This is a genomic window from Leptospira bourretii (assembly GCF_004770145.1).
In the GTDB taxonomy this organism is placed as follows: domain Bacteria; phylum Spirochaetota; class Leptospiria; order Leptospirales; family Leptospiraceae; genus Leptospira_A; species Leptospira_A bourretii.
In genome coordinates, this window is record NZ_RQFW01000018.1 from 342501 (window position 1) to 508421 (window position 165921).

A 165921-nucleotide genomic window follows, 5' to 3' on the forward strand; every position below is an offset into this window, starting at 1 on the left:
TTACTCTTGCGAATAATATCCTAAAGTTTTTTTGTTCGTCTTTTTTGATGAACCATACATGACTCGGCGTCTGTATGGCCCTCGGCGCATTGTTTGTTTTCTTTACAATGTCGTATATATGTTGTCAAAGAACGAATGTTTCCCTGCAGACTAATCACCCAGGAGTATTCTCGTGGAAAATTAAAATGTCGGTTATTCGTTTTGCTTTCGCAAAGGAAGATCTTCCTCTCCCTCCGCCCACAGTCGCCTGCAAGCTACCGGTTTCATGGTTCGTTAAAGAATCATGCGGTAAAAACCAAAGTAATTTCAAAACCCAAGCGGTCAACAAGCTTTTATAAAAAAGTTCGTGGTTCATGGGTTTTATTTTTATAAATTGGTGGTTCGTTAGCAGGTGTAATGAGACATAATTCGGGTGATGGATGTATAGGAGGCAATGGCGCATAACAAGGGAATGGTGGCTATGGACAAGCGACTAACATTAGATAGATGGTACAGGCAAACGGTTGTTTGTATGAATGGGTCAGCTCTTCTCTCTTACTTTGCGGATAGATTTGCAAAAGGTGAACTTATGGAGAGATTTTTTTGGAAAGAGCGATTGTTAGTTGGAATTCTAACGTTCTTGTGGTAGAAGGGACTTATTGGGTGGCGGGTGGATTACCCCACCCAGTTCGATCAGGGCGGGGAGAGTTTACCTTCTAATAACGCACATTAAACTGAAGATAACCATACCCTTCACGTGATGTCTGCCCATAACTGACTGAACCAGGGTTTATTGGTAAATAACCAAACTCCACAGTTTCTTCATCAAGCCCAAGGATATAAAACGTGGCTGCAGATACGAGCATCAGTCCCATCAAAATCACCATGGGACCTCCTACCAATTGGCGATCTCTGCGATTTTCCATAGGAAGAGTCCCCGCAACACGTTTCAAATTCCTAGCTTTTGATTCTGCGTCATCGATTACATGGTTTTGCACTCCATACCAAAAGAAAAACTCATTAGGATTGTTTTGATAAAAAGACTGGATAGCAAGTCCATTGACGAGAGTTACATCTGATCTTGCTGCCGAATATGCCTGCCTAGATGCATAATTTAAATATACATAACTTGCGTAAAACAGAAGAGAACCATACAACGAATAGGTGGCAAAATCTTTATAGGTGTGATCTAAAAAAACATTTTGTTTATTTTTATAATAAACATCCGTTTTACCTTCTCTCATCACAGCATCAACAACAACTTCCTCATTGTCTTGTGCATCAATACCACGAAAATAATCGATATGACCTTCTTTAGACACCCTCAATCGATTCATACCAGAAGGGATAGCGATTCGCTCTAACGGAGTTTTTCCCAAATACTGAATTCCCAAATAAACATCCGCTTCCACATTCGAACGTACAGATATAAATGAATTACTTAGTTTGAGTGATAGTTTCGCATCTACCTGAAACGGTTTCCCTTTTTCCAATTGGATCTCTTGTTTATGCGGATGAAACCCTTCCTTAAAGATAAATAGGGACCTTTTGCCAACTGGAAATTTTTTGCCACTTAATGGAGTTTTTCCCAAATAAATTCCATCTAAATAAACAAGAGCACCCTCTTCTCCCTCCGCTGTAACTGCAACAGTCGTTGTATCCTTTCCTTGTAATTTTTCACGAATGGATTCACCCAATGGCCCCATTTCTTGATAAGCACGAATTACAGATGTTTTGTGCTCAAAAGGAATAATTTTCCCCTCAAAGTCATCAAAAAGAAACACCTTAGTAAAAAGTTCATTCTCGCGAACTTCAAAAGAGCCGGTGATGATATAGTCGCAGTTTAATTTTGAGGCTAGACCAAATGATTCATCCGGCGTTGGAGCTTTCCTATCCAATAATTGTTTGATAGTTATCTTAATATAACGGGGATCTTTTTCCGGGGCCAGTTGTTTTTTACCAGACCTAAGATCCTCCAAATCCTTTTCATCATTGATTTCTTTCTTTTTCCGTTTTACGTTTAAAGATTCCGCATCAATTTTTTCTTGTAATGTTTTGTCTGGCGATTCACCAAAAGAATGATAAACTATGTTTGGTTTCGGATATTCTACATAAGTATATTCTAAATTTCTCAATTCCGAAAGTAATACCGAAGGAATTCCCTTAATTAAATATTCTTTCGTTGGATCTGGTGTAGTGGAAACAAAGGAAAATAAACACAAATTACGTGAAGACTCATAGGTCACACTTCCCTTATAACTTTGTTTGGGAAATTTGTAATAATCATCTATAGAAAACAATGGCAATGTATTGGTTACAAGGCAAAGGATGATGAGTAATGCTGAAATTTTATGTTTCATTCTTTTTTAGGTTAGATCCCAAAGAATACACCAAAGTTAAAATGGCAACGATCGGAAGCAAAACGGAAACAGGGGACTTGTCAAAATAATCTTTAGAAAATGAGATTTGTTCTCCAAGACCTGGACCAGTATCACCTAGTGCCGTTTGAATTCCCAGATAGGAAAACAATGCCGTTGTCATGACTACTGCCGGCAATCCGGAGAAAAATAAAAACCTAAAAATATCTCGGAGCGCGGGCAAATAATGCAAAACAACTAAATGATATGATTTGGCTCCCATACAAAGGGAAGCAGAAAGATAGGGGCTTTCTTTGATCTCGCGAATTTTTGCAGTCAGTGTTTCATAAGACAATGCCCAATCGGAAACTAAAATCGCAATAAAAATGGCAAACGGACTATCCGGCAACAAACTCATGACGATGAGAGCAGATAACAAAGATGGGATTGCCAGAGATACAGAAACGATTCCAGAAAGTAAAAAATCTGATTTTTTAGGAAAAAAGAGAGTGAAGGTCGAGAGCAAAAAGGAAACAAAAATCGTAAACATACGAGCTGGAATCACTAGAACTATGGTCGAAAAAGACCCATAACAAAATAACGCAAGATTATCTCGCCCCAATCGATCGGTTCCAGCAAAAAAACCAGGAGAAAAAATAGGTAGGTTATTATTCGCCAAATCTACATTTGTTGGTTTCGGTAAAAACAAAACACCTACAAGAACCAATCCAAAAAATAAAAATCGAACAAAGGTATGTATTTGAATCAAGATGGAACACCTCCCGAAAAAAATCTTTGGAGATAAAACCCAATGCGATTCAAAACATAAAACAATATACCGGAATACATTAGCAATGTTGCAAGTAATCGAGTGTCCATTGACTTAATAGAATAATATAGAGACTTTCCTATTCCGGGAAAGAAAAAGATTTCTTCTACAACCATAGCGCCTGACAACAAGGATCCAAAATCCAATACCAAAAGGATCAGAGCCATCGGTAATACTTTTAAAAATATTTCTTTTCCAACTATATGACTCCAAGGATATGACCTAGTTTTTAGTAATTGAACATACTTAGAATTAGCTTCTTTATTAATTTCAGGCAATAGATACAAAGACATACGAGCGTATACTCTGGAACCTAAAGTAATCCCAGGCAAAACTACATAATATGTATTTCCTAATTCATAACCGCCAGGAGGAAACCACTCCAATCTATAAAAAAATAAAATCAAAAGAAGAATGGCGACAATAAAGATAGGAGTGGATAAAACTAAATTGGAACTAAAGGAAACAATATCATACAAAACTTTTGATCGAAAATATGTTGCTCCAAGAGAAAGACCAAATGCAAAAACAGAACCAACTAAAATACTAAAGAGTGCTAAGTGAAATGTAGGAAAGAAACGTGTTAGGATATGCGAATATACAGATTCACCATTATCTGTTTTCCCACCCGACTCCAATACTAATGATTTCCAAAATTTCAAATAGGAAGAAAAAAAGTTTGTATCCTGATTCTGGATTTCGGTTATTCCAGCATCTGCATAAAGAAAAGATTTATCTTTAGTATGAAACTCAGATACAAAACTACTGATGCAAGACAACAGCAGTAAAAAATACAGAAAACGGAATACTTCCGACTTCACTGGATTAACTTTTCGAAAGGAATGCCTTTTGGATTTCTTCGAAATTTTTGGCTTTGATGAGTTTTTCTCTTTCTTCAGGAATATTGAGAGTTTTGGCAATCAGCGCTAATGTTTTGATATGATCCTGAAACTTATTTTTTGGAACAATGAGCATGATAAAAATTTGTACTAAACCATGATCAAGGGCATCAAAATCAATTCCTTGTGGCGCAATCGCCATAGCACATTTCAATTCATTTACATAGTGCACAGAACAATGAGGAATGGCTACACCACTCCCTATCCCTGTAGACATTGATTTTTCACGGTTCATTAAAGAAGAAACAGTTTCCTCTTCATAAGCAGGATCTAACGATTGTGTGGCGACCATATGTGAGATCATCTTTCGAATGGCATCCTCTTTCGTGGTTGCTTTAAAATCGAAAATGATATTTTTAGGGTCCAGAATCTCCAGAAGTTGATTCATATGGTATAACTTACTCCCACCTTTTCAAGATCGACTTATTTTCCAAGAAAAACCCTAACTAAGAGACCTTCTAATAGAAAAAAAACAACCAATGCTGAAGCTGCGCTCAGACCCATTTTACCTACAAAAAACGCAATGGGAAGTAAAATGACAAATCCCAGCAAAGAAACATAATAGGATCCGTAAAAATTCCGCCCTGGGCCTACGTGCAAAAAGAAGGCAAGGGCCGAATAAGAAAGAATCCAGTTCAATCCCAACTGACCAGAACCAATTCCCCAAATTGAAAATAAGAGGAGCCAACCCAAAAAGAAACTAAGTAAAATTGTCCTGCGAAAAGAAACCCAAGCGATCCCCACTAAAACATAAACCCCAAGGCAATCGGCAAAAGATAAAAAATCAATCTGTCGAGTCGGAACATTTGAAAACCAAGGCATTGAGAAAGGTAAAATAGAATTTTCCAAAGAAATACCTGTCCAAGGAATAAACTCCACTGGTGTACGAAAGGAATACCCTAACAAAGAAAATACTGTATCCCAAATCAAAACAAAAAGAAAAACCAAACTAAAGAGAGGAACTCTGAATGAATATTGTTGGATGAAAAAATAATGAACCACGATTGCAAAAAGAAAAGCAACCGGCAATAAAATAGGATGCAACCAAGTTGTGGGTAAAACCAAAAAAACAATCAGCAACTGAGACAGTAAACCCAACCAATAAGGTGATTGGTTCGCTCGAATACAAAATCCAAAATAAACCAAAGTCAGAATTGATACGATCGCAATGGGTAAAATTGGTATTGGTAAAACATGAGCCAATGAATATCCAAGAAACCCAATTAAGGTTAAAAAATAAAAGAAATCTGCAAATACTTCTGAAGACTTTACTCCCCAACTATTTTCAGATAGAATATAAAGGTTCTTTAACATATAGTAACGGTTGCTAAACCATAACTCCTTCAATTCGTTTCCGAATGTCAATCCCAGATGGACAGTAAACAGTACAAATCCCGCAGGATATACACTGACTCTTTTCGAATTCTTCTACTCTCCCTTTGATGAGTTGCACAGGATTTGCATGGGTTGGACAATAATTATTACATTCCAAACAATCAATACAACTGAATTCTTTTCTGGATGCAGGAAGTTTTTCGTAAAGAGTGATCGAATATTGTTCATAAATATTAAAATAACCCAAGGATGAGACATCCATTGGTTTTACTTCTTCAAACACTGTTTGGAACGAAGCAATTTTATACCGTTTGTCTAAGTTTGCTGGAATGAAGGCCAATGATTGTCCGTTTGTTAAAAAAAACTGGCGAGGCTCCAAATCCATTCTTCCTTTACGATCTACCAAAAAAACTGCCAAATGTCTTTTTGTAAAAGGTTCGTTATAGTATAACATTCGCAAGATGTGAAATATCGTTTCAGCACCTAAAAATAGAATATCATGATTGAATAAAGACTTTCTGGTTTTATCTACTGTCTCGTGAAATTGTTTGTGAAGAAAAAACTCAGGAATCCCATCAGGATGTTCAAAATCCAAAGAAGGTTGTTCAAAAAAATTAGAGACTTCTGCTTTTGGAAAAATTTGTTTTAGCAGTTCATTGAAGGCAAGATAAGATTCCTTCATGTCTCGAAGAATCATTTCTTCAAAGTTTAGATGTTGGTATCTGCAAAATGGTGATAATACAATCTTAAAAGTAGAGTCTTTCTTAAATTTTTGAAAATAATCCTTCAGAGGAGTTTCAATCAAATCCAAAGAATACAAAGCACCCAAATCAAACGATTCCAATAGGGTTGGAAAATCGTACTGGCGAAAATGATAAGGTGAAGTGGTAGACCAAGAACCATCTTGTTTAATTTGAAAGTATTTTTGGTCTGGGGTGAGACTAGCAACCCCATTGACAGGTGCAAGCACCTTCTTGCCGTTATGCGCAAGCATAACCTGACCATGAGTCACTCGAGTCGGATAGGAATCAGAGAGAACGCTGCCCGCAGGAACGGGGATCAGGAATTGACCCTGAATCGTCCGTTCTTTTTTGTTTTCAGTTTTATGAAATTTGCGAGCGAAGGCGCGAGGTAACCTGGGAAACAACACGCCGGTAATGATTTAGACGGCTTTCACCATGTAGATTTCGTCTTTGATTGGGAGTTCTTTTTTCAAGTTCTTGATATAAGGTAGAATCTCTCCCATTTCTTCATAATACTCGCAGTTTGTTTGCATACGACGAGCTACAGTAAAGTATTTATAAAGTTTTTCTTCACCGGAACGTTTTGACCATTTCTTCTTGTTACATTTGACTCGAAGAATGTATTTATCTTGCTCCGATTCGTATTGGCGAACGACGACACAATGCAAACAGTTCGCGCAGTAGACTTTTTCACTCATGGATGACCCCTGAACCTAGGTTGAATTTACAGCTTTTTGGAAGGAAAGGTTTCGTCAAGTAAGTACCACCGCACTTTCCTTAAGCGATGGCACGAAGTTCCTTTTCTGCTTTGGTCGCTGGTTTGAATTTCCAGAACGACTCCGCAACAGAAAGGTAAGCGACATAGAAAAATCCAATGGAATAGAGAACCATAAAACCAATCATGTATGGTTTTCCGACCACAAAGGATAAATAAATGCAAAACACGCAATAAACGCCCATAAAAAATTCGAGGAAAGCTCGGTAATCGACAGGAACCACATATTTGATTTTGTCCTGCAAACTATCCCCTTCTTTCTCAATTCTGAGTTTCGGTGTGCGTTTGAAACCGGATTGAACTCCGAAAACTGCTTCTACCCAAGCGTATGTGTTCATCACGGCAATCCCGGTTCCAATCATCACAAGGATGGGAAGGTAAACCAATTTGGATTTCCAATCTTTGTGGATTTCTCTTTGGGAATAGGCATAAAAAATCACAGGACCCATGGATCCGATGGATAGAACTGCTGCCGAACCAAAAAGAATTTCCATTGGGAGGTCATCCATTTTAAACCCAGCCCAGTATTCCATAAGGAGAAGCGGGGCTGTGAGAAGGATGTTGATGATCATGAGTGGGTGAACAGAATAATTGATTAAGTGAGTGATTGCCTCACCTTTGATTTTCCAAGATTCTTTGGACTTCCAAATCCTAGGGATGAGTTTGACCGCAGTTTGGATGGAACCCTTACACCAGCGGAATTGTTGTGCTTTGTAGGCATTCATGGTGGCAGGAATTTCTGCCTTACAAACTACATCTTTGATGTAACGGAATTTCCAACCTTTGAGTTCTGCACGGTAGGAAAGATCAAAGTCTTCGGTGAGAGTGTCATGTTCCCATCCACCAGCGTCTTCAATACAAGAACGTCTCCAGATTCCGGCGGTTCCATTGAAGTTCATCCAAAGGCTTGCACCGTTTCTTGCGACCTGTTCGATCATAAAGTGACCGTCGATTCCAAAACTTTGTGCTTTGGTTAAAATATTATATGTTTCGTTGATATGACCCCAACGAGTTTGGACCATTCCTATGGATTGATCTTCAAAATATCCCATCGTGCGAAGTAAAAAATCAGAATCTGGAGTGAAATCAGCATCGAAGATGGCAATGAAATCACCTTTTGCTTTTGCCATTCCTTCATCCAAAGCACCCGCTTTGTGGCCTTTGCGATTGGTTCTATGAACGTGTTCGATCCAAATTCCTTTTTTCTTGTACTGAGCCACAAGAGTTGCCACCTTTTCGATGGTTTCATCCGTGGAATCATCCAAAACTTGGATTTGCAGTTTTTTTGCTGGGTATTCGAGGTTACATGCAGATTCGATCAATCGATCCACCACATAAAACTCGTTAAAAATAGGAAGTTGGACCGTAACGGTAGGGAGATTTTTGTCCTTTAAAGAAAGGAGTTTTGTTTCATCCTCTGCACAGTTTTGTTTGTATCTGCTATACAAAAACACCATGAGGTAGGTGTGTAACCCGAAGTAGAACAGAACCAAAATATCAAAGCCGTAGAGAACCAAAAACGATATAGATAAAAACGTGAGCATAGTTATAGTCAAAATCGGCACATAGGGTGTTTTGGTCAAACATTTTGTGCACCGCCAAATAAAATAAGATTTTCTTTAGTTTGCGAATGTGACCCATCCAACATCTTTGGTAGCAAATTCTATGGATTCTCAATGGAAACGTTTCTGGGAAACCGGCCTCTTCCCCTCACTTGAGTTTAGTCTTAGCCTATCCATTGGTTATGTACTTTCTCTATTTTTTTATGTAGCCGGATCTGAACTTGCTCTTATCGATCGTACGGACACTGCGTACCCAGTGTTACAAATCCTTCTGATTATTTCCTTTGCAATCGGATTTATTTATAGGAAATACAAACAAACGTTACCTTTCAGTTTGGCCTTAGCCCTTCTTGTGGTTGCCATCCTACAGATATTTTGGTTTTTACGAGCCAATTCAGCAGAGTTCCTAATCGATTATATCTTTTCCTTTGAATTGGTATTACTCAGTGGAGTTTTGTCAGCTTTTGCTGTCGGGATTTACGGCGGTTCTTTACGTGATTTTCGTTTTTTAAGTTTTGCACTTGGTGTGACCGTGTTCACATTCTATTCACTCTTTGAGCCCAACCAAAACTACTCCATGAAAGTGCTGTTGGCTGTATTATATATTTTGTTATCCTTATACCTACTGAGTACATTTGTACAAAGAAGCCCTTATTCCAGTAAGTTTTACAAAATTCGATCCAAAATCGGCAAACATCCGTTATTTGCGCCATTTTATAGATCTGCACTTTCACTATTAATATCATATTGTATCTTACACTTATATTTTCAACCAGGGCCCAAAATACCACTCATCCTTTCTGTTTCTTTTTCAGTAATCTTTGGAAGAGTTTTATCTTTACTAGGTGGATTAAAAAAAGAAACCAAGGCAGTGTTTCTCATTGGAAGGGTAGCCCTTTTATTTGCTTTTTTCTTTTTTATTTACCAGACATATTGGAGTTCTTTTTTTATCGCACTTTGTATCATCACAGGATCTATTGTTGGTTTTTTCAAACCTAACAAAACTCCATATAAAGAATACCTATTGATTGGTTTTGAAACAAGTATTTACCTTGGTCTTTCCTTTTTATTATATTTCTGGAATTTACCAATGGGAATCCGAACCGTCTCAGCTTTGTTATTCGTTCCTGTTTTAGTTTATCCTTATCTAATGCAGAAGCACATTGTACGTTTGCCAAGGATTATGATGTTGGCTGCCGCAACTTTAATCGTTTTACTTTTCTTTTCACCACCAACGATTAGGACGAGTTCCCCTTTTTCCAAAAAAGAAATTTTTGATCCGATTCCCTTTGCGATCACCAACATAACTTTTAATAAAAAAGATTATATTTATTATAAATCTGTATTACCGTTTGAATCGAATCCGTTTTTACCAAAACATTCCGAAATCAAGGATAAAACTGTGGTATTAGGCCTTAGTTCCAACCAATCACAAATTATCTCCTATATTGAAAGATTAAGTCAGGAACAACACCCATTTTTAATCCTCACAACGAGAAACAAATCCAATCAGTTCCATCATATCAATGCGTTATCTCTCTTGAGTCGGAAATCTTATTGGAATTTTGATATTTATTATCCTAGTTATTTAGAATCAAAAATTGGATTTGCAAGTAGTTTACCAGTAGATTGGAAGTTAAAATATTTTGCTGAAAAATTAGATAACGCAACAACCCAGGAAGTGGTGGCAGTCATTGATTCCGTTTTGAAATATTCATCCGGAGATTTAAGAAAAGATGCACTTGAGATTAAACATCTTTATTATGAATCCTTTGCAGAATACGCAAGATTTTACCACACAATAGGACAAAACAAACTAGCGCTAGATGCCATTGCAATCGCAAGAAAATTTGAACCTCCAAAACCAGATTTACTCAGAATTGCTTTTAATAGTTTAAAATTTACGACTCCAGAAGCTGAATACATTCCTATTTTAGAAGACCTAAGTTTGGATGTTGAATTTCAGGAATTTGCTTGGAATTCGCTGATTCCGATGTTTGAATCTTTAGGAGATTGGGCCAATGCACTCCGTACGATGAGTTCATTGGAACGTTTTTATCGCGTAAACAACCAAATTGACCAGGCCAATGAACTTGAGCTAGCGCGCGTTCGGTTGTTTATAAACCAAGAAAATTGGAAAGAAGTAGAACCTATTATCAGCGCAAGGATCAGAGAAAATCCTGATTCTGTGATTTGGGAAAGACTTAAAAATGAAGTTATAGAAAAAAAAGATTCACTTAGAAGGTTGAGTGTACGACCTGATGTGAGAGAGGCAAGAATTCAATGATCCATTCTACACTACTCGGAATCCTCGCAGCCGTTTTATCGGTGTTTGTTGCAATATTAATCGAAGGTGCATCACTAAGATCTTTTTTCCATCTTCCAGCCATGTTACTAATCGTAGGTGGAACGTTAGGTGCAACATTTGCATCCTATTCCATTTCCCAAGTAACGAAGGCGGTAAGAGATACAAGGTTTGCTCTTTCACGAAAAAAGGAAAGAGATCTCAAACTTGTATTTTTTCGATTTTGGGAAAAAGCCAGAAAAGATGGTCTATTGTCTTTAGAAGATGAAGCAAAAAAATTAGATAATCCATTTTTACAGAAAGGGATTCAACTGATTGTAGATGGCTCAGATCCAAGAACCATTGAAGAAATTTTATGGGAAGCGCACGAAGAAGAAGAAAAGAATGATATGAAATCAGCGAAAGTTTTTGAAACAGCAGCAGGTTTTTCTCCCACAGTCGGAATCATTGGAACTGTATTAGGACTTGTCACCGTTCTCGAAAATTTAGATGGTGGAACGAAAGTTCTGGGACAAGGGATTGCAACAGCCTTCATTGCCACCTTTTATGGGATCTCATTTGCAAACTTAATTTTACTCCCCATTTCAAACCAACTCAAAGTTGTCGCCAAACGCGAGAGTAACGAACGACAAGCCATCATGAGAGGAATATTATCTTTACAATCTGGCGAAAATCGTAGGATCCTCGCAGAACGAATTGATCCATTTGTTAAATATTAATTGTTAATTTTTGGAATCTGGTTTGATGCAGAACAACTGATGAATTTTTTCATCACGAAAGTCTGCTGGAATCGATTCCTTGGTTCGATTGATACAAAGAAAACCCCGTTCGTTCCACTCTTCATCCACAACATCCATTTTGAATTTTCTAAAATTGGTAGAAAACCAAATCTCACCATTATCAGAAAGAAATTTTGTTAATAATAACAAAAGTAGGTTTCTATGTTTTGTTTGGACGTCCCACTCTTCTCGCATTTTTTTACTATTGGAAAAAGTTGGAGGATCCAAGAAAATTAAATCATAACGTTCCCTATTTGGATTTTTGGTTTCTTCTTCGATCCATTGCAAAATATCTGCATTGACTATTTGATGATTTGTCGACTTAAAACCATTGTGTACGAGATTTTTTAAAGCCCAATCACAATAAGTTTTGGAGAGATCCACACTTTTGGTTTTTTTAGCACCACCTGACGCAGCGTAAACGGAGAATGCACCAGTATAAGAAAATAAATTTAATACTGATTTTCCCTGTGAAGTTTTTCTGATCCAATCTCTTGTGATACGATGATCCAAAAAAAGACCTGTGTCTAAATAATCAGATAGATTGATACGAAATTCTAAATTTGATTCCTTTACCCATTCAAAATTTCCTTCGATGGCTAATTTGTCGTATTGGTCTGAGCCTTTTTGTTTTTTACGTCGTTTTAAATACAGTTCTCCTTCGGCGATTTGGAATACATCTCTTACAATTGTTGCAATTCTATCGAAACGATCATCATGACCTTCTTCGGCTTGAAAACGTAAAGAACTTTTGTCATATAATACCAATCCGCTGGGATACCGATCCAAAATACATGGTATTTGTGGAATGTCTTCAGAATAGATACGATAACATTCAATCGACTCTCTTTTTGCCCATTTTTCGCGTTCCTTCTTTAATTTGCGAAGGCGATTTTCAAACATGGTAAGGGCACCAAATCCCCGTTCGGTCATGTATTTTCCTTTTTGGGCAGGTTGGGATTTTTGGGTAGATCTCCCCGCCCTATTGAGACTGGGTGGGGTTATCCACCCGCCACCCAATACGCTCCGTTTACCACGACACGGCAAAAAAGTCCTTCATAAATCAGAATCCAAAAGATTTTTTTATGATCAGTTCATGTTTTTGATTGGTGAGGATTGAATACGCAGAAAAGACTGTCGGCTATGTCGACAAAAGATACCACCTTCATTTACTGTGACGGTAGTTCCCGCGGAAATCCAGGACCTGCTGCGATCGGTGTTTCATTTCAAAACAATGATGGAGTCGAATTTTTTTTTCTTTCTGAAAAAATCGGAAACGCAACAAACAATGTAGCAGAATGGCAAGCTTTATATCGAGGGATGGAAGAAGCCATCAACCAAAATCTTCAAAAAATTCGATTTCGTTTGGATTCGGAACTTGTCGTTAAACAGATGAAAGGCGAATACAAAGTAAAAAACAAAGACTTACTTGTTTTTAAAAACAAATGTGATTCTTTAAAATCATCTTTCCAAAACTTTGAAATTCAATACATCCCTCGAGAACAAAACTCTCGAGCTGACCAATTAGCAAACCTAGCCCAAGACAAAAAGGATTGATTGTGAAGTTTTGTTTTTATCTTCTATTCTGTTTTTTTTTGATCACAACCTTTGCCCATTGCAAAAAGTCAGCCACAAAACAGTTGGATGAACTTTTAGAAACCGGTTCACACTTCCAATCAGCAACCTTTTGTGAGAAAAACAAAACATTACTTACAGAAAGAAAAGAAGATTGTGAAAAAGTGACACATCTGGCCAAAGAAGAAATCGATTCCATTCTCAACCGAAAATTGGATTTAGGTATTGCTCCTGTCATTGTTGAAAAAAACAAGGGAAAGGAAATTGAGGAGTTCTTACAAGTCCACACTCGGATGGGAATTCGTTATTGGGAAATCTGGAAAGCAAACGTGATTTTAGAATAGACAATCTTCGCCCATCACAGGATAAACAAATCATGGCCGGAGATCCTTCCCAAATACTAAAAAAAATCGGACTAAAAGTAACGAAAAATCGTGAACAAGTTCTATCCATTCTACAAGGATCCCCTAGGCCCCTAAACCACCAAGAAATCATGGAAAAACTCCCCAAAGAGGAGTCTTGGGACAGAGTGACCATCTACAGAGCCTTATCTGATTTAGAAGAAAAAAACCTACTAAACTCCCTTCATTCCACAGATCGCGTCACCTATTTCGAGTTAAAGTCTGATGGAAATCATATTGTTTCTGCAGCACATGGACATTTGATTTGTAATGTTTGTGGTAAAATTGAATGTATTGATGATCCTTGGAATGGAATTCCTTCCGCCAAACAGTTAAAAGGTTTTTCTACCGAATCGGTTGAAATCGTTTTTAGAGGCAAGTGTAGAAATTGCCAATAGATCCGCAAATCTTAATCCCCAAAAACAACTTAAACCACCTATTACAAATTGATTCTGCTCTGAAAGGAGCGGGATTTGAATGTTTTCTTGTCGGAGGTTCAGTCAGGGATTTGGTCATGGGTAAAATTCCGAAAGAATACGATCTAACAACAAATGCTGAACCGAAACAAGTCAAACGTCTATTTCGAACAGTTATCGACACCGGAATCGAACACGGCACTGTAACGGTTGTTTTAGATAAAGTTCATTACGAAGTTACAACCTATCGCATTGACAAAGATTATACAGATGGTAGAAGGCCTGACCATGTAGAATTTGGAACCACATTATCAGAAGATCTAAAACGTCGAGATTTTACAATGAATGCCTTGGCATTTGATTTAACAACGGGCCTTCTTGTTGATGAACACTCCGGTCAGAAAGACATCCAAGAACGGACAATTCGTACAATTGGAAACCCAATCAAACGATTTTCAGAAGATGGATTACGACCCATTCGGGCATTACGATTTGCTAGTACATTGGATTTTGAAATCGAACTGGAAACAAAAAAAGCAATTCATGAAACAAAACAAATCACAAAAAAAATATCTTTAGAACGTTTTCAAGATGAAATTCTAAAATCTTTTTTAGGCCAAAACCCTTCTCGAATGATCCAACTTCTTGCCGAAGAAGGTATCTTTCAAATTTTTCTTCCAAGTCTTCCCTCTGAATTAAATCCTCAAAAAAATATCTTAGAAAAACTCAACCAAACATCCAAAGAGATCATCGGACTCCAATTGGCATTGGCTTTTTATTCTTTCCTTGCGGATACTACTTCAAAAGAATTAGAAACAATTTTACGAACCTTGAAGTTTTCTGGCCAAAACACCAAAGACTGCTTATTGTTCTTTGATTTTATTTGCAAATGGGAATCAATTCTAAAAGAAACCAATATAAATGAATTTTCGTTAAAGAAAGAATATTTAGCGCCCGTTAAACGACATTTCCAAACTAGATTTAAAATCGATAGAGAATTCATTCTCAAACTGACTCCCATTTTTGGAGAAACGACAACGCAACTAGTTCAAATTTGGGAAGAAGAACCCCCGCTTCTTCTAACGGATATGAAACTGAACGGCAATCACCTTACCGAATCCTTCCCTGACCTGGCAAAAACGCATTATGGGACAGTCTTAAATCACCTCTTGGACCTTGTCCTACACTCGCCTAAAGAAAATGAATATTCAAGACTATTGCGTCACTCTGCTCAATTTATAAGCAATCTGATCAAATAAATCCGAAATCCGCTCCCATTTGCTTTCTTTTTTGTTCTTTTATTAATCAAAAATTTATTTTTTTTTCGAAAGAACCCATTCAAATACAGTGTTTCTCTTTTTTTCTCCTGAGACCTGGCCGAATTTTCGCCAACCTGGTACACAACTTGCACAACAAGTTCACATAGGAGAAATGGTAAATGAGAAATAAATACACTCTGTTGGCAACGATCGTTGCTACCTTATTTTCCCAAGCTTCCCTTTTTGCTCAGGATAAAAAGGAAAAGGATAAGTCTTGGTATGAGTTGGTAAATTTTTCCGGATATGTGGATGTATACTATAACTATACTACAAACAACCGGCAAGGTGCTACACAAGATACAGCGGGAACTTTCCACACTTACAACAAGCAGTTTGCTGTGAATGCAGTTAAACTTTCTATGGAGAAGTTGGCGGATAAGGAAAGTCCATGGGGTTTCCGTTTGGATATGCAAAACGGACAAAACAACATGTATCAAGAACGTCCGTATCAAACAACTAACTCTCTTCATAACATGCAGTTGTTACAACAAGCTTATGTTTCAGCATACTTCCCAGTATTCAAAGGGTTGACAGTTGACGTAGGTAAGATGGCAACACATATCGGATTGGAACTTCTTGACTCAAAGGATAACATCGCTTACACGATTGGTTATGTGTTCTTTAACACAATCCCATTTATCCATACCGGTGCAAGAGCAAACCTCCAAATTAACGACAGACTATCCACTGGTCTTTATCTTTATAACAGTGCGCAAGGAACTGGTTATACTGGAAATGGTCAACAATTTGGATACGTTGGCGTAACTCCTTACGGAGATGCTGCTGGTGGATCAAGTTTAACTAGCACACAACAACATGCTTATGCTGATGGTCCAAACCCTACAAGAGCGATTGGAACACAAGTAAAGTATGATGTAGTACCTGATAAATTCCAGGTTGTTTGGAACACATTGCAAGCGAATGATAACATCAAAGGTAGACAAGACAACTCCCTTTACTATCTAGAGCAAGCAACTGGAACTTCATTCCCTAAACAATCAGCTTTCAAAACTGACCATTGGATGATTCAAAACTTGATTTTGATCTTCAAACCAACTGATAAATTGACTACCATCTTTGACTATACTTACGGTGAAAGAACTGGTCAAACAAATACAGCTGCGTTTGGATACGAAGCATCTGGAATCACCAAGGCAAAGTTAGATGCTGCTATGCCAGGATTAGTTCCTGATTTAGATCCAGGATTAGTGGCTGCAGGTTTTACAAAAGATACAAGTTTCTCTCGTGAAAATAGAATTAAACGAGTTTATCAAACATACCAAGTGCAAGCGAAGTATCAATTTACTAACCTCTTCGCTCTCGGTTTCCGTTTTGAGTATCTTGATGACAAACGCTACGGTGGATCACTTGTTGTGAACCCTCCTCTATTTGCAGTAACACCTGCAGACAGATATGACCTCAAGTTCCAAGACTCAATCGGTGCAAGAGCAGTTAGTAACTACGGGCAAATCAAAACCCTTACTTTCACACCTACTTTTGACTTAACAGAAAACCTCCAAGTAAAAGTAGACTTAAGAAGAGACTGGGGTCCAGGTCAACAATTCGTAGATACTTCCGGAAGACCAGCTTCCCACCAAAATGGTATTATCGTCGGTATGGTAGCAAAATTCTAAGGAGAAAACGATGAAAAAGAATATGAAATCCTTTAAATCTGGTCTAGCAGGTATCTCTTTAGCACTTCTTTTAGTAGCTGGCTTTGTTGGCTGCACAGAGTCTGGTGCTAAAAAAGAAGATAACCCGACTGCTTTACTTTATTTGGTGAACAACTCTGCCGGTCTTAATGATGTTCAGAGCGCTTGTGTAATTGCTTATACAGCTGCGAACTCTTGCGTTGGAGGAAAAGAATACTTTAACGCTGGAATTGGTTGCTCTCTAACAAAATTGGAAGGTAAAACAACAGATGATTTGAATGCTTTAAAAGAATGTGTTCTTAAAAAAGTAAATGATCCTGTTCAACCATGTAACTTACCTCAGTTTACATATGGCCTTGCGCAACAAGCCCTTGCTGGTGCTTTTGCAGCTTGTAACGCTTCGTATACAACAGCTGCCGGAACAACGGTAGATTTGACTGGATACTTAGTATACTAACAAAACTTAGGTCAGGAGATAATCTCTCCTGACTATTTTTATTCCATTTTGAATTCGAAACAATCCAACAAAAAAGAAAGTATTATGGCTTTTTATATTCCACTCTTTCCACAAAGGATCTTCGAAAGATCACTGTAATTTCCTTATCAGGAAGAGAATCTCCGGAATATTTACTAATCGGCCTTCTATAAACCCAATACTCTCGATCTCCACCACGTTTAACTTCATCTGGATCACCAATATACTCGCGAACAAAATTTCCATTTTTACCTGGTAATGTGTCTTTGATTTCTTTTCGAAGTTTCATACCAGCAAGTTGTTCTGCTGTTAGTTGAGCCAAAACTTCTTCCCGTTTTTCATCTTCGGATTGGATGTCTTTTGCCGATTTGGACATAAATTCTCGACATTTGGTTTCGTCTTGAAATGTCTTCATACAATTTTCAAAAAGACTTTCTTGGTTTTTAACTTCTAATGTGCGAGCACATGAAGCAGTAACGAACAATACAATTAATACTAAGGATCTGTTCACAAACCCTCCCATTCTTACGCCTATAAAATTAAATGATTGATTTATTGAAAATCAATTATCGTTAGAAGTTAAGTGGAATTTTATTTCGTCCACTTTAGGAAGATATACAGTTTTATGTCAAAATTTCTCTCTCGGTTTTCCATTCAAACTAGACTCTTACTTTTACCATTCCCACTCATTGTATCACTATTCATCATTCTGCTTATTTTAGTACGATCGCTGAATGGAACGATTCAATTTTCCGAAAAAGAACAATTGGGAATCCATACCCTAAAACCAATTTATTTAGCTTACAGGGAAGGATTGGAAAGACTAAAAACCGGACAAGAATACACCACTGATTTAATCCCACTGATAAAAGTAGCGAAAACAAAAATCAATGAAACGGAGTTACTGACTACAGATACGAAAGAACTGATTATTTGGGATAAATATACGCAAGTTAACTTTTTTGATCAGTCCACTAGCATTCGATTTCTCGGCGATACACAAGAACTGGCATTAAAAGTTGGTGACCTTTCAAACCTAATCCTTGATCCAGAAGTAAACTCTTACTACCAAATGGAGATTATATTCTTTAGAGTTCCAGAAATCTTAAAGAATGTTGCAGTATTAAAAGGAATTGCTCGTGATGAATTCACAAATACAACTAACAAAAATAACCAATACTCCAGTGTCAGCTTTACAAAAGCATTGATAGCAATCAATATTATCGAGGCCACATGCAGCGAAATTCAAAAATCTTATACGAAATCTATTGAAGACACTTCTCCTTATGAAAAAGAACTAACCGATGCAAAAACAATTGCAAAAACGTCTTGTGAAAGTTACATACAAGAACTAAAAGAAACCTTTATCATCAACACAACAAAACCATCTTCTTCAGAAAAATTGTTTACGACGATTCACAAAGGATCTTTGATCGCCGGGAACATTCAGGATCGTTCCATTGTTATTCTTGAAAAATTAGTGAATGACCGTATCAAGATATTGTCATTTCAGAGAAATACAAACATCCTTTTGGTTTTGTTTTCTCTATTAATTTCCATAATATTTGTTATCTTTATTTTCAGAAGTATTAACAAACCTCTGATAACGGTTCTTTCCAAAGTAAATGAACTTTCAAGTGGAGAAGCAGACTTAACCAAAACCCTTCCCAACTTTGGCCAGAATGAAATTGGAAAAATTACCGAGTCCATCAATCTTTTTTTAACAAATCTCAATCATATCATGAATCAATTGAAAATTTCGGTAAGTGAAGCTGAAAAAGCTGCTTATAAATTAAAACAAGATGCAATCTCCGTTTCTGATAATGCTTCTTCACTCGCTTCCATCTCAGAAGAATCAGCAGCTTCACTGGAAGAACTCACAACCTCGTTTGAAATTATGTTTGAATTCATTACAAATGAAACTAAAAACATAGTAAAAATTACGGAAGAAATGAAAAATATCGAAGGATCTATTTTCAATATCGAAAAAGCACTTTTACAATTAACTAACCAGTCCATCACTTCCACAAACTTAGCAAACTTAGGAAATACATCGGTTCAAAATACAGACAACGCAATGTCAGAAATTCGCTCCGTAACCAAAGAAATCACAGGAATTGTAGATCTTATTACCGAAATTTCAGAAAGAACCAACTTACTTGCATTAAATGCAAGTATTGAAGCGGCTCGAGCTGGTGATGCAGGTATGGGGTTTGCTGTTGTAGCAGAAGAAATATCAAAATTAGCAGACAAAACTCAATCATCCGTCAAAAACATCAAACGCCTCATTGATAAAAGTAATTCAGTCGTCAACATTGGTGCAAATCATGTTCATGAAACCGTAAATGCATTAAGTGAAATTGTAGAACAATCAAAAAGAATGCAAGATAGTGTAGATGGTTTGAAAGAAGAAATGACTACGCAAACAAAAAGTTTAATCAATGTGACAACAGAATTAAATGGCTTACAAGAAATGGCTGAGACGATTGAATTCTCAAGCAGGGAACAGAAAAAAGCTTCCGAAGACATGGTAAATACAATCAACACTCTTTCTGGTAGTGCGCAGGAATTAGCAAACAATTCCGAAGACTTGAACCAAGTGAGCCAAAAAATTGGAGAAATTGCGGGAACCATTGCGACTGTCACAAATTCCTTTCATACTCACTAACAAAAGCTAGACTTTATGCCTAAAAACGATCAGACTTAAAGTTGAAGTTTTCAGAAATTCAAAAAAAACCGAACCAAAAAATAGAATTGATAGATTGGGCCGGGGTTCCCTGTTTGGTTCCTATGTCCTCATCCCCATCTCAAAAGAATAAAAAACCAAAGAAAGAAAAACTTATTTTTTTCATTTTTTTCATAATACACATAACTTCAATTAGCTGTAAATTCCAATCACAAACCAACGAGCAACAAAACTCTATTTTAAATATACTTCTAATCAACTTGATGTCAAATCTCCAAAATGCAACCGAACTACAAACAGTTGCGAGGAAAAAAATTGGTATACTTCCTAATTCCATCCCTGGTTCGGAATCAGATACAATTGAAAAAATCGCTTTGGGAAACAAACTATTTAGGGATAACAAACTTTCTTCTAACCATGTTCAATCCTGCCTCACTTGTCATCCGTTAGATGGGAATGCAGCAGGAATGGATCGGCAATCAACCTCAAGAGGAACATTTGGCCAAATAGGAAAAAGAAATACTCCGACTATTCTTAATGTTGGTTTTTTATCTTTCCTTTTTTGGGATGGAAGACGAGATACATTGTACAACCAAGCGATTGATCCATTTATCAATCCATTAGAAATGTCTTTACCATCTGATACGGAATTATTAACGCGAATCCAAAACGACTCAAGTTATACTTCTTTTTTTGCAAATGCATTTCCGGATTCTCCAAGCCCGAGCCTTCATTCCATTCGTCTTGCCCTAGTTGCATTTGAAAGATCACTTGTTTCAAAATCTCGATTTGATGATTTTTTGGAATCAAATGTACAAGCACTTGAAAATAGTGAAATGGCAGGACTACGAATATTTTTAGATGTTGGATGTAACAACTGTCATACTCAAAATCTCCTCGGTGGATCACAATTTTCAAAGTTAGATTCAAAATATTCTTACAACCCTAATGATTTAGGCCGATCAGAATTTACCGGAAACCCTGCGGATAATTTTTTCTTTAAAGTCCCCCCGTTACGTAACGTAGCATTGACTCCACCTTATTTTCATGATGGGAGTGTTCCTACATTGAAAGAAGCAGTGAAGAGAATGAACCAGTACAATCTGAACCGTAATATAAATGATTCAGAAATTGAATTGATAGTTTCGTTCCTAAAATCTCTATCAGATAAAACAAAGATAAACTAATTGATTTGACAAATAATATCGTGCTTGGAAATCTGGCATTACCTTCAGGGAGGAAACAGGTGAAAGTCCTGTGCTGACCCGCAACTGTGATGCACCATTTATAGTATAAACTGTATTAGGTGATAAGCCAGATCTTCCCCGCAATGTTTTCTCGTGGATTGGGAACTTTGCACACTTACAATATCTGTATCAACAGATGTTGTAAAGGGGCCCCGAAGGTAAACTCGGGGCACCCGTATGGAAAAAACACTACTTACATATCTATCTATAGATTTTAAGATTTCACGTCTTTTGACTTGGATAAACCTATTTCCTGTCCGTGTTCCCCTAAATTCAAACCAAGATTTAGGAGAATCTAAATGAAAACTTCACTCAAACTAACAATCGTAATGTTGTTTGCACTTTTTATCACAGCATGTGCGGATAATGGCAAAGTAGACAAATCGGAAGCTGATAATAATTTAGTATTAGGATTATTGAAAACAGCAGAGTCATCGGCAAAAGAAGCTGGCCAAATTGAAATTAGAGGAACATACTTTCAAGCAAGCTGCAACGCTGGCACATGTAACACTCCAGGTTCCAACACAGTTTCTATCCAATCCAATTTCGGAACCACTACAGGATATTTATATGTTGATTATGTAAATGGTACAGGCACTTCAACATATCGAGTCAACGCTGAAATCGTAGAATTTAGCAATACTGATCGAGTGCTTTATTACAAACCAAAAAACAGTGCAAACATTTCGGCTCTCATATGGACAATCACTGCTGAAAATGAAATTTTAATTTGTGATGTATTTAACGGCAAACCATCATTAGCTGAAACTAAAACAGATCTGACTTCCAGAAAAGCATCTGGAACAGTTTATACCACAAACCCCAAAGCAGCAGGCTGCAACGGATCATTTGCATTTAATTTCTTAACTAGAACTTTTTAAATTTAAAAATTTTGCCTTTATTCATTTGGGTAAAGGCAAATAGGAGACTATTCGTGGGTCCGTTTCAAACAAAATCTATATTATTCATGTTCTTTATCACTTCAACATTTTGGCAATGCTCTGAGAAAGAAAATAATAATGACCTCTTATTACCATTATTAGCACTACCACTAACAAACTCTTCATCTGTGGGTCCGTGCCCACCAACAACTCTCCCGACAACAATTCCCATTGCCGATACTGTGGTCACAGCCAATTCCACAGTCAGCGGATTTAACGTTTCATCTAAGGCAATCAACGGAATTTGTGGTGGTGGCGAATTTTCTGGATCATTGGATGTTTATGCATTAAATTTAACAGGAGCCGGTGCGACCATTGTCCTATCTTGGGCAGGAAAGACTGTCAAAAACGTTACTGGAACTGATTTCATCGTGTATGAAAATCCATTTAGAGTTTCTGAAACTAGCGATCGTTATGCGTTTGATCCTATGGTGGTTCAAGTTTCTTTTGATGGAACAAACTATTGCGGATTTGATTTGAGTGGATTCAACCCATCATCAGCAGATAGTAATAAAATTTCTTCTTGGCCGGGATTCGGTGGCCTTCGACCTGTCCTTTACAATATGGCCACAAAACCTTTTAGTTTAGGTGAATTGTTTACATCTACAGGAAATGGGTTTTTAGTCGGCGGTGGTGATGGATTCAATCTTGATGATTTAATCGTTGGTGGACCCGGTGCCAATTGTGATGCGACAGCTCGTACAAATATCCAAACCAATGGATTTAAATTTATTAAAATGATTTCTGCTTCAGCGGTCACAAATCCAAATACAGGCTTAGGTTATGTATATCCACATTCATATAACAATGGACCGGATATTGATGGAGTGGTTGCTAAATCTGTTGAATGATTAGAAATCAATCAGTCAATGAAACAAATTGATTCAATCTTAAAGATAAAATACAATTTATTTTCAATACTGATTCAAATTAGGATCATAATTTAAAAAATCCAACTCATTCCTGATTAGCATTCAGACTAATTAGTCAGTAAGAGTTGGATTATTATTTTTTGTTTCTAAAAAGAAGTAATACCTATTACTTCTTTCTTCGACTCGATTTTCTTTCGGATCCACCACCGGAACTAGTAGTGGAAGATACTTGAGGTTTGGTTTTGTTAGTTTTAACTTCATTCCCAAACATATCCACTTCTGCTCTTTGTTCCTCACCAATCTTTTTGTATTCTTTCGGTGAAGATTCATCTTGATTTCTATCTGACTCGGTAACTTCAATTCTTAAAAGAAAAGAAACTACTTCATTTTTTAGATTTTCAACCAATTGATCAAACATCTTAAAACCCTGGAGTTTGTATTCGATCAAAGGATTTTTTTCACCATAACCAACTGTCCAAATCCCTTCTTTTAAATGATCCATTGCATAAAGGTGTTCTTTCCATCTATGATCCAGAATGTCCAAAAACACATTCCTTTCAATTGATCTCCAAACTTCTTCACCAATGGAAGAAACTTTAAATTCATAAAGGTCTTTTACTAATTTGGATACTATCTCAAATACTTTTAGTTGGGGATTTGATTCTTTTTTAAACTGTTTTGAGTCAATCGAATCAGAAATTCCCAAACTTTGTAACCATTCATTCAATGAATCTGTTTCCCAAGCGTCCACATTATTGCCTTCACAGTAAAGGATCACTTGGTTTTCAACAACTTCGTCAAAGAAATCGACAATGGTTCGTGACATGTTTCCTTTGTCCAAAAGTTCGTTACGAATTCCATAGATATAAATCCTTTGGCGATTCATAACATCATCATACTCTAACAAATGTTTTCTGATATCAAAGTTATGACCTTCCACTCGTTTTTGGGCACGAGCAATCGCATTGGAGACCATACTATGTTCCAACTCTTGGCCCTCTGGCATCTTGAGAGTATCCATAATACGTGCAATACGATCTGATCCAAAAATTCGCATCAAATCATCTTGTAAGGATAAATAAAATCTTGAAGAACCCGGGTCTCCCTGTCTACCAGATCGCCCACGAAGCTGGTTATCAATACGACGCGATTCATGTCGTTCGGAACCGATAATATGCAATCCACCAGCGGCAATGACAAAGTCATGATCCACTTTCCATTTTTTGGCTTCAGTTAGAATTTTATTACATTCTTTTTTAATGTTTTCATTTTTGATTTCAGATGTTTTGGCTTCAGCCTCTTCAAACTTTTGTTTGATTAAATGTTCGCGAAAGCTGTAAATCACTTCTAATTCTGATTTTGTTTTAATTCCTAAAGAATCGCTGAGATCGTCTAGTTTTTCTAAATCTTCTTTGTATTTAGGTGCTCCACCAAGAACAATATCCGTTCCTCGACCAGCCATGTTTGTTGCAATGGTGATGGCTCCAGGGCGACCAGCATTGGCAACAATTTCGGATTCTCGTTCATGTTGTTTTGCATTTAATACGTTATGTGGGATTCCATGAGATGTGAGAAGTTTTGAGAGAACTTCTGATTTTTCAATAGAGATAGTTCCCACAAGCACTGGTTGTTTTTTTGAGACTTTTTCTTGGATGTCTTTGACCACTGCATCAAATTTTTCACGTTCCGTTTTATAAACTCTGTCTGCCATATCCAATCGTTGGATTTTCAAATTAGAAGGAATGACAATGACATCTAAATTGTAGATTTTTTTAAATTCTTCTGCTTCCGTGTCCGCAGTTCCTGTCATACCAGCTAACTTCTTATAAATGCGGAAATAATTTTGGAAAGTAATGGATGCTAAAGTCTGGGACTCACGAGCAATTGGCACACCTTCTTTTGCTTCTAAGGACTGATGTAATCCGTCAGAATAACGACGACCTTTCATCAATCGACCAGTGAACTCATCCACAATGATGACTTCTCCGTCTTGTACTACATAATCTTTATCTCTATAAAATATCTTATGTGCTTTGAGTGCTTGTTGTACGTGGTGAACAAGTTCGATGTTTTCTGCTTGGTACAAGTTTTCAACACCCAACAACTCTTCCACATGATGGACACCGGCTTCTGATAGAATTACATTTTTTGCTTTTTCATCAATCTCATAGTCTTCCCCTTCAATGAGTTTAGGGATAATTTTATTCACTTTAAGATATTTGTCTGTGGACTCTTCGGCTGGGCCAGATATGATCAGAGGGGTTCTTGCTTCATCCACTAAAATGGAATCCACCTCATCCACAATCGCAAAGTTATGTTGTCTTTGAACACGGTGTTCTTTGTAACTCACCATATTATCACGCAAATAATCAAACCCGAACTCATTATTAGTTCCATAAGTAATATCTGAATTATAAGCAATTTTTCGTTCTTCATGATCCATATCATGTTGGATGATACCTACAGAAACTTTTAAAAACTCAAATACAGGACGCATCCAATTCGCATCCCGTTTTGCTAAATAATCGTTTACCGTAACAACATGAACCCCATCGTCAGAAAGTGCATTTAAATAAATGGGTAAGGTTGAAGTTAAGGTTTTACCTTCTCCCGTTTTCATCTCAGAAATATTTCCCCAATGTAAAGAAATTCCACCCATCATCTGTACATCAAAATGACGCATACCTAATGTTCGATAGGCAACTTCGCGAACAGTTGCAAATGCTTCCGGCAAAATATCATCGAGAGTTTCACCAGAGGAAAGTCTTTCTTTAAACTTTTTGGTTTGTGCGGACAACATTTCATCGTCCATAGCTTTGATTGTCGGCTCAAAAGAATTGATTGCATCCACGATTGGATTTAATCTTTTTAAATCCCTTTCATACTTACTGCCGAATAAAATTGTTAATATTTTTTGAAACATACCGAGTCCGTTATAATTTTATAATATTTCGAAATATAGTATTAGCAGTTTCTGCCATTACCTTTTGTTTATTTTCAATCTCAGAAAAATCACCAGTGCCTTTTGCTATAAAATCTTTGTGGACAGACTGCCATACGCGAAGCATCTCTAAAGTTGGTTCTAAATGAGTTTGGAAAGCAAAAACTTTGTTCTTATATGAAAACATTTGGTTTGCATAAAAATCACTCGCAAGCAAATGTTCCGCACCTACGGGAATATCAAATATATCTTCATGGAGATGAAAAGCAAGGATCGATTCTTTTTGAATTCCATTAAAAATCGCATGTTCTGGTTTTAATAAATGTAAATCAGAGAATCCCGTTTCAGGACCCTTTGTCCCTGGCCGAACATTGGCACCTAACGCCTTCGCAATGATTTGAGAACCCAAACAAATTCCAATTAATTTTTTATTTGGTAAGGCAACCACATTGTTCACAATGTCATAATAAGGTTTAAAAAATTCTTGTTCTTCTGGATCGGCGACTGATTGAGGGCCACCTAACATCACAATTAAATCAAAATTCAAATGAATTTCTGGCATCAAATGAATTCGTCTATCATATGCATTTTGGTAACTGATCCGATACCCGGCTTCACGAAGTAAGGGTTCTAAAATTCCTGGGCCTTCACAATCGATAAATCTTATGAATACTGCTCTCATAATGATTCCATTCCAAATTGATAACGAAAGAAATTAAACTTGGCATCCTTTCGAATGACATCCGGAGATGTTTGTTCCGAAATGGATCCCAAAAAATTATAATACAAGCGCATGGGTTTTGTAACAAACAACATAGTCTCAGGAGTTCCTGTGATCAAACTCCCTTCTTTGACACGGAAAGGTGGTTTCATAAACACAATGGGAACTCGGATATTTCTATTTTTGATTTCTGTATCCATTCTTGTTTTTGCCAACTGATACACCTCGCCAAACGGACGCTCATCGGTTATATCAGGAACAATTTGGTAAGGGTCGACAACCATGTATAAAGCTTTCGAAGGAAAGCGGCTTTCGATTTCTGCATGCAGAAGATTGAGTGCCGGTATCTCTTTCCAACAAGGAACACAATCAGGTGAGTATACATTGATGGCAATTTCCTCTTTTTCCAATTGGGAAAAAGAAATTTCAGCACCAGAGGCGGTAAGTCCGGCCCAAGACTCCTCTCCAAAATAAGAAGATTTTGCCGGGGCACAGCTAATGAGACATAAACTAACAGTTAAGATGAGGGAGGCTTTCATAAATCCCATATGTTGGACGGTCCTTCCCCATGGTTTGGACTAGGAGAAGGCCTGTAAAGCCAGTTTTCGAACTTTCCCTTGACATCTGACCCCCACCCCTCAGTCTGGTCTAACATTCCACTCACTTCCTCCAGGGAATCAAAGAAAATGAGCCAATCGCACAAAGAAGACTTCGATATCGTATCCTTAATAGAACTTTGCCGGGAAAAAAAATACGAAACTTGCGTGGCCGGTTTCAGCACGATCGACAAAATTGATAAGATCACTCTCCCTAAAAAATTAAAAAACCGTAAACTGACAGTGCAAGCTTTATATGCTCTGACAAATGATATGGTTCAGTGGAAATACCTTTCCTCTGAAGAAAAAGCTCTTCTCCAAGCAGAAAAAGACAAACTGGCAGGTGTTACATCCACAGCTGGAACTTCTTTTGCTCCTCATGCCGAAGAAGATATCGAAGAAGATTTTATCCCTGAAGAAGAAGCTCGTAAACCAGAACTTGAAGATGGTTTCGAAGACGAATTTGGTGACGATTCTGAGGATGACGAAGAAGAAGAGGATGATGACGATTTCGACGATGACTCTGATGACGATGATGATTCAGACGAGGATGATGAGGACTAGAGGTTACTCCCATTCCTCTAATCCCTCACTTTCAAAACAACCTTCTCCATAACTTTCAAACTTCCGATCATTTTTATCTACATTCACAAGTCTCCCCTGCAAAGGAGGCTTTGCGATTTCTTTCGACATTCAATGTTGATTCCATTCCCGTTGTCCTAGGTCTCGGTGCCTTACATGTAGTAAGATCTTTCATTGCCAATCCGAACCATCCCATCATTATCTTTTGGGAACCAGAAAAGGAAGTTTATGAATTAAATGAATTCCAATCGGAACTTGAAGATCTAAAAAACAAAGCTAAGGCCCAGGGTTGTTATTTATTTTTTGTCACTGGTACAACACCAAATTGGGCGGACCTCAAAACCATTGTCAAAAACACCCAAACGGAAGCGAATTCATCCCGATCCAAATGGAGGTTGTACATATCGCCAAGTTATGAACGTTTTTTTTCAGACTTGGTATCGGTTTGCAAAAACAATTTTCAATCGCAGTTTATTTCTAATGAAATCAATCAAAACACCATCGAACATTTCAGTAAGTTATGGACTCATAATTATTTAAAAAATAGAACCGGTCTGTTTTTTAACGATACAAACGTTCGTTGGTTTCAATCCTTCTCAGGTGAAAAAACATCTATTTTATTTTTGGGTGCAAGTCCAGGTTTAGAAATCGATCTTCCCACCATCCAAAAAAAACGTTCCACTTTTCTAATTTTTGCCAGTGATACTTCTATTGGTTATCTTTTGCCAAACGGTATTGTTCCTGATTATATTGTTTCGTTTGATTCTGGCCGGGGAACCACCTATCATTTTTTAACAGAAATTCCATCAAATATTCCCATCATTACTTGGTTAGGTGGAGCACCTTATATTTTTGAACTAAAAAATCCAAAATTTTTGGTCAATACGGGTCACCCACTCGATCAAATCCTGGAACATCTATTTCAAACTGGATTGGGAAAAAAATGGCCACATTATTCCAACCCTAGTTTGAATTTATTGGGAATGGTTTTATCGATGACAAACCAGATAAAAAACAGAGAATTTTTTGTAAGTGGGGTAAGTTATATGGCAGAACGTGGAAAATCCCATTGCATAGGAACTGGATACGAACGGTTTTATCTTCCAACCACGAATAGAAAAAAAAGTTTAGAACAAGTCACCAAACGACTGTATTCTGGTGAACGAAAAGGCAAAAATCAAATTGCCTGGGAACAAATGAATCAAAAGGAATCTGCTTTAAAGATTCAAAATCTCAAAGAAACAAATGGATCAAATCTAACATCTAAGCCAAAAGCAGAACATTTCCTAGAATCGTTTCAGGGTTTTCCCCCATCTATTACGGATCTGGCAAAGTGGGCTAACCAAGACCAATCCGGAATCATTCATAGAAAAACTCTTAATACTTGGTTGCGGTTTTCACTAAGTTAAGCTCCGAATAGAACTGGTATTTCTTGTAGATTCCACTCTGCTCGTTCTTTGTTTGCGGGAATTTGGTCAAAACCTTTTGTTTTTTTGGATTTCCCCTTAGGTCTTCTTTCCATATCCTCTAAAATTTTTTCTAACCTCTCTTGCATAAGCAAATGCAAATTCATTTGGTCTAACATTTCCATAGTGATTTCCTCCACTGATGTTCTCACTATACAATTTCCCTGGGACAAAATAGAAATTAGATGGGAAAAAAATATCTATTGCGTCCAAAAGAAATTAAAATATAAGAGTGTTACGGGAAAAGACGTTTGTGAATTTTCAAGATATTATTTCTCAATTAGAGACTGCAAAAGAATCCAGAATTAACTTTTACTTTGTTACAGAAGAACAAAATCAGGAGATATACGCATTGCTTGTCCATGTAATGGGGTATATGGACAAACTCTATTTAGTAGAAGTTATCTTTACCGTCCTAAAAGAACTCCTCATGAATGCCAATAAGGCAAATGCAAAACGCGATTACTTTACCCGTGAAAATTTAGACATCCAAAATGCTGGTGATTATGCGAAGGGAATGTCCCGATTCCAAGAAAACATCATCATGAAATGGAATGAACAATTGGATCGTTTGGAAGGCGGAAATTACTACATCAGTTTACTGATGAAAGTAGAAGGAAAGTCCATCCACTTCGCCGTAGAAAACAACGCACCCATCACAAAAGAAGAACTAGCACGGATTAATCGAAGGATCGAAGTGGCAAAGAACTACAACGATCTGTCGGATGCTTTCACCGATGTTTCGGACAGTACAGAATCGGCAGGTTTAGGATTAGTACTGATTCAACTCCTTTTAAAAAATTCAGGAATTGGTTCTGAAAAATTCAAAATCTTTACAAACGACAAAATAACACGCGCTACTCTATCTGTTCCCGAAGTCACAACCCCTGTCGAAATCCAAACAGATCTAAAAACAAAACTTCTAAATGAAATAGATGGATTACCTCCGCTACCGCATTCACTTACAAAAATCATTCAACTATGTAACAATCCTGATTCTGACTTACATATGATCTCGCAAGAAATCGAAAGAAACCCCGCACTTTCTGCTGATCTATTAAAACTATCCAACTCTGCTTTTTTTGCAAATCGAAGCCAAGTCAGTTCCATCTTACAAGCGGTCAAAGTTGTTGGCCTGAAAAATTTACGAAACCTACTCTATGTTTCTGGGGTCCGTAAAATTATGGATGGCCAATATGGTAAGATGATGGATGTTTGGGACCATTCCAGCCGATGCAGTTATTATGCGCGTTACTTGGCGACAGAAAACAATCATACAAATAAAATTGCAGACATCATTGCCGTCAGTGCCTTGTTACACGATATAGGAAAGTTCCTTTTACTTTCTGTGGACAGAGGTTTTTTCAAAAAAATCGAAACCTATCAAAGAGGAGTCGATTCTGGGAACTCAACTCTTTTAGAAGAGATGGCCATTGGACTGAGCCACCCGCAACTGGGGGCACTCCTAGCAGAAAAATGGGAATTCCCTCTCGACCTTCGTGTTGCCATCGAATACCATCACAAACCATTTTTAGCACCTGCCGAACTGCGTGATCTTGTCGAAGTCATTTATATGGCCAATATGATGGCCGATTATCATGAGCAGAAAAAAGGTTTTTATGCCATTGACAAAATCCTACTCGCAAAATTTAATTTAGATAATATCGATGTGTTCTCTGCTGCAGTGAATAAAATCGAACTTCTATTTAAAAAATCGAATGAGTGAAGTGATTCGTTTTGATTCTGTTTCGTTTGTAAGAACTGACAAAAAAATTTTAGACCAAGTTCATTTTTCCTTAAACCAAGGTGATTCTCTTGCCATCATCGGGAGAAACGGGGCGGGGAAAACAACACTCATCAATTTACTGTTTGGTTATTCCTGGCCCACTACTGGTTCCATTTCTGCCTTTGGAGAAACTTACGGGGAAACTCCGATGGCGCCTCTACAAAATCGAATTGGTATGGTGCAACCAGGCCACCAAGAAACCTTACTACAACGACTTACCACCTTTGAAATGGTTTTAACTGGAGTCATAGGAACTTTAGGACTTTATAAAGATCCAACAAAAGAACAAGAAAAAACAGCAGAATCTTTGTTAGCTTCCATTGGTTTAATTCATAAAAAAAATCAAATTTATTCCACACTCTCATCAGGGGAAAAAATGAAGGTTCTATTGTTAAGAGCTTTCGGCGTGGGAAAAGAAATTTTGGTGTTAGATGAACCGACTGCCACCTTAGACATTACAGCAAGAACTGACTTTGGCAGGTCATTGGCCCAATTAAAAAACGGAAACCCCCATCTCACAAGAATTCTCATCACCCATAGAATCGAAGAAATCCCAGAAGACTTTTCCAAAATACTTTTGTTAAAAGAAGGAAAAGTGATTAGTTTTGGGGAAAAAGCTAAAGTTTTAACAGATCAAAACTTATCCGATTTATATGATCTAGATTTACAAGTGAACCAAAACAAAGGACAGTATTCCGTTACTGTCCTTTCTTAAAAAAATCAAATTTCTAATCGAATGCTAATCAAAGACTGACTAGTTTGAATACATCGACTTTTCAATAAAGTTGGATGCACTACAACCTGCAGTTCCCACATCAGAGATGGTTTTGTCTTGTGCAATACAGAAGATTTTCCACCAACGATTCGAATGGTTTGGAGCAATGGAATAGTTTCTTACTTCTCCGACACTTCCCTTGAAGATCCGAACATTGGCTCCTGAAACTCCCATCAGTGCCTCACCAGACCAATTGTAGATACTGTAATAACGGTTTGGTTGGTTCCAAATGGATCCTTGGAGGGTGATGGTTTCTGGGCCGTATCCTGTTGTGATATCATAATCTAAACTACCATTCCCGGTACCGAGTGGAGTTTTGTTATTCCAAACAATACGGCTATTACCTGAATTTCCATATTGTAAATGCGAATCCAAATCTCGCGGTTTGGCACCCCAAGAAAGTACCACTCGCATTTCATTTTCAGGAAGGATTGGTGTGACAAGAATATTTTGGTTTGCTGGTGTTTCCGAACCTGCTGAAACAACTGTTCGATAAGTCGTTGCATAATTTTCGGAAATAGAAGTACAATCCCCTCTTTTTCCAGAACCAGATACCTCTAAGGTATAGTTTCCAGGTGGAACAGAAGGAATCACATAAGATCCGTCAGTTGATGTTTTGACACTTGGGATTGTGACTCCATTGGCATCAATGGCATATGAACCAGACTTTACATTCACGCCAGGTCGAATGCGCGCCGTTAGGTTACAAACACCGGTATTATATAGAGCTGAAAGTGCTCTTCCAGAAATGGATCCACTGGTTTGGCTTCCTGGAACAAAGGTAATGATATCAAAGTTTGTGGTGACATCGGCTTGGATGTCCACAATCCCTTCTACTGATGCGTAACCTGCCGAGACAAATCGGACTTTCCAACGACCTGCGTTGATATTAAATATCGTATACTGACTCGCATTAGAAAAAATCGTCGATCCAGTTGCAATGGATGCAGGCTGAACACCTGCTGATGGACGTAATGTGCCACCATTTGGATCCACAATTTCTAAAGAGTAAGTTCCAAGGAAAGAAAATCCCCCAGGAGTTCGCACTGATCCTGTTAAATGGCCACGACCATCATTTGTAATCACAGGAGTATTGACGACAACCGTTCCCCCACCAGTTCCCACTTCAACAGGGAAGTAAGTAGTGATTCCATTTTTTTCTACACGGAGTTGGTAAGAACCAGGCGAAAGGAATGGGAAACTATAACTTCCATTTGATTGTGAAGTGACAGATCCGACCACTTGGTCTGAACCAGAAGTTCTTGTGGAAGAAACAGAACAATTTGGAGAATCAAACCCACCAGAACAGTCACGATGAACATCTGCTGTAAAATTCCCACCCACAAGACGTCCGAGAGTCACAGTGGCACCACTTACATTTTGTGTGGAAACAGCATCTGTCACCACACCAGTAACAGTGGCCCTTGGGCTATGCATCACAGTTCCATTTACGTTATGTAAAACAGGAGAAGTGGCATATTGGTTGGTTGCCACAGAAGATGTATCCACTCGTAAACTACTGGATGATAAATAACTTGATTGGTAGGACGGAGCCACACGATCCACAACAATGAGTTGGTAGGAACTTTGTCGGAAATTATACTCTGTCCCAGAAATGATATCAACGGAAGCCGTATTGTCATTAGCTCTGGCAACACTTGGCGTTTGTGCTAAGGTTGTCGCAAGGCCTGAACCTAATTGGTATAAGGCATAACTCACTCGGCCAACTTCATCATTTGTAAACGGAGGAGGAAGGACAGCAGGCAATGCCACTACGTAAGAATTTCCACCAAAACTAAATTGGCCACCCGAAGTTGTCGTGATATGTGCTAAAGCAGAACCGTCGGAAGCAGTATTCCCTAACAATACAAGATAAAGTCCTGATTGAGCGGCATGAACTGAGTTGGCACTTGGAGCCGCATCACGAACCGAAATGGAACCGGCAATTTGAGAACGAGCTGCTATGGATGTCATAGAGATCGTTCCCGCATTATAGTTGTTACCGTTCAAACTAATTTGTAATGGATTTGATGAACAAGGGGAATTATTGGAACCACAATAATTTTCAAACCCAGGAGCCGAAATGTAATAGGCCCAAAGTCCACTGGCAGCAAGGAAAGATACTTCTTTTGTTGTCGGGTTGACTTCGTAGAGTTTGTTCCCGTAGGTTTGGTATGCCCATGGACCAGAACCTTGGTATGCAACCAAACAAGAAGCAGTTGGATTCACCGCACATGAACAAATCGACCCAGTTGGATTTACAGAACAATTGGTTCCTGCCACAGCACTTAAAGCTTCAATAATCCAAAGTTTGATTGCGTTTCCAAGAATTGGATCGTCTTTCAAATACAACAAACGAGAAGGAGCTTGGTTTGCGGAAGGTCTTACGTTGATGACTGTTCCTGCTACATGGTTTCCACTTGCATCTTTTACAAATCCCGTAACAAGTGAAGGTTTGGCAACAATGTAAATTGGATCAACCAGTGTTACGTTTTTGGTTCCTCCATTCGGAGAGGCAGTAAACAAAAAGGACTGTGATACCGTATAAAAAACAGGATTGGATACTTCCAAATAATAAACGCCATTGGTAAGGTAACTTCCTTCGATGGCAAAACTTCCATTTCCTGTAATTTGAACTGTTTGTAAAATAGCACCTTGTTCGTTCTTCAATTTAATCGTAAAAAGAGTAGTGGAATCAGAAGCAATTGCACCGTTCAGAATATTTCCAGTTAGGTGAAGATCACTTTCCGTTGCAGCCATCCAAGGAAGACTCGTTTCTCCCAAATCCACAACTGCCACAGTATTTGGATTGGTTCCAGGAAAGGTGAAGTGAATGAATTCTGTTGTATTCGCAAAAGGTTGCCCCGATACTTCTACAGAATCTCCAGAATAAACAACCGTATAATTACCATTAGGCAAGGGACTAATATTAATGACATAAGATCCGTTAGCATTGGTGACACCAGTTCCCACTGTGTTTCCGCTTGCATCCACAATCGAAACAGTGATCCCTGCAATGGGTCCTGCCGGTATAATGACACCGTCACCAGAAAACCCAGGGCTTGTGACCACTCCTACAAACTGAGCAGGACCTTGACCATAGTACAGACGTTCTGCGAGTAGATTTCCGACATTGACTAAAGTATAAGGATTTTGTGTAGGATCAAATACATAAGAAAAATCTTGGTAAGTATAATTGAGTCCAAAACCTGTATTGATCAGAACTCGGTAGTTATTGTTCGGAAGGTCACTAAGATCAAATTGGAACTTTCCATTTGATTCTGCATATGTGGAGGCAACGAGGGTATTGTTATCTCCATTGGCAACTTCGATCCTAACAGAGATTAAAGTAAGGTCGACACATCCAGGAGCTTGGGGAGCTCCAGGGTTTCCACAAATAACATTCGCAGGGACACCAGAAACGACAGGAACGATGGTTCCGATCACACGTGCTGGTCCGTGGTTTGGAACTTCTTGTTCGGAATTGTTGCCGGGAACTTCGTCAGGGTCTGTGACGCCGGTAGAATCACCGGGAGTAGGAAGAGGAACGCCGTTAGAGTCTGAAGGAGTGTCAAGTCCCCCACTGGAATCAGCCACTGCACCACCAGCTCCTAATAGGAACCAAAATGGCATCGATTTCTTTTTTCGGGAACACCCAACAAATACCAAAGAAATGAGAACGAGAACAGTGAAGATTCCTCGAACGCGCATAGACTTACCCTCTAATCAAATTCGCTTTGTGGCAGAACCACAGTCTTTCAAATGCACTTCGGGAAATACCTAAACCCCGCCGAAGTGTACCATTTGTAGTCTGTTTCCGTACAGAATGCAAATCTTTTTTAGGGGTATCGGCAAAAAATGAATAAAATTAACGAATCATAGGGAAAAATAACCCGGGAACTGAATTTCGATTGCCCTCGGCCCCCGTTTTTTAGCCTACTCATAGCGGAATATGTGGGAGAATTGGTTAACACCAGAACAATGGAAGCTCCTCATGATTCCCTTCACTTATGGGTTTGTGGGTTGGGTGACTAACTGGCTTGCTCTTAAAATGACCTTCTATCCGATCCAATTTGTGGGGATCCCTCCCTATTTGGGATGGCAGGGCATCATTCCGAGAAAGGCACATAAAATGGCAAGTAAGTCCGTTGATGTCATCACGGAACGCCTTCTCAACATCAAAGAAGTATTTTTAAAAGTAGATCCCAAAAAAGCAGAGTTAGTTTTTTTACCAGCACTTGAATCTAGCATTCGTTATACGATGAAGGAGTTCTCAGATAGTTTGGATCCAAAACTTTGGGATATGATTCCTGAAGTGGTTAGGGAAGAAATTTACCACAAGGTGAGAAGGGAAAGTGGAGTCACCATCCGAAAGGTGATTCGAAAATTTCAAAAGGACATTGATTCTTTATTTGATGTAAAGGCCTTAGTTTTAAAAAAACTTTCCGGTAATAATGTTGGTCTTGTGGTAGAACTTTTTAAAGAAGTAGGAGCTCCCGAGTTTCAGTTTATCGAAAGATCAGGGTTTTACTTTGGTTTTCTACTTGGCCTTGTTCAAATGATATTTATGATTTATTTTCCATTGGTATGGACCCTTCCCATCCAAGGAGTGATCGTTGGATATCTAACCAACTATCTTGCATTAGAGATGATCTTTCGTCCCCTTTTGCCTAAAAAGTTTTTAGGATTTTTTACTTACCAAGGTTTATTTTTAAAAAGACAATCCGAAGTTTCCAGACTCTATGCAAAACTAGTAAGTGAAAAAATTCTCACTCCAAAAAATATTTTATCTGAACTGATCTTTGGAAAAGCTTCTGCAGATATCATCAATATCATTCGCAAGGAAGTAATATCTCATGTAGACACAATTACTTTCTTAGCAAAACCAGCCCTTTTTGCAGCCGGGAAAATCGAAGAGTTTGATGCTGCCAAAGAAAGAATTGCCGTTGCAATGGCGGACAATGCAGTAGAAAAATCTTTTCATCTCGAGACTTACTTAGGTGAAGCTTTAGAGATAGAGAAGATGATGGGGGACCGAATGTCAGCCCTTCCTCCTAAGGAATTTGAGTCTATACTTAGGTCTGCATTCCAAGAAGATGAATTATTGTTAATTTTAGTAGGTGCCGCTCTCGGTGCTTTGGTTGGATGGTTTCAAATGGTGTTTATCGTATGACAAAAACTATTCTTATTACGGGAGGAAGTGGTGTTCTTGGAAAAGAACTATTGAATGGATTGATCGATGAGTATAAAATCATCGCCATCGGAAAAAACTATGCTAGTTTTCCAGACTCCATTCGTTTTCATAAAAATTTTAAATTTTATGAAAGGGATCTTTCTAAAATAGGTAACCAAGAAGAATTCTTAATTCCAGAATCTTTAGACTTAATCCTTCATTTGGCTGCCGTTGTGTCTGGGGCGAAAGTCACAGAAGAAATTTACCACCAAATAAATGTTAACTCCACAAAACTACTTGTAGAATTTGCAAAATCAAAAAATGTCCCTCACTTCGGATTTGTGAGTTCAGTTTCTGTCTACGGATCAAAAGAAATAAATCTAACTATCAACAGCGAACGCTTGGGTAAAACCATTTATGCAAAAACAAAAGCTTTGGCTGAAAATTACGTACTCAACTCCGGGAAACCATATTCTATATTTCGACTGGCAAGTATCTATGGCAAAGGAACAAAAAGTTTTATCTCCAAACTTCGTTCATTAACCAAACTAAGAATTTATCCTTATATTTCTTCAAATCGCAAAAAATCTCTCCTCCATATTGAAGATGCAACAAAAGCGCTTCTCACATGGACCAAACAGACATTAGATGGGAAGCCTGCAAAACCTGTTTATGTGTTTTCACATCCCGAATTTGTGACTGTAAACCAAGTGATCAAAACCTTTCAGGAATTAGGAATTGTAAAAGGTTTTCTTTTCCCCGTTCCCGTAGGTGGGATTTGGGCAGGATTTGTAGAATTCATTTTTCGCTCCCTCTCCTTTCTAAAGAAAAAACCATTTCACGGGTCTCCCCTACAACCCCTATTGGAATCAGTAGCCATTTATGATTCCGAGTCTTTTGAAAATTTAGGTTTTTTTCCAGAACGAGATTTACGAAAAGGGCTAGCCGACTATCAATAATCAAGGTACTAGGGGCCGATATTCTAAGTATGAAAAAGCGACTTTGCGTATTAGTTTTATTATGTCTTACTCTTTCTCATTTGGATGCAGCAACTTGGATAGAAGATTCTTTGAGTTTTGCATTTGAATATCCAAGGGGCTGGGCAAAGTCCGTTTTGCGATATCCCGATACAGTCCGGATCCAGTTTTCCAAAACCAATCGAGAAGCGATCCTGCAAATAGATGTGGCTCGAAGGACAAAGGACTATGATATCGATCGTTTTATCGAAGAAACGGTTGATACATTTTTAACAAAATACCCCGACTTGAAGTTAGTTCGCGAAAAAGTTTTGGAAAACGAAGTTGCTGGCTTTGATGAATCCGTCTTTGTTGTGTTACATTACACAGAACAAAAACAATTGGTTTCCAATAGATTTTTGTTTCATAGAAAAGGTGGATTGTATTATGTAATTCAAGCAAAAACACCTAGATCCCTTTTTGCAAAATACTCTAAAGATCTAGATCTAGTGATGAAGAGTTTTCGTAGAGAATCTCGAAGCAAAAACCGATGGCGTAACGATAGTTTGGCGCACCTCGATCCCATCAAAGATGAACGTATCATCCAATACGTATCCATTACGATCAGACCAATTGACTCTTACCCTCATGAACAAGGGGCTGTGAACAAACAAGAAGATGGTTGGTTGTTTTCAGTAGAAGGAAATAAAAAACCAAATCCAACAGACTGGGACAATCGAACCAAACCTTCTCAAAATGACAACGGTTATACGCCAGCAGACGTAAAACCAGACACCCCCACTTCCGATGAACCAGTGGTGATTCCTGATAGTTCTGGATTATAGTCCCTACTTCGCATTTTTTCCCAGAAAATCAATGGGAGAACCAATCGGAGCCCCCTGGAAATCTAGGGGAGCCTCCTCCTACTAAATCCAATCCAGGTCTCCAAAATCCAATTTCCCCTTGACGGAAATACAAAGGTTCCATTCATCGTATATTTACGATATACTATGGCTTTGAACAAAAAAACAGAATTTCCCGAAAACATCCAGAGGATGTCGTCTTTTACCAAACTTCTAAGCCATCCGGCAAGGCTTGCCATTTTGGAAGTTTTGGCCAAACGACAAACATGTGTTTGTGGAGAAATCGTTGAAATCCTCCCGCTAGCCCAATCAACAGTTTCCCAACATTTAAAAGAATTAAAAGAAGGTGGGCTTGTGAAAGGGGAAGTGGAAGGAACTTCTTCTTGTTACTGCATTGATTGGGAAAATTTATCAAAGGCCTATGAGGAATTTTCAGAACATATCGCACTCATCAAACAATACCAAACGAAACAAGAAGGAAGCTGTTGTGAATAAAACTAAAAATATTTTAATCCTTTGCACTGGGAATAGTTGCAGAAGCCAAATGGCAGAAGGTTGGATGCGATTTTATGCAAAGGAGAAAGCCAATGTTTATAGCGCAGGGATAGAAACCCACGGAGTCAATCCCAAAGCCATAACCACAATGAAAGAAGCGGGAATTGATATTTCTAAACATACTTCCAATCACATAAACGAATACAAAGACATTCCTTTTGATTTTATCATCACTGTTTGTGACCATGCAAAAGAAAATTGTCCCTACTTTCCTAGTGATGCCAAAAGACTACATCATAACTTTTCCGATCCTTCAAAATTAGTAGGAACAGAAGAAGAAGTAAAGGCTGCATTTGCGAAAACACGAGAAGAGATTCGAAATTACTGCGAAACTTTTGTAAACAAGGAACTATAGGAGAGAATAAAAAATGAAAACATTAACATGGAATGATTTGATCACAAATTTGGATTTGTATCCTGAACTTCATTTAAACTTTGAATACGAAAAAAAACAAACTATATTCCCTAATTACCATATTACCGAATTCAAATTGGCAAAAATTCAATCAGTCGATTGTGGTGGGAATTCTGATTCTTGGACAGAAATTATTCTGCAAGTATTAGAGCCAAAAATTGAAAAAGATACGGAATCGATGACACTCTCGAAAGTGAACTCCATTATTAAAAAAGTAACAAATGTAATGGAGATACCATCAAATGCAATTTTACGCATTGAATTTGGGAACGATCAATCGGCAATGCGTCAATACTTTGTATCGGAAATGATTCCAATGGAAAATGCACTTCTCATCCAATTAAAAGATGGAAAAACAGAATGCAAAGCATCTACAAGTTGTGGTCTTCCCAAAGATGTTGTTAGCTTTCCTAAATTAGAAAAAACAAACTCAAGTTGTTGTTCTCCTAAACAAAAAAACGAAACGAATGAACCAGCAGGCTGTTGTTAGGTGAAGGTTTTATCTTTTTTCGATAGATTCCTTACTCTTTGGATCTTTGGAGCAATGGTGGTTGGGTTATTGATCGGAAAATTTTTACCATCAGTTGTTTCCGGATTTTCCACTCTTTCCATTGGAACTACCAACATCCCATTGGCCATTGGACTCGTCCTTATGATGTATCCTCCTCTTGCGAAAGTAAAATATAGAGAGATGGGAAAAGTGTTTCAGGATGGAAAATTATTAGCACTTTCACTATTACTCAACTGGATCATCGGTCCCATCCTTATGTTTTTTTTGGCCATTGTTTTTCTAGGCAATGAACCAGAATATCGAACTGGATTGATTCTCATTGGCCTTGCTCGTTGTATTGCGATGGTGATTGTTTGGAATGATTTAGCAGAAGGTGACCGTGAATATGGAGCGGCACTAGTTGCTTTGAATAGTATCTTCCAAGTTTTCTTTTATAGTTTTTATGCTTATTTGTTCATAACCATTTTTCCACCTTATTTTGGTTTGGCTAGATCGGAAGTCTCAATTCAAATTGCCGATATCGCAGAAACTGTTGGGATTTATTTAGGGATTCCTTTTTTTCTCGGATTTCTATCTAGGTATGGATTCGAAAAGATTGGAAAAAAAGAATTCTATGAAACAAAGTTCCTACCGAAAGTTTCACCATTAACACTTTTGGCACTATTGTTTACGATTATCGTAATGTTTAGTTTAAAAGGCGAAATGATCTTTGAACTAAGTGACGACGTGGTTCGAGTGGCAATTCCCCTACTTTTGTATTTTGGAATTATGTTTTTTCTAAGCCTTTGGATTGGATACAAGTTAGGAGTGGATTATTCTAAAAATGCGGCAGTGAGTTTTACGGCTACAGGGAATAACTTTGAATTGGCGATTGCTGTGGCCATTGGTGTTTTTGGAATCCAAAGTGGTGCCGCCTTTGTTGGCGTGATTGGCCCTCTCATTGAAGTCCCAGCACTAATTTTACTTGTTAAATTTGCAATTGGATTTCGGAACAAGTTCTATAAAGGAAATAACAAAATTCTATAAATAAGAGATTTTAATCTTTAGTGTGAATTTATTTAATACTAAAGTTAAAAACTTTAATTTACTGATCATTCCAGTATTTGCATTTTTTACTTGGAGAGGTTAGAAATCCATTTTTGGTATCTTTTTGTCAATCCTGCCAATCGAATTTGATCCATCATAAGTCGTATGATAGGTGATACTTTGACAGTAGGTTTTTTATTTTCTGACAATCGATTCAGTTGGTAACGAACCATTGCCATATTGGCCAAACCTTTTAAAGTTTTAGATTTCCATTTTGGATCAGGCAAATGTCTCTCCGAATGGGAATTTGTTTTCCAATCATTGGGAAGATTTGGATTGAGGGCCAAGGCAGTGGCAATGCCCACTAGCGGAACACCCGAATCCAAAACTGATTCTGCAATTTGTTTCCTGCGAATTCCACCAGTAACTAAAATGGGAACCGTTGCTGTTTTTGCTACCTCACTGGCAAATTCCAAAAAATATGCCTCTCTGGAAATGGTAGATCCATCCCGGGATTCACCTTGCATGGCAGGGTCTTCATAATTTCCACCAGACAATTCAATAAAATCAACACCTAACGTTTGTATTTCGGATATTACTTCTTTTGCATCCTGAAACTGAAACCCACCTTTTTGAAAATCAGCAGAATTTAATTTTACAGCAACAATGAAATTTGGTTTTACTGTTTTACGAACAGCTTGGATCACTTCTAACAAAAATCGTGATCGATTTTCTAAACTACCACCCCACTCGTCCTTTCTTTGGTTGGCTATGGGTGATAAAAATTGACTGATCAAATATCCATGAGCCGCATGAATTTCCACTCCGTCGAAACCAGATTCCTCGGCCAACAAAGAAGTCTTTGCAAACCTTTGGATGGTTTCTTCTATCTCTGTTTTTGTCATCGCTCTTGGTTTTCCTAAAAGTTTGGAAAGTTTTCCAATATCCACTGCAATCGCAGAAGGAGCCCAAACTTCCCCACCTAACTTAGCTAATACTTGTCTACCTGGATGGTTGATCTGCATGATGATCTTTCCACCTGCCACTTTTGCTTTTGATGACCATTGGCGAAATCCTTCTAATCGGGAACCTTCTTCTAAAACAACACCACCAGGACCAGTCATAGCTCTATGGTCCACCATTACGTTTCCCGTGATCATTGTCCCAACTCCACCATGTGCCCAAGTTTCATATAAATTCCAAAGGGCTTTGTCTGGTTCTAAATGAGGATTGGAAAGATTTTCTTCCATCGCTGCTTTTACAAGTCGATTGGGCAAAGTGATACCATTGGGGAGAGGGAACGGAGAAAATAGGAGAGAATTGGAATTCATTTGTCTAGATTAGACAAAAACTTAAACCCAGAGATGGATGTATCCTTTAGGAATTTTCTCCTTTTTTTCGTGCCCGTTTGTTTTCGTACAAACGGCTATCCGCAACCGCCACCAAGGTTTCAGGTTCATTTCCGTCATCGGAAGAAAAGGAAATGCCTATACTGGATTTGATTTGGAGTTTGGTGGTTTCGAATTGAATTTCTACTTCCACCATGTTTCTTGTCTGTTCCAAGCGGTATAAAATGGATTCTTTGGATTCCTTATGGATGAGAATCAAACCAAATTCATCTCCGCCGAGCCTTGCCAAAATATCTTGGTTTTGGATGAGACGTGAAAGTCGTTGAGCAAACTGAACAATATAAAAATCTCCAGCTGCATGCCCGTAGGCATCATTTATTTTTTTGAGTCCATCCAAATCAAATAAAGCGACCGTTAAAAAGGATCCATCGTTTGTAATTTGAGAAAGGCCCTTTCTTAATCCATCATAAAATGCCGAACGATTGTAAATACCAGTGAGTGTATCGTGGCTTGCCAGGTATGCCATTGATTGAAGGCTTTTTTCTTTTTCCGCCCAACGATATGCATTGTGTAAAACAGCTGCCATTGTACCAGATAACATATTTAGCACATACGTATCGTTAGATGAATAAAAACCGACTTTAGAACTATAAACTTTTAACACTCCTAATACTTCTGTATCAAAAAATAAAGGCAGAACGATCATAGAGCGAAGGCCAACAACACGGCATGCCTCTCGGTTGACTCGATCATCTTCTTCGGAATCGACACAATACAAAGTGGATCTTGATTGGAGGCTAAGACCGGAAAAACTGCCTTTTACGGGCAGTCTAAGTCCAATTTGTTTTTCAGCTTTGCCACTGGCTGCACGATAAACCAAATCTTCACCTTCCACAAGTTCGAAAACAGCACCTTCAGATCCAGTAATTTCTTTGGCACGGAGAGTGATACGATCTAATAAATATGGAACATCTGGTTTAGCAGCTGTTAACTCTGTTTGGAGTTTGAGTATTCTTTCTAATGTTGAATCAGAAGAGGAGCTTTCCATAGACTGTCTATGGAAAGAGATTCCAAACTCCTCTATTTAAATCTAGCTTAATTTGCGAATTCCCTCTGCGATACAATAATTGGCAATCGCAAGTAAGATATGAAAGATATCAACGTTCAGGATAGACCCTGTAGATCCCTTCGTACCAATCACAAGACCAGCAACAATAAATAAAACCGAACCAATGATTCCCATGATTGCTGCATTTGATTTTCTTGGGAAACGAACTAGCGAACTAATGAGGATGATGAACATAGCAATTCCACCAACGACTGTCGAGTAAATACCCAGTGGGTAGAGATAAGAAAATGCTAAGTAAAGAAGAAATGCGACAGTTATGAAGAGGAAAAAAGTTTTTTCCGATAAAGAACGAAAAGTGAAGTGGAAAAAAGCGAGTCCCAAAAGAGGAACACCCACACAACCCGACAAACCCACAAAAAAACGATAGATAGAATCCAGTGTATTGATCCCAAGAAAATGAATCGAACCAAGACCAGCAGAAATTCCGATGATGGCAAATCCATAAAGGGCGGAACGAGAGGGAATAGAAGGCTTTCCTACAAATCGGTAAGCCATCGCCAAGGACACTAAGGAAAGAATTAAGTCTGAGAGGAAAGTTGAGAAAACCATGGCAGGAATTAGAACTAATTGAATATAAAAAACAAGATAAATTAAACCTCCAAAGGAATTAATTTAAGGAACAATGACTCTTTGGGATTTGAGAACTATGTCTTGAATGATGTTATCCAACTCCTTAGCAGATTCCAACAAGTGGTCTAAACTCCGAAGTTCCTCTTCTCTGGACAAAGTACCCAATTTTATCAAATCAACAAGACCCATGATCCGAGCCAAGGGGTTTCGCACAATATGGGACTGGGTCCAAGCGATGGCTTTTAATTTTTCATTTTGAGTTTGGATGGCCGTGATTTGAAAGACCCGTTCTGTCACATCGTGAAAATTATCCACAATGCCACCAATGGATTCGTCATCGATTAAGTTGGTAATGGTCGACTCCACCCACCTCCATGATCCATCTTGGTGTTTGATTCTAAAATTATGACTAGGGAGAGAACTTCCAATGGGGATGTGACGAACATCTTCCAATCGTTTGGTGATTTTTGTAACATCATCTGGATGTAGGAAATCGAATAAGTTCATGTGCATCGCATCGGATTCCGAATAACCCAAAACTTTTGTAATGGACGGGGAAACATATTTTGCTCTACCTTCTGTGCTAAGGATAGCAATCACATCGATTCCATTTTCTACGAGAGCTCTGTATCTTTTTTCACTGGCCACTAGTTCCATTCGTTTGGCCATCAAATCAGTGATGTCTTTTGAAAAACAAGCAAGGCCAGTGATATTGTTTTCTGCATTGCGAATGGGATTAAAAAAAACTTCTCTGTGTTCTTCTTTTCCAGTGATGGGACTTATAAATCTTTCGTATGTTTTAAATGATTCGCCAGAAAGTCCTCTTTCATAATAACCCTTCCACTTTTCGTAAAAGGCTTCTCCTTGGCTCATGATGAGAACGGAATCTCCTTCTTTTGCGAGGGCACCACGAAGAAATCCCATCACATCTAAAAAAGCTTTATTGGCGGCAATCAAACAGAAGTTAGAGTCAAGTGACCAAATCAAATCTGATGTACCATTGATAAGAGCTTCCTGGTTTCTTTTGACCCGAATGAGTTTTTCTTCTGCAATGACTTTTTCGGATATGTCTCTTGTCACACTGAGAACAGAAATAATTTCTCCCGATTGGTTCTCTAATGGCACAGCCGTACTTTCCATCCAACGTTCGGTTCCTTTCAGTCCAATGATTCTAAATCTTGTACTCGACTTGATTCCTTGGAGTGCATTGTGATGAATCGATTGATAGAATTTTAAATCAGCAGGGTTTACTAAATTTTCTACTTTTTGTCCAATCGCATCTTCTGGGTTACTTGCTTCGATCATTTGTAAACCAGCAGGGTTCATTTCGACAAGAATCCCATCTGGAGAAACAACCTTTACACATTCTGGTTCGGATTGCAAGATTGTACTGAGTCTTAATTCTTGTGCGAGTAAACTTTGATAAGCTTCTCTTTGTTCGGTGATGTCTTGGAAAATTCCCACAATTTGCATGGGTTCGTTTTTTTCATTTCGAATCACTTCTGCAAGTGAATGCACATATTTGACTTTTCCAGTTGTTGTGACCAGTCGGCATTCCAAATCATAACTGATTCCTTTTTCCAACACCTCTTTCATATGTTCGGTAGCAAGTTCCCTATCCTCTGGATGAACAAATAAATAACCTTTTTCTAAATCAACTGGCATAGAAGAAGGGTCCATTTCTAAAATATGAAACACACCTTCTGACCAATGTAAAGTTTGGTGAATAAAATCCACTTCCCAATGCCCAAGTTTTCCAAGACTTTCCATTTGCCTAAGAATGAGTTCTTGTTTTTTACCTTCCCCTTTGACAGAAGAAGGAGGGATCATTTTGTCATTTTTTTTCTTTTTCAAAAGGGCACTCCCGAAAACAGAAGTATGATTTTGTCAGAGTGAGAAAACGAAGTCAGCCTTTTTTTTAGGCAAAAAACTGAAAATCTAACATTTGAAAGATGGATATTCTACCACCAGGGATACGAAGGATGCCGCAGGCACCCTGGTTTGGCGATAGACAAATCAGGGGGAAGCGAACGCGGACTCCGAAAGTAGCCCGCCCGGGTGGCCAGAAAATGGATCAGGAGATTATTTTCTCAAAACAGATGGCAGTGGGATCTGTTATCCATTTACCAAAAGCGGGAATTTCTTTGAATCCAAAGTTTTTATATAGACTTAATGCCTCTGGTTGTGGGGCACCAGCTCGTAAAATCATGGAAGAATAATGATCCATTCTCGCTTGTTTTTCTATGTCACTTAACAATGACTTGGCGACATTATTTTTTCGAAACTGGGAACATACAAACACGGCGTCCAACTCGCATTGCGTATCGCTGAACTTTGTATATGCGGCAGATCCCATAACTTCACCCGTTACGGAATGTTCGGCGAGGAAAAACCTTCCCTGAGGAGACAAAAAATCCTGGAAGTCCATTGGATTCGGTGCTTGGAATCCATATCGAATTTGGATTTCTTCCCATAGCCGGTCCATACAAAGCTTAGAGTTTGGATCGAGAGTTTCGACCATTCGAATCGCGAAATTTTGATTCATCAATGTAGAAAGATGAACTTCCTTATATTAAAATTTGCAAATATATTTTTTTGGTGGTGAGATATTGTTGGATGGTGTATAGGGGAGTTATTGGGTGGCGGGTGGTCACACCCCACCCAATCAGGGCGGGGATACCTACATCCAACCTGTACCACCCACACCCCAAAAAAAAGCCCCCATTCCTGGAGGCTCCCTTTCGACCGACTTTCTTTTTGAAAATCTTAGTCTTTTTTAGAAGCTGCTTCTTTAATTACGTAAGCTGCAATTTCGTTCTTTTGGATTTGAGTCGTTCCTTCGAAGATCGTGAGGATTTTAGAATCTCTCATTAACTTCTCAACTGGATACTCTTTCGTGTATCCGTATCCACCAAAAATTTGAACTGCGTCAGTAGCACACTGAACCGCACATTCAGAAGCGTATGCTTTAGCAATCGCAGAGTATTTTGGAAGGTTAGGATCGTTTGCATCAGAAAGACGAGCTGCTTTGTAAGTGATTTCTCTTGCAGTTTCTACTTTGATAGACATATCAGCTAACATGTGTTGCACTGCTTGGAAAGTTCCGATTTTAACACCGAACTGTTCTCTTTCACGAGCGTAACGAGCTGCATGGTCAAGTGCTGCTTGTGCCACACCCACACCCATAACTGCTACGAATGGACGAGAAGCATTCAAAGTTTGGAGAGCGTAAACGAAACCGAGGTTTTCTTTTCCTACGAGTGCGTCTTCACCTACTTCACAATCTTCAAAGATCACTTGGTGAGTGGAAGATGCTCTAATTCCGAGTTTATCTTCTTTTTTACCAACAGTAAGACCTTTTGCGTTACGTGGAACGTAGAAACAAGAAACTCCACGAGTTCCACGGTTTTTATCAGTATAAGCAAATACAGTAAAGGCCTGTGCATCAGAAGCACCAGTGATCCATTGTTTTGCACCATTGATGATCCATTTGTCGCCTTTTTTCTCAGCACGAGTGGTCATACCAGGAACGTCAGAACCAGCACCTGGCTCAGACAAACAGAAAGAAACTCCGAACTTTCCGTCCGCAATTTCAGGAAGCCATTTTAATTTTTGTTCGTGAGTCGCACCTTTTAGAATTGGAAGGATTCCAAGACCAGTGTAAGCAAATCCTAATGCGATTCCAAGGCATCCACGAGAAAGTTCCTCGATGGCTAAACACTGTTCTATCGCACCAAGTCCCCATCCACCGTATTCTTCTGGAATGACAAGACCGTTAATTCCAAGTTCCGAACGCATTTTATTGATGAGTTCTGTTGGGTGTTGGTTTTTCTCATCCCAGTGCAATGCGACTTCATGCGGGATTTCTTTTTTAACGAAGTTACGAACTAAATCTCTGATTTCAAGTTGTTGCTCTGTGAATTGGCTATACATTCCGGGATGTTCCTTATGAGAATGGGGTATTTACTACCTTTTTTCGTACGACCCTTCCTGTGCCAAGGGTTTTTCTCTCTTTACAAGAAAGCAAATACACTGTAAAATTTTCCATTTGTATGGCTAAATCGTGTTCTTTATTCCACAACCTCCGACAGCTGTCTGCTGTTCTCCTCATCACCGTTTCCTTTGTCCTAGTTTCCTGTGCGGGTCGTCCCAAATACGAACCAAAGGCAAACTTAGGTTATGCGAACTTTGAAGTTTACTTCCAAGAGAAGTTAGCCGAGAGTAAACGTAAAAACCATAGACCAGGAAATGAAGAACGTTATATCAGTTTTGGTAAAAAAACTCCCCTAGCATTTTTATACATTCATGGGTTTGGTGCTTCTCGTGCAGAAGGAGAAGAGGTAATGGAAAAATTGGCCAAAAAATTTAAAGCCAATACCTACCTACTACGTCTGCCGGGTCACGGAACCAACAAAGAAGACCAAAGAGACCAAAGCTTTAACAACTATTTAGATGCATCTCGGGAAGCATTATATATGATGCAGTCCCAAGGGGATCGTGTGGTTGTGTTTGGAAGTTCGATGGGAGGCCTTCTTGCGACTTGGCTTGCTTCTGAATACCCTGAAGAAGTGGATGGACTCGTATTAGCAAATCCATTTTACGCACCTGTGGATGGAAGTTTGAATATACTCAACTATCCCGGTGGACTTACCTTCATTCATTTGCTCAAAGGAAAAGTCAGATCCTCCGCCCACAATAACAATCCTAAGGTGTTGCCAGAACGAAATAACTTTTGGTATCCAGAACAATACTATTCAGCCCTTGTGGGTGTGAATGATTTAAAAAACTATGCAGCAGTTCCTGCTGTGTTTCGCAAAGTAACATCTCCCGCATTACTCTTGTACTACTATAAAAGTGAAAAAGAACAAGACCCAACGGCCAGTGTTCCTAAAATGTTAGAAGGTTATACTAACTTTGGATTAGATAAAACTCCAAATCCACTCAACCGAAAGGTGGTCGTGGAAAATGGAATGCATGTTCTGATGTCGAAATGGGTGATCACAGACAAAGCTTTTATTGAGGCCCAAACAGAAAAATGGCTCACAGAACTTTCTAAGTCGAAGTAAAAACAGTCTATAGATGTAATGGTAGTGCAAAACTACCAAAGGAGATTTGATTCCATGAAAGCATCCAAGGAACGCATCGCACTTGTCACTGGGGCCAACCGAGGGATAGGGAAACAAGTCTCCATCGATCTTGCAAAACAAGGAATCTATGTTCTGATTGGAGCTAGAAATCCGGGAGAGGCCGAAGATACTTTAGCGGCAGTAAAAGCTGTAGGCAAAGGGGAAATCCTTTCTCTTGATGTTTCGAAAGAACAAAGCATCAGCGAGGCTCTTGACACCATCACAGGGAGTTTCGGTAAATTAGACATCCTCGTAAACAATGCGGGAATCTTTGCCGATCCCGGTTCCTTCTTTGATACCACAAGCGAAGACTTACATAGAACCCTTCTTGTGAATCTTTACGGTCCCCTTCGATTGATCCAAACTTTTCTACCTATGATGATTCAGAATGATTTTGGTCGTATTGTCAATGTTAGTTCAGGCATGGGACAACTTTCTGATATGGGCGGTGGGTATCCCGCCTACCGTATCTCTAAAACAGCCATCAATGCCCTCACCAATGTAGCAAGCGGGGAAGCTGTGGGTAAAAATATTAAAATCAATTCGGTTTGTCCTGGTTGGGTAAAAACCGATATGGGTGGTGCCAGTGCCACAAGGCCTGTCGAAAAAGGGGCAGAGACTATCGTTTGGGCTGCCACCTTACCGGATAATGGGCCTACGGGAAAATTCTTTCGGGATCAAAAAGAAATCCCTTGGTAGGTGGGCAAAGCCAATGCTTTTAATCCAATCGCTTTCCGCTACAAGTACGATGATTTTGACTAAGGCCTAAAATGGATGACATAAAATTTAAACTCCTAGTTTTACTCTTAATTATATCCACAAATACAATATTTGCGAAATCAATCGATACTTCAAAGTTAGAAGAGGGAGATATTATTTTTCATGAATCAAAGTCAGAACAAGCCACAGCAATTAAATTAGCAACGAAATCTAAATACACCCATGTTGGGATTATCTTTCAATATGGAAAAACATTCAAAGTATTAGAAGCCATTGAACCGGTCAAAATCACCGATCTCCCAAAATTCATTGGGAGAGGAACAAACAACCATTATGTGATTAAACGCATCAGTAATGCAAAAACAAAACTGACACCAGAGACCATTCAAAAAATGAAAGAATATGGTAATTCCTTACTTGGTAAACATTATGATCTTTACTTTGAGTGGTCGGATGATCGAATTTATTGTACGGAACTTGTTTGGAAACTTTATGACAAGTTTACAGGCATCCAACTAGGAAATTTAAAAACCTTACGAGACTTTGATTTATCTTCTAAACCAGTCCAAACTCTCATGAAAAAAAGATATGGAAAAAATATTCCGTATGTTGAACCAGTCATCTCCCCCGTTGATATGTTCCAATCAAACGAATTAATTACTGTGATAGAGTGAAATTGATAGATAGTTGCCTAAGGTGAATCGCGTTACCAGTTTTACAAAAATTCGAAAATGATTTCTCGAATCGTTGGATTTATCTCTAGAATTTTTGGATAGAAAGGCAAGTTTTCAATCATAGATCTAGTTTTATAACCAAACAAGGCATTCAAATCGCCTTGTTTAATTTAACCACATACGTTTATATGTTAAGCCATTTCTCCGAGTAATTTATCAAGTTCCAAATAACATTCGGCCATACCATCAGCCGCACCGGATTCCACCATCATCTTACAAACCTCTGGCGATGCATAACGACAGAGATGAATCATCAGTGTTCGATTCCCTTCAGCGGTAAACGTACGAGATTCGAAAGTAGCATTCGGATCTTCAGGAGCATTTTGATCAAAAGTTGACATGTCAAAAATGTAATTTTCTGTATTGGCTAATTTCTCAGGAACGACAACCTCTCGAAATGTTCCGTATACACCAGATTTGTTTCCGTCTTTATCCGCATAAAGATACAAGTATTTGCCACCAACTTTCAGATCTTGTTTACAAGTATCAAGAACCATACCTTCGGGACCAATGAGCCATCTTTTCATTAACTCCGGTTTGGTGTGACAATCAAAAACCAATTCCCTTGGTGCGTCGAAGTATCTTTTAAACACAACTTCTGTTTCACCTCGACGTTCCATCTTTACTACATTTTTCTCCGATTTCATTTTTTCTTATCCCCTTTCGTTTGTATTGTTTGTAATTCGACAAGTAGTCCATCTAACCCCTGATATCGCTTTTCCCACATCTGGCGGTATTTTTCGATCCAATCGATTGCTGTTTTAAGCGGTGCTGTTTCCAAACGACGAGGCCTTTCTTGGGCACGGACAGTAGTGGAAATAAGACCTGCTTCTTCTAAAACTTTAAGGTGTTTGGAGATGGCAGGTTGGCTCATCCGAAAGGGTTTGGAAAGTTCCATAACGGTTAAGTCCCCTTTCGCAAGGCGCATAAGAATCGCCCGACGAGTAGGGTCAGCAAGAGCAGAGAATGTGGCATCAAGAGTTTGCATAACTAATTAGTTATATAAAAAAGTGGATATATAACTGGGAAATGTCAAACAAATTTTTAGTAAAATATCCAAAAAGGATAGAATGTCCTATTTTTTTTTGGGAGATTTAGGATTTCAAAGGATCAGTTTTAGTTGGATCTGATTCCAACCTGTCTAAAAAAAGAATACATATTAGATAACTCATAAAGTATCAAAAAGAAACGAAAAAGAAAATACAAATGAACATTCGTAAAATCAGGAAAAACAATATCGAAATTGCTGTCGTTGATTCGGACGAAACCCTGATCACCAATGGCTCCACGGCTCTAGACTTTTTTGCCACCATCCAATACGATTCGGGATGCGAGCGTTTTGTTTTGAAACAATCACATCTTGTCTCGGACTTCTTCGATTTAAAAACGGGCCTTGCCGGAAACGTATTACAAAAAATTGTCAACTACCGGATGAAACTGGCTATCGTTGGTGATTTTTCTATTTACTCCAGTAAAAGTCTCAGTGATTTCATTTATGAAATGAATTCGGGGAGAGATGTTTTTTTTCTGAATTCAGAAGAGGAAGCAATAGACCGTCTAAGTGTCATTTAACGAAGGAAACAACGACTGGTTTATCTGTTTTTGTTTTGAAATTTCTTATTTAAACAAAAACAGAATCAGTGAAACCACACTAAAACGTTAGATTTTCTTTTTCCAAAAAAACGATCTTCGATAACAAATCAATATTATGTTTTTCGATTGTGTTGGAAAGACCTATCCCCATGAGTTCAAAAACTCTTTGGGATAATTCAATCGAGTCAATTTTTTGATCCTTAAATCCATAAAAACCCAAAACCCCGATGGTTTGGTTATGCACTGTAAGCGGAAACTCCATAAGACAAGATACACCTAGTTCCAATAAATGTTCGCGAACATTTTGACCCGAGGTCTCTCGAATATCATTTAAGAGATTGGCAGAACCAACAATGGTTTGGGTAGAAAATTTGGATTCTTCTTTGGAAAACCTTTTTCCTTCATAGATCCCATGTACATCTCCTTCTACTAGGCTATATTCCCAATTTTCCCCAATTTGGGTAGTTATGAGTCCCAGTGGTAACCCAAAAAGTTTCGTTCCCGTTTGTAGATAATTTCGGCAAATCGTTGTTAGATCGTTTGATTTAGTAGAGAGAAGCCGAAACAACTCTGCCAATGAATGTTTCACAAAAGAGGCAGTATTTAAAGTTTGTGAAATCAAATTTTCATTTTTAAATTGTATCAATTCTTGGCTAAGTTGGTCTGCAATCACATCGATGAGTTTTAGATTCTTAAATTTATGTTTGAACTTATCTTCTACTACCATTCCAATCACTCCGATCACAGTCCCAACATTCGATCGAATGAGATATCCCAAATACATCGCAGAGGTTTTTTCATGAAGGGCCTCGATAAGAGGTTGAAAAAAAGATTCATCACCTACTAGATTCTTTTCAAAAATCATATTGGAATCCACGACTTGATGGCAAGGAAGAGAGTATTTAGAAACAAGATCAGGAATATAAAAATCCGAACGACTGTGGAAAGCCAGCAAACGAAAGTTTTGTGATTCGGGAGACATTCCAAAATCCATGTGGTTATGATTTCAGGAATCCTTGCAATGGTTTCTACGGTTTGGTTCCAGACATGTTCAGAGGACAAACCCAAACCAAAGGAATGTAAGTCATCAGCAAGTTCTGCTGCTAAAGAAGTTCCGGAAAAATAGTTGTTAGGAGCCAATTCAGAAAGCATACAAACCACCTCTCTCTGTCCATCGCACCTTGTTTCGAAAACGAGATGAATGGTTGTATGGAATCCTCCTAGGTTTTACATTTTTGTTTTACCTCTGGTTTTAAAATCCTTTTAAAAGACAGATCGATCGGATACGATTAGAACATGGCTAAAAATCTAAATTTAGCATTGCAACTAAAGACAGTCGAATTATGGAATTACTCTCTCAGGCAGACCACAAAACATCAGCTCGGTGGGCGCTAGATTGTGTGGAAAGAGTATTTTTCTATTATGAGAATTCCGATTGTATGGATCATCATCCCAAAGAAGCCCTAAATGTATTAAAAGAATGGATTAAGACAGGGAAGTTTAGCATGGCCGTGGTGCGAAAGGCTGCTTTGGATTCCCATGCTACAGCAAGAAAGATAGAGATGGATCATCCAGAAAAGTCTGTGGCTCGGGCAGCCGGACAAGCTGTCGCCACCGCCCATGTAAAAACCCATGCCATAGGTGCTGCCAATTATTCCGTGCAAGCAGTCTTTAGAGCCAATGAAAATCTGAATCCCGAACATTCTGTCCGAAAAGAAAGGGATTGGCAATACAATCATTTATTACAATTATTGGCAGAGTCCAAGGCCAGCTAACAATGTTTGTATTCGAAAAAGCAAATCATAATTTTAGAAAACCAATCTTAACCTTTTGTTTTATTTTTCTCATTATGTTAACGTTGTTCTTCGACAACTATGAGTCATATGCGTTTACGCCAAAAAAAGAATTTGGTTTCAGTTTGTTTTTTTCATTTTTCTTTAACTCTTCCCTTTCTGAATGGTTTACCAACGCAGTTTATCTATATATGTTTGCAGACAATATAGAAGATGTAGTCGGACATTTTTATTTTTTCCTTCTCTTTCTATTTTTTGGAATTCTCGCAAACCTAACTTATTTTATATCTCATATGAATTCCATTATACCAATTATAGGGACTTCTGGAGTTATTTCTGGATTTTTAGGAATGTATTTTGTATTTTTCCCCAACGTAAAAAGTACTATGGTTTTTGATCGTGCTAGTTTTCGCAATGTGCCAATTTTAATCAGTTTGAGCGTTTGGATTCTCATCCAAACCTATTTCTATATCGTAGAATTTCACAACCATACGAGAAGCACTTATGCTGGCCAAGTAATGACCTTTTTAATAGGAGTCACCATCGCTCAAATCTTTATCCGATACAAATTTTTAGATCGGCTGCAACATAATATTCGTCTATCGACTTTTATCAATAAAACTGTCCTTTGTCCTTCTTGCAGTAATCCAATCCCGGCCAAAAAATATGGTAGGTTGCACTGTTCGACTTGTAATACAAATTTCTTTTTCGATCGTCATGGAAAAAAATTTCTATAAATTTATCCCTTCGATTGATTTTAATTTCTAAATTCTTTTAAAAAAGATTCAGTCATTTAATTTCTCATCGACAATTCTTTTCTATTGTTTAGTATCCTCCGATACCTAACGGTTGGAGAATGTAAATGCAAAGAATCTTGTTCCTTTTTCTTGTTTTAACCCTCTGCATTCAGCCTATTTTTAGCGAAGTAAATCCAAATTCTCTCGGACTTCCTAAAGAAGGTTATTATATCATCACTTACAAAAACTATTCAATTAATTTAGAGATCAGCGCAAACGGATACGATGTTCGAGACGGATCTTCAAATGAGGATTCATCAGGGCAAGCAGACATCAATTACTGGATCATTCCAGGAAAAAACAAAATTAAAATTCGGCTCACAGAAAGGAAAGGCAAACAAAAAGAAGGCCTGCCAAAAGAAGCAGAAGTCAAACTTATCTTAGGCCAAAAAGGACAATTCCCTGACGAAGGAATTCCTCTAAAACACTTTCAGTGGCCGGACCAAACACAAGCCAACTTGGGAGAATGGACTGAGTTAGAATTTGACCCACCTTTTGATCCACCAAGTCAGTTGTGGAAACAAGCAGAGTCTATTTCACTCACAAAAGAAAAAGAAACTTCGGTAATTGAGTTTGCCTCGGAATTTACCAAAATTTTAAACACAAAGGATCCTAAAAAAATACTTTCAATGATCCAGTTTCGTGCACAAGACACTTCAGAAGTTCGTTATTATCCGTATGTAGAAGCAGATGAACTCAAATCCATAAATGATATGACAAAAGCCATTGGGTCGAGTTGGAAATTGAATACTAAGAACATCAAATTTACCTTACTGTGTAACAACCAAATCCTAAGTGTCACGGATCATAAAGGAGAACCCATCATTACTTCCAAAAAAGGAGCTTCCATCCCTCTTTATTTAAGTTGGATGAATGGCAAATGGGTCATTGTTCGGTAAAGAAATTGACTTAGAATTTATTGACTTAGTAATTTACTTGATCTCCCTTTATCCATATATTCCACTGCATGAAGGGAATTAGGAAATCCGTTCTATCTGTTCGCATGGTTAAAAATCATCTTAGTCTTGTCATCCCGTGTTACCGTGAATCGGAGCGACTTCCCAAATTCTTAGAATCTCTTTTAAAAACATTCAAAGGTTCTAAGTCTGTAGATTTTTTGGTGGTCGATGATGGAAGTCCACTTGCTGAATTCGAAATTTTAAAACAGAAAATCAACCATCTACTTTCCAATCCTCAAATTCAATTATTAAGATATGAAACCAATTTAGGAAAAGGAGGAGCCATCCAATTTGGACTCAACGTTGCGAAAGGAAATTATTTTGGTTTTGTTGATGCTGATGGCGCCACTCCAGCCGAGGAAGTGTTTCGCACGTGGAATCATATAAACCTTCATCCTGAGATTGATTTACTTGCTGGTTCACGAATTATCATGATGGGAAGAAATGTAAAAAAGTCTTTTTATCGACACCTTACCAACAGAATTTTTTCATTTTATTTTACTCTTGTGTTTCGAATCCAGATGTATGATCCTCAATGTGGCTGCAAAATATTCAAAAAATCTGCGTACAAACAGACTATTCATAAAATTTCCGACTTACGTTGGTTATGGGATACACAATTATTAGTTTTATTGATAAGAAATGGATTCAATATCGTGGAGTTCCCCCTCGACTGGCAGGATATCCCAGGATCCAAATTTAGTTTTTTAAGAGATTCCGTTCGAGTGGTCTACTCGGTTTGGAAATATAGAAACATTCATTAACCAAATAGAAATCAAGATCCTAAATTGTTCTCTTCATACGTTCCGAGATGGCAAATATCTTTTTTGGGGAACTAATCCCTTTTAATTTGTGTTCCCCAAGTTCTTCCCATCGAACAGGAATTTGTTCTGCCAAACTTTCGGAGGCCAAAACTGCTTTCCCTAATTCCCCACACATCCCAGCAATGCGGCTCGTTAAATTTACTGCTTCCCCAATCACTGTAAAATCGAGTCTCTCCGTAGAGCCAATGTTTCCATAAAGAATTTCCCCTGAATGCAAACCAACACCATGATGGATGGGTAGTTTTTCTTCTAATTCTCTGGTTTGGTTGTGCGAAAACAATCTTTCCCCTAACTTTCTAACAGCGAGAAGCACTTTTTTACCAACAAAGGTTTTATTAGATTCGGAATATGGAAATACAGCTAAAATTCCATCTCCCAACAATTTCAAAACTTCCCCGCCATGAGCTTCAATGAGTGGGATCGCTAAGCCAAAATAATCATTTAACAACTGTATGATCTCAGAAGGAGACAATTTTTCGCTCATCCCAGAATAATTACGAATGTCAGAAAACCAAATCACTGATTTGATTTTGTCGAGTTCCCCCAAATAAATTTTTCCCGAATACACGGTGGAGCCGGTTCGTTTGCCTAAGTAGATACTTAGTAATGATTCTGTTAATTCATTCTGAATGAAATTCATCCATTGTAAGGAAATGATTTTTAAAACCTGATGTAAAAAATTACATTCTTCAGTTGACCAACCATTTGGTTTGTCCGTCACCAAACTTAAAAAAGCATAACTTGTCCCTTTTTGTAGAATGGGAACTGCCAAATATCCCGTGGCACCTAACGGAGCCAAATCATCCAGAATGGGATAAGGACGTGTTTCACTCTTGTGATCCGCAAAACCAAAGTAATACGGCTTTCTTGTAGACATTACATGTTGAACGGGGCTAACCGCAAATTGAGAAGTCTGCAATGATCCCAATCGAAAACGCACTTCCCGAAGAAATCCATTTTCAGATTCTATTGTTGATCTTGAATGTAACAAAGGAGTTGTTGAATCATCAAAATATTCGATTTTGTTTTTTGGAACCCAAGTATAAGACAAAGACTCCACTTGCGGATGAAGTGTACGCGTTCCCATATTGACTCTTACAATTTGAAAACCTTGTCTTTGTAAATAACCAATTCCTTTATCAAAAAGGTCTGCAGAAGACTTCACTTCCGGCATTTCGTTCGTATACCATTCTATAAAATCAGCGATCATTTTCCTATTTGACTTCCAAACTTCACTTAAGTGAGTCACCTTCTGTTTATTTTTTACATGAAACACAGAAACAGAAATTCACAAAAATTATTTCTCTAAAAATTTCAGTGTTTCCATGTTCTATTCTGTATTAAGGAGATTGAATCTACAACCACTCAGACCAATTGCAAGGAAATATTTGATTTAGAAAAAAAGGGGAAAAAAGGAAGGGAAAATTATGTTAAAACATCATACCCTGCCGATCGACAGGGTATGAATTTGGCCAAACTTATTTTAGTTTTGCATCCAAACGTTTTTGTACAGCTTCCATAAATTGGAAAGTATCCAATTCTTTTTTAGTAGCTGCTGTAGAAAGAGAAAGTAAGTCTTTTGTCATTTCACCACCTTCGATGGTTTCAATGATTGCTTCTTCCAATTTAAGCGCAAAGTTCACGAGTTCTGGAGTTCCATCCAGTTCCCCACGTTTCGCAAGTGCTCCCGTCCAAGCAAAAATAGAAGCCACTGAGTTTGTAGAAGTGGTTTCTCCTTTTTGGTATTTACGGTAGTGACGAGTCACTGTTCCATGTGCGGCTTCATACTCGTATTTTCCGTCTGGAGAAACAAGAACCGAAGTCATAAGTCCAAGGGAACCAAAACCAGAAGCAACCATATCACTCATAACGTCTCCGTCGTAGTTCATCATCGCCCAAAGTTGTCCACCTTCGTTTTTCATGATTTGCGCAACGGCATCATCAATGAGGTAGTAACTATAAGTAATACCAGCAGCTTTCATAGCAGCTTCTTGTTCTTTCGCCATTTGATCAAAGATATCACGGAAACGAGCATGGTATTTTTTAGAGATTGTATCTTTTGTTGCAAACCAGATGCTGATTTTTTCAGACAATGCATAAGTGAAACATGCCTTTGCAAACGACTTAATGGATTCATCTAAGTTGTGCATTGCAAGAGCAACACCCGGAGCTTTAAAATCATTTACAAGTAGTCTTTGTTTTTCTTTTCCAGAAGCATCTGTGTAAACGAGTTCTACTTTTCCTGGGCCATCAACAAGGATCTCAACGTCACGGTAGATATCACCGTAAGCATGTCTTCCAATCGCAATTGGTTTTTTCCAAGAGTTTACAGCTGCTGGAATGTTTTTGATGATGATTGGTTTACGGAAAACAGTTCCATCTAAGATGGCACGGATAGTTCCGTTAGGTGATTTCCATTCTTGTTTAAGGTTGTATTCTTTCACACGGTCTGCGTTTGGAGTGATGGTTGCACATTTAACACCTACGCCGTGTTTTTTGATCGCGTTAGCAGAATCGACTGTGACTTGGTCATCTGTTTTGTCACGGTATTCTACACCTAAGTCATAGTATTCTAAAGTGATGTCTAAATAAGGGTAGATGAAACGATCTTTAATTTCTTTCCAGATAATTCTTGTCATTTCATCGCCGTCTAACTCAACAAGCGGTGTTTTTACTTTAATTTTTCCCATTGATTTCTCCTAAACTCATTCAATTTTTGATTCGCATAAATACGTTTATATGGAATTCACCATATACAAATTCCAAAGGTAGTGACAAAACTCGGTAGAATTATTGATCGCTCCTGAAATGGTATGAATTCCCGTAAGGGATGTATATCTTTTTCTATAAGCATCTCGTTCAGAAATTCCGGAAAGTTTTGATTCCAATCGAATGAGAACCTCTTTCCAAGATTCACATTGTTCTTTTACCTGTGGGTCGGTCGCTTTGATTTTGAGATCTGTTGCTTTGGAAATCTGAATTTCCCAAAAATGAGTTGGGAATGCCGGCGGTGTATACCGATCCCGGATGGCTTCCAGATCCTTTTCAATGTCCTGATCTTTAAAAGCTGTAAAAAAGAAAAATCCGCTGATACGTAAGGAGAGAGGGAGGAAAAAACTAAAATTGCGATCGTAAGAGATCATTTGTTGGAGAGTCCATTCAGCAGATTTTCCGCTGGTCTTTTTCTCCGTAAAGGCCTTGGCATCAAAAGGAGCCAATTCATCAAAACAATATTGGGCAAACCGGAGTTTCTCTTTCCAGAATATTTCTAATATCTCCGTGACCATGCCTGTTTCGTTCATCTTGGATAGGGGAAAGTATTTTTCAAGTGCGAATCCTTTTTTAAGAACCAAAGTCAAACTTCTTCCACCCCGGTAGTCATGAAAGAAACCGAAGTCCTCTGGCGTGAGCTTGTGACAAAAAAAGAAGAATTCTTACATATCTTACGAATTCTGAATCATTATTATGAAATGCGAGGCGAAACCAAATCCAAACAGTATGCCTTCCGACGCCATTTGGCCGATTCTTCTCCTGAATCGGTACAAATCTTTTTTTCAAGGCTTGGGCCTTTTGAATACCAAGTGGCCTGTCGGGTTTTGCCAGAAGAGCAGGTTGAAACCTGGATTCATATCGATGGAATCGCAGAAGAAAGAGAAAGGCTAAAACAAATCGGCAATACAGAACATCCCGTCTTTTCGCTCGTTTGTCTGGGTGACTTGTTTGCTTTGACCCTTCCGAGCACCCTTCGCATTTAAAGGAAATCCCCAAGAAAAACCTTGATTCTTTTACAAACCCCCGTTAGGATTTGCCGGTGTTTCGGCAATTCTTTCGACTAGCTTTGTTTGTTTGTTTAATAACTCTGTTACCAAAAGAAAACCTACTAGCCCAAGATTTTAAAACCCAACACTTCCCCGATGAAGGTTATCTGCAAGCCTGGAACTTTACCTTTCGAAATGAAAAATACAATCTCTTTGCTACCTTCCTTGTCAGCAATTTTGGCCCAGGATCACATAACAATGGTATATCGCTACTTTTAAAACCAAAAGACCAACCAGTATTTTATTCCACCCGCGAATTTGATTCCGATGAATACGAATTTAAGAAAGGCCAGTTCTACCAAAGGAGTGGAGAAAACTGGATGGAATACAAAAACGGAATTTATTCTTTTTATATGAACTACGGGGATTGGGAAATCAAATTAGATTATAAACCAAGACGGGGTTCTGTTCCTATCTCCAAAGGGCGGTTCCCTTTGAAAGAGGAGGGTAAATTCGTACAAGCCGATATCCCCTTTTCCTATTCACAAGCCACTGGCACAATTCGTTACAAAGAAACTACGGAAGAAATCAAAGGAGTGGGAGGATTAGAACATATCCTCTCCAATGAACCCGTTTATCAATACTCCAAAAAATGGGAACTTGTCAGATCGATCACTAAGGATGGATACCGAATTTTTACAGGAGGATTTATTGGTACTCCCGATTTTCCAGGAGGATTTTTTCGCCGTGTGGCCGTTCTCGACAATTCTGGTCATCTGGTTTTAGAAGGAACTGTGGAACATGCCGAAGTTTTGGATTGGGAAAAAGAACCTACGTCTGGTTATACGATCCCAAAAACAGAAGTTTTATATTTTAACGAAGGGAAATGTTCTCTTCTTGTCAAACGAACTCGCTCCATTGCAACCATGAGTGCCTTGGAGAATATCTCATCGTTTTTAAGATTTTTTATTCAGTTGTTTTTTGCAAAACCTTACCAAATCCATTGGTATGCCGATCTAAAATTAGATTGTCCCATTTGGTCTGGGGAAGCAAAAGGTTACCATTCCAATTATTTGATCAATGAATAATTTATAAAATTCTATTTAGATTAACGTTTGTATCTTGCATCTATACAAACGTTAGTTGGAAATTAGCAGATACTCTAAAGGATAAACTTCTGTCCTTCATGGGCAATATGAACCTGCATTCCACCGGGTTTGACCAATCTTGCTTCATCTAAAATAATCCTCGCCACTTCATGGTCCGTATGATCCGGTTCATGGTGAGTGAGAACAACGGAACGAATTTCCATCATTTCTGCAAACTCAACAGCTTTGCTGACAGCAGTGTGACCCCAACCTAATTTTTTTTCCGCCTCAGCTGTACTATACTGAGCATCGATGATGATAAGATCTGCACCAGCAATCTGCGGTTTCATTTTGAGTAAATGTTCGCGATCTTCTTCCCGATATTCCACATCAGTACAAAATAAGAAAATTTTATTTCCTTCACGGATTCTATAACCAGTACAAGACCCAGGATGGCGAAGTCCAAAAGGAATAATTTTTAGACCACCTAACATATACGACTCAAACTCTTTCCAAAGATGGAAATGTTTTTTGGATGCCATTTGTTGTAAGGTCACTGGAAAATTTTCAGGATGTTGTTGTCGGATTAGTCTCTCTTCTAAGTTTTCAATACATGAGTAAAAGTGAATATTACAAGAAGGTGAATAACCAGGTTTAAAAAAAGGCCACCCTTGGATATGGTCCCAATGTGTATGAGAAACCAAGATATGAATGTCCATATCTTCCCCACTAAAAGCCTGCGGTGCCAATTGGTTGCCGAGAACCCGAAGACCCGTCCCCATATCTAAAATGACTTTTTCGCCGCCATCCCCTTCAATGAATACACAAGTTGTGTTCCCACCCAAATCTTGGGAAAGTGGAATCGGTAAATGATTCAAAAACTCCTCTTCCGAAAAAGAAGCGGGATCCTTTTTCCACTCTTCTTTGGCCATCTGAAGAATCTTTAGAGTTTTCTCCCGTTGTTCCGGTTTAGAGATCGGTGTGGGGAGTGATCCGCGAACACCAAAAAGAGTTATTTTCATCTAGTTCCTTTTAAAAATCCTGACAATACATCATCGGAAGGAATGCATTTGTTAGTTAGCCCAGAAATCCAAGAAAAACTTTGGAAGTTTACTACCAAAACTTCCTATCAATCAGACTACCTCCTGCAACCTAAAGAGCGGGGAAAAAAAATCGACCTAAAAAAATCTTTCCCGGGCCAGATCCAAAACTTTGTTTTGGAACTTGGATCGGGTTGGGGTGAAGTTGCCATCGAATTGGCAAAGAATGACCACCAAACAGGCTATTTGTTGATGGAAAAGAAGGTAAACCGAATCATCCACACCGAAAAACAACGACAAACGTTTGGTTTGGAGAATATCCGCTATATGACCGTTAACTTCCAGTGGTTTTTCGATGAACTGCTTGAGAAAGAAATTTTTGACAAAATCATCATCAACTTCCCAGATCCTTGGCCAAAGAAAAAACACCGCAAAAACAGACTTATGCAAGGCCACATGCTCGAACAAATTTACGATCTGTTGAAACCAGGTGGTCAGTTATTGTTTGCAACCGATTACGGCCCATATGCAAGACGAACGATTTCTTTATTTAGAAAATTTCCTAAATTTGTATGGGACAAAAAAGAATACGAATTCGAAAGACCCGGATTCCCGGTTTCCTTTTTCGAAGCAGAAAAAAGAAACGAAGGGAAACGAATCTATTATATAAATCGAACTAAAGTGAATTAGATATTCCAATTCACTTTAGATGCATTTGTTTTATATCGATTGGATTATTGTTAGTCGACAGTTACCGTACTGATACGAAGTCCATCCCTGTCTCCCTTCCAAGGAACAGGAGTTTTTTCTCTTCCTTTGATGAGAAGTAGTTCTTTCGACCTACCTTCAACCACAAGTCCATCTAATGGGTAATAAAAGTCCCCTTGAATGTCATAGGAATCTTTCCACTTAGATCCACCTTTCCAAAGATAGGCGGTATTCTCTGTATTGACCAGTAATGACTCCGGGTTTTTCACAACTGAACGAATGGATTCTGTGCTACCAAGGGAATAAAGTTTTGCTTTTTCCGTTCCCTGATACATTTGATTTCCTAATTGGATCAAACAAGCATCTTCGACACAACCAAGGATCTGCGCCGATTCTTTCGCATCTTTTTTAAGAATAGGATTTGATACTTTCTTTTCCTTCTCTGCTGGCGAGCCGATGGTAAATACTTGAATTTGGAATTCCTTTTTCAAATCACGAAGGACTAAAAGTTTTCCTTCTTCCGTGTAAGAGAAACTCAAAAAATCATTCCCGTTCCACTCTTCTAATATTTCCAAATTTGGATTTGTTTTAACAATCTTTCGGTCCGCACCCTTTTCTTTTTCCAAAAGAAGGAAAAAACCATTTGCATCAGCAGTTCCTTGTTTGACCTTCCATCCGACTAACACCTGTTTTTTAAAAGTCATCTTTCCTGACTCAGGATAAATTTTGGTGGCTGTATCGTTGGAAATTCCAACAAGTTCCTTACCTGCAACTAACAATTGAAATGGAGTGGATGTATATTGTTTCCAAACCAGTTCTTTTGTGATTCTGTCATAACCAACAAGTGCTGTTCCATAGTTTACGATGATTCGGTTTGGATAGACAATTGGAGTGGAAACAGGAGTTCCTGAAAGGTTCAGATCTGTTACGTGTAATGGTTCGTCATCCAAAGCATCAGAAGGAAGTAATCTTGCGTATTTGGTTTCTCCGTATTCACGTAAGATTTTTTCTTTTACTTGGTTTCGTTTGGCTTTGACCTTATCAGATGGAGATTGTTTTTGTTTAGCGTCCAAAATTCTAAATTGGGCAAATAAAGCTTCTGCAGAAGGTTCTTCTTTGAGAACATGTTCAATGATTTTTTCTGCTTCTTCTAATTTGTTTTCTTTGTAATAGATATAGGCTAATTGGATCTCACCATCCATAAAATCTGGATCGGATTTGCGAATTGATTCTAAAATGGACTTTGCTTCTTTGGTTAAGTCTTCATTGAAATAAGCAATTGCCAAATTGTAAGAGGAAAGTCCAAACTCAGAGTCCTTCTCTCTTGCTTTTTCAAATTCTCTTTTTGCGTTTTCCAGTTGGTTTAATTTATAAAATGCCAAACCTTTAGCGACATTACTCGGTGCAAAACTAGGGTTTACCAAAATAGAACGATCAAAATCACCAATGGCCGCCTCGTAGTTTTTGCGTTTCATGGTGACTAGACCCAACATATAATAGGCGTAATACGAATCAGGTTTTTCTTTTAGGATATCATAAAAACCGTCTTCTGCTCTTTTTAGTTCCCCTTTTTTATAATAAAAAGAGTATATTCCTTCTTTAAAGGAAATTGCATTTTCTTTGTTCGTTCGAACTGCATTCTCCAAAATGGCAAGACCTTTTTCTTCTTCACCTTTTTCGATGTAACATTCTGCAATTTTTACAAGAAGAGAAGCTTTCGGAACTTTGTCATAAGCCTTTTGATAAGGAGTGACTGCTTCCAAATATTTTTTACGGTTGAAGAAGGAATTTCCTTCTTTTACGTAAGGCAAAATCTCCGCAAAACGAGAGTTCTCTGCCACTGTTTTTTCAGTTTCTAACAACTCAGGAATGTCTTTTGTAAATTTTTTTGATTTTTGAATGAAGTCATTCGCACGGGAGTAGTTTTCTTTTGCGTTTTCTTCCACTGCACGTTTGTAATACAAACTTCCCAATCGGTAATCGACAGCATCATTGTTTGGGAATTTTTTCTTTAGCCCCATATAGATGGACTCAGCTTCATCCCACTTACTTGCGTCTTCTGCGATCCGACCTAAAGTGATCGCACTAAACGGATCTGTTGCCGAGAGGATTTCGAGTTTTTTGATGTATTCTTTTTCTTTTTTGGATTCCCCAGTTTTTGCATACACACGAGCAAGTCCCTGTAAGGCACCTGGGTTTGTAGAATCCATTCGGTAAGCTTCTAAATAGGAGCTTTCCGATTTTTTATATTCTCCAAACGCAAAATAAGCCCGACCAAATGCATTTTGTGCAGCAGGATTTTCTGGATTCACACCCATTGCTTTTCCATACTCATCAAAGGCTTGTTTTCTTTTTCCTTGGCGTAAGAAGGCATCACCACTAGCAATGTACTTTTGTGATTCGGCTAAGACTTTTGCTTTGCGAATCTCTTCCTTCTTTGCTTTGGGATGAGACTCTGCTTTTTTTAATACATCCAGAGCTTCATCAAAACGTCCAGAATCAATCAGCACATACGCCAAATTGAGTTTAGGTTCAAAAAAATTAGGATCCCAAGACGCAGCATCTTGAAAACTAAGAGTGGCTTTTTTGGTTTCACCCCATTTCCACTCACATATCCCTTGTTTGTTGCGAATCTCAGCATTTTTAGGAATTTTTGCACCAGCTTGTTTGGATGTTTTCAAACAATCAGAATAGTTATGTGTTTGGATGTAAACATTACATAAACCTACATATCCACTGGGATTTGTATCAGACAATGAAATGGATTTTTTAAAACTATCTTCGCTTTCTTTGAGTTTTCCATTTAATAACTGCGCATTCCCTAAAAAAGACCATAAAGATCCATTTTGAGGTTGTAAATCCGTAGCTTTTTTAAATTCGGAAGTGGCCTCAGCATAATTCTTTTTGGCTAAAAAATCATTACCACGTTGGATGAGAGAGGCAATCTTTGTAGAAAGTTTCGCATCTTTGGCAGTTTTTAGTTCGGGATTGAGTTTTTCCGCCTTAGCAAAGTAAGCTTCTGCTTCCTCATATCTTTTTAGTTCTAAACAAACATCACCCAATTGGTTGAGAAGTTCAATAGGATACGGAAATTCTGGTTTTGTTTCCAAGGATTTGAGAACCACAAGGCTCTCTTGGTATCGACCTAAGTTTTTTAGAAGGATACCTGTTTTGTATGTATAAATGGTTTCTTCAGGTTTGAGTTGGCTTAGGGTTTGGTAGGTAGAAAGGGCTTCTTCATTTTCTCCCAAAGTGGATTGCACTGTTCCAAGACCAATGAGTAGTTTTTCATTTTTAGGATCTATGTTTTTGCCTTTTTCAAAAGCAAGTTTTGCATTCTCATAATCACCTAACTGATAGTAGGAGGAACCAAGCAGAGAATAACCATCAATGAGTTCGAATGTTTGGATGGAGGCCTTTGCCTTTTCTAAAGCAGAGTCCATATTTCCTTTTTGAAATTCATTACTTCCATCTGCCACAAGAGCTCTTGCTTCTTCAATTTTTTGGCGATCCGAAACATCGGATTTTTCCACCACGGGATCTTTGACAGTGACTGGTTTAAAATCTCGAGACTGACAACCAACAAACAAAACACAGGTGAAGATTAAAAAACTAAGTTGTCTCATTTTTGGAGCCTTTCCTCAAACTTAACCATATCAGGATATCGTATTTTTACACCGCGAAGGGGTGTGCCCGTAATAGGAGCGTTATGTGGGGTTAATACGCCTATATTCCAAAACGTTTCAAAATTCCAAGGAAGTTCTTCTACCATTTTATTCCCTAAGGACAACCGAATCAGTTTCTTTTCGATATCAGTGGATAGTTTTACAGATCTTCCTTTGAGTTCATCTTCTTTGTCCCAACGATACGAAGAACGAACAGGAGCATCTTTTTCTTCCGAAGAAAATTTGATAATATGAAAATCTGTTTTATCCACGTAAACTAAAATGGCATTTTGATTGTGGTCAGTAAAAGAAAGACCAACAGCACCGTTCAAATCTTTCACAAGATCTAACACAAGTTCGGCTTCTAAATAATCAGGAATAAGGTCTTCAGAATACACTCCATACCAACCGGCAGGGAGGTCTTTGTTTTTTGCAAAGGTAAGTTTGCCCGGAAAAGTTGCAGAAAAGTTCGGAGATGCCGAAGTGAGGTTCCAAAACTCTTCTGATTCCCAACCCACACCGTCCTCTAGGGAAATGGGTAACGCAATGGAAGTAATTTGTTTGGGTCTTATTTTAATTCCAGCTTTTGCATATTCAAAATGAGAGTCATTTTTTGTTCGGATGAATTGGATCGGATAACTGCCGTAAGGTACACCTGATTCAGCATATTGTGTTTTACCTTTTTTCTGACCATCGACTACAATATCTAGCCCTGGAGGAAAACTGGAGATCACAATGGTTCCTTGGGAAATATCATCACTCCACTCTTGGAACACACGAGTTGTTTTGCCTGCCCGAATTAAGATATTTCGTTTTACTGGATCTTTGCCAGGTTTTGCAAAGGAAAGAGAATGTTTTCCATTGATGAGTTGGTAAGAAAGTAAGGGAGCCTTACCCACTTCGACTCCATCCAAATAAATGGTGGTTCCCGGAGAAGTGGAGAATACAGAAACATTTCCTCGTAAGGAAGAAGTAAAATAAGAACGAAGGTCATCATCGGAAGGAGAGGAAACTTCAGCAAAGTAGGAAGGTACACTTCCTGTTAGAGGTTGGAGTTGTCTTTTGCCATGGAATACATCAAATGTTTTTAAGGACTTAACAACCGGTTCTTTTTCTTCTTGGTACACAAAAATCGCCTTTCCATAGTTTTGTGAAAGAACTGGATCTTTATATTGAACCTCAACGGAAAGTCTTTCCGCATTTTTTGTAAGAGTTAACTCTAATAACAAATCCAAATCAGAGGATTCGGAAAATTTAAGATCGGGATCTTTGGGAGCTTTTTTATATAACCCCAGTTTGTTGTGAGGGAAAAGAACTTTCTCTTCTAATAACAATAAATCGGATTTAGAAAACCCCTCTGGAACTTGTTTCCAGAGGAGTGAAAAATGTGGAGTGGATTTATTTACCAGTCGTTCTTTGTAATCTCTACCCGAAGGAAGGGGTTCCGATTCACCCGGAAGAGGTGTGACGAACTTAGGTTTTGTAAAACTTCGATTCAGTGTTTCGATCTTTGTGACCGAAGAACAATAACCGACTAAAAAACAAAGGACCGGTAAATAAACATATCTCATTTCGTCTTATCAAAACTCTCTTTGGGAGCTAATTTTAGGGAATCTTTTTGAACATCTTTTTTGATGTATTTTGAATCTTCGATGGACTTAGCCGTTTTGATTACTTCATCAGATTTTGATTTTGTAATTTCACGAGTTCTAGCTGCTTTTTCCAACTCTTCTGCAGAAGATCCAATGTTTAATTTTTGAAGTTCTTCGTTGTTAGTTCGGAGTTCGTTTGCAAGAGACTCAAACTGTAACATCTTAGTGTTTTCAAAAGCCAACATTTCTTTCATCTCAGATAAAGATTGTTTGTCCATTGGTTTGATCATTTTATCAGAAAGTTTAGTTTCATTTCCGACTTCAGCTACTTTCTGTTTGTCGACTACGATTTCATTTTCTGAATTGGATTTGCGAATGGCAACTGCTCCATCAAGAACCGTATATTTAACAACACAGTTTCCAGATCCACAAGCTACGTTCCCACCTTTGGCAGATGGATTTTCAACATTGGTAAGAAAGATGGTTCCACGAACACCCGCAATCGAAGTAGGAGTTACGATGCTGAAAGATTCTGTTTTTCTTTCTTTGCGTAAAACTGTTACAAGTTTTCCGTATTGCATATTCACTTCTGTTTCACGAGATCCGTCGTTTGCTGCAAACGCTTGGCTTACGCTAAGAGATGTGTTTTTGTTTAACTTAAGTACTCCGTCTTCGCCCACAAGAATTTCCACAGAACCGTTTTGACCAGTGACTATGGTATCTTTGGAAGTTAAAACGTCACCTAAGTTTGGTTTTACTTGCCCACTCTCGCGGATCACAACCACGTCACCTTTCACAAAGGCAACAACAACATTACTTTCTTGTTTTGTGTTCTCTGTAACATTTGTTACAGATTCCTTAGAATCTTTTTGGCAAGCAGTAAAAACTATGGCAAAAACCGCCACAAATCCTAATGCCGACAACCGATTGATCATTGCACGTTTCATATTCCTTCCTCCGGAAATCTTCTTCTAAGAATAGATAACAACTGAGTGCTTGGCAACTCTTTTCCCTAATACCTTTTTGTGACAGCTTTTGTCCAATGGTCCCGCCTTGTCACGCGATGCGGGTTTTCTAGGCTCTCGATCATGGATTCTAAGCTTTTTTTTCTCGTTTCATCCATGGCTTCATTTACGTGTTTTCGCATTGGACACTCAGAACCCAGTTCACAGCAATAAATTTCCTGACAAGTTTCTTTAATCTTTCGTAATTCGGGAAAACTTTCCCAAAGCTCAACAGGTGTCAGGTGTAAAATCCCCCATTCTTTGACCCCAGGGGAGTCGATGAGAACCGTCTTTTCCTCCAAAAATAGAGCGAAAGAATTGGTAGTGGTATGTTTTCCTTTTTTGGTAGAACCACTGACGAGGTTGGTTCTTTGCACTGTCTTTTTATGTAGGTGGTTCATAAGAGTCGATTTGCCCACTCCAGAATTTCCACAAAGGAAGGTGCGTTTTCCACGGATCCGTTCCCACAAAGGTTGGATGGATTCCTCCGAAAGAAGAGAGACACTGATTACTTCATAACCTAACTCTTTATAGTAAACTTCCCTCTCTTCAATTTCTTCGTCCGAAATTAAATCTTTTTTTGTAAAAATGATCAGTGGGGGAATTTCTGTTTGGTAAGAAGCAGCAAGCAATCGGTCAATGAACCCCGGTTTGGTTTCTGGGTCTTTACAAGAAGCAAGGATCGCCACTTGGTCCAAGTTGGCACATAACACATGACTGTCGCCACGGTCACTTTTTCTAGAAAGGTAGTTCTTTCGTTCCATTCGTTCCGAAATGACCCACTCTTCCCCAGAAGATTTTTCTGCCAAAACCAAGTCCCCCACAACAAAAGGATGCCTTTCGTTTGAGTTCTTTAATCGCAACTTACCCTTGAGAACGGCGAGGGCGTAGCTTGTTTCTTCTGAATAAATTTCATAATAAGCTCCGAAGATACGAGCGATTGTAAATTGTTCTTTACCCAAGTGGAATCTGCACCAAAATAATCTAGTTCTTACATTCTATACAGATGACATGCAAACACAAGTTTTCTTTCCTTTCGGAATCATAATCCTTTCTGCTTTTGGTTGGTTTGGATTTGCTTATGCCTTAAGCAGTATAGATTCCACAAAAATTTACTCTCTATTTGCGGCTCTTTTTGGACTTATCACCCTTATGGTTTTGTTCTTTTTACGAAAAAAACCATTGCCAAAAGGTATGGAGAAACCCAAAAAACGAGATGAACTTGTCCAAAACCTATTTGCCTTAGAAAAATTTAAAGAAGAACTCATTTCCTTCAACGACCCAGACCAAATCAGCGAAACCATCAGCCAGTTCCTTGCCTCAAAAATCCCTGCAGAGTTTGTCCAAGTTTATACTTGGGATGAAAGAGAAGGCCAATTCCGTCCCCGACCTTTTTTAGAATCACTCGTCCAAAAGTATTCTAATTTACCTTCTCTTCCTGTATTCAATCCTTTTTTACTTTGGCTTTCCGAACGCGAAGGAATCCATATAAAAGAAAATTTTATCCAGTTTGCCTCTCCCAATCATGAAAAAATAGCCAAACAAGCATTAAACTTTTTCACAGAAACCAATTCAGAGTTAGTTGCCACTCTTTCCATCAAATCAAGTCTTGTTGGTTTTATTTTACTGGGAAAACACAAAGAAGGAAAAATTTATGATATAGAAGAAATCGAAATCATTTTAGAAATTCTTTCTGTTTCCCTGATGTCTTTGTCCAATTCCATGATTTACCAACAGTTATTGAATTTAACTGAAACTTTGGAAGCAAAGGTAAGAGAAAGAACGAAAGAATTAGAAGAAACCCAAGCCCACTTAGTACAATCAGAAAAGATGGCTTCTCTTGGTGTGATGGTAGCAGGTATCGCCCACGAAATCAATACACCGGCTGCCGTGATCAATGGTTCAGCGGACAACTTGGATGCTAATTTAGTTTATGTATTATCGCATTTGGGTGACATCTCTCAACTGATTCAGAATCCTGATTTTCGTTCTATCTATTTGGATATTCTATTTAGTTTTGTGAAAGAGGATCCAGCTTCAAAGATCGATCCTAAAGACAAATTCAAACTCAAAAAAGAGACCAAGTTTCGATTTATCCAAGATGGAATCCCTGAAAATGATGCAACGGATCTGGCAACCTTTATCATTGACCATCATCTTTTGCATATGCAAGAAGAACTCATCCGTATCTGGAAGGCCGGCGGAAAAGAAACCTTTGAGATGTTAAAGAATACTTTGAGCCTGCAAAGAAATATCAAAAACATCAAATATGCCATTCGTAATATTGTTCGGATTGTCAAAGCACTCAAATATTACTCTCACCTGGGACAAGCATCTTATGCGGAGTCTGACCTTCACGAAGGATTAGAAAACACTCTTGTGATCATGCAAAACCAAATCAAACACGGAGTGGAAATTGAAAGGGCCTATGGAAGTATCCCTCCTGTTAGGTGTAATATCGATGAACTCAACCAAGTTTGGACAAACCTAATCACCAATGCCATCCACGCGATGAAAAAAATAGAACATCCCAAACTCATCATTTCTTCTAAAATGGTGGGGGAAGATTATGTATTGATAAGTTTCGAAGACAACGGTTCGGGAATTCCAGCCGAAATCAAAGACAAAATTTGGGATCCATTTTTTACAACCAAAGACCAAGGAGAAGGTACAGGGCTTGGACTTGGAATTGTCAAAGGAATTATCGAAAAACACAAAGGAAGGATTGAAGTGGAATCTTCTCCAGGAAAAACAAGGTTTATGGTTTATTTACCGTTAGTTGGTCCTGGAGATGTTCCGAGTATCCCGAAAGAAATCTTTCGGGAAATTCGTGGTTAAGAAAAAATTGGTTTTCCTGGTTGGTTAAGAAGTTTTTCCCAACTTTCTTTTGTTTGTTCAAATTTTTTGCGTAGGATTCCCACTTCCTTTTCGTTGGAAGATTGTTTGGCTTGTTTCCAAGTTTGGAATTCTTTGATAGCAGTTTCCCTAAGGCTGGTTAGCTGTTCTTCCCAATGGCGAAGTTTTGATTCTTCCAAATTCGTAAATTGGTTTAAAGTTTCTTTTTCTTTTAAATACATTGTTTTTTGAAGGATTTTTTCTTCAGAAACTTTTTTTAAGTTATAAGTAAGACCCAAAAAAGACAAACCTTTGATCATCCATTTAGATGGATCATAATCAAACCAACGAATCCCATTTCGATAATCCGATTGAAACTCATGGTGGAAATTATGAAAACCTTCACCAAACGTAAAAAAGGCGATGATCCAATTGTCTCTTGCTGTTTGTTCTTTAGAAAAAGTTCGTTCTCCCCAAACATGACATGCACTGTTGATAAAAAAAGTAAACTGATGAACAACAAAAAGACGAAGGAAACCAGCGACAAAAAATCCTTCTAAAAAGGATCCCCAAAACATTGTGATAAGACCAGGAAGGATAAAACACATAAAGATAGAAATGGAATAAAAATGTTTATGTTGCCAAAGAACCAGCGGATCATTTACCAAATCCTGAACACCTTGTTGGACATATTTACGTTTGCGAAATAACCAACCAATGTGTGCAAACCAAAATCCTTTTTTGATTGAATAAGGATCTTTGTCAGTATCTACAAAACGATGGTGGATACGATGGTCTTCGCTCCATTCCAAAGCTGTGGACTGAAATGCCGCCGCTCCAAAAAGAAGTAACCAAAGTTTAACGGGTGTTTTTGCATCATAAGCTTTGTGTGAAAAAAGTCTATGGTAACCTACTGTGATTCCCATTCCTGTTGCAAAAAAATAAAATACAAACAGAGCCCAAGTTCCAATATGAACGGAATCATAAAGATACAAGTAAAGAGTTCCGAAAATCCCTACTAGTGGATAGGTTAGTAAAAAGATCGTAGTCACCCAATCAATGGGGACTTTGGTTTTGATTTCAGCTTGTGTCATCATAGAATATTCCTGTTTCATGGAGTGGGAGTCCCAAACAAGGATTCTGGTTGCAAAAAAAATGAGTACAGAACGTTACAAACCGGGATTTTTAGAACAATGGGGACGCCGGGTTCTCATTTCGATCCATTCCCATGCGAGAAAACCCGAAAATTCCGACAAAAGTTTTGCCTCCCAATCCAAAAACCTTTTGCTTTGGGGAGTTTTTCTATCCTTTTGGATTGGGTTTTTGCCATCGATTGCCTTCGTTTTCCTCTCCACTTACCTTTCTCCACTTGTGTTTTGGCCATTGGAAACTCACTCGATCATCGCTCTAATAGAGTTTGTTTTTCTTTTGGCCCTAGTCACTCTCGTTGAGTTTTTTCTCCTCTTTCGATTGGGATTTTATCTTTCCTATCGAATGGCACAATATGCAGACATTGAACTGGCCGAAGAGCCGGAACTCATCACACCCATTCCTGGAATGATGGCTAGGTTGGTTTTAGAAATTCCTGATCCAAGAATTCGATTGTATGGAATTGATCCTTACAAACATCTAAATGAACGGGCGTTATTCTTTCGGACTGTTTTATACAAAAGCAAAGTTTTTCTATCCAATATATTCGCCAAACTTCTATTAAAGGTATTTTTGGGAAGAACAGGACTTCGATTTTTAATTGAATACGTTTCCGGTCCAATTACTGGTATCTGGGACAGTGTCACAACTTATTTGATTTTAGCTGAATTACGCAAACGAATCATTACGCGAAAACTTTCGGATGCGATGTTACTCAAAATCAAATCGAAACAAAGATCCGAAATATTCATTGAAACCACACTACGTGCTGTGGCAATTTCCATTGTATTCACAAAAACCTTTCACCCTAATTTTGAATACTTACTCTTTGGATTGATACGACTTTTACCAAACCAAGACAAATTGACCAACTTAGATGACTGGACCGAGTTTGTACATTTATTCCCAAAACTGACAAAGGAAGAAAGGAATTGGCCAATAACAATCTTTGCCCTTTGTTCCACATTTGATGGATTCTTAAATCGAGAAGAATTGAATGCGTTTCAAGACATCACTGATCTTTCTCCTTCGTGGCTTTTGGATCGGGTCCGTCATCTAAGTGAAACCATCCGAAAAGGAGAACTTTCAGAATCTTTGCTTTGGATGGAAAAAATCCTTCCCGAAGAATCCGCTCAATGAAAGACTAGAATTAGTCTAAATATAAAGGAGATCAGCATGGCACAAGTAACACTCAAAGGAAATCCCGTTCCTCTAGAAGGAAACCTTCCCAAACCGGGGGACAAAGCTCCCGACTTCCGAGTCGCCAAACAAGATTTAGGTGATTTGACTTTAAAAGATCTAGCAGGAAAGGTAAAAATCCTTGTGGCGGTTCCCAGTTTAGATACAGCCGTCTGTGCCCTCGAAACCAAAAAGTTTAACGAAAGAGCAGCCAAAGAAGATGGAATCACGACTCTTATCATCTCCGGTGACTTACCGTTTGCAATGAAACGATTTTGTTCCACCGAAGGAATTGATTCTAAAAACTTAATTACTGGTTCGCAGTTCAAAGATTTTTCTTTTTCCAAAAATTATGGAACTCATATCGCTGGTGGCCCACTTGCTGGCCTATCCGCACGAGCCGTATTCGTTGTGGATAAAGACGATATCATTCGTTATACGGAACTTGTGCCGGAAATTGGTAGTGAACCAAATTACGATACTGTTCTTGCCGAAGCTAAGAAACTCGTTTAGTCAATTCATGGATTTGGCAAGGGAGGTTATTTTCCTTTGCCAAAACATTGATCTTTGAAACCAAATCTTCATCAAAACTAAAAAATACAACTTTCCAATCTTCTTCCGCATTGGTTATACATTGCAACGTGTAGGCAAGTGCCATGTCTCTCCGGCTAATATCCATATGTCGAAAAGGTTCATCTAACAGAAGATAAGGCAAATTGAACTGTTTCCCAATGCGAAACGCATATTCCAAACGAAGAACATAAGAAATTTGTTCTTTGGTCCCTGTAGATAAATTTGTAAATCCTTGGCTAGAATTAGCAGAATCTGTGGTGATTTGAATTTCATCAGAGAATCCATTCCACTGGATTTGTTTTGTAGGAAGAGATCCCTTTAGTGCATCCATTCTTGTTTGTAATGATTTTACAAGTGAGGACATTTTATCTGTACTTTCCAATTGCATCTCAGAAAAAATTTCTGTTAATACTTCCAAAGCTTGGAAGTTTTTTTCTAATTCATTTTTCTTTTTTTCTTTTGTTTCTAAATCACGTTTGTTTTGTTCCCATTCTTTTTGAGCAGGTAAGATTCTGGATTCCAAAACAGCCTTACCCGTATCCAATTTTTTTTCTAACTCAACAAGGTTCCTTTCGATATCACGAATTTTAATAGAAATTGTTTGGATTTCGTTTTCTAATTTTTGTTTGGCGGCTCTATCTTCAGAGGAAAAACTTTTTGAAATTCCTTTTTTTTCCAGATCCATTCGTTTTTCTTTTAAGTGGAGTTTTAAATCTTCTAAATCGTGAATTCCCCATTTTTTGGACTCAAGTTTTAAGGATTCTTCTAATGTTCTTAACTTTTCTTGTTTCAATCGAATTTGAACAAATAACTCAGTCAGTTCAGAAAGAGAATTTACTCCAGATTCTCGCAAAATAACCGTTAGCTCTTTTTCTTTTTCTAAAAGAAGGTCCTTTCCTTTTTTTTCTTCAATGCGAAACAAATTGATTTCTTCTTCTAAACTAGTGATTGCCGTTTGAAAGTTGTCTACTTCCAGTTTGTGTTTTGTGTATTCGCGGTCAAATCGTTGGAACACTAAGGTGATTGATTCCATAGTCAGTGAATCGGGTTTCCATTCACCTACAGTTTTTGTTTCCATTTCCGTCGAGATCCGGCGAACCATTTGGTTCCATTTGGGTTCATCACGTTCAAGTTTGATTTCTTTTGCACGAAAAACAAAAAACAAAGCGGCACCTAAAAAGAAAATTGGGAGAGAATACATCCAGACCCCAAAATCGGTGAATAAGGAAAGGATCAAAGAAAATATCCCAAAAACACCAAATCCTCCCGCCAAACTTCTGTACAATGGATTCCAAATGATTTTTTGTACCACCGGTGATTCTTCTTGAAATTTGCGAATGGTTTGTTTCCAAGTTTCAAAAAAATCAAAATAGGATTCTAATTTTTTTGATTTTTGTTCTGATAATGATTTTTGACTCAGAAAAGATTCTAATTTTTTTTCCAATTGCAAAAATCGCTCTTTGGAAAGAGATAATTTTTGTTCGATCGATTGGATTTCTCCATCAATTTCTTTTGATTTTTGATCACCATTTGATTTTAGAATTCTTTCCTCTGACTTCGATTGGGTTTGCAGTGTTTCCCATTGTAACAGTTGGCCATACACTCGGTCCACTTCCGCAAATTGTTCAGTTTCTTTATACTCTTCTAAACGTTTTTGTTGTTTTGTTTGTTCTTCTAAAGCAGAAGACAATTCTTCTTTTCGTTTTTGACGTTCGATTTCCCAAGTTGGCAATTCAACAAATTGAGAGGAGATTCTATTTAAATTCAACTCAGACTCATCAAACTTTTGTTTGGTTGTTGTAAGTTCCAATAAAGTTTGGTTCCATTCTTTGGCGGATTTTCTTGTTCCTGTTTTTGTTGAAAGTTGTTCCACTTGTTCTATGAGTTTGGCAGGATTGTATCCACTATCGAATATAGTTTGTTCAATGGTACTGATCAGTTCTTTTTCTGATCCCACATCCATATTTCCTTCTCTAATGACTAGCGAGTTTAAATATAAATTTTGGGAAAGAGAAAGTTTGGGAATTCCTAAATCAGAATTTCTTTCTGGTTTGTATCTCGCATTGAGAAGAGCACCATACTTTGTACTTCCTACCACTTTCACGAGTGCCGATACAAAAGCATCCAGGATGGTTGTTTTTCCTGATTCGTTTGGCCCTGTAAACACAGTCACCTTTTCAATAGGAAATTCATTTTTGGAAAAGATACCGAAGTTTTCTATTTTTAATTTCATCGATTTTTCTTTCCTTCTAAAATCAAACGAATGCCTGTGACACGAGTGTGTCTCCAAAGACTAGGATCCATTTGTCCTTTTCTTTCATTCATCTTATCCAAAAACTGTTTTACAAATTCATTTTCCGAAAGGTGTTCGAAAACTGTGATTTGTGATTCATCAGGATCAAACTCCAAAATTCGAAATTTGGACTTCCATTCGCGAAGAACTGTCTCTTGAAATTTTTGTTTTTCCGACATCGAATCAACATATCCAACAAATCGAAACACTATCCAATCGTTCGGATTTGTTCCCGCTAAATATGTGTCGATACTCTCTTCTGGTTTTCCTTCCGTATCCAAAGAAACAATAATTTCCCTATATTCGCCTGCAGATTTCCAATAAACCGATTCCGTACGAATTGTACTTTCTTCTACATGGATAAAAATCCCACCTCTTTGTCCGAATTCTCCTTTTCTCCAAACACGAGAAGAGCCAGCATAACCAACATTACACTTCCCAACAGTTCCCATTCTCGCCCTATGAAGATGCCCAATGGCAAGATAATCCAAATCTAAACTTTGAATTAAATTGGGATCTAAATAAGAACCTCCCTCTTCTTCTTCCTCACTAAGACCGGTAAAACTCATCCCGGAAACAGTTCCATGAGCAAGTCCGATCCGAAGTTTTGTTTGTTTTGGGGGAGGAGGTGAAAGTAACAATTCAGAATAATTTTCTTGGTGGGGGATGGATAAAAATTCGATCCCACCATCTTCCAATAAATAATAAGGAGTTTTATCTAAAACTTTTACTTTAGAAGACCAATCAAAATTCGCATAATTATTGTTATTTCTTTTTTCTAAAATTTCATGATTCCCTGGAAGAAAATAAATAATTCCTGAATAAGAGGATACTTCTTTTAGAAAATCCGAACGTAAACCTTCTAAATCGGGAAAGGTATTAAAAAGATCCCCACAAAAAAGAATACGATCACACTTCGTAGACTCTGCCGTTTGTAAAATTTCGCGTAATACGGTAAGGGAATAGGCCTTTTCCTCGGGGGAATTTTGGGAAAGATGGAGGTCGGATACTTGTAATAACTTCATAGAGTGGGTTTAGGGGAGAGTGTATCTCCCCCCTGGGACAAAATAAAGAAATTACGAAAAAAAAGCAAGGGAGCTGTTAGATCACTCGGTCTTTTTTAAACTCCGCAATTTTATCCTTGGAAAACCCCAATCCACCCAAAATCTCATCAGTATGTTCCCCATGTTCTGGTGGGTCGTTTCTATAAACAAAAGGTGTCTCTGAAAAATGAAACGGAGACCCAAATTGTAAAATTGGACCGTATTTCGGATGGTTTCTTTCGATGACCATACCACGTTCTTTCATATGTGGATCTTCCGAAACTTCTTTCATATTGAGAATGGGGGATAGGCAAGCATCTGTATTATCAAAGATTGGTTGTAAATCGGAATAGGTTTTGGATTTAAAATAATCAGTTAACTTTTGTTTAATGAGAGGAATATTTTCTTCATTCATAGGATGGTCTTTAGTTAAGTTATCCATTCCTGCGGCTCGTAAAAAAGTTTGGAAAAACATATCTTCTAAGGCACCAAGTGCTACATATCTTCCTTCTTTGGTTTCATACACATTATAGTTTGGTAATTTACCAGACAAAATATCATTTCCTGCTTCTGGAGATTTTTCCGAAGAAGATAAAATTCCACCGTATAACGAAAGAAATTGGAGAGAAGCATCTGTCATTGAAATATCAATTCGTTGGCCTTTGCCTGTTTTTTCTCTGAAGTAAAGAGCAGCAAGGATCGCAGAAAGTGCCGTGAGTGTTCCACCTCCCACATCTGCCAATTGGAAACCAGCAGGCCTTGGAGGATTTCCTGTTTGGTCAAGGACTCCTGAGATCGCTAAGTAATTCAAATCATGGCCTGCAAAGTCTACGTATTTACCCGAGATGCCGTAGCCAGAAATTCCACAGTAAATCAATCGTGGAAATTTTTCTTTTAAGACATCATAACCAATTCCCATCTTATCCATTCCATCGGGACGAAATCCTTCGAGTAAAATATCTGCATCTTCTAAAAGTTTAAAAAGAATTTCTTTGGCTTGGTCTCGTTTGAGATTTAGTGTGATCGCTTTTTTATTTCGATTGAGCATCATATATAAAGCAGGATAACCAGTTTTTCCTTTGAACATCGCACGAGATCCATCATAGGCTCTTGGATTTTCAATTTTGATGACTTCTGCACCCATGTCTGCTAAATGTTGCGAACATAAAGGGCCTGGAAGGAGTAAAGAAAGGTCCACAACTTTGACACCAGCAAGTGGTCCCTTAGAGGATTGATTTTGGTTTTGGCTCATTTGGTTTTATTGCAATTCCTGGAAATTTTTTTCTAATTTAAGCTATTTTTCTCGTAATATAGAGAGGGAGAACCCTAAATGGGTGCGATACGAGGACAAAAGGGAATCATGTTCAGAATCTGTATTTCCATTATCATCCTCACCTTCTCCACCCTCACCATTTCTTGCCAATCCATCACACCGCTAAATTTGCAGATGTTATTCGGTTCATTTTTTGCTTCTACAACCGGGCAAGGTTCTGTCATTTACGAAGCTCCGAATTTTTTATTCACGAGTGAAAATGGAAGACAAGCAGAATTCACAATTCGTTTGAACATAGAACCAAACAGTTCAGTAAGAATTGGCCCGATTACAGTCTCAGATCCCACTGAAGGTGTACTTTTATCTGCAACTTTTCTGGATTTTACTGAAGACAATTGGGACATACCACAAAGCATTCGTTTGGCGGGAGTGGATGATTTGATTGCTGATGGAAATCAAAACTACAGGGTTCAACTGGGAACCACATTAACATCCGATATCCGATTTTCTGCCCAAGGACTTCCTGTTTTACTCGTTGTGAATACGGATGATGAATCTTCTGGAGTGGCTGCAAGTCCCACTTTAGGACTCATCACTTCGGAAACAGGGGAAACCGGTACCATTGCATATGTATTACAAACAAGACCAATGCAGGATGTTACTATCAGAAATTTTGTTTCCAATGATACAACAGAAGCAACTGTCGCTGCAGTAGAGTTAGTATTCACACCTAACAATTGGAATGTGCCACAAACTGTGACTGTCACCGGTGTGGATGATTTTAGTGTAGACGATAGTACATTTCAAATCTCAGCCGATCCCACTGTTTCGAATGATCCAGCTTATATGGGAAAACCAATTCCTATCATTACAGGAACCAATGTCGATGATGATGTGGCTGGATTTACTGTTGTGAATTTGTCAGGACTCACAACAACAGAAGCTGGTGGCGCAGTGAGTTTTGCTGTTGTGATGAATACATTACCCACAAACTCAGTGACAATTCCTTCTATTGTTGCCACTCCCAGTTCGGAAGGAACAGCCTCCCCTTCTTCTCTTACCTTTGCACCTGGTGAATGGTTCACTCCTAAAATTGTGACTGTCACTGGGGTAAATGAATTTATCGTGGATGGTCCAAAAACTGTCTCAATCGTGGTTGGTGCAGCCACCTCCGCCGATACAGATTACAATGGTTTGGCGGGGCCTGTTTTTCCTTCTGTTACCAATACCGATGATGATGTTCCAGGATTTGTTCTTACGTCCCCAGGTAGTTTGACCATTTCTGAAAATGGAGGAAACCTTTCCTTTGCCATTCATCTTTTGTCCCAACCTCCTCCTGGTTTTACCGTAACACTGACAGGAATCTCTGAAAACAATGTGATCACCAATAGCAGTACTTCCAACTTAGTTTTCACAAATGCCAATTGGAATGTAGACCAATACGTCAACATCACCACAAATAACAATTCGATTGATGAAGACACAAGGACTGTCACCTTGCAGTTTGGATCTGTTGATACAGGTGGGTCTGCCGATCCAGTATATAATTCAGTATCACCACCATCATCTGTTACAATCTTAGTTACAGATGATGACACAGCTGGATTTACAGTCACACCTGTTGGTGGACTTGTGGTGCATGAAAATGGAACTCCTTCGACAGAAACATTTACAGTCGTTTTAAATTCACAACCAACAAACTCAGTCAGCATTCCAAGTATTACATCCAGCAATACATCGGAAATTACAGTATCTCCGGTTTCTTTGAGTTTTACCGCTGGAAATTGGAACACACCACAAACAGTTACCATCTCATCCGTGTTAGATGGAGTGGACGATGGTGATCAAAATGTGAATATCTCTTTTGGGAATTCTACCTCTGCCGATCCAAAATACAATTCGATCGTTATCCCTGCTGTCACTGCCATCAATACGGATAGCAATGAACCTTTGGTTCGCATCCAAAATTTATCAGCATCTTCCATGGTTGAAAATGGAACCTCCACCATTACATTTGAAATCAGGCTTTCCTTAAAACCAAACTCCAATGTAACGATTGGGCCCATCACTGCTTCTGATGGAACAGAAGCAGTTCTTCTCAATAGTTCTTCTGGGGTTGCCGCATCAAGAACCCTTACCTTTACTCCGACAAACGGACAAGTCGCCAATTATTCTGGGGACACGAGTGATAGTGGATGGGATGTGGTACAAGTGGTCACCATTCGTTCCGTGGCCGATTCTTTTGATGATGGAAACATTCCTGTCACCATTCATATCCCACAAGCAAGTGGTTCTTACTTCACCGGACTTTATCCAACAGGAGCTCTTCCTGGTTATACAGAAGCTAGCGGTAATTTGGTGATCACCATCACTGATAATGATACAACTGGTTTTACTATCTCTTCTACTACACTGGGCCTTACAGAAGGGGGAAGTGATGGAATCTTTACGGTTCGTTTGAATTCAGCACCTTGTGACACTCCAGGAAATTTAGCATCTTGTGCCACAGGTTCCGTTACAATCCCAATCTCTGGTGAAACTTTTAATTTACCCGATACAGTGCAGTATACTTTTTCTCCAACCAGTTTGACTTTCACTCATACAAACTTTTCAACAACCCAAACAGTGACTGTGGTTGTTGTCAATGATTCCATCAATGAAACAAACACAAGAACTCACACACTGACTCTCGGTGCCATCTCCGGATCGGGCACTGACTATGAAGGAATGAATCCTTCTGATATCACCATTAACATTACAGACGATGACAATCCTTCCCCAAGTATTTTATTCACTTTGGATTCAGGACAACCATATTTCACAACAGAGTCTGGCCAATCGGCGATGTATAGCCTGCGACTTGGGAGTCGCCCCATTCCGGGAAACCAAGTCACTGTCACTCTCGCCACATCCGATGCAACAGAAGGAATGATCAATGATGGAGGAACACCCGTTAGCTCCAAACAATATATCTTTGATGAAACCAATTGGAGCACTTCAGTTCCCGTGGAAATCCAAGGTGTGTCCGATGCCTTAAGTGATGGCAACGTAAGTTATTCGGTGACAGTTAATGGAACAGAAACTGGTTCAATGCCTTCTTGGTATGTTAGTTTTGTGGGAAGCACAGGAGACACAGCAACACTTGTCAACTATAGCACATCGGAAAACCCAGTGACAGTTGTCACTCCCACAAATATGACAAGGGCGGAAAACTCTGGGGCCTTTCCAATCTATGTACTTCTCAGCCAAGCACCGACTGATGATGTAACAGTTCCCATTTCGGTAACAACAACTTTTCCTTGCCAATTGATTGTGGCACCGAGTGTCCCACAATTTTCTATTTCCACAAGTTCTCTCACCATCACCAATGCCAATTGGAATACCATTGGACCACATAACACTGTCACTGTGACTCCCAACGATGATGCTGTCGATGATGGGAATGTATCCTGTCCAATTGTTGTTGGTGTCCTTTCTTCTACCGATGGTTTTTATAACGGAGTGAATCCGTATCCATCATCAAATTATCCTATGCTCACTTTAAATGATAATGATAGTGCAGGAATCACAACTTCTGGATTTACGCCTGCCACAGTCATTACTTCACAATCTGGTGCTTCCTCCGAATTTTATATTCATTTGGACTCACAACCAACAACAAACGTCACAGTGAACTTTAACACAACACCTGGTGGACTTGTAAGTTTTCCGACAGCCCCTCTTACCTTCACACCAAGTAATTTTGGTTCGGGCCAACTGGTCACTGTGACAGGACTTGATACAGCTGCGATTGGTGATGCGAGTTATACCATTGCTTCCGTGGTCAGCTCAGGAGAAACAGGCACCGGCTTTACTCCTTCTACGATTTATACAGCCCTCACCCCTCTTTCCATCTCTGCCACACATATCAATTTTATTTATGACATTGTTCCTTGTACTGATCCAAATCCTATGAATGTTTGCGGAACATCAGCCAATAGTTCCGGAGGACTAGTCACATCACCTAACTTAATCACTACAGAAATTGGAGGCCAATCCAGGTTCCAAGTTCGTTTGCGGGCAAGACCCATCTCAAACGTGACCATTCCCGTCTCCAGTTCCAATGTGGCCGAAGGAACCAGTTCTGTTTCTAGTTTGGTTTTTACGTCGAGTGATTGGAATACCTACCAAAATGTAGTCCTCACGGGAGTGGATGATTTACTGACCGATGGAAATATTGTTTATTCTGTTTTATTTGGATCCCTCAGCGGAGGAGGGAGTGGATTCAACGGAGAAACTTTACCGAATGTATCTGTTACAAATCAAGATAACGATTGATTCGAAGCAAACTAATTACTGCACATACCCTTGTTTCTTTAGGATCTCCAAAGCATCAGTTCCTAATTCTTGTTTCGAAGAATATGATTTTTTTTGTCCACCTTCTTTCCAAAAATAAACTTTTGCTTTGGGAATGATGACTGGTCTTTTAGGTCCTGTTTCATATAACAAATCACAGTTGGACTTGCAAGATGCCAAACTCACACCAAAGTATCCCGTAAAAATTTCCGATTTTGGAATTTGTTTTTTAGAAAACCAAACGCTAAATTCAGGAAAACTTACATCTGGATAGACTTCAAAACTAATTTCAAAAGGATCTGTTCGTTTGGTTTGGATTTGAACCAACTTTCCTTTTTCTTCCAAAACCACATCATCGGGGTAGGATGCCATACGTATGGTTCCGCTAGGAATCCGAATTTGAACTTCTGTATCCTTTGATTCTGGTTGTATAGATAGATGATATAACGGCAGTTTGGGTTCCATAGCTCGAATTTGTTTCCAAAACCGAAGGATTTTCTTTTCCAAATCTGGCTGCAATTTCATACCTTTGATCGCAGCAATATTCGTTATTCTTAACGGATTTTCTTGGTTGGGATCTTTTTTCGAATCCAAATACAAATAAAATTCACTCCCCACAGAACCTAACCAAAATTTTCCAAGTTCATGAAAGCGGTAGGACCTTTGCAAAAGAAACTCATTCCCTTCCCCATACCCTTGTGTAAACCTGGTTTCACCATAATATGTCCGTTTGGTGGTCTCTTGATTTTCAATCAAAGACCGAAGTGATTTACCTTGTACAGATTTTGGAACAACCAATCCTGTATAATCCAAAACCGTTGGATATAAATCAATCGACCTCGTCATTGCAGAAATCGATTGTCCCTTCGTCTCACCAGGAAGTTTGAGTAGGAGTGGCACATGGATATTTTCTAAAAACAAATCCTGGCCATGCCCATAATATGTATTGGTTCCTGTAAAAGGAGAAATAGCGTGAGCAGCATTCATCACCTCACCGTGGTCAGCCGTGATGAGGACAAGAGTATTTTCCCAAAGATTTTTATTTTTTAATTCCAGAAAAACTTTCCCAAGTTCTTCATCCACAAAGGCAACTTCTCCAAGATAATCCCTTTTCTTTTCATCCAAAACTTCCTTTGTTTGGATACGATCTGTAAATCCAGGCGGTGGAGTGTATGGTTTGTGCGGATCGTTATAATTTAAAAAAAGGAAAAAAGGTTTTTTATCGTTCGAAATTTCTTCCAATACTTCGAAAGTTTTTTTAGTAATTTTTTTTGTGTCTTCGTTATAATTGGAAAAGTCATATAACGAATCAAAGCCGACATCTACCCCAAGACCAAATTTATCTGTTAAAAATGGATTGTTCCCCACCATATAAGTACCAAAAGAATTTTCTTTGAGTAGTTTGGGCATTGGGTGTTTTTCGGTCCGATAGAAAGCCTCAGCTTCTGATTTGGGTGCAGGATAGTCCCAAAAATTAACAGGATTGGCAGAAGCATATTTACCTGTAAAAAACACCAGAGTGGAAGGCCTAGTCCAAGCGGCATTCACCAAATGATATTTAAAAGTAACGGCATTACCAGCAAACAAATCTAAGTTAGGTGTCACCCCATAACGACCAATGATATCACCGCGAAGCGAGTCAATCACAATCCAAAGAACATTGGGACGTTTTGTTTTGATAGGCAGAATGGATTCAGGTTCAGCCGCTGAACCTGTTTTTTTACAAAAGAAAAAAGGAAGAAAACAAAATAGAAGAAGTAATGTTTTTAGTTTTAGGGAAACAGATTCTAGTTTCAAGTTTTACGATTTAACATCAAACATTTGCAAGGCGGTAAGCCAAACACCAATCAATATAAATGCAATCCCTAACCACTGCGTTAAATTTAATCTTTCCTTAAAGAAAAGCGACGATGCGATCAGAACAATGATAAATCCACTAGATGTAAATACTGGATATGCAAGTGAAAGTTTCAAACCTTTCCCCAACACATATCGATACCCCAGTAAGGCTAAACCAAAACTAGCGAGCCCACCTATAAAGTAAGGATTAAACACTGTAAAGATTGTTTCCCAAAGACCACCTGACAATGTTTTTGTTTGGTCTTGTAAGGATGAGGATTTGATTAAAATATTAGCCAATGCATTAAAGAATACGGCTATACAGAAGAAGAGGATGACCTGGAATTGCATGGGATAGAGACAAAATCCGATCTAAATCGGGAAGGGTCAAATAGAAAAATGAAACAAAAATCCTTTCGGTTCAGAAACTGGGAATGCGCCTACTTAGATTCGGAAACTCCGGGTCCCGTTCTCGTTTTCTGTCATGCCAATGGTTATAGTGCTGGTTGTTACCGATATTACTTTAATTTATTATCAAAACACTATCGAGTCATTGCTCCTGATTTTTTGGGACATGGACGTTCTGAGTTTAGTTTAAAATTTAATAACTGGAATGTGTTTCGAGATCAAATCCTCGCACTTCTTGATTTTGAATCCATCAACAAAACAACTATCATCGGTCATTCACTAGGTGGTGCCTCATCACTTTTAGCCGCTGCCAAAGAACCTTCCCGTTTTGAAAAAGTACTCGCCATGGACCCTGTCATCTTAGGTTGGAAACTCATCCTCCTTTCTAAATTTTTAGAAAACCCTTTAGCAAAGGGTGCCAAAAAAAGAAGAACTCATTTCAAATCGATTGAGCTTGTTAGGCGGTCTTTTCGAAAATTCCCCGCCTTTGCCAACTTCGAACCTTCCATCTTCGAAGATTATCTAAACTCTTGTTTTATAAACACTGGCCACGACTCAGAAGTCAAACTATGTTGTGATCCAAAAGTGGAAGCAAGAATCTTTGGACATGCCCACTTCCATGTCTTCAAAAACTTTTATGGAATCAAAACGGAAAACCATATCGCCATTCCCGAAAAATTCGAAGTCTGTAGTCCAAAGTATGCCAACCTCCTCGCAAAAAAACATCCTAAGTCCGATGTCACCATCTTCCCTGGCTTCACACATTTTTTCCCCTTCGAAAGACCAAAAGAAACTTGGGATTGGATGCGGCAATGTTTGGAGATTAAAGAAGATTGAGATAGGCTTGCAGAAGTTAGGAGATGTGGCGCCTCAAATTAGTTAGGTGGATTAGCATCCGAATTGCACCGTCCGCGCTTTCCGCTGCAATCGCTGGCACTGGGGATTGAAATATTTCAATAAAACTATTGAACACTAAACTATAACTAAATTATCCAACATTCCGATGATAAAGTTGATAATTTCATTCCATTCTCTATCTGAAAAATTTGGCGTAAAAATCATATTGATTGTTATGCGGTAGGTTTTTTTATATTTTTTATGGTAGTAAAAAGCGACTACTTTTTCTCCGATGATCTCGCTCGGACCATAATAGATTTCCATTTTTTCTGTTTGGTAACGAATGAATTTTTTCCAGTCGTTTACAGACTGAGGTTCCAATCTGAAATCTTTTAATTTTGATTCAACGAAAATTTTCTTCATCAAGGAACCATTTGGAACAGAATCATTCCACAAAAAAAAAGCAGAAGTCACCGTTTCCAATATCCGACGGGATCCTCCAAGACCAACAGAATTTGTAATTTCTTTCGATGAAACAAAACAGCTTCTCTTTGCTAGAGGGACGTTTTATTTTTCCGATGGAGGAGATGGATTTTTATTTGTTTGGAAAATTGTGGAGGGAGATACCAAACTCATTCATACAACGGGAAATTACGCACAAGTGTATTTAAAAGAAAATCGATTGATAGAAGTTTGGCCAAACAACTCCATTACCATTTATGATTTTAAAACAGATAATGGAAGGGATATACTCGCTAAATATTTGTCTGGTCAATATTCTTCTTACCGAACTATGGAGCAATTATCCTTTTTCTCAACTTATAATGAGATGAGAGCCTTGGGTTTTTCAAACGACTCAATACCAAAAACCATCTTTGACCTAAAGAATTCTCGATTCACTTTAGAAGTATATTCAAAAACAAAGTTGCTCTTGAAGACAGTGAGCTATACCTTTGAGGATGGAACCATCAAACCGATGGAATGAAGGTGAATGCATCGAAACTGTTTCACTCCACTTACGTCTTTAAAATCCGTTTCTTTAAGGAGAATCGTAGCCGAAGACTTCTACAAGCACTTTGCGACCGTTTTTTTTGAAATACAATTGCTCTAGTTTTTGCATATCACTAGCCGAACGGCCTTTGATTTTTTTAAATACGAAAACATCTATATTCTTAAGATCCAAGAGACAGTTGAATTCTTTTTTCGATAAATCAATATTGGTAAGATGGAAGCTATCGAGTTTTACTCCGCTTTGCATCAATTTACAAAAAGCTTCTTCTGAGAATTTATGAGCAGGACCATGAAAACCTAAACTCATAATCGATTCGAAGTTAGAAATACATCCCATATCATGATCACTAAAATTTGTATTATCTAAATACAAATACTCCTGGGTTTTCCGTTTTTTACTAAGTGAGCAAATGATTCCATCCTTCCAAGGAATATTCTCTAAACTAAACAGACTCAAAGAACTTAGGTCGCAGTTTTCTAAATGATCAAAAAAATCGATAGATAGATTTGCATTATCAATTCGTAGATTTCTCAGATTAGGTAATTTACATATATTAATTAAATCATTACTCATTAGCAATGTTTTAGGATGTGCAGTTACATATGATTTGATCCCTTTATGGGAATTCACTTCTACATCATAATTCCTTTTGCTTAATTCTCTTACTATTTTTTCGTAATTCTGATTACCACTTTCATTCTCTTTCACTGAGCCATTACAACTAAAATTCAAAAAAAGTAATAAAAAACTAACAAGGTAAATATACATTTTCATAATTATTTTTTAACCGATGTGATAGGAAATGCAATGCTTTCCGGTATTTCCTTTTTATAGTTATCATACTTAAACAATTCAGATTCTGTAATATTATACGGATCGACAATCGAAGTATTCGTTTTGCTATGACCCGTATCCTTCACAATCCAATCACTTCCAGGGCCATCTCGGTGAATGGAAATGGTATGCCCGCTACTAATGCGAATCATGACTGAATTGGAAGTGGTAGTCTGCATTGCTTCTGCGATTTTCGCATATGCCTGGTCTCTTGTGATATTGGGATTTGTATCTTTAAACGTATCCCTATGCCATTCTTTTCCACTTTGACTTGCATAAGAATTCATAATTGTGTCGTTACCTTTAACATACATCACATCACCTGGTTTGATTTCAATACTATCCTTATGTTTTTTGACAAAATCAACAAAATTATCAGGAACGGCTGATCCGAATTCTTTTCGGCAAGTAGCCCATAGGGAAGCAGCTTGGCACCATTTTTTCATGGCTTTTGACTTGTATGGTCTTGCATCATCCAATCTTCAATTGGATTTTGACACTTCTACTCTCTATCGAATTGTAACACTATTCAGAATGGAAACTGCATGATTGGTAATTTCACTCCAGTCTCTCTCTGAAAAATTAGGAGTGTAGATCATATTGATCGTGACACGATATGTTTTTTGGTATTTTTTATGGTAATAAAAGGCGATTATCTTGCTTCCAATGATTTCACCTGGGCCATAAAGGATCTCCATTGGATCTGTTGTGTAGCGAAGATACTGTTTCCAATGAGGCAGTGAGGTAGGAGTCAATCGAAAGTCTTTTTGTTTTGACTCGGAAACAATTTCATCGAAAGATTTCATTGAATCATCAATGATTGATACATCGATTAACAAAGAAAAACATTCGGCAACTTCTTTGCAATCAGCCTTGAAAAAGGTGATAGGATATTTGAATTGTTCCTGCACTGAATCAGATCTCACCGTCATTTTCGGAACATAGATGACAAGAGATTCCACTAGTTCTTGCCTGATTGGATAAAAACGAATCCCACGGTAACTTTTGTTTAAATTGGGTTTCTCCGCCTCTAGTAGGATTAGCGGAAACAATACAATCAGTAAGTAGATCTTTTTCACGATGCTATTCTAAATCGATTATGGTTTTTCATAACCAACTGGATCGTAAATGGATGCTTCAAGCTTTCGTTTGTGTTTTGCTTCATAGGCAGAGACAAACTTCTCCATTTGGCTCTCAGGAACATGTTTCCACCTTTTTAACATAACGTCTTTGAGCGAGGGAAGGTTAACCATACAATCCGTACTTTTTTTCGTTAGAAAATCTATATCATCCATTCGAAGGAAACTAAGATTTTTTGCATTTTGAGAAAATTGACACATGCCTTCATCCGTAATTTTGGCACCTGATCCAACGATAAATCGATCTAAATTGGGGACTTGCGAAACACATGCGAGTTCTGAGTCTGCCAAAGGAATATAATCAAAATCAATCCTTATTTTCGGTGCCTTCAATCCTTTCGCGATTTCACAAATCTGAATATTGTTTAGTTTGACACCACGAATGAGAATTGTATCTAAGTTCGAATTTTTACATACTTGGATTTCTTCCTGGCTAAATTCAGGTAACTCACCCCACTCGATCACCAAGAATTTTAAATTTTTGATCGAACAAATTTTTATTAGATCCCCAGGTAGGTATTGTCCCTTACCATTCATGACCATTGCTGGAACATATATTTTTGTATAATGTCCTATATTTTGTTGATAAAACTTGAAAGATCTGGAGGTTAATTCTTGGATCAGCTCTTCATCCGACATTTTCATAATCTTTTCTGAAGCTGTAGAACAAGTTGTGAGAAAACAGACGAAGAATAAGGATAGTGCCTTTTGCAATGGATATTTCATTTTTATTTCCCTTTTACGTAATCAAAATTGTAAGGGGGATACGCTTTATAGTCATTTAAAGAGTTACTAGGATCCCCTAAGACTGACCCCGCAACATTGTAAGGGTCAAATTCTGTACCATTGACTTTTGTGGATGAAGAACCGTCTACAACTGTATACGTATAACGACCATCTTTTATTGGATTTCTTTGGAGACTGATGGTATGCCCTGAACCACTACCATTATCTTTCACCCTCAATGTTATTGCCAAAGGCTGTTCTTTTTTCAAGAAATCAGCAATGACTTGATAGCCTTCCGATCGAGCAGCTTGAACCGAAGCTGTATTTGAAGGATCTCCTTGAGGAAGTGGTGGATGTGATTTATCGTCATTCCAACGTTTAAACTCACCTTGACCTTGCATATAGGTATTAATTATAGCCTTTGTCCCACCATTAGGTCCAGCAAGTTCCATATTATCTGGTTTCATGAAACCTTGTTCCGTGATTTGTTTGATAAAAGTTGGAAAATCTGGTACACCATCTCCTAAACTTCGTTTCAACATTCCCCCTAAATATTAATCGCTTCCCCGAGCACCGCAGCCGCACTTTCCATAATTCCTTCCGACAAGGTCGGATGTGCATGAATGGTATTAGCAAGTTCTCTTACCGTAATCTCCATATTGGCACCTAATGTCAATTCTGCGATCATCTCAGTGGCCCCACTCCCAATGATGTGGGCTCCTAAAATTTCCCCGTGTTTTTTATCCGAAACAATTTTTACCATTCCGGTGGTGTCCCCTTGGGCCTGGGCACGACCACTCGCGGTAAAAGGAAATTTACCAACAGTGATTTCATATCCCATTGCTTTTGCTTTTTCTTCTGTAAGGCCCACGCTCGCCACTTCTGGATGGCAATACGTACATCCCGGAATATAAGAATAGTTGAGTCTTGCGATTTGTAAATGGTGAGGGTTACCGACTCGCACAGAGATATCTTCTGCCGCACGAATTCCTTCGGCACTGGCCACATGGGCGAGAGCCGGTGTGGCAATACAATCCCCAATGGCATAAATATGATCCACAGTCGAACGGTAGTTACCGACAAAATCCACAAATCCATTTTTTAATTTGATTCCAATTTCATCTAAACCAATATTACCAGTGTTAGGTGTTATTCCCACCCCAACAATCACCTTATCAAAGTTTAACTTTTCCTTTTTTGCGGATTTACGATCTTGTATGGTAAGTTCTACTCCCGTATCCGTAACAGAAGCCGTTTCCACTCCATGGCTCAAATACTGTTCAATCCCTCGTTTTTTAAAACTTCGTTCTAAGATTCCAGAGATTTCTAAATCTTCATTGGGTAGTAAATGGTCTTGGAATTCAATGATCGTTACCTTAGAACCCATACTGGCATAAAAATCCGCAAACTCCACTCCAATGGCCCCCGCCCCAATGATGGCAAGATTAGGAATGACTTTTGGTTCGATCATGGCATCTCTTGCAGATAACACACGTTTGCCGTCAAAGGGCAAAAAAGGAAGGGCTTTGTTTTTAGCTCCCACCGCTAAAATATAAAAGTCGGCAGTGTAAGTGAAAGGTTCACCGGAACTTGGCTTCACTTGGATGGTTTTGGAATTTTGGAAACTAGCCTCTCCATTTACGACGGTGATTTTGTTTTTCTTCATCAGAAACTCAACACCTTTGGCCATTTGGTCTGCCACAGACCGTGAACGTTTGATCACGACATCAAAATCAGCTTTGATATTGTCGCAGGACAATCCAAAACTTGCTGCATGTTTTAAATGTTCCAAAACATGAGCACTTTCTAACAGGGCTTTGGTGGGAATACAACCCCAGTTCAAACAAACTCCACCGAGTTTTTCACGTTCCACAAGACAAGTTTGTAATCCTAATTGTGCAGCACGGATGGCTGCGACATAACCACCGGGCCCTCCTCCAATAACGATGACTTGGAAATGGTTTGGACTAGACATAGGTTCTCCCAATAGATTGGGATACCGTACGAAAAATGGAAAGTCAAGACCTCTTTTTGGCGACGATGAGCATCCTTGCACCGGTTTTTATATATTTTTCACCGTCGTAGTTGCTATAAACATGGAGAACATCAAACTTATTATCGTCTAAGAAATTTCGAACCTGCGGGAAATGAAAAACACGCATCGTATGTTTGTCTTTCAAATCTTTTTGATTCAAATTATATACATAGTTCACTTCAACTATGGCAACATCGTCTGCTCTTGTTAATCGAAATCCTCGATTCCTACGAATGGAAGTGGCACCTTGACGCACATTACTCACAGTGGTGATGGGTTTTCGTTTGATGCGGTGGATGGGATCCGCATTCCAAATTTCTAAAACCAAAAGCCCGGCTTGTTTTAAGTTTTTATAACAATTCCGTAGGAAATTTTGAACCAAATCATCGTTGATGAGATAATTAAAAGTTCCATACAAACAAATCACTGCATCTGCAGGTTGTTTGGCGACGTATACTTCCATTTTTCCCAGTTCAAATTGGCAATGGGGAAAACGAGCCTTGGCAATTTCTAACATCCTGGGAGAACCATCCACACCAAGTGGTTTAAAACCCATTCCTTGGAGTTCTTTGACATGTTCACCAGTCCCGCAGCCGATATCCAAAACAGTATGTATTTTATGTCGCTTAAATGTATCTCGCAAGAAAAGAATTTCTTCCGAAAACTTGCGACCTGGTTCTTCGATGGTAAAATAGTATTCGGCCAATTCGGAATAGAGTTTCATTTGCCCCTAGCGGAAAGGGAAAATCAGTTCAGCGAATCCCCATTTTACCCGTTATATTGAGTAACGGCTAAGTAACCATGAAACGATATACAATTCCCACAATTTTTTTTATCATTGGTGTCATCCTTCAATATACTTTTTATTTCTCCTGGGTGAGTTTCACCCTCCTCACCGTTTCCTGTTTACTCCTCACCCTCTTTTTGTATAGTTTGGATTTCCAAAAACCAGAGTCCCTTGCAGATCAATCACGATCCAATGTTGATGCAAGTGAACCATCGGAAACAAATACAAAACCAGATATTGTCTTTGATACAGAATCTTCTATGCCCATCGAAGCCTCCAACGCAGAACCAAAAACAAAAGACATTCTCTGGAAAAAAGATCCCGTTTTGCTAGCAAGAGAATCAATCCATTCAGAAACAAGGGCCGTGTTTTCTGAAACGGTAAAAGATTTTCCTTTCCCATTTTTTACAGAGAAACTCACCTCAATCCAATATTTTTATTATGATGAAAAAGAGTTTAAAGAATGTTTTTGGCAAAAAGCTGGGATGATGGTGGAGACAGATGACAATCCTGTAGAATGGGAAGAATACGAAGAAGGAAAAATAAAAGAACTACTTCCTGCCATCTCTTTCGACAAACGAAAGTTATATATTCCTCTGACAATGAACGCACATTTATTTGGCTTTTTATGTTTTTCTACAAAAGAATCTTGGAACGAAGCGGATATACAATCCTTCTGGGAAAAATCAAACATCATCTCGGAAAAAATTATGACCAAAAGAGAATATACAAAAGTAACCAAACACCCTGTTTCAAAACTTTATAATGTATCTCACTTTTACCAAATGGCAAAATCAGCATTCGAATCAAAAGAAAAGATAACATTAATTCTTTTCAAATTCATCGATACCAACTTCCAATCAGAGATTGCCATTGGATTAAACATTCTTGGAAAACAGAATGGAGTCCTTGGTTTGGGTTTGTACCAATTGGAGGATCATTTATATGCAAGTATCATTTCCAATGACAAACTCGATGGTTTTTCTGAATTTTTTAAACAGTTCATTGAAGAACTTGATAGTCTAGGGTATCCATCAGAAGTTGCTCTCGGTTTTTCGAACCAATCCACTCCCAAAATCAAATTTGATACTTGGATCAAGGCAGCTTATCAATCTTTGGAAGAAAGTATCCTCTACCACGCAGCCTAAATGGATCCATTAATTGATGAAAAGTTTATCCTGACTGTTTCCCAAGTATTACCGGAACATTTTCAAAAGACTTTACTCGTCTATGCAGACAGAGAAGCTTATGGTCCTTCCAAAAACGAAGGTCTTTGTTTTGAAAATTGTACACTTGTTGAATTTGTTGGTGATATCAATGGAAAAGTATATCTTGCTTTAGATGGATATACAAAACTAAAACTCCTTCCCAAAATTGCCAAAGCCTTTCAAATTGATCCTACTTCCCGCTCTCATTCTTCATCCATCATGATGGAATTTGCAAACCAGATTGCCGGAAAATTAATTACAGAAATGAGACTTGGGCGTTACGAAATTGATATATTACCACCGGAGAACTTGAACCATAAACTAGTTCCAATTTCCTTAGAACATTTTCGCCAATACATTCTTATCTTTAATCTCAAAGATAGAAGAGGAGAAGAATATATGGGTAGGTTATATTTGATTTTATTGTTGGAAAAATTCCCTACTCCGAAAAAGTAAAGCCGAATGAAACCTTATGTTTTGGCAATCCCACTCGTTTTGAGTTATGCTGGGTTGAAACAAAAAAAATCTTTAGAACGTAAAGAACTCCAATTGCCAGACACAGGCAGAAGGGCATTTCATTTTTATCCAACGGGAAAAAATCCTGAATCTCTACCGGGAGTTTATATCCAACATGGCATGAGTGCCATGGGAATTGACGACCCAAGGATTCTGGAACTTGCAGAAAACATTGCTAGTTCTAATCATAGTGTCATTTTACCAGAACTTCCCGAAGTAAAGGGATTAAAAATCGAAGAAAAAACAATTTCCAATATCCAAAACTTAATGTTGGAAATCTATTCCACCAAACATTTATTTAACGGAAATCAATTAGGATACTTATCAGCAAGTTTTTCTGCAGGAATGGGACTCATTGCAGGTTCCAGATCCAATACAAGAGATAAAATAAAATCTTCCATGGCCATCGGAGCCTACTGTGATTTTTTAGATACCGTACCCTTTGTATTTTCAAATTACGAAATTGATCCGTACGCTGTGTACGTAATTCTTTATAACTTTATCCATCGTTTTGAACCATCACTTTCGGAAGAATTAGAACCCGTATATTACGAAGCGGCCCTCGACAATGGATTGAAACGAATAGGGAATGAAGCCTTCGCTCTTAACTTACTTGAAAAAACTTCAAACCGAGCCAAAGATTTTTTTTCCCAAGTGGGACGAGATGGAAATTTCCGTAAAGAACTTGCCAAACGAGTCCTGGACACTGTTCCTAAAAACCTTCCCGAAAATCTTTCGCCCTTTTACCAATTGGAAACTTTGGAAGGCCCGGTCTCTCTCCTTCATGGAAAAACGGATCCGGTGATCTCACCCGACGAATCGGAAAAACTCACCCTCCTCTTCCAGAAAAAACAAATTCCTTATGTCTACCGCACCTCCACTGCCCTCACTCATGGGGATAGCCTCCCGCTCCATTCCCAAATTTTTGGGGTTCCGGCTCTCCTCCAGACCTTCGGAAGTTTTCTATATTGGCTCGACCGATAGAAATTCTCGTTTCTCCTAAAAAATATGCCGATACTTTTAACAGAATGGACGTTAAAAATGCACCGGACTTCAATCCGGAACGGGGACTGAAAATCCAAATCTCCGAGGATCGACTTACTGCAACTTTGGTCGCAAAACCAATTTGGTTGTTAGGTGGTTCTATGAGCAATATCTTGATTTATGAAGCTCTAGACAATGCATCCATTCATAGGGATCGGATTTTGATGAAAGAGGTAGACAAAGCCGCAATCGAAATCGATAAAATTCTCAAAGATCCCACAAAAGTAAAAGAAGATTTTAATTTTATCGTGGCCCAAGGAAACCCCGCCAAACAAGGAGAAAGTGGCTGGATCAAGTTTTATTTTCCAAGAGCACAACGTGTTGTCCTAAAGGACGACGGATCTGCTGATTATAGAAATATCAATAAATATGTTCACGTAAAAGAAGGCGAAAGACTTGCCACATTGTTTGAAGGAATTGCCGGAGAACAAGGGATTGATGTTTTAGGAAATCCAATTTATCCAAATCCTATTGATAGACCAAGACTTACCTTAGGAAAAAATGTACTCCCTAAAACAGTTGAGGATCCGGAAAAACCGGGAAGACAACTCAAAGAATACTTTGCATCCCTTAGTGGAGTTGTTTTTTCTACAGACACTTCCCTTACTGTTTCTCCAGAATTAAATATTGAAAGTAATATTGGACTCGGAACAGGAAACATCAACTTTGAAGGAACCATTCGAGTGAAAGGAACCATTGAAGAAGGTGCAATTGTCAATTGCCAAGGTTCTTTGTACTTAGATGGAAACGTAGAATCATCGGATGTTGTTGTAGGTGAAGACCTAGAAGTCAAAGGTGGAGTGAAAGCCAAAGGAAAAGGTGTCATTCGCATCAAAGGTGACTTACGTACGAAGTTTATTGAAAACGGAAACCTTGAAATTGATGGCGATTGTATCGTTGAAAATTTTATTTTAGGAAGCAAAATTCTTTGTTTAGGAAACGTAATCCTTACCGGAGAATCCTCTTCTATCATTGGATCCGATATCACTTCTTACCAAGGAATCACAGTTTCTTCATTAGGATCTACTGCCCAAATGGATACAGTCGTCGAAGTAGGATTTCATTTTAGAAATGATAGACTCTTTATTGAAGGTAGTTCAAGGCTAGCAGAGTTCGAAAGAGAATTAGAGGCACTGGTGCCAGAAATTCAAAAAATCAAAGAAGTCGTACAAAGATCTCGTGGTAAACTTGATGATGCACGAAAAGAAAAATTCAAAGAAATCTTTGATGCTTATCAGAAAAAAAGTAAAACTGTTGAATTATTAAAATCAAAGATTGAAGAACTGAAAGGTGCACGTTATAACCAAGATAATGTGAAAGTTGTCGTTAGGAATACAGCTCACCCTGGTGCGATAATCAAATACAGAAGACAGGTAGAAAAAATTACCAAGGCCCAAACAGCTTTTGTGATGAACTTTTTTCCAAACCAAGAAAAAGCCATGTTAACAGCTTTCAAAGGGAAATAACCTTACAACGATTATAGTTTTAAACCCAATTTTTTTAACTTGGGAAATATTACATAATGGCAGTACGGGTTCTGCGGATTTAGAGTAAAATAGTTTTGGTGGTAATCCTCTGCAGGATAAAACTCTGGTGCTGGTGCAATTTCTGTCACAATGGGATCAGGGAAAAGAAACGCATGTTTTCGTTTGGACTCCACTGCTAATTCTTTTTGATTTTCATTCAAATAAAATATAACCGAACGATACTGTGTACCCACATCGTTTCCTTGTCGGTTGAGTGTTGTGGGATCGTGAGAAACCCAAAACACTTCTAAAATTTTTGAATAAGAAATTATCTCAGGATCAAATTCAATTTCAATGACTTCTGCATGGCCCGTAGTGCCAGTACAAATTTCTTTATAGGTTGGATTAGGAGTAGAGCCTCCTGCATATCCAGATCTTACAGAAAGAATTCCGGGAATCCTTAGGTATACGGCTTCTGTACACCAAAAACACCCACCACCTAAAATTACTTTTTCCGTCATACAGTCTTTAGACGAACTGAAATCTCATCTGGTCCAAAACATCCAAATTCTGTGATAAAGTTTTTGATTAAGTGAGCTTTGGTTACATCAAAAGACGGATTGAGGGCACGAGCACCAATCGGCGAAGTTTTTCCTTCTGGAAATAAAAAATTTCCATCTTCCGTTTTTAAAAAATCAAATTGTGTCACCTCTGATTCTTTTCGCATTTCGATAGGAATTTCATCCCCAGTTTTCAAATTTAGATCAAAACTGTCTTTTGTGGCGCAGACATAAAAGGGAACTCCGTGTTCTTTGGCGACTATCCCTAAATTGTAAGTCCCAATTTTGTTAGCAGTGTCTCCATTGGCAGCGACACGGTCACATCCAACTAATACCGCATCAATTTTTCTGTGGTTCATGAGCCATCCGCTCATCCCATCAGTGATGATATAACATTCGATTCCCTCTTCCATCATTTCAAAGGCAGTGAGTCTCGATCCTTGCAAAAAAGGCCTTGTTTCGTCAGCGTACACAATGACTTTTTTCCCTGAGTCCCGCAAACTTCTGATGACCCCGAGGGCCGTTCCATGTCCGGCCGTAGCCAAAGCACCGGTATTACAATGCGTAATGATATGAAATTCCGATTGGTCCTTGGAAAATAAAGAAACTCCATTTTCACCTAACGCTTTATTGGCGGCTAAATCTAATTGAACCATCTCATTGCCATAGGATTCCCAAGAATTTGCGATCAAACTCCAATCGGTAATGCCTTGGATTCGATTTTTAGCTTCACGGATGGCGTAACTCAAATTAACAGCAGTAGGTCGAGATTCTAGAACGGAGGTAAGTAGAAAGTCAATCTCCTTTGCGGAGGCAACTCCCACCCGGGATTTTGCACCTAAAGTCAGACCAAAAACTCCGGTGATGGCGATGGCAGGTGCTCCCCTAACAGCCATTTCTCGGATCGCTAATATGGTTTCTTCAACAGTTGTTATTTTTAAAAATTCTTTTTTTCCAGGCAAAATCCTTTGGTCAAGAAGTTCCAAATGGGAGGATTTCCATTGGATGGGTAAAAATTCCGGGTGAGTCATCGATCCACTTTTTTGGTGCGATGCAGAAAAAAAATACAAAAACAGGTTGACAAATCCCTGTGCAGCGCACAAAAAGGAGTGGTGCAATGCACAAAACAATACCGAAAAAAGGAAAATGAAAATGGAACAACAAGTAAAAGACGGATTAAACTTCATCCTAGGTGCAGTGAACACAGCAAAAGTAGAAGCTGAAAAAGCTTTCTCTAACATCAACACTGGATTTCAGTCTTTAGCTGCAAAAGGTGCGCAAGACCAAAGTGAAGTTTCTGTAAACCTTAGAAAATACCTTCAAGAAGGAATTTCTCAAGTAGAAACAATCATCGGAAAAGCAAACACTGTTGTTGCTGAAACAAAAGCAAAAGTAGCAACTGTTACTTCTAAAGCTTAAGTAAATTTATTTTAATCAAAGCCCGGATACTTTACCTCTATCCGGGATTTTTTTATTGAGTTCCTCTCTCCATTCTTTCCAATACGCACCCAATTCTTTTGCAAAATAAACTTCCAGAGCACTAAATTCAGAAAAACTTTCATAATTGATTTCAAACGAAGTAAAATTTTTTTCCGCTGCAGTCAAAAGTCTCGTTCGGTATAGGTCCATAAGTTCCAATCGGAATTCATGAAACATTCGATCCATACTGATCTCCCAAAAGGAAAAAAGTTTTTCTAAGGCATTTGCAAAGATATGATCTGCGGCTAAAAACGAAAACTCCACCGAATCTTTTGCAATCTCCACAAAGAGAGACTCCCATAAATCCGAGAGTATACTTTCTTTATTTTTACAATCATAAGCCTGACAAATGGATGTCCCATAAAACGAAAAGTTTTGGCTTTTTGGATCCCCAGTAAAAATTGGGTGGATCATACAACCTATTCGTTGTTTGGCGCTATCTACATATCCCAAAAATGGACAATTATAAGTCATCTCATCTTTTTTGGAAATCCCTGCTTCCTTTGTTTCTCTATCTTTACGAAAGATAGGGAAACTATGCCTAACCTCAAAATTGACGGTTGATTGAAACTCAGAAGTCCGTTCAGATAATAATGTTTTAAATTCTTTAGGAGATAATTTTAAATTAAATAATCCACAGCAGGCACCGCATGATACGTTACCAAGATCTGGATGGCATAAACTCAACTCTGTTTTGCTCCTGGAGCAAAAGGAGTAAGACCATTAAACACAAGTTCTAGGTCTCCCGTTTCTTTTCGTTCTTTAAAGTAAGTAGGAAAAGGAATCACAATCTTACGGTTTTCATGAACCAGTACAAGATTTCCTTTGTGTTTTGATAGTTGTTCTTGTAATTTATCTTTTGAACCAGGAGAGGATGGATATAAATAGGCAGGTTTGATCCCTTTAAAATAAAAATGTGGATTTTGATTTTCGGATACCAAAAGAACACTAACTTTCTCTAGTTCCGAAAACTCTAGTAACATATTCTCCAAAAAGAACTGCATAATGATCTGATAAGATTCTATTTCTTCTTCTTTGATCTCTTCTTGTTCCCAAGATTCCATCCATCCAACAATTTTAAAAATAGTTTCTTTTTGTTCATGTAAAACAGGTAAGGCCGCTTCTAAAATACTAGAAATCTTTAGTTTTTGGAAATCCCAAACACAACCATACACAAGTTCCCACCACTTTCGAAGCGATACCGCATCATCGGGGTTATTCGGGATTGATTTGTTCATCGCATGGGCGGCATGGTCACTAAATACCATCATTCCCACAACCTGACTGATTGCTTCAAACAACTTAATCAAATTGACCAAATTACTTTTATCGATGGATTTTGCTTTGTTGGAATTGATTAACTTTGAGTAAGCAACGGCAATGGGTGTGGGATAAAACTCGATTACAGAAGTTGGATTTAAGATTTTTGCTGAGTGAAAATTTCTTCTATCTTTTACAAATAAAGAAAAATCAGGATTCCCATACAAAGCATAATTTGCCCAGGTTAAGTCGTTTGCATGATAATTTCGTCTTGCAAACTCTTTGGATAAATACAAGGACTCACCTACAGATTTATCAGAAAATAGAAAGGTATAAAACCTGACGGTAAAATCAATGGTTCGTTCGTTATCTAAAATTTCCCAATTGGTTCCAACAAAGGTTTTAATTCCAGCAGTTAAAAAAGCACCCGCATACTGATTCAAAATATTCGGATTTAACTTTTTACCAGCAGACTTTGCTGACATACAAGAGTTAGAAAATACTAAATCAGTATCAATTCCTGTTGATTTGATTTCGCGTGCTTTTAAAACCTTTCCGTCTGACAACAACCAACCATTTTCTAATGAGTCATCTGAAAAATGTAGGTGCCCCGAATAATGAATGATATGTTTGTCTTTGATAAGAGAGAGTAACTTTAATTTGGTGACTTGTTTTCCGCCAATGAACTCAAGTTCCAACAAATGTGTAGGAACCTTTTGACTTAAAACAGAAAACAATACCTCACCTTCTTTTTGCGCGTGGGGAAGATCCTCTGTTGGATCGGCAATGATAAGCATCTTAATCTTTCGATTTTCATGGTGAGTGGGGCGATGTAATCCACCACGAATTGTTTTTCCAATTCTAAATTTGTCGGAAAGAAAACTGGCACCATCGTGCAGAAGTTCCCAAGGAATGAGAGCAAGAGCTGGGTCTATATTAAAATGAATGCTGTGTTTGGTTGTGTTTTTTAATTTTTCAATGATGGATGCAGGAAAAAACTGTTGGTAAAAAGTTTCGCCAAGTACTTTTAAATCTTGGAGAATGTCAGCATTGAGAATCTGGTTTGAATTAGAAAGTACTGATTGAGAAACATGGACCAGTCTCTCTACTTCTCCCAAGTATTCAAAAATTAGATCATCATCTAACGTGGATTGGATATGTGACTCTTCTACGGGAAGATTATCTTCTAAAACATTGAAGATATTAACGTTTCCAACTCTGTCGATGATTAGGGAGAGCATGCTCCCATGAAGTTATCCAACAAGGATAGACAAGTCAAACGATTTTGATTGGCCTGGACCTACAAACTCAATGGTGTAACCACCTGGGACTAACCCGGAAAAGCTGGCGCTGCCTTCTAAATTAATTTTACTAGAAAGAATGAACCGCCCCTCTCGACGTAAGTTGACTTGTTGGAAAGCAGGAGTTCCCTCGGCTTTCACAGAAAGGTAAACTTCACCTTGGTTTTCTTTTACGATTTGATAGTAGAACTTTTGGTTTTGGCTGGTGGTTTCCTCAAAAATCACAGAGTTTGCTTCTCCGGACCGAACCTCTGCCGATGCCGAACGCATCGAAGGAGCAAATTCAAAACTCTCTTTGATTTGCAAACTTTCCACAAGACTATCAATCACACGAACTCCTGTCTGTGTGAGTCGAACGATGAGGCTGTCTTTTTTTTCTGGAAGGACTAGATTCTTACGAGTGTATTCTTTTAAAAATTCAGGGAGAGGGAGAGGAGATTTTCCCATTGTCAATTCCGCTTTGGCAAGGTCCCAAGACTCAGCAAACGGATGGTTTTCCACTAGTTCTTGGCGCATATTGGCGAAGAAAGCCTCTTCACATAACCAGAATGCTTCCAACAAATCAGGATGATTTTGCAACTCACCCTCACTCGGAAACTCTCCTCGTATAAAGATTTCTCTCGCCAGCTCCATTGTCTCTACGTTAAAACCCTGATCTTCCATGTCAAACTCCACTCTCTTAAAGTATGACGAAGGAAATCAGCCCTCTCCAGCCATCGAATGCATTTTTTTTTGCATTTTTTCGAGAACTCTTAGCAAGGTCACACTGACTCCACCTTCGGAAATCCCTAAGATTCTGGCAATCTCTCTGTACGGTGTCCGGACGAGAAAGTGCCCTTTTTGCTTTTTCTCGATTAGTTTTTTTCTTTGTTCGTACTTTTTCGCAAGGGCGTGGTCCAAACGTTCTTTATAATATTGTGCTTCTACAGAATCCCCTTGTGCCTTGGATTTTTTCTGTTCTTTCAAATCCAGAATATTCAAATACAGGGAAGTGATTTTATCTTCCATTTTTAAGTTTTCTTCTTCACGGCCGGAAAGTTCTTCCCGAAGACGTAAAACTTCAACCCGGATCTCTTCTTCGGAACGATTGGTTTTTTCGGCTACGAAACGAACCTCTTCTGGATCTAGATGGAGGTAATAAACAAAGGACAATTTGAAAACCACTCGGTTTTCAATTTTGATTGTGGATAGTATGGAATGAAATTGGTCTGATACATCGATTGCTAAGGCCAAAGCTTCTGATCTTTTGTCAGGTTCATCTTCGATCGTACTATATTCTTTTCCTTCCTTATTGACTTTGGAAATCGTTTGGGTTTTGACTTCTCGTTTGGTGCGTTGCCAATCAATGAGTAAATTGCGAAGGACTGAGAAAAACCAGGTTTTAAAGCTAGATTTTCCCACAAAACTTTTGAAACGTTTCCCGGTTTTTAACCTTTCAAATGCATAGATATAATAATCAGATGCATCATCTTCACTTAAGTGGAAAACACGGATGGGAAAATTGTAAATATCTTGCGAATAGATATCAAAAAATGTTTGGAGAGATTTTTCGTCTCCACCACCACAGGCTTTGACAATCTCTAAAATTTCTTCGTTGGTATAAGAAGTCTGTTTCATTATCTACTTTCCTAAAAAGGAACCTGCCTGGAGACTTCTCTAAACATGAGAAGTATTGTTGTAGTATTGAGTCTCTTGGCAAGTTTTATTTTCGCAGAGGAACCCATCTCTGATATAAAACCCGAGTTTGTTTGGCCCATCCAGGGTTTGGAATTGCCTGGTCTCATCACGAGCACCTTCGGTGAGTCCAGAAAAGACCATTTTCACAATGGATTGGACATTTCTTCGGTTTTACAACCTGTCAAAAGTATGAGCCAGGGATTCATCCTATACTCCCGTTATGCGGAGGACGACCCATTTGAAGAGGAACGTGGGTCTGGAAATATTGTCTGGATTGCACATAAAAACGGTTATGTGAGCGGGTACTACCATTTAGGTGGGACAAGAAATGAAACGGTTCGGACAGGCAAACAGGTCTCTGCCGGTGATACCATTGGAATTTCTGGAAATACAGGACATTCCACCGGAGGCCACCTACACTTTGTTTTGGGAAAGGATTATGGAAAAACTCTCCTCGATCCCCTAACCTACCTACCTCCAGTGGAAGACACAATGCCTCCACAGATTGCCAATCTCTTCATCCATGTAGGGGAAAATTACACCAATCTCAACGATGGTGACAATATCAATGTGTCCAAAGCTTTTCCTCTTACCGTCAGTATCCTAGATGGGGGAATCAAAAATAGCCAAAGAAGAGGAATCAAAGAAGTAAAATTTCTTTTTAATGGAGAGGCTTATAAACAAGCAAACTTTGAATCCTTACGTTTTGAAGAAGGAAAATGGAAAACCAAAGAGGGACATAGTTTTGATGATTTGTTTTTTAAGGATCGTTATTTGGTAGGTGTTCTCAATCTAAAGGCAGGTGAAAATACCATCAAAGTACAAACAAAAGATTTTAGCGGACAAAATTCTGAACGAAGTTTCAGCATCAACATAACAAGAATTAGTGGGGGGAATTAACCCCTCCACCAAAGAATACTTAACTACTAAAATTTGTTTATCTTAGTTGTTAGAATACAAAGCTGAAATCTCCGATTTGTATTTATCGGTAATCACATGTCTTTTTAAAGAAAGTTTTGCCGTCAGTTCATCACCTACTTCAAAAGGTTTTGGCAAAACTACAAGACCTACAACTCTTTCAAAGGATTTGAATCCAGTTTGTGCATTCACTTTTGCTTTGATTTCTGTTTCTATTTTCTGAATGACTTCTTTTTGTTTCCAAAATTCTCCCGTAAATGGTTCTTCAAATCTAGATATATTCGGGTATACTAGGACACTCAAATACTTTTGGTCTTGTCCCACAACCATACACTGATCGATCCATTCCGATTCTAAAATTTTTGATTCAATAGGAACTGGCTCCACATTCTCGCCACCTAACAAAACTATGGTTTCTTTCGAACGTCCCACAATTCGTAAATTATGATTTGCTGTAAAAATTCCTAGGTCACCTGTATTCAACCATCCATCGACCAAAACTTTATTTGTGGCATCTGGATTTTTATAATAACCGGCCATTACTTGTTTGCCTTTTACATGGATTTCGCCCTTTCTTCCAAATACAAATTTTCCAATTTCAGTATCTAAAAAAACTTCTCCTGTATGAAGGTCCACAAGACGTAAATTAGTTTTTGGAAAAATACGACCCACAGAACCAGGAATGATTTCTTCAAAGGTTCTCATCGCAAGAACAGGTGCCGTTTCCGTCATTCCATACCCTTCTAAAACTGGGATACCAATTGTATTAAAAAATTCATCCACATGGTATGGCAATGCTCCCCCACCGGAACAAGATCCTCGAAGTTCCCCTCCTGTTGCTTTTCTAATTTTTGATAAAACTAAAAAATCAAAAAAGAGATGAGGTATACTCACTAAAAAAAATCGATACAGATGATAAAGAAATCGAATGGATTGTTTCCAAAACACAACAGGATGAATGTCTAAAACGTTTCCTGTGATGACTTGTCTTGAAAGAAAAAATCTTTTGGCAAAAAACATCGCAAGTTGGAACATCTTTTGTTTTACAGGTGAAGACTTGGCAAGTGTTCCAAGGATTCCTGAATATATACTTTCCCATAACCTTGGAGCCGAGGCCATAAAATGAGGTTTTACAAATCGTAAGTCTTCCTTTAATGTACGAACGCTACTATAATAAGTACAAGCACCGTAATACAAACTAAAGATTTCAAAAATTCTTTCGAAGATATGCCAAATCGGTAAAATCGATAAAGTTCGGTCTCCTTTTTGTAAACGAATCGGGAGATTCTGTAGTTGGAAGAGGATATTTCCTTGGGTTAACATAACACCTTTGGGAGTACCTGTCGTTCCAGAAGTATAAATCATGGTAAACAAATCGGATTCTTTTATGGTGTTGTTTAAAAATATTGTATCCGATGGATCGGCTTTACGAAGTTCTTTCCCTTTAGCAACTAACTCTTGCAAGGTAGATATTTTAATTTTCCTAGAACCAATTTCTTTATTTCCCTCTTTGGGAGGATACATGATTACAATTTCCTTTAAAAATTCCAATTCGGATTCTAATCGAATCACTTTTTTAAATACAACTTCGTTTTCTACAAAAAGTATTTTGGATTCAGAATGATTTAGAATGTACAAAATATCATGTTCTGTTACATCAGAGGCTCTCGGAACATCGACAGCTCCAAGCAGTGTCACTGCAATGCTTGTTTGTATCCACTCGTACGCATTGTCCGCAAAAATAGCCACTTTTTCTCTTTCGGACAAACTCCCTTTTAGCCCAAAGGCCAAATCCTTTGCATCGATGAGCAAGTCATCATAAGTTTTATACTGATAAACACCGGTGCCCATCCGTGTTGCAAAAGCATTTTTGTTACCGAATTTTGCCGGAAGGTTTAAATAAAAATCAATCATGGTTCGCATTGAATTTCCTCGTTACGAACCAATTCTAATTTAGATTTTTTTAACTGTCGTCTTGGGGAATTCTTTGAGACTAAAAAAATGAAATGGATTTAAGTCAGTTTTGATTGTTTTCGAAACTCGGAAGGAGTAGAACCAACCGTTTCCAAAAAAACTCGATTAAAAGTGGATTTAGAATTAAATCCAACTGAATCGGCAATGGAAAGAATCGACCTTTCCTCCGATTCCAATAACAAACGTTTTGCTTCTTCGATCCTATATTGGTTGATGTATTGGTAAAATCCAAACCCATACCGTTTATGAAAGTATTCAGAAAGTTGGCCAGGTTTGACTTCTGCCATCTCAGCTAGTTTGGAAAGACTTAAGTCTTCATCACAGAACACTTTTTCTCTCATCAATTCATACAATCTTTGGTCGATGGTTTCTAACTGAACAGATACCAACTTAGATTTTTCATATTTATTTCTTTGGATACTATCGCGAACATCCGAAACAAACGGAGCCCAAAGTTCACGAGTAAAATAATAAAAGTACATAAGAACCGGTAAAAGATAAGCACTGAGTTTACGAAAAAAAGGAATTTGAAATGTAAATCCAATACTTCCCAGTAACAAATCGATCCAGATCAATAGAATGAATATTAGAGAATAAATTGCTTTTTTTGTAAAAAAAACAGACAAACGTACATTCGGAATCCATTCTTTCAGAAGAAACAATCCAACTGAAAGTAAAATAGAAAGTTTAATACCAAAGTTTAAGCCAACCACCACCGATCCATATTCTGTTTTGGTCATTTGTTCCAAAACATCTAACTGGTAGGAATCTGATCCGAAATAAAAGGGAAACAAAAGTAAAACAGAAACAAAAGCAGGAAGAAAATGATAAATTTTGATTTGGATCGGTTTTTCCAAAAACAAATATTCTAAATAAAAATAAAGTAATGTTGAGGATAGAAATACAAACGGGATATGAACAAGTGCAATGATTGGGAGGTATTTATAAAACCCGGTGAACATAAAAGCACCGGTAAGTAACCAAAGTCCTGTGGAAAATAAAATAAAAGACCAAACAAATCCAGAAAGATTGCTGTTTCGAACTAAATTGGATAGAGACCAGATCAAACAAAATACGGACCCAGATCCCATCCAAAGAAACTCAAATAAAAGATTTAAGGATACAGATCCAGTCTCCACAAAATTTTATCCGTATACTCGTACTTCTTCGCCAACTGTATAACGGACCGTTCCCTTCCCCAATATATCCGTTAACATCTTCATAAGGTCGGGAGTGATATCAATGGAGAAATGGTCATGGGCACGGATGACTTTTTTTTCATCTCCATTTCCAACCAAATGAAAGAACACGGAAGAAGCTCCACGATGAACAGAAAGAATATCTTGCAATTTCAAAATTACGTCTCTATTTTTTTCTTCCATCATATTGATAGTTAAATGGAGAGTTTTTTCCATTTTCTTTTCGATAGTAACGGAATTTAGTTCTTCGAGTTTATTGACAATGATCTGACCTTTTAACTCTGATTCGTCGGCATCGAGTCGTTCTAAAATTCCACGGATAAAAACAGTATTATCTTCTGTAAATAGATGTTTGAATTCTGCATAGGTTTTGGGAAAGGCAACACATTCAATTTCACCTGTTTGGTCTTCCAACATAAAGTTCACAAACTCTTCTTTTTTCTTTGTGAGTTTGACTACTTTTTTGGAAAGAACTCCTGCAATTTCTACCTTAGATTTAGGTCGAACCTCTTCTAAGTTTTCGATGGTTGTTGGTTTTAATGTTTTTAATTGTTCTGTAAATTTATCAAGGGGGTGTCCAGAAAGATAAAGCCCTGTAGTTTCTTTTTCCCTTCTTAGTAATTCATCCCCATTCCATTCGATTCCATCTTTTGGTAAATTGAGATTTTCTTCTCCGCCACCATTAGCACCGCCAAACAAGGAAAATTGGCCTTCTTTCTCTTCCGCCTGTTTTTTGTTAGCGTAAGTTAGAATCATATCAGTGGATTCAAAAATTATTTTTCTTGTGTATCCAAAAGAATCGAAGGCACCACCTTGCGCAAGAGACTCTAAAACCTTTTTGTTAGCAAGCCTTGTATCCAATTTTTTGGTGAAGTCACCAAGTTGTTTGTACCCACCGATAGCATTTCGATTGGAAATGATATTTTCAGCGGCAAGTTCTCCCACACCTTTGATAGAAGACAAACCAAATCTTACAGTTTTATCATCAGTAATTTCAAAAGAGATTCCTGATTCTTTGACATCAGGGCCTAAAATACGAATCCCCATCTCTTTCGCATTGTTAATGTATTTCACAACATCGGTAATTTTAGAATGATCACCTGATAATAAAGCTGTTAGGTATTCAATGGAATAGTTGGCTTTTAAAAATGCAGTTTGGTAAGTAACGAAGGCATAAGCCACTGAGTGTGATTTATTAAATCCATACTCACCGAATTTTTCTAACTGTTCAAAAAGTTCCGTGGCAAGTTTTTCGTTGATCTTTTTTTCGATCGCACCTTTCACAAACTTCTCTTTTAATGCCGGAAGTTTAGATTTGTCTTTTTTGGCCATCGCCTTACGAAGAACATCCGAATCTCCGACAGAGTATCCACCCATGATTCGTGAAATACCCATTACCTGTTCTTGGTAGACAACAACTCCGTAGGTTTCACCCAAAACTTCAGCCAAACTTTCATGTGGGAAAACAACTTTCTTTTTCCCGTTTTTACGATCTAAGTAGTCATCCAACATCCCCGAACCCATCGGACCAGGACGGTATAACGCAAGTAAGGCGGCAATCTCTTCAAATTTTTGCACTTGTGCTTTGGCAAAAAGATCACGAATCCCGGAAGAAGAATCCAACTGGAATATCCCAAGGACATTGGCTTTTCGCAACAAACTAAAAGTAGCCGGATCATCGAGTGGAATTTTATCTAAATCAAGTAAAATCCCATGACGTTTTTCGATGAGTTTTGTCGCGTGATGGATGGTGGTTAAGTTTTTTAAACCTAAAATATCCATCTTAATCAGTCCCACTTGTTCCGACATGTTTTTGTCGTATTGGGTGACAATGGAACGACCATCTCTACCAGGTTCACTGACCGTGGACAAAGGAACAATTTCTTCCAGAGCCGTTGGTGCAATCACAACACCTGCGGCGTGTCTTCCCACCTGACGGTAGTTACCTTCTAGTTTTTGGGCAATATAAAAAACTTTTTTGTTTAGATCAGATTTTTCAGCGATGTCACGTAGATCTTTTGATGTATCAACCGCTTCTTGAATGGTAATTCCCAATTTTTTGGGGAAAAGTTTACTCATCTCGTTTACTTCTGAAAATGGAACATTGAAAACACGAGCCACGTCTTTAATCGCCGCTTTGGCAGCAAGGGATCCAAAGGTGATGATTTGTCCCACGCGGTTCTCACCATACCGGTGTTTGATGTAATTGATAACTTCTTCTCGTCTTTCTACGCAAAAATCCGTATCAATATCGGGCATATCCTTTCTGTCGGGGTTAAGAAACCTTTCAAAAAGTAAGTTATAACGAATTGGGTCTACGTTCGTAATTCCAAGTGCAAAAGCAATGATTGATCCTGCTGCCGAACCTCGCCCTGGGCCCACTGGAATTCCTGCTCTTCTAGCAAAATTTATATAATCTTGAACAATGAGAAAGTATCCGGCAAAATGCATATTTCGAATTGTCTGCATCTCATACTCTGTTCTTTCACGCACAATAGGAGTGATCTCTTGGTATTTTTCTTTGATTCCTTCCCAAACTAATTTTTCTAAATAACTATCGGTATCAAAACCAGCAGGCACTTCAAACGGAGGTAATAATGGATTTCCAAATTGAAAGTTAAGAGAACATTTATCGCGAATGGCTAAGGTATTATAAAATGCATCTTTATGATCGGGAAAAATACCCATCATTTCAGCGGGAGATTTTACATAAAAATTATCATTAAACCCAAATCGCATCTCATCATCGATGTTTTTACGCATACCGATGCGAAGTAAGATGTCTTGCGCTTCTCTATCATCTTTTGTTAAAAAGTGAGAATCATTGGTAAGAACGAGTGGAATTCCAGTTCGTTTGGAAAATCCCATAACCGCTTCTGCAACAGTTCGTTGTTCTGGAATTCCATGGTCTTGGATTTCTAAATAAAAATCCTCTTTGCGAAAAATTTCATGTAGCCGACCAGCTAACGCATACGCTTTGTCTTCTTTGCCTTCTAAGATCTTTCGGTTGACCTCTCCCGCAAGACAAGCAGTCAAACAAACAAGGCCTTCACTATGTCGTTCTAATAAATCGTAATCAATCCTTGGTTTGCGATAAAAACCTTCCGTAAAGGATCGACTTGCTAGTTTGATGATATTTCTGTAACCCGTTTCGTTTTTACAAAGTAAAATGATATGATATGCACCACCATCTGCAATTTCATCTAACTCTGTTTCGGCACTTCTGGAAGGAGTTACATAAAACTCACATCCAATGATGGGTTTAACATCGTGTTTGACTGCCTCTTTGTAGAATTCAATGGCCCCATACATGTTTCCGTGGTCTGTGATGGCGACAGAACTCATCCCAAGTTCCTTCACACGTTTCATGAGATCGTTGATTCGTATGGCTCCATCGAGCATGGAATAGGTAGTATGCAAATGAAGGTGGGCGAAATCTTCCATGGCTTGGTGACATAGTAACTCCGACGGCTTCCTACGTAAAGCGCCCCAAGGGCAGAATTTCGGATTTTTTTCGGCCCAAATAGCCAAATCCTAAACCTCCCTGTCCCGTCCAAGCCCAAAAACGATGGAAGCCGATCCTGGTCCTTTTAGACTGGTTTTGTTTATGTCACCATTTTCCCTACCTTCCATTTCTCCCGTAACTGATGTTTTGCGAACTTCCATCCGCAGTAAAATAGACAATAAAACCAAACCCTTGGGTTCCCTTGGTGATTTGGAAACCCTGGCCATGTTACTGGCAGAAATCCAAAATACATTATCCCCTGAGTTAAAAAATCCCAAACTCATTCTGTTTGCAGGTGACCACGGGATTACGGAAGAACCAGTTTCTTTGTATCCGAAAGATGTCACATGGCAGATGGTTCTAAATTTTTTATCAGGTGGAGCCTGCGCCAACGTCTTCGCCAAACACAGTCATATCGACGTGGAAGTAGTTGATGCAGGAGTGGACCACGATTGGGAAGAGAATACTCCAAAACTCATCCAAAGAAAGATTAGAAAAGGGACTTCCAATTTTTTAAAACAAGAAGCAATGTCGATTGAAGAAGCAAAAGAAACCATATTAAGCGGTATCGAACTTCTCTCTGAAAAACAATATGAATCCACCAATATATTTTTATTCGGTGAAATGGGGATTGGAAATACATCTGCAGCATCTCTAATCTTATCTCATCTAACAGAGATTCCACTCAGAAAACTTGTTGGAAGGGGAACGGGTCTCAATAATAGCGGAAAAGAAAATAAATTCAAAATCCTGACAGAAGCATACCAAAGAACAGGAAAACTAAAAGATCCTATCGAAATACTTTCTGAATTTGGCGGATTCGAAATCGGAATGATGGCTGGAGCAATGATTGGAGCCGCAGCACAAAGAAAAACTTTTGTAGTGGATGGATTCATTTCCACTGCGGCCTTTGCAATCGCCTATGCGCTCAATCCAACTGTAAAATCTTATGCGATTTTTTCACATTTGTCAGAAGAAGAAGGTCATACAGTTGTTTTAGAACATTGGAAAATAAAACCTCTCCTTCGACTCAACCTTCGTTTAGGAGAGGGAAGTGGTGCTTTGGCAGCATATCCACTAATTGAACTGAGTGTCAAATTTTTGAATGAAATGGCATCCTTTGCTGATGCTGGTGTAAGTAATACGGATTCTAAATAAACCTAATATGAATTGGATTGTTTCAGAGATTCGCCTATTCTTTGTTTGTTTATCTTTTCTTTCTCGGATTCCCGCACCCCGCTGGATTGGATTCAAAGAAGAATGGTTACACAAATCAATTAAATATTCTCCTTTTGTGGGTATCCTACTGGGAACCTTACAGTGGATCATCTTCATCGTTTTTCAAATGTTTTTGGGACCTGGGATCGCATTTGTGATTTCTGTTGGATTTTTGTTAATCTTAACTGGGGCATTTCATGAAGATGGATTTTCTGATTTTTGTGATGGAATCGGTGGTGGTTGGAAACGAGAAGATATCCTGAGAATCATGAAGGATAGCCGCGTCGGGAGTTTTGGTGCAGCAGGAATTTCTCTTTTACTATTACTCAAAGTATTAGGTGCTTCTGAATCACTAAAAACGACAGGATTTAGTTGGGATCTTTTTTCTTTTGAAAGAACATACCAACTAATATCAGTTTGGTTGTATTTTGTGACAGCACATAGTTTGAGTCGTTTTTTTTCAGTTCTGATGATGAAATTGTTACCTTATGCCAAAGAAGAAGGGTATGCAAAACCAATGGCCAAGGAAATTACCTGGCCCCAAACTTTATTTGCAAGCCTGGCAGGTCTTATCCCGTATATTTTTCTCGTTAACCTTCATCCCAAATTTTCACTGAGTTTGGTTTTGATCCTTCCTAGTTTGTATTATATGTTTTCACTGATGAAACGTTGGATCGGTGGATTTACCGGAGATTGTTTGGGAGCAGTCCAACAAGTAGTAGAAACTTGTCTTTGGGTTTCGGGAGTATTGATTTGGACCTCTATTTAATTCGCCATCCAGAAACCATTGCACCCAAAGGTACTTGTTATGGCCGCACCGACTTCCCTCTCAAATACCCTGTGGAAGATACGGCGGACTCCACTTTTCCACATTTACCAGCATTATTTGATTTGTTCCTTTCGAGTCCTGCACCAAGAGCATTAAAACTTTCTTCTGCTTTATTAACCAAATACAATTTATCACCAGTGGAACACTCCGAAATACCAACTGACGAACGTTTGTGGGAGATGAACTTTGGAGACTGGGATGGAAAACTTTGGGAAGAAATCCCAAGAAAAGAAACCATCCCTTGGATGAAAGACTTCGTAAATGCAAAAACTCCTGGAGGAGAAGCTTTTACTGATCTTATCTTACGAATGGATTCTTTTATCAATGATTGGAAGGAAGGTGGAAATTTAAGGAACCATTGGGAAAAAACAAATAACAAATCCTTAAACTCATTGATTGTTGTTTGCCACTCAGGTCCCATCCGTGCAGCCCTCTGCAAACAATACGGAACACCTTACGAAGAAGCTTTCAAATCACCCGTGGACTTTGGATCTGTCCACAAATTAGAGATTAGTTAAACCTTCTTTTTTTCACCAAGTGGTCCTAGTTTTGCTAGGATCAATTCGTTCACAAGTTTCGGATCGGCTTTCCCTTTGGTTTCTTTCATCACTCCACCAACGATGGCACCGAGCACACGGTCTTTTCCGTTTTTCCAACCTTCCACTGATTCAGGTTGTGATTCAATCACACGAATGACAATTTCTTCCAGTGCTTTGTCATCACGAACTACTTTCAAACCTTTTGCTTCGACAATCGTTTCCGGTTGGTCTTTGGAAGTTAACATATCTTCAAAGATGGTTTTTGCAATTTTTCCTGTAATTTCACCAGAGTTGATGAGTTTTACAAGTTTACCAATACGCAATGGATCGATTGCAAATTCTTGGATGGAAATGTTTTCTTTGTTTACGATACCAAGAATCTCATCTTTTACCCAGTTAGATGTTTTTTTTGCATCCCCAGAAACGAGGAGAGCTTCTTCGAAGTATTCAGCTATCTCACGTTCGCTGGTGAGTACTTCTGCATCGTATTCAGGAAGACCAAGTTCTGTTTTGTATCTTTCTTTTTTTTGTTTAGGAAGTTCTGGTAAAGTTTTACGGATGTCTTCAATAAACGAATCAGAAATTTGGATGGTTGGAAGATCTGGTTCTGGGAAGTAACGATAATCATGACTCATTTCTTTAGAACGCATCGGAATGGTTTTGAGTAATGTGGCATCCCAAAGTTTTGTCATTTGGCGGAAAGTTTCTCCACGAGAATACATATCCTTTTGCCATTCCACTTCATAGTCTATCGCTTGTTTTACGGCCTTAAAAGAGTTTAGGTTTTTAATTTCTACACGAGTACGAAATCCTTTTTCTCCCTTGGGTCGAATGGAAACGTTAGCATCACAACGAAGAGAGCCTTCTTCCATATTACAATCTGAAACTTGAATGTATCGTAAGATTGTTTTGAGCTCATTCAAATAAACATAAGCTTCATCAGAAGAACGAAGATCAGGTTCTGATACAATTTCAATCAAAGGAGTTCCAGCACGGTTATAGTCAACGTAGGAACGATTGATGGATGGATCGTGGGAGTGGATTAGTTTTCCAGCATCCTCTTCCATATGAATTCTTGTGAGGGGAATGAATTTTTCTTCCGTTTCCCCTTTTAATTTGATATGGATTCCCCCTTGGGTGGCATAGGGTTTATCAAACTGAGAAATTTGGTAACCCTTTGGTAAATCAGGGTAAAAATAATTTTTACGATCAAATTTTGTAAATCTTGTGATTTCACATCCAAGTGCCACACCAGCACGAACCGCCTTTTCCAAAACCACTTCATTTAACACTGGTAATGTGCCAGGAAGTGCCACACAAAGTGTGGAGATATGAGTGTTTGGGCTACCGCCAAATTCGTTTGTGGCGGTGGAAAATATTTTTGATAGAGTATTGAGCTGGACGTGGACTTCCAGACCGATGATGACTTCGTATTCCATGGGTTTGGAAACAGGATTTTCCCGGAAAATCAGACTGGCAATTCAATTTCCGGGCGAAATCAATCCAGAGGGTCTGGGGCCGATTGCATCACCAGTTTATATAGGTTTTTTTGTTCCCGAGAGATGCTAATTTCCCCAGTTTGGTGCAATTTTTTTGTAAACTCGGAAAGCTCTCGCACTCGAGATTCAAAGGCGATCCCAATTTTTTTATCTTCAAGGGCGATATGGGACAAAAGCCAATTTCTAAGGTCTTGGACCAAATGAAGTCCTGCTCGAGGATGCCCCAACTTAAATTCATCGTTTCTTGTTTTGATAAAGTCAATGAATCGTTTATGTTGATTCATATGTTGGACTACATCCGTATATCGGAAGTATCTCATAATTTTATCTTCCACACCGAAATGGTCCTTTGTGTATTCAATAGCGGAAGTTATAACCCTTTGAAATGTATCACTCGAACCGTCACCTAACTTTAACGAGTTGTCTAACTCAACAATCATCTTTAAAAGCCAAATGTGTTGTAAATCGATAATGGGAATACCAGTGGCTAAATTATATGTTTTCCAGATATTTCTTATTTCCTGGATAATATCAATAGATTGTTCATGAAGTGTGATATGGGTTGTATCCACCTGAACTATATTTTGATAAATTAAAAGTTGTTCTTTTGAAATTGGATATTTACCTGATTTTAGAATTTCATTACAGTAAGATTTTAAATCAACTGCACTTGCTTTGAAAAAATCCGCATAATCGGTATCATCATGTAAGATATGTTGAAACAGCCATTTTTTTAAAATTTGCAAAATGCCTAAAGCGGCCATTTGATTATTTTTTGCTTCGTAATATTTTTCAGTTAACCGTTCTACAAATTTTCGATGGCTACTAACATGCTCAGAAAATTCTGGATAGTTAAAATGTTCGAGAATATCTTCTTCTAAGGCAAAGTGTTCTGCAACATAATCCAAAGCCTTTCGAAAGGAAGAATGAACATCCACATCAGATCCATCTTTTTCAGATTCAACAATGGTCTCTTCTAACTCTAGAATGATATGAACCAACCATACATGTTGTAGATCGATGATAGGAATTCCAAGATGGAAAGGTTCACTTAACCAAGTGATTCTTAAGGAATCTAAATGCGCGGAAAAATCCTTCTGCATAGTTCCACAAAAATATTCACTCACTTGGTGTCACGGATTTAGAATCATTTGAGGAATTGATATTTATCAGTAGTTTCGAAAAAAAGTGTATATTGATCATACAATGTAAATAGTGATCAATTTTGTAGCAAATTCAATCGATACACTCCCGAACTTATCCCAGGAGTGTATCTTCCTACGGCGGAATTAGACTAAACGAAAAACTTAGTTGTTAACTTCACCATTAGTCTCACAAAACCAGAGTAAGGTGGATACATCAACTTCGCAATGGATGCCTTAGGAGTTTGTAAAACTGATCTTTCGTGTGAAAAAGTTTTAAACCCAAAAAGTCCATGGTAACTACCATGTCCAGAATGGTTCACACCACCAAATGGAAGATTTGAATTCACAAGATGAAGGATCACATCGTTGATTACGGCTCCACCTGAACTGGTTCTTTTCAGAACATACTTGGATGTACTTCTTTTTTTAGTAAAAATATACAAAGCAAGTGGCTTCGGTCTTTCATTGATGATTTGGATGGCTTCGTCCAAAGTTTTATAAGTGATGATAGGCAAAAGTGGTCCAAAAATTTCATCTTCCATAATACGAGCGTCTAAAGAGACATTCGAGAGGATGGTTGGTGAAATAAAATTATCCGAACTTCTTACTTCTCCGCCATAAGCAATTTTTGCCCCTTTTTTGACTGCATCATCTACATAAGAGGAAACTCTACCAAAGTTTTTTGCATTCACGATACGGCAAAAGTCAGGGCTTGCAGTAAAATTTTCTGGTTTGGATTTAAAGAAACTTTCTGTGGTTTCTTTTGCATTTTTAACAAACTCTTCTACTTTTGATTCAGGGATCAAAAGGTAATCCGGAGCGACACAAGTTTGGCCTGCGTTTAAAAATTTTCCCCACATAATTCTTTCTGCAGCAACTTTTAAATCAGCGTCTTCTGCAACTATCGAAGGAGATTTACCACCTAATTCAAGCGTTACGCTAGTTAAGTGTTTTGCAGCTGCTGCCATTACAATTTTACCAACTGGTGTGGAACCAGTAAAAAAGATATGGTCAAAAGGCACTTCGAGTAAAGCAGTTGCAACCGCAACATCACCTTCAAAAACGGCAACTTCATCTTCTGCAAATATTTCACTTAACATTGCTTTGATGACATCAGCAGTATGTGGCGTAAACTCAGAAGGTTTCAACATGATTGTGTTTCCAGCCGCAATCGCTGCTGCAAGAGGGGCAATCGCAAGATGGAATGGATAATTCCAAGGAGCAATGATAAGGCAAACTCCCTTTGGTTCATAAACAATACGACTTGTGGCACCAAGTAAAGTTGGTGGAGTCATTACGTTTTTTGGGCGCATCCAATGTTTTACATGGCGGATGGCATCATTGATTTCTGCAATGGTAGGTAAAATTTCAGTGATGTCCACTTCTCCAGCAGATTTTTTAAAATCGGAATGGAGAGCGATTTGGATTTCTTTTTGGTATTTTAGGACTGCTTCTTTTAGTTTTTTTAATTTAAGAATCCGAGTTTTGAAATTGGACAAACGAAGTTCCAAAGACTTTTTCTTTTGTGCTTGGAAAATACGATCAATGTCAGAGGGAGTAAAACTTTTTGTTTGGATCACAGCCTTTCCAGAATTTGAGGTTTGAGTGAGAGTGGCTTGGGTCATGGGAATCTCCGTATTACTGACTCTCGTTCATTTAGAGGGGAAGTTCAAGAACTTTTTCGAAAATAGGGCCGAATCTATGTCTTTTTTATGCCAAAAACCCTTTTCCAAACCCTGGAGGAGGTCCGTTTTGTGCGTAGATTTCTGTTCTTTCTAAGTATAATTTGGCGGCTTTGTCCGAAGGATCGATATCACAAACTTCTCGAAACCCTTTCCCAGCTTTTTCAAATTCCCCATCCCAAAATAAATTAACACTGTCTTCAAACTGATCTTTCGTTTTTAACTTCAGTCCGAAAGATTCTTCTACACCTTCCACCAACACTTGCGCGATCCCAATTAACTTTTGTTTGGCTGGTATTTTCAAAAAATCCAATAATCGATGTGGGTAGGAATCAGGATGTTCTAACTCAAGAAGTGCATCCAAACTAATAATGATTTTTGCACCATATTTTTTGGTCATTGATTCCAAAGAATTGGCAACACCCATAGAATCTGATAATACAGCAGATTCGATTCTTTGTTCTTCACCAATGATTCCGAGCATCAATTCACCAAAATGTATCCCTACTCCAATTTGAATGCCAGAAACACGATGAGACATTGATTCATTATTCCACTTTGCAACTGTTTTGTGCATTTCGATTGCAGCAGATAAGGCATCTTCTGGTTTTCTTTCAAACAAAGCAAAAATAGCATCCCCAACATACTTTTCAATAAACCCATTATGGGAGCGAATGGTTGGCCCCACTTGTCTCAAATAATCGTTGAGAAATAAAAATGTTTCTTCTGGACTTAAAGATTCTGAAATTGCGGTAAAATTTCGAATGTCAGAAGACAATACTGACATTTGTTTTACGATAAAATCCCCGCGTTTGACTCTAGAATTGGAAACCTTTGAAAACAATTGAATGAGCCGCAAGGGAACAAATTTTGCATACACCTTGTTTGATGCTTCAAGGCGATTGTTTACTTCAATCAATTCTGTTGTCAAAGTATCCATTGAAGAATAAAACCTAGCGTTTCTTCTCGCGAGGAGAATGCTCTGAAATAAAAAGAAAACAAACAATGAAAATGGCATCAATGGTTGAGACTGAAACCAATAATTCCCTGCCATCAAATCATGTGTTGATCCAATCATAAGTAGTAATGATCCATAAAACACCAAACTACTATCTCTTTTTCTCTGTTTATAAATTTTCAAAATTACATAAAAAGAACAAATACTAAAAAACAGGATTAATACTTGAGAAAAAATATTTGTTTTTGTAAATAGTTTAGCGTCTGTTAATACAACAAAAGAAACAAAACAAGCCGTGATACTCCAACAAGAATACAACATCCACTTAGGTACTTCGGATCTTCCGGGGAACAAACTCTTTAGATAACCTAAGAAAAAACACACAAGAAGAGGAGCAGAAGTATAATCCAAAACCTGCATCCAATGCCAAGAAAAATCTGGGATTGCATAAACAATATAATAGTTATCAAGAACTACTAAACGAAGGCCAGTAAACGAACAAAACAAGGCAAAGTATAAAGAGCTTTTTTCTTCTCTTCTAAACAAAAACACTGTTAGTTGGTATAATGCCATCGTCAACATCGCACCAAAAACAAAAACCTCTCCTGCGGAATAAATAAGTGACTGATTTTGAATGACTTCCTTTGTCCCAATTTCAATTGGTTTTCTATATCCACCACGCGCATGATGAAAATTACTCACCACATAAAGTATTTCTTGTTCAAAACCTTCTGGTTGAAAAGATACATATTGGATTTGGTATTTTGGAACCGCACTTAATTCGTCAGTTCCCACCTTTCCAGAACTTGCAATTTTTTGCCGATTGACATATAACTCGTAAGAACTTGTCGCAGGTTGCACCCGAAGGTAATATCGAATGTTGGGATCGGGAACCTTTAGTGTTAGGCGAAATACTGCATAACCATCACCGCCTTCTCCTTCTGGTCTATAGGAATTCCAAGACGAGGGAACTTTCACATAAGCTTTGTTAGTTTCTTTTATTTTTTCAAATAAACTTTCCCCAAAAACCTCTCCCCAATAAAATTCCCACTCACCACCTGTTGAAAGTTTTTGATTGTTTTTAATGGCTTCAAGGGGAAGTTCCAAATATCCATTTTGTGCTTCTTGCGAAGATCCAAAATGGCAAGAGGACAATAAAATGATTGGTATAAAAAATACAAAAAGGATTTGGATTTGTGTTTTTATTTTTCCCATTCGGAAATCCCTTCCCAATCTTCACCGACACCTGCTGCTTGGTAGTATTCACATCTTTCAATATAAATCTGTGCTGCCAAATCTTCTGGATTGTTTGTTAACACCTCGCGAAATCCTTCTAATGCTGAAACAAATTCGGCACGTTCATAATCAAAAATTGCTGCTTCAAATCTTTCTTTATTTTCAATTTTTTTATTAGAAATATCATCAATACCCGAAATTAATACCTCTGCTATCATTACAGATTCTTGTTTTCCTTTGACCCGAACAAAATCTAAAATTCGATAAGGAATTGTATCTAAATCTTCATGCATCATAAGTGAAGTTAAACTTACAAGAATTCTTGCACCGTATTTTTTTGTTAAACCTTGAATGCGACTCGCAAGATTAACTGTGTCAGAAATAACGGTCGACTCAAATCTTTTCTCTTCCCCCAAAATTCCAAGCATGGTGTCACCAGAATGAATTCCAATCCCTGCATGAAGTGGTAAATATCCCAATGAACGCCTCCGTTCATTGTATTTTTCTAATTCCCATTGGATTTCTTCTGCTGCTTTGATGGAATCTTGAATCCCTCCATCAAACAATGCCATAATCGCACTTCCAATGTATTTATCGATAAAACCATTGTTTTTGCGAACACAAGGTCCAATCCTTCCTAAATAAGAATTAGTAAATAACATTCGGTTTTCAAGTGAAATGGAATATATGATATCCCAAAACTCCCAAATGTCTGCGAACAAAATGGTCATTTCTCTTTCGCTACTATCACCTAACTGAACTTCTTCGATACTTTCCTTTCCCAAATGAGTCAAAAAGTCACGAGGAATAAATTTTGCATAAAGTCGATTTGTTAAGATAAACTGTTCATTAATAGTTTCGAATTCTTCTTTTAATAATACTTTTTTATGGAAGTTTCTTGCCGTACGAAGTGTTACTATTGTGGACTGAACCCCAAAAAATAAAAATACAGCAATTTGAGATAATGTTGATTCTCCTTCCCCACGATAAGCAAGAAAAACGTCATAAACGAACCCAACAAACAGCACCAAATATCCTAAAAAGAAAATTCCTGATTCAGGCAACCCTCTAACCATCATTTGGTATAATCGAATTCCCAAAAACAAAGCATAAACAAGACCTAATACCTGAAATACAAGTTCAAACTGAGTATAAACTTCCGGCTTAATGATTAAGCCATAAACTAACATAAACTGTACGTAAGCGCTGAAATAAAGAATCAACTTTGTATCGATAAATCTAGGAAAAAGTCCATCAACAAACCACAAAAACAAAATTCCTAAAACAAATACAGATGCATAGTCAACATAAATCACTAGTTCCCAGGGAATATTTGGGAATACAGCATAAATTGTTTTACTACCAATAAAAGGAATTCTTGCAGCAAAAACTAAACAGAAAAACCCAAAGTAAAATGCTTCTCTTTGTTTGTTTCGATAGAAAAATAAAATAAAATGATACAAACCAAACATAAATATAGCGCCCGTTAACGCTAAATCAATCGTACTTTGTGCTAGAATATAATTTTGAACACTTTCAGCAAGGCCAAAGATTGGTGCATTGGGGAGGCCACCTTCTTTGTGATGGAAATTACTGACTTCAATTCGAATCTGAAGATGATTCTCTGCACCAATAGTAAAACTTTGCCCTTGGGCACTTGGAATGGTTGTTTCTTTCGTTTTGCCAGGAACTCCCGACACCAAACTTCTGTTACCCGCCAACAACCGAAATGAAGTGCGAACCTCAGGCAAATAAACCGAATAAATTTGATTTTCTTTGGGAAGATGAATGTCCAACACGTAGGTGCCATATCCCTTTCCATCCTTGATCTCCGAATGCAAAGGAACTTGGTTCCAAAGAGCTGGAACGGGAAGGTAAATTGAAGAAGGAGCACCTTCAGGAACGTTGAATTGTCCTGGATAAAATTTCCAGTCTCCGTGAAGCGCGATGGCGACTCCTGATTCAAACGAAACGTTTCTTAAATCCAATTCACCCGATTGAATTTTCGGCGAAGGAGCCACCATACGACAGGCCGTTGACAAAAGGGCAATGGAAAGATAGATTATTGTTTGGCGGGTCATCCCTAACCTTCAGAGACTTGGAGGACAAGAATTTGGAAAGGAAGTTTTCGAATTAAAAAAAATAATATTTTTTGGTTTGTACGACTATCCCATTCAGTTATTATGTCACCTAAATGAAAACTCCATCCGGACCCAACAAGGCCGCCCTTGCCTACCAAATCCTCGGCCGCTATTTACCGGATGAAGTTTTCTCCCATTTGAGTGATGATGAAATTGAATCACTCCTCATCAAGGTGGAGACCAATCCTTCCCCAACCCGAGGCCAAGAAAAAGACATCCTCCTTTCCTTTACCCAGTTCCTTCAAAAAAACCAGAAACAAACAAAGGGAAAAAATACAAATCAAGGGCACCCCACCAAAACCATGGGGAAATATGCGAAGGACGATAATTCTCCAGAAAAGAAGGCAAAAATTGGCCCTAAGTTCGAAAATTCCCCTTTAGTTGATGGCGGTTATACGAATAGCGAATATAATCCCCGAAATTTTGGGGGAACTGATGGGAAATACTCGCATAACGAAGATCCAGATTCAAATGAATTGTATTCTCTCCTCCAAGAAATCCTAAAAGAAGAAGAATCTAAGTCGAACGCACCTCTTTGGCCGGAACTCCCCAAATATTCTCTGGAAATGCTCCGCCACCTGACCATGGACGAATCGTCAGAAGTTGTGGCAAGGGTTCTTAGTTTTTCAGATCCAGAGACGGCCTCTGAAGTCCTATCCGAATACCCAGAAAACCATCGGGAGGATGTCATTTTAGCTCTTTCCGAAATTGACTACCATTCGGACAGAGAAAGGGACCAATTAGAGCGGTTCCTTCGGTTCAAAATGGAACTGATCGAGAAAAAAATGCCGGTTTCGAAGATCCGCAGCCGGAAGGCAAAAACTGCCGGCGAAATTCTGACTCGACTTCCTTTTTTGCCTTCTCAAAATTTAATTGAACGAATTCAGAAAAAAAGCCCAGAATATGCCGAAACTATAGTAGAACACTACTTTCGTTTGGAAGACCTCCTTCATTTAGGAAGGACGAGCCTCACTCGGTTCTTTTCTGAAATCCATCCTCTTGTCATAGCTTGTGCTTTGAAAGGAGTGGAGACGGATTTTCGCGACCAAGTTTATTCCAATTTGGAATCTTGGCTTGTGAAAGAAATAAAGATCGAATGGGATTCGTTAGGTCCTGTTTCTTTAGCAGAAATCGAAGAAGCCCAAAAGGGTATCTTAGATCGCTTGCGAGAGGCAATGGATGAGGGCAAAGTGAAACTCTGGAGATTGAAGTAAGTATATGGCAAAACTCGTCTTTAAACCAATCCAAATTGCCGACTTACAAGAAGAAGTTGAGATTCAACTTCCTGATAAGTACAAAAAATTTCATAAAACCGACGAACAAGAAGACTTCGAGATAGACCAAGAAGGGAATATCATTGAACAGTACCAAGGTCCATCGATTGAAGAAATCGAAGCGGAACTCCAAAGGTATCGCCAAGAAACTGAAGAACAAGTCCGTCAATTATTAGAAGACGCAAAAAAACAAGCCAAGTCCATTGAAGAAGAAGGTAGAACCAAAGCCTTCCAAATGGTTCAAGACTCCAAAGAAAAAATCAAACTAGAAGAAGACTCTGGCCGTGCCAAAGCGGAACAAATCTTAGATCGTGCTAAGATGGAAGTCGAACGTATGATCAAAGAAGCCGAAATGAAACAGGCTGAGATCGAACACGAAGCATACCAAAAAGGTTATGACGCTGGCCGTGAAGTTGGATTCAAAAAAGGCCAAGGGGAAGTGAGACGACTCATTGACCGATTAGGAACTATCATTGGTAAGGCGATCGACATCCGCGAAGAAATGATTGCGGCATCAGAAAAACAAATGGTCGAAATGATTCTTGTCATTGCAAGAAAAGTAATCAAAGACGAAATCATTGAGCGTAAAGAAATTGTACTCAATAATATCCGTGAAGCAATGAAACGAATTAAAGATCGTGACCGTATCGACATCCGTGTGAACTTTGCTGACTTGGAACTGACTACTGCTCACAAAGACGAACTCATCAAACTGATGGAATCACTCAGAAAAGTAAACATTTACGAAGATTCACGTGTAGATCGTGGTGGAGTGATCATCGAAACAGATGTGGGAGCAATCGACGCAAGGATTTCTACTCAGCTCAAAGAAATCGAAGAGGCAATTCGAAACGTAGAACCGATATGATTTCGAAAACCCGTATCTACCAACTCGTATTCGGGTTCTCATTCGTTCTTTTTCCAACTGTTTTTAGTTTGGCGGCGGAACCATGCGGAACCATGATCACTTCCTTCGAAAAACCGGTTGTTTTAAAAACTGACTGGTTATTTCGCAAAGGAGATAACTTAGATTGGAGAGATGAAACTGTAGAAGAATCTTTCTGGGTCAAACGTTCTGTTCCTGATTATGGAATTTCAAAAACAGAAAATCTAACAGGCTATCACTGGTATCGTTGTTCCTTTTTTTTACCAGACAATTACACAACCCCAGTGGAACCAATTGCCATCCAATTGGGTCGCATCCGAGACATCGATGAGTTTTATTTAAATGGAACTCTAATTGATAAAACAGGAACCGTTCTTCCCAAACTAGAAGTTGACTTTCAAAAAATTAGAATATACTCTCTGCCAACCCATCTTCTCAAACCGGGCCTCAACATTATGGCGATCCGTATCTATGCGGCAACAAACCTGAATGGACTGAAAGAAGCTCCGACAATCGCAAAAGAACGTCTGTTACGTGAAACTGTCTTTTCGAAAGAAGCGTTTGCCATGGTATGTGGTTATGTATTTATCTTTATGGGAATCTACTTTTTAGTAGGTTCCATTGTCCGCGGGAGAGCTGGTGAAAACTTTTTCTTTGCCTTATTTTCCATTTTCATGGGGATATATGTTTTAATCCGGACCCAACACAGAGATATTTTATTTGATAGTTTTACTTGGTCTTATGTTGCGGAACTATTAGTTCTCATTTGCCTTCCTGTATTTTTTATCAACTTTATGCACCAATATTTAAAAATGAAACGTAACATAGTTTTATTGGTGTATGAAGTATTTTTATTTGCATTATTCGTAATTACACTTTTTTTTAGAACTCCTAAAACTTGGATTTTGGTCATTGCACTTTTCAATTATGTTTTGCCAGTGGCAATGGGTCTTGTGATTTATTTGTTTGTAAAGAATGGAAAAGCAAACATAGCAAAGGTAAAATACATCCTCATCGGAATTGCATGTATATTACCTACAATTTTAATCGATAGTCTCTCGGCTTTAGAAATCATTTCTATGCCTGGAACTTTGTATTTAGGATTTTTGATCTTTTTGGTAATGATATCCATCCAACTTTCCAACGACATTGTTTTAGGATTAGAGAACTTTATCGAACAAGAAAAAGAACTCATCCAAATGGAAAGAGTCAAAACTGGTTTTTTAATTAATTTATCCTCTGAATTCAAATCGGGAATGGAAAAAATCAAAAAAGCCATCGACAATATCTCCACAAGTCACGGCAAAACTGCTTTAAAAGAACAAACAAAAGTTTCCCCAAAACAAGCTGCAAAAAAGAAAACTAAAAGCAAAACAGGATCAAAACAAGAAATTGATCCAATCAAACAGGCTGAAGACCATATTGCTTACATGAGTTATATGGTAGAAGAAGCAATGCTTCTCAGAAAATTAGAGGAAAAAACATACATTCCTTTTTATGAAACATTTTCAGTCACAGAATTAATTAGGAACTGCGTATCTAGCGTTGAAAACCATCTAGAACAATATAGAAAAACTACATCTATCGAAGTAAAACCAAATGATTTAGAGATATATTTTCCAAAGGAATTGTTATTTTGCATATTGAGAAACCTCGTAGAAAATGCATACCAATACACCGATCAAAAAACAGACATTAGTATTGAATTTTTCAATCGCGATGGTTACCACCAATTGATCGTTATGGATGAAGGTATGGGCCTTAGCCAATTGGAAATGGAAACCATATTTCAAAAATTTGTTCGCGGTTATCGCGATAAAAAAAATGAAATTCCCGGCGCAGGGATTGGTTTAACTCTCGTAGAAGCCACAACAAAATTTCTAAGTGGAACCGTAAGTTTAAAGTCAAGCGAAGGAATGGGAGCCAAATTCACAATTCGGATTCCGGAGAAACCTAAAAAATGAAATCTTCAATTTTATATAGAATTTTTATTCTAAGTTTCTTTTTATTTGTTTCAAACTGCGCACGTTTCACAGACGAAAACACCGTTGTACTAAGATTAGATGGTGATGATTGGGGAATTTATTTTAACGACAACCCCGATATCCTTAACAATGAATTTAACGCCAACAATTTAGATATCACAACTGTTCCTAGCAATTTCCGCAATATAAACAAAAGTTATCGCGGTTCCATTTGGGTTAGAAAAAACTTTGAAATCACAACAGAACAGCACCAAAAATCTTTAGCCCTACAACTTGGGAAAATCTACCAATCGGATGAAGTCTTTATTAATGGTGTTCTAATTGGTAAAAATAATTCCGCATTCGGAAAAGATCCGGATGAATTTGCTTTTGGCAGACCAAGAATTTATCCGATTCCCCATGACTTATTGTTAGAAGGTGAGAATGTTCTCATTGTAAAAATTAACTCTTCTCTTTCTACTTCAGCCGGAATCATTACTGGTCCAATTCGTATCGTTACCTATGAAGAAGCGCTAAATGGCAACTTATATGATTCGCTTGTAGAATTGATTTTTGTTGGATTTTATCTGTTTATAGCATTATTTTTCTTTATAAACTTCTTCAATCTTCGAGACAAAAAAGAATACCTTAGTTTCAGTATTCTAGCGCTAATTTTCTCCGGTTATGAGTTATCAAAAAACGAAGTTCGATTCTTTTTGATCAATCAATTTGCAATATTAAAATTTATTGAATATTCATTTCTTCTTATCCTTCCTTATGGATTTATTAAATTCATTCAAGATTTCTTTGAGCTTAAACCTTTCAAATACCAAAGATTATATCTGTTAACTCAGTTTTTCTTTATAGCAGTATTTGCAATCATCCATAATCCAGTATTTTGGTATAACTTCATCGGATATTGGGACATTCATTTACTCGCGGTGATTGGATATGCAATTTATGTTACTTTTTTAAAGTTCCGTGACCAAGCTCGGGGATCGACAATCCACTTACTTGCACTCATATATTTATTATATTCAATTCTAAAAGAAATTTTAATTGAGCGAGGTTATTTAAATTCACCATCCTCTCTTGAAACTAGTTTTTTAGTTTATCTAGTTCTCATGACATTGGCCCTGCGATTTCAATTTTTAATGATGAAACGCAAACTTCAAAACAGATATGAAAGACTAAAAGAAGCAGACTCTTTACGAGAAAAGATATTCTATTATATGGATGCGATGATTTCAGGTCCTCTGAAATCGATGAAAGAAAAACTAATTTCTTTCCGTGAATCTACGCAAAAAACCAAGGATAAAAACTTAGTAAAAGAAGTAATAGAGGTCCAATCATCCATTGACAACGTAATGGATGATATCATTGAACTTTCACGTTTGGAAGTTTTAAAGGAAGTTCCATTCAAAGAACAAGTCAATTTCATTTCGTTTATCAACGAAGTGATCCCAGAAGATGACATCACATATTCGATTAAAGTAAATCCAGAAACAGAAATTCATAACAGTTTAGATTTAATCAACTCAGTTGTTGTTAGGTTAGTAGACTTTCCTCCTTTCAAAGAATTCAATCATAATGATTTAATCATCACACAGGATTTAAAAGGGAATGTTCACTTCCGCTTTTTATTGTTTCATAGCAATCCAAAAGTTTCACAGAGATTATTTAGTGATTTGGTAGAAAACTATAATACTCTGACCCCCGTAAAAGTCAAATGGGCCATTATTCTTGAGATTGTTCGTTTGTTAGGTGCTAAAATTGATTTCAAAATCATCAAAAAGAAATATTTAAAAATCGATTTAGGTATTGCTGCAATCGTTCCTATCTCCGAATTACAACCAATCAAAGAATCAAAAACATCTACTCCTTCAACTTCAAATAAAACAGGAAAAGAAGATTGGAGAGTTACCTTAAAGCGGATTTGGAAATTTTTAAAAGAAACTGAAATAAAGATTCCAAACTTTAAAAAGAAAAAATAAAATCTAAAATTCATGATCATAAAGTATCTAACACAACCAAATCCAGAATCATTGAGGAAGGCCTTTGAAGGTTGTCAGGAACTTACATTCTCAAAAGATGAATTTTTATTTCATGGTGGCGATCCGGTTGCTTACATGGACCTACTCGTTTCCGGTGATCTTCAGGTATTCAAATACGATGGGAACATGAATGAGGTGACCTTAACATTCTTTCGTCCCGTAAGTATCATTGCCGAGTGGGCAGTCATCCAAGGCATTCCTTATCCTGCCTCCGGTAGATTCACAAAAAGTAGTACGATCTTAAGAATGCCTCTTTCAGAAGTACAAACACGCATTCACAAAAATATCGAATTAAACCATATTCTAATGCACTCATTGATGAATAAAATTGATACCTTAAATTTAGCAATCAATCGCGGACTTACGATGGATGCCATGCAAAGGGTGGCTCATTTTTTATTCTACGGGACTCCAGATTCTCTGGCATTAAAACAAACACAAATGGCTTCTCTTCTTTATTTAAGGCCGGAAACATTCTCAAGAATACTAAAACAATTAAAAGAACAAGGTCTTATCGATACCCAAAAAGGAGAAATTTCCATTATCGACAAAGAAGGACTATTGAAAATTTTAGCATAGTTCTTGATTTGAATCAATGAAATGATTCTAATTTCCATTAGGATCGAATCATGAAGATTTCTTTTTTTCAATGGAGTTTATGGAATACTGCCTTCCGACCTTTTTTTTGGTTTGGTTCGGTTTATGGCATTTTAGTGATCGGGATTTGGTTATTAATATTATCAAATGCGATAACAAATCCTATTCAAATTAATTCCATTCATTGGCATTCTTATGAAATGGTATTTGGATTTTCCAAAGCAATAGTCCTTGGATTTCTTTTTACGGCGGTCCAAAACTGGACAAACTCTAGTATCTTAAAAGGGAAAAATCTTTTTTTCCTCCTTCTCTTTTGGACTTTAGGAAGATTTTCGATGTATCCACTTGGGATAGTTTCTTATTTATCCTTCGGTTTGGACATCAGCTCCGATTTGATGGTCATTCTCCTTCTCTATCCAAAATTAATAGTTCCAACTCAAAAACACAACCGTCCCATTTTATATCACTACGGACTATTCACCGTATTTCATTTGTTAGCAGGTTTTTCTGCAAGATCGGTAATGGATTCAGAAAAGACCTTATTATATATTCATTTAAGTATTTTTGTAATTTTATTTCTCATTTTGATTATTGGAGGGCGAGTTGTTCCTTTCTTTTCCGGAGTTGTCATTCCTGGATATTCATTCAAACGAATGCCTAAATTAGAAACGGTTATCTTATATTTGCCGTTTGTATTTTATGTTTCTCTAATAATCCAAGGTTATTTAACCAATCATGAATCCATTCACATTGATATTACAAATATCAATTTTGGGAGTGTGATTCTCTTATTCACTTTTTTAGTTAGTTTTACTTTGTTTGTTACCAATCTCATCCGTTATGTTTCCTGGAAACCCTGGAGATCCTATAAAAAACCCATCCTTTGGATTTTGTATACTGGTTACTTCTGGGTTTGTTTAGGATTTTTATTGTATAGCCTTGTATCTTTGGGTTACTTTCCTGTTTCTTCCGCAGTGCATAGTTTGACTGTCGGCGGGATTGGTGTTTTTATCTATGGAATGATCACACGTGTGAGTTTAGGCCATACAGGAAGAAGCATTGTTGCATCACCACTTACAGTAGGTGCTTATATTCTATTAAATTTTGCGGTAGTTGTTAGAGTATTTTTCCCTTTAATCGGGAAATACAATCTGGCCTATCATCTTTCAGGAATTTCTTGGATCCTTGTTTTTGTTTTGTTTATTTTCCAATATACAAAGATATTGTTTAGCCCAAGACCAGACGGAAAGCCATCTTAAACGTTTGGATTACACCCTTATGGCTCTTCGAAAAAACTCTTGGAGAGAATCGAGGAGCCTTTCTGGGTGGAACAACATTTGGTAACTAGCATTTCTCATCATCGCGGGAATCGTTGGCTTTTCTTCGGTTCCGATTGCTAACGTATACACTTGAACTCCATTTAACAAACATTCACCGACTGCTTTATTGACATCCTCAATTCCATATTTTCCTTCATATTTGTCATAATCATTAGGACGTGCATCTGTGATGAGGATGATCCATTTTTGTTTATAAGATGTATCTTTTAAAATAGAATTCACATGTCGTAACGATGGCCCCACCCGAGTGTATCCAATGGGAGAAAGCGAACCCAAACGATCACGTGCGCTCATCCACGGTTCTGAAAGCTGTTTTAAATGGATCAGCTGATTAAAATTACGAGTCCTAGAATAAAAACCAGCGATTCCAAACGGGATTTTTAAATCCTCCAAACATTCAGAAAATAAAAGTAAACTTTCTCTTTCTACATCTAATACTCTTTTTTCTTGGATCCAAGAGTCAGTAGATAAACTCAAATCAACTAAAAAATACAAAGCCATATCGGATACATCCCGAATCGGATTCATATAAATTGATTCCGACGGACTGATTTTCGCTTTGATATCTGCATAACGATCCACAAGCGCATCCAAATCAATATCATCTCCCGATACCAATCGTTTTTTGATTCTTGTTTGGTTCAAAAGGGCCATCATTTTCTTTTTTAATTGAGTCAAAGTAGAATATTGCTTTTCTAATACGTGTTTGGTGTAAGTAACGTCCTTTTGATTTGGAAATTCTTCAATAACGTTACAATAGTTTGGTTTATAGTTTTTTAATTTATAATCCCACTCAGGATAGGTAAAACGATTTCCCAAATAAATTTCATCTAAAATTTCAAGTGTTGTTCCAACTCCTGACTCACTACTTCGAGTGGTATGCACTGGATCTTCTGTGCGAATGATATGTTTTAAGTTTAGCTCTTGTAGTGCTTCCTCTTCCTCCATATCTTCTTCTCCATCAATATCACGCCATTGCCCATCAAACTCTTCTACCGTTTCGATTTTTTCAAAATTGTGACCTAATGTATATTCCTCTATTTTTTTCTCATCCACTTCCAAAACTTCGGCATCAATTGGATCTAATTTTTGTTTTGATTCTTTTGACTTAATTTTTTGTTTATCAGTCTTTGATATAAAATCTTTTCCTGTGGGAAACTCATGTTTCAAATCGGAAACAGAGGAAGATGTTTGGATCAAAATTGAAGAGATTTTTTTGTATTGTGTTGGATCTTTTTTTCGAATCTCAAACCTTTCTTTTTTAATATCTTTCCAGTCACCACGAATACCTGGGAATACTTTTAGAAACTTTCGGAACTGATAAAAAAAATTTTCTTTTTTTAGGGATGTTTCTTCCTTTATCTTTAGATCATTCTCACTCTTTCTTTTTTTCAGCTCTTTGTCATTCGAAAGAAAGGAAAGATAGGCAAGGTAGATACGAACAAATTTTTTAGAACTGGATTCAGATAAAAACCAATGTACTTCTTCGGGAAATTTTAAATAATTTTGGCCAAGCGAAATCAACTCACCGCCAAGTATCAAAGTGGTAGGTTCTTTTTTTAAGGTTTGTAAATAACGGAGGATTCGAACTTCCTCTAAAGCCATTTGATACGCATAATATGGATTTGGTGGAGTTAGTTTTTTACGAATTTTTTTCCAAAGTTTATGACCTTGGTAGAAGACAAATTGATCCCATTCCAAATGTATATCCTAAAAAATCAGATCAAAACTATCTTGCAATGCAGCAACCGTATCCAAATCGTCAGAGAGTGGTAAAATGATTGCAGTCCTTCCTGCTAAGCGCGCCGGTAGGCCCTTTGCCATTAATTTGGCACAAGAAACAAGTAATCTTGTCGAAACCGTTTCCGCCAAACCTAACTCTGATTTGTTTCTCACCAAACCTGCAAATTGGACTAGCTTTTTCGATATGGAATCGCTAATCCCCGTTTCTCCCACGATAATTTTTTCTTCGACAGAAGCTTTCGGATAAGGAAAGTCCAGACCAAGAAATCGTTGTTTGGTGGAAGGTTTTAATTCTTTAAATCCTCTTTGGTATCCTGGATTGTAGGATGCAACGAGTAAAAAGTCAGGATGAGCTTGGATCTCTTCATTTTTTCTTTCTAAAAATAAAGTACGACGATGGTCAGTTAAAGAGTGAATGGTTACAAGAGTGTCTGGTCTTGCTTCTGCGACCTCATCTAAATAGACAATGGCTCCTTCCTTGACTCCTGTTGTCAAAGGCCCATCCATCCAAATGGTATCCGCCCCTTTCACTAAAAATCTTCCGACTAAATCAACAGAAGATGTTTCATCGTTACAAAGTATCGTTATGAGTCTACGGCCTAATGTATGAGCCATGTACTCCAAAAATCGAGACTTACCAGAGCCTGTAGGACCTTTCAACAAAAGCGGCAGAGAATTCTCTGCCGCCATTTGAAAGATTTCTATTTCCTTACCGATTGGTTCGTAATAGGGTGCTTTCTTCGTTAACATAGATTATTCGAGATCACCTGCATTTTTTCCTACAGCTTCATCGGATGGAAGACCATGTCGAATGAAATCCACAATAAAGTAAGTGATCCCAACTGTAAACAGGGTGGCCGCAAGTAACATCCCAATAAAATGGAATATAATTTCTTTTTGAACCACAAGGAAGTCCATACCCAATTTACGTTCCAGATACACTTGTGTGATTCCGGCAACAGCGAGTGCTCCCGTCATTCCTAACATTCCGATATTCGAAGCCCAAAATGCAAGATATCCTGACATTCCAGTAAACAACTTTCTTCCAGTTAGATTTGGCATTGCGTAGGAAATCACAGCTAACACTAACATGGCGTAGGCCCCCCAGAAGGCAAGGTGTCCATGCATGGCAGTGATGAGTGTTCCGTGAGTCCATTGGTTAACCGCAGGCCAAGTGTGAGCAAACCCAAGAAATCCTGCTCCAATGAAAGACATCATCGCACTCCCCAAAGTCCAATAGAGAGCAATTTTGTTAGGATGATTTTTTCCTTTTTTGCGATACATATTGAGTGCCCAAATCGCCATCCCGAGAAAAGCCAATGGTTCTAAAGCGGAAAATATTCCACCGACCATAAGCCAATACTTAGGAGTTCCGATCCAATAGTAGTGGTGACCGGTCCCAAGAATTCCCGAAAGAAAAGTTAAACCCACAACAACATAGAGCCATTTTTCAATGACTTCTCTGTCCACTCCAGTCAGTTTGATGAGTAAAAAGGCAAGGATACCACCCATGATGAGTTCCCAAACTCCTTCCACCCAAAGATGCACTACCCACCAACGAAAGTAGGAATCGAGTGTTTGGTTGTCAAAGTAGATCATACCTGGTAAATAAAGTAGAGCCGCACATAACAAACCAAAGAAGAGAACCAGTTGAGTTGTACTTCTTTTTTTAGCTTCCCAGATGGTCATAGCGATGTTAAACAAAAATGTTAAAACATTCACAACTACCAAATAGTCGAGAGGCCTTGGAATTTCTAAGAACTTACGACCTTCCCACCAATTGAAGTGAAATCCAATGATGGCAATCACACCCACAACAACCCAAGAAAGAAGTTGGATGTAAGCAAGTTTTACACTATACAACTCTCTATCAGATTCTTCAGGAATGATATAATAAGCAGCTCCCATAAAGCCAGTTAACAACCATACAACGAGTAAATTTGTATGTGTTGCACGAGCGGTATTAAATGGAATAAAGTCATGTAATCCATCAAACCCGATACGAGCAAAACCCATAATAAAGCCATAAACGATTTGTAAAGATAAGAGTAACATACAAGTTGCAAAGAACCAATATGCGACCTTTTGTGATTGGAATCTCATTGTTTCTCCTTATTTCAACGCCGAAAGATAAGTAACGATGTCTTTTCTTTCAGGATCAGTTAACGGCAACTTTGGCATATTTGTTCCCGGTTTGATGGCTTGTGGATCTGATAACCAACGATTGAGATAATCAGAATCAAACTTGGAACCTACATGATCAAGTGCGGGTCCAACATTTCCACCCTTACCACCTACTGCGTGACAAGCGACACAGAGTTGAGAAAACTTTTCAGGTTGAGCCATGACAACTGCATTTGATTTTGCCTGTGGAACTTGTGGAGTGGCAATGGAATCGATTGGGATATTTGGTTTTGGAGGCCATCCATTGGCATCAATTTTACCAACCCAATCAAGAAAGGCAATGATTTGCCCCTTTTCTTCCTTATTGAAGCCGTATTTGATCATCTTACGTTCTCCAGGAAACATCGCCTGTGGATCGTCTAAAAATACATCGATCCAAGTAGCTCCCCTTCTTTCGACGACCTTTGTTAAATCGGGAGCGTAATAAGCTCCTTCACCTAACAATGTATGGCATCCCATACAATTGTTTTTTTCCCAAATTTCCTTTCCTTTCAAAACATCCGCTGTCATGTTTTGCGCATTGGTTCGGAAATCGTTTTGTCGCAAGGTATCCACAGTGAGAAACACAAAGATAGCACTGAACAAAAAGGTGCCTCCCAAAAAGAACGCCCTGGCTTGCGATTTTGATAGCATCCTTGCCTCCTAATTTCAATTTTTTGAATTGTAGGTGCAGATTTTAGTTTTCGCATTGATTTATATCAAGTACGAATTTGAATTTTTCTAATAACATAATGATTGAATCCAGGAACAGTGGTTAATTGATAATCAGAATCAATTAAAGTGACGATGAACTGCGTTCAAGTTCAATAGGAAGATACAATTTGTCCGAAGATTAAAGAAATCCCCAAAATCTTTTACTAGAAGGTCAAAGGACTTAAATATAAGTAAAATCAAAACTATTGAATATTCAATGATGCAGATGTTATAAAAGAACAATGGAGGATTCGATGCACGAAAACAAAATAGAAACAAACCAATCCTTATGGTACCCACCTGGTGGAATCCTGATTTGGATGATTATCCTTGTCGAAGTACTTACGTTTTGTTTAGGAATTGGTTCCCTAGTATATGATAAGTCAAAAGATCTTACTGCATTTACTGATATGCAGTCACATTTAAACAAATCTTTTGCATTTTGGAATACTGTATTTTTACTCACCAGCGGGTTTTGTATCGCAACGGCAGTACATTACAAAACCAAAAACAATCCAAAGTTTTTTACAATCTTGTTATTAACATCTATCGTTTTTGGATTTGCGTTTCTTTTTCTTAAATTCTATGAGTTCCGAGAAAAATGGTTATTAGGATATGGTCTTGAAACAAGCCAGTTTTTTAGTTATTATTGGTTACTCACAGGGTTTCATTACCTCCATGTCGTTGTGGGAGTCATCATTCTATGGATCATATACTTGAGTCGAAAAACAATCTCCTTTGATAACTTAGAAGCCGGTGCTGTGTTTTGGCATATGTGCGATTTGATTTGGTTATTATTATATCCGGCGTTGTATTTAATCCAATAAGAGGTTTATGATGAAATTAATTCTACTTACATATTTAGTTCTTTTGGGTATTGTATATTATTCTTTTTTTGGGATGGGATCCGTGTTACCAGGAACTTGGAATCTGATTCATTTAAGTGCGATCAAGTTTCTCTTGATTTGTTTTGTATTTATGAATTTGAAAGTGGCACACCCATTTTGGAAGGTGGCCTTTCCGGTTCTTATTGGAATTTATTCTGCTAGTATGTTGTTACTGACTTAAAAATGATCCCAGATAGGAAAGGAATGTGGTTTTTGCGGAATATTTCCTGGCCGATTTAAAATCACAACATCCATTCCTATCGTATGAGCAGCTTCCGCTTCTTCTACGATATCGGTAAAAAATCGAATTTGGTCTGGGGAAGACTTTAGTTCCCGAGCGATGTTTTCATAACTCGCCTTTTCTCTTTTCCCACCAACTGCTGTGTCAAAATAAGATTCAAAATAATTTCGAAGATCACCTAACTCTGAATATTGATAAATCAAAATTTGTGCTTCCACAGATCCTGAAGAATACACATGATTTTGGATTCCAGATTCTTTTGCTTTTTTTAAAAATCCAGGTACATCAGGATAAACCGTACTTTTGATTTCACCTGATTCATATCCCTCTTTCCAGATTTTACCTTGGATTTCTTTCAATGGACCAAATTTCCGATCTTTCTCAATTAAATATTCAAAGTAAGAGGGAATAAGATCCGTAGAAAAAACAATCGGTTCCAGTTTTGTAAAAGAATCCGATTTGGAAAATCGATATAAAAAACTTTCCTCACGAAGATTCATATCCTTTTCAAATTCTGATTGGATTTCCTGCAACCGGGCTTCCGAAAATTGGAAGTCCTTTAGGAAACGAGTGATGTGTTTTTTAGCATAAGGAAAAAGGATCTGATGGACAAAAGCAATTGGTGCTGTTGTCCCTTCAATATCGAGTAAGTTGTGTTTGATATCCATCTAGCCTAAATAATATAAAAGTCAAACATTGGAAACATTTTGTTTCATCAACTGAAGCATTCTATTTTCATCTTTTTCATAATTAAACAAAATAAGGAACCATGCCAAGGCACAAGGAATCCAAAAAAGAATCGATATCGATAGAGCAAGTCCACGATCAGGAGTTAATCCTAAAATCACAGCAGACATCACAGGCCCTAGCCCTTTTCCTAAATCATCAGTTAAGTTATAGATAGAAAAAATAGCACTTCTTGATTTTGGTTCGTTTACATTGAGTAAGACCGCACGTACGTTAGGTCCTGTAATCGAAATCATAATCCCTGTAAAAATATTAAGTGCAATGAAAAGGCCCATATAGGGAACGATATCAAATGAATAAAGAAGTAAGATCGCAGGGAATACACCAAAAAAAGTAGTCCCGATACAAAGCCACGGTTGGTATATTTTTTTGATATTATATAAAATTTGTCCAAGCACTCCACCAAAGAAAGTTCCAATAAAAATTCCTACAGCCGCAAAGGTAATCATACCTGCGGAAATTTCTTTGGAAAGATGGTATGTGTGTTCGTAATAATCTGCTAAATAAACAAAGAACACTCCCCAAGGAATACAACCAGGGAGGCCTTGCAAAAAGGCACCTAAGTTGGTTTTACTTTCAAAAAGTAATTTAAAATCTTTGAGACTAATTTTATGAGATAATTCGTCACCGGAAATACCTTCCGCTCCACCACGTTTTGGTTCTTTACAAAAGAACAAATAAATGGCAGCAAAAATAAAAGAAGGAGCAGACATATAAATAAAGGAAGCACGCCAGCCGTTGATAGGATCAGCACCACCTAAAATTCCACCTAGCAACTGCCCTACTCCGACACCAAGTCCCATCGCCAAAGACACGTAACCCGTTGCAATGGCTCTAGACTGGCTAGAAAAATAATCTCCAATCAAACTAAAGAGGAGCGGGAAAATTCCACCTAGACCAAATCCACATAACGTTCGCAATACTAAGAACTGATCATAAGTTTCTACATATGCTGTTAAAAAACATGGAATTTCACCAAGTAAGACAGTGGCAAGGAGTAGGTTCTTTCGTGAAAATTTTTGCGAAAGGTAACCCATAGACAAGGATACAACTCCACCCAAAATAAAAAACAAAACGGGGATAATACCACCTAACTTCCAATCCACTTCATTTGGATCAGTGATTCCCAAGGAAGCGCCTATATTTTTCATATTGGGCGCAATTAGGTTTTGGTCACCAAACAAAAAGAAGGCCATTCCTAGGATGACCCAAAATGCTAAAATTCCCCTTGCCCCATGATCTGCAAGTTCGGCGAGGCCAAAAAATCGCAGATAGGTTGTTTCTCGTTTTGTTTGTTTTTGGTTCATGGATTGTTTTTCCTTTCTCTTTGTTTTCGATAGACAAAAATAAATGAGAGCGTAAATAAAAATCCAAGAAACCCTACCACTGCAAAAAGGGAAAGATCCCAACTGGTAAGAATAGATCCATTCCAGATTTCGGGATTTGGATTATTAGAAATTGTCGGAAGTGGTTTTCCACCAGAGAAAGTAAACTCAACTGTGGTTCCAAAATCCAAAGAACTCAAAACATAAGCACTAAGGCCTGGAGGGACGTCTTTGTCTAGTTTGGTGACGGGAGTTTTTTCTCCGGTTTTGATTTCCATGTCTTGTGGTTTGACAAAGATAGGAAACTTTCCATTTTCCGATTCAATTAACATTCGTTCGCTGAAAGTATCTTGATTGTTAGGAATAAAATAGGAAATTTGCATTTCCGATACACCGGGAAGAATGGCACGGTCCAGTAACCTTCCTCCATTCGGACCTTCTGGGATTCCTAATGGAATGGCCATCTTACTTCCTGGTTGTTGGATTTGAGCCAAAATTTCTGTTGCTTCCGCTGCTACAGAATATTCCAAAGGGGACGACTTTGAATCATATGATTTGGGAGGTTTACTCGAATTATCGATCAAAAATAACTTAAAAACACGGAGACCTTTTTTCTCTCGCATAACCTGCATTAAACTTTTTATAGCAACCTGATTCCGACTGGCCCCCGTGTCATAAACCAAGACCTCTTGCGGAGATGTACGAAACTTGGTTGTTGGCGGAATCATTTTATTATAATTTACGCCTTGGTATTGGATTTGTAAAAGAATGGGTGCTCCTTCCGGCAATTCCGTTTCAGGAAAACGAAATTTACCCGACTGGGGACCAATGTCTGCTAAAGGAACCATAGCTCCTTGTAAAGCAAGCATTCGAATGGAATCAGCTTTGCCTGGTCCACCCGTGGTTCCATTTTGTAACGTTCCAAAAATGGAAAGTTTTTCCGCATAACTTGCGCTTGAGAGAAAAAAGAGAATCAATACTAGAAAAAGATGGCTTCGAAACATTTTGATACTTTTTCTCTTTCTTTCGATTCCAATCCAAGTGAAAAAACGGAAGTTTTTAAAAATTTAGAGGCGACAATAGAGGGTACTGGACATAATGTTTTAGATAGGAAAGGAAAGCCCGGCTACATGAAGCAATTGAGCGAAATCGTTCACAATTCCTCAAAAGATGAGAGGGATATACTACTGGAATACCAAAATATCGATGTTTCTAAGCTGGAAACTCTGAATGTTTTGGGAATTCCCATCGATAATGTCACTACAGACGAAGCCATAGCCAAACTCTTTCGCGTGCTTGAGAAAAAAGAAGGCATGCACCATGTATTATTTTTAGATCCCATCAAACTCATGAGGATGCGCCCGAAAAAGTCCCTCCACCGCATCGCGGAAAAAGCCGGAACCATTTTGGTAGAAGGTGCAGGAATTGGTTGGATGACTTCGGGAAGGTTAAAAGAACGAGTCACACCGATTGCTGTCATGATGGATCTCATTCGTTTGGCCGAACTCAAAGAATTCACAGCATTCATCTTTGGGGCCAAAGACGAAATTGTAGAACGAATTTATTTTAACCTCACAAGGCATTTTCCAAAAGTTCGGATCGTGGGAAGGCACGCAGGCCACCTTGATCGCCAAAGAGAAATGCGAGTCAAAGAAGCCATTCGTAAAACGGGCCCGGATATCATTTTTCTTGCGATGGATTTCCCAGACCAAGAAATTTGGATCGAAAACAACACTGGGTATTTTGGTAAAGCAGTTGTGATTGGTGTAGGTGGCGCCTTAGATATGTTATCTGGTGCTGACAAAAAAGCACCAGAGTGGTTTAAGGAAAGAGGACTCATTTGGCTTTGGAGGATCATCGCGAGACCGTACCGAATCCAAAGGATGTGGGAAACTTTCTATTTCTTTTTACTCGGGATCCGCGAACGGTTCCGTAAACATTAAATCAAAACACAAATTAACTTGTAATCAATCTTGGAGGATAGAATGTATCTGTCCTCCGATTGTCTCACCTCTTTCTAATTTATCACAATCTACTTTTTAATTTGATCTAATCTGTCGAGAGTTGGTGCCAACCAATCCTCGAGCAGTGGTTCGCGGTCCAGTTTAGCACGGGCGAACACCAAATCTTTATTCGAATTTGCAATTTCACTCACAGAACCAATCTTTCTTGCTGTTTCCATTGCTTTCCAATAGTATTTGAGGGCATTGATGGTATCTTGTTTTTTCTCATACACTGCCCCAATATTATTGTAAAGGGCCGTCAGAGTTTCATATACTTCTCTGTGGTCTGAGTTTTCTGTATCAATTCGACCCAAACTTTGTTCTTTGAGTTCAAAATCATCCTTTAACTTCAGATAGTTGCCAAGAGCCGCATTGTACTGTCTTGTATAGTAAAATGCATTTCCTTTTCCAAAGAGTAAGGTTGCATTATTATAAATATCTTCTTCTGGTAGTTCGGCCCAAAAATCCAAACTTTGCGCAAAGTCCCCATGATTGTAATCAATCCAACCCAAATAATAATAACATTCTCTGACAATTTTTGGATCTTTAGAAATATCTCGATCTAGGGCTGCAAGGAAAGATTCACGAGCCATAAAAAGTCCGTTTCTTCTTTCTTTTTCTTCATAAGATAAAGTGCCAATACTACGTTCTGGATAGATTTTTTTTCCAGGAAACTCTCGTATATTGTCTGTTACATTAATGCCAGCAGCTTCCAAAAATTGTATTTTCCCTAAGTTAAAGGAAATCCTTCCAGGGCTTCCTTCGAGTAAGGTTTCATCCTCATCTCTTTCCCCAAGTCGGTCTTTATAATTTTGGTAACGATCATCGGCTTCCCTGAGAAGTTTTACCGCTTCATCATAATTTTCTGTTTGGATATAGTATTCTGCCATCAACAGAACTGCTAAGTAATGGCGAATGTCATAAGTAGATGCAAGTTCCAATTGTTTGAGGGCACGTGCTGCCTCTTCTTTTTTGAAATAGAATCTGGCACGTTGGTAATATCCTTCTGCAAATTTGGATCCACCCTCTTTGCCATAAGCAATGTTTAAGAGGTATTCCACGTTATCATCAATTTCCATCCCAGTGACTTGGTCTTCTGGGTTGATATTGTATTTGATTCGAACTTCTTCCGAATCCAAATCAATGTAAAAGGAAGCAAGTTTTGCCAAAACAAAGAGAGAGAGTTCATCTTCAATGTTGAGTGCGTTCCGAACTTGTCTATGATGGTTTAAAACATACTGCGGATTTTTATCACGTTTCCACATTTCAATGTATGTTGATAAAATTCCACCATGCCCAATGGCATTTTTCGGATACTTTTCAATGATATCGTTATAGTATTTAACTGCCGTTCCAAACTCTTGTTTGTTATAAAAAATCTTTGCTATCCCTGCAATGGCATCTACATTATCAGGATCTCCACCATCGGTAAACACTCGTTTGAAATATTCAATGGCAAGGTGGTCGTTTTTGTATTTTTTGCGATTACTGCCTGGAGGAACTTCGATAAAATCTTTTCTATGGAAAGAGTGAAACGTTCCTAACGCAATGTATGTATCAATATCATGGACATTGTATTTGAGACGAGAGGCAATATAAGCACCTGCTTTTAAAACTTTTCTTGGAACTTTGTCTTGTGAAGTTAAGTAAAAAGTTAGTTCTGGTAAGGGTCTACGTCCTGCCGTTTCTACACCAGCATCGTTCCATTCTGTTTTTTTCGCAAAACTAATATTTGGTACTTCTTTTCTATTTTCCCATGCTCTTTTGTGTTCCTTATCTTCCGGTTCATAACCAAAATCAGGTTCCACTTTCCCAAAACATTTTTCAAATGCTCTTTCATACTGACCAGCTTTGGTATAAGCAATACAGTATTTATTCAAAAACTCTAAGTTATGTGGGAAAATCTCTTCCCCTTTGATAAAATAATTTTCAGCATCAGCGAGAAGTTTTTTCTTTTCTAAAGCATCAGTTTCATAACTGAATTCTTCAATTTTTTCAAGACCAAGTGCATACTGAGCTTTGGCACGATACGGAACAATCACATACTTCCAAAGAGTGACAATTCCAAAGACAAGAAATACGGCAGCGGCAGAAGAAAGAATGGTCCTACGAACTAACTCTCGTTTGCGGGCAGCCCCTTCTTTGGTGTAAGCATCACGACTGGCAATGATCGGAACACCATCGGCTGCAAACTTTCCAGTAGAATCGCTAAGTTCGACTCGTTCACCCAGAAGTCCACTTAGGTAACTAGCAATGTCTTCTGGTTTTTGTTGTGCCTTAATGAGTTCAATGATTTCTTTTTGATTACGAACCGGAATCCTTTGGTTCACAATCGTATCAATGATGGTTCGTCTGAGTTTCGGCGGGTAACGAAGTAATTCCGCTTGGATGACTGCTAGTTCTTCATCGGTAAGATTGGCTTCGAGAGATTCTTCTGGTTCTTCTTCTTTGCCAAGAGACATGAGGTCTTCCTCAAATCCCCCTGGCCCATCAGAACCAAAGTCGTCCATCGTGGAGACAGGCATATCATCAATGGATGGTGCCAAATCATCAAAAGAAGGAGCTCCTAAATCATCATCCAGACTTGGTGGTTCCATTCCCACACCCAAGTCTCCAAATGGATCATCAAACCCACCACCCATGTCAGCAGGTTCATTGTCCCTGGACGGAGTAGATGGACTGTCATCTCCACCCAAATTAGTAAAAGGATCATCGCCAAAACTTTCAGTGGCTTGGGGTGTCGAACCCATATCCGCAAAGGGATCATCGCCGAAAGAAGTATCACCGCCACCACTAGGAGTGGAAAGATCACCAAACGGATCATCGGCGGAACCGGCATCAGGACTAGGACTGTCCTCTCCACCTAAACTAGCAAACGGGTCATCACCAAAACTTTCAGTGGTTTGGGGTGTGGAACCCATATCCGCAAAGGGATCATCTCCACCAGCGGATGGAGTCTCAGCATCTGCCCCAAAATCAAAATCATCACCCGCAGGAGTGGTTTCTTCCGATCCAGAATCAAAACCAGCAAACAGATCTTCGTCGGTCGTCTGTGGACTTTCTTCTCCGCCTAAATTGGCAAAGGGGTCATCACCAATGACAGGGGCCGGTTTGTCCTCAATGGGAGCTTCATCAATCGAATCTAAATTAGCAAAAGGATCATCATCACCAAAACTTTCCGTTTGGCCTGGGGTTGAGCCCATATCTGCAAAGGGATCTGCTTCTTCGGTTTGGCCCGCATCGGAAGCAAATGGATCTGTATCGTCTGGCGTGGATGGCGGTGTATCAAAATCAAAATCGTCTGTTGCTGTTGGTGGTTCGGCAGGTGTGGGTTTAGGACCGTCTTCACCTAATAGTTCATCTAAATCAATTCCATCGTCTTCTTCCGCTTCACGATTGGGGAGTTTCGGAGGACCAAAGTCATCGTCCTCATCGAGGCCAGAAAATGGGTCTCCTGATTCGGAATCCCCTGCCCCTTCGTTATCAAAATCATCAAAGGCGGATCCAGAATCTTCCTCAGATTCCGGTTCTGGCTCGGAAGGTGCAATAGGATTTGTGTATCCTAGTTTCTCACGCAAAACCTTCGCCATCGGATTCAATTCTTCCGATGAAAGCGGATTTTTATTGAGAGCCGAAAACATCGTCTCGATTTGTTTGATTTCTTCCGGACTCAATTTGTCTATCGGCTCAGCCATTTGAAGGTCTATTCCTAATGAATTATCGGCCCCTTCTGAAAATGACAGAATATTTTTTTTATTATGTCAGATGGTTCCCTTGGAAAAAAACCTTTCACTCTCTTTTTTCATTTCTGCCGAAAATTATCTAAAAGGACCCCTTACGAACACGACCATGATGAAATTCAAATCCATCCGTATCGCCATCATTTTACTCTTTTTTACCGGAATCGGAATCTTTGCTGAGGATGGAATGGATTGGATTGGAAGTTTTTCCGCAGGGGAACTTGAGATGTCAGATGAAACAGAGGACCAAAATACAGTGTATTACCTCTGGCAACTGGAGAGTCTCAAAAAAAATATCGCTCCACGTTACATTCGTTATCTCGATGTGGAATCTTATGTATCCTCAGGAAAACTCATTCACCGTGGGATTCTTTTTACCTACAACGGTTTACGAGATGAATCAGTAGAAATCTGCGGAAGTTTTAACAATTGGGAATGTTCCGATATGAAACGAAACCAATACGGAATTTATTATACGGTGATCGAACCTACCCAAATCACAGATACCTATGAAGAAGACCCAGTTTATGAATATAAATTTCGGGTGAATGGTCTTCTCACTTACGATCCTGAAAATTTTGATAAATTGGAAGATGGATCTGGTTCTTATTACTCGCGATTTGTTTTGGAAGGAAAAGATACAGACCGCCAAACCAAAACGATGGTTTTAGAAGATTCAGCAAACGAAGAACGTGACTTACGAACCGTCAAATTTCAAATTTACTTACCCGATGCGGAAGTCGTGCGAGTGGTCGGTAATTTTAATGATTGGAACCCAGAAAATGATTTTTTAAAGAAAGACAGGAAAGGTGTCTTTACTCTCGAAAAAAAATTATTACCGGGTGAATACCACTACCAATTCATTGTGGATGGGGAGTATATGTTGGATACTTACAATCCGGCTACGAATATCAAAGTGGATACAAATGAATCCGTTTCTTCGCTTCTTGTTCCAGAACGAAACTATGCCTTAGAACGTAAGATGTAAATTGTTGATGGAACCAAATCGAAACTTGACGGATTGTTTAATGGATAGATATTTATTCTTTCGATTCAGAAAATACGAGTTTTGATTTTTAACTTACTGTTCTAACGTAGCTGTCATGGAACCTTTCGATGTTCCCATCCTAGGGTCGGGACCATAGTTTAAGATTCGTTCGTGGACAAATTCTGCATGTTCCAACTCGCCAAAAAAGACGATGGTTTTTTTTCTCGTATCCACTTCGACTGCATGTTGGAAGGCCTTTTCCCAAGGCATTTGACAAACATCCATTAACATTTCGATCACATACTCGTATGTGTGAAAGTCATCATCCCAAAGGACAACCTTCCAAGGCCCATCACTCAGACGGGGCTTTCGTTCAGTTTCTTCTAATATGGAAGGTTGGGATGCTCCCATGTTGGTCATAACCCAACCATAACCTTATTTTTTCTTTTTGGAAATAGCGATTTCTGCGTGGGAAACTACATCTTTTGCACGGAGACCGAAGTAATCGAGTAAACCACTCCATGTTCCTGACTTTCCAAAACTATCTTTCATTCCCACTTTGATCACAGGAACAGGATATTCTTCAGAAAGAAGTTCCGAAACAGCAGAACCAAGTCCACCCACCACATTGTGTTCTTCACAAGTGACGATGGCACCACATTCTTTTGCTTTGGCGATGATGGCATCTTTGTCCAAAGGTTTGATGGTTGCCATATTGAGAAGGCTTGCATGAATTCCTTTTTCTTTGAGTAGTCCCACAGCTGTCATGGCTTCGTTCACCATCACACCGTTGGCAATGATACAAACATCTTTTCCTTCGGAGATCACTTCGGCTTTTCCAATTTGGAATTTGTAGTTTTCTCTTTCGATGACGGGAATGGCTGGTCGGCCAACCCTTACATAAACAGGACCTTTGTAATCGGCAATGGCGTGGATGACTTGTTTTGTTTCGTTAAAATCAGAAGGGCAAATCACGGTCATTTCAGGAATGACACGCATAATCGCAAAATCTTCGATACATTGGTGAGAGGCACCGTCTTCTCCCACAGTGATTCCACCATGAGAAGCCACAAGTTTTACGTTTAACTTTGGATAAACGACACTATTTCGAACCACTTCCCAAGCTCTACCAGATAAAAACATGGCAAAACTGGAGGCAAAAGGTACAAACCCAGAAAGGGCAAGACCTGCCGCATGACCAACTAAGTTTTGTTCAGCGACACCCACGTTAAAAAAACGTTCAGGATACTTTTTTTTGAAATCTGCAGTTTTAGTGGAACCAGAAAGATCCGCATCTAAAACTACGATATCTTGTCTAGATGCACCTAACTCAACTAAGGCTTCGCCGTAGGCATCTCTTGTTGCTTTTTTATCTGCTGTGGATTGGCTAGGTGCTCCCATACTTATCCTTTTTTTAAAGCTTCTGCTTTATCAGTTTTTTCCCAAGTAAATGTATTACCTGTTCTACCAAAGTGACCATAAGCCGCAGTTTCTTGGTATTTTCTTCCTTTTCCAAGAAGATCCAAACCATCCACGATTCCTTTTGGAGTGAGTTTGAAATTTGCCAAAACTCGTTTTGCAATTTCTTCATCAGAAATGGTTCCTGTTCCAAATGTATCCACAAGGACAGATACTGGTTCAGCAACACCAATCGCGTAAGCAAGTTGTACTTCACATTTATGAGCAAGTCCTGCTGCCACAACGTTTTTCGCAATATAACGGCCAATATATGCTGCAGAACGGTCTACTTTTGATGGATCTTTTCCAGAGAATGCTCCACCACCGTGACGACCCATTCCACCGTAAGTGTCTACAATGATCTTACGTCCAGTAAGACCTGTATCACCATGTGGCCCACCAATTTCAAATTTTCCAGTAGGGTTAATAAAATAACGAGTGTTTGCAAGAAGTTCTTTTGGAATCATTTTTTTGATACATTCTTCAATCACAGCTTCTTCGATTTGTTTATGAGTCACACCTGGTTTGTGTTGAGTGGAGATCACAACAGTATCAACTTTCTTTGGTTTTCCATCTTCGTATTGGATGGTGACTTGTGATTTTGCATCAGGACGTAACCAGTCGATTTTTCCAGTGTGGCGAAGTTCTGATAAATGCTCTAAAAGTTTGTGTGAGTAGTAAAGAGGAGCAGGCATAAGCTCTGGAGTTTCTGCAATCGCAAAACCAAACATGAGACCTTGGTCCCCAGCACCTTGTTCTGTATGAAGTCCCTCTCCTTCGTTTACCCCTTGGGCAATGTCTGGAGACTGAGCATGTACGTGAGAAGCAACAACAGCAAAGTCTGCATCAAAGTACATATTGATATCGTTATAACCGATTTTACGGATCACGTCACGGGCCACTTCTTGAGTGTCCACTTTTCCTTTACTGGTGATTTCGCCGGCGATGACAACGAGATTTGTTGTCACAAGAGTTTCACAAGCAACACGGGATTTTGGATCTTGGGCTAAATACGCATCGAGAATGGCATCGGAAATTTGGTCGCAGACTTTGTCTGGGTGTCCTTCAGATACGGACTCGGAAGTGAAGATATAGTTTTTGAGAGATGACATTTTTTTACCTTACTTGGTTAAAATTTAGAGTTTAGGCGGTACGTCAATAGAATTGTACGGGAAGAGCCCTCGCACATAAGATTCCAAGATTTCCGCATTTTTTCCCATGGCAATTTCCAATTTTTTGGCATATTCATCCATTTGGCTCTCCGAGAGACCTTTGGGAACAAAGAACGGTTCCCCATATTGAATGAAAAGACGCGCTCCAAATTTAGGAAAAAAATGCCTATCCCAACTTTTAAAAGTATAGGCCCTGTCATAACAAGAATGCAAATATAGGATGGGAAATCCAGTGAGAGATGCCGTCACGATGACTCCAGGTTTTACTTCCCGCCTTGGGCCTTTCGGACCATCGACAGTGAAAATTGGCACGGCACCTTGTTTCATCTCTTTTAAGATATTCCGAAAAGCACCCGTACCCCCTCTTGTCGAAGATCCCCGAACCGAACGAAGTCCTGACCGAGCAAAGGTTTGGTGGATGATCTCCCCATCTTTCGATTGAGACACAAGAGCCACCATATCTGCTTTTTTCTTTCGTTTCAAATACTGGGTCGCATGCCGGTACAAAGAAAGTGTAGTTTCATGAAAAACGGCAATGATATAACCTGAGCCTTTTTCGATTACCTTTGCACTCTCATCCGGAATGATAAACTTTTGGTTTCGAACAAATAGATACCAAACTCTCACGATGAAGTGAACCACCCAACTGAGGATGATGTATTTGGTTTTGGAATAGGGTTTTTGTTTGTTGTCTGGAATCAAAAAGAATGGTCCTTACCGATTTCCCAAAGGACATCGTTTTCATATACTTTCACTTGCGGGTTTGATCCTTGTTTTGGTTTATCGTGTAACAAGGAATAGATCATAGATTTAGCAACATATTCACCAGGAATTGGTTGGAATTTTTTTAAACCCAGGAGACCAAAAGGAATGAGGTTCCCAAGAAACTCCCCAACTTTTTCTCCCACCCGGATTTCTTCTCTTTCTCCAATGAGAAGCGAAGGCCTAAAAATTCCTAGGAAGGGAAATTGTAACTTACGAAGTTCTGTTTCTATCTCCCCTTTCACACGGTTATAAAAAATAGTCGAGTTCGCATCCGATCCCATGGCAGTAATGATATAAAACCCGGGTACATTTTTTTCTTTGGCTTGTTTGGCAGCAAGGAGTGGATATTCGTAATCAATTTCTTTGAATTTTTCCTGGCTTCCTGCTTTATTAATCGTTGTACCTAAACAACAAAAAACAGCATCCAAACCATCAGGAAGGGAAACTTTTCCCGAACGAAAGTCCTCCCAACTAACTTTGACTACTTCGATAGGAACGTTAGGGTTGGATGTCGACTGAGAATTTCTCGCCCAAACAATCACCTTTTTGATTTGTGGATAAAAAACAAGAGATATTAACACTTGTTTGCCGATTAGACCGGTTCCACCAAGAAGTAAAATTTTCATTTGATCTCCAAACTACGTGCAAGCATGGAATCAGTAAGATTGAGTCTTTCCTGAAACTGGATTCCCGCAATATAATAAACTACATTTTTAATTTTTGAAGTTTGGGCCCACATCACTGTTCCTTCAAAAAACATCCGTTTGGTGCCTTTTGCCCAAACAATACTTCCCAAAACCTGGGACTCAATTTCGTCGCTGAGTAAGTCATCCTCACCCAAAAAACAAAGACCTTCTTCCGAAATATTTCCTAACTTTCCGAAAAGTGTGATCCCTTCCAAATCCAATTGGACCTGAAACTCGGAAAAGTCTCCTGGAGATATTCTTGGAAGCCTTCGTTCACTTTCCATAGCAACAAGGTACAAGAATTCCTATTATTGGAAACGAAAAAAGCAATTTAGAACTGAAAGTAAATGAACGGAACGGAGTTTTCTGGTGTAGCTAAATTTAAGACAAGGAAAAGAATCGGATACAGGGCAAACTCCAAACTGGCGGGGATTTGTTTGCCTTTTCCCTTTTCAAAGATAAAATACCCTATGATATGGCCCAAATACAAAAAGCCAATGATCCAAAGGAAATCCTTCCACATATAAGGACGAATCTGTCCTGACTGAAAAGTGAAAATACCTTGGATGTGAATCCAAGCATTTTCCCAAGTAAGAGAACGAAAAAAAACTGCCCCCAAAAAGAAAATGGAGCTATTGAGAATATTCTGAAAGAGCCAAACAGGAACATTGTACCAATGTTTGGTCTCTGCATCGTTCTTTTTGTCCGGGAACCATTCCTTCCAAACCTCTTCCAAAACATAAAAAACACCGTTGAGTAAACCCCAAAATACAAAAGTCCATTGGGCTCCGTGCCAAACACCACTCACAAACATGGTAAACCAAAGGTTAAACTTTCGTCTTACCGATGTTACCCGACTTCCACCCATAGGAATATAAATATAATCACGTAACCAGGAATTTAAGGTCATATGCCAACGACGCCAAAATCCCGAGACAGATGTAGCAAGAAAAGGTAAATTGAAATTTGTAGGAAGTTTGTAACCAAGCAACATGGCACTTCCAATGGCCATATCAGAATACCCGCTAAAATCCAAATACACTTGGATCCCACCGAGAGCTGCAGCAATTAACAATGCATAGGCGTGATGACCGGCAGGGTCTGCATAAATGGCATCAATAGTAGGGGCTACCATATCGGAAAGGACGGCTTTTTTAAAATACCCCAACATAAAAAATCGGATGGCCACCCGAAACTCAATATCTTCCAGTTTTTTGGGACTATACAACTGGGGCATAAAGGTTCGCGCTGTTACAATTGGACCTGCGACCAACTGAGGGAAAAAACTCACAAACAAGGCAAAACGAATAAAATCCTTTTCGGCTGGAATCTCTTTTCTATAAACATCAATGGTGTAAGACAAAGATTGGAATGTAAAAAACGAAATCCCCGCTGGTAAAATTATTTTTAATACAGGCAAAATCCCAACACCAAACACCGGATTGGTGACTGAGTTGATCGAAGTCACAACAAAATTGTAATATTTAAAAAATCCTAAAATAAAAACTAAGTTTGTGATCAAACTGAAAAGTAAAAGATAGTATCTTACTTTTTCTCTCGATTCGGATGAAAGCCTCAGACCTACATAATAATCAATGGCTGTGGATAGTAAAATGAGAGCACCAAAACGATAATCCCAAGACATGTAAAAGAAATAACTACTAATGAGTAGGAATACATGTAAGATTCTTGTTTCTCTAGATTGATTCGAAAAAATTGCGGGGAATACGTACCAAACCGTAAAAAAAACGAAGAGAAAGAAGACAAAGTATTCAAAATCAGAAAAGATCAATGGGGTTTGCCTTCTATTCAGACCAGGCTCTTTGAAAAAATATGCCTGTCAATCATTTCGGCTTGCAGAGGATAAGAGAATCGCCTATGATATATCTCTAGTTTTTTCACAAAAACGAAGAGGTAAAAAATGAAAAAAATATTAAAAACAGCTCTCGTTGGACTTTTGTCCTTCGGTTTGTTCTCGAATTGTTTTGGAAAATTTGGAGCAGTAAAGGCCGTTTATTCTTTTAATGGAAACATTCAAATTGGAACAGGAAAAGTTGCTGGTTTCTTTCGTTCCCTTTTAATGATTTTCCCACTTTATTTCGCATACGGAATTGGAAGTTTTTTAGACATCGTTGTCTTCAATTTAATTGAGTTCTGGACTGATAAAAACCCAATTGCTATGGCAGAGTACGACTTTGACGGAAAACTTGTAAAAGAATACTCACAAGATGGACAAACCATCACTCTTACTTATACTGAATGGGGTAAAGTTTTGAAAATGGAAGCTCCTACTCAAAAAGGAACTGAGGCTGTGTATTTCCTAAAAGAAAAACCAGAAAAAGCATTCCGTTTGATCAATGGAAAGTATGTAGAAATCCTACAAACTAGCGGACCAATCCTTCCTCCTGCTGGCGTAAAACTCATCTAACTTCCGCATTGCCCCTAATTTTAGGGGCAATCTTTGTCCGATACTAAAAGTATATGAACCGCTTGTTTTTCTTATCCTTCCTTCTACTCCTATCATTGGGATGCGAAACTCCGCAACAGGTCATTACCCCAACATTCCCCACACATTCGGAACAAATCAATTTAAACCGAATTAAGATGATCACAAAATCCGAAGCAGTACATTCAGAATCCAAAGAAGAAAAAAAACCTTTGGCGAAGGAGCCCGGGGTCAGCGTGGACTACTCGGAAAACAAAATCCCCTTCATCCAATTGGATTTATTTTTTGAAGATGCTGGGATTAGCATCATCGAAGAAATCATCGCCGGTACCATCTTAGATCATCATATCATCGTATTGAACCAAAAAGGTGAGATTATCGCCAAACAACCAGTCAACTTTCAAGCCTACGAAATCCTTGAAACCAAAACCGAAGTGATGCGAAACAAGGTCATCGTTGGAGAATCAAAAAAACCGGTGAAAGTAAATAGCACAACTCCTGAAACAAAAATCTCGCGTGAGGCCATCGAAAGACAGTACACTGATCGGGATACTGTTCCACAAGTATTGGAAATTTTAGATGGCAAAGTGCCAAATCCCGGCGAATACATTAGTATCTATTTAGAATTAACCTTTGTTAATCCTCACTTAGAACCAAACTGCGAATCCTATTTTGGAAATTGTTACGCTGCCAAACAAAAATTTTTTGAAGATGTTACTTTGCGAAACCGCAGGGAATTAGACATTCTCCGAAATCGTTATGTAGAAGGAGAAGTGGCTCAATTTCCGAATCTAACCCCTGTCGAACAAGCCGAGTTTAAGACAAACATCAAATCCAAAATTGATTCCACAAACGGAGTGTATGGTCCGAAACATGGATTTACAAAATTCTATTTTAGAGAATGGAACTTGGTTTCTTCCCCTAGATATTTTCGAATTGTATCCGTAAATAAAAATGGAAAACAATTATCGCAAGAAGAACGTCATGAGGATAAAAAACAATCTGAAGATTCCAATGAAAATTCTAAATCAGAAAACGATTCTCATTCTATTTTTGATTCGCCAACTCACTCAAAACACAAAAAAAGAACCATTCCAACCCCCTAACAAAAAATAACGGGTGAAGGCAATCCTATCACCCGCCATTTCTTCCTTAAGCGACCTTCTCTTCTTTTTTTCTTATACTATCAAAGCGGACAGTTGAGGCAATGACTCGAAACTTAGATTTGTTTTCTCCATCCGAAGTTTTCCAGCGATTTTGTTTCAAATTTCCCATCACAGTGACCTTACTGCCTTTCCTTAGGTATTCTACACAGTTTTCCCCAAGTTTTTCCCAGGCTTCTACCTCAAAGAAAGAAACTTCTTCTTTGTCTTTTCCTTCTTGGTGATTGGAGGTGTGGTTGACAGCAACTGTGAAATTAGCCAAAGACTTTCCTCCTGTTATAGTTTTCTCCTCTGGATCAGCGGTGAGATTTCCGTCCAGAATGATGTACGATAGATTTTTCATTTGATTATCCTTAATTCAATTTTGATGGCCATCGGTAGGATGGGTTCTTTTTTGGTGAGATTGGTTTAAAAAAAACGGATCAAACGAAATTAATAAAATCCGATTGTACGCCTACATTTCGGATGGACAATCAAAAGGAATCGGAAAAAAATTTGTCTGTGGGACTGCCCGATTCCGAAATACTCCACCTTTTAACGACAATTAGCCGTGAATTGGTATGTTTGCATGAGCCTGACGGAACATATATTTATGTAAGCCCCAATTCGGAAAAAATCATTGGATACAAATCGGAAGAGCTGATAGGAAAAAATCCTTATGATTATTTTCATCCCGATGAAAAAAGACTCATCCAAGAAAGGTCTCACCAACCCCTACTCCGAGGTGAAGAAAATATCCACTCTACATTTCGTTTTTTGCACAAAGATGGGCGTTACATTTGGCTACAATCTGACAATAGTTTAACGATCCATCCGACTACTGGAAAAAAATACCTTCATACATCTTCCAGAGATATTTCGGAAAAAATAAATACCGAAGCAAACTTAGCTCTTGCGGAAAGGAGATTCAAAACTCTGTTTCATGATTCACCCATAGGTTTGGTTCTTACGGGTGGACATGGTTATATCGATGAAACCAACGAAGCCTTTGCCCGGTTTTTAGGTTACCAAAATTATGAAGTGGTTGGGAAACATTTTACGGAAATTAGTTCGGATGACGGGCTCGAAGAAAATTTAAAGTACAGAGATGAAGTCCAAAAAGGAATCATCGATAACTATTCCATTGAAAAACAATACATTCATAAATCGGGAAAAAAAGTTTGGGCCTATCTCACTGTAACAGTGTTACGAGATGATTTGGGACACCCCATCCATTACCTGGCACAAATCATTGATATCAACGAAAGAAAAAAAAATGAAACTCTGCTCCGAGAAAAAAATGATCGCTTAAGGGCTGCAACCAATTCCTATTTAACACAAAATAAACAACTACAAGCATACAACCAAATCATTTCTCATCATTTGCGTGCACCCGTGAGTAATTTAAGAAGTCTTCTTGATTTGATGAAAGAATCGGACCAATTAAAAGAAGTGAAAGAAATCGAATCCCATTTAGAAAATGTTACAGAGAATTTAGAAACCGTTCTTTCCGAACTTATCACCACCTTAAAAATCCAAAATTCAGACCAGTTCCAACCAGAACCTGTCAACATTCAGTTATCATTTGACAACGTACTCCGATTGTTGAACGGGGAAATCAAAAGCAAACAGGCGGAAGTTCAATCCAATTTTTCGGGCGCGAACACTGTATACTTTTCCAAGGATTTTTTAGAAACCATTTTCCTCCACCTCCTCGGTAACTCCCTTCGTTACGCAGACCCGAACCGAAAGTTACGAATTTCCGTCGAATCCTTTCCCATCGGAACCCAAACCGCAATTTCCTTTTCCGACAATGGGATTGGGATCGATTTAGAGCGGTACGGAGACCAAATTTTTCAGCTTAGGAAGACTTTTCATCGTCATATCAGTGGGAAAGGTCTGGGGTTATTTTTGATCAAATACAAAATGGAATCGGTCGGAGGAAGGATTGAAGTGCGCTCCAAACCTGGAGAAGGTGCTACCTTTCTTATGTACTTTCCAGAAAGGAGTGATGCAGAATGACTCCTAAAATTTGTGTGATCGATGATGATACAATTTATCAATTCACAACCAAAAAGATCATTTCCAACGCTGGAATCAAAGAAGATGTTTTATTGTTTTCGGATGCTGAAAATGCACTCGAGTTTTTCCATAAGGAATCTCAAAACAAAGACAAACTCCCTGACATTATCTTTCTAGATATCAATATGCCATTTATGGATGGTTGGCAATTTTTAGATGCCTATGGAAAGATTTCACCAACATTTCCCAAACCCATTGTCATCTTTCTTGTCAGTTCCTCCGTTGATGAAGCCGATACGGACCGTGCTGCCAAAATTCCCATGATCTCTGGATATATCTTCAAACCATTTACGAAAGAAAAACTTTTGGATTCTTTGGCCCACCTCCAATCTTAGCTTGTCATCTTTTTATTTTTGATATAGAAATGGACGCACCCCTTATGGATCAGATACTTACTTGGATAGAAGCCCATCCCCTCTCCTCCACTCTGATTGGAATGTTCGTATTTCTTGTACTTGTCTTCCTCCGAGACATCACTCAAAAAACGCACACGATTCAGAGGAACTTTCCCATTGTTGGTCGTCTCCGTTATTTTTTAGAAATGATCGGGCCGGAACTCAGACAGTATTGGGTGGCTCATGACAAAGAGGAACGTCCTTTTGATCGAACAGAAAGAAGTTGGATTTATGCCACAGCCAAAGGACAAAACAATAACTTTGGATTTGGAACTACCGAAATCCAATACGAACCTGGATATCCCATCATCAAACACAAAGCCTTCCCTTATCCAGAAGCAAAGGCTTATATCCACAACCAAGATCCAAGTTGTATTCCTTGTTTAAAGATCATTGGACCCAAACGCAAATTTCCATACAGACCATATTCGATTGTTAATATCTCTGCTATGTCTTTTGGTTCTCTTGGTAAAAATGCTGTTATGGCACTCAACAGAGGAGCAAGAGATTCTGGCGCCTATCAGAACACAGGTGAAGGTGGACTCAGCCACTACCATATGGAAGGAGCTGATATGGTTTGGCAAATTGGAACTGGATACTTTGGCGCAAGGGACCATTCTGGAAAATTTAGTTTGGATGTCTTAAAGGAAAAAGTCGGCAAAAATCCTTGTATTAAGATGATCGAAATCAAATTATCTCAAGGCGCCAAACCAGGGAAAGGTGGAATTCTTCCTGCAAAAAAAGTAAATGCTGAAATTGCGGCCATTCGCCATGTGGAAGAAGGAAAAGATTGTATCTCACCTAACTCACATAATGAATTTACAAATGTTAAAGAACTAGTCCAGTTTATAGAAAAAATTGCATCCGGTACAGGACTTCCTGTTGGAATCAAAAGTGCTGTCGGAGAAATTGAATTCTGGGAAGAACTTGCACATGAAATGAAACAAAGTTCGTTAGGGCCTGACTTCATCACCATTGATGGTGGAGAAGGTGGAACAGGAGCCGCTCCCTTAACCTATGCCGACCATGTGTCCTTACCTTTTAAAATTGGGTTTCAAAGAGTGTACACTCTCTTCCAAAAAGAGGGATTGTCCGAACAAATTGTTTGGATTGGATCAGGAAAACTCGGTTTTCCAGACCGAGCTGTGGTTGCGATTGCCATGGGTTGCGACCTCATCAATGTGGCAAGAGAAGCTATGTTGTCCATTGGTTGCATCCAAGCACAAAAATGCCATACTGACCATTGCCCCGCAGGCGTTGCGACCCAAAACTGGTGGTTACAACGAGGGGTGGATCCGGAGATCAAAGGGAAACGCGCAGCAAAGTACATCCAAGGATTTCGCAAAGAACTCTTAAGTTTGGCTCATTCTTGTGGTTACGAACACCCTGGTCAATTCACCGGCCAAGACATAGAAATCAGTATGGGAATGAATCGATACCAAACCTTAGAAGGATTACTCGGTTACAAACGTGATGAAGTAAAATTTACAAAACTTCAGGACTACACTGTATTTCCGAAACGACAAGCCTAAATGAAGAAACTCTTTCTTTTTCTTATCTTATTCCACCTCAGTTGTCTTTCAGAGGAAAGGAATGTAAAAGCAGAAGCAGAGAAAGGATTTTTAGACCTAAGCCATCATTCCTTTGTGAACGAACCCTTTGTTGTTTTGAATGGGGAATGGAAATTCTTTTGGAATACGTCTCCATTACAAATAAAAGAAACTGATTCCGATTTATTCCTTAACCTTCCGAAACATTGGAACGGATACAAAATGAATTATGGTTCCCTTGGTGGATTTGGACATGCTAGTTTTAGGATCAAATTAAAACTAGCAGACAACAAACAAGAGACCATGGCCCTGACTGTCCCCGAACAGGACACTTCGTACGCTATTTATGCCAATGGAAAGTATTTAGGTGGATCGGGAAAACCTGGACCCAATCCAAACGAATACATTCCACAAGTTAAATCGACAGTGGTCGTATTACCACAAAGTCCAGAAATCACGATCGATCTCTATGTTGCAAATTATGTACATAGAAAAGGAGGGATTTGGAACGATATAGTCATTTCCAATTACACTAAAGCAGAAAGTCGACTCACCAAACGAAAGATCAACGAAACCATGTTGTCATCCATTCTTGCCTTTGTTGGTTTTTTCTTTTTAGTCATGTATTTCTACAATCGCGATGGAAAACATACAATCGGTATCTTTTTGTTTTCACTGGCCGTATTACTTAGAACCATTTCAACTGGAGAACGAATTCTAATAGAATTTATAGATGTTCCCTATTGGATATTGTTACGCCTAGAATACCTTTCTTGGTATTGGTCAGCTCCTCTTTTATATCATTATTTTTATACAATTTTCCCCGAAGATTTTTCGAAACGAATGGGGGCATTCTTTTATACTCTTTCCTCTATTTTAACCGTTGGCCTTTTGTTACCGCCAGTGTATTTTACGGAAACTGCATCCATCTACCCCATCGCATTTGTGGCAAATGGAATCATTATATTTATTTATTTATACCGAGCTTATACAAAAAAACGGATGGAATCCAAACCATTGTTATTCGGAATGCTTTTGGTTCTTGCTGCTGCTACCAATGATGTCCTGCATGCTGAATCTTATATCCATACGATGTATGTTGCCCCCGCAAGTGTCGTAATATTCGTTTTTTTGCAAGTTATGACCTTTGGGCGAATCGTTCGCCAAACAATGACAAAAACTCTAGAGTTTGCGCAAGAACAGAAACAACTTAGTAATTCCTTCAGTCGCTTTGTTCCAACAGAATTTTTGTATCACTTAGGCAAATCCGATATCCGGTATGTAGACTTAGGTGACCAAGTACAAAAAAGAATGACCATTCTGTTTGCCGACATTAGATCATTTACCGAATTTTCAGAAACACTTACACCAAAAGAAAACTTTGATTTTTTAAATAGTTACCTCCAAAGAGTTGGCCCCATCATTCGACACAACAATGGGTTTATCGATAAATTTATTGGCGATGCGGTGATGGCACTCTTTCCATATGACATCAATGATGCGGTAAAAGCGGCAGTCGAAATGCAAGATGCCATTCGTATTTATAACGGTCACAGAGCCAATTGTGGATACATCCCCATCGAAGTAGGAATTGGAATCCATACAGGAAACCTCACCTTAGGAATCTTAGGTGAACATAAAAGAATGGAAGGAACCGTTATCTCTGATGCAGTCAACCTCGCATCCCGCATTGAAGGAATTACCAAACTCTTTTCTTCTCGTATTGTCATCAGTGCAGATACCTTTATCGAAGCATCGGAAGGACTTGGTTACCACTACCGATTGCTTGACCGAGTGGCAATCAAAGGAAAAACAGAATCCGTTTTCGTTGTAGAAGTTTTAGATGGATATGAACCAGACAAAGCATCAAGGCTTATCTCGATCAAAGACGAATACACTTTGGCCCTGGATGCATTCCGCAGGGATGATTTTAAAGAAGCCATTGATGGGTTTTCTAAATTATTAGATAAAAACCCCGATGATTCGGTCTCGAGGTTATTTTTAGAACGTTGTCATGAAGCCAAAGAAAGAACAAAGATGGAATTTGGATCTTAGTTCTTTTTTTGTTTCCAGAAATACCCAAACCCCAATAAAAAACCAAAAACAACAACTCCAATTGCCAAATAAGGTTCTGCGAATGAAACCGATCCGCAAGCCACAATTCCCAATCCAAGGGCAATGCCAGGTAAAACAGGATAAAAAGGAGCCTTGTACGGCCTTGGCATCAAAGGTTCTTTTTTTCGCAAAACAAAATAAGAGATTAAACTGAATAGATACATCCCACAAGCACCTAATGCAGAGATGGTGATAAGTTCTGCTGTGTCTAAAAAACTCATACAAAAAATCCCAAGAACCCCTCCACTTAAAGCAGCATTTTGCGGAACAAGGGAACCTTTGCTTAGCTTAGAAAGATAATTGGGTAAATAACCTTCTTTGGCCATCGCATAAATCAATCGAGAGTTTCCAAGTATGATTCCAAATAAAGAAGCAACTAAACCAAACAAACCGATAAAGGTAAACACAAAAGGCCAAATCTGATCTTTACCGTATAACTTTTGTAATACATAAGACAAGGGATAATCTAATTCAGAGATTTCTTTTGTATCAACAACTGCTGCCGTAAATACGAAAATAAATCCCGCCAAACAAAGTAGAGTGAAGATTCCCGCAGTATATCCAATGGGTATATCACGTGCGGGGTTTCTCACTTCTTCTGCGGCCAAGGCCACTCCTTCCACAGCTAAAAAAAACCAAATGGCAAAAGGAATGGAAAGAAAAACAGAACTCCAAACAATCGAATGAACGTTTGGTAAATTAGGTAGTTTTTCAAATGATACATGCGGTGTTAAAAATGCCAAATACAACAGAAGTCCAAATACTGCGACGAGTGTCACCAGAAGTTCAAATCGAGCTGTTTGTTTGATTCCTGTTAAGTTGATTAATAATAACAAACAGAACATAACGATACCAGCACCAAACGCAGGTATAATGGGAAATAGAAAATGAATGTATCCCCCAAGGGCCGAAGCAATGGCAGGTGGGGCTAACAAAAATTCAACAAGAACTAAATAACCTGTGACCAGTCCAAACAAGTCTCCTAATGCCCGTTTAGCATAAGCAGATGGGCCACCAGATTGTGGAATGCTTGCTGCAAGTTCTATAAAACATAGAGCAAAGAGTACGTAAAAAGTGGCCACAAGAACAACCGCAAAACCAAATTCCCAAAAACTCGCCTTGGACCATCCAAAGTTCCAACCAAAATAATCACCCGAAATGACAAGTCCCACAGCAATGCCCCATAAATGAACAGAATGTAGAACTTTATGCATTTTTTGATCTTCTTTCATCCTACCTGCTTGCTCCCAAGTCCTTCTTTCGTAAAAGGAAACGTGATGGAGACTAAATCACAATTAAACAATGCAATATACTAATTTATGGGCTTAACCTGAGGCAAGTTCTTTCAAACTCCGAATGGAGAATGTTTGGTGGCTTCCACTTCTTTTCCAAATCGCTCCCAATTTCTCGAAGTATTTCTGCTAAACGGGAAAATTCGGTATTGCAAATGATTCTAAATCCTAATAATATAGGGAAAATGCTAGAACGGACCTTCATTATGCGAAACAAACACTTAGCTTTCATTGTATTTATTTTTTGTATCATCTCCCCATTGGCTGCTGTCCAAACAATTCTCTTGAAACAAGGAAAGTCCATCAAAGGTGTGATCACCAATCAAAATGTGGATAGTGTGGAAGTAGACACACAAAACGGAAAACATATGGTGATTTCCAAAAAAACCGTTTTAAAGATTATCTACAAAGACGTTGCGGAATCTGAAGAAGAAATCATCCGTAGAGAAGAAGAAGAAAAAAGAAAATCCGAAAAAGAAAAAGCCATCGCCGCCAAACAAGAGGAGATTCGTAAACGCAGAGAAGAATTAATGCGACAAGAATCAGAAAGAAAAATGAACCAAGAAGGTGGTGAAGTGGTTACCCATAGCCTACGTGATTCCTTTGTACTTGGATCTGTTGCCGATGGCAATATGATCACACTTGCACCTGATTCAGCAAAATGCCAGTCTTACCAATCCTATCCAGAGTACTTTTGGTTGTTTGGTGCTCTCCGTTTCAAAGAACCAAATTGGGATGTATTACTTCCTAAAGACAATCGTCCCGTTCGCATCAAACAAACATCCACTTGGGGAGACATGGCAATTACACTCCTTGGCGGATTCCTGATCACAATCACACGTAAAACCATTGTCGTTGATGTTTGTGAAGGAAGCGGTTATCGTATGGTGTCTGACTCAGAAATCAAACGCATCAAAGATGAAGCTGTTGAACAAATCAAAACAGAACAAGAACTGAAAGAAGCGGAAGAAAAATACGAGTTAGAACAACTTGAAAAAGATTTAGAAACTCTAAAGAAGAGAAGATAATCGAACAGGTCGACTGAAATGAAATCTACTTACCTTCAAGTAATACCAGCAATGCGATTCAAAATGTCGATTGGATTGTTATTTCTATTGTTTTCTTTTTTTCAAAACTGTTATTTCAATCCGGTTGTAAATGGGATTTTGAATCCAGTAGAAAAGGAAGCAGATAGTTCCTTGGCCGCACTTGGATTGGTTGGACTTGATAGTCAATCAATTACCGTTAGCATATCGGGCCAAATCAAAAGATTAGGCATTGCATTTGCTGGCACAGAAGTCAAAGTAATTGGTCCATCTTTTTCTTCTAAAGATATGGCGAATTCTTCAACAACAAATGAAGCAGGTAGATTCTATCTAAATGTTTCAACAGGGCTGGTGACTTTGCAATTTTCTGATTCTGGTACAATTGTAAATATACAAATAAGCATTACCCCATTCTCTGCATCAGTTATCTCTATTGACAATATTAACTATTCGATACAAAACTTGGATGTTTATTTCCCTGGAGAGGAACCTACCGTTTATTTAGAATTAATCTCATCCATGCCATATGATGGTTTACTAATCGATGATAGTAACTATAGTACGATTACCTCAACAGGATTTAAATTTAAATTTTCTGAAGATGTAGAATATCCATCTAATCCGCCCCTTTGGCTAGCTGAAAATTTTATAACAAATCCATCCATTACCTTTGAAACAGCGATTATTTCCAAAACTGATGTGACGCTCCCCCTTGCTAGTTCATTAACTCAATTCACCCCTTACACAATTAATTTGAACTCTGGTATCAAAACTGCTACGGGCAAGACGATCAAGCAGACAACTATTTTGTTTTTTGTTGGACCATTATCCTTATAATAAGGGACGCTTTCCATTACCCATATACTGAAACTTATGAATTTCAACCATATCGACACCAAACTTTATCAATAAATTTCTTGCCAAACATTCCGGATTTTTATATAATTTGACTCTTGGGTTCTGAAACCTAAAAGAAATTCCCGTTTCCGCAACTATCCTTTCTTTTTCTGGAGAAATCATATGAAACCACGACCTAGTTTATCAACATTTTCGATGATTTTAGGTTTATGGATGGTGCTCGGAAATTGTTATTTCAATCCAGCGGTGCAACTGGTTGTGAATCCAGAAATCACAGAAGAGACCAACCCTGCAACTCTGCTCGGGGTAGCGTCCGTACTTGCTGCTCCGAAAACCGTCCAAATCACTGGCCAGATCGTTGATGCAAATGGTGTAGCCGCAGTCGACGCAACTCTAACAATAGTTAGCCGAACTAATCAACTAGAGGGCCTCACGAATACAATGTTATTAAATGAAGGAGGAAGGTTTTATTTGATTTTAAGCACAGGAGAAACAACGATTCGTGTAGACCAATCAGGTAGTGAATTGTTTACGTTTACTATTTCAATTCCATTTCCTGGATCATCAATGATCACAAATAAGTCACTAAGTGGCCCAGACGTATTGAATGTAGAATTTTATGAAAAAGGAATCACACCGGCATATTTGGATCTGATCTATTCAACCCCATATGATAAAGCAATCCTTACCAACTGGCCAACATTGGTGATAGTCACTTTCTCTGAAGATTTGGAAAATCCATCGGATATGCAAATCTTTTTGGATTCAAATGTCATCACAAACCCTCCAATTTCATTTGATGGTTCTTTTTCATCTGTATCAAATAATGTTCTCCAAATCTATAACTCTTCCAATTTTTCGATAGGAACCAATACATTCACTTTTGGACCTGGTATCAAATCTGTGACAGGAAAAAGTTTATCTCCAAAAACGATTACTTATATTTGTAACTTTCCTTGTAATGGCTCATGAGCGAAAAGTCAATTGCTTCGCATACAATTCTTTTCTGACTTCTAAACACATACTTGACAACTCTCTGAGTTTCGTTTAATTTCTCTAGATCGTGAAATTTCCACTTCGATCAAAAACCAATTTCTTTCCTAAATTCATTTTTCCTTTGCTCATTCCATTTCTTTTGGTCTCTCTTTGCTTTCAATGTTCCCCGTCCAATGAGGAGCCCATCGACACACTTGTCGCCAAAGTCCCAAACCCAAAAACAGTTCGAAACAGTTGGGTAGAAGACAGTGCCGGTGTTTTAACAGACACCGCGTCCATTGACCAAATGATCAATGCAGAAGAAGCAAACTCTGGAGTAGAAATTGCGGTAGTGACTTTGCCAACCATCGGAAGTTATGTACCAAAAGACTTTGCTGTTGCACTTTTCAATCACTGGAAAATTGGGAAAAAAGGAAAAGACAATGGAATTCTGATTTTACATGTGATCGACCAACGTCGTATAGAAATTGAAACTGGGTATGGGATGGAAGGTGACCTTCCTGATGTCACTGTCAAACGAATCATCGATACATACACCATTCCTTCCTTTAAAGAAGATAACTTTCAAAAGGGACACGCGGACACTGTGTCCGCCATTATCACTAAATTAAACCATCCGGAGTTAGCAGTAGAAGATTTAGTTTCGAATACAACCGGAACCGACTATGCTGCTGATGCCAGTGCCTATCCTTCAAATAACGATACACCAAATGAATCAAAAAGAACGGACGAATACGATTACCAAGGAAAATCCTATTCGCAACTAACAGATGATGAGAAACGAATTTTAGAAGAAACCGTTGAAAGATACAATACCACTAGTAATTATTTTTTAAACGATGAAGAATCAAGGCTTTTAAACGAAAAATTTACCGAACTGGAAAAAATCGAAAAAGAAGAATCACTTCGTAATAAAAAATATTTTATATTTGGATATCTTGCCCTTTTTGTATTTTTAAATTTATTTCAAAGGGTTGTGGTTTGGTTTACACCTTCCCCTACTGCAAAGTATCATATCGTCCACAAAACCGATTTCATTTTGTTTTATGGAATTGTGATTAGTCCTGTCATCATTGCCATCACTCTTCTTTCTTTGGTATTGGATGATGCCTTGTTTCCAGTATCAATCTTTCTCATCATAGGCAGCATTATAATATTTTTTATTTTTTGGGGCGACTTACGAATGCGTAAGTTAATGGAACGTTTGCAATCCATTCGAAATATTCCCAGAAAATGCAAAAAATGTGGAACGACAATGACAAAACTTTCTGAAGAAGCAGATAACAAACATTTGTCGGAAGGACAGGTATCTGAAGAAATTGTCAATTCGATTGATTATGATGTTTGGGTATGCCCAAGTTGCCATTCCAATGCCATTTTAAAATTTCCGAACATCAATCCAGAATACATTCACAAAGGAACTTCTTTTCCAAAAATTAAATCTTGTCCTGAATGTAAGTTTGAAACTTTTGTTTGTAGATCCAGCCGTATCCTTTCGGAAGCAACTTATAGCAGTTCTGGTAAAGTGGAAGTGAAACGAACCTGTGCCCATTGCAAACACAGTGCCACCGAATACGAAACCATTCCCAAAAAACAAAAGAGTTCCTCCGGCGGTTCCTCTGGCGGCGGTGGGGGTGGT

General features: G+C 38.4%; 147 protein-coding genes and 1 riboswitch. Of the genes, 69 read left to right on the top strand and 78 right to left on the bottom strand.

Annotation, left to right across the window (positions count from 1 at the left end):
* Positions 1–695: 695 nt before the first annotated feature.
* From EHQ47_RS13590 to EHQ47_RS13625, 8 genes are all read right to left on the bottom strand, one after another.
* On the bottom strand, positions 696–2339 hold the full coding sequence (locus EHQ47_RS13590) for a PEGA domain-containing protein (RefSeq protein ID WP_135777371.1): 1644 nt from the start codon (positions 2337–2339) through the stop codon (positions 696–698).
* The gene (locus tag EHQ47_RS13595; protein WP_135748966.1) at positions 2329–3105 is read right to left on the bottom strand and encodes an ABC transporter permease subunit; all 777 of its coding nucleotides are present in this window, start codon (positions 3103–3105) and stop codon (positions 2329–2331) included. Before EHQ47_RS13595 ends, EHQ47_RS13590 begins: the two co-directional genes overlap by 11 nt.
* Entirely contained in the window at positions 3102–3986 is an 885-nt protein-coding gene (locus EHQ47_RS13600) for an ABC transporter permease subunit (protein ID WP_135748965.1), read from the bottom strand. Before EHQ47_RS13600 ends, EHQ47_RS13595 begins: the two co-directional genes overlap by 4 nt.
* A gap of 4 nt (positions 3987–3990) precedes the next feature.
* Entirely contained in the window at positions 3991–4452 is a 462-nt protein-coding gene (locus tag EHQ47_RS13605) for a PTS sugar transporter subunit IIA (RefSeq protein ID WP_100720544.1), read from the bottom strand.
* Between the two features lie 35 nt (positions 4453–4487).
* A complete protein-coding gene (locus EHQ47_RS13610; protein ID WP_244290351.1) occupies positions 4488–5411 on the bottom strand; it encodes a hypothetical protein in 924 nt (307 codons plus the stop codon).
* On the bottom strand, positions 5392–6393 hold the full coding sequence (locus EHQ47_RS13615) for an ATP-binding protein (RefSeq protein WP_135777430.1): 1002 nt from the start codon (positions 6391–6393) through the stop codon (positions 5392–5394). The genes EHQ47_RS13610 and EHQ47_RS13615 overlap by 20 nt, the downstream gene beginning before the upstream one ends.
* Positions 6394–6561: 168 nt before the next feature.
* Entirely contained in the window at positions 6562–6840 is a 279-nt protein-coding gene (locus EHQ47_RS13620; RefSeq protein WP_002973362.1) for a hypothetical protein, read from the bottom strand.
* 79 nt (positions 6841–6919) lie between these two features.
* Positions 6920–8461: a cellulose synthase family protein gene (locus EHQ47_RS13625; RefSeq protein ID WP_167483296.1), complete on the bottom strand. Its 1542-nt coding sequence runs from the start codon at positions 8459–8461 to the stop codon at positions 6920–6922.
* A 121-nt stretch (positions 8462–8582) separates the two neighbouring features.
* On the opposite strand from EHQ47_RS13625, the gene EHQ47_RS13630 reads away from it, so the two are divergent.
* Together EHQ47_RS13630 and EHQ47_RS13635 are read left to right on the top strand one after the other, a co-directional pair.
* The gene (locus EHQ47_RS13630) at positions 8583–10766 is read left to right on the top strand and encodes a hypothetical protein (RefSeq protein ID WP_135777432.1); all 2184 of its coding nucleotides are present in this window, start codon (positions 8583–8585) and stop codon (positions 10764–10766) included.
* Positions 10763–11503, top strand: a complete 741-nt coding sequence (locus tag EHQ47_RS13635; protein ID WP_100720541.1) for a motility protein A — start codon at positions 10763–10765, stop codon at positions 11501–11503. The genes EHQ47_RS13630 and EHQ47_RS13635 overlap by 4 nt, the downstream gene beginning before the upstream one ends.
* Positions 11504–11506: 3 nt before the next feature.
* Here the strand turns inward: EHQ47_RS13635 and EHQ47_RS13640 are convergent, their stop codons facing one another.
* Positions 11507–12496, bottom strand: coding sequence for a class I SAM-dependent methyltransferase (locus tag EHQ47_RS13640; protein ID WP_135777373.1), 990 nt, complete (start codon positions 12494–12496; stop codon positions 11507–11509).
* Positions 12497–12706: 210 nt separating this feature from the next.
* On the opposite strand from EHQ47_RS13640, the gene EHQ47_RS13645 reads away from it, so the two are divergent.
* The 6 genes from EHQ47_RS13645 (at position 12707) to EHQ47_RS13670 (ending at position 17383) form a co-directional block, all read left to right on the top strand.
* Positions 12707–13120 (top strand): ribonuclease HI family protein, encoded by a 414-nt coding sequence (locus tag EHQ47_RS13645; protein ID WP_135748417.1) that lies wholly within the window; start codon positions 12707–12709, stop codon positions 13118–13120.
* Between the two features lie 2 nt (positions 13121–13122).
* On the top strand, positions 13123–13482 hold the full coding sequence (locus EHQ47_RS13650; protein ID WP_135748418.1) for a hypothetical protein: 360 nt from the start codon (positions 13123–13125) through the stop codon (positions 13480–13482).
* A 32-nt stretch (positions 13483–13514) separates the two neighbouring features.
* On the top strand, positions 13515–13937 hold the full coding sequence (locus EHQ47_RS13655; RefSeq protein WP_004786486.1) for a Fur family transcriptional regulator: 423 nt from the start codon (positions 13515–13517) through the stop codon (positions 13935–13937).
* Entirely contained in the window at positions 13928–15214 is a 1287-nt protein-coding gene (locus EHQ47_RS13660) for a CCA tRNA nucleotidyltransferase (protein ID WP_135777374.1), read from the top strand. Before EHQ47_RS13655 ends, EHQ47_RS13660 begins: the two co-directional genes overlap by 10 nt.
* A 179-nt stretch (positions 15215–15393) precedes the next feature.
* The gene (locus EHQ47_RS13665) at positions 15394–16908 is read left to right on the top strand and encodes an outer membrane beta-barrel protein (protein WP_135777375.1); all 1515 of its coding nucleotides are present in this window, start codon (positions 15394–15396) and stop codon (positions 16906–16908) included.
* A 10-nt stretch (positions 16909–16918) separates the two neighbouring features.
* Positions 16919–17383 (top strand): hypothetical protein, encoded by a 465-nt coding sequence (locus EHQ47_RS13670; RefSeq protein WP_135748421.1) that lies wholly within the window; start codon positions 16919–16921, stop codon positions 17381–17383.
* Between the two features lie 82 nt (positions 17384–17465).
* Here EHQ47_RS13670 and EHQ47_RS13675 read toward each other — a convergent pair whose 3' ends face one another.
* Complete coding sequence (locus EHQ47_RS13675; protein ID WP_238837846.1) at positions 17466–17816, bottom strand: hypothetical protein; 351 nt, start codon at positions 17814–17816, stop codon at positions 17466–17468.
* Between the two features lie 210 nt (positions 17817–18026).
* Between EHQ47_RS13675 and EHQ47_RS13680 the strand changes: the two genes are divergently transcribed.
* The 4 genes from EHQ47_RS13680 to EHQ47_RS13695 all read left to right on the top strand — a co-directional run bounded on the left by EHQ47_RS13680 (position 18027) and on the right by EHQ47_RS13695 (position 23126).
* Entirely contained in the window at positions 18027–20069 is a 2043-nt protein-coding gene (locus tag EHQ47_RS13680; protein WP_135777376.1) for a methyl-accepting chemotaxis protein, read from the top strand.
* 281 nt (positions 20070–20350) lie between these two features.
* Positions 20351–21274 (top strand): cytochrome-c peroxidase, encoded by a 924-nt coding sequence (locus EHQ47_RS13685; RefSeq protein WP_244290353.1) that lies wholly within the window; start codon positions 20351–20353, stop codon positions 21272–21274.
* Between the two features lie 8 nt (positions 21275–21282).
* A riboswitch (cobalamin riboswitch) is annotated at positions 21283–21429 on the top strand.
* Between the two features lie 204 nt (positions 21430–21633).
* On the top strand, positions 21634–22215 hold the full coding sequence (locus EHQ47_RS13690; protein ID WP_135777377.1) for a hypothetical protein: 582 nt from the start codon (positions 21634–21636) through the stop codon (positions 22213–22215).
* Positions 22216–22301: 86 nt separating this feature from the next.
* Entirely contained in the window at positions 22302–23126 is an 825-nt protein-coding gene (locus tag EHQ47_RS13695) for an LIC_13355 family lipoprotein (RefSeq protein ID WP_208727447.1), read from the top strand.
* Positions 23127–23313: 187 nt separating this feature from the next.
* On the opposite strand, the gene secA is transcribed toward EHQ47_RS13695, so the two are convergent.
* The 3 genes from secA to EHQ47_RS13710 are packed head-to-tail and all read right to left on the bottom strand — an operon-like array spanning position 23314 to position 27348.
* Positions 23314–26070: a preprotein translocase subunit SecA gene (secA, locus tag EHQ47_RS13700; protein WP_135777379.1), complete on the bottom strand. Its 2757-nt coding sequence runs from the start codon at positions 26068–26070 to the stop codon at positions 23314–23316.
* Positions 26071–26080: 10 nt separating this feature from the next.
* Positions 26081–26770: a type 1 glutamine amidotransferase gene (locus EHQ47_RS13705; RefSeq protein ID WP_135749807.1), complete on the bottom strand. Its 690-nt coding sequence runs from the start codon at positions 26768–26770 to the stop codon at positions 26081–26083.
* Positions 26767–27348 carry a TlpA family protein disulfide reductase gene (locus EHQ47_RS13710; RefSeq protein WP_244290354.1) on the bottom strand — a complete coding sequence of 194 codons (582 nt, stop codon included), beginning with the start codon at positions 27346–27348 and terminating at the stop codon, positions 26767–26769. The genes EHQ47_RS13705 and EHQ47_RS13710 overlap by 4 nt, the downstream gene beginning before the upstream one ends.
* A 147-nt stretch (positions 27349–27495) precedes the next feature.
* On the opposite strand from EHQ47_RS13710, the gene EHQ47_RS13715 reads away from it, so the two are divergent.
* Together EHQ47_RS13715 and EHQ47_RS13720 are read left to right on the top strand one after the other, a co-directional pair.
* Complete coding sequence (locus EHQ47_RS13715; RefSeq protein WP_135749805.1) at positions 27496–27969, top strand: DNA primase; 474 nt, start codon at positions 27496–27498, stop codon at positions 27967–27969.
* Between the two features lie 110 nt (positions 27970–28079).
* Positions 28080–29396, top strand: a complete 1317-nt coding sequence (locus EHQ47_RS13720) for a 6-hydroxymethylpterin diphosphokinase MptE-like protein (RefSeq protein WP_135777380.1) — start codon at positions 28080–28082, stop codon at positions 29394–29396.
* Here the strand turns inward: EHQ47_RS13720 and EHQ47_RS13725 are convergent.
* A complete protein-coding gene (locus tag EHQ47_RS13725; RefSeq protein ID WP_238837837.1) occupies positions 29393–29605 on the bottom strand; it encodes a hypothetical protein in 213 nt (70 codons plus the stop codon). The two genes, EHQ47_RS13720 and EHQ47_RS13725, sit on opposite strands and share 4 nt — an antisense overlap.
* Positions 29606–29706: 101 nt before the next feature.
* On the opposite strand from EHQ47_RS13725, the gene EHQ47_RS13730 reads away from it, so the two are divergent.
* Together EHQ47_RS13730 and EHQ47_RS13735 are read left to right on the top strand one after the other, a co-directional pair.
* Positions 29707–31179, top strand: coding sequence for an HDOD domain-containing protein (locus EHQ47_RS13730; protein ID WP_135749803.1), 1473 nt, complete (start codon positions 29707–29709; stop codon positions 31177–31179).
* Positions 31172–31954: an ABC transporter ATP-binding protein gene (locus EHQ47_RS13735; RefSeq protein ID WP_135749802.1), complete on the top strand. Its 783-nt coding sequence runs from the start codon at positions 31172–31174 to the stop codon at positions 31952–31954. Before EHQ47_RS13730 ends, EHQ47_RS13735 begins: the two co-directional genes overlap by 8 nt.
* Positions 31955–31993: 39 nt before the next feature.
* Here EHQ47_RS13735 and EHQ47_RS13740 read toward each other — a convergent pair whose 3' ends face one another.
* Positions 31994–35725: a Cna protein B-type domain protein gene (locus EHQ47_RS13740; protein WP_135749801.1), complete on the bottom strand. Its 3732-nt coding sequence runs from the start codon at positions 35723–35725 to the stop codon at positions 31994–31996.
* A gap of 283 nt (positions 35726–36008) precedes the next feature.
* Between EHQ47_RS13740 and EHQ47_RS13745 the strand changes: the two genes are divergently transcribed.
* From EHQ47_RS13745 to arsB, 7 genes are all read left to right on the top strand, one after another.
* Complete coding sequence (locus EHQ47_RS13745; RefSeq protein ID WP_135749800.1) at positions 36009–37187, top strand: DUF445 domain-containing protein; 1179 nt, start codon at positions 36009–36011, stop codon at positions 37185–37187.
* Entirely contained in the window at positions 37184–38146 is a 963-nt protein-coding gene (locus EHQ47_RS13750; RefSeq protein ID WP_135777381.1) for an NAD-dependent epimerase/dehydratase family protein, read from the top strand. The genes EHQ47_RS13745 and EHQ47_RS13750 overlap by 4 nt, the downstream gene beginning before the upstream one ends.
* A gap of 29 nt (positions 38147–38175) precedes the next feature.
* The gene (locus EHQ47_RS13755) at positions 38176–38988 is read left to right on the top strand and encodes a hypothetical protein (RefSeq protein WP_135749798.1); all 813 of its coding nucleotides are present in this window, start codon (positions 38176–38178) and stop codon (positions 38986–38988) included.
* A 165-nt stretch (positions 38989–39153) separates the two neighbouring features.
* Positions 39154–39501 carry an ArsR/SmtB family transcription factor gene (locus EHQ47_RS13760; protein ID WP_135749797.1) on the top strand — a complete coding sequence of 116 codons (348 nt, stop codon included), beginning with the start codon at positions 39154–39156 and terminating at the stop codon, positions 39499–39501.
* Entirely contained in the window at positions 39494–39916 is a 423-nt protein-coding gene (locus EHQ47_RS13765) for an arsenate reductase ArsC (RefSeq protein WP_135749796.1), read from the top strand. The genes EHQ47_RS13760 and EHQ47_RS13765 overlap by 8 nt, the downstream gene beginning before the upstream one ends.
* 13 nt (positions 39917–39929) lie before the next feature.
* Complete coding sequence (locus tag EHQ47_RS13770) at positions 39930–40466, top strand: DUF6428 family protein (protein ID WP_135749795.1); 537 nt, start codon at positions 39930–39932, stop codon at positions 40464–40466.
* Positions 40467–41513 (top strand): ACR3 family arsenite efflux transporter, encoded by a 1047-nt coding sequence (arsB, locus tag EHQ47_RS13775; protein WP_135777382.1) that lies wholly within the window; start codon positions 40467–40469, stop codon positions 41511–41513. It begins immediately after the preceding gene.
* Between the two features lie 86 nt (positions 41514–41599).
* On the opposite strand, the gene EHQ47_RS13780 is transcribed toward arsB, so the two are convergent.
* From EHQ47_RS13780 to EHQ47_RS13805, 6 genes are all read right to left on the bottom strand, one after another.
* Positions 41600–42844, bottom strand: a complete 1245-nt coding sequence (locus EHQ47_RS13780) for an NADH:flavin oxidoreductase/NADH oxidase family protein (protein WP_135777383.1) — start codon at positions 42842–42844, stop codon at positions 41600–41602.
* 46 nt (positions 42845–42890) lie between these two features.
* Positions 42891–43910: a sensor domain-containing diguanylate cyclase gene (locus EHQ47_RS13785; RefSeq protein ID WP_135749792.1), complete on the bottom strand. Its 1020-nt coding sequence runs from the start codon at positions 43908–43910 to the stop codon at positions 42891–42893.
* 42 nt (positions 43911–43952) lie between these two features.
* A complete protein-coding gene (locus EHQ47_RS13790; RefSeq protein WP_135777384.1) occupies positions 43953–44540 on the bottom strand; it encodes a DUF6962 family protein in 588 nt (195 codons plus the stop codon).
* A 63-nt stretch (positions 44541–44603) separates the two neighbouring features.
* A complete protein-coding gene (locus EHQ47_RS13795; protein ID WP_425269577.1) occupies positions 44604–46391 on the bottom strand; it encodes a PAS domain S-box protein in 1788 nt (595 codons plus the stop codon).
* Between the two features lie 244 nt (positions 46392–46635).
* Entirely contained in the window at positions 46636–47106 is a 471-nt protein-coding gene (locus EHQ47_RS13800; protein ID WP_135749789.1) for a GNAT family N-acetyltransferase, read from the bottom strand.
* A 221-nt stretch (positions 47107–47327) separates the two neighbouring features.
* Positions 47328–48494: an acyl-CoA dehydrogenase family protein gene (locus EHQ47_RS13805; protein WP_004785316.1), complete on the bottom strand. Its 1167-nt coding sequence runs from the start codon at positions 48492–48494 to the stop codon at positions 47328–47330.
* 59 nt (positions 48495–48553) lie between these two features.
* Here EHQ47_RS13805 and EHQ47_RS13810 point away from each other — a divergent pair, with 59 nt between their 5' ends.
* The 3 genes from EHQ47_RS13810 (at position 48554) to EHQ47_RS13820 (ending at position 51081) form a co-directional block, all read left to right on the top strand.
* Positions 48554–49627: an alpha/beta hydrolase gene (locus EHQ47_RS13810; RefSeq protein ID WP_135777385.1), complete on the top strand. Its 1074-nt coding sequence runs from the start codon at positions 48554–48556 to the stop codon at positions 49625–49627.
* 54 nt (positions 49628–49681) lie between these two features.
* A complete protein-coding gene (locus EHQ47_RS13815) occupies positions 49682–50386 on the top strand; it encodes an SDR family NAD(P)-dependent oxidoreductase (RefSeq protein ID WP_135777386.1) in 705 nt (234 codons plus the stop codon).
* 71 nt (positions 50387–50457) lie between these two features.
* Positions 50458–51081, top strand: a complete 624-nt coding sequence (locus EHQ47_RS13820) for a YiiX family permuted papain-like enzyme (RefSeq protein WP_425269576.1) — start codon at positions 50458–50460, stop codon at positions 51079–51081.
* Between the two features lie 191 nt (positions 51082–51272).
* Here EHQ47_RS13820 and EHQ47_RS13825 read toward each other — a convergent pair whose 3' ends face one another.
* Both EHQ47_RS13825 and EHQ47_RS13830 read right to left on the bottom strand, forming a co-directional pair.
* Positions 51273–51788 (bottom strand): SRPBCC family protein, encoded by a 516-nt coding sequence (locus EHQ47_RS13825; RefSeq protein ID WP_135749786.1) that lies wholly within the window; start codon positions 51786–51788, stop codon positions 51273–51275.
* Positions 51785–52129 carry an ArsR/SmtB family transcription factor gene (locus EHQ47_RS13830; protein WP_135777387.1) on the bottom strand — a complete coding sequence of 115 codons (345 nt, stop codon included), beginning with the start codon at positions 52127–52129 and terminating at the stop codon, positions 51785–51787. Before EHQ47_RS13830 ends, EHQ47_RS13825 begins: the two co-directional genes overlap by 4 nt.
* Positions 52130–52347: 218 nt before the next feature.
* On the opposite strand from EHQ47_RS13830, the gene EHQ47_RS13835 reads away from it, so the two are divergent.
* Positions 52348–52713, top strand: a complete 366-nt coding sequence (locus EHQ47_RS13835; RefSeq protein WP_135749785.1) for a DUF4180 domain-containing protein — start codon at positions 52348–52350, stop codon at positions 52711–52713.
* Between the two features lie 79 nt (positions 52714–52792).
* Here the strand turns inward: EHQ47_RS13835 and EHQ47_RS13840 are convergent, their stop codons facing one another.
* Both EHQ47_RS13840 and EHQ47_RS19860 read right to left on the bottom strand, forming a co-directional pair.
* Entirely contained in the window at positions 52793–53599 is an 807-nt protein-coding gene (locus tag EHQ47_RS13840) for a GAF domain-containing protein (RefSeq protein ID WP_244290358.1), read from the bottom strand.
* A complete protein-coding gene (locus EHQ47_RS19860; protein ID WP_244290359.1) occupies positions 53596–53886 on the bottom strand; it encodes a hypothetical protein in 291 nt (96 codons plus the stop codon). Before EHQ47_RS19860 ends, EHQ47_RS13840 begins: the two co-directional genes overlap by 4 nt.
* A gap of 191 nt (positions 53887–54077) precedes the next feature.
* On the opposite strand from EHQ47_RS19860, the gene EHQ47_RS13845 reads away from it, so the two are divergent.
* The 4 genes from EHQ47_RS13845 (at position 54078) to EHQ47_RS13860 (ending at position 57047) form a co-directional block, all read left to right on the top strand.
* On the top strand, positions 54078–54509 hold the full coding sequence (locus EHQ47_RS13845) for a putative immunity protein (protein WP_135777388.1): 432 nt from the start codon (positions 54078–54080) through the stop codon (positions 54507–54509).
* Entirely contained in the window at positions 54458–55264 is an 807-nt protein-coding gene (locus EHQ47_RS13850) for a rhomboid family intramembrane serine protease (RefSeq protein WP_244290360.1), read from the top strand. Before EHQ47_RS13845 ends, EHQ47_RS13850 begins: the two co-directional genes overlap by 52 nt.
* 125 nt (positions 55265–55389) lie before the next feature.
* Positions 55390–56223, top strand: a complete 834-nt coding sequence (locus EHQ47_RS13855; RefSeq protein WP_135777390.1) for a hypothetical protein — start codon at positions 55390–55392, stop codon at positions 56221–56223.
* A gap of 104 nt (positions 56224–56327) precedes the next feature.
* Entirely contained in the window at positions 56328–57047 is a 720-nt protein-coding gene (locus EHQ47_RS13860) for a glycosyltransferase (RefSeq protein ID WP_135777391.1), read from the top strand.
* Positions 57048–57066: 19 nt separating this feature from the next.
* Here the strand turns inward: EHQ47_RS13860 and EHQ47_RS13865 are convergent, their stop codons facing one another.
* From EHQ47_RS13865 to EHQ47_RS13875, 3 genes are all read right to left on the bottom strand, one after another.
* On the bottom strand, positions 57067–58317 hold the full coding sequence (locus EHQ47_RS13865) for an adenylate/guanylate cyclase domain-containing protein (RefSeq protein ID WP_135749780.1): 1251 nt from the start codon (positions 58315–58317) through the stop codon (positions 57067–57069).
* Between the two features lie 268 nt (positions 58318–58585).
* Positions 58586–59797: an NADP-dependent isocitrate dehydrogenase gene (locus EHQ47_RS13870; protein WP_135749779.1), complete on the bottom strand. Its 1212-nt coding sequence runs from the start codon at positions 59795–59797 to the stop codon at positions 58586–58588.
* A 45-nt stretch (positions 59798–59842) separates the two neighbouring features.
* Entirely contained in the window at positions 59843–60409 is a 567-nt protein-coding gene (locus EHQ47_RS13875; protein ID WP_208727448.1) for a hypothetical protein, read from the bottom strand.
* Between the two features lie 78 nt (positions 60410–60487).
* Between EHQ47_RS13875 and EHQ47_RS13880 the strand changes: the two genes are divergently transcribed.
* Both EHQ47_RS13880 and EHQ47_RS13885 read left to right on the top strand, forming a co-directional pair.
* Positions 60488–60862, top strand: coding sequence for an LIC_13246 family protein (locus EHQ47_RS13880; RefSeq protein WP_135749777.1), 375 nt, complete (start codon positions 60488–60490; stop codon positions 60860–60862).
* Between the two features lie 56 nt (positions 60863–60918).
* Positions 60919–61953 carry a hypothetical protein gene (locus EHQ47_RS13885; RefSeq protein ID WP_135749776.1) on the top strand — a complete coding sequence of 345 codons (1035 nt, stop codon included), beginning with the start codon at positions 60919–60921 and terminating at the stop codon, positions 61951–61953.
* Between the two features lie 74 nt (positions 61954–62027).
* On the opposite strand, the gene EHQ47_RS13890 is transcribed toward EHQ47_RS13885, so the two are convergent.
* Positions 62028–62975, bottom strand: coding sequence for an MBL fold metallo-hydrolase (locus tag EHQ47_RS13890; RefSeq protein ID WP_135749775.1), 948 nt, complete (start codon positions 62973–62975; stop codon positions 62028–62030).
* Between the two features lie 48 nt (positions 62976–63023).
* Here EHQ47_RS13890 and trmB point away from each other — a divergent pair, with 48 nt between their 5' ends.
* Complete coding sequence (trmB, locus tag EHQ47_RS13895) at positions 63024–63683, top strand: tRNA (guanine(46)-N(7))-methyltransferase TrmB (RefSeq protein ID WP_135777392.1); 660 nt, start codon at positions 63024–63026, stop codon at positions 63681–63683.
* A gap of 50 nt (positions 63684–63733) precedes the next feature.
* On the opposite strand, the gene EHQ47_RS13900 is transcribed toward trmB, so the two are convergent.
* From EHQ47_RS13900 to rsgA, 4 genes are all read right to left on the bottom strand, one after another.
* Complete coding sequence (locus EHQ47_RS13900) at positions 63734–67327, bottom strand: tetratricopeptide repeat protein (protein ID WP_135777393.1); 3594 nt, start codon at positions 67325–67327, stop codon at positions 63734–63736.
* Positions 67324–68937 (bottom strand): LIC10124 family lipoprotein, encoded by a 1614-nt coding sequence (locus tag EHQ47_RS13905; protein ID WP_135777394.1) that lies wholly within the window; start codon positions 68935–68937, stop codon positions 67324–67326. The genes EHQ47_RS13900 and EHQ47_RS13905 overlap by 4 nt, the downstream gene beginning before the upstream one ends.
* On the bottom strand, positions 68934–69905 hold the full coding sequence (locus EHQ47_RS13910; protein ID WP_135749771.1) for a FecR family protein: 972 nt from the start codon (positions 69903–69905) through the stop codon (positions 68934–68936). The genes EHQ47_RS13905 and EHQ47_RS13910 overlap by 4 nt, the downstream gene beginning before the upstream one ends.
* Positions 69906–69970: 65 nt before the next feature.
* Positions 69971–70924 (bottom strand): ribosome small subunit-dependent GTPase A, encoded by a 954-nt coding sequence (rsgA, locus tag EHQ47_RS13915; RefSeq protein ID WP_135777395.1) that lies wholly within the window; start codon positions 70922–70924, stop codon positions 69971–69973.
* A gap of 49 nt (positions 70925–70973) precedes the next feature.
* Here rsgA and EHQ47_RS13920 point away from each other — a divergent pair, with 49 nt between their 5' ends.
* A complete protein-coding gene (locus EHQ47_RS13920; protein WP_135777396.1) occupies positions 70974–72800 on the top strand; it encodes a sensor histidine kinase in 1827 nt (608 codons plus the stop codon).
* Here EHQ47_RS13920 and EHQ47_RS13925 read toward each other — a convergent pair.
* A complete protein-coding gene (locus EHQ47_RS13925; RefSeq protein ID WP_135749811.1) occupies positions 72797–73894 on the bottom strand; it encodes an acyl-CoA desaturase in 1098 nt (365 codons plus the stop codon). The genes EHQ47_RS13920 and EHQ47_RS13925 overlap by 4 nt on opposite strands.
* 58 nt (positions 73895–73952) lie before the next feature.
* On the opposite strand from EHQ47_RS13925, the gene EHQ47_RS13930 reads away from it, so the two are divergent.
* Both EHQ47_RS13930 and tpx read left to right on the top strand, forming a co-directional pair.
* Positions 73953–75086, top strand: coding sequence for an LBF_2804 family protein (locus EHQ47_RS13930; RefSeq protein ID WP_135749768.1), 1134 nt, complete (start codon positions 73953–73955; stop codon positions 75084–75086).
* A 36-nt stretch (positions 75087–75122) separates the two neighbouring features.
* Entirely contained in the window at positions 75123–75638 is a 516-nt protein-coding gene (gene tpx / locus EHQ47_RS13935) for a thiol peroxidase (RefSeq protein ID WP_135694601.1), read from the top strand.
* On the opposite strand, the gene EHQ47_RS13940 is transcribed toward tpx, so the two are convergent.
* The 3 genes from EHQ47_RS13940 to EHQ47_RS13950 all read right to left on the bottom strand — a co-directional run bounded on the left by EHQ47_RS13940 (position 75622) and on the right by EHQ47_RS13950 (position 80286).
* On the bottom strand, positions 75622–77931 hold the full coding sequence (locus EHQ47_RS13940; protein WP_135777397.1) for an ATP-binding protein: 2310 nt from the start codon (positions 77929–77931) through the stop codon (positions 75622–75624). The two genes, tpx and EHQ47_RS13940, sit on opposite strands and share 17 nt — an antisense overlap.
* Entirely contained in the window at positions 77928–79016 is a 1089-nt protein-coding gene (locus EHQ47_RS13945) for a metallophosphoesterase family protein (RefSeq protein WP_135749766.1), read from the bottom strand. Before EHQ47_RS13945 ends, EHQ47_RS13940 begins: the two co-directional genes overlap by 4 nt.
* Before the next feature lie 76 nt (positions 79017–79092).
* A complete protein-coding gene (locus EHQ47_RS13950) occupies positions 79093–80286 on the bottom strand; it encodes a CaiB/BaiF CoA transferase family protein (RefSeq protein ID WP_135749765.1) in 1194 nt (397 codons plus the stop codon).
* Positions 80287–80364: 78 nt separating this feature from the next.
* On the opposite strand from EHQ47_RS13950, the gene EHQ47_RS13955 reads away from it, so the two are divergent.
* Entirely contained in the window at positions 80365–84624 is a 4260-nt protein-coding gene (locus EHQ47_RS13955) for a beta strand repeat-containing protein (protein WP_135777398.1), read from the top strand.
* A gap of 15 nt (positions 84625–84639) precedes the next feature.
* On the opposite strand, the gene EHQ47_RS13960 is transcribed toward EHQ47_RS13955, so the two are convergent.
* Together EHQ47_RS13960 and EHQ47_RS13965 are read right to left on the bottom strand one after the other, a co-directional pair.
* The gene (locus EHQ47_RS13960) at positions 84640–86439 is read right to left on the bottom strand and encodes a sulfatase (protein ID WP_135777399.1); all 1800 of its coding nucleotides are present in this window, start codon (positions 86437–86439) and stop codon (positions 84640–84642) included.
* A gap of 3 nt (positions 86440–86442) precedes the next feature.
* Positions 86443–86832 carry a DMT family transporter gene (locus tag EHQ47_RS13965; RefSeq protein WP_004785703.1) on the bottom strand — a complete coding sequence of 130 codons (390 nt, stop codon included), beginning with the start codon at positions 86830–86832 and terminating at the stop codon, positions 86443–86445.
* Here EHQ47_RS13965 and EHQ47_RS13970 point away from each other — a divergent pair.
* Positions 86827–87726, top strand: a complete 900-nt coding sequence (locus EHQ47_RS13970) for an alpha/beta fold hydrolase (protein ID WP_135777400.1) — start codon at positions 86827–86829, stop codon at positions 87724–87726. The two genes, EHQ47_RS13965 and EHQ47_RS13970, sit on opposite strands and share 6 nt — an antisense overlap.
* Positions 87727–87861: 135 nt before the next feature.
* Here EHQ47_RS13970 and EHQ47_RS13975 read toward each other — a convergent pair whose 3' ends face one another.
* On the bottom strand, positions 87862–88149 hold the full coding sequence (locus EHQ47_RS13975; RefSeq protein WP_135777401.1) for a hypothetical protein: 288 nt from the start codon (positions 88147–88149) through the stop codon (positions 87862–87864).
* Positions 88150–88339: 190 nt separating this feature from the next.
* Between EHQ47_RS13975 and EHQ47_RS13980 the strand changes: the two genes are divergently transcribed.
* On the top strand, positions 88340–88711 hold the full coding sequence (locus EHQ47_RS13980) for a hypothetical protein (protein WP_135777402.1): 372 nt from the start codon (positions 88340–88342) through the stop codon (positions 88709–88711).
* Positions 88712–88765: 54 nt separating this feature from the next.
* Here the strand turns inward: EHQ47_RS13980 and EHQ47_RS13985 are convergent, their stop codons facing one another.
* From EHQ47_RS13985 to EHQ47_RS14015, 7 genes are read right to left on the bottom strand one after another with little or no spacing between them, the layout of a single operon-like run.
* A complete protein-coding gene (locus EHQ47_RS13985; RefSeq protein ID WP_167483297.1) occupies positions 88766–89512 on the bottom strand; it encodes a hypothetical protein in 747 nt (248 codons plus the stop codon).
* A gap of 2 nt (positions 89513–89514) precedes the next feature.
* Entirely contained in the window at positions 89515–90051 is a 537-nt protein-coding gene (locus tag EHQ47_RS13990; RefSeq protein ID WP_167483298.1) for a hypothetical protein, read from the bottom strand.
* 30 nt (positions 90052–90081) lie between these two features.
* The gene (locus EHQ47_RS13995) at positions 90082–90651 is read right to left on the bottom strand and encodes a hypothetical protein (RefSeq protein WP_135777405.1); all 570 of its coding nucleotides are present in this window, start codon (positions 90649–90651) and stop codon (positions 90082–90084) included.
* A gap of 18 nt (positions 90652–90669) precedes the next feature.
* A complete protein-coding gene (locus EHQ47_RS14000) occupies positions 90670–91437 on the bottom strand; it encodes a hypothetical protein (protein WP_135777406.1) in 768 nt (255 codons plus the stop codon).
* 2 nt (positions 91438–91439) lie between these two features.
* Complete coding sequence (locus EHQ47_RS14005; RefSeq protein WP_135777407.1) at positions 91440–91976, bottom strand: hypothetical protein; 537 nt, start codon at positions 91974–91976, stop codon at positions 91440–91442.
* Between the two features lie 8 nt (positions 91977–91984).
* On the bottom strand, positions 91985–93412 hold the full coding sequence (gene lpdA, locus EHQ47_RS14010; protein ID WP_135777408.1) for a dihydrolipoyl dehydrogenase: 1428 nt from the start codon (positions 93410–93412) through the stop codon (positions 91985–91987).
* A 43-nt stretch (positions 93413–93455) separates the two neighbouring features.
* Complete coding sequence (locus EHQ47_RS14015; RefSeq protein ID WP_135749759.1) at positions 93456–94196, bottom strand: class I SAM-dependent DNA methyltransferase; 741 nt, start codon at positions 94194–94196, stop codon at positions 93456–93458.
* Positions 94197–94273: 77 nt separating this feature from the next.
* Here EHQ47_RS14015 and EHQ47_RS14020 point away from each other — a divergent pair, with 77 nt between their 5' ends.
* The 4 genes from EHQ47_RS14020 to EHQ47_RS14035 are packed head-to-tail and all read left to right on the top strand — an operon-like array spanning position 94274 to position 98493.
* Positions 94274–95407 carry a hypothetical protein gene (locus EHQ47_RS14020; protein WP_135749758.1) on the top strand — a complete coding sequence of 378 codons (1134 nt, stop codon included), beginning with the start codon at positions 94274–94276 and terminating at the stop codon, positions 95405–95407.
* Entirely contained in the window at positions 95408–95923 is a 516-nt protein-coding gene (locus tag EHQ47_RS14025; protein WP_135749757.1) for a chemotaxis protein CheX, read from the top strand.
* Between the two features lie 6 nt (positions 95924–95929).
* Positions 95930–96967, top strand: coding sequence for an alpha/beta hydrolase (locus EHQ47_RS14030; RefSeq protein WP_135777409.1), 1038 nt, complete (start codon positions 95930–95932; stop codon positions 96965–96967).
* Positions 96968–97011: 44 nt separating this feature from the next.
* Positions 97012–98493, top strand: coding sequence for a DUF342 domain-containing protein (locus EHQ47_RS14035; RefSeq protein ID WP_135749810.1), 1482 nt, complete (start codon positions 97012–97014; stop codon positions 98491–98493).
* 11 nt (positions 98494–98504) lie between these two features.
* Here the strand turns inward: EHQ47_RS14035 and msrA are convergent, their stop codons facing one another.
* Positions 98505–99014, bottom strand: coding sequence for a peptide-methionine (S)-S-oxide reductase MsrA (gene msrA / locus EHQ47_RS14040; RefSeq protein WP_135694589.1), 510 nt, complete (start codon positions 99012–99014; stop codon positions 98505–98507).
* A complete protein-coding gene (gene mtnA, locus EHQ47_RS14045) occupies positions 99011–100084 on the bottom strand; it encodes an S-methyl-5-thioribose-1-phosphate isomerase (RefSeq protein ID WP_135749809.1) in 1074 nt (357 codons plus the stop codon). The genes msrA and mtnA overlap by 4 nt, the downstream gene beginning before the upstream one ends.
* 121 nt (positions 100085–100205) lie before the next feature.
* On the opposite strand from mtnA, the gene EHQ47_RS14050 reads away from it, so the two are divergent.
* On the top strand, positions 100206–100472 hold the full coding sequence (locus tag EHQ47_RS14050) for a sigma-54 down-regulated protein (RefSeq protein ID WP_035983335.1): 267 nt from the start codon (positions 100206–100208) through the stop codon (positions 100470–100472).
* Between the two features lie 15 nt (positions 100473–100487).
* Here EHQ47_RS14050 and EHQ47_RS14055 read toward each other — a convergent pair whose 3' ends face one another.
* Genes EHQ47_RS14055 through EHQ47_RS14070 form a run of 4 tightly spaced genes read right to left on the bottom strand, consistent with a single transcriptional unit; the run spans position 100488 to position 104710 of the window.
* Positions 100488–101219 carry a hypothetical protein gene (locus tag EHQ47_RS14055; RefSeq protein ID WP_135749755.1) on the bottom strand — a complete coding sequence of 244 codons (732 nt, stop codon included), beginning with the start codon at positions 101217–101219 and terminating at the stop codon, positions 100488–100490.
* Positions 101216–103033, bottom strand: coding sequence for a CHAT domain-containing protein (locus EHQ47_RS14060; RefSeq protein ID WP_135749754.1), 1818 nt, complete (start codon positions 103031–103033; stop codon positions 101216–101218). Before EHQ47_RS14060 ends, EHQ47_RS14055 begins: the two co-directional genes overlap by 4 nt.
* Positions 103034–103045: 12 nt before the next feature.
* Entirely contained in the window at positions 103046–103756 is a 711-nt protein-coding gene (locus EHQ47_RS14065) for a hypothetical protein (RefSeq protein WP_135749753.1), read from the bottom strand.
* 36 nt (positions 103757–103792) lie between these two features.
* Positions 103793–104710: a sigma-70 family RNA polymerase sigma factor gene (locus tag EHQ47_RS14070; protein WP_135749752.1), complete on the bottom strand. Its 918-nt coding sequence runs from the start codon at positions 104708–104710 to the stop codon at positions 103793–103795.
* A gap of 45 nt (positions 104711–104755) precedes the next feature.
* On the opposite strand from EHQ47_RS14070, the gene EHQ47_RS14075 reads away from it, so the two are divergent.
* Positions 104756–105670: a M23 family metallopeptidase gene (locus EHQ47_RS14075; protein WP_135694583.1), complete on the top strand. Its 915-nt coding sequence runs from the start codon at positions 104756–104758 to the stop codon at positions 105668–105670.
* A 42-nt stretch (positions 105671–105712) separates the two neighbouring features.
* Here the strand turns inward: EHQ47_RS14075 and EHQ47_RS14080 are convergent, their stop codons facing one another.
* The 3 genes from EHQ47_RS14080 to dnaE all read right to left on the bottom strand — a co-directional run bounded on the left by EHQ47_RS14080 (position 105713) and on the right by dnaE (position 112305).
* A complete protein-coding gene (locus tag EHQ47_RS14080) occupies positions 105713–107611 on the bottom strand; it encodes an AMP-dependent synthetase/ligase (protein ID WP_135777410.1) in 1899 nt (632 codons plus the stop codon).
* A gap of 89 nt (positions 107612–107700) precedes the next feature.
* On the bottom strand, positions 107701–108801 hold the full coding sequence (locus EHQ47_RS14085; protein ID WP_135777411.1) for an AraC family transcriptional regulator: 1101 nt from the start codon (positions 108799–108801) through the stop codon (positions 107701–107703).
* Positions 108802–108807: 6 nt separating this feature from the next.
* Entirely contained in the window at positions 108808–112305 is a 3498-nt protein-coding gene (gene dnaE, locus EHQ47_RS14090; RefSeq protein WP_135777412.1) for a DNA polymerase III subunit alpha, read from the bottom strand.
* Positions 112306–112468: 163 nt separating this feature from the next.
* Between dnaE and cobT the strand changes: the two genes are divergently transcribed.
* The 3 genes from cobT to EHQ47_RS14105 are packed head-to-tail and all read left to right on the top strand — an operon-like array spanning position 112469 to position 114931.
* Complete coding sequence (gene cobT, locus EHQ47_RS14095; RefSeq protein ID WP_135777413.1) at positions 112469–113524, top strand: nicotinate-nucleotide--dimethylbenzimidazole phosphoribosyltransferase; 1056 nt, start codon at positions 112469–112471, stop codon at positions 113522–113524.
* Between the two features lie 7 nt (positions 113525–113531).
* Complete coding sequence (locus EHQ47_RS14100) at positions 113532–114353, top strand: adenosylcobinamide-GDP ribazoletransferase (RefSeq protein ID WP_135749747.1); 822 nt, start codon at positions 113532–113534, stop codon at positions 114351–114353.
* A complete protein-coding gene (locus EHQ47_RS14105) occupies positions 114338–114931 on the top strand; it encodes a histidine phosphatase family protein (RefSeq protein WP_135749746.1) in 594 nt (197 codons plus the stop codon). The genes EHQ47_RS14100 and EHQ47_RS14105 overlap by 16 nt, the downstream gene beginning before the upstream one ends.
* Here EHQ47_RS14105 and gatB read toward each other — a convergent pair.
* The 5 genes from gatB to EHQ47_RS14130 all read right to left on the bottom strand — a co-directional run bounded on the left by gatB (position 114928) and on the right by EHQ47_RS14130 (position 123553).
* Complete coding sequence (gene gatB / locus EHQ47_RS14110) at positions 114928–116391, bottom strand: Asp-tRNA(Asn)/Glu-tRNA(Gln) amidotransferase subunit GatB (RefSeq protein WP_135777414.1); 1464 nt, start codon at positions 116389–116391, stop codon at positions 114928–114930. The two genes, EHQ47_RS14105 and gatB, sit on opposite strands and share 4 nt — an antisense overlap.
* A gap of 59 nt (positions 116392–116450) precedes the next feature.
* Positions 116451–117554, bottom strand: coding sequence for a bacteriohemerythrin (locus tag EHQ47_RS14115; protein WP_135749744.1), 1104 nt, complete (start codon positions 117552–117554; stop codon positions 116451–116453).
* A gap of 191 nt (positions 117555–117745) precedes the next feature.
* Positions 117746–119227 carry an aldehyde dehydrogenase family protein gene (locus tag EHQ47_RS14120; RefSeq protein WP_425269578.1) on the bottom strand — a complete coding sequence of 494 codons (1482 nt, stop codon included), beginning with the start codon at positions 119225–119227 and terminating at the stop codon, positions 117746–117748.
* Between the two features lie 79 nt (positions 119228–119306).
* Positions 119307–121451, bottom strand: a complete 2145-nt coding sequence (locus EHQ47_RS14125; protein WP_135777416.1) for an adenylate/guanylate cyclase domain-containing protein — start codon at positions 121449–121451, stop codon at positions 119307–119309.
* Positions 121439–123553, bottom strand: coding sequence for an adenylate/guanylate cyclase domain-containing protein (locus EHQ47_RS14130; protein ID WP_135777417.1), 2115 nt, complete (start codon positions 123551–123553; stop codon positions 121439–121441). Before EHQ47_RS14130 ends, EHQ47_RS14125 begins: the two co-directional genes overlap by 13 nt.
* Positions 123554–123666: 113 nt before the next feature.
* Between EHQ47_RS14130 and EHQ47_RS14135 the strand changes: the two genes are divergently transcribed.
* From EHQ47_RS14135 to EHQ47_RS14160, 6 genes are read left to right on the top strand one after another with little or no spacing between them, the layout of a single operon-like run.
* Positions 123667–124827 (top strand): FliG C-terminal domain-containing protein, encoded by a 1161-nt coding sequence (locus EHQ47_RS14135; RefSeq protein ID WP_135777418.1) that lies wholly within the window; start codon positions 123667–123669, stop codon positions 124825–124827.
* Between the two features lie 4 nt (positions 124828–124831).
* Positions 124832–125755, top strand: a complete 924-nt coding sequence (fliH, locus tag EHQ47_RS14140) for a flagellar assembly protein FliH (protein WP_100744106.1) — start codon at positions 124832–124834, stop codon at positions 125753–125755.
* Positions 125752–127737, top strand: coding sequence for a sensor histidine kinase (locus EHQ47_RS14145; protein ID WP_135749739.1), 1986 nt, complete (start codon positions 125752–125754; stop codon positions 127735–127737). Before fliH ends, EHQ47_RS14145 begins: the two co-directional genes overlap by 4 nt.
* Entirely contained in the window at positions 127734–129731 is a 1998-nt protein-coding gene (locus EHQ47_RS14150; protein ID WP_135777419.1) for a 7TM-DISM domain-containing protein, read from the top strand. Before EHQ47_RS14145 ends, EHQ47_RS14150 begins: the two co-directional genes overlap by 4 nt.
* Positions 129732–129743: 12 nt before the next feature.
* Entirely contained in the window at positions 129744–130370 is a 627-nt protein-coding gene (locus EHQ47_RS14155; protein ID WP_135694568.1) for a Crp/Fnr family transcriptional regulator, read from the top strand.
* A gap of 50 nt (positions 130371–130420) precedes the next feature.
* On the top strand, positions 130421–131647 hold the full coding sequence (locus EHQ47_RS14160) for an NnrS family protein (RefSeq protein ID WP_135747727.1): 1227 nt from the start codon (positions 130421–130423) through the stop codon (positions 131645–131647).
* A 9-nt stretch (positions 131648–131656) separates the two neighbouring features.
* On the opposite strand, the gene EHQ47_RS14165 is transcribed toward EHQ47_RS14160, so the two are convergent.
* The 4 genes from EHQ47_RS14165 to EHQ47_RS14180 are packed head-to-tail and all read right to left on the bottom strand — an operon-like array spanning position 131657 to position 136288.
* Positions 131657–133429, bottom strand: coding sequence for a nitric oxide reductase activation protein NorD (locus tag EHQ47_RS14165; protein WP_135747728.1), 1773 nt, complete (start codon positions 133427–133429; stop codon positions 131657–131659).
* A gap of 9 nt (positions 133430–133438) precedes the next feature.
* Complete coding sequence (locus EHQ47_RS14170) at positions 133439–134221, bottom strand: CbbQ/NirQ/NorQ/GpvN family protein (protein WP_135747729.1); 783 nt, start codon at positions 134219–134221, stop codon at positions 133439–133441.
* Between the two features lie 3 nt (positions 134222–134224).
* Positions 134225–135574, bottom strand: a complete 1350-nt coding sequence (locus EHQ47_RS14175; RefSeq protein WP_135747730.1) for a cbb3-type cytochrome c oxidase subunit I — start codon at positions 135572–135574, stop codon at positions 134225–134227.
* A gap of 9 nt (positions 135575–135583) precedes the next feature.
* Positions 135584–136288, bottom strand: a complete 705-nt coding sequence (locus tag EHQ47_RS14180; RefSeq protein WP_135747731.1) for a c-type cytochrome — start codon at positions 136286–136288, stop codon at positions 135584–135586.
* Positions 136289–136602: 314 nt separating this feature from the next.
* Here EHQ47_RS14180 and EHQ47_RS14185 point away from each other — a divergent pair, with 314 nt between their 5' ends.
* Entirely contained in the window at positions 136603–137175 is a 573-nt protein-coding gene (locus EHQ47_RS14185; RefSeq protein ID WP_135747732.1) for a cytochrome c oxidase subunit 3, read from the top strand.
* A gap of 10 nt (positions 137176–137185) precedes the next feature.
* Positions 137186–137416, top strand: a complete 231-nt coding sequence (locus tag EHQ47_RS14190) for a prokaryotic cytochrome C oxidase subunit IV (RefSeq protein WP_135747733.1) — start codon at positions 137186–137188, stop codon at positions 137414–137416.
* Here EHQ47_RS14190 and mtnC read toward each other — a convergent pair.
* From mtnC to EHQ47_RS14205, 3 genes are read right to left on the bottom strand one after another with little or no spacing between them, the layout of a single operon-like run.
* On the bottom strand, positions 137413–138144 hold the full coding sequence (mtnC, locus tag EHQ47_RS14195) for an acireductone synthase (RefSeq protein ID WP_135747734.1): 732 nt from the start codon (positions 138142–138144) through the stop codon (positions 137413–137415). The two genes, EHQ47_RS14190 and mtnC, sit on opposite strands and share 4 nt — an antisense overlap.
* 21 nt (positions 138145–138165) lie before the next feature.
* Positions 138166–139530 (bottom strand): MFS transporter, encoded by a 1365-nt coding sequence (locus EHQ47_RS14200; protein ID WP_135747735.1) that lies wholly within the window; start codon positions 139528–139530, stop codon positions 138166–138168.
* Complete coding sequence (locus tag EHQ47_RS14205) at positions 139527–140552, bottom strand: hypothetical protein (protein ID WP_135747736.1); 1026 nt, start codon at positions 140550–140552, stop codon at positions 139527–139529. Before EHQ47_RS14205 ends, EHQ47_RS14200 begins: the two co-directional genes overlap by 4 nt.
* A gap of 126 nt (positions 140553–140678) precedes the next feature.
* On the opposite strand from EHQ47_RS14205, the gene EHQ47_RS14210 reads away from it, so the two are divergent.
* Positions 140679–141491, top strand: a complete 813-nt coding sequence (locus EHQ47_RS14210; RefSeq protein WP_035983331.1) for a WecB/TagA/CpsF family glycosyltransferase — start codon at positions 140679–140681, stop codon at positions 141489–141491.
* An 89-nt stretch (positions 141492–141580) separates the two neighbouring features.
* Here the strand turns inward: EHQ47_RS14210 and EHQ47_RS14215 are convergent, their stop codons facing one another.
* A complete protein-coding gene (locus tag EHQ47_RS14215; protein WP_135777420.1) occupies positions 141581–145246 on the bottom strand; it encodes a hypothetical protein in 3666 nt (1221 codons plus the stop codon).
* A gap of 157 nt (positions 145247–145403) precedes the next feature.
* On the opposite strand from EHQ47_RS14215, the gene EHQ47_RS14220 reads away from it, so the two are divergent.
* Positions 145404–146279 carry an early set domain-containing protein gene (locus EHQ47_RS14220; RefSeq protein WP_135694666.1) on the top strand — a complete coding sequence of 292 codons (876 nt, stop codon included), beginning with the start codon at positions 145404–145406 and terminating at the stop codon, positions 146277–146279.
* 93 nt (positions 146280–146372) lie between these two features.
* On the opposite strand, the gene EHQ47_RS14225 is transcribed toward EHQ47_RS14220, so the two are convergent.
* The 7 genes from EHQ47_RS14225 to EHQ47_RS14255 are packed head-to-tail and all read right to left on the bottom strand — an operon-like array spanning position 146373 to position 152152.
* Complete coding sequence (locus tag EHQ47_RS14225) at positions 146373–146699, bottom strand: ATP-dependent Clp protease adaptor ClpS (protein WP_135694557.1); 327 nt, start codon at positions 146697–146699, stop codon at positions 146373–146375.
* Between the two features lie 15 nt (positions 146700–146714).
* Positions 146715–147680: a transketolase family protein gene (locus tag EHQ47_RS14230; RefSeq protein ID WP_135747739.1), complete on the bottom strand. Its 966-nt coding sequence runs from the start codon at positions 147678–147680 to the stop codon at positions 146715–146717.
* A 2-nt stretch (positions 147681–147682) separates the two neighbouring features.
* Complete coding sequence (gene metK / locus EHQ47_RS14235) at positions 147683–148849, bottom strand: methionine adenosyltransferase (protein WP_135747740.1); 1167 nt, start codon at positions 148847–148849, stop codon at positions 147683–147685.
* A 24-nt stretch (positions 148850–148873) separates the two neighbouring features.
* Entirely contained in the window at positions 148874–149611 is a 738-nt protein-coding gene (locus EHQ47_RS14240) for a lysophospholipid acyltransferase family protein (RefSeq protein WP_135747741.1), read from the bottom strand.
* Positions 149608–150300 (bottom strand): Rossmann-fold NAD(P)-binding domain-containing protein, encoded by a 693-nt coding sequence (locus EHQ47_RS14245; protein ID WP_135777421.1) that lies wholly within the window; start codon positions 150298–150300, stop codon positions 149608–149610. Before EHQ47_RS14245 ends, EHQ47_RS14240 begins: the two co-directional genes overlap by 4 nt.
* On the bottom strand, positions 150297–150659 hold the full coding sequence (locus tag EHQ47_RS14250; protein WP_135747743.1) for a PilZ domain-containing protein: 363 nt from the start codon (positions 150657–150659) through the stop codon (positions 150297–150299). The genes EHQ47_RS14245 and EHQ47_RS14250 overlap by 4 nt, the downstream gene beginning before the upstream one ends.
* Before the next feature lie 32 nt (positions 150660–150691).
* Entirely contained in the window at positions 150692–152152 is a 1461-nt protein-coding gene (locus EHQ47_RS14255; RefSeq protein ID WP_135777422.1) for an MBOAT family O-acyltransferase, read from the bottom strand.
* A gap of 129 nt (positions 152153–152281) precedes the next feature.
* Between EHQ47_RS14255 and EHQ47_RS14260 the strand changes: the two genes are divergently transcribed.
* On the top strand, positions 152282–152788 hold the full coding sequence (locus tag EHQ47_RS14260) for a DUF3332 family protein (protein WP_135747745.1): 507 nt from the start codon (positions 152282–152284) through the stop codon (positions 152786–152788).
* A gap of 53 nt (positions 152789–152841) precedes the next feature.
* On the top strand, positions 152842–153912 hold the full coding sequence (locus EHQ47_RS14265; RefSeq protein ID WP_135777423.1) for a hypothetical protein: 1071 nt from the start codon (positions 152842–152844) through the stop codon (positions 153910–153912).
* Between the two features lie 46 nt (positions 153913–153958).
* Here EHQ47_RS14265 and EHQ47_RS14270 read toward each other — a convergent pair whose 3' ends face one another.
* Positions 153959–154312 carry a single-stranded DNA-binding protein gene (locus tag EHQ47_RS14270; protein ID WP_135747747.1) on the bottom strand — a complete coding sequence of 118 codons (354 nt, stop codon included), beginning with the start codon at positions 154310–154312 and terminating at the stop codon, positions 153959–153961.
* A 122-nt stretch (positions 154313–154434) separates the two neighbouring features.
* Between EHQ47_RS14270 and EHQ47_RS14275 the strand changes: the two genes are divergently transcribed.
* The 4 genes from EHQ47_RS14275 to EHQ47_RS14290 are packed head-to-tail and all read left to right on the top strand — an operon-like array spanning position 154435 to position 160030.
* The gene (locus EHQ47_RS14275; RefSeq protein WP_135747748.1) at positions 154435–155970 is read left to right on the top strand and encodes a sensor histidine kinase; all 1536 of its coding nucleotides are present in this window, start codon (positions 154435–154437) and stop codon (positions 155968–155970) included.
* A complete protein-coding gene (locus tag EHQ47_RS14280; protein ID WP_135694546.1) occupies positions 155967–156365 on the top strand; it encodes a response regulator in 399 nt (132 codons plus the stop codon). Before EHQ47_RS14275 ends, EHQ47_RS14280 begins: the two co-directional genes overlap by 4 nt.
* Before the next feature lie 29 nt (positions 156366–156394).
* A complete protein-coding gene (locus EHQ47_RS14285) occupies positions 156395–157957 on the top strand; it encodes an FMN-binding glutamate synthase family protein (RefSeq protein ID WP_135747749.1) in 1563 nt (520 codons plus the stop codon).
* Complete coding sequence (locus EHQ47_RS14290; RefSeq protein ID WP_135747750.1) at positions 157958–160030, top strand: adenylate/guanylate cyclase domain-containing protein; 2073 nt, start codon at positions 157958–157960, stop codon at positions 160028–160030.
* Here the strand turns inward: EHQ47_RS14290 and eat are convergent.
* A complete protein-coding gene (gene eat, locus EHQ47_RS14295) occupies positions 160027–161322 on the bottom strand; it encodes an ethanolamine permease (RefSeq protein ID WP_135747751.1) in 1296 nt (431 codons plus the stop codon). The genes EHQ47_RS14290 and eat overlap by 4 nt on opposite strands.
* A gap of 245 nt (positions 161323–161567) precedes the next feature.
* On the opposite strand from eat, the gene EHQ47_RS14300 reads away from it, so the two are divergent.
* From EHQ47_RS14300 to EHQ47_RS14315, 4 genes are all read left to right on the top strand, one after another.
* The gene (locus EHQ47_RS14300; protein ID WP_244290364.1) at positions 161568–162410 is read left to right on the top strand and encodes an LA_0442/LA_0875 N-terminal domain-containing protein; all 843 of its coding nucleotides are present in this window, start codon (positions 161568–161570) and stop codon (positions 162408–162410) included.
* An 18-nt stretch (positions 162411–162428) separates the two neighbouring features.
* Positions 162429–163265: a hypothetical protein gene (locus EHQ47_RS14305; protein ID WP_135747753.1), complete on the top strand. Its 837-nt coding sequence runs from the start codon at positions 162429–162431 to the stop codon at positions 163263–163265.
* 183 nt (positions 163266–163448) lie between these two features.
* Complete coding sequence (locus EHQ47_RS14310; protein ID WP_135777424.1) at positions 163449–164258, top strand: carboxypeptidase-like regulatory domain-containing protein; 810 nt, start codon at positions 163449–163451, stop codon at positions 164256–164258.
* 136 nt (positions 164259–164394) lie between these two features.
* Positions 164395–165921: TPM domain-containing protein (locus tag EHQ47_RS14315; RefSeq protein WP_425269579.1), on the top strand; the 1527-nt coding region annotated here is incomplete at its 3' end.

Coding starts and splice junctions, on each gene's coding strand:
- EHQ47_RS13590 (WP_135777371.1), bottom strand. CDS start 2,339: ATGAAACATAAAATTTCAGCATTACTCATCATCCTTTGCCTTGTAACC.
- EHQ47_RS13795 (WP_425269577.1), bottom strand. CDS start 46,391: ATGATCCCTCCTTCTTCTGTCAAAGGGGAAGGTAAAAAACAAGAACTC.
- EHQ47_RS14060 (WP_135749754.1), bottom strand. CDS start 103,033: ATGCTCTCCCTAATCATCGACAGAGTTGGAAACGTTAATATCTTCAAT.
- EHQ47_RS13880 (WP_135749777.1), top strand. CDS start 60,488: ATGAAAGAAACCGAAGTCCTCTGGCGTGAGCTTGTGACAAAAAAAGAA.
- EHQ47_RS13955 (WP_135777398.1), top strand. CDS start 80,365: ATGGGTGCGATACGAGGACAAAAGGGAATCATGTTCAGAATCTGTATT.
- EHQ47_RS14125 (WP_135777416.1), bottom strand. CDS start 121,451: ATGGGAAAAATAAAAACACAAATCCAAATCCTTTTTGTATTTTTTATA.
- EHQ47_RS13820 (WP_425269576.1), top strand. CDS start 50,458: ATGGATGACATAAAATTTAAACTCCTAGTTTTACTCTTAATTATATCC.
- EHQ47_RS14215 (WP_135777420.1), bottom strand. CDS start 145,246: ATGGCTGAGCCGATAGACAAATTGAGTCCGGAAGAAATCAAACAAATC.
- EHQ47_RS14245 (WP_135777421.1), bottom strand. CDS start 150,300: ATGAAAATTTTACTTCTTGGTGGAACCGGTCTAATCGGCAAACAAGTG.
- EHQ47_RS14030 (WP_135777409.1), top strand. CDS start 95,930: ATGAAACCTTATGTTTTGGCAATCCCACTCGTTTTGAGTTATGCTGGG.
- EHQ47_RS14135 (WP_135777418.1), top strand. CDS start 123,667: ATGAAAACTCCATCCGGACCCAACAAGGCCGCCCTTGCCTACCAAATC.
- EHQ47_RS13770 (WP_135749795.1), top strand. CDS start 39,930: ATGAAAACATTAACATGGAATGATTTGATCACAAATTTGGATTTGTAT.
- EHQ47_RS13925 (WP_135749811.1), bottom strand. CDS start 73,894: ATGATGACACAAGCTGAAATCAAAACCAAAGTCCCCATTGATTGGGTG.
- EHQ47_RS13840 (WP_244290358.1), bottom strand. CDS start 53,599: ATGATTTTTGAAAAGAATCTAGTAGGTGATGAATCTTTTTTTCAACCT.
- EHQ47_RS14075 (WP_135694583.1), top strand. CDS start 104,756: ATGAGAAGTATTGTTGTAGTATTGAGTCTCTTGGCAAGTTTTATTTTC.
- EHQ47_RS14000 (WP_135777406.1), bottom strand. CDS start 91,437: ATGAAATATCCATTGCAAAAGGCACTATCCTTATTCTTCGTCTGTTTT.
- EHQ47_RS13760 (WP_135749797.1), top strand. CDS start 39,154: ATGGCTTTGAACAAAAAAACAGAATTTCCCGAAAACATCCAGAGGATG.
- EHQ47_RS13900 (WP_135777393.1), bottom strand. CDS start 67,327: ATGAGACAACTTAGTTTTTTAATCTTCACCTGTGTTTTGTTTGTTGGT.
- EHQ47_RS14260 (WP_135747745.1), top strand. CDS start 152,282: ATGAAAAAAATATTAAAAACAGCTCTCGTTGGACTTTTGTCCTTCGGT.
- EHQ47_RS14225 (WP_135694557.1), bottom strand. CDS start 146,699: ATGACCAACATGGGAGCATCCCAACCTTCCATATTAGAAGAAACTGAA.
- EHQ47_RS13975 (WP_135777401.1), bottom strand. CDS start 88,149: ATGAAGAAAATTTTCGTTGAATCAAAATTAAAAGATTTCAGATTGGAA.
- EHQ47_RS14300 (WP_244290364.1), top strand. CDS start 161,568: ATGCTAGAACGGACCTTCATTATGCGAAACAAACACTTAGCTTTCATT.
- EHQ47_RS14015 (WP_135749759.1), bottom strand. CDS start 94,196: ATGAAACTCTATTCCGAATTGGCCGAATACTATTTTACCATCGAAGAA.
- EHQ47_RS13615 (WP_135777430.1), bottom strand. CDS start 6,393: ATGCTTGCGCATAACGGCAAGAAGGTGCTTGCACCTGTCAATGGGGTT.
- EHQ47_RS14160 (WP_135747727.1), top strand. CDS start 130,421: ATGAAGATTTCTTTTTTTCAATGGAGTTTATGGAATACTGCCTTCCGA.
- EHQ47_RS13855 (WP_135777390.1), top strand. CDS start 55,390: ATGCAAAGAATCTTGTTCCTTTTTCTTGTTTTAACCCTCTGCATTCAG.
- EHQ47_RS13620 (WP_002973362.1), bottom strand. CDS start 6,840: ATGAGTGAAAAAGTCTACTGCGCGAACTGTTTGCATTGTGTCGTCGTT.
- EHQ47_RS13930 (WP_135749768.1), top strand. CDS start 73,953: ATGAGTACAGAACGTTACAAACCGGGATTTTTAGAACAATGGGGACGC.
- EHQ47_RS13825 (WP_135749786.1), bottom strand. CDS start 51,788: ATGAAATCGGAGAAAAATGTAGTAAAGATGGAACGTCGAGGTGAAACA.
- EHQ47_RS13790 (WP_135777384.1), bottom strand. CDS start 44,540: ATGGTTTTCTCAACTTTCCTCTCAGACTTAATTCTTTCCTTAGTGTCC.
- EHQ47_RS13605 (WP_100720544.1), bottom strand. CDS start 4,452: ATGAATCAACTTCTGGAGATTCTGGACCCTAAAAATATCATTTTCGAT.
- EHQ47_RS14220 (WP_135694666.1), top strand. CDS start 145,404: ATGAAATTCAAATCCATCCGTATCGCCATCATTTTACTCTTTTTTACC.
- EHQ47_RS14185 (WP_135747732.1), top strand. CDS start 136,603: ATGCACGAAAACAAAATAGAAACAAACCAATCCTTATGGTACCCACCT.
- EHQ47_RS13920 (WP_135777396.1), top strand. CDS start 70,974: ATGCAAACACAAGTTTTCTTTCCTTTCGGAATCATAATCCTTTCTGCT.
- EHQ47_RS13780 (WP_135777383.1), bottom strand. CDS start 42,844: ATGAATTCCAATTCTCTCCTATTTTCTCCGTTCCCTCTCCCCAATGGT.
- EHQ47_RS13965 (WP_004785703.1), bottom strand. CDS start 86,832: ATGCAATTCCAGGTCATCCTCTTCTTCTGTATAGCCGTATTCTTTAAT.
- gatB (WP_135777414.1), bottom strand. CDS start 116,391: ATGGAATACGAAGTCATCATCGGTCTGGAAGTCCACGTCCAGCTCAAT.
- EHQ47_RS14080 (WP_135777410.1), bottom strand. CDS start 107,611: ATGCGAACCATGATTGATTTTTATTTAAACCTTCCGGCAAAATTCGGT.
- EHQ47_RS13805 (WP_004785316.1), bottom strand. CDS start 48,494: ATGTATAGCCAATTCACAGAGCAACAACTTGAAATCAGAGATTTAGTT.
- EHQ47_RS13845 (WP_135777388.1), top strand. CDS start 54,078: ATGGAATTACTCTCTCAGGCAGACCACAAAACATCAGCTCGGTGGGCG.
- secA (WP_135777379.1), bottom strand. CDS start 26,070: ATGTTTCAAAAAATATTAACAATTTTATTCGGCAGTAAGTATGAAAGG.
- EHQ47_RS14305 (WP_135747753.1), top strand. CDS start 162,429: ATGAAATCTACTTACCTTCAAGTAATACCAGCAATGCGATTCAAAATG.
- tpx (WP_135694601.1), top strand. CDS start 75,123: ATGGCACAAGTAACACTCAAAGGAAATCCCGTTCCTCTAGAAGGAAAC.
- EHQ47_RS14170 (WP_135747729.1), bottom strand. CDS start 134,221: ATGTTAACGAAGAAAGCACCCTATTACGAACCAATCGGTAAGGAAATA.
- EHQ47_RS13940 (WP_135777397.1), bottom strand. CDS start 77,931: ATGAAATTAAAAATAGAAAACTTCGGTATCTTTTCCAAAAATGAATTT.
- EHQ47_RS14050 (WP_035983335.1), top strand. CDS start 100,206: ATGGAACAACAAGTAAAAGACGGATTAAACTTCATCCTAGGTGCAGTG.
- EHQ47_RS14175 (WP_135747730.1), bottom strand. CDS start 135,574: ATGAGATTCCAATCACAAAAGGTCGCATATTGGTTCTTTGCAACTTGT.
- EHQ47_RS14115 (WP_135749744.1), bottom strand. CDS start 117,554: ATGCAGAAGGATTTTTCCGCGCATTTAGATTCCTTAAGAATCACTTGG.
- EHQ47_RS13680 (WP_135777376.1), top strand. CDS start 18,027: ATGTCAAAATTTCTCTCTCGGTTTTCCATTCAAACTAGACTCTTACTT.
- EHQ47_RS13830 (WP_135777387.1), bottom strand. CDS start 52,129: ATGCAAACTCTTGATGCCACATTCTCTGCTCTTGCTGACCCTACTCGT.
- EHQ47_RS13800 (WP_135749789.1), bottom strand. CDS start 47,106: ATGAATCAAAATTTCGCGATTCGAATGGTCGAAACTCTCGATCCAAAC.
- EHQ47_RS13645 (WP_135748417.1), top strand. CDS start 12,707: ATGTCGACAAAAGATACCACCTTCATTTACTGTGACGGTAGTTCCCGC.
- EHQ47_RS14065 (WP_135749753.1), bottom strand. CDS start 103,756: ATGGAAGATCAGGGTTTTAACGTAGAGACAATGGAGCTGGCGAGAGAA.
- EHQ47_RS13950 (WP_135749765.1), bottom strand. CDS start 80,286: ATGAGCCAAAACCAAAATCAATCCTCTAAGGGACCACTTGCTGGTGTC.
- EHQ47_RS14025 (WP_135749757.1), top strand. CDS start 95,408: ATGGATCCATTAATTGATGAAAAGTTTATCCTGACTGTTTCCCAAGTA.
- EHQ47_RS13860 (WP_135777391.1), top strand. CDS start 56,328: ATGGTTAAAAATCATCTTAGTCTTGTCATCCCGTGTTACCGTGAATCG.
- EHQ47_RS13870 (WP_135749779.1), bottom strand. CDS start 59,797: ATGGGAAAAATTAAAGTAAAAACACCGCTTGTTGAGTTAGACGGCGAT.
- EHQ47_RS13835 (WP_135749785.1), top strand. CDS start 52,348: ATGAACATTCGTAAAATCAGGAAAAACAATATCGAAATTGCTGTCGTT.
- EHQ47_RS13735 (WP_135749802.1), top strand. CDS start 31,172: ATGAGTGAAGTGATTCGTTTTGATTCTGTTTCGTTTGTAAGAACTGAC.
- EHQ47_RS13695 (WP_208727447.1), top strand. CDS start 22,302: ATGTTCTTTATCACTTCAACATTTTGGCAATGCTCTGAGAAAGAAAAT.
- EHQ47_RS14200 (WP_135747735.1), bottom strand. CDS start 139,530: ATGAACCAAAAACAAACAAAACGAGAAACAACCTATCTGCGATTTTTT.
- EHQ47_RS13670 (WP_135748421.1), top strand. CDS start 16,919: ATGAAAAAGAATATGAAATCCTTTAAATCTGGTCTAGCAGGTATCTCT.
- msrA (WP_135694589.1), bottom strand. CDS start 99,014: ATGACGGAAAAAGTAATTTTAGGTGGTGGGTGTTTTTGGTGTACAGAA.
- lpdA (WP_135777408.1), bottom strand. CDS start 93,412: ATGTCTAGTCCAAACCATTTCCAAGTCATCGTTATTGGAGGAGGGCCC.
- EHQ47_RS14210 (WP_035983331.1), top strand. CDS start 140,679: ATGAAGCAATTGAGCGAAATCGTTCACAATTCCTCAAAAGATGAGAGG.
- EHQ47_RS14150 (WP_135777419.1), top strand. CDS start 127,734: ATGAAATCTTCAATTTTATATAGAATTTTTATTCTAAGTTTCTTTTTA.
- EHQ47_RS14310 (WP_135777424.1), top strand. CDS start 163,449: ATGAAACCACGACCTAGTTTATCAACATTTTCGATGATTTTAGGTTTA.
- mtnC (WP_135747734.1), bottom strand. CDS start 138,144: ATGGATATCAAACACAACTTACTCGATATTGAAGGGACAACAGCACCA.
- mtnA (WP_135749809.1), bottom strand. CDS start 100,084: ATGACTCACCCGGAATTTTTACCCATCCAATGGAAATCCTCCCATTTG.
- EHQ47_RS13945 (WP_135749766.1), bottom strand. CDS start 79,016: ATGAAGTTATTACAAGTATCCGACCTCCATCTTTCCCAAAATTCCCCC.
- EHQ47_RS14145 (WP_135749739.1), top strand. CDS start 125,752: ATGATTTCGAAAACCCGTATCTACCAACTCGTATTCGGGTTCTCATTC.
- EHQ47_RS13865 (WP_135749780.1), bottom strand. CDS start 58,317: ATGATCGCTGATTTTATAGAATGGTATACGAACGAAATGCCGGAAGTG.
- EHQ47_RS13745 (WP_135749800.1), top strand. CDS start 36,009: ATGATTCCCTTCACTTATGGGTTTGTGGGTTGGGTGACTAACTGGCTT.
- EHQ47_RS13655 (WP_004786486.1), top strand. CDS start 13,515: ATGGCCGGAGATCCTTCCCAAATACTAAAAAAAATCGGACTAAAAGTA.
- fliH (WP_100744106.1), top strand. CDS start 124,832: ATGGCAAAACTCGTCTTTAAACCAATCCAAATTGCCGACTTACAAGAA.
- EHQ47_RS14230 (WP_135747739.1), bottom strand. CDS start 147,680: ATGGGAGCACCTAGCCAATCCACAGCAGATAAAAAAGCAACAAGAGAT.
- EHQ47_RS14190 (WP_135747733.1), top strand. CDS start 137,186: ATGAAATTAATTCTACTTACATATTTAGTTCTTTTGGGTATTGTATAT.
- EHQ47_RS13750 (WP_135777381.1), top strand. CDS start 37,184: ATGACAAAAACTATTCTTATTACGGGAGGAAGTGGTGTTCTTGGAAAA.
- EHQ47_RS13740 (WP_135749801.1), bottom strand. CDS start 35,725: ATGCGCGTTCGAGGAATCTTCACTGTTCTCGTTCTCATTTCTTTGGTA.
- EHQ47_RS14180 (WP_135747731.1), bottom strand. CDS start 136,288: ATGCTATCAAAATCGCAAGCCAGGGCGTTCTTTTTGGGAGGCACCTTT.
- EHQ47_RS13685 (WP_244290353.1), top strand. CDS start 20,351: ATGTCAAATCTCCAAAATGCAACCGAACTACAAACAGTTGCGAGGAAA.
- EHQ47_RS13665 (WP_135777375.1), top strand. CDS start 15,394: ATGAGAAATAAATACACTCTGTTGGCAACGATCGTTGCTACCTTATTT.
- EHQ47_RS14020 (WP_135749758.1), top strand. CDS start 94,274: ATGAAACGATATACAATTCCCACAATTTTTTTTATCATTGGTGTCATC.
- EHQ47_RS13675 (WP_238837846.1), bottom strand. CDS start 17,816: ATGAAGACATTTCAAGACGAAACCAAATGTCGAGAATTTATGTCCAAA.
- EHQ47_RS13890 (WP_135749775.1), bottom strand. CDS start 62,975: ATGAAAATAACTCTTTTTGGTGTTCGCGGATCACTCCCCACACCGATC.
- EHQ47_RS13635 (WP_100720541.1), top strand. CDS start 10,763: ATGATCCATTCTACACTACTCGGAATCCTCGCAGCCGTTTTATCGGTG.
- EHQ47_RS14270 (WP_135747747.1), bottom strand. CDS start 154,312: ATGAAAAATCTATCGTACATCATTCTGGACGGAAATCTCACCGCTGAT.
- EHQ47_RS14130 (WP_135777417.1), bottom strand. CDS start 123,553: ATGACCCGCCAAACAATAATCTATCTTTCCATTGCCCTTTTGTCAACG.
- EHQ47_RS14275 (WP_135747748.1), top strand. CDS start 154,435: ATGGACAATCAAAAGGAATCGGAAAAAAATTTGTCTGTGGGACTGCCC.
- EHQ47_RS14155 (WP_135694568.1), top strand. CDS start 129,744: ATGATCATAAAGTATCTAACACAACCAAATCCAGAATCATTGAGGAAG.
- EHQ47_RS14100 (WP_135749747.1), top strand. CDS start 113,532: ATGAATTGGATTGTTTCAGAGATTCGCCTATTCTTTGTTTGTTTATCT.
- EHQ47_RS13875 (WP_208727448.1), bottom strand. CDS start 60,409: ATGAACGAAACAGGCATGGTCACGGAGATATTAGAAATATTCTGGAAA.
- EHQ47_RS14290 (WP_135747750.1), top strand. CDS start 157,958: ATGAAGAAACTCTTTCTTTTTCTTATCTTATTCCACCTCAGTTGTCTT.
- EHQ47_RS13785 (WP_135749792.1), bottom strand. CDS start 43,910: ATGGAAAGCTCCTCTTCTGATTCAACATTAGAAAGAATACTCAAACTC.
- EHQ47_RS13985 (WP_167483297.1), bottom strand. CDS start 89,512: ATGAAAATGTATATTTACCTTGTTAGTTTTTTATTACTTTTTTTGAAT.
- eat (WP_135747751.1), bottom strand. CDS start 161,322: ATGAAAGAAGATCAAAAAATGCATAAAGTTCTACATTCTGTTCATTTA.
- EHQ47_RS13905 (WP_135777394.1), bottom strand. CDS start 68,937: ATGAGATATGTTTATTTACCGGTCCTTTGTTTTTTAGTCGGTTATTGT.
- EHQ47_RS13690 (WP_135777377.1), top strand. CDS start 21,634: ATGAAAACTTCACTCAAACTAACAATCGTAATGTTGTTTGCACTTTTT.
- EHQ47_RS13715 (WP_135749805.1), top strand. CDS start 27,496: ATGAGCCAATCGCACAAAGAAGACTTCGATATCGTATCCTTAATAGAA.
- cobT (WP_135777413.1), top strand. CDS start 112,469: ATGTCACCATTTTCCCTACCTTCCATTTCTCCCGTAACTGATGTTTTG.
- EHQ47_RS14070 (WP_135749752.1), bottom strand. CDS start 104,710: ATGAAACAGACTTCTTATACCAACGAAGAAATTTTAGAGATTGTCAAA.
- EHQ47_RS14205 (WP_135747736.1), bottom strand. CDS start 140,552: ATGTTTCGAAGCCATCTTTTTCTAGTATTGATTCTCTTTTTTCTCTCA.
- EHQ47_RS13755 (WP_135749798.1), top strand. CDS start 38,176: ATGAAAAAGCGACTTTGCGTATTAGTTTTATTATGTCTTACTCTTTCT.
- EHQ47_RS13640 (WP_135777373.1), bottom strand. CDS start 12,496: ATGACCGAACGGGGATTTGGTGCCCTTACCATGTTTGAAAATCGCCTT.
- EHQ47_RS14265 (WP_135777423.1), top strand. CDS start 152,842: ATGAACCGCTTGTTTTTCTTATCCTTCCTTCTACTCCTATCATTGGGA.
- EHQ47_RS14280 (WP_135694546.1), top strand. CDS start 155,967: ATGACTCCTAAAATTTGTGTGATCGATGATGATACAATTTATCAATTC.
- dnaE (WP_135777412.1), bottom strand. CDS start 112,305: ATGGAAGATTTCGCCCACCTTCATTTGCATACTACCTATTCCATGCTC.
- EHQ47_RS19860 (WP_244290359.1), bottom strand. CDS start 53,886: ATGCTTTCTGAATTGGCTCCTAACAACTATTTTTCCGGAACTTCTTTA.
- EHQ47_RS13705 (WP_135749807.1), bottom strand. CDS start 26,770: ATGAGAGCAGTATTCATAAGATTTATCGATTGTGAAGGCCCAGGAATT.
- EHQ47_RS13625 (WP_167483296.1), bottom strand. CDS start 8,461: ATGCTCACGTTTTTATCTATATCGTTTTTGGTTCTCTACGGCTTTGAT.
- EHQ47_RS13630 (WP_135777432.1), top strand. CDS start 8,583: ATGGATTCTCAATGGAAACGTTTCTGGGAAACCGGCCTCTTCCCCTCA.
- EHQ47_RS13710 (WP_244290354.1), bottom strand. CDS start 27,348: ATGAAAGCCTCCCTCATCTTAACTGTTAGTTTATGTCTCATTAGCTGT.
- EHQ47_RS13815 (WP_135777386.1), top strand. CDS start 49,682: ATGAAAGCATCCAAGGAACGCATCGCACTTGTCACTGGGGCCAACCGA.
- EHQ47_RS14035 (WP_135749810.1), top strand. CDS start 97,012: ATGGACGTTAAAAATGCACCGGACTTCAATCCGGAACGGGGACTGAAA.
- EHQ47_RS13910 (WP_135749771.1), bottom strand. CDS start 69,905: ATGAAACGTGCAATGATCAATCGGTTGTCGGCATTAGGATTTGTGGCG.
- metK (WP_135747740.1), bottom strand. CDS start 148,849: ATGTCATCTCTCAAAAACTATATCTTCACTTCCGAGTCCGTATCTGAA.
- EHQ47_RS14285 (WP_135747749.1), top strand. CDS start 156,395: ATGGACGCACCCCTTATGGATCAGATACTTACTTGGATAGAAGCCCAT.